Origin of the sequence: Corynebacterium minutissimum (assembly GCF_016889765.1) — a bacterium.
Lineage (GTDB): Bacteria > Actinomycetota > Actinomycetes > Mycobacteriales > Mycobacteriaceae > Corynebacterium > Corynebacterium minutissimum_B.
In genome coordinates, this window is sequence record NZ_CP069533.1 from 689,972 (window position 1) to 920,657 (window position 230,686).

The following is a 230,686-nucleotide window of genomic DNA, read 5'->3' on the forward strand; positions in this document are numbered from 1 at the left end:
AGTGGTCCCTTCCGTCACATCAGTGTCGATAAAAGGCTCAGTGTCGTTGCGTTGCAGACGCCACTCAACTTTATCTGGAACGAGGTGCGTCTCAAGCTCTGGTTTGCCTTCGCCCTGTGATTTCTTCAAATCAAGCTGACCAAATTTATCGCCTGTGATGGAGCAGTCTGCACCGACAGGAACATTAACAAACTCGGTATGACCTGGGCCTGTAATCTGCTTGGTCTCAACCGGTGGGAGCTCTCCGGACTCTGCGTCTGATCCTTCAGGATCTGTACAGACCATGGAGAAATTGTGCGTGTAATAGACGCTATCCCCAGTGACATCTGGCTGTGCCTTTTCGATGTCGATTGGAGTATTCGCAATCTTAGTGAGGTCTACCTTGGCCATCTGACGTTTGTAGGTATTAATCAGCTGCACCGGCGTGTCACCTTTGACAACAAATTCAAGGGATTTTTCACCACGTTGACCAGCAGCTTCTACCTCCTGTGTAAAGGTAATTCCCTCTGCGGCCGTGGTATCCCCCTCGGTCACATCACAGGTGGAGCCGTCCGGAATATCATCGAACACGAGCTGTTGGGTTTGCGGGCTATCCGATTGCGGAGAACTCACCTTTCCTGTGTGAGAAACCAGCACGCCCCCATCCGGCGGGGTGCAGACGACACTGACATCGAATTCACGTTGATACTTCACGTTCTTGCGCGCCTGAGAGATGTAATCACCAGTTTCCGAATCAAACGCAACGTTTTTGGTGATTTTCATTTTCTTCTCGGCGTAGTCATACGTGTGCGAAATATTGACCACGGTTTGTTCGCCCACCGTGAATACGCCAGAATCAACCCCTTCGCCAGTAACGAAGGACTTGTCCACCCCATCTGTTTTCAACGTGGAGTTTCGTGTGATTTCGAAGCCGTCTCCACGCTTACCGTCATCAACATCGACCTCCTTAATTCGGCACGTGCTGGACTCTGGAATAGAGGAGCTGGGCACTTGGAGGGAAGTTTCGCCGGGTTGCAGAGTAAAGCTCCCCTGCTCACCCAAATTTAGCTGGGTACCGTCAGAAGCTCGGCACTCTAAGGTGTACTCCACCGGCTGTGCAAAGTCTGCGACGCCTTCAGTCAGTTGCTTAATGGTTACGCCATCGCCGGCAGCCTTGAAGGTATTAATTATTTCTACTTTTTCTTCAGGCTGTCCAACCTCTAGCTTGAGAGAACCTACGTTGGATGACCAGTCAAGGCCGCCTACTGTGTCCGGAACCTTTTCAGAAAAGCGGCACGTGTTGCCATAGGGAACACGCATCGAGCCACCAGCACCATCGTTTACCAGTGATGCTAGCTTTTCATCAGCCACATCCGCGGTCAGGCGCTTGGATTCTGATCCGCCGAGGCGAAGGTCACCGCGAAGATCGACGTTGGCATACTGGCCCTCGGCTATCTCGACGTTACGGATACCACAGTCAAATGAAAGTTCGTAATCGGCTGGCAAAAGGTTGGAAATGCCGAGTTCAGACCTCACCAGCTTGCGGAGGTCAACGGTGGCTAGCCGGCTGACATAGTGATTGGATACGGTCGCAGCATTCTGGTGCGAATCAGTCGTATCTTCAACCTTGAGCACCGGCTTGGATTTAGCTTCCTCATTAGTCAAGGTAGTGACCTGGTCAGAGGTATCAGACGCCGTAACCTGAGTCCTATCTACAACCTGATTGGGAAATTCTGGTTGCTGTGACTCCCAAATTCGGCACTCTGACCCAACGCGCGCTCCCTTGATGTACTGGGCGTTTTCACTTCCGCTGGCGAGCTTCAGAGTGCCTTCTACCTTGCCGGCAGGATCGTTCGGAGTCTCACAAACGTAGGAGACATCATAGATTCCTTCCGAGGGAACCTTAGCGGCCGCGGGTCCAATGAGGTTCTTTTGAACCCTGACGTCACGTCGCTGGAAAGAATACTGGGCATCAATTGACACAGCGGCGCTGTTGTTATCTTGACCTGAGTCAGGAAACTTCAGGGGGTAGGCTTCGGTTTCATTTTTCTCAACCACGTCACCGTTAAGTTTTAGCTCACGGCCATCAAACACAATGGTCTCAGTTTCGGTTCCCGACAAGCCTGACAGCGGCTTGAGGAGACAATCACGGTCTAGGGGTACACCCGTAAACTGGGCAGTTCCATCGAGCTGGTTAGCACCAGTTGACGTAGTTTTCATAGTGACTATCTGGTCATAGTTCGCGCTGTCACAGGTAAGCTCAAAGCGGTAGTCACGTGGGCTTCCAAGTTGGTCAACCGCTTCACCATGAATGTGCTTGGACACGTTAACGGTGCCTGTACGCGCATCAAAAGCATTTCCGGCAACTGCGGTGCTCACGCCCATCGCGTTGTTGCCTCCCTCGGCCAGCTTGACCGTCGCAGTAGGAGTAGCTCCAGTCCCCGAAGTCACGTTGGTTCCTGTCCAAGTCAACTTCAACTGTGTGCCGGGGCTTGCCTGCGCATCGCTCTCAATCAAAGTGCACGTTGCGCCCGCAGGCAAACCAGTAACGGTATATCCAGCGCCGTCGGCAAGCTCGCGCGAATCCGTAAGTTTCACGTCTGGATAAGCCGCCTTAAACCCTTGAGGCTCAGCGCAGGAATAGCCGATGTCATACGTACGCAGCTGGATATCTTTGTAATTCTTCGCAGTGCCGCTTACCGACTTACGCAAGTCAAGCGATGAAGGTTGGAACTTAGGCGTCCACGTAACCTTGCAGTTCATGGGAACTGAGGTCTTGTTCTCCATCACGAGAGTGGAAGTGCCAGTAGCCGTATCCTTTTCCAAGGAGATACCCTTACCTGCGGGGACGCGACCTTCTTTCACCGTGATGTTCTTCGTTGCGTCCGTAGGGTCGGTACATTGCCATGATGGCTCATAGCGGTTAAAAGCAAGGTTTTTCTGCGCCCCTTGGGCCGCGGAGCGGAAGAGCATCACGTCCTTAGCATTAGTTCCGTTTGCATCATAGGGATCCATGTGGCGCAACGCTTGGGTATAGGTTCCTTCACCCTGCCATGGGACTGGTGTTTCGGTACCGTTTAGCCGGGTAGCCATGGAAAAGTCAAAGGTTGTTGCTTGGCCCGTTGCAGCCTTCTCCATCGCGGTATCGACAGGCGCAACGTTTCCGGTCATTCGGCCCATGTTCAGCGCGAGAGCAAAGGCCTGGGTTCCAGTACGCGTGAACAGACCTACGTCGAGAGACGTGACGCCGTCACCACCAAGAATGTAAGTACCTGCGGGGTACTGATAAGACGTATTCTCTTTACAATAGACATCCTTGAAGGTGTTATCGCCCTTGTTGTAATAGCTTTCTTCACCTGGCCCCAGAATACTTCGCGAGTCTCTAGCAGGATCACACGCTGGAAGATATCCAGGTGGTGTGATTCGGCGGTACAAGTTCATGTCTTGGTTCAATTCAGGCGCATCGAAAGACATGTTTTCGCCGAAGAGTCTAGACTCAGTTGCCTGCGCGTCGATCGCGGTCATGCGGTAACCAGTGATGTTCTTACCAGTAGCCTTGTCTTTAATTTTGATGTCACGGAACTGGACCTTAGCCATTTGGCCAGCATCAACAACACTGATCTCATTCCGGAAAGTTATGGCAGGGGTGCTGCTGTCACCGGTGAATTGTCCGAAGTACTGAACTCCGTTAATTTCGTTTCCAAACACGCGGTTGTTGATCGGACCAGCCGCCAGTCCAAAACGATCCATCTCCGTCGACCATCGAGTCGATCCACCCCCCACTCGTTCGGAGTACTCAAGGAGGTTGACCGTAAAACTCATCTCATAACGACCCATGTCCTTCGTTACGTGAGTAGGTGTCGGTGATAGCACCTGCATCAAACCTGCCATGTCAATCCAACACAGCTGTTGAGCGTACGGTGCCACATCACCGGTGCCCCTCCGGAAGGAACACTGGTTGAACATGTTCTCATTCGTGCCCCAGTTCCTCGAGGTTTGTGCTTGAGCCTCGGCGGTGGTGTGTTCTTCCCACGGGCTGTTGGGGATGGCAAGGCCCGCAACTACGATCACGGCCGCCACGATAACGGCGCCGAGGCGCTTTATCGCTGTGGTCAGTGTGGTCTTCTGCACGGAGGCTCCTAAAAATTGTGGGTGATTCGGTAAAGAGCGGGAAACTATCACGGCTGGCCACCTTGTTCTGGTGCTGGGCCTTCCTCTACTTCTTCATCCCTCTCACGACGCCGCGAAAGGAATACCGCAGACAACGCAATGAGGGCCAGACCAGCCAAAATGATTCCGATAACGCTGGCACCAGTGCTGGCTAGAGAGTCCAGCGCCCGACTCAGCGGCCCGGATTTCTGTGACGTGGGCGGCTGGGCTTCGTCCGGCGTGGAGATACGCGAACTTGGGGCGTCTGTGCTCTCTGCTTCTCCTCCGGGCTTTTCTGAGGAGCCCTTAGAGCTGCCCGCGCCACCGAGCCCTAGGGCGGCAATGAGGGCGGCAATGGGCCACCACAGGCGTGAATTGCTCGATCCACCTGGTTGCCCGCTGCTATCGAGTGCTACTTCAACCGTGTTCGATTTTTCCGGTGCAAGGCCAGTAGCGCAATCCAAAGCAACTAGCGCATCATTGAGCGGCTGTTCATCAGCGACACGACTATAGCGCGCATTCTCTGCTTGGATCACCCCTGTTTTCGGCACACAATAGCCATCCGGGGAGAACAGCACAGTGTTATGAATCGTCGAAGCGGAGTCCGCTTCTTCCTTGACGGAAGTCACAATATCGAAATGAACTTTGGTTTCCGGATTCCCGTCCCGTGCGCCTGCAAGCTTGGCCAAACCAGACTTCTTGAGGGAAAAGGTAACCCGGTTTCCTGATTCCTCCACCACATAGTCTTCGTTCTCAACGAGCCGCACGTCACCATCGACGTTACTCACGCGTACGTTTTTAATGCCTTTGAAACTGAGGAGAGAAGCCAATGTGTCCATCGCGACGTACTGGTGAAGCTCACCATTGGCGTCGCACGGTGGAACCGACGTAGTGATATGAAAAGTTAGCTCGTCGCCGGGCTTTACCTCGTCACTGCTTGCCTTCTTCTCAATAACCGTGGGCTGGTTCTTTGCCCGGACGAGGGAGGTTTTCTCCCCTATATAGACCAAGATCGGCGTAGCCACGTCGCGGTGCTCATTGCCGGTGCGGAGACTGACCTCTGAGACTTGGTAGACACCTGGCTGAAGATCATAGAAGCTGGCCTTGCCTTCTTCGTTAGTGTCAGCAAAGTGTGGCTGGCCGGTTCGGTATCCGGGGTCGTCACCAAGCAGGCGCGGATTTTCCTGCGCGAGCTTGCCTAAATCCGTGGCGGCATCGGCCTTCAGGTCCAGCAACTGGACTGCCTTAAAACGGGCCTGCGTATCCACCGGCTCCCCTGCCATACCTGCGCCTAGGGTTTTTGCAATGACCAAACTCGCTGCTTGCTGAGCGGGCGCAGGGACTGCGTTAAACAAGGTCACGCAGACAATCATGAAGACAGCAAGCACGGACGCGAGACGTCCATAGATATGAGCATGTGACTTCATGAGAATAAAACTTTCGCTAACTGTAAATCTGTTGGTCTTGGTGCTGCCGTTTACGGCGACGCAGCAGCAACCACAGCAAATAAACGATGATTAAAAGGACGATCGCAATGGCAATGGTCATCCATGACTGCCACGGCGGAGTGAAACCTTGGTCAAAGTCGGAAGGTACCTCCGTGCGCTCGCCATGGACGAGCAGGCGATGAGAGTTGATACCGTACGGAGTGCACGTCACCAAAGTAAGGAGGTCTTTTCCTTCTTCGACTCTCAGGTGCTCAATTTCTTCAGGAAGAACCGTTTCCACGGCGGTGACCTTGTACGCCAGTACCTCCCCCATGACTTCCACGGTGAAGACATCACCGGGAGACACATGGGTCAGGTTGTCGAACATGGTCAGTGTTGCAAGCCCTGTGTGCCCAGTGAGAACCGAGTGGGTCCCCGCACCGCCGACAGGAAGTGCAGTGCCATAAAGGTGCCCAACGCCATGGGCCAGCACGCTTGTCGACGTCCCATGGTAGACCGGCAAGTCAATGCCCACGCTAGGCACGCGCACACGCGCCATTGGCCCCATGGTTCCAAGAATGTCTAGATAGTTTCGGTAGTCCGTGGAATGCACATCGACACCGTTAACCCATGGATCGGGAGCACCGACTTCCGGCAGCTGCGCGTTGTACTCCGTGGCCCGGGCAAACTCTGCGGCACGTTCGTCCTCAGACAAGCGTGTGACTGAGTGCGAGTATTTCTCCGCAATCTGGTGTTGCTCGATGTTCTTGTAGTAGGTCAATACAACTGGGAACAAGAACACCAGTAGCGCCAGAATGAGGTAGATGATAGAGCGCGGGTTACGACGTCGCTTCCTGCGTTGGGTCATCAAATGCCGCCAATCCGGACCTCACTTAGGCAGTGCGGGAATCCTTGTAGGAGGTGTAGATACCGCGAGCAAGCAAGGCGAGGCCGACGAGGAAGACAAGGATGATTCCCCATGCACCCGTAGCCGGCAGCTGACCCAGCACGGAGTTACGCTGGTTATCCACTTCTACTGCCAGAGTCTTAGCATTGACGTCAACGGTAACGTGCTGCGGGACTTCATTGCGCACGAAGTTGTTCGGCGCCTTGGTCTCTAGAACGCAGTAGTCCTTGGAGTTCACGCCTGTTACTGCTGCGAAGGACTGGATCGGAATGGTGTAGCCCATCGCTTTAGCGCTGAGGTTCGGCACAGTACCTTCGGAACCGGCAGTCTTAATGGTGGTTGCCGGAGTGCCGTCAGCGGCGGTGGCCATATTCAGTGCAGAGCCGAGCAACTGCCACTTCCCGTTCTCCTGCTTGCACTGGTAGAGCTCAAACTCAGCGCCATCGAGGGAATCGCCCTCTTTGGCGTTGCTGGAAGTCTTGGTGATGGTCAGGGTGCCGAAGGTGGTTTTCGTCGGGTTGTCCTCAACGTCTGGGGTAGCCGGGTCATCACCATTGGTGTCCACTTCGGCGCCATTGGGCAGCAGGATCTTTGCGGTGTTAGTAATCTCGCCGCCTTCCGGCGCCTTGGTGATCGTGGCCGGGAACTCAACAAGGACCTTCAGACCAGGAGCAGCCTTACGTGCTTCCTGCAACTTGGCTAGGCCTTCCTTGGTGAATTCCACCTGAAGGGTATTAGTAGCGGAATCGAGGGTGATGTTGTAGTCACCAGCAGCGAGGGTTGCACCGTTAGTAGCACCTGCCAAGGACACCTTGACATCTACCGTGTTAACTGAGAGTGCGGCGTTGAGCGGATCCTGGATAATGAAGCGGCTCAGCTTATCAGCGGGGACTGGGGCATTGACGGTGTACGTCAACTGCTTACCAATCGTGGCATCAACGTCTTTCACCTGCTTCGAAGGAACCAAGTTCTGGTTCTTCGGCTGAACCTCCTGCTCGTAGCTCCATTTGCCGTCAACATCATGTGGCAGCGTGATGAGGAACGGCGGTGCGGTGGTATACCCGTTGCGGCTCACCTCAGTGACTTTGTACGCGCCGACCTTCAGGCCATCGGACGCCGTATCGAAAGTGACGATGCCGCTGGCGTCGGTCTTCTTTGTTAGCGCTGCAAAGCCACTATCGATAGGGGCGTCTTCTGCGGTGAAACCGGAAAGCTGCTTCCAGCCTTCCTGCGTAGTTAGATCAACGTCGACTCGCTCAACCTTAAATTCGGTATCAGGCAGAGGGGTAGACGTATCCCCCGGGTCACCCAGGAACTTGGTGATGGTGAGTTTGACCGGTTGGTTCGCGTCAATGAGAGAAGCATCCCGAATCTCCGCAGGTCCGGGAGGTGTTTCGATACCAGACTCAGCGGCAGCGCTTGCCGAAGTCGGGGCTTCAGTCTGCGCAAGGGCCGGGGCAGCAAAACCCGCACCGGCGATAGAAATGGTGCCGGCTGCAACGATTGCAGCAAGACGAGAAGAGACCTTATTCATAGTGGTTCCGTTCTCCCCGCTTCAGGGGAATAGGCAGGCGCCAGGGTAGCGCCCTGAGAGGGTAGTCCGTAAAAATGGTACTTGACATAAACTATTTAAGCAATCCCTGTGCTGGCCTGACGTCTCTCCCCTTGTCTTCTTGTTACACCGATAGAAATCAGCCCTGCGCTGTGCCGCTTAACCAAATATCGGCACCTTACTATATAGAAAGGCTCCCCCTCGTCAACGAGGGGGAGCCTTTGAAAAGGGTGAGACGGAAGTGCTTAGGCAGTAGCTTCTGCAGCGACCTCGTCGGCCGGCACGATGTTAACCATGCGGCGGCCGCGCTTAACGCCGAACTCAACAGAGCCGGCAGCAAGAGCGAACAGGGTATCGTCGCCGCCGCGACCAACGTTCTCACCTGGGTGGAACTTGGTGCCGCGCTGACGCACGATGATCTCGCCGGCCTTAACCTGCTGACCACCGAAGCGCTTGACGCCGAGGCGCTTGGACTCGGAATCGCGACCGTTGCTGGAGCTGGAAGCACCCTTCTTGTGTGCCATGTGGTTTTCCCTCCTTCAGGGATGAATTAGAGCCGGTTAAGGCTTACTTGATACCGGTAATCTTCAGCGTGGTCACCGGCTGACGGTGACCAAGGCGACGCTTGTAACCAGTCTTGTTCTTGTACTTGAGGATGTCGATCTTCGGGCCCTTGCCCTGCTCGACAATTTCAGCGGAGACAGAGACCTTCTCCAGGTCAGCTGCCTTCGACTTGACGGTTGCGCCATCGACGAGCAGAACCGGGGTGAGAGCAACGGAGGAACCCGGCTCACCCTCGATCTTCTCGACCTTGACGAGGTCACCTTCAGCAACCTTGTACTGCTTTCCGCCGGTCTTGACGATCGCGTACATAGAGGGCTACCCCTTATCTAAACTCGGCTCGCCAGCGGCTGGGTGATGCCCCTGGCGAATGGACATTGGACATTTGCGTTCAGACCAAAAGCCGCGAGAGACGCGCGACATCAGCGCGCGGCCCGTCCAGCGCATTCATGGTCTAAACAGCGACTGTCAAAGACTACCCCGTGAGGGGGCGAAAAGGCAAAACGCCTTTTCTAGCGCGAGCTGCGACGGGTTACGCGGCGCCTACCACGCGCGCCCCTGCGGCGTGCCGACGCCCCCTTGGACCCACCTTCCTTCTCCCGTGCGGGGGTCTCGTCGCGTTGCCGGGACTTCGATGCCTGTGACGCCTCCTCAATGACAACCGACTGCTGGGATTTCATCGAGCGGCGCACCGCACGGCGACGACCACGCCCGCGGGAGCTGCGCGCCGTTGTGACGTCGCCCTTTCCAGATTCTTGGGGCTTGGCAGATTCCTGGACTGCGGCGGTGCTGCTACCCTGCTCGTCTGCTGCCTTCGAGGCTTGCGGCTCGTGCTCGAAGTCCTCACGCTTCGGGCGGACGTCAGAACGCGAGTTGCCGCGCGTGCGGCGCTTGCGGCGCGGTGACTTCTCGAATTCCTCGACGGCCTCCTCGTAGGTCTGGCGCGAGCGTTGCTTCGGCTGCTCTTCGTGCGACGGACTCTGAACCTCGGCCTTCTTCTCGGAGGTGCGCGAGGTGCGTGTTGCCCGGCGCGGCTTGCGGGAGCGCTTCGACTTCTTCGGCTCCATGCTCTCCGCCACGGCGTAGCCGATGGACGCGCTGTCCGGTGTGCCGGCGTCGACCTCGTCATCGCCGTCGCGGCCGGAGGCGTCGTCGTCGGAGTCGACGACCACCACGTTGGCCACAAGATCCTCGAGCGCAGAATCCTTATTTTCTACTGCATCTGCATCATCTGCGTCGACACCAGAAGTATTTTCGTCGTCATCATCATGACGGTGCATACGCACGGCAGCCGGGTGCTGCTTCGGATCGCGGTGTGGCGCGCGGCGCTCCTTACGGCCTCGGCGCTGCGGCTTGGAGTTCTCCTCCTCCAGCTCCTCATCCACTGGGTACTCGTGGATGATAATGCCGCGGCCGTTGCAGGCTTCACACTCGGTCGAGAAGGTCTCAACTAGGCCGGTACCGACGCGCTTGCGGGTCATCTGCACTAAGCCCAGCGAGGTCACCTCGGAAACCTGGTGGCGAGTGCGGTCGCGCCCCAGTGCTTCCTTCAGTCGACGCAGGACGAGATCCTGGTTTTCCGGCAGAACCATGTCGATGAAGTCGACGACGATCATGCCGCCCATATCGCGCAGGCGCATCTGGCGCACGATCTCCTCGGCAGCCTCGAGGTTGTTGCGCGTGACGGTTTCCTCAAGGTTGCCACCGGAGCCCGTGAACTTACCGGTGTTGACGTCAATAACCGTCATGGCCTCGGTGCGCTCGATGATGAGGGTGCCGCCCGAGGGCAGCCAGACCTTGCGGCTAAGAGCCTTGTGCAGCTGCTCGTCAATACGGTAGGTGCTGAAGGCATCCTCGCCATCGTGCTCACGGGCGTCGTAGCGCACGACGCGATCCGCCAAGTCGTGCGCCATGGAATCCACGTAGGCGCTCACCGTGTTATAAGAACGTTTGCCGTCGACGACAAGGGTGCTGAAGTCCTCGTTAAACAGGTCACGCACAACCTTGATGAGCAGGTCCGGCTCCTCATACATCGTCACCGGCTTGGCGCCCTTGGTGGCTTTCTCATGTGCCGCGCGGGCGCTGATGTCCTCCCACAGGGAGTGCAGACGGTTGACGTCGGTAGCAATGTCTTCTTCCGGAACATTTTCCGCCGCGGTACGGATGATGGCGCCGCCATCGCCCGGAATGACGCGCTCCAGGATCCCCTTGAGGCGCTTGCGCTCTGGGGCCGGAAGCTTACGGGAAATACCTGCGCTGCGCCCGCCCGGAACATAGACCAGGAAACGACCAGCCAGGGAAATCTGGGTAGTCAGGCGTGCGCCCTTGTGGCCGATCGGGTCCTTGGCCACCTGGACCAGAATCTGATCACCGGACTTCAGGGCATTTTCAATCTTGCGGCCACGCCCCCCAATGCCGAGCGCGCGCCAATCGACGTCTCCCGCATACAGCACACCATTTCGCCCCTGCCCGATATCAACGAAGGCGGCCTCCATCGAGGGCAGGACGTTCTGTACGCGGCCGAGGTAGATGTTGCCAATCTGGGAGGGGTGAGATTCGGTCGTGACAAAGTGCTCGACAAGGAGGTCATCCTCCAAGACACCGACCTGGGTAATAATTCCGGCACCGTCGGTGCGCTGCTTGTCACGCACCACCATCGTGCGCTCCACCGATTCCCGGCGAGCTAGGAATTCGGCTTGGGAGACGATGTGCTGGCGCTCGCGACCCTTCTCACGCAGCTCAGCGCGGCGGCGGCGTTGGGCTTCGATGCGGGTCGAGCCCTTGATGGCCTTGGGTTCGTCGATAAGCTCAGCCCCACGGCTGTCACCACTGTGCCCCTCGGCACCGCGCCCACGCGAGGTACCGCGACTGCCGCGACGGCGACCACGCTGCCGCGTCGACGGTGCTGCGTCCTCATCAGAATCATCGGCGTCATCCAGGTCCTCAGGCTTCTGACGCTTCGGCTTCGGGGTCGCCTTCGGCGCCATGAACACTGGTGCGTACTCGTAGACCTCCGGTTCCTCCTCCGGCATCGGGGTAATCAGCGGGGTGAGGTCATCTTCATCGAAGTCATCACCGGATTCCGCGAGTGCCTCGTGCAACATCTCAGCGTCGACCTTGTCCACGATCTGCGAGATTTCGTTGTCAACGTTCTTGCGCACGCGCTCGCGCAGCTTCTCCTCGTCTTCGCTCAGCTGCTCAGACTGGACGGGCTGTTGTGGCTGTTCCGCAACGGTATCCGCGGAGTCCTCCGGCTGGCTGGACGAGTCTTCCTTCGCAGGCTTGTCCTTCTTCGGCTTATCCTTTTTCGGCTTTGCTGTCTTAGTTTCCTTAGCCGCCTTCTCCGTCTTGTCGGCCTTGGCAACGCGCTTCGCCGCGCGCTTAGCCCGCTTCTTCGGGGCAGTCTTAGTCGACTTTTCCTCAGCCGATGCCTCGGCTGAGGCCTCTGCGGCTGCGGTTTCTTCGTTGGCTTTATCCTCGATCTGCTCGTCGGCGGCGGCCTCAGCCTTGGTGTGGGTGGTGGGGGCGAGGGCGTCTATAAGTTGCCCAATCTCCTCTGGCGTTGCCGAGGACTGCGCCGACTTTTTCATACCCATATCCGCAAACTGCTTAACCAGGTCCTTGGAGGCCACGCCCAGTTGCTTAGCTAGGGCGTACAGGCGGGTTTTGGGCGCAAGTGCGTCACGGTCAATCCTCGCTACCGCCGCTGCCAGAGCCGATTGACTACGTACTTCTTCTTTTTTCTTGGATGCCATGGGCGGCTAATCTCCCGACGTCTGCTCACCCCGGGCGCAGGTTGCCGCCACACGGTGGTGAGACTTTAAAAACTCTCTGTTTCCGTATTCAGTTATATGAGTATCTGTGCCCTCCATTCTGGCACAGGTTTCAGTTTAAGCTACATGTTAGTATCGCCGCCATGTCCGGACTTGAAAGCGCTGACACACCGAACACCCCAGCGCGACGTGTATCTGCACCGCGCACAGTGGCTCAAGCACGCGCCCGCAACGAGATTGCACTGCGGGATATCATCACCGTTGCCGTACCGGCGGGCATCGCCTCCGGCCTTCGCGCTGTTGACCTTCCCGACCCCTACGCGGTCCCGGTCTATGCGGTGCTGTGGATCGCCATCATCTATGGCGCCTTTCGCATCATTCGCAGTGAGCCGAAGTTCGTCCAAGCTGCGCAAGAAGAGTACCGGGCGGGCGATTACCCCGTTCTCGCCTACTTTCTACCCGTCCTTGCTCTCTTGTCCCCTCTCATCGCTGAGGGAATTAGGTCCACCGGGATTGTCGGCGATATCTCGCTCAACCCCATCCTTATCGCCGCTGGGCTTACTGCCTTCTCCATCCCCGCGTTCATCATCGGCGGCCGCGCATTCGGCACGACCTCTTTTCGCGTTGGCAAGCGCCGCATCAAGGCCATCACCGAACAAGGAAGCCTCGAAGGCGTCACTGAGCAGAGCATAACCGCGGTGGAGAAACACCCGGAAGTCCTCAGCGGGCTGGTCGCCGCCGGTGCAGTCACTGGCAATACCACCTCCATCTCTGAGCTGGGACGGCTGATCGGCTACGAGGAGGGGCTCGAAGAAGAACTCCGTGAACTCGAAGCGGCCGGCGTGGTGAAGCTGCCTGGTCTAATCCAGTGGAGTGGTAAGCGGACCTTTAACATCACTCTGACCGAATCCGGCGTGCGCAGCATGGACGCCGCACGCACGCGCTAGCGCGGAAGAGTGTCATCTCCCGGGAAGAGTTTCGGACCAATCCACAGCATGAAATAGACCAGACCAACGAGGACTGGGATCTCAACAAGGGGACCAATCGTTCCTGCAAGGGCTTGAGCAGACGTCGCTCCGAAGGTGCCGATGGATACTGCAATAGCAAGCTCAAAGTTGTTTCCTGCTGCAGTGAACGCCACGCTGGCAGACTGCTCGTAGTTCATGCCAACGGCCTTTGCCACACCCAGCGACAGCACAAACATGCCCACAAAGTAGATAACCAGCGGCACGGCCACGCGCGCTACCGTTGCAGGCTGCTCCACAATGTGCTCGCCTTGCAGGGAAAAGAGCAGAACAATCGTGTACAGAAGACCAATCATGGCCAGCGGTGATACGGCTGGGAGAAAGCGGTTCTCAAACCATTCCCGCCCTTTTGCCTTTTCGCCCCAGAAGCGAGACAGCACACCCAACAGGAGCGGGATGCCCAAGAAGACGAGCACGGACTTGACAATGGCCCAGAAGGAAAAGTCAACACTTGTCACATCCAGTCCCAACCAGCCGGGGAGGATGCGAAGGTAGAACCAGCCCAGAACACCAAACATAGCGACCTGGAAGATGGAGTTCAGGGCGACAAGCACAGCCGTTGCTTCGCGGTCAGCGCACGAGAGGTCCGACCACACAAGCACCATGGCGATACAGCGGGCAAGGCCCACAATGATGAGACCGGTACGCAGCTCCGGCTGGTCTGCCAGGAAGAGCCACGCCAGGGTAAACATAAACGCCGGCCCCACCAGCCAGTTGAGGACGAGCGATACCGCCATGAGACGGCCATCCGTGGCAATTTCCTTGGTCTTCTCGTAGCGGACCTTGGCCAAGGGCGGATACATCATGACGAGGAGGCCAATGGCGATCGGGATGGAAATCCCGCCCACTTCAACGGCGCCCAAGGCTTGGCCAATCCCGGGAATGAAGTGGCCGATGAGCAGTCCGGCGGCCATCGCCAGAATAATCCACACGGGTAAAAATCGGTCAAGAAAAGACAACTTCGGGCGCTGAGACACGGCCATGCCTTCCCTCCTTCTAGCTTGAACAGAACGTGATACGAACATTCAATCTACAGTTCATATTGATAGGCGTCAATATAACGGCGGGAGTGTGGATAGCTCCTATACTGATCGCATGGCTTCCTCCCCCGCCCCCGACGCCCGCGCTCGTGATGCCGAGTGCTGTTCCTTAAGCATGGGCCCGCTCAGCGACGCCGAGGCGATGCATTTTTCGCAACAATTCAAAGTCCTCGCAGACCCAGCCCGCCTTCGTCTCCTGTCCATTCTGTGCGAGGAAGGCTGTGGGCCGATGAGCGTCACGGAGCTCACCGGGCTCACTGCGCTGAGCCAGCCCACGGTCTCCCACCACTTAGCGCGCCTGCGGGAGGCCGGCCTACTATCCAGGCAGCAATGCGGCCGCACCGTCACCCACCAGGTGAACAAAGACGCTTTTGCAGCCTTGCGCACGCTGCTGTCATTCGACTAACCAGCGCCCGATCTGATCTGCGCTCGAGCGCGCAGGACGGGTTCGAGCGCAGAAATGACAAAAGCCCGAGCAGTTCATTCATCATTGTGAACTGCTCGGGCTTCATTGCGCGCTAGGCGCGGTGAACTTCTTTAGAGGTTCGGGAACCAGATGGAGATCTCGCGCTCGGCGGACTCCGGGGAGTCGGAACCGTGGACGACGTTCTCGCCGACGGTCAGGGCGAAGTCACCGCGGATGGTGCCCGGGGTGGCCTTCTCTACCGGGTGGGTGCCACCGGCAAGCTGGCGCCATGCGGCGATAGCGGACTCGCCCTCGACGATGCCAGCAACCAGCGGTGCGGAGGTGATGAAGTCGACGAGCTCACCGAAGAACGGCTTGTCCTCGTGCTCGGCGTAGTGCTTCTTGGCGGTCTCCTCGTCGGCGACGCGCAGATCCATGGCGACGAGCTTCAGGCCCTTGCGCTCAATGCGGGAGATGATCTCGCCCACGTGGCCGTTCTTCACGCCGTCCGGCTTGATGAGAATGAGTGTACGTTCAGTCATACGGCACATAGTACAGGTAAGCCGTGCTCGCGTCCGCGCAGAGGGCTATTAAGTGAGACGTCGCACGATTTCTTCGGCACGCTCGTGGCTGGTGCCACGGAACCACATCTGAACCTGGCGCACGGCGGTGCCGAACTGGCCGTTGTCGAGCAAACCCTGAAGCTCCTCGCGGTGCCAGCCCTCAAGATCCTCAAACTGGACTGGGCGCTGCTCACTCCGGCTTTTTAGCATTCCCACGACAAGGAAAATGAAGGCGGGGACGAGCAGGGCGAGCGGGAGTGCATAGCCGCCATTGACAATCTTGGCCACCACAGCCGCGAGACAAAGAAGTGCGGAGAGACCGAAGAGAAAGTAGCGCATGCCCGCTAGTCTAGCGCGTTCAGTGTGGAGTCTAGCCACATACGCGAGCTCATAAGCAGGTGCTTTGCTGCGGCTGTATGCGGGGCCCAGAGTTCAAAAGCGTGAACGCCACCTTCGACGACCTCGCACTGCGTGGGTACGCCAGCTGCCTCAAGGCGCTCGGCATAATCCAGGATTTCGTTATAGAAGAGCTCGCTTTGCCCGGCATAGAGCCAGGCAGACGGCAATCCAGTGAGGTCCGCACGGCGGCCCGGCACAGCATAGGGCGCAGTCGGGTCATCCTGGACGTAGTAACGCCAGGCCTGCGCATTGGAATCTGCGTCCCAGATGACGTTGCGCTCATCGGACGCAGCGCGGTCATCGAGCATGGGACAAAACAGCCACTGCCCCACCGGCTGGGTTCCGCCCTCGTCATAAAGGCGCTGGCACAGAGCCGCAGTAAGCCCGCCGCCAGCGCTTTGGCCACCAATGACGATGCGGTCGGCGCGTACCCCAAGCTCATCGGCATGGTTAAGGAGCCAGTGGTGGGCCGAGTGTACGTCGTCAAGCGCTGCCGGGTACGGATGTTCCGGGGCGAAACGATAGTGCGGTGCCACCACCGTCACACCCAGCTGCGCGGCGGTGTCCTTGAGATGCTTAACGTCCTGGCGGGGATGCCCCATGAGCAGACCGCCGCCATGAATCCACAACACCACGGCGCGGGGATTATCCGGCTCATAAATGGTGGCACGGATGTCGCGGTTTTTCACGCGGCGGGTACGCACACCGTAAATGTACGGCGCGGGCCACAGCGCCGGAACGACGCGGCCAGCGCGGCGGATGAGCGGATTCGTCGGATCGAACAACGACATGACTGCCGCACCCGCGCGCAATTCCGGCCGAATATACACAGACTGCTCTCCCCCTCGCTCTACTTACTTCTCGTTGAGGTGCTGGGTGGTGAGGTAGCCGCGCTCCATACGAGCCACGATGACGGAGCGCATATACGCCGCCAGCGCCCAGAGCAGGGCAAAGATGATGAAGATGGTCGCTACTGACCAGTGGATCATAAAGCCCAGCACGATGCCGATGATGTGGAGGACAATCTGCGCGCCCACAATCCACGGCTTGTTCATGAAGGGGAAAGACGCCAGCAACAGCACCATGAAGCCGATGACCACGCCGTAGTTGAACGGGGTCCACAGGGTGCCATCGTAGAGCTTGTACAGCATGGGCAGAGCAAGAACCAGGGTGAGCAGCTCCAGCGTGAGGGAGCTGGCCACGACCATGCCGCCAAACTGCTTGAGCGGGTCCTTCACCGGGGCTTGGCCGAGGCCTAGCGGGCCAATCTCGTCTTCGGGGATGGGTTTGCGGGAACTCATGCGGGCTCCTTTCCAAAGAGTGCGCGGGCATCGCCGGCGGTGACCACAGAACCGGTGATGATGATGCCGGAACCGGACTGGACGTCAGCATCCTCTGCCAGCTCGACGGCCTGGGTATAGGCGCCGGGCAGGTCGGGTTCGACGAAGACGCGCTCCTCGCCGAAGATGTCGCGGGCTATTTCCGCCAACTCATAGGCATCGCGGGCGCGCGGCGAGGAGTTCTGGGTGATGATGACGTCCGTCAGCACGGACTCTAAGGCGGTGAGGATGCCGGTGGCGTCCTTGTCGGTGAAGATGGACACCACGCCAATGAGGCGGGCGAAGTCGAAGTCGCGGTCGAGTGCTGCGGCTAGGGCTTTCGCGCCATGCGGGTTGTGGCAGGCATCGAGGAAGGTTGTCGGGCTGGTGCGCACGCGCTCGAGGCGGCCGGGTGAGATCGCCTTAGCAAAACCGGTACGCACGGAGGTGATGTCGATGGGGTTGCCTGACGACGCCCCGAAGAAGGCCTCCACTGCCGCCAGCGCCACAGCCGCGTTCTTGGCTTGGTGCTCGCCGTGTAGGGACAAAAAGATGTCTTCGTAGAGACCGCCCAGGCCCTGAATGGTAAGCTGTTGGCCACCCACAGCAATGCGGGATTCCAGCGCGGCGAACTCCGAACCGGCGCGAGCCACGCCGGCGCCGACGTCTACCGTGCGCTGCAGGATAACCCGCATGGCTTCTGGGTCTTGTTCGGCGATGATGGCGATGTTTTCGCCCGGGGTGATGACATCGTCGGCGTCATGTTCGCGAGCCTTGATGATGCCGGCCTTCTCGCTGGCGATTTCCGTGATGGTGTCACCAAGGTAGTCGGTATGGTCCATGCCTACGGGCATGACCACGGCGACTTCGGCGTTGACCACGTTGGTGGCATCCCACGTGCCGCCGAGGCCGACCTCGACCACGGCGACGTCGATGGGGGCATCGGCGAACGCGGCGTAGGAAATACCGACGAGCACCTCAAAGGTGGACATGGGGATCTCCGAGCGGGAATCCACCATTTCTACGTAGGGCTTGATTTCACGCCAGATGCGCACGAAATCGCGCGGGTGGATGGGGTGGCCGTCGATGCCGATGCGCTCGGTGACCAGCTGCAGGTGCGGGCTGGTGACTAGGCCAACGCGGCGGTGGAAGGCCCGCAGCAGCGAATCGATCATGCGCGCGGTCGAGGACTTGCCGTTGGTGCCGGCAACCTGGATGACGTGGAAGGAGCGCTCCGGATTGCCGAGCAGATCCATGAGCATCTCGATGTGCTCGAGGCTCGGCTCAATAATGGTCTCCGGTGCACGTGCGTTGAGCTCCGCGGTGACCTGGGCCAGCTCGGCGAGTTCTTCCGGAGTAGCCTGCTCGGGCGCGGCCTCCTCGTAGTCCTCTTCTCCGCCAAGGTTGAGGGTCAGGCCGGAGTCGGTGATTTCGACGGGCCCGCCATCGGTGCCCTCCGCGAGGGCATCAACGATTTCATACTCCTCGCGGCCTTTCTCCTCCGCCACTACTTGAGCCCCTCCAGACGTGCGGTGATGCGCTCGACTTCCTCCTGGGCCACCTGCTGGCGGGTGCGGATCTTCTCCACCACGGCCTCCGGGGCCTTGGACAGGAAGGCCTCATTACCCAGCTTCTTGCCGGTCTGATCCAGCTCCTTCTGGGCCTTGGCCAAATCCTTCTCCAGGCGCTTGCGCTCGGCTTCCACGTCCACGGCACCGGACGTATCCAGGGTGACCTCCACGGTGGCCTGGGACAGGCGCACCTCGATGGAGGCAGAGGCGGTGAAGTCCTCGCCCGGCTCGGTGGTGTTGGCCAGGTTGCGGATGAGTTCCTCCTGGTTTTGCAGGTCAGCCGCTGCGAAGTCGAGGCGACCCGGAACCTTCTGGGAAGGCTTCACACCCTGGTCGGAGCGGAAGCGGCGCAGCTCGGTGATGAGCTTATCGGCATCCTCGATGCGGCGCGCGGCCACCTCGTCCTTCTCCGCGCCACCATTGGTGTGCTCCTGCGTCGGCCACTGGGCGGTGACGATGGTCTCCCCACCGGTCAGCGCCTTCCATAGGACCTCGGTGACAAACGGCATAGTCGGGTGCAGCAAGCGCAGCACTAGGTCGAGCACGCGGCCCAGGACAATCTGGGTGGTGCGTCCGGTGGCCTGCTCCTCGGCGGTGGCAGCGTCGAAGTCACGCGGAATCTGGGTCTTAGCAATCTCCAGGTACCAGTCACACAGCTCATCCCACACGTAGTGGTAGAGCAGCTCGTTGGCCTTGGCAAACTGGTAGTCATCCAGGTAGGCATCCACCTTGACGCGGACTTCTTCGGCGCGGTCGAGGATCCAGCGGTCGGCGTCGGAAAGCTCCTCGCGTACCGGAAGCTCTGCCACGCCCGCGCCGTTCATGAGCGCGAACTTGGTGGCGTTGAAGAGCTTGGTGGCAAAGTTGCGGCCGGCGGCAGCAGCATCCACGGCCAGCGGCAGGTCCACGCCCGGGTTAGCGCCGCGGGCCAGGGTAAAGCGCAGGGCGTCCGCACCATAATCGCGCACCCAATCCATCGGGTCAATGCCGTTGCCCAGGGACTTCGACATCTTGCGGCCCTGCTCATCGCGGACCAAGCCGTGGAGGTAGATATCCTTGAACGGCACCTGCGGGCGGCCGTCCTTGCCCTCACCGAGCAGCTCCGGGGTGTGCGCGCCGGCGAAAGTGCCGAACATCATCATGCGTGCCACCCAGAAGAAGAGGATGTCATAGGCGGTGACCAGCACGTTCGTGGGGAAGAACTTCTCCAGATCGGCGGTCTTTTCCGGCCATCCCATGGTGGAGAACGGCCACAGGGCCGAGGAGAACCACGTGTCGAGCACGTCCGGATCCTGAACGTAGCCCTCCGGGGCCTCTTCGTCGGGGCCGAGGCAGATGATGTCTCGTTCAATTTCGCCAGACGCATTTGTGCGCTCTGGCCCGTACCAAATAGGGATACGGTGGCCCCACCACAGCTGACGGGAGATGCACCAATCGTGCATGTCATCAACCCACTCGAAGTAGCGCGGCTCCAGCGCCTTCGGGTGGATGGTGGTATCACCTTCACGGACAGCGTCACCGGACATCTTCGCCATCTTTTCCACGGCCACAAACCACTGCAGGCTCAGGCGCGGCTCAATCGGCTCGCCGGAGCGCTCCGAGTGGCCCACGGAGTGGACGTAGGGGCGAATCTCCTTGACAATGCGGCCCTGCTCGCGCAGCGCCTCGCGGATCTCCACGCGGGCCTCCTCGCGGGTCAGGCCGTCGAACTGCGTGCCGGTGTTGGCGATGTGGCCGGTGGTGTCCATGATGGTGGGCATGTCCAGGTCATGGCGCAGGCCCATCGCGTAGTCATTCGGATCGTGCGCCGGGGTAATCTTCACCGCACCGGTGCCGAATTCCATGTCCACGTAATCATCGGCGATGATCTTCAGGCTCAAATCATCGCGGAAGGGGTGCGGCAGCTCCTGGCCCACCAGGTGGGCATAACGCTCATCGTCGGGGTGGACGGCAATGGCGACGTCACCCAACATCGTTTCTACACGGGTGGTGGCCACGATGAGGTGCGGTTCATCGTCGTTCAGCGAGCCATAGCGAATGGACACAAGCTCGCCCTCGACGTCCTTGTACACGACCTCAATATCGGACACGGCAGTCTCCAGCACCGGGGACCAGTTAACCAGGCGGTTGGCCTGATAAATCATGCCCTCGTCGTAGAGGGTCTTGAAGATGGTCTGGACGGCGCGGGAGAGACCATCATCCAACGTGAAGCGCTCGCGGGACCAGTCCACCGAGTCACCGATGGCACGCATCTGGTTCTGGATGGTGCCGCCGAACTCTTCCTTCCATTCCCAGACCTTATTGATGAATTCTTCGCGCTCATAGTCCCAGCGCTTCTTGCCTTCCTGCTCACGCAGGCGGGCCTCCACCTTGGTCTGGGTAGCGATACCGGCGTGGTCAGCACCCGGCAGCCACAGGGTGGCATAGCCCTGCATGCGCTTGCGGCGAATGATGGAGTCGATCAGAGTGTGGTCCAGCGCGTGGCCCATGTGCAGCTGGCCGGTGACGTTCGGCGGCGGCAGCACGATGGAATAGGGCTCGGCCTCCGAGGAGGCGTCCGGGGTGAAGTAACCAGCGTTCACCCAGCCTTCGTAGAGGTCTTTCTCTACTGCCTGCGGCTCCCAGGACTTGGGAAGCTGGTCCGCGCGGTTGGTGCCAACGAGTTGCTCTTTATTCTGATCAGTCACCTGGTCAACTCTACCCTGTGCGTCAACTGGCACCTGACCCCTGGCTAGAGTAAAGACATGTCGCACATTTCACGTCTTCGAACCCGTCATTTTGCCCGCGCTAAGCAGGATTCCCAAGCCTTTGCTTGCATGACTAGTTATGACTGCATGACCGCCGGGATTTTTGATGAAGCCGGCATAGATCTGCTGCTCGTGGGGGATTCCCTGGCCAACGTGGTCTTGGGCCGCGAGACCACGCTGTCACTCACACTCGATGAGATCATTCCGTTGGCCCGCGCGGTCGTCACAGCCACGTCCCGCACCTTTGTTGTGGTGGATCTTCCCTTCGGTTCCTATGAGGCAGGCCCTGCCCAAGCCTTGGAGTCCGCGGTGCGCGTCATGAAGGAGACCGGCGCGCAGGCCGTGAAGTTGGAGGGCGGCGCCGAGCGGGCCCCGATTGTTGCCGCGCTTGTCGACGCCGGAATTCCCGTCTGCGCCCACATCGGCTTCACGCCCCAGCAGGTCCATGCCTTGGGCGGTTTCGTGGTCCAGGGCCGCGGCGCTGCTGCGGAGAAGCTGCACGAGGACGCCCGCGCGCTTGCCGACGCCGGCGCCTTCGCCGTGGTCCTGGAGATGGTTCCCGCCGCTCTTGCCGAGCAGGTAACCGCGGAACTGCCCATCCCCACCATTGGTATTGGCGCCGGCGCGCAGACCGACGGACAGATACTGGTGTGGACCGATGCCTTTGGTTTAGGTGGGCCAAAGGCGCCGCGCTTTGTACGGCGCTATGCGGATCTGCGCGGCGCGCTGCTCAGCGGCGCGAAGGAGTACGTGGCCGATGTGAAAGAACGCTCCTTCCCCAACGCCGAGGAATCCTTCGAGGACTAGGGTTCGATCCATGAAGATTCTTCGTACCAAAGCTGAGCTGCGGGATTTCCGCGCATCTCTTACCGGATCTGTCGGTTTCGTGCCCACGATGGGCGCGCTTCACAAAGGCCACGGTTCCCTCGTGCGCCGCGCCCGCGAGGAGAACGACTACGTCATCTGTTCGGTTTTTGTAAACCCGTTACAGTTCACTGACCTAGGCGACTGCGAGGATTACCGCGCCTACCCGCGCGACCTTGACGCGGATGCCGCGATGCTGGATTCGCTCGGAGTCGATGCCGTCTACGCTCCCAGTGTGGAAGAGATGTACCCCGGCGGTACTCCCCGGGTGTGGGTTCGCACGGGCGAGATGGGCTCGGTCTTGGAAGGCGCTTCGCGCCCCGGCCACTTTGACGGCGTGGCCACGGTGGTCACCAAACTCTTCAACCTCGTGGGCCCCGACCGTGCTTATTTCGGTCAAAAGGATGCCCAGCAGGTGGCCATCCTGCGCCGTATGGTGAGTGACCTCGACCTGCCAGTGGACATCATCAGCGCGCCCATCGTCCGCGCAGCAGATGGTGTGGCCGAGTCCAGCCGCAATGCTCGCTTGAGCCCTGCCGAGCGCGAGCAGGCCGTGGCCCTATCCCGAGCACTCTTCGCACTAGACGCCGGCGCCTCGCTCGACGACGCCCAAGCTCAACTCGCCTCCTCCCCCGGCGTCACGGTGGATTACCTCACCGTGGTGGACCCCGCCACGCTCGAGCCCGTAGATGCACAACACCGGCCCGCCCTAGCGCTGGTGGCAGCGCAGGTGGGGCCGGTGCGGCTTATCGATAATCTCGTGCTTGAGGCCTAGTCCTTGAGCAGGTGGGCAACAGCCTCGCGCTCCTCACGCAGCTCCTGTACGGAAGCCTCGATGCGCTCCTTCTGGAAATCGTTGAGCTCGAGGCCCTGAACGATTTCCCACTTGCCATCGCGGGCCACGGTGGGGAATCCCGCCACGAGGCCTTCATCCACGCCGTAGGAGCCGTCCGAGACAACGGCCGCGGTGCGCCAATCCTCCGTGCCGTGGATCCAATCGTGCATGTGGTCCACCGCAGCAGACGCCGCCGAGGCTGCCGAGGACTTACCGCGCACAGCGATGATTTCAGCGCCGCGCTTGGCCACCTTCGGAATCATCTCCTCCTTGTACCAGTCCTCATCCACCTCAGCGTTGGAGAAGGTCAGGTCTGGGAACTGCGACGCGGAGTGGTTGCCCCACACGGCCACCTTGGTCAGCTCCGCGGTGGGCATGCCGGTCTTGAGCGACACCTGGCTCTGTGTGCGGTTGTGGTCCAGGCGCATAAGCGCGGTGAACTGGCTCGGGTCCAAATCCGGGGCGCTCTGGGAGGCAATGTAGGCGTTGGTGTTGGCCGGGTTGCCCACGACGAGAACACGGACGTCGCGCGCGGCGACGGCGTTAAGCGCCTTGCCCTGCTCGGTAAAGATGGCACCGTTGGCCTCGAGCAGATCGGCACGCTCCATGCCTTTCGTGCGCGGACGGGAACCCACAAGGAACGCTGCCTTGGTGTCTTTGAAGGCCACGTTCGGGTCATCGGTGACGGTGATGCCGCGCAGAAGCGGGAAGGCGGAGTCATTGAGCTCCATGGCCACGCCTTCAGCGGCGCCGACGGCCTGCGGGATCTCCAGCAGGGCCAGCTCCACTGGGGTGTCCTTGCCATAGACATCACCGGCAGCGATGCGCCACAGCAGCGAGTAGGCGATGTTGCCGGCAGCGCCGGTCACAGTGATTTTGACGGGTTGAGATGCGGTCATGTGTGACATCCTTTCGACTCGATACTCAATGTCCCAGCCTAGTCCCGTTTCTTTCCCCCATGGGGTGCAATTTCACCCCCGAAATACCCAAGATTGGTGTACTTGAACTCCGTCTATAAAGTTTTTCGGCATAGTAGTAGGAAGCGGGCATAACCAGCCACCATTTCAACGCGTACAAGGACGGAACATTCATGAACACTGAGGTCACATCGGTCAACTCCGGCTCTGTTGAGCACGTGATCGATGTTGCGATCGCGGAGTTCTCTGACCATGGCTATGCCGAGACCAAGCTCGACACTGTGTCGAAGCTTTCTGGCATGTCCAAGCGCATGATTCACTACCACTTCGGGGACAAGAAGGGGCTATACCAGCAGGCCCTAGCCACCGCCGCCAAACGCCTGAACCCACCGGAGGGCAGTCTGGCCGTTGACTCGGCCGTGCCTGTAGAAGGCGTGCGCACTCTCGTTGACTGGATGTTCCGCCAGCACGTGGAGCACCCGGAGGCCATCAAGATGATGACGATGGAATCCTCCCACAGTGTGCTGGAGTCCTCGCAGGCGATTATCGACGTCTCCCAGATCTCCCTCCACCTCGACAGACTCCTCATGCTGGGCCAAGATTCCGGTGCTTTCCGCCCGGGTATTTCCGCCAATGACATTTTCACGCTGATTTCGGCTCTGACGATGTACCGCGTGACGAATCACGCGATGATGAGCAATCTGCTCGACATCGACATGCATACCCACAACAACACGGAGGGTCTACACCGCATGGCCGTCGATGCCGTGCTGGCCTTCCTTACGGCGAATATCCCCGACATCGGTTTTGAGTCTTACCTCACCCAGAACGAGACCGAACTTGAGGCCGAGTCAGCGCCCTTGGATGTGTACTCCACTGAGGACGAGGGCGGCGCATCCACGAGCCTCTACGGGTAACCTGCCCTCCTTACGGCTCCATAGCCGCCCCTCGGTTCCCCGCTCTAACCGCACAGTATTCGCCCGGGTCTCTTTTCCGACTCCGCGCGAGCTCCCTTGCCCCCGGCACCGCACGAGCAAAGGAACCAAAGTACAGGAACCATCTGCGCGCCGAGCTCAACAAAAGCCCAGCTCACGATCACGCGCCACTGCCAAAAGGTCCCACTTATCTGGTTCCTTTGCCCCTTACACCAGCTTCACGCCCCATCACCACACGGTGGGCCTATATTGCTCTGCGTCCCAGGACACTCCTCGGTACAAAGCCAACGCATCGACACGAGTATGGCATCTGCTAGAAAGCGTTTTCACGAGTAAAAACGCCATATGAACAGCACAAAAGGCATCTTCAGGAGTGAAGATGCCTTTTGAATAATGCCACCTGATTTGGCAGGTAGTACGTGGCAAGTGTTGGTTACAGGCCCAACTCTTGCTTCAGTTCCGCAGCGATGCGGTCCAAGCGTTCTTCGGCGTCTGCCCAATCGACAACTCCTTCGCGCACCACCTCGAGGTAACACTTGAGTTTCGGCTCCGTACCCGAGGGGCGGATAATGACGCGGTCGTTAGCCTCGGTTTCCAGGACCAATCCGGGGGTCGGGTCCAGGCCTTGGTAGCCCTTCGACATATCGCTCGCACGCATCACGGGCGAACCGGCCAGCGATTCCGGCGGGGATTGCAGGATTTTCTCCAAGGTAGGAGCAATCTGCGTGATGTCGTCGAAGCGGAAGGTCAATGGCTTCGTCTTGTACGTGCCTAATTCAGCGGCGAGCTCATTGAGTCGATCTTGCAGGTCCTTGCCTGCAGACTTCAACTCGGCTGCCAAGCACGCGACGGTCACCGCGGCCGAAATACCGTCCTTGTCCGCAACGGCTTCGGGGTCGCAGCAGTACCCGATGGCTTCCTCGTAACCAAAGGTCAGGTTAGGTGTGCGCGCAATCCATTTAAACCCAGTGAGCGTCGTGCGCCACTGGGCGCCGCGTGCCTGTGCAATGCGCCCGAGGAAGCGGCTGGATACCACCGAGTTGGCCAACACACCGCCGTCGCGAGCCAAGTAGTCACCCAACAGAGCACCGGTTTCATCACCGGTGAGCTGACGCCACCCGCTGTCAGTAGGAATGGCGACAGCACAGCGATCTGCATCAGGGTCCAGAGCCAAGATGATGTCACTTCGTGTTTTCTGAGCTGCTGCAAAGGCACAGTCAAGCGCACCTGGCTCTTCGGGGTTGGGAAAAGTTACGGTGGGGAAATCGGGATCCGGCTGCGCTTGCTCCGCCACCAGTTCAACTTCAGTGAACCCGACTGCTTCCAAAGCGTTGAGTGCTAGGTCGCCTCCCACGCCGTGCATCGGGGTGAGAGTGATGCGAAGATCTCGCGGCCCTTCACCTGCTCGCTCTTGAATGCGCGATAAGTAACGCTCGCGGGTATCAACCTCTTCTACTTTCCCTGGGCCGTTGGCTGCATCACGGGGCACTTGGTCAGCCGGGGGAGCTGCAGCAATTGCGGCGGCGATCTCAGAATCGAACGGCGGCACGATTTGCACGCCTTGACCATCACCTTCAACTACCCGACCTCCCAAGTACACCTTGTAACCATTGTCCTGAGGCGGGTTGTGTGAGGCCGTGACCATAACCCCGGCATCAGCTCCTAGTTCCCGAACTGTGAATGCGGTGAGCGGAGTGGGATTCTGCGTAGGGAGAACCAATACATGTCCACCCGCAGCGGCAACCACATCAGCAACATCGCGATGGAAAGCAGCAGATCCATGACGAGCGTCGCAGCCGACCACAACTTTCGGCACGTCCACGTGCTTTTTCAGCACGTCCATCAACCCCGCTGTCGTCCGGATAACGACAGCGCGGTTCATCTGCGACTCACCCGGACCGATTGTGCCGCGCAGACCAGCAGTGCCGAAAGACAGCGGGCCTGCAAACAGAGTGCGGAGCGTTTCCTCATCCTGTGCCTCGATAAGGGACTCTACCTCTGCGCGCGTTGCCGGGTCTGGGTCGTGGTCGGCCCACTGCCGAGCGGTCTCCAGTATGGATGTCATTTTAAGCCTCGAATCCTTCGAGCACGGCTGCAGAGGAAGACAGACCCAAGCGCGTTGCGCCAGCATCAATCATGGCCTGGGCGGCCTCAGCATCACGGATTCCACCCGAGGCCTTTACACCGAGGCGGCCCTCGACGGTGTCTGCCATAAGCTTCACGGCATGGACCGAAGCACCACCAGCCGGGTGGAAGCCAGTCGAGGTTTTGACAAAATCGGCGCCTGCGCGCTCGGCGGCTTGGCACGTGGCGACGATTTCTTCATCGTCAAGCGCAGCAGATTCAATGATGACCTTCACGATGACTGGAGCCGGTGCAGCATCGCGCACGGCCTTGATGTCGGCCTCCACCGCGGCGTAGTCATGGGACTTGACCTGGGAAAGATTGACTACCATGTCAATCTCTTCGGCACCGTCTTTCACTGCACGTGCAGTCTCAGCTGCCTTAACCTCGGTCTTCACAGCACCGGAAGGAAAGCCAACGACGGTGGCTACGTGTACGCCCGCCGGCACCTCAACAGGCAGTTGGTTCGGCGATACGCAAATTGAATAGGTGCCCAGTTCTCCCGCTTCCTTGGCCAAAGCGGCCACCTGGTCCGGGGTCGCTTCCGGTTTAAGCAGGGTGTGATCAATCATCTGGGCAACGTCAGTGCGAGAAGTCATAATGTCTCCTAAATGTCGGTGAATGTGTGTTAGCTGATTCGGTCAAGAATGATCGTGCGCTCTTCAGACAGCGGTTCATTGGTGATCTGAAAACCGCTGTTGAGAACCTCCAAGGAGCGCTCGAAGCGATCTGGGGTTTCCGTGTGCAGAGTAAACAGCTTCTGCCCCTTGGTCACCTTCTCGCCCTTCGTGGCATGCAGTTCAATACCAGCGGTGGCCTGTACCGGATCTTCCTTTCGAGCACGACCGGCACCCAGGCGCCACGAGCTCACGCCGACGGCGAGAGCATCTAGTTCGGTCAGGTAGCCATCGGATTCTGCGATGACATCGTGGGTGTGGCTCGCCACCGGCAGAGCGGCATCTGGGTCGCCGCCCTGCGCCTTAATCATTTGCTTCCACTTGTCCATAGCACGGCCGTCCTTGAGGGCTGCCTCAACGTCGGCGTCGTGAACGCCGGCCGCCTCGAGCATCTCGCGAGCCAGAGCAACGGTGAGTTCGACGACGTCCGCCGGACCGCCACCGGCGAGCACCTCCACAGATTCCTCAACCTCAAGGGCATTGCCTACCTTGCGCCCCAGAGGGGTCGACATATCAGTCAGCAAAGCAGTCGTCTTCGTGCCAGCGTCCTTGCCCAAATCAACCATCGTTTGCGCCAACTCGCGAGCCTGTTCCTGGTTCTTCATGAATGCACCGGAACCGACCTTAACGTCGAGCACCAACGAAGACGTACCTTCCGCGATTTTCTTGGACATGATGGAGGAGGCAATCAGCGGGATAGCTTCCACCGTGGAGGTGATGTCACGCAATGCGTAAATCTTTTTATCTGCTGGAGCCAAGCCAGCACCGGCAGCACAGATGATGCAACCTGGATCCTCCAGGATTTCCATCATGCGCTCATTACTCACATCGGCTTGCCACCCTGGAATTGCTTCCAGCTTGTCCAGCGTTCCTCCCGTGTGTCCGAGGCCGCGTCCAGACAGCTGAGGTACGGCGACACCGAAAGCCGCAACGAGCGGTGCGAGCGGTAGGGTGATTTTGTCACCGACGCCTCCGGTGGAGTGCTTATCGGCGGTTTTCTTCGACAAAGAATCGAAGCTCATCGTTTCACCGGACGCGATCATGGCCTGGGTCCAGCGCGAAATCTCTTCACAGTTCATGCCATTGAGGAAAATGGCCATATTAAGTGCGGCCATCTGCTCATCGCCCACCACTCCACGCGTGTAGGCGTCAATAACCCAATCAATCTCGGCAGGGCTCAGCACCCCCTTGTCACGTTTGGTACGGATAACGTCGACTGCATCAAATTTCTCGGCCACGACAACTCCTTCACTCTTGGCCTACCTACTCCGGGATGCGGAATGCAGCCCGCTGTGCTTTACCTCACTTGAATTTCGGGCTTGTGCATCGCAACACAGCCCATTATTATCGCTAATAGAACAGATGTCAATGAGGAGTTTTATTTTTGTTCCTGAAGCGCTGGAACACGCCTCCTCCCGCACCGCAAGAAAGGACCCATCGCTATGGATGCGACAAAAACGCCAACAGACGTTGAGCTTTTGGAGACGGCGAGGGAAGCAGCACACCACGCATGGGCACCGTATTCCTCATTCCCGGTCGGTGCCGCCCTGCTTCTCGACGATGGCCGGGTCATCACCGGCTCCAACGTCGAAAATGCCTCCAGCCCCCTTGGTATCTGCGCTGAGCGCAACGCCGCCGCTCACATGATTACGTCAGGAGATGCCACCGCTGATGACGGCCACTTGCCCAATCTGCCCGTAATTCGCGCTGTTGCCATCGTTGGCCTCAAGGCTGAACCGTGCTATCCGTGTGGCGCCTGCCGCCAGGTGCTGCGCGAGTTCAATTGCGAACGAGTCATCGTTTCCGTCGATGGTGCACCCCGCAGCTTCGACTTCAGTGAAATCCTTCCCCACTCCTTTGGCCCCGAGGCCCTCTAAGAGAATGGTCTGATAAACATGGAACGCCTACAAGGTCTTTTAGGAATCCTCGCGATCCTTGCGGTCATTTACGTTCTTTCCAGTTCCCGCAAAAACATAAAGTGGCGCACGATCGGTGTGGGCCTCGCCCTACAGATTGTCTTCTGCTACCTAGTGCTGGCATGGGAGCCCGGGTTCAAAGCTCTCGAAGCGGTCTCCCACGGTCTCACCAAGCTCACTGATTTCACGAACGAAGGCACGTCCTTCGTATTCGGTGGATTACTCGGTGAAGACTTCATTTTCGCGCTCAATGTTCTTCCTGTAGTCATCTTTTTGGGCGCAATTATTGCTGCGCTCTACTATCTCCGGGTTATCCAGTACTTCGTCGAGTACGTCGGTTCGGGCATTAAATGGCTTATGGGCACATCCAAGGTGGAGTCTGTCTGGGCCACGACAGTTATTTTCCTCGGCCAGTCGGAGGCCCCTCTCGTCATCAAGCCGTACCTGCCCAAGCTCACTCGTTCGGAGCTCTACACCTGTATGGTCGGCGGCTTCGCCTCGGTCGCCGGCTCCACGCTCATTGGTTATTCCCTATTGGGCGCACCGTTGGAGTATCTTCTGGCCGCATCCTTGATGAACGCCCCCGGTTCCCTTCTTATCGCCAAGGGCCTCATGCCGGAGACCGAGGAATCTAATCTAGATGCCACGGTCAAGGACGTGCGCGATAACGATTCCAAGAACATCATCGATGCCATCAGTAGCGGTGCCATGGCCGGTGGCAAGATTGCCATTTCAGTGGCCTGCCTCCTCATTGCCTTTATCGCCATGATCGCTATGCTTTCCGCCATCCTCGGCGGCGTAGGTTCCATCTTCGGTCAAGACAATTGGTCTCTCGAAGGCCTCTTTGGTCTCCTCTTCGCGCCGGTGGCATGGCTTATCGGCGTCCCGTGGGACGACGTTATGCAGGTCGGCAACTTCATTGGCCAAAAGACAATCCTCAATGAGTTCGTTGGCTACACCGCGTTTGGTGAAAACATCGACCAGCTCAGCGACAAAGCCATCATGCTCTCTTCCTTCGCCCTGGCTGGCTTTGCCAACATCTCCTCCATCGGCATTCAGATTGGATCAATCGGCGGCCTTGTACCAGAGCGCCGCGGCGAGATTGCGAAACTCGGGCCTAAAGCCCTGTTCGGTGGTTTCTTAACCAATATGCTCAACGCCGCCATTGTGGGCGTCATCGTCGCCCCCATGGTTCTTTAACCCGCGCCAAGGAGAGCCTCTCAGCACGAGGGGCTCTTTTGTTTTGTTTTCTCCTAAAGCTGAAGCAATCGGTTCGCTGTTTCTTTGTCGATGACGACATGCGTCGCCAACTTCATACGCAGCGCGGTATCGATGGCTGCCATCTTTTGAAGCCCACCGGCTACCAAGAAGCGTTGCGGAATCGCCTTTAGTTCTGAGAGTGAAATGCCGATAGTGCGCGCATCTATAGCTGGCGAGGCCACCTCCCCATCGGCCGTGTAAAAACGCGAGCAGGCGTCACCAACGGCCTGGCGTTCAAGCACATGGATCTCCTCTTCACTGAGGTACCCAAGGTTCATCAACAGGCTATCGCGTGAGACAGCTCCCACAGTGAAAACAGCAAGATCAGCGTGGCGCCCTGCATTCAAAATGGAAGAAATGTGTCTATCTTTTTCGACGATTTCTTTTGCTTCCGCAGAGTCGAAAATAACCGGCAGAGGCAGACTTAGAGTCTCGGCTCCAAACGCCGCACTAATGCGCTTGAGCGTGTCCATGTCATTCGTCACGCGGATAGAGTGCGAATGTCCGCCTTTGAGCTGTACAATCTCGACTCCAGCCACGCTTTTTGGCTGCATATGCCGCGCCACTGAGTGCATGGTATTCCCCCAGGAAATTCCCACACTCATACCGTCATGGACAAGTTCATGGAGCATCTTGGCCCCGACGCGCCCCAAGCCCTCTGTAAGCGTGTCTTCATCACCACGAGGACTAAAGACGAGACGAACATCCTCAAGCCCATAACGCTCCATTAGACGTTGGCCAAGTTCATCGCCGTCCTCACGGGGATCATGGATTTCCACCGTGACGTATCCGCGGGTTTTGGCATGTTGCAAGAGCTTGGCAACGGTTGGCCGGGACAACCCCATCTCAGCAGCCACCTCGCTTTGGCTCAGTCCTCCGCGATAGTAAAGCTTGGCCACCTGCAGTGATTGTTCGTCACGTAGCTCCATGGTCGATTCCTCTCATCCACTCTGATTTGAGCCACAAAAATGGCCGAGCGACGCTTTCCAGCACCACCCAGCCATAAATCTACAGCCGGTTTAAGCGGATTCCTTCGCTTCGTCCGAGTAGACGAACTCCGGCTCGCCTTCGCCCTTCACGCAGGCTTCGGTGATATGGACGCTGGCAATATCCTCGCGGTCCGGCAGGTCATACATCACCGGAACAAGCAGCTCCTCCATGATGGCGCGCAGGCCACGCGCACCGGTCTTACGCTCCAGTGCCAACTCAGCGATGGCATCGAGCGCTTCATCCTCGAAGTGCAACTCCGCGCCGTCCATGCTGAACAGGCGCTGGTACTGCTTGACCAAGGAATTCTTCGGCTCGACGAGGACCTTGACTAGGGACTCACGGTCCAAGTTGTCTACCGTCGCCACAACCGGAAGACGGCCAATAAACTCCGGAATCAGGCCAAACTTCACCAAGTCCTCGGGGCGCACCTGGGAGAAGAAGTCCACGGACTCTTTTTCATCCTTGGTTTCCAGCTTGGCGCCGAAGCCCACGCCCTTCTTGCCCACACGCTCCGAAATCACCTTGTCCAAACCAGCAAAGGCGCCAGCAACAATGAACAGGATGTTAGAGGTATCCAGCTGGATGAACTCCTGGTTCGGGTGCTTGCGCCCGCCCTGCGGCGGGATGGCCGCCACGGTTCCCTCAAGAATCTTCAGCAACGCCTGCTGCACACCTTCACCGGAGACGTCACGAGTGATTGACGGGTTCTCCGACTTGCGGGAGATCTTGTCCACCTCATCCACGTAGATGATGCCGTGCTGTGCACGCTCAACATCAAAGTCGGCTGCCTGGAGTAGCTTGAGCAGGATATTCTCCACATCCTCGCCCACGTAGCCGGCCTCTGTCAGGCTGGTGGCATCGGCGATGGCGAAGGGGACGTCGAGAAGCCGGGCTAGGGTCTGCGCCAGGTAGGTCTTACCGGAGCCAGTGGGGCCCAGCATGAGGATGTTGGACTTGGCAATCTCCACGTCCTCTTCCTGTGCCTTCTTGCGGCGACTCTCCAAGCCCGCGGCTTCTTCTGCCTTGATGCGCTTGTAGTGGTTGTACACCGCCACCGACAGCACGCGCTTGGCCTGATCTTGACCGATGACGTACTTATCTAGGAAGGCCGAAATCTCCGAAGGACGCGGCAGGCGCATCTCCTTCTCTTCATCCGCCTCGGCCTGAGCTGCGCCGAGCTCCTCCTCAATAATCTCGTTGCAGAGCTCAATGCATTCGTCACAAATGTAGACGCCGCCGCCGGCGATAAGCTTCTTTACCTGCTTTTGACTCTTTCCGCAGAAGGAGCACTTGAGCAGGTCAGCACTTTCTTGCATACGTGCCATGAACGCCTTTCGACTCTTTTCTCTGAGGGTGTTAGTGGGGCGATTCTACCGCAGCCCCCGCGGTCTTCATTCCACTCTAGTAAACCACTCACCCATGAGCTTCATTCCCCACTGAGTGGCGCGCCATTGAATTTAAAACAGTCTTTAATCAACATAGACAGAGCTGCTTGCTCGTTTACTTCTGCTGTCCGCCCCTTCACCGACATCGGCGTCAGCAAGGCCCTCCACACCACCGGCGCTAGCCATACCACTGGCGCTAGCCTCCTAGGCTGAAGCTCGGACACATCCGCCCCAACCGTTCAGGAGCAACTCCAGGTTCGACCTTCAAGACCAGGCCGCGACCGATCTCGACGCAGACGCCCTGCTTGTCGACGTCACCTCGCGCGACTCCGTGCGAAACCTCTCCTGGGACGTCGACAAGCGCTATGGCCACATCGTCATCTTGCCAGTTTATGAGGGCTAAGCCGCTCTACGACGAAAGCAAGCCCCGCCCCGGAACAAATCCGGAGGCGGGGCATCGCGCCTACACGCAACTTACCTAGGCGTTGAGCTTGCGGTAATCAAAGACGGTATCGATGAGACCGTACTCCACTGCTTCCTGGGCGGTGAGAATCTTGTCACGGTCAGTATCGATGCGAATCTGCTCAGCGGTGCGGCCGGTGTGCTCGGCCAGGGTCTCCTCCATGAGGCGGCGCATACGCTCAATCTCGTTGGCCTCAATCTCAAGATCAGAGACTTGGCCCTGGGTGCCCTGCGTGCGCGGCTGGTGGATAAGCACGCGAGAGTTCGGAAGTGCTGCGCGCTTACCCGGGGCACCGGCAGCCAGCAGGACGGCTGCGGCGGAGGCGGCCTGGCCCAGGCACACGGTCTGCACGTCCGGGCGCACGTAGCGCATGGTGTCATAGATGGCCATCAGCGCGGTGAAGGATCCACCCGGGGAGTTGATGTACATCGTGATATCGCGGTCTGGGTCCTGAGACTCCAGCACCAGCAGCTGCGCCATGATGTCGTTAGCGGAGGTGTCATCGACCTGGGTGCCTAGGAAGATGATGCGCTCCTCAAACAGCTTGGAGTACGGGTTGGTGGTCTTGGATCCCTGCGCGTTCTGCTCAATAAACTCTGGCAGAACGTAGCGGGAAGAAGGCATCTGAAGGTTAGACATTGTAATAAGGCTCCTTGTTCCCTAGTTGCTGATAGGACCGTTGACGGACTCGATGACGTGGTCGACGATTCCGTACTCCTTGGCCTGCTGGGCGGTGAACCAGCGGTCACGGTCAGAGTCCTTGGTGATCTGCTCAAAGGTCTGGCCGGTGTGCTCAGCGATGAGCTCAGCCATCTCACGCTTGGTCTGCGCGAACTGCTCAGCCTGGATGGCGATGTCAGCTGCGGTACCACCGACACCAGCGGAAGGCTGGTGCATCATGATGCGCGCGTGCGGCAGAGCGTAGCGCTTGCCCTTGGTGCCGCCGGAGAGAAGGAACTGACCCATAGAGGCAGCCAGGCCCATGCCGTACGTGGCAATATCGCACGGCGAGTACTTCATCGTGTCGTAAATGGCCATGCCCGCAGTGACAGAGCCACCCGGAGAGTTGATGTAAAGCGAAATGTCGCGAGTGGGGTCCTCGGCAGACAGCAGGAGGATCTGGGCGCAAAGCTTGTTCGCAATCTCATCATCGACCTGGGTTCCCAGGAAGATAATGCGCTCGCGCAACAGGCGCTCGTACACGCTATCGCTCAGATTCATACCCGTAGACGACGAGTTCATTGAAATCTTCTCAGACATTAGTGGTTCTCCTTCAAGTGAAGAATGCTTTAACTGGCCCCACCTTACCGGCATTCCTCTCAAACTTGGCCTCTGTTCGCTATGAGCGTTGGGGCACAGCGCCAAAGGCGCACACGGAAGCTGGGTTAACATTTACTCATGTCTGTTTCCGAGCTGTCCACCAGTACCCAGAACTATTTGAAAGCTATCTGGGGGCTAAAGGAATGGTCGTCCGAGCCCGTTACCGCCACACTTATAGCGAAACAGCTGGGACTCAAGCTCTCCTCGGTCTCTGATGCAGTGCGCAAAATGGCGAAGCAAGGGCTCGTGTCACACACGCCCTATGGCTCTGTGGAGTTAACCGAACTTGGCAGGCAGTACGCATTGGTCATGGTGCGCCGTCACCGATTGCTTGAGTCTTTTTTGGTTCAAGCATTGGGCTACACGTGGGACGAAGTCCATAATGAAGCCGAAAATCTCGAACACGCGGTGTCTGACATGCTCATAGAACGTGTGGATAAGTTCCTTGATTACCCCACTAGGGATCCGCACGGCGATCCTATCCCTACGGTTGATGGACAGATCACAATCCCCAGTGCGCATCGCCTCACCGACAGCGGTGCACAATCGCAGGTGACCGTGGAACGCATTTCTGATTCCGACCCACAACTGCTGAAGTTCCTTGAGGAGCGCGGCATTGTCACTGGGGCTGTTCTTAGCACGCGCGAGGGAGCGCCCTTTTCAGATTCTCTCGAAATACAGGTGGCCGGCAGCACTCAGTGGGTAGTACTTGGACGCCCAGCTACCGACGCAGTGTTTGTAGCACACCACAACCTTTAGACCTTCCCCTTTGCATTAATCCTGCTCTCACCTGCCCTTTTCAAAACTACGTTAGACCGTAGTTGCAACTACGGCATTGCGTAGTTAGTCTTTTCGAATATCACCTAACCCACTTATGGCTAAGGCCAGGATGAGCAGGATTGCCATGTCAGACTCACCAGATTTGGTGTACTTTTCCAGCGTTTCAGAAAACACGAAAAGATTCGTCGAACGCTTAGATAGACCCGCGGTGCGCATTCCACTGCGCCCCAAGAAAACCGGGATGATCCAGGTTTCACACCCGTACGTACTCATCGTTCCCACCTACGGCGGCGGCTCGCTCAAACGCGCAGTCCCCAAACAGGTCATCGACTTCCTCAATGACCCAATCAACCGCTCCTTTATCCGGGGCGTTATTACCTCGGGGAATACCAACTTCGGAAGTGCTTACTGCGTCGCCGGACGCATCATTTCCGCCAAGTGCCACGTACCGGAGCTGTATCACTTCGAGCTTCTCGGCACCCAGAAGGACATCGCCGCCGTAAAGCAGGGCCTTCAGAAGTTTTGGGAGCAGCAAAAGCAACTAACGATGACACCCCATTAATCCCCCCACAAGATGAAGAACACATCCGCATCACACAGATTGGAAAACACAATGTGGCCTCTTGATGCCACCCCCACACAGACTATTGGCGCTACGCCCCGCACCGCTTCAGCAGACAATGCCGGCGGTGTCGGCAAGCGCAAGAGCTACCACGCACTCAACGCGCAGCTGAACTTGTTCGACGCTTCTGGAAAAATCCAGTTTGACAAGGACATTCAGGCAGCACAAGACTATGTCACGCACCATGTCGCTCCCCGCATGCATCAGTTCGATTCCACCAAGCAACGCTTGGAATGGTTGGTTGATAACGAGTACTACGAGCGGGATTTCCTTGAGCTTTATGATGACGCCTTTCTGTGCGCCATGTACGACAGAGCTCATCGAGCTAAGCACCAGTTCCGCACCTTCCTCGGCGCATTTAAGTTCTTCACTTCATATGCACTGAAAACCTTTGATGGCTCCCGATTCCTAGAAGGCTACGAAGAACGCGTCGCCACCACAGCTTTATACCTTGCACAGGGTGACGAAGAGCTCGCAGAAAAGCTGGTGGATGACATCATGACCGGACGCTTCCAGCCCGCCACCCCTACTTTTCTCAACGCAGGCAAAGCCCAGCGCGGCGAAATGGTCTCCTGCTTCCTCCTGCGAATCGAAGACAACTTGGAGAGCATTGGCCGCTGCGTGAACTCTGCACTGCAACTATCAAAGCGCGGTGGTGGAGTGGCCCTGTTGCTGAGCAATCTGCGCGAATCCGGAGCCCCGATCAAAAAGATTGAGAACCAGGCTTCCGGCGTAGTCCCAGTCATGAAGATTCTCGAAGATAGCTTCAGCTATGCCAACCAATTGGGTGCCCGGCAGGGCGCTGGAGCCGTCTACCTGCATGCGCACCATCCAGATATTCTTCGCTTCCTGGATACCAAGCGGGAAAATGCCGATGAGAAAGTCCGCATCAAGACTCTTTCGCTGGGGGTTGTTATTCCAGATATAACCTTCCGGCTGGCCAAAGAGAACAAGGATATGCATCTTTTTAGCCCGTATGACATCGCTCGCGAGTACGGCGTAGCCATGTCTGACATGTCCATCACCGAGTACTACGACGAGCTGGTTGCCAATCCGCGAATCTCTCACACGACCATTAAGGCCCGCGAGTTTTTCACCACGCTGGCTGAGCTTCAGTTTGAATCCGGATACCCCTACATCCTCTTTGAAGATACGGTCAACCGCGCTAATCCCCTCAAAGGACATATCAATATGTCCAACCTGTGTAGCGAAATCCTCCAGGTCAACACGCCATCGACCTACGGAGCTTCGGGTGACTACACCACCGTTGGCCAGGATATTTCCTGCAATCTAGGTTCGCTTAACATTGCGAAGGCTTTTGAATCGCCGGACTTCGGGGAGACCGTCGAAACCGCGGTGCGTGCCCTCACGAAGGTTTCAGACCTGACGAACATCGAAGCTGTTCCCTCCATCGCTCACGGAAATGCTTCCATGCATGCCATTGGTCTGGGCCAAATGAATCTCCACGGCTTTCTTGCTTCACAGCGTATTCCTTATGGCTGCGCCGAGGCACTGGACTTTACAAATATCTATTTCCTCACGGTGACCTACCATGCGCTCCGCGCATCCCATGCACTCGCGGTTGAAAAAGGTCAACGATTCACAGGCTTCGAAGAATCCACCTATGCCACTGGCGCCTACTTTGACAAATACATCGACCAAGACTGGGCGCCAGCCACTGAACACGTAAAACAGCTCTTCCATGAAGCAGGCGTGCAGATCCCTCAACGCGAGGATTGGCTACGGCTCAAGAATCAAGTGATGCGAGACGGCATCTACAACGCCTACTTGCAGGCAGTTCCACCCACTGGATCAATTTCCTACATCAATGACTCCACCGCGTCCATCCACCCAATTGCCTCCAAAATTGAAATACGCAAGGAAGGCCGCTTGGGGCGCGTGTACTACCCCGCACCGGAAATGACCAACGACAACCTGGAGTATTTCGATGACTCCTACGCCGTGGGATACGAAAAAATCATCGACACCTACGCCATGGCCACCCAACACGTGGACCAAGGGCTTTCCCTGACCTTGTTCTTTACCGCTGATACCACAACGCGGGACATCAACAAGGCACAAATCTATGCCTGGAAAGCCGGAATCAAGACCCTCTACTACATCCGTTTACGCCAATCCGCGCTCCAAGGAACCGAGGTCGAAGGCTGCGTCTCCTGTGCTTTGTAGGAGCACGGTCCTCCCCCCTTGTCCACAACCATTCACTCAGAAAGAAAGAAGCTATGTCTTCAACATCGAATAGTGCTGAACTAACCAGCATTTCAGTTACTCCGCCGAGCTACCGGCATGATCCTTCAGCCCGCATCCGCGCCATCAATTGGAACCGGGTGAGCGATGACAAGGATCTTGAAGTGTGGAACCGTCTCACCGCCAACTTTTGGTTGCCAGAGAAGGTCCCGCTTTCTAATGATCTCCCGGCGTGGCAGAAGATGACACCCGAGGAACGCAACCTCACCATGCGGGTGTTCACGGGACTCACCACCCTGGATACTGTCCAGGCCACCGTGGGTGAAATCTGTCAGATTCAAGATGCCCGCACCGAACACGAGGAGGCCGTGTATACCAACATCGCCTTCATGCAGTCAGTCCATGCCCGTTCATACTCTTCTGTGTTTTCGACCCTGAGCAGTACAAAGGAAATTGATGAAGCATACCGCTGGGCGGTGAATAACGACCTTCTCCAGGCACGCGCCAAGAAAGTTCTCGCGCACTATTTTGGGCCGGATCCACTCAAACGCAAGGTGTCATCGACGCTGCTTTCCTCGCTGCTTCTCTACGCGGGTTTCTATCTTCCCTTGCACTTTTCTGTCCACGCCACCCTGACAAATACGGCAGACATGATTCGCCTCATTCTGCGTGACAAGGCAGTGCACGGCTACTACTCGGGCTACAAGTATCAGCGCGGTCTGGAATCCACGACCCCGCTACGGCAGAAGGAGATGCATGATTTCACCATTTCTTTGCTCGAAGAGCTTTATGCACTAGAGCTGGACTATTCCGGCGAGCTATATGAGCCTTTGGGACTCATGGATGATGTAGCCGTGTTCGTTCGCTATAACGCCAATAAGGCACTCATGAATTTGGGCTACCCGGATTATTTCCCGCCCGAAGAAACGGAAGTGAACCCAGAAATCCTCGCGGCCCTAGCCCCCGGAGCAGATGAGAACCATGACTTCTTCTCCGGATCTGGTTCCTCCTATGTCATTGGTACTGCTGAAGAAACGAGTGATGATGACTGGGATTTCTAAACCTTTTCCGCGACCGGACCAAGGAAGCTGGCTTGAGACCATCGCGCTGTTTGAAGCCATCCGCGAAGGAAACCAACCCGCAGCCATGCGGCTGTTGAATACATCCGCCGCACGAGAAGCAGTCCTCGGGGGGCTTCTAGGACTCATCGAACTGTACTTCCGCCATGAAGAAGGAGACAAAGTAGATGGCTTCCTCACCGCCGCCCACGCTGCCGGCCCACCACCGGCCTTTGGCTGCAAGCCTTTTCTCCCTTGACCACGTCTCCCTACACCCAACTAAGAAAGAAGGTTTACCATGACCACCCCACGTATCAGCGTTATCGTCGGCAGCCTGCGCCGAGAGTCATTTGCACGCAAGATTGCACACGAGGTGCTCACGATGATCCCTGAAGACTACGAGGCAAACATCGTGGAAATCCGTGACTTGCCGCTCTATGACTTCGACTACGATGACCCCGCCGTCACGGACAAGCCCACTCCGGCTGAGTACACCACCTTTCGCGAGACCATCAAGAACTCGAGCGGGATCCTCTTCATTACGCCAGAGAACAACCGCACTATCCCCGCCTGCCTCAAAAACGCAGTGGACATCGGCTCTAAACCCAACTCAGATGTGGCGTGGAAGAACCTTCCCGCAGGTATCATTAGCCACTCTGTAGGCCGCATGGGCGGCTACAGTTCACAGAAGAACCTTCGCCTCGCTCTGTCCTACTTCGATACGCCGCTCCCTGGTCAGCCCGAAGTATTTCTGGGCCAATCCCCCACCCTTTTCGAAGAGTCCGGACATCTCAATCAACGTACCGCAGACTTTGTCAAGGATTACGTTATGCGCTTCCTGCAGCTAACCGACGAGGCCGTTAGAGCCAAGAACGGCTAGCGGTATCCCCCGCCAACACACATCACGCCCTCTACGAAGTACTCAAAGACTCCTAGAGGGCGTTCACAATGACACAAACCCCGGATTCAGGCTCATCCTTGAGTTACCTGAATCCGGGGTTTCATGCGCGCTCGCCACCACACATGTGGCAGCAGCGCGTTACAAGCGGGAGATTACTTCTCCTCGGAAGCTTCTGCAGCGTCCTCTTCTTCGATTTCACCGAAGTACTGGTCAACGTCAACCTTGTTGCCCTCTTCATCGGTGACCTCGGCACGGCAGATGGCCATTGCCAGGGCCTTGCCACGGCGAACGTCAGAGAACAGGTTGCCCAGCTGGTTGCTGGACTGCAGCTGCTGGATGAACTGGTTCGGGTCCATGCCGTAAGACTGCGCGGTGAACAGGATGTGGTCGGTCAGCTCCTGCTGGGATACCTCCGGCTCCTCAACCTCAGCCAGTGCGTCCAAGAAGAGCTGGGTGCGGACGGATTCCTCAGCGGACTTGCGAGCATCAGCATCGAACTCTTCGCGAGTGGTGCCCTGAGCCTCAAGCAACTGTGCCAGTGCCTTCTCGTCGTGAGCCATCTGGCCCATGACCTGGTGCAGCTGAGCGTGAACCTGCTCGTCAACGATGGACTTCGGCAGCTCGAAGGAAACCTCGTCGAGAGCGGCCTTGAGGACCTCATCGCGGATGTTGGCAGCCTGCTCGGACTTCTTGGTTTCCTCAACGCGGGTCTTGGTGTCTTCGCGCAGTTCGTCGATAGTGTCGAACTCGGAGGCCATCTGAGCGAACTCGTCGTCGAGCTCCGGAAGCTTGCGCTCCTTGGTCTGCTGGACGTGGACCTTCACGGTGGCCTCTTCGCCCTCGTGCTCACCGGACTGGATGGTGGTGGTGAACTCGTTGTCCTCATCGGTCTTCATGCCGCGCAGAGCGGTGTCGAGGCCCTTGATGAGGTTGTCATCACCGATGCGGTAGGTCATGCCCTCGTGGGATGCTTCCTCCAGCTTGGCGCCATCCACCTCAGTGGTGATGTCGATGACAGCGAAGTCACCGGTCTTCATCTTGCGCTTGGTGTCCTTGAGTTCACCGAAGCGGGAAGCCAGGTCCTCGAGTGCCTTGTCGACGTCCTCATCACCGATCTCGAGCGCCGGAACCTTGACGGAAATCTTGGAGAAGTCCGGAACCTCAAACTCCGGGCGCACGTCTACCTCAGCGGTGAACTCGACGAAGTCATTGTCCTCCAGCTTGGCAATGTCAACCTCCGGCTGGCCAATAACCTTGAGCTCGTTTTCTTCAACGGCCTGCTCGTAGCGAGACGGCAACATGTCATTAACGACCTGCTCGAGGATAGGGCCGCGGCCGAAGCGGGCGTCGATAAGCTGGCGCGGAGCCTTGCCCTTACGGAAGCCGGGGATGGAAACCTGCTGCGCGATCGCCGCGTAGGCCTGTGCGATTTCCTTGTCCAGCTCAGCGAACGGAACGTTGACGGTGAGCTTGACGCGCGTATCGCTCAGCTTGTCTACGGTGGTCTTCACGAGAAACTCTCCTGATTGTGATCGTCTAAAGATGAAATTTGGGGGCCTGGATGAGTGTCCAGGCCCCCATACGTCGGGGCGACAGGATTTGAACCTGCGACCCCCTGCTCCCAAAGCAGGTGCGCTACCAAGCTGCGCCACGCCCCGTATGGAAAGCCTCTGCGCCCGGAAGATCCGCGCGCAGCTGCGCTTCATACTGGGGCTAGTGTACCGATAGCCGCTTGACTATCCCAACACCGGCCCTACCTTAATCACGTTTATGCATGTCAGGGGATACTCCCCAGCTTAAAAGTCGAAGTCGAAATCAAACATTCCGCCATCGCCTCCGTCGCCGCCAAAGAGGCCATCGAAGAACCCTCCTTCATCGCCTCCCCCGACATCGCCGGCACCCATATCGCCGGCCTCGTCCATGCCAACGGGATCCATTTCACCAACGCTGTCCATGCCGCCACCCCAGTCGCCGCTTTCAGCCGCGGCTGCGGAGTAGCCGACGCCGGACATACCCGCGAACATCGCATTGAACATCATGGAGTAGCCCACCATCCACACGCCGGTGGATAACGCATCAGCCCACCACGGGCGCGAGTACCAGCCGGCTGGAACCGGACGTCCTGCTACGACACCACCCGGGTAGTAGTTCGGGGTTTGTGCCGATGCGCTTGGCGACGCCGTCAGCATCTCACCGTTCGCCTCCACCGTGCGGGTCTCCGTCACCTTGCCGGCTTGGCGCTGGCCCTCCAGCGGCGGCAACTCGGGACCCGGATCCATGCCCATAATCTCGCGCGCGGCTGCCACGTAGTACAGGCCTTCCAGCGCGGACTCACGCGCCAGGTGCGCCTGCTTGACCGTGGTGGCCCGGGAAATCGCGGAGTTTGCTGCGGTGAATCGCTCGGACGCATCCGCCATGGCTTGCTGAGAGGCAGTATCCGTGCCGCTGAGGTTCATCACCTGACCGCCAAGGCGCTCGGTCCAGCGGCGCGCATCCGCCATCGCGTCCTCAAAACGCTGGGATTCTCGCAGCTCCTGCTGCTTCTTTCCGTTACGGGAAGACAGGAACCACACGCCACCACCGGCGATGAGAACAAGGAGCAATAAGGAGCTCACGAAAGCACCACTTTCATCTATGAGTCGAACACTGTGTTGTTCAGATTGCGTACCTACTCAAACTAACGGCTTTTACCCTCATCTAGTTCCCGTTTTCACTTCAGAGCCATCGTGCGCTAAAGTAGTCCGCACGCCAACGCTCGGGCTTCTAGTTCCGAGGCTGATTGGTCGTGGGAATGTCGTATAGTGGCTAATACCTCAGCCTTCCAAGCTGAAGACGCGGGTTCGATTCCCGTCATTCCCTCCAAGTAAAGCAGCCTCACTACCTGCGAAAACAGGGAGTGTGGCTAACTTTGTACCGGCCTGTACTGAGGGGCATGGTAGCTGGAGTGGTAGCTAGCCGCTCACCTCAAAGTCAAAGTCTGCCATCGTGTACTCCATGCAGACTGAACTAGCCTGCCTACCGTGGCGCGGGCGTCCTTACTACGTTTCGGGCTGACCGACTTGCGGCTACTGGAGGCCTCGCGTATCTCCTACCCGGCCGGAGGTCGCCAGTAATCTGCCAGTCCTCGAGAACTTTCTTGGCGATTGCGTCCGCATCCTCCCTGACGACGGCGGACTCAAGTAGGTCAGTGCGCCCGAGCTCCATGAGGAGGCTAACGATTTCCTCCTGCTGCCGCAGATACTGTCCGTGAACTCTTTATGGATGCCGCTTAGTCGCCTTAGGACGACGGCCTGGAGTAGGACCTTTTTCGCAGGGGTCGCGCTCCGTGGTTTCGTGAGGCAACGCCGGAGTGATATCATGTCCCTGCATCGTGTTTAGATTCCTTTCTGCCGATGCGGCCCCTCACTTATGGAGTTGCAGCTCCGAGGGGTTTTTACGTTTTAGGCCTTGAGGGCCGAGGGGTTGGCTTTAGGGTCAAAAGGGTGCTTAAGGGACATTTTGTTGTGCGGTCCTCCCCTTGTATCTTTTCTGCAAGGATGGTCGCACTCTGCGTAGAGTGGGCCGCATGACAGTACCCAATATTGAACTCAACGACGGCAACGCTATCCCCCAGCTTGGCTACGGAGTCTTCAAGGTAGATCCCGACAAAACCGAAGAGCTGGTCCTCGAAGCCCTCAAGGTGGGCTACCGCCACATCGATACCGCCGCCATCTACGGCAACGAGGAAGGTGTGGGCCGCGCGATCGCCAAGTCCGGCATCCCGCGCGAAGAGCTATTCATCACCACGAAGCTGTGGAATGACCGCCAGACTGATGCCGCCGCTGCACTCGATGAATCCCTGGACAAGTTGGGACTAGACTATGTGGACCTCTACCTCATCCACTGGCCCTGCCCGGACAATGGCACCTACGTCGACGCGTGGAAGCAGCTTATCGAGCTGAAGAAGGCCGGCAAGGCCAAGTCCATAGGTGTCTCCAACTTCGAACTCGAGCACCTGGACCAGCTGGAAACTAAGACTGATGAGACCCCCGTGGTTAACCAGGTGGAGCTGCACCCCTACCTGCAGCGCTGGCGCGAGCTCGATGCCTTCCGCGCCCACAAGGTACAGATTGAGGCTTGGGGTCCACTAGGCCAGGGTAAGACGGACCTCTTCGAACAGCCGGAAATCACCGAGCCTGCCGAAAAATACGGCGTTTCCCCCGCTCAGGTGATTATCCGCTGGCATCTGCAAAATGGCGTCATCGTGTTCCCGAAGTCCGAGAATCCGGAGCGCATTGCGCAGAACTTCGATGTCTTCGGTTTCAAGCTGGATGAGTCCGAGATGGCTGCGATTACCGATCTCGACCTCGGGGAAGAGGGCCGCGGCGGCACTCACCCCAAGGAGATGAACTACTAAGCCTCCGGAAGCTCCGGCGGAATGTTGGTGCGCTCGTACTCGGCAAGAATGTCGATGCGGCGCTGGTGGCGCTCGGCACGGGACCATTCCTGATCCAGGAAGGCATCCACGATAGCCAGCGCCTCCTCCTCGGAGTGCATGCGACCACCGATGCCGATGAGCTGGGCATTATTGTGCTCGCGGGCTAGGCGGGCGGTTTCGGGGGACCAAGCCAGGGCGCAGCGCGCGCCCTTCACCTTGTTCGCGGCGATCTGTTCGCCGTTGCCGGAGCCGCCGAGCACGATGCCGAGCGAGCCCGGATCGTTGACGGTCCGCAGGGCGGCCTCGATGCAGAATGCCGGGTAGTCATCCTCGGCGTCGTACTCATGGGCACCGCAGTCAATGACGTCGTGGCCCTGCTTCTCCAGGTGTTCAGCGATGATGTTCTTCATCTCGAAACCTGCGTGGTCTGCTCCTAGATAAACGCGCATGCCCCACATCTTAGCGGGCAGGACGACTGTCCGCTGAGCCCTGCCATTAATTAATAACGTGCGTTTGATACGCTCGGGGCTACTCACGCACAAGAGGAGTTTTTCATGCCCATGACCAGACGCGTCGCCGCCCTATACCTCGTGGCTTTTCTCATCGGCGCCGGTTTGTTCGCCGCAGGTTTCTTCACGGAAAGCAGCTTCCTCCGGCCCCTGGTCATGGCGATCGTGATGACCGCGGCTCACCTCGGGGTGGGCGCGTGGTGGATAGCCCAGAAGCCACACCGTGCGGCTGGGATCACCGCTGGTGTGCTGGCACTCCTCGCAGGCGCTTCATGGGCCACGTGGGTAGTCGCCGAGTGGGAGGAGTTTCAAGCGCAGGCCTCCCTCCCAATCATCAACATTGCCGGACTGCCCGCTTTCGTACTCACCCCTATCGTCCTAGTCTGCGTCGTCGTAGCAGCGATGCAGAATCAAACTCGCTAGACCTGCGGGGCTTCCGTGCGGGAACGCTTGAGCTCGAAGAAGTAAGGGAACTGGGCGAGGCGCACGGAGGCGTCGAAAAGCTCGCCGGCTTCCTCACCGGTGGGAACGCGCGTGATGACTGGACCGAAGAAGGCGGTATCGCCGAACTTCACCACCGGGGTGCCCACCTCGTCGCCGACCTCGGAAATGCCGCGGTTGTGGAACTCGGTCAGCTTCTCATCCATCTCCTCGGTGTTGGCCACCGAGGCGAAGTCGGCGGGGAGGGAGGCGTCGTCAAGCGCCTGCGTGATGATGTCGTCATAAGCACCGTAACCCTGCTTGCCGCCCTGGCCCTCCGTGTGAATGCGGGTGCCCATCGCAGTGTAGAAGGCATCGACCTTGTCCGGGGCCTCCACGGCAATCTTGGCCGCTACGCGGGCAGGGCCCCAGTTGGCCTCCATCATCTTCATGTACTCCGGATCCAGGTCGCGGCCCTTGTTGAGCACGGACAGGGACATTGGTTCGAAGGTCACCTCGATATCGCGGACCTTCTCCACTTCCTTAATCCAGCGCGAGGTCAGCCACGCGAAGGGGCAGGAGCAGTCGAACCAGAACGTGACGGATTGAGCCACGGTAAATCTCCTTTGCTTGTGTAGTCTGTAGCACCCCACCCTAGGCGTGTGACTACGCTGGTGCAGAGACTTAAGGTACCGAGAAAGAGGAGTAACGTACATGACCTCGATTAACCTCACCCGCGAGGAAGCCCAGCAGCGTTCCGACATGCTGGAGGTAAGCCACTACGACGTCGCACTCGACCTCACCGGGGAGGAGTTTTTCACCTCCACGACCGTGGTCAAGTTCCGCGTGACGAAGGCCGGCTCGACCTTCATTGACCTGCGCGGCGACGAGCTTCTCGAGGTCCGCCTCAACGGCGCTCCCCTGCCCACCAGTGCTTATGACCCGACGTATGGCATCCCGCTCTCGGGGCTGCAGGTGGCGGAGTATGAGCTCAAGGTCGTGGCGAAGATCCGCTACTCCCGCACCGGTGAAGGCCTGCACCGCTTCGTCGACCCGGTCGATGGTGAGGCCTACCTCTACACCCAGTTCGAGACCGCCGACGCCAAACGCGTCTTCGCCTGCTTTGACCAGCCGGATTTGAAGGCTACGTACTCGCTGGCGTTCGAGGTCCCGGAGCACTGGACGGTGATTACGAACTCCCCCATCACGCGTTCAGGCAATACTGTGCGCGCTGCGGTGGACTACCCGCTGTCTACGTATCTGATTGCGCTGTGCGCGGGCCCGTACGTGGGCGTGACGGATACGTGGACCGGCACGTTGGCGGAGCATCCGGAGGGTTCGCCTGCTAAGTCCGTGGAGGTGCCGCTGGGGATTTACTGCCGCCCGTCGCTGTTGGAGTCGCTCGACGCCGAGCGCCTGTTCACGGAGACCAAGCAGGGCTTTGATTTCTACCACCGTAACTTCGGCTTTGCCTACCCCTTTGGCAAGTATGACCAGATTTTCGTACCGGAGTTCAACGCCGGTGCCATGGAGAACGCCGGCTGCGTGACAATTCGTGACGAGTACGTCTTTACGTCTCAGGCCTCGCACTATAAGTACGAGCGCCGTGCGGACACCATTCTCCACGAGCTGGCCCACATGTGGTTCGGCGATTTAGTGACCATGCAGTGGTGGGATGATTTGTGGCTCAACGAGTCTTTTGCTACCTGGTCAGCGGCGATTTCCCAGGCGGAGGAAACTCAGTACGACACCGCGTGGGTAACCTTCGCCAACGTAGAGAAGGCTTGGGCCTACCAGCAGGACCAGCTGCCCACCACGCACCCGATTTCCACGGATGCCTCCGATATTGAGACCGTGGAGCAGAACTTTGACGGTATTACCTACGCCAAGGGTGCATCGGTGCTCAAGCAGCTGCAGGCCTATGTGGGCCGCGAGAACTTCTTCGCCGGCGTGCGCCGCCACTTCCAGGAACACCAGTGGTCGAATGCCACGTTCGGGGATCTGTTGCGTCACTTGGAAGAAGCTTCAGGGCGTGACCTGTCCTTCTGGGCGCAGCAGTGGCTCAAGACCACGGGCGTGAACACGCTGGGCGTGGCGTTGGAGACAGACGACTCCGGCACCATCACCCAGGCCCACCTCACCCAGCGCGGTGAAACTCTGCGTACCCACCGCGTCGCTGTCGGCCTCTACGCCCTGCAGGGTGAGAAGGTGGTTCGCACTGAACGCATCGAGATGGACATCGACGGCGCCTCCACCGAGATTCCGGAGCTTGTGGGCCGCGCGCTTACCGACGTCCCCTTCGTCCTTCCCAACGACGATGACCTGACCTACTGCCTCATCGATCTGGATGCGGGTTCTTTGCAGTTCTTGTTGGAGAATATCGAGAAGTTCGAAGACCCCATGGCCCGCACTCTGTGCTGGTCCACCGCGTGGGAGATGTCCCGCGCGGGCTCGATGCGCGCCCGCGATTTCGTCGCACTCGTGGCCCGCGGTGCGGAGGCCGAGACCGAGCTCGCCGTGCTCGAGCGCATTCTTACCCAGGCGGCAACTGCCCAGTCCACCTATGCCGACCCAGAGTGGGCGAAGGAGGACACGCAGCTTGCCGACGCCCTCCTGGCAGGCGCCCGCTCCGACGACGCCGAGCGCGCAATCGTCTTCACTCAGGCGCTGGCCGGCATCAAGCTTCACGACGCCTCCCGCGCCTTCTTCCAAGACCTTCTTGAGAACTCCTCGGATGCGGGCTTGCGCTGGAAGGCCATCACCGCGCTCATTGCTGATGGCTCGCTTGCCGACGTCACCGGCCCCGAGCACGCCGGCGCCGCCATGACGGCTGTGGCTGAGGAACTCAAGCGCGATAACACCGCGACGGGCTACCAGGCCTCGCTTAAGGCGTTGGCTGCCGTAAACACCGAGGACAACAAGCGCGCAGTATGGGACGAGATCGTCGCTGGTGAGTTGGGTAACCGCGACTTGGAATCGAAACTAGCCGGCCTGACCTTTGTCGGCTCCGACGAGCTCCTGCCGAGCGCTGAGTTCTTCGACGTGGCGGAAAAGATCTGGTCCGCGCAGTCCAATGAGATTGCCCTGACCACGGTGACCGGGTTGTTCCCGCGCTGGGATGTCAGCCAGGAAAACCTCGCCCGCGCTGACGAGTTCCTCTCCCGCGACCTGGCCGGCGGCCTGCGCCGTACGGTCACCGAGCAGCGCGACCGCCTCGCCCGCGCCCTGCGCAACCGCGCCGTCGACCGCGGTTAATCGTTTTCTCCCCGCAACCAGTGTTTTTCTGCTCCGGTTGCGGGGTTGGTGGGCCTGCTTTAAGCTTCGTGGCCATGGGGGTACTAGAAACCTACTTCCACTACCGCAACTCGGGGATCGCGCTAGTGGAACAAGCAACCAGCTCACCCGATGAGCTTCGCACGCTCGGCGCCGACCCAGCCGACGCCACAGAACTCGCCCACCTTCACCGCACCTACTTCGGGCACACTCGCTTTACCGGCAAACAACGCAAAGCCCGTGCCGCCGCGATGGGACAACAACATAGCCTTAGCGTTCTCACCCTGATTGAGTCCTACACCGCCAAAGTCAGAAAAGACCTCGATGCCTGGAACCTACGCATCAAGCTTGCCAGCACCCCCGCCCACAAAATCCGCCAGGTTGCCACCAAGCGCTTAAAGGAGCTTCGTGCCAAACGTGTAGCTAAACCCGGAGTCCGCTTCACCTACCGCTCCAAGGGCCCGAACTCCATCACCATCACCGACGCCCCGACCGTCATCGCCGACATCCGCGGAACCCTAGAATCCGTTAATAAAACAAACCTGCTTGATGCTGCCCGCACCGTCATTGTCACCGGCGGTATTGGCACCAAACCCGCCGTACATGCCCAAGTCGTTGTCACCCTCAACGAACTCGACCAAATCATCAACGGTGATGGGGAGGAAATAGAACTTAACCTCACCAACGGCGCACGCATGACCGGCGCAGATTTCTTAGCCTACAAGTTTGCCGAGATCGGCTACGCCACCATCATCCACCCCCTTGAAGGCCCGGTTAACTCCTACCGGATTAAGCGGCATGCCAGCTGGAAACAACGCATCAGCCTGGCAGCTGAATTCCAAACCTGCTCTAGGCCCGGCTGCAACAAACCCGCTGATTACTGCGAAGTCCACCACCTCATCCCCTGGCAAGCAGGAGGTTTCACCAACCTCAAAAACCTCACCTTCCTCTGCGCCTACCACAACGGCATTAACGACGATGACCCTAAACGCCCCACAGGCAGGGGCTACATGTTCCGGTTGAACACCGGCATCACATACATCCCGCCCTGGGGTGTGCCAATTACCGCCATGCCCGAATACCAAGAAGCCACAACCAGACTCGCTTCTGAGAAAGCAACAGGACAAGCCACAGGGCAACCACCCGACCCACCGCCAGGATCAGGCTAAACGCCCGCGATTAGGCAACGCGAGCACCGGAACGCCAAACCACGCGCCCGCGCCGCAACGATGAAACCCGCCGACCACAGCACGGTCAGCGGGCACATCGGCGATCCCACTTGTAGCCCAAGCAGGTGCGTGCATTCTATAACCGCACGATTAGATTGGGCGCAGGGGTTAGTCGAGGGACGGTGAGGGATCCTCGCCAAGCTCAACTTCGACGGAGACGGCGTCGGGGCGCAGGGTTTCCTCCAGCTGAGCGACCACGGTGCCGTCCTCCATCTTGACGGTGCGAGTAATCCGCAAGACCGGTTGTGTACGGCCGACCCCAAGTATCTTTTGTTCCTCCGTGCGCGCGGTGGCCGCCATGAGGGAATCTCGCTTGAACACCGGTGGAAGCCCCAGCTCCGCCAATAGCGTAGACAGCGGCTTCTCCAAGTCCTGCTCCTTAAGCTCTGGTGCCAAGGAATGCGGGATGAGCAGGGTCGTGGCCATGATGGGCGAGCCTTCCGACACATGCACTGCGCGCGCCTCCCACACGGGGTCCTCATCCTCGATGCCGAGGGCGGAGGCGAGGTGGCCGGGGGCGTCGATAAGCACAAGTGAAAGCACCTGCACCGAAATATCGAGACCGTGTTCGCGCAGCTGCTGCAGAGCACTGCGCCCACTCGTCAGGCTCAGCGTCGGCGGGGTCGCACGCACGAAGGTGCCGCCAGTGCGGCCTCGTTTGCGGTCGATGAGTCCTTCAATCTGCACGATGTCGAGCGCGTGGCGCACCGTCATGCGCGCCACCTTGTATTCCTGGACCAGCTCCCGCTCCGTGGGGAAACGGTCGCCCGGCTGCAGCTCACCGGATTCAATCTTGCTCCGCAGCGAATCCGCGATCACCAAGTACGCAGGGCGGCGGCGTTGAGAGGTGGACACGTCTCACAACTGTACCGCGCCCCACGGTTTTTGCATCTCGAGCGACGGGTGCTTACTTCCGCTGGTTGAGCTCAATACGCGGGCGCACGCGAATCTCGGTCAGCTGCGTCGTCGGGCCAGCATCAACGGTGGCGCGGATGGCCTTCGCTACCTCGACCGGGGCGATAACGTGCTCCGGATTGTAGTCCTGCAAGCCCTGCAGCATCGGGGTATCCGTCGGGCCCGGCGCGACGGTGGACACGCGGATGCCGAGTTCGCCGAGGCGCAGGCCGTCCGCAAGCGCGTAAAGCGCATGTTTGGTGGCCGCGTAGATGACGTTGTCGCCATAAGAGTGGATACCAGCACCGGAGTTGATGAACACCGCAAGTCCCTCGGCCGCACGCAGCGCGGGCAGGAGCAGGCGGGTCAGCTCCGCCGGAACGTGTACGTTGAGGTCCATCTGTGCGCGCCAATCCTCAGGCCGAGCGCTCTCCACCGAGCGCTTGTCCGCCCGGGCTGCCGCATGCACGAGCACGTCCACGCGCTCGAGCGAAGCCAGCTCGTCAGGGAGCGCTGAGCCATCGAGAAGCGACAGCAAGTCGACGCTCACCGGCACGATGTTCTCCGCCTCCGGCAGCTCCCCGGCGCGCCGACCTAGTGCATACACGCGGTGGTCTCGCGCAAGGTCCTTGATGATCTCCACGCCCATCCCACCGGTTGCTCCGGTGACAACGGCAGTCTTCAGCATGTTTGTTCCTCCTTCGGTTAGCGGAAGCGCTTCGGCACGTCCGGCTCCCCCAGCGTCAGCATCAGGCGATTTGCCCAGTTGAAGAACGCGGAGGAGTTGATGACGTCGATGATGGATAGCGTATCGAAACCCGCCTCGCGGAGACCATCCACGTGGGAGGCGTCGAACGCGAAGGGCGACTCAGTCAGGGCGAGAGCGGCGTCACGGATGGCGGACCACTGTTCCGAGCCCAGGTCGGCGGAAACGCCCTCGTCGAGAAGCCGGTCAACCGCCGCAGCGTCACCGCCCTCCTCCTTGGCGCGCTGCTGGTGCACCGACGCGCAGTACTCACAGCCGTTGAGGCGCGAGACTACTGTGGCGGCCAGCTCACGCTCGGCGCGGCCCAAGCCACCATCGGTGTTGTAGAAAATATCCAGGTCCGTGAGCGTGCGCGCCTTGAGCGCTGCCGGGTCGCGGGCCAGCAGGCGGAAGTACTCCATGTCGATGCGCTCGGGTTTAATCAGAGCGTCGCGCTGCACGTCGGTGAACTCCTCCTTCGGCTGCGGTGGCACCCACGGCTTCCATCCCAGCGAGTGCGCCACAAAACCCTGCGGCTTAACGACGTCCGGCACCAACGTCCCCTCCCCCGGCACCCACTCCGGGGTTTGGGTTGGGCGCGGCGCCTCCATCACGGGTGCGGGCTGCGCGGAGCCAGCCAGAACGGACAAACCGTGCGCCACCCGCAGCTGGAAGGACAGGAAGCTCACGAGCTGTGCCAGCGTCACGATATCGTCGTTGGACCAGCCGGCCGCCTGGAGATGACCAATCGCGGCCGGGGAGGCGTCCTTGGGGTGGAAGGCCAGCAGGTGGGCGAAGTCAAGGGCGGCGGCGAGGCGCGGGGAGCCGTCGAAAAGCGCAAAGCCGCCATCAATGTAAGGGCCGGTGGTGATGCCGCGCTCCACCGCGCGGGCCACTTCTTCGGCGAGTTGCTCCGATTCCTCCGCCAACAGGTCGGAATAGAACTCCACCGCCTGCGGAGCCTGGTAAATGCCAGCAACAAACGTCGCGATGGCGTAGCGCTCCACATAGCTGAACGTGCCGGGCTCTTTAGGCTCGAGGAGCGCAGCGAAGGAGGCCTGTGCGTTGTCCTGTGCTTCGGGGCGGCGCTCGCGCAGCTTGGCGACGTCCCCCTCGACGCCCGCCAGTAGGTTAATGATGTCTGCCATGAACTAATCCTTTCTTGATTGGCCCCAGGCTACAGGCCGAGGTTGAGGTCGCCGGCGCGGTAGCGCGAGCCGGGAATGGCCTCGATAAGCTTCCTGGTAAACGGTGACTGTGGGTTGCTGAAGACCTCGGCTGTGGGCCCATATTCCACCTGTTGGCCCTTCGACAGCACGGACACGGTATCGGAGATTTGGTTGACTACCGCCAGGTCGTGCGAGATGAAGATGTAGGTCAGGCCAAGCTCCTCCTGCAGTCGGGCAAGCAGGCGCAGGATCTGCGCCTGTACGGTGACGTCGAGCGCGGAAACGGCCTCGTCAAGGATGACCAACTCCGGCTCCACAATCATGGCGCGGGCAATGGCCACGCGCTGGCGCTGGCCGCCGGAGAGCTCGCGTGGGCGGCGGTCATAGTAGTCCGGGTTGAGCGCCACCAAATCCAGGAACTCCTTGGCTTTGGCTTTCGCCGTGCTTGCACGCGCCCCCTTCAAGTTCCGCAGCGGCTCCGCCACCGTCTGGCCGATGGACTGCTTGGGGTCCAGGGAGCCGTAGGGATTCTGGTAGACCAGCTGGATATTGTTGCGCTCTTCGCGCAAGGCCTTACCGCGCAGGCCCACGATGTCGCGCCCACCCACGGTGATGCTGCCCGACGTCGGGGTGTTGAACATGGCGATGCTGCGCCCAGTCGTCGTCTTGCCGGAGCCGGACTCGCCCACTAGCGCGTGGGTGGAGCCCTTGGCCACGGTGAAGGAGATGTCATCGACGGCGGTGAAATCACCAAAGCGTTGGGTCAGGCCCTCCACCTTTACCAAAGGTTCGCCCGCGGTGCGTTCAGTAACCGGCGCGGCGCCGGCGTCGGCGACGGTGAGGGAGGGGGCGTCGGCAAGCAGGCGTTTGGTGTAGTCGTGCTGCGGGTTCGTCAGGACAGTGGCGGCTAGGCCCTCCTCGCGCAGCTGGCCGGACTCCATGACCACCACGCGGTCGGCGCGATCGCCCGCCACCGCCAAGTCGTGGGTGATAAAGAGGATGCCCATGCCGAGCTCCGCGCGCATGTCATCGAGGAGATCGAGGATAATCTTCTGCACCGTGACATCGAGGGCAGAAGTGGGCTCGTCGGCGATGATGAGGTCCGGCTCCAGCGCCACGGCCGCAGCGATGAGCACGCGCTGTTTCATACCGCCCGAGAGCTCGTGCGGGTACTGGTTATAGCGGCGCTCGGGGTCATCGATGCCAACGCGCTCCAGCAGCTCCAGCGCGCGGGCTTTGCGCTCGGCGACGCTGCCGATGTGGTGGATGGCTAGGCCCTCCTCCACCGAGGCGCCGATGGTCTTGAGAGGATTAAGCGAGTTGTTCGGGTCCTGCGGGATGAGCCCGATGCGGCGACCGCGCAGCTCGAGCCACTCGCGACGGCGCAACGAGGTGATATCGCGGCCATCGAAGGTGATGGTGCCGGCGTCAATCGTGGCGTTGGAGGGCAGCAGGCCAATGGCGGCCATAGCAGAGGTGGTCTTGCCGGAGCCGGACTCGCCCACGATGGCGGTCATTTGCCCCGGGTACACTGCGAGATTGACCCCTTGGACGGCGGGAACGTCACCGCGTTCTGTGGCATAGGAGACGTTGAGGTCTCGCACGGTGAGCAGGGGCTGCGTTGAGCGTGTTGCTTCAGACATTTTAGGCCTCCACGGGGAAGTTGCGGGACAGGCGGTTGGCGGACATCACCACGGCTGCCAGAGCGATGCCGGGCAGGATGATGAGCCACCAGGCGGTGGCCATGAAGTCGCGGCCCTCGGCAATAATGAGGCCCCACTCCGGGGTGGGCGGCGGGGCGCCGTAGCCCAGGAAGCCGAGAATCGACAGCTGCAGGATGGCAGTGCCGAACTGCAAGGTAGCCAGAGCGATAACCGGGGTCAGCGAGTTCGGCAGGATGTGGCGCAGCAGCACCGTGGTGCGGGTCGCGCCAGCACCGTAAGCCGCCTCGATGTACTCGGCATTGGCCACGGTGATGACCTGGGAGCGAGCCAGGCGCGCGAAGGTCGCCACCGAGGTCGCGCCGACGGCGACCGCCGCCTGGACCGAGCCGAAGCCCAGCACGATGATGATGGACAGCGACAGCAGGATGCCGGGGATGGACAGCAGCACGTCGACAACGCGCATGAGGATAGTGTCAACGATTCCCCGCAGAGAACCAGCCAGCAAACCAATGAGCGTGCCGACGACGAGCCCCACCGCCACGGCGATGAGCGCCCCAAGGAGGGACTGGCGCGCGCCGTAGACCACGCGGGCATAGAGGTCACGGCCCACCGCATCGGTGCCCATGAGGTGGCCATTCTCGCCCGGCGGGAGCAAGGCGACGTCGGTGCCGGCATACGGGTCGGCCGACGTAAACAGGCCCGGGAACAACGCAGCAAGGAAAGCCACGGCCAGAATAACGATGGCGATAAGAGAGCCCGGCTTAAGCCAAGGGTTACCCTGGCCAGCAGCGGCACGACGGTAGCCGCGGCGCGGCTTAGTGTGCATCATGCTCATGAGCGCACCGTCCTTTCTTCAGAGCCAACAGCCGGGGCTGCGGCGGGCGTCCGGGGAGCCTTGTGGTCGGAGGACTTCGCCCGCAGGCGCGGATCGAGCACTGGGTAGAGAAGGTCCACAACAAGGTTGATGATGATGTAGGAAGTAGCAGCGATAAGCACCACAGCCAGCAACACCGGGGTATCGCGGTTAGCCACGGCCTGGGCGGTCATGTAGCCCAAACCGGTGCGACCAAAGACGGTCTCCGTCACCACGGCACCACCCACCAGCTCGCCGAAAAGCAAGCCCGCCATGGTCAGAGTCGGCAGCAGCGAGTTGCGGAGGATGGTGCGCCAGAAAATCCAGGACTCCGAGGCACCACGCGAGCGCACCGCCTGCACGAAGGGACGCGATTGCGTCTCATCGATAGAGCGGATGAGCACCTGGATGAGCGGAGCAGTCATCGGAACCGCCAGCGTGAGCGTAGGCAAGATAAGCCCCTCCACGCTGCCGGGCTCAATGACGCGTACCCAGCCCAGCTGGAAGGAAAAGACCTGGATGAGCAGAATACCGATCCAGAATCCGGGCAGGGAGACCATGAGGGACGGCAGGCCACGGAAGAAGGTAGCGATACTACCCATCCCCGGCAACGTGGCCAAAAAGGCCACCAGCACGGCCACGATGATGGCCAAGCCAATGGCGCAAGCGGCGAGGATGAGGGTGCGGGGAAGGGCGTCGGCAAGCAGCGTGGCTACCGGCGCACCCGACTGCGTCGAGTTACCGAAATGGCCGGTCAGGAAACCACCCAACGCGGTGAAGTACTGAACCATGAGCGGCTTGTCGACGCCCATCTCCTCCCGGATAGCGTCAATCTCTGCTTGGGACAGGCCCAGGGCCGGGTCACCGAAGCGCGACTGCACCGCATCCGACGGCAGCGCCGAGAGGAGGAAGAAGGCCACGGTATAGGTAATAAGCAGCACGAGCACGGCTTGCCCGATGCGGCTAAGAATCTGGCGGGTTGTCATCTACTTGCCCTTCCTGTCGATGGTGACCTCGTAGAACCACGGACGCGCGACCGACTCGGGGCTAAAGCCGGATACCTCCGGACGCACGGCGTAAACCACGGGTTCCTCAAAGAGCGGCAGTGCATAGGCCTGCTCCGTGATGTAATCCTGGACGTCTTCAGTGGCCTTGATGCGGCCTTGCACGTCGGGGGTGCCGAGGACGACGTCGAGAAGCTCTTGCAGGTGCTTATCGACGGGCTCCCCTTCCCCATCCTGGTTAAGGAAAGCGTCGCGGTTGTTGATGCCGTAGAGCGAGGTGATGACGTCGTAATCGGCGCGGCCCACCATCGAGTGATAAATCTGCACCTTGTTGACGTCCTTGGCGTCGGCGTTCTGGGTGGCCTGGTCACCGGCGTTGACTTGGATTTCAATTCCGATTCCGCGCAGCTGATCCTGCACCATCGTCATGACCTCTTTGGAGCGCGGCTGCGGCAGCGCGGTGTTCGTGCGCAGGCTCAGGCGCTTTCCGTCCTTGACGCGGATGCCATCGGGGCCTGGCTTCCAGCCAGCCTCATCGAGGAGGCGCTTCGACTCCTCCGGGTCGAACGTATAGGCAGCGGATTGGTCCTTGTAGGCCAAGCCGGTCTTCGCCACGGTTGAGGTGGCCAGCGGGTAAGAATCGGAGAAGAGCACGCGGAGAATCTCCTCGCGGTCGACGCCGTGAATGATGGCCTCGCGCACACGTTTGTCCTGCAGCAGCGGGTGATCGAAACGGAAGGCGAACTGGTTATTCATCGAGTTGGTACCGCGCGAGACAATGCTGATGCCGCGGTCTTCCAACAAGGATTCCTGCGGGGCGGAAATCTGGCGGGCGATGTCCGCTTGTCCCGAGGTAATTGCGCCGGTGCGCACGGACTCCTCAGCGGCCAAGATGTAGTGAATGCCGTCGATCTGCGCGCGGCCTTGGTGCTTCACGGCGGGCGGGGCCCAGTCATAATCCTCGCGGGCCTCGAGCTTAAGATCGGTGCCGATTTCTTCCGACTCCACCACGAACGGCCCAGAACCAATGACGTTCACCGCGTTGCCGGGGCCGAAGCCCTCGTTGTCGAGCGCGAGGGTCGAATCAGATAGCAGGCCAGCGTTGTAGGCGGAGGTGGCTTGGAGGAAGCCTGGGGAGGGTTTGGTGAAGTAGAACTTCACGGTGTCCTCGTCAACGACCTCGCCGCGGTCATAATTCGCGATCTGCTCCGAGCTGGTCAGCGTGCGGGTTTTATCGCCGCGGCCAAACAGGTCAAAGTTAGCCACGACGTTCTCCGCGGTAAGCGGGGAGCCATCGGAGTACGTGACGTCCGTGCGGATATCGAAGGTGTACTCGGTGGCGTCCTCGTTGACTTCGGGCATCTGCGTGGCGATCCACGGCGAGAGATCCAAGGTCACTGGGTCTTGGTATAGGAGGCGGTCGGTGAGCTGGTTGACCACGCCGCCGTTGGGATAGAAACCCGCTGCGGGTGGGTACAGCGTGCGGAAAAATTGCGGCTCGAGATAGGTGAGGACGTTGTCCTCCCCGGCCGGCCGGTCTGCGGCCGAGCAGGCGCCAACGGAAGCGGCAAGAGCTGCGGCCAGGGTGGCGGCGAGTGCGCGTAGAGTTTTCACGGTAAGAGCTTTCACAAGGTAGTTCGTTGTCGTGCGTGTGGATTTAACACAACGCATACCGACCGGTATTATTCCACTAGACAGCATAGTCTAACAATTGAGGTTTGATTATTATGCCTTCCATCGCCCTCATTGGCGCCGGCCCACGTGGCATCTCGCTGGTTGAGCGCCTCGCCGCCCACCTGCGCGCCACCCCTCTTGCAGCACCCCTGACGCTGCACATCATCGACGACGCCCCACTGGGCGCCGGCCGCATTTGGGATACCGAGCAAACTCGCACGCTGTGCATGAACACGCTCGCTGGCGCGGTAACCCTCTTCACCGAGCCGGGTTCCACCACCACCGCCCCGGTACTGGAAGGCCCCATTCTCTACGAGTGGATCCAGCTGCTGCGCGGCGAGCGCCCAGACCTTTCCCCCGCCAAACTGGAGCTTTACGACGCCTTCCCACCCCACCGCGACCTCGCCAGCTCCTTCGCCGAAGAGCTTGAACAGACCCGTCCAGAGTCCAACCCTTCCCGCGCACTCTACGGCGCCTACCTGGAGTGGGTCTATGAGGTAGCACTGGCACAGCTGCCGGAGAACGTTAACGTGGTCGAGCACCGCGCCCGCGCGCTGTCCGTGGAGGACAGCGGTGAGCAGGATGTCATTACACTTTCCGATGACACCACCATCACCGCCGACGCCACCGCCCTGGCCTACGGCTGGCAGGTCCCCGCTCTGAACGAATCCGAGCGCGCCCTGGCGGGCGCTGCACAGTCGGGTCTGCACTGGGTACGCCCCGACAACCCCGTCGAGCAGCCAGTGAGCGACGTTCCTGCGGGCGAGAAGGTTCTGGTCCGCGGACTGGGAATGGGCTTCTTCGACGTCATGGCTCTGCTCACCATCGACCGCGGTGGTGAGTTTGTGGAGGATCCTTCGACGCGCTCCGGGCTGCGCTACGAGCCGAGCGGCGACGAGCCGCACTTCATCGTGAGTTCGGGCCGCGGATACCCGTATATTCCGAAGTCGGAGTACCACGCGTTGCCACCGAAGGCAGCGTTGACTCGCTTCCGCGCCGCGGTGGCCGCTCTCGATCCGAAGGCTGAGCTCGACTTCGGCACCCAGCTGCTGCCGCACATCCTGCGCGATGCCTACGCCGAGTACTACGAGAATCAGGCGCGCGTGGCCCCTGAGGCGCTTAAGCGCCCCCTCGAGGACATCCTGGCAACTATCGACGCCACCGCGGTTGATGCCGCGGACTTGCGCAGCATGACGGACCAGCTCACTGCTGCGCTCGAGGGTTTCTCGAGCCAGCCGCTAGACCTGGCACACTGGGCTCACCCGCTAGCCGATTTCGAAGGCGGTGACCTTACTGAATACATCGCCGAGGGCTTGGCCCGCGATATCCGCGAGGCAGTCGCTGCTGCCGATTCTCCGCTGAAGTCCGCGCTGTGGGCCATCTCCGCCGCGCGCAAGCCCGCCTCCATAGCTGGTTCCGAGGGTCGCATGACGTGGGAGTCCCGGACCAGTACCTACAAGGAATTCATGGCGTTCGGCCAGATGGTGGGCTCTGGCCCGCCGCTGTTCCGCACGCGCCAACTGCTCGCGCTTGTCGACGCCGGCCTCGCCACCTTCCTCGGCGAGCGGCCCCAGCTCGAGGTGGGCGAGAAGTTTACGCTGCGCACCGCGCATGGCGAAGCCTCCTCGGCCTGGCTTATCGACGCCTGGATGCACTCCCCCGACGTCCGCCGCGCCGCCGACCCTCTCGCGGTCTCGCTCAACGGCCGCGTGCGTGCCTTCGTTGACCACGGCCAGGCCACGGGTTCACCGGAAACAACCTGGAACCGTCGCGTCGTGAACCCCGGCGGTGGTGAGGACCCCCGCCTGCACATCGTCGGCATTCCCACCTACGCGCAGTGGCCGGATACCACCATCTCCCCCATGCCGGGCACAGACCCGCTCATGCTGCAGGAGACCGACCGCACTGCTGGTTCCCTCCTCAGCACCCTTTAGCTAACACGTGGCCCTGACTCCTCGGGGCCTCTTTCCCCCCACGGGTTTTAGTTCAGGGCGTCGAGGGCCTGCTCGAGGTCAGCCAGTAGGTCATCGATGGACTCAATGCCCACCGAGATGCGCACCAGATCCGCCGGCGGGACAAGCTCGGAGCCCTCAGCCGAGATGTGCGTCATGTTCTGCGGGTGCTCAATAAGGGACTCCACACCTCCGAGGGACTCGGCGAGTGAGATGAGTTTAGTGTTGAGACACACCTGGCGGGCATGTTCTTCGCTGTGGAAGCGCACTGACATCATGCCTCCGAAGCCGCGCATCTGCTTCTTCGCCAGCTCGTGGCCGGGGTGGGAAGGCAGGCCCGGGTAGAGAACCTGCTTGACCTCGGGGCGGGTCTCGAGGAATTCGGCCACGGCCTGCGCGTTGGCGCAATGGCGGTCCATGCGAACCTCGAGGGTCTTGATGCCGCGGGCGGTAAGGTAGGCGTCGAAAGGCGAGGACACCGCGCCGACGTTGCCTTGGAAATAGAGTAGGCGCTCATCCATCTCAGCCGAGTTGGTAACAACCGCACCGCCGAGCACATCGGAGTGGCCACCCAGGTACTTCGTGGTGGAATGCAGCACGTGGTCCGCGCCCAGCTCCAACGGGTTTTGCAGGTAGGGCGTGGCGAAGGTGTTGTCGACGACGATGTGGGCGTCGGAAAGCGCTTTGACCGCCTGAGCCACCTCGGCGATGTCCGTAACGGTGGTGGCCGGGTTGGTGGGAGTCTCGAGCCAAATGAGCTTCGTATTCTCCTGGATAGCCGCCTTAACCGCCGCAGTATCCGCGGTGTTGACGATGCTCAGCTCCACGCCCCACTCGCCGTAGTCGTGGTGGAGCAGGCGATACATGCCGCCATAGGCATCGTTACCCAAAATCACGTGGTCACCCGGGCGCACGATGATGCGGATGAGGGTATCGACCGCCGCCATGCCCGTGGCAAAGCAGCGCGCGTACGACGCGTTTTCAAGTGCCGCGAGGGTTTTCTCCAAGGAGTGGACCGTGGGGTTGGCCACGCGGCCATACTCGTAACCGCCGCGCAGCTGCGCGAGACCATCCTGTTGGAAGGTCGTGGAAGCATAAATCGGCACGTTGATGGATCCCATATACGGATCCGGCTGGTAACCGGCATGGATGGAACGCGAAGAAAAGCCAAGAGTGCGGTTGTCAGTCATGGCACATCAGTCTAGACCAAGCTGTTCAGTAGCGAGAGTGACAGCCTTTTAATATTCACTCATCGTGCCTACTATCGGTAGGCGTCCCTCACGAGCAAACGAAAGGCCCCCGTGATCACTTTTACTACCGCCGAAGACACCGCCGTCGATAGCGTCACCCAGTGGTGGCAGAGCGAGCACATGCGCTCGTGGCTCGTCGATAAGCCCATCGGCATCGGGCTCATCCTGATCGTCGCCATCGTGGGCAATTGGCTACTACGCCGCCTCATCACCAAGCTGGCTGATAACAGCATCAAAAAGGGCAAGCTGAGCTCGCCCCTCTCCCCGCGCAAGACTCACGTGGAAACCGACAAAGCCCTCGCCTCCACCAACGAAGCCCGCCGAGTGTCCCGAATCCAGACCCTGGCGGGCGTCGGACGTTCGGCGGTAACTATCTTCGTCTGGGTCTGGGCCGTGCTCGCCATCCTGGACAAACTTGGCGTCAACGTCGCCCCGCTCGTGGCTTCAGCAGGTGTTGTTGGTGTCGCCCTCGGTTTCGGCGCCCAAGCACTGGTCAAGGACTTCCTCTCCGGCATTTTCATGCTCATGGAGGACCAGTACGGCATCGGTGACACCATCGACTTGGGCAACGGCGTCTTCGGCGATGTGGAATCCATCTCCCTGCGTATCACCACCGTCCGCGATATCGACGGCGCCCTGTGGTACGTGCGCAACGGCGAGATTCTGCAAGTGGCCAACCACTCCGACCGCTACTCGGTGGCCCGCATCCAGGTGCCGGTGGCCCTGAGCAACGACCCAGACAAGGCCTTCTCCGTCATCAGCGCCGCGGCTGCCGACGCCTCCCACGACCCCACCATCCGTGACAACATCTTGGCCGAACCCACCGTCAACGGCATGTCTGGCCTTGAGGTAGACCACATGTCCTACCGCGTGTCCGTTAAAACCCTGCCCGGCAAACAGTGGGACGTCCAGCGCGCTCTCCAGTCCAAGATTCTCAGCGCTATGCATGCAGAAAGTATTTCCACCCCCTACCCGCGTGGGATGGCCATCTTCGACATGGAAGAATCAGGTCAAGGACAAGGCCTGACGCGAAAGGAAGACTAGGCATGCAACCGAACAGTGTGTACGAGGCCATCGGTGGGATGGAGACCTTTGAGAAGCTCGTTGGCGGCTTTTATGCCCGAGTGCGCACTGACGACGTCATTGGCCCCATGTATCCGGACCAGGATTGGGACGGCGCGGAACAGCGCCTTCTGTGGTTCCTCGTACAGTACTGGGGTGGCCCGCAGCTCTTCTCTGAGAACCGCGGGCACCCGCGCCTGCGCATGAGGCACGCCCCCTACCCCATCGACATGGCTGCCCATGATCGCTGGCTGGAGCTCATGGGAAACTCCCTCGCCAAGATTGATGAAGACACCATCCCGCCGGCCTACCGCACCATGATCTGGGATCACATGGAGCGGGTAGCAGCGATGCTCATCAATACAGCGCCTTAAAGGTTGAAGGCGTCCTTCACCGGCTGGGAAACCAGCTCGCCACCACGGGTCATCAGGCCACCAGCCAGGCCCGGGAAACGCTCGACTGCGGCATCATAGCCGCCCGCGGCAAGCGCACGCGTGTACGGCAAGGTGGCCGAACCCAGCGCGCGGGTAGAGGTGTTGGCCACGGCCCCCGGCATATTGGCCACGCAGTAGAAGAGGGTGTCGTGAACCTTGAAAGTCGGGTCGTCGTGCGAGGTCTTGTGGGAGTTCTCGAAGCAGCCGCCTTGGTCAATGGCGACGTCGACAAGCACGGCGCCTTCCTTCATGCGCTTGACCACATCTTCCTTCACCAGCTTCGGCGCTGCGGCACCCGGCACGAGAACCGCGCCGATGACGAGATCCGCGTGGAGGAGTTCTGCCTCCAGCGCCGCCGGGTCAGACACGATGGTGCGCACGCCGCCCTGGTACTGCTCGTCGAAGCGCTGCAGCACGTGCGGGTCGAGGTCCAGCACAGTAACCTCCGCACGCAGGCCGTGGGCCATGGCCACCGCCGATGCGCCAACCTGGCCACCGCCGATGACTACCACGCGCGCCGGCTGGGTACCCGGCACGCCGGAAGCCAACACACCGCGGCCGCCCTGCGTGGACAGCAGGTGGTGTACGCCTTCAATAACGGCAAGGCGGCCAGCGACCTGGGACATCGGCGTCAGCAGCGGTAGGGTGCCGCGGGCATCGGTGACGGTCTCATAAGCAACAGCGGTGGTGCCAGCCTTCATGAGGGCCTCCGTGAGCGGGCGGTCGGCTGCCAAGTGGAGGTAGGTGAAGAGCAAAAGGTCATCGCGCAGGAAGCCGTACTCTGACTCGAGCGGCTCCTTGACCTTGACCACCATGTCCGCGGCCCAGGCTTCCTCGGCGGTCGCAACGATGGTAGCGCCGGCCTCCGTGTAGAGCTCGTCCGGGAACGAGGCACCTGCGCCGGCATTGGTCTCAATGAGGACCTCATGGCCGTCCTGCACCAGCGTCTGCACGGCGCTGGGGGTAAGGCCTACTCGGTTCTCGTTGTTCATGATTTCTTTGGGGGCTGCAATGCGCATGGTGACAGGCTCCTTTGGGAACAGAAAATGTTTGTGCCTTGCCTAGCTTAGTCCACAACGCTGCAGCTTGGGGGCCGATTTGCGTTCTGAATCGCGCTCTTCCCCTTCAGGGGCTAGGATGCCGGAAATGAGCAATCTAACCGGTAGTGTGCGTGAGGTTCGCCGTTCGTTTCTCCCGTTGGGATGGACCGCTTTCGGGGGGCCTGCGGCCCATCTGGGTTATTTCCGGACCGAGTTTGTCCACCGACGGGGGTGGCTGGGGGATGCTAGCTATGCCGATTTGGTTGCCATGTCGCAATTTTTGCCGGGCCCGGCCAGCTCCAAGGTAGGCATGGCGCTGGGCTACGCACGCGCGGGGCATGCGGGTATGGCGTATTCGTGGTTCCTGTTTACGTTCCCGTCGGCGCTCATCCTCACCGTGTTTGGCCTGGCGGTTCCGGGCAGCGGGGTGAGCTGGCTCGACGGATTATTAGCCGGTCTTCTCGCTGCGGCGGCCGGCGTGGTGGTGCATGCCATTGTGGGCATGGCAAAAAAGCTCTTGACGACGCCCACCACCTGGGCTCTCGCCCTCATCAGTTCTGCCCTACTCCTGGTGGCCGGATCGGCATGGCAATTAGCCGTGCTCGCTGCGGCGGGTCTGCTGGGGGCAACGGTTCTGCGCCGATTCTTGCCGACGTCCGAGGCACCCGACACCGCTACCGGCCTCCGCCCGGTACCCGCCGGACTAGCCTGGGGCTGCCTTGGCGCGTTTTTCCTCCTGCTCGGTGGTTTGGCGGCTGCAGCACAGTTCACCGATTCCTACTTCATCACCCGCGCCAACGCCTTTTACCAGTCTGGCGCGCTGGTCTTTGGCGGCGGGCACGTGGTGCTGCCGCTCTTGGAGGACCAGTTCGTGGGGGCCGGCTGGCTGAGTCAGCAGGAATTTTTAGCCGGCTATTCGGTAGCGCAGGGAGTGCCAGGACCGCTGTTTACCTTTGCGTCGTATCTCGGTGCGGTTGATGGTGGCATCGCGGGCGCCGTCTTGGGCACGGTGCTGATCTTTCTGCCCGGTGCGTTTCTCACGCTATCGGCGTTGTATTTTTGGGCGCGCTGGAATCACCTGGCGTGGCTGCGCGGCGCGTTCTCCGCGATTAGTGCGGCCGTCATCGGCCTGCTCGTGGCGGCCCTGTGGGATCCCATCATTACCCACGGTGTCACCGGCTGGGCTTCTGGAATGATTGCGGTCGCTGCCGGTGCAGCTTTGTTCTTCAAGGCGCCGCCTTGGGCCGTCGCGGTGGGCGCGGCCCTGGCTGGCGCGGTACTGCTCTAGCGCATGGCAATAGAGCGCGCGGTGGCTTTGCCACCACGCTTAGAAGAGGGACAGGCGCGTCGAGTGATAGACGCTGCCAAAGGGGGCATCCACGCGCACCCAGCGGCCTTTTCCTGCCACTCGCAGGTGGCGAGGCACATTCATGGGGGCAGCAAACCCTGGGATGAGCCCCAAGTTGGTGCAGGCGAAAATCATCCGCATGGGGATTTCCACCTTGTCCTCCCCGTTTTCCACCGTGATGACGGTTTGATTAAGCAGGCTTGCCGGCGGGCCCATCGGACCAGAGAATTGGCGAGCTAGCTGCTGACCCTGGTCCGCGAGCTCTCGTACGACGGTCACGGGAAGCGAATCGATCTCCACAAAACCGTCCTGCGGCGGCAGCGCACCGGGCCACGAGGGGTCGCGGGCGGGGCCGAGTTGAAGCTCCACGGGCTCACCGAGGAGATCTGGGTCGGGGGAGGTCTCGAGGGCGTCGAGAAGCGACTGCGCCGAGACCACCGCGCCGTCGCGCCCCACCACGCCTTCGACGCGGCGGGAGGCCACGACCTCAAAAGGTGTGGTGACAAACACCTCGGCGGAGGCATCGTCGTGCTGGCGCAGGCGCACCGACGCCGAGGCGTCGAGGCCAATCGCGCGCGTAAGCAGGGCGCGAAGCCCTACCCCACCGCTACGTACTTCGAGCGTTTCACCGACCATGGACTAGGCGTTATCGTCCAGCTCAACCACAGCATGCTCGAGGATGATGTTGCGCTCCTCCTCGCTCACCTCGCGCGGCATCTGCGTCTCTGGGTCGATGGTGACCTGGACGCAGTCGATAACGCAGGCCACCTGCCCCTGGGAGTCCTTGATCTTCTGACGCGTGGTAAAGGACGTGCGGCCGAGGCGCACCACCGTGGTTTCCACCGTCACCGTGCCGTGGCGGCCGTCCCACTTTATGGGGCGCACGTAGTCGGCCTCAATGTGGCGGACAAAGGCCACCATGTTGACCCCGCGGGAATAGAAGTTGTGCATGGCAAACGCCAAGCGCGCTTCCTGTGCCAACTCGATAAAGTTGGCGTTCATCATGTGGCCATACATGTCGAAGTCCGACCACCGCACGCCAACGGTCAACTCGTGGACGTTATCTGTGGTGCCCTCCGACACGACATTCTGAGCGGACATTCCAGGTTCCTTCCTGAGGTTTAGGTAGGCGCTAGTCTGCGCCTACCGACTGGGCAAGGGGTTCAACCTAGCGGCTGAGTTTGCGGTGCGTCACGCGGGACGGGCGAGCTGCCTCTTCGCCGAGGCGCTCGACCTTGTTCTTCTCGTAGTCACCGAAGTTGCCCTCGAACCAGAACCACTGGCCTTCAGCAACGTTGCCCTCCCACGCCAGGATGTGGGTACAGGTGCGGTCGAGGAACCAGCGGTCGTGGGAAATGACCACCGCGCAGCCCGGGAACTTCTCCAGGGCGTTCTCAAGGGAGCCGAGGGTTTCGACGTCTAGGTCGTTGGTCGGCTCATCGAGGAGGATCAGGTTGCCGCCCTCCTTAAGCGTCAGCGCCAGGTTCAGGCGGTTGCGCTCACCACCAGAGAGAACCTTGGACGGCTTCTGCTGGTCTGGGCCCTTAAAGCCGAAGGCCGACAGGTATGCACGTGAAGGCATCTCGTTCTGGCCGACGTGGATATAGTCCAGTCCGCCGGAGACGACCTCCCACACGGTGGCCTCGGGGTCGATGTTCTCACGGCCCTGGTCCACGTAGGACAACTTGACGGTGTCACCGACGGTAACAGTTCCGGAATCCGGCTGCTCCAGGCCCACGATGGTCTTGAACAGGGTGGACTTACCCACACCGTTCGGGCCAATGACACCGACGATGCCGTTGCGCGGCAGGGTGAAGGACAGGTCCTTGATGAGGACACGGCCGTCGAAGCCCTTGGTCAGGTTCTCAACCTCCACGACCTTGTTACCCAGACGCGGTGGGGTCGGAATCTGAATCTCTTCAAAGTCGAGCTTCTTGTACTGCTCGGCCTCGGCCGCCATCTCCTCGTAGCGCTGGAGACGGGCCTTGTTCTTAGCCTGGCGAGCCTTGGCACCGGAGCGAACCCAAGCGAGCTCGTCCTTCAAGCGCTTCTGCAGCTTCTTGTCCTTGGCACCAGCCACCTCGAGGCGCTCGGCCTTCTTCTCCAGGTAGGTGGAGTAGTTGCCCTCGTAGGGGTAAAGCTTGCCGCGGTCAACCTCACAGATCCAGCCCGCGACGTGGTCGAGGAAGTAGCGGTCGTGTGTCACGGCCAGGACAGCGCCCGGGTAGGACTCGAGGTGCTTCTCCAGCCACTGGACGGACTCGGCGTCGAGGTGGTTCGTGGGCTCGTCGAGAAGCAGCAGGTCCGGCTCGCTCAGCAGCAGCTTGGCCAGGGCCACGCGGCGGCGCTCACCACCCGAAAGGTTGGTCACCGGGTCATCGGACGGCGGGCAGCGCAGGGCTTCCATGGCCTGCTCAATCTTGGAGTCAACCTCCCAGGCGTCGGCGTGGTCCAGCTCCTCCTGCAGCTTGCCCATTTCCTCCATGAGCTCGTCGGAGTAGTTGGTGGCCATTTCCTCGGCGATCTGCTCGAAGCGCTGTTTCTTTTCAAAAATCTCACCGAGGCCTTCCTCGACGTTCTCGCGAACCGTCTTCTCCTCATTGAGCGGCGGCTCCTGGAGGAGGATGCCCACGGTCTTACCCGGATCGATAAAGGCCTCACCATTGGAGGGCTGGTCAAGGCCGGCCATGATCTTCAGGATCGAGGACTTACCTGCACCGTTGGGGCCCACGACGCCAATCTTGGCGCCCGGGTAAAAGGCCATAGTGACATTGTCCAAAATGACTTTGTCACCGATGGCCTTGCGCACGTTTTTCATCGTGTAGATGAACTCGCCCATGTTTCACCCTTTGCTTCTGTCAGGAATGGTAAATAACAGTACAAAGACTACATCACATGGGCGCTGACGGTGCCCCGGCCTGGTTAGACCATGACCTCCTCCGGCTCTGAAATCTCTTCCGCGGAGCTCTGCGCCTGTTGGCGGTCAGCGGCCGTGTCCTGCGGGGTATCTTCGGTGGCCCGTAGCGCCTCAGGCATGGGGTCCGTCGGTTCCGACGACGATGCCGCGCTGTCCGACGCCGTATGGTCCACGTCCGGCACCGGCGGGTTCTCCCCCAACCACAACTGCTCCGCGCCGTCTTCTCCATAAGGGGTGCCGATCTTTACCGATGTAATAATGAAACGGTTAAGGTCTAAGCCCACATGGCCGGCCTTAATGTACGTCTTGGAACGATTGCCACCCTGCGGGTCCTTCCATTGGTCGGTGACGATAGAGCCCATGACAAAGATGGGCATACCTTTGCTCAGTGACTTCTTGACGTTGATGGCACACTGGCCCCAGACTTCGGCATCGATAAAGTTGAGGTCGAGCTCGCGCCAGATGGTCTTGCCCTCCTCGGTGGTCTCAGGAACGCTGCGGGAGGAGGCGATGCGGAAACGGGTTTTGTACATCGTCTCGCTGATTTTGGTCAGGTGTGGATCGCTTGTCAGGCGTCCGGTCAGTGAAATGGGATATTGCGACATTGCGGGATCCTTTACGTGGTTCGTGATGGTGTGTGTAAGGAGGCGTTAAAGGCCTCCCTTGATTCGCATCATTGCCACGTCCCACAGCGCCCGCAATACCCTCGCCGAAAACCTGTGGATAACTTGTTGTAAACGTCAACAAAGTAGGGGTTTTAGGCCCCAAAACTCACAGGCCGCTACACCATTAGTGCGGGCGGAAACCCGCGTCATCCCCTTCGCTCATCTGCTTGAGCATGGCATTGTAGCTCTCCAGGTCAGCATCGCCATCGACGTCGGCCTTCGCATCATATCGGCGGGCCTGGGCACGGTCCTCACGGAGCCAGTCGATAAACAGCTTGCCAAACACCACCACCAGCGGGAACTGGCCGAAGCCCCATGAAATACCGCCACCGGAGCGCTGATCCTTGACAAGGTCCGGGTTCCACGGCAGGTTCAACGACTCATAGAACTCCAAGCCCAGGATGGACTGCATCTGCATGAGGTAGACACCGGCAAAAAGGTGCAGCGGCATCGAGAAGAAAAGGATGGCCAGACGAATCCTCGTCGGCGCGCGCCACGGCAGTGGGTCGGGGCCGATAACCTCCCAGTAGTAGATGTAGCCGGAAATCAGAAAGACCCAGTTCATGATGACGTGCCCGGCATGTTCTGAGATGGCAACCTCATAGAAGCTCGGGAAAAGGTAGAGCACGTAGAGGAACGTCAGGAACTGCAGAACATTGACTGCTGGGTGCGTGAGAAAACGCAGGGTACGGGACTTGGTGAGGGCTACAGCGGCGTCGTGAAGCGTTGGCTTGCCAGGCGCCCCCGGCTCAAAAGCCTCCATCATGAGCGTCACCGGTGCGCCCAGGACTAGGCACAATGGGATGGCCATGGAAAGGATCATGTGCACGAGCATGTGCATGGAATACAGCGCAGGCATGTACAGGCCAATGCCGTTGCTCAGGATGAGCGTCATCCCCAGCGAACCCAACAGGAACCAGGCGGTCCGCTCGGCCGACCACGTGAGGCCGCGGCGTTTGAGACGCCACAGCGCATAAAGGTAAAAGCCCGCGAGGACGAGACCCAGTGAGCCAAACATGAGGTCAAAGCGGAACATGGTCCACACGTTGGAGAAAGTGGGGGCGTCGAAAAGCTCATAGCCCACCAGAATCTGCATGGCATTCAAATTCGGGTCACGTGGAGGCGGTGGCGGGGTGCGGCCCATGGAAATGGCCACGCCCACGGTGGCGGCCATGATGGCGACCTCCACGATGGACACCCGAATGAACAGGCGCGGGGAACTCTTAAGCTGCGGAATGGTGATGCTGCGATGCACGTAACCGACCGCCGCAAGCACCACGGTGAGCACAGCTTTGCTCAACACCAGCAGGCCGTAGCGCGTGGAGAAAAGATCGCTCAGCTCAACGCGAATGAAGGCATTGACCACTCCTGTCGCGGCAAGGGCCACGATGGAAAACAGCGCCACAGAGGAGTAGCGGCGCACTGCCACATCCATGTCGGGACCGAGGCGGCGGCCGTGGGCAATAAGTCCCATGAGCCCACCGACCCACAACATAATGAAGAAGAGGTGGAGAAGCAGTGAATTCGTGCCATAGTCGTGGTCACCGCCGGCCGCGGAGTGGCCTTCCAACCCGAGCGGAACAGTAAGGAGCAACGACAGGAAGAACACGCCTACCTGCCCCGCCCATGTGCGGGCAAGGAAGCCGACGAGGGACACAAGAGCGGCAATACCAGCGGTAAGCAGCCAGACTTGCGACGCCGCAATCTGCCCCACCGCCATGCCCATCAACTCCGGGTTGAGCACCTGGGCAATAGGCGTGCCTGTCAGGTCCGACATCACGAGGGGAACCTCAAGCAAAGACACCCCAGCGGTGCCGACGGCAGCCCAGGCGCCGGTGCGGGCGGCAATGTGGCCGTCAACGGTAAGGCCGGCCCGAATGAGCTGATCATTGTCCTTTCCCGGGACCGCCGGGTAGATGAAGAAAGCACTGGCCATGAACGAGCCAATAGAAAGCGCCATCAACATCCACGCGGCTGCACGGAAGAAGGGAAGGCCGAAGGTGGTGATGCGGCCTGGGTCAGGGATGCCCAACGCCGCGAGCGAGTCCGCGAGGAAAAATAGCGAAATAATTCCGCCGACAAGACCCGCAAAAACGACAAAAGAAAGATTGAGAAGGCGAGAAGATTGGGCCCGTGGACCTGATTGTGCGACCGCCGTCACAGGCGCGTGTTGGCCCTGTGAGCTGGCGTTATCTTTCTCTTCGTGCATAGTGGGCAGTGTACCGCCCGCTCTTCTCTCTTACCTAAAAGGCAGCAAAGTCTCAGCAATAGGGTAGTCTGCACTCATGGACTCTCGTCAGCTTCACCATTTTCGCACCATCGTGGACCATGGATCGTTCACGCAGGCTGCGGAGACGCTGCGGCTTACGCAGCCGTCCTTGAGTCTGACCGTTCGCAGGCTCGAGGAAGACCTTAATGTCAAATTACTTTCCCGTGGTCGCAGTGGTGTTAAGACTACGGAGGCTGGTGAGTTCCTCTATGGAGTCGCTACCTCGATCGACACGCTACTGACCACAGCCACCACGCGGCTAGCGGAAATTGCAGCGGGAAACGCAGGTTCAGTGACCTTGTGCTCAGCGCCCGAGTTTAACTGGTTGTTTATGCCCACGGTATTGCGGCGTATGCGCGAGCGCGCGCCGCAAGTCAACGTGTCCTTAAGTGACGTGGAGCCCACCGAGACACTCAAGCGCGTGCTGGAGGGTACCGCAGAGATTGGCATCATCCCCAGCACCAATCCACAACGCTTCCAGCACATTTACGGCGAGCAGCTGACGATTAACCGCGCGGCGGATATGGAATTCCTCGTAGCTCTCCCCCAGCGCTTGTCCCACCTGCCGGACCCGGTGCGCTTGTCTGCGCTAACGACAGAAACGTGGCTTCTGCCGCAGCGTTGGACGGAGCTGAGCGGGCTGCCGGAGCTGCTAGACCACCTGTGGTCCACTGCCCCTGAGTGCAAGCCTGCCACCGTGCAAGAGGTCTCGACTCTGCAGACGGGCCTGCCGCTCGTGGCGGGCGACTACGGCATCAGCCTCATGCCCCACACCGCCCAGGCTTTGGGCCAGCGGGGAGTGCACTTCCGGCGCATCGAGGAGCACCTGCCGTCGATGCAGGCCCTGCTCATCCACCGCGCAGACCGGGCGCTGACCCCGGCGGCGCAGACGCTTCTCGACGTCCTCCTGGACACCTCCTCCGAGCTTCCCCCAGCGAGCTAGGTTTCCGGCTCAGTGACGTGCTGCGTTATGATGTCTCGGTACGCCTCCATAGCTCAGCGGATTAGAGCAGTGGGTTTCTACCCCATGTGTCGCGGGTTCGAGTCCTGCTGGGGGCACGCAGGTCAGAGCCACTTTTTGCCGCTTTAATGGGCGGTTAGAAGTGGCTCTTTCTCGCTCTCACTTATGCTGAGAAGTATGGATATCACTCTCGCCACGTTTGACCATGCCCCTGACACTGCACTGAGGGGGAAGCGCTTTCGGAATGCATGGGCGCCGTCGGAAAGCTATGCCCAGTCGCGCCGAGGAGTACTCACCGGCCAATATCCGCAACGCGGCGCAACTACACGCATCACGGAGGTCTTCGAGGAAGCGGGCTATGAGATTCGGCAGGACACCGACGAGGTTTCTGCCGCGCAGAACGTGTTCCGGCTCCTCGAACAACCGGACCCCGCCGCGGTGGCATCACTCGACGGTGTCGTGGCAGTGTGTTCGCTGCAGACCAGCGAGGACGGCACGGCGCCGATGTCGCTGTTGTGGCCTGGTGTAGCGGAGGACGGCGAGAGCATCGAGCTAGTATCCCCGTTGGACCTTGCGCCGACGCTGGCGGCCATCGCTGGCCTTGACGTGCGTCCGAACGCCGCACTGTCCTTTGACGGAATCAACCTCGTGCCCTTGCTGCGCTACGGTGCGGCGGGGCATGCGGCGCTCTTCTTCGACAACGGCGTGCGCATGATGGACGCCACGCTTATCGACGGCACCTCTACCCCACCCTCCGCCCTCCCGCGATTGCAGGAGGAGTGGGGGCTGTGGAAGAGCTTTATGGACATGGGGCCGCTTCAGTAATTACTGGATGGGGATAACAATCCACAAAATGAGGTAGAGCACGACCCCGGAGAAGCCCAAGAGCGTGGCTACAACGAAGAGCACGCGCACCAGAGTCGGGTCAAGGTCGTAGGTTTCTGCGATGCCACCGCAGACACCTCCGATCATCGTGTCGGTAGTGGAACGAGTTAGACGCTTGTTATTCATGATGTCTCCTTTCAACTTCCATTATTCAGAACGAGTGCGGGAAAGGCATCGGGAAAAACCCTGATTTTCCTCTACTCTGGGTGGAAACCTTGACCCCAGAGAAAGGACGCCGTTTCACCATGGCTCATTCACCCGGACTGCCTGCCCCTACCCGCACGTCCTATGCCCTGCTTACTGGCGCTAGCCAAGGCATCGGTGCCGCAATGGCCAAGGATTTAGCGGCACGCGGCTACAACGTCATTCTTGTTGCCCGCCGCAAGGACGTCTTGGAGTCCATCGCTGCGGAGCTGCGTTCCCGCCACGAGGTCGACGCCATCGCGCTGGCCGCCGACCTCTCCGAGGCTGCCGACGTCTCCCGGGTCATCGACTTCATGTCCGGCAAGGAAATCTCCATCATCGTCAACTCGGCGGGCATCGCCAGCTTTGGCAAGTTCATGGACCAAGACTGGGACTACGAGACGCGCCAATTCGACCTCAATGCAAAAGCCGTGCACCGGTTGACCCGCGCAGCACTTGATCAGATGCTGCCACGACGAAACGGCGCTATCTGCAACGTTGGTTCGGCCGCAGGAAACGTCTCCATTCCCAATAACGCCACCTATGTGTTCACCAAAGCCGGCGTCAATGCTTTCACGGAGGCGCTGCACTACGAGCTGAAGGGCACGGGCGTTAGTTGCACGCTGCTCGCCCCTGGGCCGGTTCGCGACGCCGTCATTCCGGAGGAAGAGCAATCCATCGTGGACAAGGTGGTACCAGACTTCCTGTGGACCACCTACGAGTCCTGTTCGGAGGAGACTCTCGAGGCCATGGCTCGCAACCAGCGCCGAGTAGTTCCTGGACCGCTGTCGAAGGCCATGAATGCACTGGGCAAGATCGTCCCTACGCCGATTGCCGCACCGCTCATCGGCAGCTTCTATTCCAAGATGGCCTAAACGCACCACAGGCGCCCCTCTCAATTGCCGAGAGTGGGCGCCTTAATGGTTGAGTCTTACTTACCCTGCAACGGGGCGTCCTGTGCGATGGCCTTCTGCGCGGCCTCCTCGCGAGCGAGCTTGCGCTCTACCCAGAACTCGGCGTTCTTGATTCCGAGTGCTTCGGGGTCGAACTGCGGGTCCTTGCCGGCCTTCTTCTGCGCGCTGTAGTCCTTGAGGCACTTGAGTGCCGGGATTTGCAGGAAGAGAATCGCGATGATGTTAAGCCAAGCAGTTGCGCCCACACCGATGTCACCCAGAGCCCAGGCAGCACCCGGAGTAGAAGTAGCGCCGATAACCACGGAACCCACGAGCAGCACGCGCAGTACCCACACCAGAGTTCGACGGGCGACCTTGCTCTTGATCCAGCGGTTGAAGTAGGTCAGGTTAACTTCCGCCATGTAGTAGTAAGCCAGCACCGTGGTGAAGGCGAAGAACGCAATAGCAATGGCAATGAAGGTTGGACCGAAACCAGAGAGCAGAGTGTCGAGGCCGTGCTGAACATAGCCCGGGCCGACCGCAATATCGTCCGGAATCGCACCGGCGTAGCGCACCGGACCGTCCTCGGATTCGTTCTCAAAGACCTTGTACATGTCAGTGGAGATGATGATGAACGCGGTAGCGGAACACACGAAGAGGGTATCGATGTACACCGCGAAGGCCTGAACGAAGCCCTGCTTCGCCGGGTGGGACACTTCGGCAGCAGCTGCGGACTGCGGGCCCGTACCCTGGCCGGCCTCGTTGGAGTAAATACCGCGCTTCACACCCCACATGATGGCAGAGCCTAAAAGGCCGGAGAAAGCTTGCTCTGCACCGAAGGCGGACTTGAAGATCATGCCGAAGACCTCGGGGATCTGGCTGAAGTTCACAAAGAGAATGATGATGGCGAAGAGGATGTAGGCACCAGCCATGAACGGAACAACGAGGGAAGCGAAGTTGGCGATGCGCTTGACGCCACCCACGATGATGATGGCGAGCACGCCTGCGAGGACGACGGCGGACCAACCAACGCTAATACCCCATGCATTATCGACGGCCGCGGCTACACCGTTGGCCTGAATAGCCGGCAGGAAGTAGCTGGTGGCCAGAATCATGGCGACGGCGAACACGCAGCCGTAGACCAACATGAAAGGGCCTGCCTTGGTGTGCTTGTAGGCCTTCTCGATGTAGTAGGCTGGGCCGCCGCGGTACTCGCCGGTGTCCTGGTCCTTCTCCTTGTAGACCTGCGCCAACGTACATTCAACGAAGGACGTCGCAGAGCCCAGCAGCGCCACAGCCCACATCCAGAACACCGCGCCCGGGCCGCCGAAGGCGATAGCGGTGGCGACACCGGAGATGTTACCCACGCCGACTCGGCCGGCCAGGGAAATCATGAGGGATTGGAAGGAGGAAACTCCGGATTCAGAGCTTTCGCCGTCCTTGAGCTGCTTGATCATGTCGGGGATGCAGCGGATTTGGAGAAACTTGGTCACCACGGTGAAGTAGATGCCTGCGCCAAGGCACAGGAAAACCAACACGGGCGACCAAATTACTGTGTTGAGTGTGTCGATAAAGCCTGACATCGGAGGAAACCGTCCTTCGGGATTTGTGAGTGCCGTCACTTTTCGGGCTGGATTCATCATGGCCCATCACCTAAGGCCTTCGTGAGTAGAATCATGAAAAAGTTCGGACCCTCTGCTGCATCCACCCACCTCCACACAGCAAACCCCCAGCTCACATCGATTAAGGTGACCTACCCCACCGCCTTGAGAAAACCTAAACATGCGGCCACTAGTCACCCCCTTAGGCACCCCCGATAGCGCCCTGAGCCCTGCCAAGAAGGCCGCTACAAGGGAGGAAACTAAGGTGGGAGCCATGAGTGAAATCCCTACCAAGAATGACCGCCTTGTCTGGATTGACTTGGAGATGACCGGACTCGACCCCAAGCGCCACGTCATCGTGGAGGTCGCTGCCGTAGTTACCGACGCCGAGCTCACCATCCTGGACGAAGGCCTCGACCTCGTAGTCCACGCCACCGAGGACGAGTTGGACCAGATGGATAACTTCGTCGCCACGATGCACGCCAAGTCTGGGCTCGACAAGGAGATTCGCGAATCCACCGTGACGATTGAAGAGGCAGAGGAAGCGGTACTGAGGCTCGTCGAGAAGCACTGCGACCCCAACCACCCCGCTCCGCTCGCCGGAAATTCCATCGCCACCGACCGCATGTTCATCCGCACCTACATGCCGCGCTTGGATAAAGCCCTGCACTACCGCATGATTGACGTCTCGACGATTAAGGAGCTTGCGCGGCGCTGGCACCCGCGGGCCTATTTCAACCAGCCCGATAAGGGCATGGCGCATCGAGCCTTGCAGGACATCATCGAGTCCATCCGCGAGCTCGACTTTTACCGCCGTAGTGTCTTCCGCACCGATGAAGGCCCTACGAGCGAGGAAGCGGAGCAACTGAAGGCTGACACGACCACGGATTACCAGGCGTTTTTGTAAAATCCCCGGTGTGGGTTAACCTGTATCTCGTTGCTTTCAGGCAACGATGGTGGCTGTAGTTCAGCTGGTAGAGCACCAGGTTGTGATCCTGGGTGTCGCGGGTTCGAGCCCCGTCAGCCACCCCAAAGTCGCCCACACCGCACGATGAAACTCGTGCGGTGTTTGCGTTTTCCGGTTGCGGGGTTGGTGAACCTGTTTTAAGCTTCGTGGCCATGGGGGTATTAGAAACCTACTTCCACTACCGCAACTCGGGGATCGCGCTAGTGGAACAAGCATCCAGCTCACCCGACGAGCTTCGCGCGCTCGGCGCCGACCCAGCCGACGCCACAGAACTCGCCCACCTTCACCGCACCTACTTCGGGCAAACCCGCTTTAGCGGCAAACAACGCAAAGCACGCGCCGCCGCGATGGCACAACAACATAGTCTTAGCGTTCTCACCCTGATCGAGTCCTACACCGCCAAAGTCAACAAAGACCTCGATGCCTGGAACCTACGCATCAAGCTTGCCAGCACCCCCGCCCACCGTATCCGCCAGGTTGCCACCAAGCGCCTAAAAGAACTTCAGTCCAAGCGCCAAGCCAAACCTGGAGTCAGGTTCACCTACCGAGCCACAGGCCCCAACTCCATGACCATTACCGATGACGCACAAGTCATCGCCGATATCCGCGGCACCCTCGAATCCGTCAACAAACACAACCTCCTCGACGCCGCACGCACCGTCATTGTCACCGGTGGTATTGGCACTAAACCTGCCGTACATGCTCAAGTCGTTGTCACCCTCAACGAACTCGACCAAATCATCAACGGTGATGGGGAGGAAATAGAACTTAACCTCACCAACGGCGGGCGCATGAGCGGGGCAGACTTTTTGGCCTACAAGTTTGCTGAGATTGGCTACGCCACCATCATCCACCCCCTTGAAGGCCCGGTGAACTCCTACCGGATTAAGCGGCATGCCAGCTGGAAACAACGCATCAGCCTGGCAGCTGAATTCCAAACCTGCTCTAGGCCCGGCTGCAACAAACCAGCCGATTACTGCGAAGTCCACCACCTCATCCCCTGGCAAGCAGGAGGTTTTACCAACATTAAAAACCTCACCTTCCTATGCGCCTACCACAACGGCATTAACGACGATGACCCCAAACGCCCCACCGGCAGGGGCTACATGTTCCGGCTGAACACCGGGGTGAGCTACATCCCACCCTGGGGTACACCGATAACCGCCACACCCGAATACCAAGAAGCCACAACCAGACTCGCTTCTGAGAAAGCAACAGGACAAGCCACAGGCCAACCACCCGACCCACCGGGTGCAGGCTAAACGCCCGCGATTAGGCAACGCGAGCGCCGAGACGATGAAACCCGCCGACCACACCACGGCCAGCGGGCACCTTGGTGATCCCACACGTTAGACTGCAGCAATGATTGATTTCACCGCCTCCGCAGATGTTGTCGCGCCCCAACTGCTAGGTGCGGTGTTAACCCACAACGGGGTCTCCATACGCATCACTGAGGTCGAGGCCTACCTTGGTTCTTACGATGAGGCCTCCCATACTTTTAATGGCCGCACCCCACGCAACGCAGCGATGTTTGGCCCACCAGGCCGCCTCTACGTGTATATGTCCTACGGCATTCATCGCAACGGCAATATTGTCTGTGCACCGGAAGGCCGCGGCGAGGGCTGCCTGCTGCGCAGCGGGGAGGTCATTAAGGGGACAGACCTCGCTTACGAGCGACGCGGAAACACCGATTTTCACAATTTGGCCCGTGGTCCCGGAAACCTAGGGAAAGCCCTCGGTTTCACCCTCGACGACAACGGGACCATCATCAACTTGAACGAACGCACCGAGGAACCCGAGTGGGTATGTGGACCGCGCATCGGGATTTCCAAAAATACAGAGGCAGCCCTGCGCTTCTGGATCCCCTTCGACAAAACTGTATCCCGGCGTCGCGGCATGCCCGCGTAAGGTATCCAGACACCAGCGCTTGGCCGCTAGCTATCAGCCAACCCCGGCCCTACAGGAACTTGGTCAATAATCGCCGCCAACTCCGACGATGCCTGCTTCATGTCTTCAACGTCTTCTGCATCGCCTTTGGAGTGCCGGAACATATAATTCAGTACGCCCACGTTTCCCACGCTGGTAGCACAGAAGAATTGCCGAAGATCCGCCGCTGGGTTCTTCGCACAGGCAAAATAGCGGCCCCCAGCTTCAAAGTCTAGTTCCTCAAAGGGAAGTACTTCTTGGCCATGTTCTTCCTGCTGGCGCTGGTAATCTTTTGCAGCGAATGTACGCAGCTCTTGCGCTGCACGTTGAGGATTCTCAGGGCACACATCGTAGATGTCCCCTTCCTCGTAATAGAAGCTATCGACTGAGAACTGATAAAGATCGGCTTGATAAAAGCGGCTCCAACCGCGATCCGCAATGGCGTCGTACGCGGGGTCATGCTGAAGCCCGGCAAATTCCTCCGGCATCGCCTCCAGAAACGTTTGCAGGCTCACCTCAGTACTGCATGCTGCAGAATCACCCGTTTCGCCCGTTGGCGGCACTGTACTGTCGCGTTCCCCTTCAGCTTGCTGCGCATCCTCTGTCGTACACGCCGCAAACAAAAAAGACACCATCACCAAAGGAAGGACAACGAATTTCAGCCTAGACATGTGATCACCCATACGACGTCGAAAGGATTATGGTGCAACCCTAACCTTTGCATCGAGGTGAGCTATTGATTCGCGGTAGCGTTCCCCGCAGACCAGGTGGCCCAATCCATGTTCCAGTCCCCCAAACCATCAAGCGGGCTGAGCACCCCGCCGCCAGTGTTGGAGACCCTGACCACGTCACCGCGTTTGACGGTGTTCTGGAACCACTGGGCGTCCTCGGTCGTGACATTGATACAGCCATGAGACTGGTTGTAGCTACCCAACGCCCCCACCGCCCACGGAGCAGCATGAATGTAGATACCGGAGTAGGACATCTGCGTTGCCCATTTGACGTCGGTCTTGTATCCGCCGGCATCGAGTGCCAGTCCGAAGGTGGTGGAATCCATGGTCAGCTCCGGATACTGGTCACCGATGACATACACGCCGTTCGGGGTATCCCACTTTCCATCCGTGCCCATGGAAATCGGAATCCGGCGCAGAACCTCACCGTTTTTGAATACCGACATCATCTTGGAGTTGTTATCCACCAACGTGATGACGCGGTCACCGATGGTGAAGTTCGTTGAGGCATCCTCGCCGCCATAGACACCACCGCCGAGGTTGCGGCCGTAGAGGTCGACGTCGACAGTCACGCTCGTTCCTGGCTCCCAATACTTCGCCGGGCGCCAGCGTACTTCCTGGTTATTCACCCAGTAGAAAGCACCCTCCACCGCCGGTTCAGTCTTGACCGTGATGGCCTCTTCGGCGGCCTTGCGGTCGGTGACGTAATTGCCAAAGCGCACGCCAATAACCTGGCCCACGCCCACTTCAGACTCAGGAAGGGGGCTCAAGGCAACTTCAGAAACGGCCGCCGCCTGTGGCGTGGTGAAGGTAATGGCTTTATGGTTGCCGTCCTTGTCTTTCGCATCGATGGTGTAGGTGCGGTTATAACCCAGCACCTCGGTGTTCTTCCACGTTTTCGAATCCGAGGAAAGCTCATCTTCCACCACCTTGCCAGACTCGTTGGTCATGGTGACCTCTTTGAGCCCCGCAGTGGAGGTAACTTCAATCGGTTTAGAAGGGTCAACATCTTCTGCCCCATCCTTGAGCGAGAACTTGAGCTGCTTCGCCTTTGCGGCTGCCGACGCCGATGCTTCCGCCGCCGCGCTCTCCTGCGCCTCTTCGGCCGACATCTTCGCTGCTTCTTCCCCCGACTCTGGAGAACCAATAGTGCAGGCAGCCATCAGGGACGCGGCCGCCACGAGACCAGTGAGAAAACCTGTGGGACGTGCCTTAGGGAATAGAGAATGCACACAAACCCCTAGATAGATGAGACGCTGATAAAGACAATGCACCTAGCCTAGTCCGCACAACCGCCGTCAAACTAGATGACCCCGCCGCCTTTAACCGTTTCGTTATCGATCCGCGGATTATGGAAGGAAGCGCCGCCAGGTATGCGTTGAGTGATGGCGTTCTAACACACTCAAAACCGCTGACTACCTGGCGATTTTACCTTTTTCAAGCCAGGGTGTTAAAGTTACTTCTCGTTGCACGGCAGGCGCTGAGGAAATCAGGAGCCCGCTAAGACAACGAATGCGCCATTAGCTCAATTGGCAGAGCAACTGACTCTTAATCAGTGGGTTCGGGGTTCAAGTCCCTGATGGCGCACAGTGCATCCCCTTCATCAACTCAGTTGGTGGAGGGGATTTCGCATTCCCCGGTAGCAAAAGAGGGAGCTTGTGCTTGCCCTTAAAACACCTCGAGTTGCTCCAGCTTGGGCCGCCACCAGGCTGCGGTCGTGGCGAGGAATTTCTTGTGCTCCGTCCCAGATATCTCATTGAGGGCCCGCAGGTACTCGGGCACCATGGCGCGCGGCAGACGCAGCCCCATAGTCAGATGGGGTGTCCAGCGCGGACCGCGTCCATCCGGGTTTGCGGCACTCAATTGGCGCGCCGCGGTCTCCAATTCATCGGTGGTTTCCAACATCCATGCCACCGTCTGTTTGCTCTTGGTGCCGAAAACAACGGTCCCTACGCGGCGAAATACGGCAGGAATAAGCGGCGGCAACACGTCGCGGGCCAAATCCACCACAGTCTGGTCCATCGTTGGCGCAAAGGTCACCGTGATGTGCGGGCGCTGGCGCTGGAGGGGAAAGCCCCGCTCCGCTAGCGCAGAAAAGACCTCCCGCACAGACTCTTCGTCCTCCGGAGTGAGGTACAACAGGAGGTTCTCAGGCGAATTGCGGCTCACGCCGCCTAAGTCTAACTAACCGCCTGCAGCGCCACCACGGGATGTCCGCGGTGCTCGACGATATCTGCCTCCACGCGATACACCTCGCGCAGAAGCCCAGGACTCAACACGTCCGCCGGGGCACCGTGAGCATGGACCTGCCCGTCCTTCATCACAACGAGCTGGTCACACATCCGGGCTGCCAGATTGATGTCGTGAATCGCCACAAGCGCAAGACTGCCTTCCTCCTGGGTTTTCGCCCGCACGCGGCTCAAGACGAAGAGCTGGCGGTGGAGGTCGAGGGCGGAGGTGGGTTCGTCGAGAAGCATGAGGCCTGGGTGCCCCACGAGCATCTGCGCCACGGCGACGAGCTGGCGTTGACCGCCAGAAAGCTCGTTGAGGTAGCGTTGCGCAATCGCATCGAGCCCCAGGGAGTGCAGCACTTCGGCAGTGCGAGTGACGGGGTCCTCGTATAGTTCCCGGCGGGCCGCAATAAGAACGGCCTCAAAGGCCGACAACGCCGCGCTGTTCGGCAGGTCCTGCGGGACGTATCCGATGAGCTGGCGGCGCCGCTTCCCGCGCGGAGCCTCGCCATCAACACGGAAATCCACCGTGCCGCCGCGAGCGCGGTGAACGCCGGCCAGCGTCGTGATGGTCGTCGTCTTGCCGGACGCATTCGGCCCCAGTAACCCCACCACCTGCCCGCCGCGCAGCGTGGGAAGGCTTAATCCATCCACCACCATGTGTGAGCCGTACCCGGCTGACAGGTCAGAAACGGTGAGTTCTACGTCCACAGTGCCCTCCTCCGGGTCATGACGATGGCGATGAACAACGGCGCCCCCAAGAGCGAGGTGACGATGCCGATGGGGATGGCCACGCCGGGCTTGATGACGAGACTAAGCGCGTGGGCGGCGCACATGACCGCCGCGCCCGCGGCCATGGAGGCCGGCATGAAGTAACGCTGGTCCTCACCCACCAGCATGCGCGCGATGTGCGGGCCAACCAGGCCGATAAAGCCAATGATGCCGGCGAAGGCCACGGTGGTGGCCGCGACGAGCGAGACCACGATAAGCACGATGATGCGTAGGCGGGAGGTGTTGATGCCGAGGGCGGTGGCGCGGGCGTCGCCAAGCCGCAGCGCCGTAAGCCGCCACGAGAGTGCACCCAAGATGGGCAGAGCCACCGCCAGCACACCTGCCAGTACTGCGTTGGCCTGCCACGTGGCGCGGGTCAGCGAACCCATGGACCAGAAGACGATTTGCTGGAGGGCCTCGCTGGAGGAGCGGTACTGAATGAGCGCCAACATGGCTTGGAAGAAGAAGACGAGGCCGATGCCGAGCAGCACCATCGTCTCCGACTTCGCGCCGCGAAGAACGGCCGCCACAACGATGATCGCCGTGGCGATGGCCGCGGACAGCCACGCGATAAGCGCGAGGTTGAACTGCGGCTGGGCCAGCAGCTGCCAGCGCAGAACGATGGCACTGGCCCCGCCGAAGGCCGCGGCGGCGGAGATGCCGAGGGTAAAAGGCTCGGCTAGAGGGTTGTCCAGGATGGTCTGCATGTGCGCGCCGGCTACCGACAGGCTGGCTCCGATAAGCAGGGCCATGACCGCCATGGGCAGACGCAGGTGCCAGAGGACTGTACGCGTTTGCTTTTCGGTGCCTGCCGGGTCCACCAGACCCCGCAGCACCTCACCTGGAGTGAGGTCGATGGCGCCGACGATGACGCTAAGTAGGAAAGCAGCGAGGGCTACGGCGGCAAGAGCGAGGACGATGGCGATGCGGCGGCGTGTCACACGGGCGTGCTCCCGCGCGAGTGCCGCGGCGGCCGCCGCTGGGTTCGGCGCAAGGCTCGACGCAGCGTTCGGCGCTGGGTCTGACACTGGGTCTGGCACTGTGTTCGGCTCGGTGTCGGCGCTCGTGGTGCGCTGGGTGCTGCCCGAGCACGCAGTAGATGCGGTAATACTCATGATTAGTTGGTGCTGAAGAAGGTTCCGTCGCCAGAGACAGGCGAGTATTTCTCTTGGGCGTCGGCCCATTCCTGCTGCACGTCGATGTCGGCGTAGTCCTCTGGGTGGAGCCAGGCAGCGATCTGGAGAAGTGCCAGGTAGTTGAAAGGCGAATTGTAGAACTGGTGCCACAAGCCGTGGAGTTGGTGCTCCTTCACGGCGGTGAGATCAGGAAAGCCGGGTTGGACGTCGGCAAGCATGGCGGCGCTGTTGTGCGCGTCCTTCTCGCTGATGCCGTACCCTGCAGCCGCGAAGCCGGTGTGGCCCGTGGAGCTATCAACCTTGGCGGACCAGTCGCCGCCGGTGGCGATGATCATGTCAGGGTCAGCGTCGATGACCTTTTCGGGGGTAAGGGCGCCGGACTCGCCATCGATGAGGCCATCAGCCACGTTCTTACCGCCGGCAACGTTGACTAGCTGGGAGATGTTGGAGTCATTCCAGGAGCCACAGCAGTCCGACACACCTGCCGCGCGCCACACGAAGGTGGATGGTTTGTCTTTCACCTTCGCTGCGCGTTCTTTCACTAGGTCAACGTTCTTCTGCCAGTCCGCGATGAATTCCTCGGCGCGATCCTCGTGGCCAAAGATATCGGCGAAGATTTCCATGGTGGGGACGGTGTTCTCCAGCGGCTTGGCGCGGAAGTCGGTGACGGCGTAGGTGAGTCCAGCCTGGTCCAGTTTGTCGGTAAGTCCTGCGGTTTGGGAGGCCTCGTATTGGTCTTTGGAGAGAACAATAAGGTCTGGGTCGAGCTTGATGAGTTCCTCCACGGTGACATCACCCTTGGTAAAGCCTCCGATTTCGGGCAGCTCATTCACCTTGGGGACGGTCTTTTCCAACTCGCGATAGTAGTCGGGCACGTTCTGCTTGAGATCTGAACCGATGGCTACGACCTTGTCGAGGGGGTCGTCAGCATTAAGGACGCCGGTGGCGAATACTGCGCGCCCCTCGCCCAGGATGACGCGCTCTGGCTCCTGGTCCAGCTCCACGTGGCGGCCGGCTAGGTCCGTGAAACTCACGGCAGCGGTGCCGTCTGCAGATGCAGACTGCGTAGCGTTTTCAGCCGTTGTTCCGGCGGCACAGCCTGCCACGGTACTGGCAAATGCTGCCACAAGGGCGAAGGCGCCAACTCGTCGCCGTGCTGTCAGGTGCTGTGTGGGGCGTAGAACCACTGTGCTTCCTCGTTCTTTCATGTTCGCGTGCAGTATCGCACTCCAATAAGGACGAGTTCATAGTACACATTCAGCTTAGGCTACCCAAAGCTTAGATAGGGTAGCCTTTGCTTCTCTTGGAGAAGGCGGGGTAAAAAGAAACCCTGCCTTGGACATTTCCAAGACAGGGATCTCACGCGTGCGCCGTCGGCGCAGCGTCCGTAAAGGGGTGCTTAGCGGCGCTCAGCCAGCAGGCGCTGCAGCTCCTTGATGTCGGACTTGCGGCGCTTGGAGCGGAAGACGGAGAAAGCGATGAGGCCAACGACAGCAGCGCCGATGCCAGCGAGGGTCATCTGCACGTTGCGGTCCTGCAGCTTCTGGGTGGCAGCCCCCTTGGCGTCGTCCACGAAGTTCTGCGGCTTGCTGCGGTAAGCCAGCTCATCCAAGGTGCTAGCCAGCTGACGGCGGGTGCGCTCGATGTCGCGCTGGATATCATCAATGTTGCGTGCCACGGGAAATCTCCTGAGATTTTGACTGTGTTTTTGTTCTAACGTCGACATTCTACATTGACCCCAGCGTTGCCCGCATGTCTACTCGCGGGGTGGGTAGGACCGCGATCACGGTAGGGTGGGGACCATGACTGAAGCACAACGACTGTCCGTGGGAGACACAGCACCGGCTTTTTCCTTGAGCGACGATGCCGGCAACACCGTGAGCCTGAGCGACTTTGCCGGCCAGCGCGTCGTGGTCTACTTCTACCCGCGCGCTAACACCCCTGGCTGCACCAAGGAGGCCTGCGATTTCCGCGATAGCCTCGAGCAGCTCAACGGAATGAATATCGCCGTCGTGGGCATTTCGCCCGATAAGCCGGAGGCCTTAAAAAAGTTCCGTGAGGACCACGAACTGAACTTCCCCCTTCTGTCTGACCCCACCAAGGAAGTCATGACCGCTTATGGCGCTTTCGGGGAGAAGAAGAACTACGGCAAGGTCGTCCAAGGCGTTATCCGTTCTACCTTCCTCGTGGAGGAAGACGGCACCATTGGTCAGGCCATGTACAACGTCAAGGCCACTGGCCACGTTGCCCGCGTGCTTAAGGGGCTCAACTAGATCGTGGAATCCAGTTCAAAGTCACCGGAGATACTGGTCCCGAGGCGTCGGCCAGCGCAAGCGCGCAGCCGCGCCAAATATGACCGGATTTTGTCCTGCGCGCGTCAGACGCTCGTGGACCATGGCTTTGAGTCTTTCACCTTCGACGAGGTCTCGCGCCGCGCGGAGGTACCCATCGGCACGCTGTACCAATACTTTGCCAACAAGTATGTGCTGATGTGCGAGCTTGACCGCCAGGACACGGCGGAAATGTTGGCGGAAGTCGAGCGTTTCTCGCACCGCGTCCCGGCGCTTCAATGGCCGGACTTTCTTGAGGAATTCATCGACCGTATGGCGCGAGTGTGGCGCAATGACCCCTCGCGCCGCGCGGTGTGGCATGCCGTGCAATCGACGCCGGCGACCCGTGCCACGGCCGCGGACACGGAGTTGTCCCTGCTCAAGCCCATCGCGGAGATCCTCGAACCCCTAGCTCCCGGTATGGACGATGCCGCCCGGGTAGAAATAGCGGCCTTCCTCGTCCACACCGTTGTGTCCTTGCTCAACTACAGCATCATGCGCTCCGAGGACAGCGTCGATGGCGTGGTGGAAGAGATTAAGCGCATGCTCATTGCCTACCTCTTCGCTATTGCGACGGGCGGCTGAGAATCACCGTCGCGGTAGCGTAGTCGCCGTCGTGGCTGACGGAGAGCGCCGTGGTGTACGCCCCCAAGGATTCGTGGGCCTGGCGGGCCATCTCCCCGCGCAGCGCTAGGGCCACGCGGCCCCATGCGTCAGGGTGGACCTCAATCTCTGCCCAGTCCACGGCCTCCTCCGCCATCAGCGGTGCACCGCCGTAGCGCGCCTGGGACCATGCCTTGATGAAGGCTTCCTTGGCGGCCCAGCGCCCAGCGAGGTGTTGCGCGCGGGCAGCGCCCGTATACCCCCGGGCCTGGGCCACGCGCAGCTCGAAGGCGCTAAAGACCCGCTCAAAACTCGTTCCCGGGGTATCCAGCTGCTGAGCAAAGGAGGGAATGTGCACTAGGTCGGTGCCCACGCTCACGCCGCTTACTGTCATGCGGGCCAGCTTAGCGCGCCAGCTCCTGCTTGAGTTCCTCCAGCTCATCGCCGCCGGCCATCCACTGGGTCAACTCCGGCAAGGTGACCTCATCCTTGGAGGCATCCAAGGACATCTCTCCAACGGTCAAGACCACGAAGTGGTCCCCCACCAGATAGGCGTGCTGCGGGTTGTGGGTAATAAACACCACGCCCATGCCGCGCTCGCGGGCAGCGTTAATGAATCGCAGCACCATGCCGGACTGCTTTACGCCGAGTGCGGCGGTGGGCTCGTCCAGGATGATGTAGCGCGCGCCGAAGTAGATGGCACGCGCGATGGCGACCACCTGGCGCTGGCCGCCGGAGAGTGCGGAGAGTTCCACGGAGACGTCGCCAAGCACAATGCCCATCTCGGCCAGCTGGTCGTACGTAATGCGCTTCATCTCCGCCTCCCGCAGGCCCCCCAGTGCTCCGGTGAGTTCCTGGCCTAAGAAGAAGTTGCGCCACACCGACAGCGAGGGCACCAAGGCCAAATCCTGGTACACGGTGGCGATACCGGCATCGAGGGAATCGCGCGGGCTATCGAAACGAACCTCGTTTCCATCGACAGTGATAGTGCCACCGGTGGGCTGGTTGAGGCCCGCGAGAATCTTGATCAGCGTGGACTTACCCGCGCCGTTGTCTCCCAGAACGCAGGTCACCGCGCCTTTCTGCACGGTGAGGTTGATGCCGCGCAGGGCATGGAAGTTGCCGAAGGTCTGAGAAATATCGTGCAGCTCAATCATGGTTTATCGCCTCTTGGTGAAGTTAGCTACCGACGTATTTGTGAGCACAGCAAAAAGCAGCATCGCGCCGAGGAAGAACTTGAACCAGTCTGGGTTCCAGCCGGCATACACGATGCCCTGATTGGTCATGCCGAAGATGAGCGCGCCGATGGCCGTGCCCACCGCGGTACCGCGCCCGCCGGTCATGGAACAGCCACCAATAACGGCGGCGATGATGTAAAGGAACTCGTTACCAATGCCCTGACCTGCCTGGATGGAATCGAAAGCAAACAGCGTATGCATGCCCACAAACCACGCGGCAAAACCGACGAACATAAACAGCGCCACCTTGACGCGGCGCACGGGCACGCCGACGGCACGGGCGGCAGCATCGTCGCCACCGACGGCGAAAATCCAGTTTCCCCAGCGTGTTTTGTACAGCACCCACGAGGCAATCGCCACGAAGAGGATCCACCACAGGACCGTGGCACGGATACTCAACGAGCCCACGTGCAGGGTGCCAGCGAACACCACACGTGCGGAGGGAAAACCTTCCATATCCGCGATGGTGGGTGTGGCGACCTGGCCGGTGACCAGCTTGGTAATGGCCAGGTTGAGGCCCTGCAGCATGAGGAAGGCCGCCAAGGTAATGAGGAAGGAATCAATCTTGGTGCGCGTGACCAACAAGCCGTTGAGCGCACCGATGGCCAGCGCGGTGAGCAAGGACAACCCCACACCTACCCAGGAGTTGAGGTGGAAATTGTAATTGAGCATCGTGGCCACGAGTGCCGCCGAGGTCACGGCCACACCGGAAGACAGGTCGAACTCGTTGCCAATCATGAGCAGGCCCACCGCGAGGGCTACAATGCCCAGCGTAGAGCTGGCATACAGCACCGTGGAGAAAGCCTCCAGGGAACGGAAAGCGGGGGCGACAATCATGAACAGGGCAAAGATGACCACCGCGCCGAGCAGGCTAGCCAACTCGGGGCGGCGGATAAGACGGGAGAATCCGCTGCGACGGGCCAGGCGGGTATCGCCTGTGCTTGCCGACGTCTCCCCGTCCCCCCTCACCGGCACCGCCTCACTCATCGCAGGCCCTCCTTGGCAGACTCAGAGATTATGTCCACGTTGGTGGAATCCACGAAGGACGGACCGGTGTAGACCGGGCGACCGCCGCCCAGAGTGGAGCCGTTACGGTGCGCTAGCCACAGGGCGTCGACAGCGAGGTAGCCCTGCATGTAGGGCTGCTGGTCCACGGCCCATTGGACTGTGCCGTCCGCGATGGCGTCGACAAGCTCAGCGTTGGTATCGAAGGTGGCGACCTTCGCTTCCGAACCAGCATCCGCCACCGCGGCGGTCGAGCGCATGGCCACCGACGCCTGCAGGGCCATGACCCAGTCGATGGACTTATCCTGCGCCAGCTTGGCGTTGATGGTGGACTGCGCCGCAGTGAGGTCCTTGCCGTTGACGTAAAGGATCTCCACCTTTCCGCCAGCCATGCCCTCCTTGAGGCCGGCACAGCGCGCCTCCTGGGAGGAGTTGCCCTGCTCGTGGATGACGCACAGCGCGTGTTTGGCGCCATCGTCCTTGAGGCGCTCACCAGCCTTGGTGCCCGCGACCTTTTCCTCTTGGCCGAAGAAAGCACTCATGCCGTACTTTTGGTAGTCATCCATGCCGGCATTCAGCCCCACGGTGGGGATTCCAGCGTCAGCTGCCTTCTTAGCCACAGGGCCAATAGCGCCCGCATTCGGCATGGTCACGGCGATGCCGTCCACTCCCGAGTCAATGGCGGATTGCACCAGGTTGGCCTGGTTGGGAGCCTCCGGGTCTGAGGAATAGCGCAGCTCGATATTGTCCTTGCGCGCCGCATCCTCCGCGCCCTTGCGCACGAGGTCCCAGTACGTGTCACCGGGCGCGCCGTGGGAGACCATGGCGACAACGAGGCGTTCGGTATCAACGCCTCCGGCAAGATCACCGTCGGCGCTGGGCCGGGGTGCGCCACCTGTGGCGGAGCATCCCCCAATCGTGGCGGCGAGGACAACAGTAATTACACCAAGTAAAGGTTTTGTGCTGATTTTCACCCTTGCATGGTGCCCCAGCCCACACCTCGGGTTCAACCCGTCTGACCTGCTTCTTTATCGTTTCAGACGGTGCACGCTGGGGGTATCCGGCAGCTTTCTACCCCCGCTCGGCGTCGGGTTCGAGTACTCCGTTGCGCATTCGCGCGCCTTCACTGAGCAGCACGGCCGCCTCGCGTTCCTTGACCTCCGCGGCGGGTCCGCCGCCCAGGTTGCGATCCACCGGCCTCTGGTAGAGCGCCGAACCGCCTCGCATGGCGTCCTCGAGGCGGCGCAAGCCAGAGCGCTCTCTCGCCTCGGCTCTCTCGCGCCATGCCAGTGCAGTGTCGTCGCCGCATTCAGCCACGAGTGCTGACACGAAGGCCTCTGGGTGCACGACCGCAATGAGCGCGGAGACATGGCCGAAGCCCAAGGACGTCACCAGCCCCGCTTTGGGCGGGGTCCGGCGCAGGTCCAGCGGCTGGCGCAGCCACACCAGGTGTTCGTGCCGGCGCAGCTCAGGATCCACGCAGTCCAACGAGCGGTTCGGCGGGACGATACCTCCGCGCAGCACCTGGCACAGCCCGATGAGCTGAAAGGCGGCGGCTCCGCCTTTGGCGTGGCCGGTCAGGGTCTTTTGTGAAATAACGTAGAGCGGGTTCCCGTCGCTGCGCCCGAGGGCACGCGCGATGCGCTCATGTAGGTCGGACTCGTTGGGGTCATTGGCGCTCGTGGAGGTGTCGTGCTTGGACACTACCGCGATGTCGTCCGGCGAAACCCCGAGTTCTGTGAGGGAACGCGCCAGGCGAGAGTCGGCTCCCCCGCGCGCCGCAGACAGCGCGCCGAGGCCCGGCGCGGGGATGGAGGTGTGCGCGCCGTCAGCGAAGGACTCGGCAAAGCCCACCACGCCGAGGACCGGCAGGCCCAGCTCCGCGGCTAGACTTCCACGCGCAAGCAGCAGCGTGCCGCCACCTTCAGACTCGACAAAGCCGCCGCGGCGGCGGTCGTTGGCCCGGGAGAAGAAGCGGTGCTCGATGCCCTTGGCCTCCATTTCTGAGCTATCGGCAGTAGCCGCCATGTCGCCGAAGCCTGTAATCCCCTCGACGGAGAGTGCATCAATCCCGCCGGCGACAACGACATCTGCCTTGTGCAGGCGCAGCTTGTCCACGGCTTCCTCGACGGAGACCGCCGCCGTTGCGCATGCCGCTACTGGATGCACCATCTGGCCGTAGCCGCCGACGTAAGACTGCATCACGTGCGCGGCAATGACGTTGGGCAGGGCTTCCTGCAGGATGTCGTGCTGTCGGGGGTGGGCGAGGAGCTTGTCGACGTACAAGGAGCGCAACGCCTCCTGCCCCGCCATCCCGGTTCCCTGGGTGGAGCTCACCCGCGCCGGGTGGACGTGGGCAAGCAGCTCGGCCGGGCTAAAGCCGGCGGTGAGGAATGCCTCGACGGTGCACACAAGGTTCCATAGCGCCAGGCGGTCCACGCTATCCAGCATGTCCGCCGGGATGCCGTAGACCGCAGGATCGAAGCCTTCCGGAATCTGGCCGCCGACGAATCGTGTCATGGCTACGCGCCGCGGCACGCGTACAGCGGATCCGGCAGGGCGGGTCACCTGCCACTCGGCCTCACCGCCAGGGCTCGTGAGCACTCGCCGCATCGTGGCACCTTCGCAGCTATCCACGAAGGACCGTGCGGTGGCTTCATCTTCAACGGCGAAGGTAAGCGGTTTCTCCAGGTAAATGGTGGTGAGCTCAGGTGCGAGGTTATCCACCATGGGCAGGTGCGGGCCAAAGTCATCGTGGAAGCGGCGCACGCCGATTCCGGCGAGAACCTCATCGTGAAAGCGGTCGTAGATGTCCTCTTCTGCGATTGTTTCACCCTCCGGCGTGGTCCACGCTGCGGTGGCGTCATCCCACGCCACGAGGCCTCGACTCCACGCCAGTTCCAGCACGCCCGCGGCGGAGAGATCTCCGCCGACTTCCACCTCGAAGCGCGTGCGCGCCGTGCCCAGCGGGCCCAGCTCCCCTGCTCCGACGATGACGACCATGTCCTCCAGGGACTGGGTAACCCCATCGAAGCTGGGTGTTGTCCAGTCCAGCGGTGCGAGTACGTTCGGCAGAGCCTTGACGGTGCGCGGCGCTGGGCTGGGGGACTTGGTGGGGGTCGGGGGGACGTCGCCAAGCACGGCGTCGCGAGAGAGCTTAGCCAAGTCTAGGTCGGCCCCAGCCAAACCACCGGTGAAGTCCATGACCACCGGTCCTTCGGCAGCCTGGATGAGGATGTCCTCGTTCGCGGCGTTATCCACAAGGCACATCGCCATGTCCTTCGCCGAATACGTGCTCACGCCGCGGGCCTCAACCTGGTCGACGAGTGGATCGTTGGCCGCCATGAGCCCCGTGCCGCGCACCCAGCCAATGAGTGCGTGGACAAGCGAGGTCCGCGCGCCCCAGGTGTTCTGCTCGGAGTACCAGCGCTGCACCAGGGCGTCGAACGCCGCCTTGGCCTCGCCATAAGCGCCGTCGCCACCGAAGCGCCCGCGATTGGGCGAGCCTGGAAGCACCACGTGCAGGCGATGCCCCAGGTGGGTATCCGCGCCCAGCGCGGACAGGCCCGCGATGAGCTTTTCTACTGACCACAGCAGCAGGCGCATCTGGGCTTCTGATTCAGGACCAGCCTCCGCCACGGTGCCGCTCACGCGCGGGGCAGCAAAGGGGAAGAGCAGGTCGGGAACGAAAGCTGGCTTGCGCAGCGTGGTCTTTCCTCCCACGGTATCCGCCTGCTCTGAGCCGATCCACTCCACCAGCGCGTCGATGTCGGCGAAGGAGTTGAGGTTGGCCGGGACTACCCACAGCGCCGCGGTGCCGACGGCACGAGTGCGGTATAACTCCTTGAAAAACTCCAGCCGGTCCGGAGTAAGCTGCGAGGTCGTCGCGATAACCGTGGCGCCTTCGACGAGCAGCTCGGAGATGATTTCCGCGCCAATCGAACCCGGCGAGCTACCCGTCACCACGGCCACCTGCCCAGAGTGAAGAAGGAATTCACCGGGTACCTCAGCATCCACCGCTTGATGGTGATAGCCCAGGTACTCGGCCATACGCGCAACCTCTGCGCCAGCACCAAGGACATCAAGGGGCGGATCTTCTACGCCCGCCGCCGCAGCGCGGACAAGGCCCTCGCGGGCATAAGCCCAGCAATCATCAAACAGGACAGCCTTCTTCGCGTCGAAGGCCGGCGCTACGCGCTGCGCCCAGTCCGGGCCCACTTCCCTGGCCACGAGTTCAGCAAGGTGCTCGTCATGCCCCGCCGCCTCACCGCGCACCGCATCATCACCGTGCTCAGTGCCGTCACGGCCGAGGGCCTCGAGCAGCGAGCGTGCGGAATCCTCGAGTGCGGATTCGAGTCGTTCCGTGTACGCAGCCAGCGCCGCTGGATCCACAACGGTGTCAGCGCTGGCGTGCGGCACCCGGGCCACCGTGACGTCGGCGCGGGTCGCGGTGGCTACAAGGGAGGCGTCGATAAGCTCATCCAGCTCCTGTGCGGTGCTGGCAGCGCTGACGGGTAATGTGGCCAGCTCCCCGCCGCGCAGGGACGCGCCCTCCCGGCTGCCCAGCACAAGCTCCGCCAGGGTGCGGTCGACCCACCCCGGGCCCAGACCCCACTCATTGTTCACACGCTCGGCAATGTAACCCGGCTTCTTCCCCGCCGGTCCGGTCACACGACGCACAGCCTGCGCTACCTGCTCGGTAAGCACTGGGCCAAATGCGTGATAGCCCGGCGCGCGCTGCGCCACGGTCTGCGCCAGCTCGCTCACCGGCATATCCGCTGCACCATCGATGGCGGCGATGCCGAACTCTACGCCTAGGTCCAACAGCAGCTGGTTGCGGCGGGAGGATACGCCCTCCACCAAACCTTCAATCGTGTCGGTGGCCGCAATCTGATCAGGACGCACCTTCGTCCATAGCGCGATAAGCATCTCAACCGCCTGCTGTGAGCTCAGCGGCTGGTCAGTAACCTTTTCGGTCGCGGCAACGGGGGTGGCTGTGTGGGTAGCCGACAGCTCATCGGCCGCGAGCTGTGGTGTGGGCTGTGACGGCTGAGAGTGCTCATCCGTCGGCACGGTCTCACGCGCCGGTGCCGGCTCTGTGTCCTCGGCGAAGACCCGGGCATGGTCGCGCTCGGTGTTGAGGACCTCGACCTGAACGCCGTCGTACTCCGGCAAGCTAAGTGTCTGCCCCATCATGTTGGCCACGGTGGGGGCGTGCCCCACGCCGATCTCGACGAAGCGCTCTATTCCTAAGCCCGGAAGCCCGGCGGCAGTGTGCGCACCGCGCGGGGTCAGCAACAGGTCCTGCGTTTCGATCCACCGCACCGGGGAGGCAAACTGCCAGGCCAGCAGCTCCACTAGCAGTGTGCGGCCAAGCTTGTGCGGGTGCGCTGCGGCTGCTGCGAAGTCCTCCAGAATGGCCGCGATACGCGGCGAATCAACAACGTCTGCGATGGCCTCCACAAAGTCACGGTCCACGGCGAATGGCCGGGCAACGAGGTTGGGGACGTAGCGCCCCACCAGCACGTCGAGGTCGATATCCTGCGGGATGAGCTCATCTAAGTGCGCACGGAAATCATCTACCCCGTCCACTAAGCGTGAGGAGTGGAAGGGCACATCAATGCCGGGAATGGGGACAAAAGCGCGCTCGCCGGGCGCCCAGTGCTCGGCGTTTTCCTCGATGGCAATAAGGCCATCCACCGTGCCGGCAATGGCGTACTGGCGCCCGGCCACGTTGTAGTTGACCACCTCGAGGAACTCCCCGGTGACCTCAATGGTCTCGGCGATGTAGTCCGTGACCTCATCGGCGCGCATCCCCATCTTGTGGGGCCTTAGCGCGCCCAGTCCGTAGCGCGAATAGCCCTCGGCATCACGCTCCACGAGCCGGTCCATGGTGAGGCCACGCACATAGACGATCTCCAACACGGCCTCGAGCGAAAGCACCTCGGCGTAGGCAGCCAGCGCGTTGTACTCGCCTACGGAATGCCCGCCAAAGGCCGCAGTGCTATCCAGTACCCTGGCCTCCTTCAGCGCAGCAATCTGCGCGCAGCCCAGCGTAGCCATGGCTACCTGCGTGAACTGGGTAAGGTACAGGACACCATCGGGATGGGAATACGTCGTGCCGCGCACGACCACGATGTCCGGGTTATTCCGCACAATCTCCAGAATGGAAAAGCCCAGGTGTTGTCTCGTGTGGGCGTCGGCGCGTTCCCACACCGCGCGTGCCGCGGGCGAGGTCCCGTACTCCTGCATCCCCATCCCCGGGGCCTGAATGCCCTGGCCGGGAAAAGCATAGAAGGTGCGTGGTGCGCTCATCACAGCGCGCGCTTCCAACACCACCACGCCAGCACTCGTCGCGGTGACGGAGCGGACTTCGCCGTGGCCGCCGCGCTTGTCGACGCCCACCCGGTCCACCACCAGCTCCACCTCACTGCCCGGGCGTACCGGCGCGAGCATGGTCGCGGACCACTGCAGGACTCGGGCCCCGTCGAAGGCGGCAGCAGTCTGCGCCAGCACTGACGTCCACATGCCATGCACGATAGGGCCATCCTCGAGCCCCGCCAGTGCTGCGGCGTTCGCAGACACGTGTATGGGGTTATGGTCCCCCGTCACTACCGCGAAAGGACGCAGGGATTCCGGCGCCGTAACGGTGCGGCGGTGACGGAAAGACCGCGGGGTCTCTCGAATGAACTCCGAGGAGTCCTCAGCGGAATCATCCGTGGCCGGCGCAACGCGAGTGCCGACGCGGCCAGGGATGAGGAAACGTTCGCGCAGCCGGGCGAGGTTGCCGTCGTGATCGATGCGTACCGCAATCTCCACCACGCGGCCCGAGGCTGTATCCCACACGCCGCGCAGTCGGGCGGTGGCCTGCACCTGTAGGGGATCTGCGCCCGGCTCCGCCGCAGCAGCGAGAAGCCCTGCAGCCCCTTCGGTCAGTTCCACCGAGTGTGCAAGGTGCACAAGGTTGAGCAGGCCCTCAACCACGGGCTCCCCCACCACGACGTGCTCTCCGGCCGTGCGGGCCACTGAAATGACGGCAAAAATGGCCGGCCACGCGGTACCTACTAACACGTCGGGCACGACTGGGCCATCGGCGCTACCGGCACTGGTCACAGAAACATAGTTCGCCATGTCCGCCGCATCGAGGGTGGCCGTAACCGTGGCGCTACCGCCATCTACCTCCGGCAGTGTTCCCCCAGCAGCCACTCGGGCTAGCTCCCGCATGGCGGAAGCAGCATCCTCTGCGCTGACGACGGGCGAAGCACCCGGCACACGCGGTGCAGCGATGCGCACGCGCAGCGTGGAGTCAGCATTCGCAGCACTGCGGGCGCCGACACCAAGAGGAACGGTGAACCAGAAGTCCGCGGGGTCTGTGCTCACCGGTTCGAGGGTCGCGCCGGGCAGGTTGAGGCGTAGCGGGTTCGCCTGCTCGCGGCCAGCCCAGTTGAGGCACGGCGCCCGGCGAAGGAGTTCCTCAGCGGTGGGCGCGGGGGCATCCAGGTGTGGAGTGGGGGCTGCTGAAAGCAGGTCGATAGTGGCCTGCTCGAAGCGCTTCAGCAACTGCGCAACCGGTTCGTTGGCGTATTCAATGCCCTCGACGCCCGCTGTACCTGGGATGATGCAGACACTGTCGGCATCGAAGTGCTCGTCGTGGGCCTGCCACAAGGAATCCTGGCGGAAGCGGCGGCGCACGGCAGCATCGATAATCGGCACAAACCCCGGTGGCTTACCGGGGCCGTCAAGGAGGGACACGAACCACGCAGCATCCGTCGGGTGAAGGGCAGCGTCACCGTAAAGCTCAACAAGCTCATCAATTGCGGCCGCAGGGTCGGCGGCATCGACTGTGACCTGCAGGGCTATCTCACCGTGGTCAACGTCGTGCAGTCGGGCTTCGGCGCGCGCCACTATCTTCTCGAAGCGAGTACACCACGATTCATCTGTCCAGCCGTCGTGGAAGGATAACTCCACATAACGTCGCAGCCACTCGGCGTAGCTCATGGCGTCAAGGTCCCCAAAGTAGGGTTTGCACGTCTGCGCTAGGGCAGCAGCGATCTCCTCGCGGTGAGCGGACACCAGCTCCTCATCACCCGCAACCGCATCGAGCAGACGCCCGGCGTGGGCGAAGGAATTATCCAGCTCGTGGATGCTGGCGCCGAGGTCGGAACGGCCCGAAGTGACATCGTCTTCCGTGGCAGCAACGAGTGCCTGCTTCACCGACGCCGACGCCGTGGACTCGGCAGTGGCCATCGCGGCAGTGCCGATCATGATGGCGTCGACAGGTGCTGCGGGCAGGCCACGACGCCGCGACCACTCGCCGGTGAGGTACTCCGCGCCCTGAGTCGGGGTGGCGATGCCGCCGCCAACGGCAAGCAGAACGTTGGGGTGCCGACGGATATCGTCATAGGTGGCGGCAAGGAGCTCGTCGAGGTCCTCAGCGGAGTGGTGGCCGCCGGCTTTGCCACCTTCTACCTGCATTATGAGCGTGGTAGACACGGCACGGGCGATGGCCAGCACCTGCTTGATTTGTTCCACCGTGCCGGGTTTGAAAGCTACCCACGGGATGTTCTCTGCGTGGAGGCGCCGTACCAGGTCACATGCTTCCTCGTGCGGCGGGATTCCGGCGGAGATGACTACGCCGTTGAGCGGTGCCCCCGCTGCACGCGATCGTGGGATGGCACGCTGGCCTTCAATCTGGCGCCGCCACTGCGAAGCAGATAAGTACAGAGCATTGAACTGGGCATTAACCCCCGGCGCGAGGAGACGCGCGAGTCTCTCCAGGTTCTGGTCCAGAATGTCCTCGGTATGTTGGCCGCCGCCAGCGAGCTCCGCCCAGTGCCCAGCATTGGCAGCCGCGGCAACGATTTCCGGATCCACTGTGGTTGGTGTCATGCCAGGCAGCATGACCGGGGAATAGCCGGTCACTTCAGTAAAACGCGAAGAGAGGCGTCCGCCGACGAGGCGCGGCGCGAAATCAGACCAGGCTGCCGGCACGGCAGAGGCACGGCCGGGCGCGAAGAGCTGCGCTTGGCCCTCAGCAGTACCCACGGCTAGGGTTCCCACGCCACGTCCGGCCACCGCCTCTCGGGTTAGCGGCTCAACACCGCGGGAGGGGCCTATCTCCAGAATCCAGCGCGCGCCGGCGGCAACCGCCTCGTCAACGCGGGCAGGCCAGTCAACGGTATCTGTCAGCACTGCGCGGGCAAGCTCGCCGGCAAGGACTAAATCGAGTTCGAGGTCGGCGGCCCAGCGCTCCACCTGTTCCACAGCTGGAGCTAGGGCCGGATGGTGGAAGGCGGCATCAACATCAAGGTCCGTGAAGGTCACCTGTTCGCCTGCCATGGTGCGACGCACGCGGGCAAGCTCCTCCGGGGTGCCCACGATGACGCTGCGTTCGCGGCCATTGATGAGACCGATATGGGCACCTAACTCGTGGAGTTGTTCCTGCGTAGCTCCGTCAACCGCCACCATGGGCGCTCCCTGGGCGGTGCGCACAAACCCGTGGATGCGGGCAGTCGTCGTCAACGCAGCACCAATGAGCCGGGCTATGGCCAGGGCCTCGCCTGGGGTCGCGCGACCAGTCGTCACAGCGGCGGCAAGAACGCCTTGGGAATGACCAAGACTCAACACGGCATTAGATATATCTAGGCCCTGTGCCCGCACAGACTCCATGACCGCAAGCTGAGCGCACAAGATACCCGGAGTGGACACAGCAGGGGCGGATAGCGCGAACCCAGGCTCGGACTCCGCCCACGTTAGTGGTGCGAAGCCGTGCGGGGAGGCGGGAAGGAGGGCGTCGCTGAGCGGAGCGAGTATCTCTTCCGCGTCGGCGAGGTACGCGGCAATCTGCGGCCGCACCCCCGCAGCGAGTGCCTCCCGGAGGGTAGGCAACCAGGTATAACCTTGGCCGGAAAAGGACAGCGCATAAGGCGCCGCGCTTACTCCCGGCGCAGCAATGTTAGGGATATCCACGCGCGCTATTCCCCCAAGACACGCGCTACGCGTTGAACTGCTTCGTCGAGGGAGGGCTGCGTTTGGGGCTTGGGCAGGCCGCAAAAGACCTGGCAGGCGTGGTCCGGAACTACCTCGGCGGAGCGGGACAGGCCACGCTCGGCGAGGTACTCGTCAAAGAACATATCGATACTCATACCGACATCAGATTCTACCCACTAGGATCAATGCGTCATGGCCTCTCGCACCCCCTTCTTTCTCGCTGCTCAACTCAACGTCCTCGTTGCTGCATTGGTGGTGTGCGGCCTGCTACTTCCCTCCCCTGCCGAGCAACCAGACACTGCGCAGGGCAACGCGCCCTCATCTACGCGCGAGCACCCTACGCACGCCCCTTCCCCGGACAGCCCTGAGGTTGACACAGACAGTCCCGCGGCGGCCGACGCCCTGGCTGCGCTGGATTCCTTGGAAGTCAAAGGCCGCGCGCCGATGACGGGTTACGATCGCGCGCACTTTGGGCAGGCGTGGTCCGACGATGTCACCGTCGAGTTTGGCCATAACGGCTGCGATACTCGCAACGACATCCTCCGCCGTGACCTGGACAATCTTGTCATCAAAGAGGGCACCTTTGACTGTGTAGCGATGTCCGGCACGCTGCATGACCCGTACTCTGGGCAGGTCATCGACTTTCAGCGCGGGGCGGGGACATCCGAGGCTGTACAGATTGACCACGTTGTCGCGCTGGCCGACGCCTGGCAGAAAGGCGCCCAGCACTGGTCACCCGAGCAGCGCCGCAATTTTGCTAATGATCCACGCAACCTCCTCGCCGTCGACGGGCCACTCAACCAGCACAAAGGCGCCGGCGATGCCGCCACGTGGCTACCTCCCCATCGGGCCTTCCGCTGCGAGTACGCGCAGCGCATCGTCGACGTGAAGGCGGCGTATGGCGTGTGGGTAACCGAAGCAGAGAAAGAAGCGCTCAGCCGCCTGCTGCAGGAGTGCTAAAGACAGTAAAAGGGCCTTCCCGGTATATCGGGAAGGCCTTTCATCATTGCTACGAGCAGTGTTTAGTTGCCGTTGTTGTTCTGGTTGAGCTGGTTGCGCAACTGGTTGAAATAATCACGCGCGGACTGCGGCTGGGCGTTGCCCTGCGGAGGCGTGGGGAAGCCCGGCATGTTACCGAAGCCCTGCTGCTGTGCATTCTGGACATGTTCTTGGGCCTGCTGCTGAGCGCGCTTAGCTTGTTCCATGACTTCAGCGTCACGGCTGGCGCGCTCGTCTCGTTCACGCCGCTCCTTCTCCTCTCGCCGGCGGCGCGCTTCGGCGAAGTCCTCGCGGCTGCGCTTCGCCTCCCCGGCGGGCACGGACGGCTTCGGAGCGGAGTTGATGGCGTCGGTCGACAGGAGCGTGTCGCGCATGCCGCTGAAGAGGTCCTGCATGCCGCCCGGGTTAGACGGCATGTAGAGCACGTTGGTGTGCGCACGGTCCGCCACATCCACCATGGCGTCAAGGTACTGAGATACCAGCATGAGGGTCTCTGGGTTCTCCTCCACACCGGCGGCACGCAGCAGCTCGTACTGCTGAGCGATACCTTCGACAATTTCCTTACGCTGGTCAGCCACACCGCGACCCTGTAGCTTCTTGGCCTCGGCCGCACCTTCGGCTTCCTTGACCACGCGAATCTTCTCAGCCTCTGCCTGGGCTACGGCAGCCTCGCGTTCACGCTGTGCTGCGTTAATGGAGTTCATGGACTCACGCACACGGGCATCCGGGCGAATATCGGTGACAAGGGTGTTGACGAAGTTCCAGCCGTAGGCAGCCATGTTGTCGCGCAGGGACATAGCCACGTTGCGGGCAATGGTGTCCTTGGAAGAGAAGGAATCATCCAGGTTCATGTTCGCCACAGACGAGCGAACGTTGTCCTGCACATAAGCCACAATCTGCTGCTCATGGTTGGACAAGGTGTAGAAAGCCTGACGCTCGCTGCCTTGGACCACCTCATACTGCACGGCCACAGGAATCTGGACGAAGACGTTGTCCTTGGTCTTAGTCTCCACCATGACGTCAAGCTGGCGAATCTGCAGACTGATCTTGGCGCGGACGCGGTCGACCAACGGCACCTTGAGGTGCAAGCCCGCGTGGGCAACGTTGACGAACTTACCCATCCGCTCAATGATGGCAGCTTCCTTCGTACGGACGATGAAGAAGCCGTCGAAGGCGAGGGCGGCGAGAAGCAGGACTATCACGCCAAAGACAATGAGGGGACCCATGGATTAGCCTTTCTAGGATCAGTTCACTTTTCGCAACTATTTTGCCATAACGTGACACCCGCCACGAGGCGGTGCGGAGCACTCCCCAGCAATCGTTGCTAACTATTAATACTTAATACTGCTGTGCCCAGAGTGCCCTAGCCGTTCACCCTAGCGCTCGTCCTTAATGCTCGTCGGCCAACCGGAAGAGCTCGCCCAGAATCCCCGAACCGTCCTCAGCAATCCCATTGTGCTGGAAGCGATTCGTCACCATCGGGCGCAGGTCACGGTAGGTCTCCCCCGTAGCCATTGAATCCTCGAAGGGGACGAAGATGTCGTCCAGGTAGATGGCGGCAGCGGCTACCAGGGGGCCGTCGGCAAGCACTGCGTCATCGTACGGCGAGCTGGTCCACTCATGCGCAGCCAGCTCCTCCGCGCCTTCTTTGAAAGGGCGTAACGCCGGGTCCTCGTCGAATTGCCAGGGGAAGATGTGTTCGCCGGTAAGGTACGTGCCGTCCTCGGCAAACTCGGGAAACTCCTCGCGCATGCGGTGCGCCGCCCAGCCGGTGACGGCCTGGCCGCCGACGCCACCGTAGATGGATTCATGGATCGCCGCGTACAGCGGCCCGGCCTGGAAGCTCACGCGGCTGCCGACGTTGTTGAGGAAGTCTGAACGCAAGCGCTTCTCCCCGCCCACGGTGCGGAACGGTTCCTCCAGCAGGTAGGCCAGAGAATCGAAGCCAGTGCCGCGCCCCAATTCAATACCGATGGTGCGGAAGCGGCGCGCAGACAGGCGCTCACCCGTGGGCAGGAGTTCTTCCGAGTTGTCCAGGTGGTGGATAATCTCTTCGATGCGTTTTTGAGCCCACGGAAATTGGTTGTAAAAGCGCTCGTGACGGACCTTGAGCTTGGCAAAGGTCGTGCGGTAGAGATCGTCCGCGCCCTTGGTCAGGGTAGGAAGGCCACCAGTAAGGAAGGCCCGGCCGATAGACTCCGTGAACATCGAAGCATAGGCCGTAATGATGAAGCCGCCGAAGGACTGGCCGAAGAGATCCCAGGACTCCTCCCCCAGGTGCTCACGTAGGCGTTCGGCATCACGCACGATGTTGTCCTGGCGCAACTGCGCCAAGCGCTGCGCGGTGCGGTCCTCGGCAGGGCTCAGTTCATCAATGCGGTGGCTGCGCCCAGTGCCGCGCTGGTCCATGAGGATCCAACGGTAGCGCTCCAGGCCCTTCCCGATGAGCCCGGTGGCGCCAACCGGCCGCGGAGACGGGAAACCCGGCCCGCCCTGGTTATAGAGCAGTGCCGGGTAGTTCTCACCGCCCGGTGGGATGATCTCGCGCGCGTAGAGTTCGAAAGAACCGGCGGCGGGATTGTCATAATCCCAGGGGACGGTAAGGATGTGTTCCTTGATGGTGTGGCCGAAGCGTTTCATGCTTCTAGTAGACCACGAAACCCTCCTTACGGAACGCATCTCGGACAGATTCAACGTCTTCCGGTTTAGGCGGCTTGGTGTCCTCCAAAGTGTAGGGCATGTTGAGCTCACGCCACTTATCTGCGCCCATGTTGTGGAAAGGCAGCACCTCGACTCGCTCGACGTTGCTCTTCCAGCGGGAGGCAATCTTGACCACGTTGGCGACATTCTCCGGGGAATCCGTCAGGCCAGGGACGAGCACGAAACGAATCCACACCGGCTTGCCCATCTCATTGAGACGGTCACCGAAGTCGATGGTGGGTTGCAGCTCGCGGCGCGTGACTTCCTTGTAAGTCTCCTCGTCACCAGCCTTGACGTCCAAGAGAACGAGGTCAATGTTGTCCAAGTCCTCGTCGCGCAGGCGCGCGCCCAAGTATCCCGACGTGTCAATCGTCGTATGGATACCCGCGTCGTGGACCTCCTTGAGCAAGCGCCGGGCAAACGCAATCTGGAACAGCGCTTCGCCGCCAGACATAGTCAGACCACCTCCGGAGGAGTTGAAGACAGGCTTATAGCGCTTGATGCGCTTCACCACGTCTTCAATGCGCTCCAGAGTGCCGACCTTCATTTCCATCGTGTCAGGGTTGTGGCAGTACTGGCAGCGCAGCGGGCATCCCGACATGAACAAAGTCATGCGGGTTCCAGGGCCATCAACGGCGGTCACCAGCTCCCAAGAGTGAACGAGGGCAATGTCGCCAGAACGGCGTGCCTGCATCAACTCCGGGCGGCTGAACTCGTCGAGGTCATTATCTGTGCCCAAACCGGCGGCGGCGCCGCGCACCTTGTCACCCTCTTCAGGGGACAGGTGGACGACGCCGGTAATGCCATCTGCCATCTAGGAGCCCTGGTGGAAGGTACGGGAGATGACGTCGAGCTGCTGCTCGCGGGTCAGCTTGACGAAGTTCACTGCGTAGCCAGACACGCGGACAGTGAGGTTCGGGTACTTCTCCGGGTGCTCAACAGCGTCCTCCAGGGTGGACTTGTCCAGGACGTTGATGTTGGCGTGGTACAGGCCCGAGTCCATGTTGTTGGCGGTGCGGTTTGCCTTCATGGTTGCGAGACGCTCGTCGAAAGTTGGGGTAGCCATGATGTTTTCTCCTTTTCGGAAGTGGTGTGAAAGTGGTTTACTTGGAATCCATGATGAAGCCGGCGTCGAGGACACCCACCAGGTTGGTGATGCGTTCCTCAGGCGTGCGGCCCAAACCGGACGGGGTGATGGTGTTCGTCAGCGAGATGCCGTCGAGCGCATCCTTGTAGTCCAGCTTGCCCACCGACAGCATGGAAGCGACCATGCCGTGGTTGTCTGCGCCGTTCTCCGGGTTTGCGCCCGGGGCGAACGGAGTACCTGCCTCGTGGCCAGACGGGAAGGAACCAGTAGCCTTGCCGTAGACCACGTTGGAGGTAATGGTCAGCACAGACTGGGTCGGGATGGCGTTGCGGTACATCGGGATGGCCTTAATCTTCGCCATCACGGTGTGGACGATGGTGGCGGCGATGTCATCGGCGCGGTCATCATCGTTGCCATAGAACGGGAAGTCACCTTCCGTCTTGTAGTCCACGATGAGACCAGTCTCATCGCGCACCGGGTAGACCTTGGCGTACTTGATGGCGGAGAGGGAGTCAGCCACGATGGACAGACCCGCGATACCGCAGCCCATGGAGCGCACAATGTCGGAATCGTGCAGTGCCATCTCGATGGACTCGTAGGCGTACTTGTCGTGGCAGTAGTGGATGATGTTGAGGGCCTCAACGTAGGTGCCCACAACCCAGTCCAGCATCTCCTCGTACTTCTGCCAGACCTCGTCGAAGTCCAGCGGGCCATCGCCCTGGATAGCCTCGTAGCCGTCCACGACTTGCTTTCCGCTGACCTCGTCGCGGCCTCCGTTGATGGCGTAGAGCAGGGCCTTAGCGGCGTTCACGCGGGCGCCGAAGAACTGCATCTGCTTGCCGACGGCCATCGGGGACACGCAGCAGGCAATCGCGGCGTCATCGCCCCACTGTTCACGAATCTGCTTATCGGACTCGTACTGGATGGACGAGGTCTCAATCGAGATGTGGGCACAGAATTCCTTGTAGCCCTCCGGCAGCTGCGGATCCCAGAAAATGGTGATGTTCGGCTCCGGTGACGGGCCAAGGTTGACCAGGGTCTGCAGCAAACGGAAGGAGGTCTTGGTGACTAGGTGGCGGCCGTCAGAACCGAAACCAGCATCGGTCCAGGTTGCCCAGTAGGGGTCACCGGAGAAGATCTGGTCGTAATCCTCGGTACGCAGGAAGCGCACGATACGCAGCTTGAGGACCAGCTGGTCGATGATCTCCTGAGCGTCTTCCTCAGTGATGATGCCAGCGGCAAGGTCGCGCTCGAAGTAGCAATCGAAGAAGGCGGAGAGGCGGCCGATGGACATGGCGGCGCCGTCCTGGGACTTAATGGAAGCCAAGTAGCCAAAGTAGGTCCACTGAACAGCTTCGTGAGCGGTCTTAGCCGGCTTGGAGATGTCAAAGCCGTAGGACTCAGCCATGACCTTAAGCTTCTTCAGAGCCTTGATCTGCTCGGCGTGCTCCTCACGGTAGCGAGCCCAGTGCTCGGAGAATCCGACATCGCCCACTGCATGCTTGGACGCTTCCTTCTCAGCGATGAGGTAGTCCACACCGTAGAGAGCCACACGGCGGTAGTCGCCAATGATGCGGCCACGGCCATAAGCATCCGGCAGACCGGTAATGATGTGGGAAGAACGAGCAGCGCGGATGCGCGGGGTGTAGATATCGAAGACGGCATCATTGTGCGTCTTGCGGTAGCGGGTGAAGATCTTCTCCACCTCGGGGTCGGTTTCCTTACCGGCCTCCTTGATAGCCTGCTTGACCATGCGCCAGCCACCATTCGGCATCATGGCGCGCTTCAGCGGGGTATCCGTTTGCAGGCCAACAATGACGTCGTCCTCTTCGCAAATGTAGCCAGCCGGGAAAGCGTCAATATCAGTTGGGGTGTGGGTGTCGACATCGAAGATGCGCTTCTTGCGCTCGATGGACAGGTAGTTTTCTTCCAGGTGCTCCCAGACGCGCTTGGTCTTTTCGGTCGGGCCCTCCAAGAAGGAAGCATCTCCGTCATAGGGGGTGTAGTTGCGCTGGATGAAATCGCGGACGTCGATGTTCTCGGTCCACGGGCCTTCTTCAAAGCCCTTCCATCCCTCAAACTGGACGGATTGCTCAGTTGCGGTGGTCACTATAATGACTCCCTTCGTACTTCATACGACGTGTGGAAAATCTGCCACAGAAGGGTTTTGGTGACTCCAGTTCACGGGCAATTCGGTCATCACGGTTGTCACCGAACCCCTCTCTGCAGCCCATAGTAAGGGCAAAGCCGTTTTAACTCATATCGTGCGTTTTATGAGGTAAATCACTAAAAACACCGCACAGTGGCCACCCCGCAGGTCGCCGGATCCATAGGTAACGACCGTACTGTTGACTCGCGGGGGTGGACCACCCCCTAAAGTGGCATTCACCACAGTTTTTCGCGTTCATTGGGCGAGCTGAATCCGCTTCTTGGTGTGTATCCACACCGCGCTCTATTGTTATGCGCAGTATCCTCGTCTCGCCCTCAAGGAGCTCTTCGCGTGTCTGACACCGCCGCTACTGCTAGCCCCGCCACTGCCCCAACTCACCCCGTGGACGTTGTCCCGCCAGCGCCCAAGCTGGCGGCTCTCGGCCTCCAGCACGTTCTCGCGTTCTACGCCGGCGCAGTGATCGTTCCGCTACTCATCGCTGGTTCCCTGGGCCTCGATGAGGCCACCACAATCCACCTCATCAACGCCGACCTGTTGACCTGTGGTCTGGCAACGTTGATCCAAGCGGTGGGCGTCGGCAAGCACATTGGCGTCCGTCTCCCCATCATCCAGGGCGTGACCACCACAGCGGTGAGCCCCATCATTGCCATTGGTATGAGCGCAGGTGACCAGCCGCTACCCACAATCTATGGCGCGATTATTGCCGCCGGTATCTTTACGTTCTTCGCCGCGCCGGTTTTTGGACGCGTGCTCAAATACTTCCCACCCATCGTGACCGGCACCGTGCTTCTGGTCATGGGTACCTCACTGCTCGCGGTGTCCGCCAATGACTTCGTGAACTACGCCGACGCCGCCCCCGCCTCGCGCGACCTTCTCTATGGTTTCGGCACGCTCACCATCATTATCATCGTGCAGCGTTTCTTCCGCGGCTTCCTGGGCACACTCTCTGTACTCCTCGGCCTCGTCATCGGCACTGGCGTGGCCTTGGCACTAGGTGATACGTCCTTTGACGGCGTGCGCGAGGCCGACGCCATCGGTATAACCACGCCTTTCTACTTCGGTATGCCGAAGTTCGACATCATGGCGATTCTTTCCCTCATCATCGTCATGATCATCACCATGGTGGAAACTACCGGCGATGTCTTTGCTACCGGTGAGATTGTCAAGAAGCGCATCAAGCGCGATGACGTCGTGCGCGCCATTCGCGCCGATGGTCTCTCAACCACCCTTGGTGGCGTGATGAACTCCTTCCCCTACACCTGCTTCGCGCAGAATGTCGGTCTCGTACGTCTTACTGGTGTGAAGTCCCGCTGGGTAGCCGTGTCCGCCGCCGGCTTCATGATTATTCTGGGCCTGCTGCCCAAGGCTGCCGCCATCGTCGCCGCCATCCCCTCCCCGGTCCTCGGCGGCGCCTCCTTGGCGCTCTTTGCCAACGTCGCTTGGGCCGGCCTGCAGACCATTGCCAAGGAAGATATCACCGACGGCCGCAACGCCGCCATTGTCACCACCGCACTGGGACTGGCCATGCTCGTCACCTTCAAGCCGGACGTGGCAGCGGCCTTCCCAGAATGGGCACAGATCTTCGTCTCCTCCGGTATGTCCATCGGTGCGATTACCGCCATCCTGCTCAACCTGCTGTTCTTCCACGTCGGTACGCAATCCGGTGACGATATCAGCCGCATCGACGGCGAAGGGGTGTCTCTCACCGAGCTCAACGCCATGGAGCGCGAGGAATTTGTCAGCGCGCTGCGCCCGCTCTTCAACAACGAAACGTGGCCTCTGGAGGCAGCTTGGGAGTCCCGTCCCTTCGACGACGTCAGCCGCCTGCGTGAGGCCATCCAGGTCGCCGTGCTGACCGCCCCGCGTGAGCAGCGCCGTGCGCTCATCCACGATTACCCGGCCATGGATGAGCTGCTGCTTGCCGACGCTACCGAGGCCGCCACCATCTCCGCCGACCGCGGGTCGCTTGCCCTCGATGACTTGGATGATGTCCAAACACAGCAGCTTATCGACGTCTCCCGGGCCTACCGCGAGCGATTCGACATGCCCTTCGTGGCTTACCTAGACACCAACGATTCTGCCGACCGCGTCATCGACGGAGGCGTGCGCCGCCTCGCCAACTCCGACGAGCTGGAGCAGCGCGTCATCTTGAGCGAAATCATCGAGATTGCCAACGACCGCTTCGACATCCTGCTCGCCGATGCCAACCCGGTGCGCGCTTACTGGGACCGCAAGTTCACCGAGGTGGAGTGACCAGAGGTCACTCCACGTAGATTCGGGTCACTCCACGTTCGATCGGGTCACTCCACGTTCGATCGGGTCATTCCACGTTCGATCTGGTCATTCCACGTAGACTCGGGTCACTGGAATTCCATGGTGACCTGGGCCTGTGGGTCGACGCCGCGGATGATGCCCTCATAGAAACTGCGAGCTTGGTCCTGCAAGAGGTCGCGGTTATCGTTGATGTCCTTGCGCTTCTTATCAGCGCTGAGGACATCAGACACCGTGGAGGCAGCATCGAGTGGCTGCGTGGTCCAACTCAGCACGCCGTTGTCCTCCACCGCAGTCTTGAACTCCTCGTCGGTATGACCGATGAAGATAAATTCCGGGATGCTGACGGTATAGGCGTGCTCACCGGTCTCCGTGACGCGAACATCCTTGCCTTCAATTCCCAGCTTCGCCTTGTAGGAGTACTGCACGAACTGTGTGCGATCGGTCCACGGGACCCGCACGCCAAAGACTTCGCCCGCGGAGGACTTCTCTGCCAGTCCCTGGATTCCGAGACTGAGCAGCACCACCTGTTCTTGGCGCTCCACCGCAGTGACTATCTGCGAATTCGTGGACTCCACTGGTGCGCTATACACATCGCGCGGCTGACGCACGATATACATACCCAAACCGGCGCAGACGAGAGAAAGAAGCACTACGACGGCAATAAGCGTGGTGCTGAGCTTGCGGTTAGACATGAGCTTAAAGCTGGAACTGCTCGGTAACCTCAACGCGGCGCTTGTGCTCCATCCAGAAGGACAGGAACGGCACCACACCGGCCAAAGCAGTAGTGATGAGCTTGCCCACCGGCCACAGCGCACGCGGACCCAGAATCAGAATCGACACGAGGTACACCATGTAAGCCACACCATGCGCCTGGGCGATGAGCGTGGCCCAGGACGGCATTTCCATGCCCACGCCGTACTGCAGAATCATGCGCACGACCAGAATGAGCAAGAAGATACCCGTAACCGTGGCCGCAATGGAGAAGAACTTCAGCGGTCCGCGAATGCGCTCCTTGCGGTCTGGGTGCACGGCATTGTTCGCTGGGTTGGTCATGAGTTCTCCTCTTCGGTGCCGCGACGGCGGCGCTGCTTATTCATGGCATTAAAGGTCTCGACGTCCACCTGCGGGCGCGGCGGCAAAAAGTCTTCGTCGATTTTAGTCACCTGTTGTTCCTTGGCTACATCCTTGGACGTGGCTTCATACCGGGCCGGCTCCTGCCCCAACTCGAGGGCTTCATTCTCCGCATCAATGCGCTCGTTCTCATAGCGCAGTGCGGTGCGGTAAGCATAGACCACGAAGACAGCAAACAGCGGCCACTGGAAGGCATAGCCCAAGTTCTGGAAGGTTCCTGAACCGGACTTGAAGCGGGTCCACTGCCAATAGGCAAGGAACAAAAAGAGCACGACGAAAAACGCGATGAGGACGATGTGCCACCATCGAACCTTCATCTTCTTTCTCGGGGCTTGGTTGGTGCTCACGCGTATCAGCCTACCCACCATGGTTCGAAAAGTGGATTTCCATCGTAGGCCTGCCGCCCTGTAAGCTATTCAGCGTTGCTCCGAACACAGTATGTTTCGCGGCTACGTCTTTCAGCGCCCGTGGCGGAATTGGCAGACGCGCTAGATTTAGGTTCTAGTGTCTTATGACGTGTGAGTTCAAGTCTCACCGGGCGCACACCGTCAAGGTCTGCGTTGAAGCTTCTTACTTCAACGCAGGCCTTGTTTTTTCTTGAAGGCTATAGTGCCCGTGCCTGGTTCTAGTTTGGTCCCCCACCTCGCTAGCCCAGCTGGTGGATGCCGGGGCTAGCGGTAAAGGTGGGGCGGCTGCTTAGACCTGGCGGGCGAGGGCTGCTAGGGGCTCGCGCAGTTGGGCTAGGGCGCGGCCACGGTGTGAGACCGCGTTTTTCTCCTCAGGCGTCATCTCCGCAGCAGAGCGCTGCTCGCCCTCGGGCTGAAAGAGGGGGTCGTAACCAAAACCATTCTCGCCCTGCGGTGCTCCAAGCAGCGAACCGGGCCAGCGGCCCTCCACCACGTGTTCCTCGCCATCAGGAGTGACCAGTGCACAGACGGAGACGAAGGCCGCCGCGCGGCGCTCAGCAGGAACGTGCGCCATCTGCCCCAGCAAGAGGCGGTTATTCGCCTCATCATCGCCGTGACCACCGGACCAGCGGGCAGAAAGCACTCCCGGCATGCCGTTGAGTTCCTCGACGGCGAGGCCGGAGTCATCCGCAATCGTGGCAAGCCCAGTGTGCTGTACCCCGGCGCGGGCCTTGATCAGAGCGTTGTCAGCAAAGGTGCGGCCATCCTCGACGGGCTCCGGATAGGGCTCCACGGCCGACAATGGGAGAAGCTCGATACCTTCAATTCCGGCATCGGCCAGGATCTTCTCCAACTCTTTTAGCTTCTTCGCGTTATTGGAAGCAACGAGAAGCTTTACCATCCCAGTGCCGCCTTCTGTGCCTCAATGAGCTGAGCACAACCAGCCTGGGCCACATCGAGCATGTCGTTAAGCTCCTGACGGCCGAACAGTCCGTGCTCGCCGGTGCCCTGAATCTCGACGAAGTCGCCGCCCTCCTGCATCACGACGTTGAGATCGACCTCTGCGCGAGAATCCTCCTCATAAGGCAGGTCCAAGCACACGTGGCCGTCGATGATGCCGACGGAGACCGCCGCGATGGGGTCGAGCAGTGGCTCGCCCGGCACAACGCCTTCCTCCTTGAGGTAGGCAATCGCATCAGCCAAAGCCACATACGCACCGGTAATGGACGCGGTACGAGTACCGCCGTCTGCCTGCAGCACATCGCAGTCCAACTGGATGGTGTTCTCCCCCAGCTCAGACAGGTCCACCGCCGCACGCAAAGAGCGGCCCACAAGGCGAGAGATCTCGTGGGTGCGACCCTTGACCTTGCCCTTCATGGACTCACGCGGCATGCGCTCATGCGTCGCAGACGGAAGCATGGAGTACTCAGCAGTGAGCCAGCCTTCGCCGGAATCCTTCTTAAAGCGCGGGACACCAAACTCCACGGAGGCGGTGCACATGACGCGGGTATTGCCGAACTCCACGAGCACCGATCCAGCCGGGTTGGTGGTGAAGTTGCGGGTAATGCGGACGCTACGGAGCTGGTCGAGCGCGCGACCATCAGCACGAGTGAAATCAGTCATGCCCCCTACCCTACCGCGCGGGTTTAGAGCTCGAATTCCATCCCCGAGGCGCCCAGAACGATCTCGCCATCAAACTCGCGCGTGGCAGCTGCATACGTCGCTGCGGCGTCACCCCACGGCTGCAGGTGAATGAGCACGAGCTTCTTCACCCCAGCTTCGCGGGCCAAGCGGCCGGCTTCGGCACCGGACATGTGCATGTTAGGAGCTTTACCCTCCGAGGTTTCGCCCCAAGCGGCCTCGCACAAGAAGATATCGGCGCCTGATGCAGCCTCGATAAGCGCCGGCGTGTACGCCGAGTCCGCGGAGTAGCACAGCGTGGCACCGCTCTTAGCGTGTTCCATGCGTAGCGCATAGGTTTCTACTGGATGCACGGTGCGGAAAGGAGTGATGTAGACATCGTCGACCAACTGGCGTTCGCGGTCGACCCACGGGCTAAACGCGAATGTATCACTCATATCATCCACGCCGTTGGGCTCATCCGAGGACAAACGGCCCAAATGGGACTCAGTGGATGACGGCCCAAGGCAGAAGTTGCGGGAGGCAGCCGGCGCAGTGGGGTGGAAACGGCGCCACACCATCAGTGACGGGAAGTCCAAGCAGTGGTCCGCATGCAGGTGGGTCAACGCCACGTGGGCATCGCACGGATCTTGGTGTTCTTGCAAGCGGGCGAGGGTCCCGGGGCCCAGGTCCATAACAATGGACGGGGCAGAGTCGAAAGACACGAGGTAGCCAGAGGCCGGGTTACCAATAGTGGGCACCGAGCCTGAACAGCCGAGGATGGTCAACTTCATGCGTTCAATAGTTCCACGAAACAATGAGGATTGCTGGATTTGAATCGATTGTACCTGTTCATCCGCCATTAAATCTGGGGCCCGAGAAAGCGGGCCGCCAGTCGTGAGAAGGACTCATGGTCACCAGTGCACTCAAAACTGCGAGTGGGGGTATGCCCTTCCGGCGCGAGCATGTCGGTGGTGGTGAGGATGCGCATGACATCCTTCGCGGTCTCTTCAGCCGAGGACACCAGTGCGACATTGTCACCAATAGCAAGCTGAATGACACCGGTGAGCAGCGGGTAGTGCGTGCAGCCCAGCACGAGGGTATCCACGCCCGCCGACTGCAACGGAGCGAGGTATCCTTCCGCCACACCGAGGATCTGGCGGCCGGCGGTAATACCGCGCTCCACAAAGCTCACGAAATCCGGGCAGGCCACAGCGAAGGATTCGACGTTCGGGTTCACCGCGAAAAGATCCTGGTAAGCACCAGAGGTGATGGTACCTTCGGTGCCGATAACGCCAATCTTGCCGTTGCGCGTCGTGGCGATAGCGCGGCGCACTGCCGGACGGATAACTTCGACGACGGGGATGCTGTAGCGCTCACGGGCGTCGTGAAGAAAGGCCGCCGTAGCGGTATTGCAGGCGATGACAAGCATCTTGCAGCCGCGCTCCACCAGCTCGTCTGCAATCGCCGTGGACAACTCACGTACTTGGGCGATTGAGCGTGGGCCATACGGCGCGTGGGCGGTATCGCCGATATAGATGATGGACTCATCCGGCAGCTGCTCCATGATGGTGCGCGCAACGGTCAACCCGCCCACACCGGAATCAAAAATGCCGATGGGAGAAGAGGCGTCAGGCATCAGCGCATCCCTGCCTGCGGTTGCGGTTTTACCTTCTTAATCGGGTCATCGGAGGTAATCACCATGCCCGCCACAATGCCGCCAATAGCGCCAAAGAGATGACCCTGCCAGCTCACGCCTTCATAGATCGGCAGCACGCCCCAGATGAGACCGGAGTAGGCAAAGCCCAAGCCAACGCCCACAAGGAACTGACTAAGCGAGCGGTTAAAAATGCCGCGCACGATGAGGTAGGCCAACCAGCCGTAGACCATGCCCGAGGCACCAATGTGGGAGGTACCCGGCCCGCCGAGGAGCCATGTGCCCACGCCGGCGATGAGCACGACGATAATGGTGACTTCCCACCACGCCTTGCGGCCAGACAGTCCAATGAGGAAGCAGAAAATAGCTCCTGGCAGGGAGTTTCCGATGAGGTGCTCAAAGTTGGCGTGCAGCAGCGGCGCAGTGAAAATTCCCCAAATGCCGTTGAAGTCCAGCGGGTGAATGCCATACTGCCCCAGGTCATTGCCAAAGAAGAGGAAGTTAATGATGTGGATAATCCACTCGATGGCCAAGAAGCCTACGGTGAGCTTCAAGGCCGTTGTGAGGCGCCCCTTACGCGTGTAGTTCTTCGAATCGCCCGCATTAACGGTGCGCTTCTGACCTACCCCGGCACTATCCGGAGCGGGCTGGAAGGGGTTAGGCTGATAGGAATTCTGCTGGCCAAACGGTCCACTGCTCGTCATAATGCCCCAACTTTAGCAAGAGAGCAACGAGGAGTACGCCTCCAAGCCCAAGCCTGGGGCGGCATTGACCACGGCATCTACGATGGCAGCCTCCACGGCATCGGCCGCCGCGGCACTGAGGGAGGCGAGAACCTCAGCATCGACTCCGGGCGCGGTTCCCGCCGTGCTTGCCGACGTCTCCCCCACCTTGCCCGTCGCCGCGGCAAAGAGCGTGTCGCCGTCCAGCGGCGAGTGGGCCGGGCGCACCGCACGGGCAATGCCATCATGTCCAGCCAAGGCGAGGCGCTTGGCCTGCGCCTTGGTGAGAGGAGCATCCGTGAGTACAGCACCAATGGTGGTGTTGAGGTGCGCCTCCGCGAGGCTCTTCGCGGCGGCGAAGCGACCCACGTCGACGGCTGGTTTGTCAGGTGCGCCAAAGAGACGGCCGGTCTCTCCATCGATCACTTGGCCCACGGGGTTGGCAACGACGACGGCGGCGAGGGTGTAGAGGGAGGCGTCGACAAGCGCACTGCCCTCCCCTCCCCGAATCTTTCCTGCACAGGCGCCCACGCCGGCGCCGACGCTACCGGTGGTGTCATCGTGTCCCGCCAATGCGGAACGCAGTGCCTGCGCGCCATCCTCTGCGGAGGGACGCTGGGGACCGGCAAGCAGGTCAAAGATGACGGCTCCGGGCACGATGGGAACGCGCGGGCCCGGTTTATCTTCGCCGAAGACCGGAAACCCGATGCCGGCTTCCTCAAGTCCTCGCATAACGCCATCGGCCGCGGCCAAACCAAAAGCCGAGCCGCCCGCGAGGACAATCGCGTGGACGCGCTCGACGGTGTTGTGTGGCTCTAGCAGATCAGTTTCGCGCGTACCGGGACCGCCGCCGCGTACATCAACGCTGGCGACGGCTCCGCGCTCACCGCAATAGATAACGGTGACACCAGTATCCTCACGCGTGGCGTGACCGACGGAAAAGCCAAGCTCAGGAACAGTTCGCATGGTCTTAGTCCATGATGACGTTGAGCAGGGAGTCCTGACAGAAGGCTAACCACTCCACGAGGGTGTCGCGGTCCGCTCCCTGGGAGCTGTGCTCGACATCGCCTGCTGCCACGAACAAACGCAGATCATTGAGCCCCGCGAGGAAGGCATGGGCTTCCTCCTCGCTGATGGTGACCTCAACCCCGCCGGTTGGGCCAAGCGCGGTGTTGATGACTTGGAGATTCTCCAGCTTGGCGCGGGCAATATCGTTTTCGTGCAAGGAGCGCAGCAGTGCATTATCGCCATCGAACTCTTCATCGCCGGGCTTCTGAAAATCCGGGAAGAGGCGGGCAAGCGATGGGTCCTCCGGCGCCTCCGTGTGACCGGTAGGAATATCCACCATGTCCGCCAATTCATCCTTCGGTGCCGATTGGGCGCGGGCAATGATGGCTTCCGAGACCGTCGCGGTGAGGTCCCCGATCACCTCGCGCTCCATGGGCTCAAAAACAGCGGTGTACTTAGCACCGCGCATGAAGGACTTTTTCTTCTTCCAGGCCTGCATACTGTCCTCTCCTTAGCCTGCCTGCTGCATCGTGGCCCACAGACCCGCAACCTGCAGCTTCTTCACATCGGCCTCGACCTTGTCACGCTCACCGCTGGAGACGGCGGCCTTACCTTCGGTGTGAACCTGCATCATGAGCTCGTTGGCTCGCTTCTTGTCATAGCCTAGGACCGTCTGGAAGACATAGGAGACGTAGCTCATGAGGTTGACGGGGTCATCCCAAACGATGCACATCCACGGCAGGTTTTCGCTCGTGGCGACGTCGACCTCAATGGCCTCATCCAATTCCGGGGTGGCCATGGGCGAACTCATCACCACGCCCGCGGACGTTTCTCGGTGCGCATTCATGCCCTCTACACTAGCCAAAACTGTGGCGCTGTGAGCGGCTATACTGACGGGGACTCAATGTGTGATTATCGTTTCCAGGTGGCTGCCGTCGATGAATTCCTTTACTCTCCCCACCGCCCTGGCGGACATTCTTGCTGGCCGTGCTCCATCCCGCGAGGATCTTGCTCGCCTTCTCCAAGGCATCCTCACTACCCTCGTGCTGGGAGGCACACTCGTAGCCGCCGTGATCAGCCTGACGTCACCTTCACGGGGCGGAAGCTCGGATGACAGGCCAGCCCCCGAACCCGCGCCGGCCTCCTGCGACTATGAGCTGCCCGCACCCCACATCCAGCGCACATTGGAGACTATCCAAAACGAACTTATCGAGGCCCTCAATACCTGGCGCGCGGAAGACAACCAAGGCCCACTCGTGCCGTTGATTGACCGCCAGACCGCGGCCCGCGAAAAGGCCGAGTGCAACGCGGTGACGAAGACCGAAAAGCCAGCGGACGAGAATATTCAGATGGTGCAGCATCACCTGCCTCTGGACCAGGCCAGCGCCTATGAATTCGTGGAGGCCTTCCGCCAGTCGCCATCTCACGTCGCAGCTCTCCGGGACCGCCGCATGTCCACCGCCGCCGTCGGCGCGGCCTATAACGATGGTCAGGTTTACGTAGTCATCCAGCTGGAAGAATAGATTGGCTGAATTTTTGCTGCATGCTGAGTAGCATCTTCGATGTGACTAATACCTCAGACAACGTCGTGAACGCCGGAAATGTCCCTTCCGACCGATCCACGGCCCTGCTCACCGATAAATACGAGCTCACCATGCTGCAGGCAGCCCTGCGCGATGGTTCAGCTCACCGCCAGGTAACCTGCGAGGTTTTCGCCCGTCGCCTGCCCAACGAGCGCCGCTATGGTGTCGTCGCCGGCACCGAACGCGTGCTGCGAGCCGTTCGGGATTTCCGCTTTACCGCGCGCCAGCTGGCGGAGATGGACTTCCTCGATGAGGAGACTAAGAATTTCCTCGCTCACTACCGGTTCTCTGGCCAGATTGATGGCTACCGCGAAGGTGAGATTTACTTCCCATATTCTCCGCTGTTGACCGTGCGCGGTACCTTCGGCGAGTGCCTCATCTTGGAGACGGTCATTCTCTCCATCATGAATTCCGACTCTGCGGTGGCCTCGGCCGCCTCACGTATGGTCGTGGCTGCTGATGGCCGCCCGATTATTGAGATGGGCTCACGCCGAGCGCACGAATACGCCGCGGTAACGTCTGCGCGCGCCGCCTACTTGGCAGGCTTTGAGGCCACCTCCAACCTCGAGGCAGGCTACCGCTACGACATTCCGGTCTCTGGCACGGCGGCGCACTCCTGGACTCTGGCGCACGTCAACGAGGACGGCACCCCGAACGAGGAAGCTGCATTCCGCGGCCAGATCGAAACCCTCGGCGTAGGCACCACGCTGCTGGTCGATACCTATGACATCACCAAGGGTGTGGAGACCGCCGTGAAGGTTGCTGGCCCGGAACTCGGCGGCGTGCGCATCGACTCAGGCGATTTGGCTGCGGTAACGCGCCGCGTGCGTAAGCAGCTCGATGACCTGGGTAACCACAACACCAAGATCGTGGTTTCCTCCGACCTCGACGAGTTTGCCATCGCCGGCCTGCGCGGAGACCCCGTCGATGTCTATGGCGTGGGCACCTCGGTGGTGACTGGTTCGGGCGCGCCGACTGCCGGCATGGTGTACAAGGTCGTGGAAGTCGATGGTCATCCGGTGGCCAAACGCTCCTCCTCCAAGAAATCCCACGGAGGAGCCAAACGTGCGCTGCGCACATACCGCTCTTCCGGGGTGGCCGTCGAGGAGCTCGTGCTGCCTTTCGACGCCGAGGATCCAGACACCGGCACCCTCACTGCCCGCGCCATGACCGTGCCGCTCATGCGCGATGGGGAAATTGTTGACGGACTGCCCTCCCTCTACGAGTCCCGTGACTACCTCGCCACCGCCATCACGACTCTGCCGTGGGAAGGCCTGGCGCTCACTCGCGATGAACCGGCGGTGCCGACGCGTTTCATCGGCTTCACCTCCTAAAGACACACCGGCTCCGCCCGGCGTTAGCCGGGCACTACACTGGGGCAAATGGACGAGCACTCAGCAACGGTTGATCTTCTCGACGCCGCCGTCGCCGCCCTCGGCGGTGCCCGGCGCGATGGCCAAGTGCGCATGGCCGAAGCGGTCACTTCCGCCCTAGAGAAGGAGCGCCACCTCGCGGTACAGGCAGGCACCGGTACCGGTAAATCGTTGGCTTACCTCGTGCCGGCGTTCCAGCATGCCCAGGAAACCGGCAGCACCGTTATCGTGTCGACCGCTACCTTGGCCTTGCAGCGTCAGCTGGTGGAACGCGATCTTCCACGCTTGGCCGAGGCCCTCGAGCCCCACCTGGAGAAGAAGCCGACCTTCGCCATCATGAAGGGCCGTTCCAATTATGTCTGCCTCAATAAGGTTGCCCGCGCCTCCGAACTGGAAGATGAAGAGGCCCTGCTCGATGCCGCCGATTCGCCCTCCCACCTGGGCCGCCACGTCCAGCGCGTCTACGAGTGGGCTGAGGATACGGATACTGGTGACCGCGAGGACCTCGAGCCGGGCGTGCCGGATCTAGCCTGGCGGCAAGTCTCAGTAACCTCTGCTGAGTGTGTTGGGGCAACACGCTGTCCGCACGGTGAGGACTGCTTCGCGGAGCTGGCGCGGCGCCGCGCTGCTGACGTCGACGTGGTAGTCACCAACCATGCGCTGCTGGCTATCGACGCCGTTGCAGACGTGAATATCCTGCCGGATCACGACGTTGTCATCATCGATGAGGCCCACGAGCTTGACGGCCGCATCACCTCAGTGTCAACCTCAGAAATTACCGGCCGTGCCCTCAAGATGGCTGCAACCCGCGCCAAGGCCCTGGGTGCCAATGGCAAAGACCAGCGCTTGAGCGAACAAGCAGCCGAGCTTACCCAGCTCCTAGGGGAATTCCTGCCCGGCCGCTGGACCGACCTTCCAGATGAAGCCAAAAACCAGCTCATGGCGCTGGCAGATACACTTTCCTCCTGCCGGGAGACCATCGCCCGCACCCCAGAGGGAGAGCAGGCCAACGACCCTGAGAAATTTGCCGAGCGCCAAAACCTGGCCAACCACCTCAATACTCTCGTTGAAGCTATCGCCCGCATTCTCGATGTCTTCGCCACCGGGGATCCGGCCGCGCACGCGGATGTGGTGTGGCTGGAGCGCGACGAACGCACGCTTACCGATACCCTCGCCGTCGCACCGCTATCCATCGCTGGCATGTTGCACGAGAAACTCTTCGGCGAGCAGACCGTGGTTCTCACCTCCGCGACCCTCGCCCTAGGGGGTCGCTTCGATGCCATGGCTGCGCAGTGGGGCCTGCCAAAAGGAACGTGGGATTCCCTCGACGTGGGCTATCCTTTCAACCCCGCGCGCAGCGGCATCCTGTACACCGCGAGCCACTTGCCGCAGCCGGGCCGCGACGGGCTAAGTCCGGACACCATCGAGGAAATACGCGAGCTCATCATGGCCGCGGGCGGGCGCACCCTGGGGTTATTCTCTTCGCGCCGCGCTGCCCAGCAGGCCGCTGAGGAGCTCAAGCCACAGATTCCCTTCGATATTTTCCTCCAAGGTGAGGACTCTATCGGTGCGCTGGTGGAAAAATTCACCAAGAACGAGAATTCCTGCCTCTTTGGCACGTTGAGCTTGTGGCAGGGAGTCGACGTGCCCGGCCCTTCCTGCTCGCTTGTGCTCATTGATCGCATCCCCTTCCCCCGCCCGGATAACCCCCTCATGCAAGCCCGCACCGAGGCCGCGAAGGCAGCGGGCCGGAACGGTTTCATGGAGGTCTCCGCCACGCATGCAGCGCTGCTCATGGCGCAGGGTGCGGGCAGGCTTCTGCGCTCTGTCGATGACCGCGGTGTTGTCGCTGTGCTTGATAACCGCCTCGTGACCAAGCGCTATGGCTCATACCTGTGTGATTCCATGCCGCAGATGTGGCACACCACCGACCCGGAAGTCGTCCGCGGCGCGCTCAAGCGACTCATCGAAGCACGTTAAGGACGGCGCAACGCGCACACCGTGGCGGAGTCCGGTGCCACTTCGGTAAAACCCGCGTCTCGGACCACCACGGCGTTTTGCCGGCCGCAGGCCTCAACGAAGTCCTCGGGATCTACCTCTCGCACGCACAGCGCAAAGTCCTGTGCTGCCCACTTTTCCACCTCGTCAAAGCTCATCGCCGCGGCCAACAGCATGGAGCCATGCCCCACCTGGGCTGCGGCCTTGCCTGCGCTCATCTCGAGGGAGGCATCGATGAGGATGAGGGGGACGTCGCAAAGCGCCGGCTGCGGTGCATCCTTCGGCAGATCTGTGTGACCGATCTGCAGCTTGGCCACGAGCGGATCCACCTCGGAGACCGCAGAAGGCACGAAGGCTCGGGCGCGATCTGCCACCGTCACGCCGGGCAAGCCCTGCACGTCGCGCCATGCCTTGTTGCGAGCGCGTCGCGCGACCTTGCGGATGCGATGCCCGTACCACTGTCCCAGTGCTTCAGCGAAGGCGCCCTCTTGGCCGGCGCGTTCATCCAAGCAGAGCTTGACGACGGCCCTCGCCGCCGCCTCCAGCACCTCCGTGCGGCTCGGCGGATCCTGCTTGGGCAGGTTCAGCGCAATCTGCATGGCCTGGACGGTCTCTGGCTTGTCAGGGTCCTCAGGATCATCGCGCCAGCTGCGCTCACTGCAGGCTTCGACGAGCCGGCGGTGAGCCTCGCGAAGACTAGTCAACGACGACCTCTTCCATGGGAATGCCCAGAATTTGCAGGATTTCATCCATATACGGATGGTTAACGGAGGTGTCCGCAACCTCACGCAGCGCAGGTTTGGCGTTAAAGGCAATGCCAAGGCCCGCGGCAGAAATCATGTCAATGTCATTGGCACCATCGCCTACTGCAACCGTTTGTCGCATGCTCAAACCAGAATCGGCGGCGAACTCACGAAGGAAGTTTTCCTTAGCCTTGCGGTCGACAACGTCCCCGATGACCCGGCCAGTAAGCTTGCCATCTTCAATTTCCAAGGTATTGGCGCGAACGTAGTCAAGGTCGAGCTCCGCTGCTAGACCCTCAAGGACTTGGATAAAGCCGCCGGATACGACCGCCACGCGGTAGCCCATGCGCTTCAGCGTACGGATGGTGGTGCGCACACCCGGAGTGAGCTCAATATCGGCGGCGGTCTGCGCGATTACGGATTCCGGAAGACCAGCCAAGGCGGCTACGCGCTCACGGAGGGATTCTTCGAAATCCAACTCTCCGCGCATAGCGCGCTCGGTCACCGCAGCCACCTCTGCCTCTTTACCGGCATGGGAGGCGAGCATTTCGATGACCTCGCCCTGAATAAGCGTGGAATCGCAATCGAAGCAGATCAGGCGCTTGGAGCGGCGCTGAAGGCCGGAGCGCTCAATGGCAATGTCGACGCCCTGCGCGGTGGCGAGACGGGCTAACGCGGCGCGCACGGGGTCGGCAGAACCATCAACGGTGATGTAAAGCTCGAGGCCGTTAAGCGGGGATGTCGAGAGCCCGCGAATGCGGTCAATGTTGGCGTTAAAGTTGGCCAGCTCCTGCGCAATCGCAGAGACGTGGCTGGCATTGAGTTGGCGGCCGAGCACCACGACCACGTGCGTGGACCGCGGGCGAGAAGTGGCTTCATCCGCGCGTAGCTCCACGGTGAGCGACTGAGCATAGATGCTGAGGGTATTGCGTAGTCCCTTCTCCATCGCCTCCACGCGCGACCTATCAACGCGCACGTAGGCCGACAAGGAGATGCGCCCGGAGAAGATGGCCTGCTCGACGTCGACAAGCTCAACGTTATAGGAACCAAGGACGCGGAAGAAGGCCGCAGAGACACCTGGCTTGTCCGGACCGGACGTTGTCACAACGGCGAAGGCAGTCTGGTTAGGGTGATCGTTCTGGTTATCCACGCTGTCATTATCGCATGTCCCTTTCGTCCGCAGACGACCCCCTAATCATTACAGACGGCACACACGACAAACGCCGCCTCCCCATCGCGGTGATGGGGAGGCGGCGTTTTCAGGAGTTCGCGTATTTCTTCGCACCTGTCCGGGCTAGCGAGTGGCTAGCTGGACTGAAGCGCGGGGCCCGCAGGATTAGTGGCCGTAGTGTGCTTCCTCACGGATGCGCTTAACCATGTGCGGGTAGTGCAGCTCGAAGGCCGGACGCTCAGAGCGGATACGCGGCAGGGAGACGAAGTTGTGGCGCGGCGGCGGGCAGGAGGTAGCCCACTCCAGGGAGTTGCCGTAGCCCCACGGGTCGTCCACGGTAACAATTTCACCGTAGCGCCAGGACTTGAAGACGTTCCAGATGAGCGGGATAACCGAAGCACCCAGGACGAAGGAGAAGATGGTGGAAATCTGGTTGAAGACCGTGAAGCCGTCCGACTCCAGGTAGTCGGCGTAACGACGCGGCATACCCATGTTGCCGACCCAGTGCTGAATCAGGAAGGTGCCGTGGAAGCCGATGAAGGTCAGCCAGAAGTGAATCTTGCCCAGACGCTCATCCAGCATGCGGCCGGTCATCTTCGGGAACCAGAAGTAGAGGCCAGCGAAGGCGGAGAACACCACGGTACCGAACAGGGTGTAGTGGAAGTGAGCGATAAGGAAGTAGGACTCAGCCAGGTGGAAGTCCAGAGCCGGGGAAGCCAGCATAATACCGGTCATACCGCCGAAGAGGAAGGTAGACAGGAAGCCCATGGCGAAGATCATCGGGGTATCCCAGGTGATGTGTCCCTTCCACATGGTGCCGACCCAGTTGAAGAACTTCACACCGGTCGGAACCGCAATCAGGAAGGTCATGAAGGAGAAGAACGGCAGCAGAATGGCGCCGGTCACGAACATGTGGTGAGCCCACACAGCCATGGAGAGTGCACCGATGGCAAGAACGGCGAAGACTAGGCCGATGTAGCCGAAGACCGGCTTACGGGAGAAGACCGGGACGACCTCAGAAATAACACCGAAGAACGGGATAGCGAGGACGTAGACCTCTGGGTGGCCGAAGAACCAGAACAGGTGCTGCCACAGGATGGCACCGCCGTTAGCGGAGTCGTAGATGTGGCCGCCCAGCTTGCGGTCATACAGAACACCGAGGGCAGCGGCGGTCAGCAGCGGGAAGATCATCAGAACGATGACGGACGCGGTGAATACACACCAGCTGAAGACCGGCAGGCGGAACATAGTCATGCCCGGCGCACGCAGAGTCAGGATGGTGGTGATCATGTTGACCGCGGAGGCAATGGTGCCGACACCGGTAGCGCCAACGCCAACAATCCACATGTCAGCGCCGATGCCCGGGGTGTGCACGGAGTCAGCCAGCGGCATGTACATGGTCCAGCCGAAGTCAGCCGCACCGCCCGGGGTAACGAAGCCGAGCAGCATGACAACACCACCGGTCAGGGTGATCCAGAAACCGAAAGCGTTCAGACGTGGGAAGGCCACATCCGGCGCACCAATCTGCAGGGGCAGAACGTAGTTGGAAAAGCCCCACACAACCGGCGTTGCAAACAGCAGCAGCATCACGGTGCCGTGCATGGTGAACAGCTGGTTGAACTGCTCGTTGGACAGGAACTGCAGACCCGGGGTGAACAACTCAGCACGGAGCAGCAGGGCCATGAAGCCACCGAGGAAGAAAAAGCTGAAGGACATGATCAAGTACATGATGCCCAGCTGCTTGTGGTCAGTGGTGGTCAGTAGCGTCCAAGCCTTGGAACCAGTCTTAGCGTTACCAGTCGGCTCTGGACGTGTGGGCGCGACGTAATCGTCGAGCCGTGGCGCCACAGCGGTCATAAAATCCTCCTGAAGAACAAGTGCCTCACCACGTGATGCGCAGCGCAAGATCTCGCGCAACGATCCACATGATCAAACACCTAGGTTTACCTGCCTTATATTAGGGCACCGCGCAGGCAAATTTCCAGCGCTCCCTAAACTTCTACCAACGTTGCTAGCCCCGTTTGGAGCAGGAGATGTCCACGAACTGCCTGCACGATGGCAGCCGCTGCGACGACGCCCACTCCAGAACGCACATGCCCGGTGATCCAGAACACAGCAGAGGGGGTGCAGTCGGCTAAAAACGCGGAAAACGCACCCCCTGAAAGAATCAACCTTTCGATTGATCCTTCCGGTAGGTGCGTGTCATGCCCGCAGCCGGGATGCGCGCTGTTGCGGAAGTGACTAGCGTCCTATCGCGGCGGACATTGTCGTATCAGACTGTAGGTTTTCTTTAGAAATCCCAGTCGTCATCGGTCGTCTCCTCCGCCTTACCAATGACATAGGAGGAACCTGAGCCAGAGAAGAAGTCGTGGTTCTCATCCGCGTTCGGCGACAGCGAAGAGAGGATGGCCGGGGAGACACGGGTTTCGTCTGCTGGGAAAAGGCCCTCGAAACCAAGGTTGTTGAGGGCCTTGTTGGCGTTGTAGCGCAGGAAGCGCTTAACGTCCTCAGTCCACCCCAGCTCGTCGTAGAGATCCTCGGTGTAGTCAATCTCATTCTCGTAGAGGTCATAGAGAAGATCGAAGGCGTAGCCCTTCATCTCTTCCTGACGCTCCGGGGAGAGCTGCTTGTAGCCCTGTTGGAATTTGTAGCCGATGTAGTAGCCATGCACGGCCTCATCGCGAATGATGAGGCGAATGATATCGGCCGTGTTCGTCAACTTGGCGCGCGACGAGAAGTGCATCGGCAGGAAGAAGCCGGAGTAGAAGAGGAAGGACTCCAACAGCGTGGAAGCGACCTTCTTCTTCAACGGGTCATCGCCCTGGTAGTAGGACATGACGATTTTCGCTTTGCGCTGAAGGTTCTCGTTTTCCTCAGACCAGCGGAACGCATCGTTGATCATCGGAGTCGACGCCAAGGTCATGAAGATGTTGGAGTAGGACTTCGCGTGCACCGACTCCATAAAAGCGATGTTGGTGAGGACGGCCTCTTCGTGCGGCGTGACGGCGTCGGGAAGCAGCGATACCGCACCCACGGTGCCCTGGATGGTATCCAAGAGCGTCAGACCGGTGAAGACACGCATGGTGGTCTCCTGTTCCTTCTCCGTCAGCGTCTTCCAGCTGGGGATGTCATTAGACACCGGAACCTTTTCCGGGAGCCAGAAGTTACCCGTGAGACGGTCCCACACCTCGGAATCTTTCTCATCCGGGACGGTATTCCAGTTGACCGCCTTCACCGGAGCCTCGTGGCTGGCGATGTAGTCGTCATACTCGTGAGACACGCGCGTTACCTCGTCTTTCTAGTCTGAGTGTTCCTGTGACCATCGTACCCACTTGGCCTGCATTCCGGTAAGTGTCGCTACTCCCCATGCATCCAGTAGCGACAACGGGCTAATTTATACTGGCGTTTTATGTGTTCCGAGTTCGCGTTACCCACGCAGGGGGAGGTATTGGCATCGTGGCGACTACGCAAGAGCCCCACACTCCGCTGCTAAGCACCGTGCTGGACACCATGGGATCAGACATCGTCAGCGGCACCCTCCCCGCTGGTGAACGTTTTACCCTGAACGATATTTGTCAGCGCTTTGATATCTCACGCACGGTTGCCCGCGAAGCGATGCGCGCTCTTGAGCAACTGGGCATGGTGGCGTCCTCGCGGCGCGTCGGCATTACGGTGCTGCCGATTAGCGAGTGGGCCGTCTACGATTCCTCCATCATCACGTGGCGCCTGAACTCGGAGAAGTCGCGGGACGGGCAGCGCAGTTCCCTCAATGAGCTGCGCCTGGCCATCGAACCTACTGCAGCGTCCCTTGCAGCTCAGCATGGTTCACAGGCAGACAAGGAGGAGATCCTCGAGCTGGCACAGCGCTTGCATGCTTTTGAGGACACGCCCGCGCGGCGAGTCGGCGAGCAACTCGCAACCGACCTGCGCTTCCACACCATGGTGCTGCATGCATCGGGCAATGAGATGTTTGCGGCATTAAGCCCGTTCCTTTTATCCATGGTGCGCGGACGCTCGGTGTTTGGCTCGCGCAAGCGCAACCCCACTGCGGGAACGGCCCGCCTCCACCTGGATTTAGCGCACGCAATCCATAGTGGTGACGCGAACGAGGCAGAAAAAATCGCACGCGCCATCCTCACGGAGGCACGTGCGAAAGAGACCTAACTCAAAGGTCTACAGCATGCAGGATACGCAGCCCTCAACCTCAGTTCCCTCCAACGCCATCTGGCGCAGGCGGATGTAGTAGAGGGTCTTAATGCCCTTACGCCAGGCATAAATCTGGGCGCGGTTGATGTCACGGGTGGTGGCGGTGTCCTTGAAGAACAAGGTCAGCGACAAACCCTGGTCCACGTACTTGGTGGCAACGGCGTAGGTGTCGATGATCTTCTCGTAACCGATCTCGTAGGAATCCTTGAAGTACTCAAGGTTGTCGTTATCCATGTGCGGCGCCGGGTAGTAGACGCGGCCAATCTTGCCTTCCTTACGGATTTCGATCTTGGAGGCAATCGGGTGGATAGACGAGGTCGAGTTGTTGATGTAGGAAATCGAACCAGTCGGCGGCACCGCCTGCAGGTTACGGTTGTAGATGCCGTGCTTGGCGACGTCCTCCTTCAACTGCGCCCACTCCTCCGCCGTCGGCGTGTGAATGGAGGAAGCCGCGAACAGCTCCTTGACGCGCTCGGTGCGGGGCACGAAATCAGCCGGGTCATAGCGGTCGAAGAATTCACCACTTGCATACTCGGACTGGGGGAACTCCGTGAAGTACTCGCCGCGCTCACGAGCCAGTTTGTTGGATGCTCGCAGTGCGGCGTACATGATGGCCGCGAAGTAAGCGTTGGTGAAGTCCAAGCCTTCCTCGGAGCCATACTCGATGTGCTCGCGACCGAGGTAGCCGTGCAGGTTCATCTGGCCCAAGCCGATGGCATGGGAATCATCGTTGCCCTTGCGCACCGACGGCACGGAGTTAATGGACGTCTTATCCGCCACTGCAGTCAGGCCACGGATGGCGGTTTCCACAGTCAGCGCGAAGTCAGGGGAATCCATGGTGGCCGCAATGTTGAGCGATCCCAGGTTGCAGGAGATGTCACTGCCCAAGGTCTTGTAGGTCAGGTCTTCATTGAGCTCGGAAGGAGCATTCACCTGCAGAATCTCAGAGCACAGGTTCGACATGTTGATACGGCCGGTCTTGACCGGGTTCGCGCGGTTTACGGTGTCCTCAAACATGATGTACGGGTAGCCGGACTCGAACTGCAGCTCTGCGATGGTCTGGAAGAAGTGACGGGCGTTGATCTTCTTCTTGCGGATCCGCGGATCCTCCACCATCTCTTCGTAGTGCTCAGTGACAGAGATATCTGCGAAAGGCTTGCCGTAGACGCGCTCGACGTCATACGGGCTAAATAGGTACATGTCATCGTTCTTGCGGGCCAGCTCGAAGGTGATGTCCGGAACGACGATTCCCAGCGACAAGGTCTTGATACGGATCTTTTCATCCGCGTTTTCACGCTTGGTATCAAGGAAGTTCATGATGTCTGGGTGGTGTGCGTTGAGGTACACCGCACCAGCGCCCTGGCGTGCGCCCAGCTGGTTGGCATAGGAGAAGGAATCCTCCAGAAGCTTCATCACCGGAATGACGCCGGACGACTGGTTTTCGATGTGCTTGATCGGTGCGCCCGATTCGCGGATGTTGGTCAGCAGCAGTGCTACGCCACCACCGCGCTTGGACAGCTGCAGTGCGGAGTTGATGGAGCGACCGATGGACTCCATGTTGTCTTCGATGCGCAGCAGGAAGCAGGATACGAGCTCGCCACGCTGGGCCTTGCCAGCATTGAGGAAGGTCGGGGTCGCCGGCTGGAAACGGCCGGTCATGATTTCATCCACGAGGTGCTCAGCCACCTCGGTATCGCCGTCTGCAAGGAAAAGTGCCGTCATGGACACGCGATCTTCGAAGCGCTCGAGGTAGCGGCGGCCGTCAAAGGTCTTCAGCGTGTAAGAGGTGTAGTACTTGTAGGCACCCAGGAAGGACTTGAAGCGGAACTTGTAGGAGTATGCACGCTTGAAGAGGGACTTAATGAAGTCGAAATCGTACTGCTCGAGCAGCTCCGGCTCGTAGTACTTGTTTTCCACCAGGTAGTGCATCTTTTCTTCCAGGTCATGGAAGTAGACGGTGTTCTGGTTGACGTGCTGGAGGAAGAATTGGTTCGCGGCCTCACGGTCCTTGTCGAACTGAATCTTGCCGTTCTCGTCATACAGATTGAGCAGTGCGTTCAGCGCGTGATAGTCCAGCTGCTCTTCAGGCTTCACAGGTTCGGCGACGGTCTTACCCAGTTGCGTGGTCACGACGTTCACGGGCCTTTCTTTGTTATGGCGAAATTGGAGAGACGAAAATCTACAGGGAATACATAGGAGAAGCCCTAGGCTGCAAGGCCTAAGGCTGCGGCGTTGGCCAGCAGGCCTTCGCGGCAAATTGTGACATCTTCCTCGGTACCAAGAAGTTCGAAACGGTACACATAAGGCACCTTACACTTGGCGGCGATGACATCGCCGGCCTTGCCAAAGTCGGTACCGAAATTGCTGTTTCCTCCGGCCACGACCGCACGGATAAAGCTGCGGTTGTGCTCGTTATTAAGGAAACGTATGACCTGCTTGGGTACAGGCCTCGTGTTCTGCTTGCTTATCGACGCCCCTCCCCCATACGTCGGACACACCAAGACGTAGGGTTCGTTGACGATAAGCGGCTCATCAGTCAGGCGCAGCGGGATGCGGACGCTAGGAAGGCCGAGCTTCTCAACGAAGCGGTGGGTATTTTCCGTGGCGGAAGAGAAATACACGACCAACATAACGAAATTTTATGCAGTTGCCGCCAAGGAGCTCAGGCTCTTGATGCGGTCAGGACGGAAGCCAGACCAGTGCTCGCCGTTGGCCTCGACGACCGGTGCCTGGACGTAGCCCAGAGCCATGACGTAGTCGCGAGCCTCGTCGTCCATGGAGATGTCCACCATGTCGTACTCAAGACCGGCGCGGTCGAGAGCCTTCTTGGTGGCGTTGCACTGAACGCAGGCGGGCTTGGTGTAGAGAGTGATGCTCATGTGACGGTTTCCTTTGACGCTGCACACGTAGTGACTAATGAATTCTGCTGAGTGACTTTTAGCTCTGGCTACGCGGTGTAGGGCCGCCGCCTGAGCAACATCAACGACACTATACTTTGTGCCGAAACCCCGCAACTGACACTACATGTAGTAGTTACAACGATGATATTCCCAGGACGTAAGCCCCCCAGCCCCCACATGTTGACCTTGCACACCCCACTTCATCACCAACGCCGTAACTACACGGGTGGTATTTCCCGCAAGTTAACCAAACGTTCACCAGTTTTGTGGCAAACACCACAAACGGGCGCGGCCCGCGCCGCGCCCGGTAAGTCTGATTCACGAAGCAGTCAGGAGACCTCAGCCCCTCGTACACGTTGACGGGTCCGGCCCCTGCCCCTCTTCGCGGGTCAAACCGAAAAGCACTTGGCTCATCACCGTGGTGTCTCGAGGCAAATCTGGATGTAGCGGCTCTGCCCCACACAGCTCACCGAGGTCGATATTAACCACGTCAGCGCCGCCCACAGCTTCCAGCACAGAGGTCGAGTTGGGCGTCACGGTGACATCAGCAGGCGAGTAAATCGAGGTATACAACGGGCCCGGCGCTGTATCCGGCAAGGCATTGAGATTCTCCATAAACTCAGACCCCACCACCTGCTGAATACCAGCGCTGCTTGCAAAGAAGCGCGCCAAGTTCGGCATGGCCGCAATCATCTTCGCCAACACCGTCCCCATACCGTCGAGCGTGGTGCCGTGGAAATTGCCGCCTAGTGCCACCGCATGGGAAACATGTTCCGGCGAGCCATACATCTGGGTGTAGGTCTTAATGTGCAACCCGCCCTGCGAGTGCCCCACGAGGTTCACCTTCTCGCTTCCGGTTACTTCCCGTACATAGTCAATCTGTTCTGCGACCTCACGCGCCGACTCGTCGAGGTCGGCGATCCCCTTCGTGCGTGCACTTGCGTTCTGCAGCGTCACATCATAAGCCCCGTAGTCAAACGCCCACACGCACATCCCTCGGTCTTGCAGAACTGGGATGAGTTCGTCCCACGTAGAAGCATTGTCAGATGTTCCATGTATGAGCACAACCGGCTCACGTACCTCACCGCTCGCTACGCAAGAGGGATCATTGATGCCCAGTGACGGGTCAGCCGTACTGACCAAATCAATGTCTACAGCGTGGGCCACCGGTGCCGAGAACCCAACGACGGCAGCACACATCGCCGCCGCGATACGCCTTTTCATACGCTATTTCTTCTTTCTATTGTCCGCTGGGGAATGTTCTAACCCCACCCGATAATTATATTCATCGGAGCTAATTTGGCGAGGCAGACGGGCATAAAAAAATTCCGCCTCCCCCAAATTAAGTGGAGGAGGCGGAATGAGAATCCCTCGATTCTTAGCCCTGGCGAGCCTTGAAGCGCGGATCCTTCTTGTTGATCACGAAGACCTTACCGTGGCGGCGAATAACCTGGGCGCCCGGCTTCTTCTTCAGCGACCGAAGCGACTTGCGAACCTTCATCGGGCGCTCCTTTCGTTATGCGCAAACTTCATGCGAGTGGTTAGTTCAAAGCATAGCCGGGCGAAGGGCCCAGCAATGACACGAGGAAAAATGTTACCGCACAAGCGCGTCATTACCAAAACACTCACGCTTGAGAGTATTTCGACCGCAATTCCTCGGAGACCTCACCCAGCGTCTTGCCCATCGTTTCCGGTACGAGCGCGCGCGTATAGCCCAGCGCTACCACGCCCAACACCGCAAAGACGCCAAACGCTAGTGAACCGCCAAGCCACTCCACCACCGGCAGGAAGAACTGCGCTACCACCCAGTTGCTCACCCACAGGGCCAAGCCCGCAATGCCCATTCCCAAACCGCGTACCTGCGCCGGCACGATCTCAGAAATAAGGAGCCACGTTGCCGGTGACACCGCCGCTTGTTGGCACGCGATGAACGCCGCCATGCAGGCCAACGACACCATAGCCAGCGGTGTCGAATCCTGCGCGAAGTGGTACACCACTGCAAGCACCACGAGCGATACTACGTTGCCACCCAGCCCAACCATGAGCAGGCGACGCCGCCCCACGCGGTCTACAACGCGCATACCGACCACGCAGGCAATAACCGACACCACGCCGATCACCATGGACGTGTACACCGAGCTTGTCGTCGACAAGCCCACCTGATTCATCATGGTCGGCGCGAAGTACACAATCGCATTAACGCCCGTAATCTGCTGCGTCAGCCCCATGAGCATGGCCAGCCCGACCGCCCAGCGCATCCACCTGTGCGCGGACAGTGCGGCCCATTCGCCTGTGCTTGGCGACGCCCCCTTCTCCTCCCCCGCCCCTACCCGTGCGCGCACAGCGGCCGCGTCATCATGACGGCCCTGCGAGGCCAGCCATACCGGCGTATCAGGCAAGAAGAACATTCCAATGGCCAGCGCGGCACCCGGCACCGCCGCGAGTCCCAGCATCCACTGCCAGCTGCCCGTTGAGGCAAGCGCGGAGTTCACCCCATAAGCCACTAGCTGACCTACCACAATCATGAGCGTGTTCAGTGACACCATCCGCCCACGCACCGCGGCCGGAGTGATTTCTGAGATGTACATCGGCGACACTATGGACACTGCGCCTACTGCTAGCCCCAAGACTGCGCGGGCCGTGGCAAGTTCCGTCGTCGAACCCGCCAATGCGCACCACACCGATCCCGCAAGGAAGATAAGGCCGCCGAGGATAAGCGCGCGACGTCGGCCCATCCTATCCGCAACACGCCCCGCAGCCAGCGCACCCACGGCAGCCCCGACGAGCAGCATTGAGGTCACCAACCCCTCCTGGTGTGCTGACATATCGAACTCTGAGCCCACAAAGAGCAGTGCGCCAGACATGACGCCGGTGTCATAGCCAAAGAGGAGACCCCCCAGCGCTGCCACGCCAGCGATGACCAACACGTAAGAATCTTTGTTCACGAGTGCATATTGTCGCAGGCGGCTACCATGGTCGTCATGTCACACGAATCCACAAACCTCCAGCAGGACATCATAAAAGCCCTGGGTACCAAGCCCTTGATCGATCCAGCGGAGGAGGTTGAGCGCCGCGTCACATTCCTCGCCGACTACCTTCGTACCACCGGCGCGAAAGGCTACGTCCTCGGCATTTCCGGCGGCCAGGATTCCACGCTAGCTGGCCGCTTGGCGCAGCTGGCCGTCGAACGCGTCGAGGGCGCGCATTTCTGGGCGCTTCGCCTCCCCCACGGCGTGCAGGCAGATGAGGAGGATGCCCAGGTAGCGCTCGACTTCATCCAGCCCGATTACCGCCTGACCATCAATATCGCTGAAGCCACAGCTGCCCTCAATAGCGCGGTTGCTACTGCTCTCGAGGCTTCCACACTCGGCGATTTCAACCGCGGCAACCTCAAGGCCCGCCTCCGCATGGCTGCCCAGTACGCGGTGGCCGGGGAGGTCGGCGCCCTGGTAATTGGTAGTGACCATGCCGCCGAAAACGTCACTGCATTCTTCACCAAGTGGGGAGACGGCGCCGCCGATCTCATCCCGTTAGCCGGCCTCAACAAGCGCCAGGGCGCCCAGCTTCTTGAGCACCTCGGTGCACCTGAATCCACGTGGACAAAGATCCCTACTGCGGACCTTGAGGATGATCGCCCGCTGCTTTCGGACGAAGAAGCCCTCGGCGTCACCTATACCCACATTGATGATTACCTCGAAGGCAAGGCCGTGCCTGCCGACGCCCAGGAACGCATCGAAACCCTCTGGCGCCAAGGCGCCCACAAGCGTGTCATGCCTCCCGGCCCTCAATAGCCGCCTTGCGGTTGCGGGGTTGGTGGGCCTGTTTTAGTCTCTGTGGTCATGGGGGTATTAGAAACCTACTTCCACTACCGCAACTCGGGGATCGCGCTAGTGGAACAAGCATCCAGCTCACCCGACGAGCTTCGCGCGCTCGGCGCCGACCCAGCCGATGCCACAGAACTCGCCCACCTTCACCGCACCTACTTCGGGCACACTCGCTTCACCGGCAAACAACGCAAAGCACGCGCCGCCGCGGTCGCACAACAACATAGCCTTAGCATTCTCACCCTGATCGAGTCCTACACCGCACGCGTGAAAAAAGACCTCGATGCCTGGAACCTCCGCATCAAGCTTGCCGGCACCCCCGCCCACAAAATCCGCCAGGTTGCCACCAAGCGCTTAAAGGAGCTTCGTGCCAAACGTGTAGCTAAACCCGGAGTCCGCTTCACCTACCGCTCCAAGGGACCTAACTCCATCACCATCACCGACGCCCCGACCGTCATCGCCGATATCCGCGGAACCCTAGAATCCGTTAATAAAACAAACCTGCTTGATGCCGCCCGCACCGTCATTGTCACCGGCGGTATTGGCACCAAACCCGCCGTACATGCCCAAGTCGTTGTCACCCTCAACGAACTCGACCAAATCATCAACGGGGATGGGGAGGAAATCGAACTTAACCTCACCAACGGCGCACGCATGACCGGCGCAGACTTTTTGGCCTACAAGTTTGCCGAGATTGGCTACGCCACCATCATCCACCCCCTTGAAGGCCCGGTGAACTCCTACCGGATTAAGCGGCATGCCAGCTGGAAACAACGCATCAGCCTGGCAGCTGAATTCCAAACCTGCTCTAGGCCCGGCTGCAACAAACCCGCTGATTACTGCGAAGTCCACCACCTCATCCCCTGGCAAGCAGGAGGTTTCACCAACCTCAAAAACCTCACCTTCCTATGCGCCTACCACAACAGCATTAACGACGATGACCCCAAACGCCCCACCGGCAGGGGCTACATGTTCCGGCTGAACACCGGGGTGAGCTACATCCCGCCCTGGGGTGTGCCAATTACCGCCATGCCCGAATACCAAGAAGCCACAACCAGACTCGCTTCTGAGAAAGCAGCACGACAAACAACAGGCCAACCACCCGACCCACCGGGTGCGAGCTGAAGCTTCGCACCCACGCCGAGACGCCGAAACCCGCCAACCACACCACGGTCAGCGGGCACATCGGCGATCCCACACCTAGCTGAGGAGCTCAATCGTGGCTTGTGCCGCCCTGCCTAAAGGTCCGTAATAGGCAGGCCCATGCGTCGTAGCGTGAACCGCCAAGGGGTGCAGCTGGTGCATCGGCACCCACTTTTCGTATTCTGCCGGCACCCCATAACCGCGCAGAATCTCCTCATAATACGGCGTGCCAAAAAGCTCCAGCATGGCTAGGTCTGTCCACGGGTGCCCGCCATGCGCAGCTGGGTCAATCATGACTGCCGAGTCCGCAGTAAAGAGCACGTTGCCCGCCCACAAATCACCATGGATCCGCGCAGGCGCCACATCCCAGGACGCTGATTGAAAGGCATCGGTGGCGCGCTGGGTGACGTCGCGAAGCTCCTGCGGCAGCGTCACCACAAAGGGAAGTACGCGCTGCTGCGCGTAAAACTCTCCCCAACTCGAGCATGGTTCACAGGGCTGCTCCACGCGCCCAATGAAGTTCGCACCTTCCCATCCCTCGGGCGGAGCACCGAAGGCCGAAGCACCTGACTCATGTACCTCGCGAAGCGCCGCACCGAAGGTACGCGCTGCCTGTGCGCTCGGACGCGCCTGCGCTACGCGACGCGTACTAATCGTCGAATCCGTCAGCCCCGCGACCTCAACCACGACGTCCTTACGTGCGGCTGCTAACCAGCGCAGGCCCGCGGCCTCCGCGCCGGCTTGGTCAGGTCGCGCTACTGACTTGGTATAAACATCCATGCACCCCAGCATAGGAAAAGGCCGCCTCCCTTCACGGAGACGGCCAGCGGTGGAGCTAACGGGATTCGAACCCGTGACCCCCACACTGCCAGTGTGGTGCGCTACCAACTGCGCCATAGCCCCAAGGCGGTATTGAATTTTAAAGTGGAGCTAACGGGATTCGAACCCGTGACCCCCACACTGCCAGTGTGGTGCGCTACCAACTGCGCCATAGCCCCTCATACGAGGTACAACCTTCACGGTTGCAACTCGTAACAATATATCGCGCCCCAATTCGCGAACCAAATCGCGAGATGGGGCGCGTTATTTACTCAATCGCTACTTATCCAGGACGAGGTCAACCCATTCCATGATGGACGTGTTCTCATCCTCCGGGATGTCCTTGCCATCCTTGATGATGCGCGGCGAGGACACGCTGCCAGTTTCGGACTCCAGCTTCTCGTAGTTGGCGGCAACGAGCTCGTTGCCTTCGCCCACCTTGGCTTCCTTGATGGCCATGACGGTGTCCTTGTCAGCGCCCAAGGACTTCGCGGCGTCAGCGAAATCAGCCAAATCCCACTTGTTGTAGACCTTGGACTGGTTCTCCATCAGGTACTTACGCAAGTTCCAGTACAGCTTGGCATCACCAGACTTGGCCACCTGTTCCATTGCAGCAGCAGCCTTGGAGGAGTGACCCTTGTTGGTCTTGATGCTCTCAAGGCCGTTCTGGCTTCCGTCCAAGAAGTTCAGGGAGCGAACGTGGACGATGAGCTTGCCCTCGTCGATGGCGTCCTTCATCTGCCCGTCAGTTTCCTTGGCCAAGTCACCACAGTGGGGGCAAGAGTAGTCTTCGTAGAGCTCAACCTCGACAGCGTCCTTCCCAGCCTCAGCGGACTTGAGGGTCACTGCGTTGTCTGCCAGAGACATTTCCATGGTGACGTCTTCTGCAGCGTAGTCCCCCAACGCATCGGTTTGGGCGCTGCGACCTTGGTAGACGATGTAGCCGATAACCACGGCCACGATGACCAGAAGAACAGCGAGGCCCCAGAGGAATCCACTATTACCCTTGGAGTTGGGGTCTTTAACTGTGCTCATTGAACAACCTTGCCTTCATGACATTTCTTCGAACAGATGGAAGCCTACACACCGTAGTTAAGGGTGCAGTGCAAACTTGGTAAACGGACGCTTGATCGTCCACACCATTAAGACAGAATAGAAGACATCACGCAGTAGTGTCATCATGTAGTTCATCACTTGGGCATCCTTGTCCGGGTTGGCCTCGAAGCAACCACAATCAATTCCGAGTCCACGCAGCCATGCTTGCGCAATGCCGATCATGAACAGAATCAGCACTACCTGCCCTACCCACGCCGATTGACGCAAGAAAAGCCCCAGGAGCAGCAGCAATCCGCCGCACACCTCCAATGGACCGATGAGGTAGGACAAGTAGTGCGACCACTCGGGCGTGAAAATCTCATAAGCTTTAATACTCTGCGATACCGCGAGCTGGTCAGAGAACTTCGACAGCCCAGCCTTGATCCAGATGTAGGCCATGTAGAACCGCGCGAATGCACTGATGATGTCGAGCACCAAGGCGGTGCTCACCTTCTTTTTTGCCACGCATCAACCTTAGCAAACCCACTACCAGTATCTTTAATACCTTTAGAGGAAAAGACGGGGTGCAGCCGCAGAGAACCCGAAGGTGGCGATCCGGAGCTTACTTCACGTCCGCACCGGGGGTACCACGCATCAGCAGCGCGGGAGCGCGACTAGGAACCGAGAACCTCAGCGACCAGCGCTTGAGCTTCCGACTGCACCTGCTTGAGGTGCTCCTCACCACGGAAGCTCTCAGCGTAAATCTTGTACTTGTCCTCGGTGCCGGACGGACGCGCGGCAAACCAGGCGTTCTCCGTGGTGACCTTGAGGCCGCCAATGGCGGCACCGTTGCCAGGGGCTTCGGTGACCTTGGACACGATGGCTTCACCCGCCAGCTCCGTTGCGGTGACCTGCTCCGGAGAGAGCTTCTTCAAAATCGCCTTCTGCTCACGGTTGGCCGGGGCATCGGTACGCGCATAAGCCGGCGCACCGTATTCCTCCGCCAGCTCCGCATAGCGCTGGGACGGGGTCTTGCCGGTCACTGCCAGGATCTCCGCCGCCAGCAGATCCAGGATGATGCCGTCCTTGTCCGTCGACCACACCGTTCCGTCGAAGCGCAAGAAGGAGGCACCGGCGGATTCCTCGCCACCGAAGCCCAGTGAGCCGTCGACAAGCCCCGGCACAAACCACTTGAAGCCCACCGGGACCTCCACGAGTTCACGGTTCAGGCTGGCTACCACGCGGTCGATCATGGAGGAGGACACCAAGGTCTTGCCCACCCCGGCGTTACCCCACTCCGGGCGGTGGCTAAACAGGTACTCGATAGCCACGGCCAAGTAGTGGTTCGGGTTCATCAAGCCCGCATCCGGGGTAACAATGCCGTGGCGGTCAGCGTCGGCATCATTACCGGTAGCCAGGTCATACTTCGCGCGGTTCTCAACCAACGAAGCCATAGCGTCCGGCGAGGAGCAGTCCATGCGGATCTTGCCATCAGTATCCAGCGTCATGAAACGGAAGGTGCCATCCACCTCCGGGTTCACCACGGTCATGTTGAGCCCGTAGTGCTCAGCGATGGCCTCCCAGTAGTCCACCGAGGCACCACCCATGGGGTCCGCACCGATGCGTACGCCGGCATCCTTAATCGCCTGCATATCCACCACGTTGGCCAGGTCCGCGACATAGGTGTCCACATAATTGTGTTTCACACAGCGCTCATCGAGAACACCGTCGACCGGCACGCGCTTCACGCCCTCAAGCCCGGCGCGCAGGTAGTCATTAGCCTTCGCCGCAATCCAATCGGTGGCCTCCGTATCCGCTGGGCCGCCGGTGGGCGGGTTGTACTTGAAACCACCATCGCGCGGCGGGTTGTGAGACGGGGTAATAACAATGCCATCGGTGCCTGGGTTGGTCAGGATGGCGTGGGAGACAGCTGGCGTTGGGGTGTAGCGACCCCGATCATCCACGCGAACCTCCAGCTCATTCGCAAGGAGGACCTCGAGGGCAGAGACCATGGCGGGCTCGGACAAAGCGTGAGTATCGCGGCCGATAAAGATGGCACCGCTCGTGCCCTGCGTGGCGCGGTAGTCCACGATGGCCTGGGTGATAGCCAGGATGTGGGCCTCGTTAAACGCGGTATCCAAAGCGGAACCGCGGTGACCGGACGTGCCAAAGGCAACCTGCTGGTCAGGATTGTCAGCATCGGGGGTTCGGGTGTAGTAGGCGGTGACCAGTTCCGCGATGTCGATGAGATCGGAAGGCTGGGCTGGGTGGCCAGCGCGCTCGTGTGCCATGAGGTCCTCCTTGAGACGTGGATGTACCTTTAGCTTGCCTGCTTCGCGGAGGTTTCGCATCCCAATTAGGATGGTCGCCATGCCACAGACCATTCTTGTGGGCTGCGGGGCGGCGCTCGGGGCGCTGACTCGTTTCGTCCTCTCCACTCTCCTCGGCGGCAGCGCGCTGCCGCTGCTCCTCATCAACATCGTGGGCAGCGCTGTCATGGGGTATGCCAAGCCACCGGCCTTCTGGGGTACGGGCTTTCTCGGCGGCTTCACCAGTTTCGCCACGTTTGCTTATTTCACCTCTGGCTTCGGCCCAGCACAGGCAGGCGCCTACGTCCTGGCCACCGTGGTGGGGTGTACAGGGGCGTACCTGCTTGGCGACGTCTCCCGGAGGCCCGCATGATCATCATCTCCGCCCTCGCCGTGCTTGTTGGCGGGTTTGTGGGAGGCTGCGCACGTTTCACATTTACCCGCATTTTGCCTTCCCCCACCTGCACATTCGCGGCAAATATCACCGGCGCGGCGCTCGCCGGCGTGGCCTATGGTTACGCCACACATACACAAGCCCCTGAGTATTTCCTCCCGCTCCTGGCCGCAGGATTAGCGGGCGGCTTATCAACCTGGTCCACGATGGCCAAAGAACTCGGAGAAATGTTAAAGGCCAAGCGCTGGTGGCGCTTGGCGCGTTATCTCTTCTGGACTATAGGCATCGGCATCGTGGTGGCCTGGCGCGGAGCCTGGGTCGGCTCCCTGCTTGCCTGAGTTTTCCTAGGCCAGCAGGCTAGTCGGCGATGGCGTCGAGCGGCGGAGTCTTCGCCGCGCGCTGTGCCGGCCAGATGGCGGCAAATACACCCACAATGCCGGAGCCAACCAGCATGATGATGAGCATTAGCCAGGGCACGGTAAGGGAATCGAGGCCGTCATCAGCAAGCACGGAGATGAATGCCCAGCCCAATCCGAGGCCGAGGATCATGCCCATGATGGCGCCGAACAAGGCAATCTGGACCGACTCCACCGTGATCATCGTGCGGATCTGGCGGCGCTGAGTACCCACGGCGCGCAGCATGCCGATCTCCTGGCGGCGCTCAATGACGCCCAACGTCAATGTGTTCACGATACCCAGGATGGCGATAATGACCGCCAGCGCCAACAGCGCATAAAGGATGGTGAGCATCTGGTCAATCATGCCGGCTGCCTCGCCAGCGTATTCGGCACCGGTGCGCACCTGCACCACAACGAGATCCTTGACGGATTCCTCCAGGTTGGCTCGCAGCTCCTCCGTGTCGACGCCCTCTGCCGCGTTGACGGCGACCATCATGATGTCAAGGCTTGACGGATCGACAACTTCGGTTGCCGCGGACTCGGACAGCGCCAGACGCGGCAGCATCTGGAAAGGCTCATAGGTACCAATGAGGGTGACCTCGGAGGTATGGGTTGGATCTGGGCCGGCGAGCTCGTAGGTCTGGCCGACCTGCCAGCCCTGTTCCTCCGCCAACGACGTATCCGCGATGAAGCCCTTCTCATCGCCCAGCTTGAGGGAACCTTCCGCGACGGTGAGGTTGAGGATGTCGTCAGCGTTGCCGCCAATTACCTGGCTAATAGCCACCTGCGGGCCATAGTTCATCGAGGCCTGGCCATCCACCATGATAGGTGCGGAACTCAATGCCACGACCTGGCCCGCGCCTTCAGCATTCCGGGCGAGATCAGCGGTCTCATTCGGCGTGGGGAAATTGCCTGTCGTTGGCCCGGCAAGCAAGAAGTCAGCGCGAACATCCTCGTCGATGGCATCAGATACCGAAGCCTTCATCGTCGCGCCCAGCATGCCGATGGCGGTCACCAAAGCAACGCCGAGCATCAAGGCAAAGGCAGTGGCGGCGGTGCGACGCGGGTTGCGCGCGGAGTTCGTGGCGGCCAGCTTGCCCACCGCGCCGAAGGGCGCGCCCACAACGCGACCAATCGAGGGCACGATCGGCAGCGAGATCGCAGGTCCAGCGAGGAAGAAACCAACGATGAGGTTCAGAGCACCGAGGCCGACGAGGGAGGCGCGGATGCCTGTGGAGACGTCGAGAAGCACGCCCAACACCGCAAAGATAATGCCGGCAATGAGCAGCAGCGCGCCCAGAACCGTACGCACGAGCAAGGAGGAACCCGCAGCGGACTCGGTCGTGCGCATAGCTTCAACGGGTTTAACGGCACCCGCGCGACGCGCCGGCGCCCATGCCGAAAATACGGTGACGACCGTTCCCAGGATGATCGGCACGACAACGGCGCTTACGCTCAGGCCCACACCGCCGCCCATCGGCATGTCCTGCGCGGAGAAGACCGCCTTGATGGCCGCGACGAGGCCCACGCCGGCCACCACGCCCACTGCGGAGCCCACGAGGCCCACGATGATGGCTTCGGTGACGACAGAACGCGTGATCTGGCCGCGGGAAGCACCGAGAGCGCGAAGCAACGCGAACTCCTTGGTGCGCTGGGCGACGATCATGGAAAACGTATTCGCGATGATGAACGTACCCACGAGCAGCGCAATGAGGCCGAAGGCGATGAGGAAGTAATTGACAAACTTCAACGCGGAGGAAATCTGGTCGGAGATTTCCTGGGCCAGTTCTTCGCCGGCCTCGGCGTCGACGTCGAAGGTCTCATTGAGGTGATCCACGAGCTCTTCCGCGCTGACCCCGTCAGCTGCGGCGACCTTGAGCTGGGATGAGTCGCCGTAGCGTTCGGTGAATCCCGCGTGGTCCATCAGCAGGGTCAGGCTCGCGCCTTGGTCCACGGCAGGCTTGACGACGCCCACCACTTTCACCTCATCGCGCTGGTCCGGGTGGACCACGACGAGAGTATCGCCCACGTGGATGCCGAACTTCTCGGCGGCGGAGTCATTGATGAGAACTTCAGTGGTGCCGTGGGGATCGGAGCCGTCGATAAGCTCAGCGGGTTCGCCGACCGACTGATCAGCCGGATAGTAGGGCTCAACGCTGGCGGTGCCGCCGCCGGTCTGGAAGGCCTCGGCCTTGTCGTTAGCCGCTACGACGGTCTGGCTGCTTTGAATGTTGACCGCACGCACGTCGGGATCGTTGGCGATGTCGTCCCGCATCTTCTGATCAAGTGCGGGGCCGTCTTCCTTCTGGCTTACCGCTGCGTCCACGCCAGTGAAGGCAGTGTCAACGGCCGAGTCAAAAGTATTCGACAGCGCGTTGGTGAACATGAAGGAACCGGAAATGAACGCGGTACCCAGCACCACGGCTAGGAGCGTGAGGGCAAGGCGCAGTTTGTGCGCGAGAATATTGCGCACGGATACCCTGCGCATGGTGTTCTTCGTGGCCATGCTTTAGCCCTCGATTTCTGCCATCACAGCGTGGATGGACTCCATGGTTGGGTTGTGCAGCTCGTTGACGAGGCGACCATCGGCAAGGAAGACCACGCGGTCAGCGTAGGACGCTGCTTTAGCGTCGTGGGTCACGATGACGACGGTCTGCTCATCCTGGTCCACAGCGGTGCGCAAAATATCGAGCACCTCGGCGGAGGAGTTGGAATCCAGGTTGCCCGTCGGCTCATCACCGAAAATGATCTCGGGGCGCGAGACCAGCGCGCGGGCACAGGCCACACGCTGCTGCTGACCACCAGAGAGCTCTGCTGGGCGGTGGCTCAAACGCTGGGCCAGGCCCAGGCGCGTGGTGATTTCATCGAACCATGCCTGATCCACCTTCTTGCCCGCGATATCAGTGGGCAGGGTGATGTTCTCCGCCGCGGTGAGCGTCGGCACGAGGTTGAAGGACTGGAAGATGAAACCCAGACGGTCACGGCGCAAGGCGGTGACGTCCTTATCGCTGAGTTGGGACATGTCAGTATCACCGATAAAGGCAGAGCCGGAAGTAGCGGAGTCTAGGCCCGCCATGGTGTGCATGAGCGTGGACTTGCCAGAACCAGAAGGGCCCATGATGGCAGTGAAGGCGTTGCGCGCAAACTCAACGTTGACGTGGTCCAACGCGGTGACTGCGGTATCTCCCTGGCCGTATTGCTTGAACAGGTCGACGGCGCGGGCCGCAGCAGTCATCGTTGGGGTGGTCATGGACGTGTTCTCCTTATAGATGGGGAAAGTAACGTCACTACCCTATCTTGCCGTGGGTTAAATGTGTGACGCGTGTGGTCTAAAATATGGGATATGTGCGGATCTCTTTTGGCTTTGGAACGCTATGACCGCAGCGCCGAAGCTGCCGCGGCGCAGGTGATGAGGCACTATTCCACCAGCTTCTCCCTCGCTACTAGGTTGCTTAATCCGCAGGTGAGAGTAGACATCCGCAATCTTTATGCCATGGTGCGCACTGCAGATGAAATCGTCGATGCGGGGCTCGACCCCCAGGTTGCCGCCCCGCTTCTCGACGCCTACGAGGCCACCGTCCGCGCCGCACCTTCCCAGCGTTTTCACACCGACCCGGTAGTACACGCTTATGCGCTCTCGGCACGCCGCTGCGGCTTTAGGGATGAACACGTGGCACAGTTCTTTTCCTCGATGCGCTCCGACCTGACACGCACTGTCCACACCGCAGAGTCTTTTAAGACTTACGTTCGAGGCTCTGCCGAAGTCATTGGGCTGCTGTGTCTGGATGCTTTTTATGCCGGTGCGCCTCGGCCCGACGGCGTCGAGGAAGGCGCTGTGCGCCTGGGTGCGGCATTTCAGAAGATTAATTTTTTGCGGGATTTGCACGAGGATTCCAGCGAGCTGGGCCGTGCTTACTTTCCCACGCTGCGGGAACCGGACAAGCTCGATGAGGAGACGAAGGCCGCAATCGTTGCGGACATCCGCGAGGACCTAGCTCATGCGCGCACCGCCACGGGACTGCTTCCCCTGAGCTCGCGAGTAGGGGTAGCCGCAGCGACGGCCCTTTTTACGGAGCTCACGGATCTCCTCGAGTCCACTCCTGCGCACGACATCATGTCTACGCGCGTCAGCGTTCCAGCAGCGCGGAAAGCTGTCCTTGTTAGCCGCGCCGCAGCACTCGCGGTAAGGAATAAAGGTTAAAACATGACCAAACATGTCGTTGTCATCGGCGCTGGTATTGCAGGTCTAGCCACCGCGGCCTTGCTGTTGAAGGAAGGTATGCGTGTCACGGTCGTCGACAAGCAGCGCGGCGTCGGTGGACGTGCGGGAAGCCTGAACGTGGATGGCTTCCGCTTCGATACCGGCCCTTCGTGGTACCTCATGCCGGAGGCCTTCGATGAGTTTTTCCGCGCCTGCGGCACCAGTACGGAGCGCGAACTGGACCTGGTTGACCTCTCCCCGGCGTACCGCGTCTACAACGAGGACGGCGAGTTTCTTGACGTGGAAACAGGCGTAGACGAGGTAGCCCGTCTCTTTGACTCCCTTGAGCCGGGCGCTGGCGCCAAGGTGCGCGCTTATCTCGCGCGAGCTTCCGAAGTGTATGCCGTTGCCTTGCGCAACTTTCTCTACACCACGTTCTCCCGCCCCACGCAGCTTCTCAGCAAAGATGTGCTCACGCGCCTGGGCACGCTCGCGATGCTGTTGACGCGCTCGCTCGATGGTCTGGTGGCAGCGAGATTTCAGGATTACCGGCTGCGACAGATTCTGACCTACCCGGCGGTGTTCCTTTCCACGGAGCCGAAGGCGGCACCAGCGCTGTATTCCTTAATGAGCCATACCGACTTGGTGGAGGGCGTGCGCTATCCGCAGGGTGGGTTCGCTGCCGTTGTCGACGCCATCGCGCGGCAGGCAGCCGACGCCACCTTCGAGCTAGGCACAGCGGTGGTAGCGATCAACCATGCGCACGGGCGCGCGACAGGCGTCACGCTGGACGACGGCCGCACAATCCCCGCCGACGCCGTTGTCTCCGCCGCGGACCTACGCCACACGGAAACTGCTCTGCTTCCAATTGCCGCGCGGACCTACCCCGAGCGCTACTTCACGCGCCGAGATCCTGGGTTGGGCACGGTGCTAGTTTTCCTCGGTGTGCGGGGAGCTTTGCCAGAGCTTGCACACCACACACTGCTGTTCAGCAAGGACTGGACGCCGGATTTTCGGGCGGTCTATCACGGTCCGGAGGCCTCTCGGCCGCTGGGCGCTTCCGAGTCGATCTACGTGTCGAAGACATCTGCCACCGACCCCACCGTCGCGCCGGAGGGCTACGAGAACCTGTTCATGCTCATCCCAGTGCCAGCTGAGGAATCCTTTGGCCGCGGCGATGCCTACGGCGCCCCGGAATCTCCCCGGGTAGGCGCCATTGCCCGCGCGGCTGTGGCGCAGCTCGGGGCTTGGACGGGGGTTGAGGATATCGAGGAGAGGGTCGTCGTCAAGCGCTCGCTCGGCCCCTCTGACTTTGCCGAACAGTACAATTCTTGGTCCGGCGGCGCCGTGGGTCCTGCGCACACGCTGAGGCAGTCAGCATTTTTCCGGGGGCGCAACGTCTCGCGCAAGCTCTCTAACCTTTATTACGCCGGCGGCACGACCGTGCCTGGGGTAGGTGTTCCCATGTGCCTCATTTCCGCGCAGAACGTGCTGACACGAATGCGCGAGCAGCGCTAGGCGTCCAGCTCGCATCCTGCGGGCGTTCCATTTCGCTTGGTCGTCACCGTAACGGGGTGCCCGCCGAAGAGGTAGCCATCATCGAACTCAACAATGATGTGCCCACGTTGTGGAACGACGACTGCAACCGGTGTCAATGCAGCGTAGATGTCCTCAACGCTCAACTCCGACACGGGGGTGTCTGCGTCCTCTGCCTGCGCGACTTCGGTGCGCCAACTGTTTGCTGCGGGAAGGGCTTTCTTCGCGGCGAAGCAACGCGCCGTGTCGAGGAAATCGGCACTGACGACCTTATTAATGACTTTCAACTGGGATCTGAACTTCTTCTTTGACTCTGCAAAGAGGAGCTCCTCCTCTTCGTACACGATGCTGATATCCACTCCGAGGTCCTCGGCCCGCCCGTCGAACATGCCCATCGCACGGTCGAGCACCAACGGCCCATGGTCGGAGTTCAGGACGACCGGAGCCGCGAGCTTGGCCACCAAGGCGTCCATAGCGGGATCGTCGATAGCGGGAAGAATCTCCCAAATGTCGACATAATGCTGCTGGCTTCTCTCATGGAAATGGCGTGCTCCCCGCGCTCGGTACACGGTGAAGGGCTCAAGGGCGGCGAGCTCTCGCGGATCCCAGATGGTTTTTCCTCCGGAGGTCTGGAATAGCTGCGGGTAGCGCACGTCGATATCGCCAGTAATCAGTTCTCCGTCAGGCAAGAAGCGGAGGGCGAGACCCCTCATGCTCATCAGCTGAATATGCGTCCTATCTTCAGAGTAGGGCGACTCACTTTCTGACCTCTGCGGCACCGTGGAGGCGATGAATAAGAACTCCGTCGCCTCATTGTTTAGGGTTGTCTGAAGAATCTCGTCCTCGGGGAAATCACGGTAGAGCGACAACATGGGACCAACGTTACCGCAGGCCGACTCGCACGGTGCGTATGGCGTAATCTGAGGGGGTTGGACGTCGAGAAGAAGGGCGCTGGACCATGGCAGATACAACCGAGAAAGCCAGTGATGTCGTTGAGGCGTGGCTGAAGCAGGAAGACGCTATCGACCCTAAGAAAGCGCCAAAGTTGCAGAAGCTTCTCGACGAAGTACCTCGCCAGGAACTTATTGCCATCGTAGAGCGCCAGAATGCGCTGCGCGCGGCACTGGCCCTGCGCTTACTCCCGCGTGAGAAGTCCATCGCTGTCTTCGATGCACTGGATGCCAAACACCAGGCGGACATCATTGATGAGCTGGGCAACGCCGATGTCTACGAGTTCTTCGATAAACTTGAACCGGAAGACCGCGTGGCACTCTTGGATGAGCTCCCGGCAGAGATTGCCGACCGTCTCCTGCGTTCGCTGACCCAAACCCAACGCGATGTCACTGGGGTGATTCTGGGTTATCCCAAGCGGTCAGTAGGCCGACGCATGTCCCCTGAGGTTCCCGATATTCACCCCGATATGAGCGTCGACGAGGCATTGGACACGCTACGAGCGCAATCGGATGAACTAGAGACCATTTACACGGTGCCGGTAACACGCCCCGACCGCCGGTTGGTGGGAGTAGTGAGCCTGCGGGAAATTTTCACGGCGGAATCCGGGGTGCAGATCGCTTCCATCATGCAGGAACCTCTCTTTGCTTATGCCAGCGCCGATGCTGAGGAAACCGTCCGATGGTTCCTACCGTTGGATATGCTGGCGCTTCCCATTGTGGATGATTCGCACCGTCTGGTGGGTCTGCTGACCTTCGATGACGCCACTGACATCGTCGAGGAAGCCGACAGCGAGGACTCAGCACGTGCTGGTGGTACGGAAGCGCTGCAGCAGCCCTACTTGTCCACTCCCCTTCTCAAGCTCGTGCGTTCCCGCATTGTCTGGCTGCTTGTTTTGGCAGTGTCCGCACTGCTCACGGTCCAAGTACTCGATTCCTTTGAGGACACGCTCTCTAAGGCAGTTGTCCTGTCCTTGTTTATCCCGCTGCTGACCGGAACCGGTGGAAACACTGGCAATCAAGCAGCGACCACGGTCACCCGTGCCTTAGCCCTCGGTGATGTTCGCACGCGGGACATTCTTTCTGTGCTGTGGAGTGAGCTACGCGTCGGAATGCTTTTGGGTGCGGTGCTTGGGCTGGCGGGGCTCGGTCTTGCCACGGTGGTGTACGGCGCTGATATCGGCATTGTTATCGGATCAACGCTGTTTTTAATTTGCTCCATCTCTGCGACTGTTAGTGGGCTCATGCCCATCGTGGCCAAGACTATTGGGGCCGATCCGGCGGTATTTTCCAATCCGTTTATTTCGACCTTCTGCGACGCCACGGGCCTGATTATCTATTTCCTCATCGCTAAGACCGTATTGGGAATCTAAGCCTGCCTTATGCTTGGTCGTGATGTCTACTGCGCCATGACGACTTAGCCGAATGTCGCCCTGCTAATAGCACCATCAAAGTAGACGAGATCCTGCTCAGGGTAGTTCCACACTGCTTGGAACGTGCGCGGCAAACGAATGCCGTGGGCATCGGGTAGGTAGTCGGCACACCTCGCTGTCCAATCCACTTGGGTCATCGTGCCGTCTTCACCAGCGACTGCCCTATCGTGCGTCCTAAACTCCACCATTTCATAGGCTTCGTTGAAGGTGAACACGCCACTTACCGTGATGCCCTCGTAAGTAAAGGTCGCTTCGACTTCGCGTTCAGAAAGCTCGGTGAACTCGATGTCGTTTCGCAACAGGCTCTGTGGAATAAACAGCGACTCCGCGAGATACGTCACGAGTGCTGCTTTATCCATCTCAGGACCGCGTTCATCAAACAGCGTAACTGCCTTGCCGATGACGCCTTTCATCCCGCCCTTACCGTCAGCGAAATAGTCATATCCCTGAAAAGGTACCCCCGCCACTGCACTTTCTACCAAGGCCAGCCTGCGCGGCTCGGCAGCGAAGTTGTACTGATCGTAATCGATTTTCAGCTTTCGCCCATCCTTGCCTTGGCGGAAGTCAACGTCCTCAAACTCTAGATGGACCCACGAATACTTTGGCGTACCGATATAACCATTGCGCTGAATGTTGTTTTGGATCGCGGCTGGGAACGCGGCGAAATCTTCCTCAACAAACACATCAGCAGAATCTGTATAAGCTGCTGCTTGGGCCCATTCCACGTCCCGCGAAAACTCAGACCTCAGCGGTGAATACGGGACAGCGAACCACACTGCTACTGCCCCGACAAATGCGGCGATTATAACCACTACAGTCAAGGCAACAGTTTGAGAACGACGTATCCGCATCGCACGCTCCTGGTTAGACGAAAGGGCCTTCCATAACTAAGACTAAAGCGGCGGGAAAGGAAACAACGTGGGATCGACGAAAGTGAGATGGGCATAACCTGATTCCTGCCTCATGGGGGTGGCATTCTTTCTATGTGTCCAGATGTGGAAGTCCAGACCTGCTGGTGGTGGTGTGCCGGGGCTGTTGGGTGTGGTTGTGGGTGTGGGGTGGAAAACTGTGAAGAGACCCTTTGAAAGCGGTGGTGCTTTCAAAGGGTCTCTTCTGTGTTTATTGAGTTGTTTGTTGTTGTTTGGTGTCGGCGGTTTCTTACTCTCCCACAACCTCCCGGTTGCAGTACCATCAGCGTTAGCAGGCTTAGCTTCCGGGTTCGGAATGGGTCCGGGCGTTTCCCTGCTGCTATAGGCCACCGACAAACACTCGAGGCATTGTTTGTGCCTGGTTGCTGGTGTTGTGTCAGATACTGTGTAGTGGACGCGAGCAACAGTGACGTGATTTTTTGTCTTGGTGTTTGTTTGTTCTCCAATACCCTGGTTGGGTTTGGTGTGTTTGTTTTGGTCTATTAGTACCAGTAGCCTTCACACCTTGCGGTGCTTCCAGGTCTGGCCTATCAACCCCATCGTCTGTAGGGGACCTCAAATGAAACCTCATCTTAAAACAGGCTTCCCGCTTAGATGCTTTCAGCGGTTATCCCTTCCGTACGTAGCCAACCAGCGATGCTCCTGGCGGAACAACTGGCACACTAGAGGTACGTCCGTCCCGGTCCTCTCGTACTAGGGACAGCCTTCTTCAAGTTTCAACGCGCGCGGCGGATAGAGACCGAACTGTCTCACGACGTTCTGAACCCAGCTCGCGTGCCGCTTTAATGGGCGAACAGCCCAACCCTTGGGACCTACTCCAGCCCCAGGATGCGACGAGCCGACATCGAGGTGCCAAACCATCCCGTCGATATGGACTCTTGGGGAAGATCAGCCTGTTATCCCCGGGGTACCTTTTATCCGTTGAGCGACACCACATCCACAAGTAGGTGCCGGATCACTAGTCCCGACTTTCGTCCCTGTTCGACATGTCTGTCTCACAGTCAAGCTCCCTTGTGCACTTACACTCGATACCTGATTGCCAACCAGGCTGAGGGAACCTTTGGGCGCCTCCGTTACATTTTGGGAGGCAACCGCCCCAGTTAAACTACCCACCAGGCACTGTCCCCAACCCAGATCATGGGCCAAGGTTAGATATCCAATCCGATCAGAGTGGTATTTCAACAACGACTCCACACACACTGGCGTGCACGCTTCAAAGTCTCCCACCTATCCTACACAAACCGAACCGAACACCAATACCAAGCTATAGTGAAGGTCCCGGGGTCTTTTCGTCCTGCCGCGCGTAACGAGCATCTTTACTCGTAGTGCAATTTCACCGGGCCTGTGGTTGAGACAGCAGAGAAGTCGTTACGCCATTCGTGCAGGTCGGAACTTACCCGACAAGGAATTTCGCTACCTTAGGATGGTTATAGTTACCACCGCCGTTTACTGGGGCTTAAATTCTCAGCTTCGCAGCCAAAAGACTACTAACCGGTCCTCTTAACCTTCCAGCACCGGGCAGGCGTCAGTCCATATACATCAACTTCACGTCTTCGCATGGACCTGTGTTTTTGATAAACAGTCGCTTCCCTCTATTCTCTGCGACCCCACAACCCACCACCAACGCAAAGGTTGGTTTAAGTCGTGTGGTCCCCCTTCTTCCGAAGTTACGGGGGCATTTTGCCGAGTTCCTTAACCACAGTTCACCCGAACGCCTTAGTATTTTCAACCTGACCACCTGTGTCGGTTTAGGGTACGGGCCATACATCCACATCGCTAGAGGCTTTTCTCGACAGTACTAGATCACCAACTTCACCCAATCGGGCTACGCATCACGCCTCAGGTTAACGGTATGCGGATTTGCCTACACACCACCTCACACGCTTACACCAACAATCCACTAAGCGGCATGGCTACTACACTGTGTCACCCCATTGCTTGAACCACACTTCAGGCCCCACGACATCAACAACCAACGTGTTCAAAGAACACGCCAATTATCTCCGCGGTGGTTAGTATCAGTGCTTTATCATGGGCGCGGACATACGGGTACCAGAATATCAACTGGTTGTCCATCGACTACGCCTGTCGGCCTCGCCTTAGGTCCCGACTCACCCTGGGAAGACGAACTTGACCCAGGAACCCTTAGTCATCCGGCGGGAAGGATTCTCACCTTCCAATTCGTTACTCATGCCTGCATTCTCACTCGCACACACTCCACGCCTCCTTACGGTAACGCTTCCACACATGCACGACGCTCCCCTACCCAATACAAAAGTATTGCCGCGGCTTCGGCGGTGTGCTTGAGCCCCACTACATTGTCGGCGCAGGACCACTCGACCAGTGAGCTATTACGCACTCTTTCAAGGATGGCTGCTTCTAAGCCAACCTCCTGGCTGTCTTCGCGATCCCACATCCTTTTCCACTTAGCACACCCTTAGGGGCCTTAACCGGCGATCTGGGCTGTTTCCCTCTCGACTATGAAGCTTATCCCCCACAGTCTCACTGCCGCACAACACAATTGATGGCATTCGGAGTTTGGCTGACATTGCTAAGATTGTAGTCCCGCTCAACCAACCAGTAGCTCTACCTCCACCAAGCTAATGCGACGCTGCACCTAAATGCATTTCGGGGAGAACCAGCTATCACGGAGTTTGATTGGCCTTTCACCCCTACCCACAGCTCATCCCCGCAGTTTTCAACCTACGTGGGTTCGCGCCTCCACAACCTCTTACAATTGCTTCACACTGGCCATGGGTAGATCACCCCGCTTCGGGTCCAGGACATGCCACTGACAACACCCCATTAGGATTCGGTTTCCCTACGGCTACCCCACACGGGTTAACCTCGCGACATGCCGCTGACTCGCAGGCTCATTCTTCAAAAGGCACGCCATCACACACAAACGGTGCTCTGACGGATTGTAAGCACATGGTTTCAGGAACTATTTCACTCCCCTCCCGGGGTACTTTTCACCATTCCCTCACGGTACTAAATACACTATCGGTCACACTAAGTATTTAGGCTTACCGGGTGGTCCCGGCAGATTCACAGCAGATTCCACGAGCCCGCTGCTACTCGGGCAACCCAACAACCTATGCATTGAAGCCTTCAACTACGGGACTATCACCCTCTTTGGCGGGCGTTTCCACACCACTTCACCTAACAACAACACACAAGCAAACCAGTGGTAGCTGGTCAACATCAGGGCCCACAACACCGCACACACAACCCCTACCAAGTATCACATGCACACGGTTTAGCCTCATCCACGTTCGTTCGCCACTACTAGCAGAATCATTATTATTTTCTCCTCCTACGGGTACTGAGATGTTTCACTTCCCCGCGTAAACCCCCACAACAGCTATGAATTCACTGAAGGGTAACACCCCATAACAGGTGCCAGGTTTCCCCATTCGGACATCCTCGGATCAACGCTTTATTGACAACTCCCCGAGGCTTAACGCAGCCTTACACGTCCTTCATCGGCTCAGCATGCCAAGGCATCCACCATGCGCCCTCAATAACGAACACACAACCAACACACAAAAGCCACCACAAAAGCAGCAACCAAAGCATGCCGGCGTGAACTACACAAAACACAAAAGAACAGAAATCACACAAACCACACACCCACCACCAACAACCAACCAAAAGGCCAGTCGACAAGATGGTGATCACAGCATGCGGTTTAATGCTCGCGTCCACTATACAGTTCTCACACAACACCCCACACCAACAACACAACCACCAAGCAAAAGCCATCGACAGTGTGCTACCAGCATGGGTTGACATCCAGGGGATAATGCCCCAGACACCCAACAATGCACCAACGTACCTTAAAAAATTTCCGTGTTAGTCAATCAACCATCTGGTCAACAATCATTCTGGTTAAGGTGTATCTCCACCCGATTCAAAAAAGGTGGCAGCAAAACAATCGTCTACTCAACCACCACACACACAACAAACAGTGTGCAAACACCAACTGGTGTCTCATTAATGCTCCTTAGAAAGGAGGTGATCCACCCGCACCTTCCGGTACGGGTACCTTGTTACGACTTCGTCCCAATCGCCGATCCCACCTTAGACAGCTCCCTAACAAGTTTGAGCCACTGGCTTCGGGTGTTACCAACTTTCATGACGTGACGGGCGGTGTGTACAAGGCCCGGGAACGTATTCACCGCAGCATTGCTGATCTACGATTACTAGCGACTCCGACTTCATGGGGTCGAGTTGCAGACCCCAATCCGAACTAAGACCGGCTTTCAGCGATTCGCTCCACCTCACAGTGTCGCTGCGCGTTGTACCGACCATTGTAGCATGTGTGAAGCCCTGGACATAAGGGGCATGATGATTTGACGTCATCCCCACCTTCCTCCGAGTTAACCCCGGCAGTCTCTCATGAGTCCCCAACCAAATGCTGGCAACATAAGACAAGGGTTGCGCTCGTTGCGGGACTTAACCCAACATCTCACGACACGAGCTGACGACAACCATGCACCACCTGTACACCAACCACAAGGGAAACTACATCTCTGCAGCGATCTGGTGTATGTCAAGCCCAGGTAAGGTTCTTCGCGTTGCATCGAATTAATCCACATGCTCCGCCGCTTGTGCGGGCCCCCGTCAATTCCTTTGAGTTTTAGCCTTGCGGCCGTACTCCCCAGGCGGGGCGCTTAATGCGTTAGCTACGGCACAGAAGACGTGGAAGCCCCCTACACCTAGCGCCCACCGTTTACGGCATGGACTACCAGGGTATCTAATCCTGTTCGCTACCCATGCTTTCGCTCCTCAGCGTCAGTAACTGCCCAGAGACCTGCCTTCGCCATCGGTGTTCCTCCTGATATCTGCGCATTTCACCGCTACACCAGGAATTCCAGTCTCCCCTACAGCACTCAAGTTATGCCCGTATCGCCTGCACGCCCGGAGTTAAGCCCCGGAATTTCACAGACGACGCGACAAACCACCTACGAGCTCTTTACGCCCAGTAATTCCGGACAACGCTCGCACCCTACGTATTACCGCGGCTGCTGGCACGTAGTTAGCCGGTGCTTCTTATACAGGTACCGTCACAAAAAGCTTCGTCCCTGTCGAAAGGAGTTTACAACCCGAAGGCCGTCATCCCCCACGCGGCGTCGCTGCATCAGGCTTCCGCCCATTGTGCAATATTCCCCACTGCTGCCTCCCGTAGGAGTCTGGGCCGTATCTCAGTCCCAATGTGGCCGTACACCCTCTCAGGCCGGCTACCCGTCGACGCCTTGGTAGGCCATTACCCCACCAACAAGCTGATAGGCCGCGAGCTCATCTTGCACCGAAAAAACTTTCCAACCACCACACTAAAGACGGTTCCTATCCGGTATTAGACCCAGTTTCCCAAGCTTATCCCAGAGTGCAAGGCAGATCACCCACGTGTTACTCACCCGTTCGCCACTCGAGTACCAGTGCAAGCACTGGCCTTTCCGTTCGACTTGCATGTGTTAAGCACGCCGCCAGCGTTCGTCCTGAGCCAGGATCAAACTCTCCACAAAAAAAGGCCGTGAAAAGCCCAAACCTAGACAAAAAGACAAACCAACACAAACAACACCACAACGATGCTGCCTGAACTGGCAAATCCAAAAATTACATAAAGAAAAAACTTCAACCAACCCCCAACCCGACGGGGCACAAAAAGAGGATTGGCCTAGTCAGAAGATTCCATCAATACGCCCAAACAACTTACTGTTATTTACAATGACGCCGCTTGAAAAAGCGCCATCCGGCATACACCAACCACGATACACATACGGCGTACCGCAGCCAAAATGAATAAAATCAACCAACACAAAAAAGTACATTGGCACACTATTGAGTTCTCACACATCATCCGCACACCACAAGAAAATTAACCAAACGTTAACCTCTCGCAAGCGGCTCGAACAACATTACCCAACAAGCCCAACCAAAGTCAAACCCGCCGAACAAACATTGCCCCAACATCTACCACCAGTTAACCAAACGGCTACCTCGCGGCGACTCGAATTAATATACGCACACCACCAACAAACAACAAATCCCCAGGACAACCGTGAGGTTGAACCGGGGAAACGTCGCCAAGCACTGCTCCTTAGTAGAGCTCTTCCTCTTGCGTGCGCTCGATGGTGGCCCCTAGGGCCTGAAGGTTCTCCACGAAGTTCGGGTAGCCGCGATCAATGTGGAAGACGTCGTGGACCGTCGTTGTCTCATCCGCGCATAGTGCAGAAAGGACCAAACCGGCACCGGCTCGAATGTCGGAACTCCAGACATGAGTGGAGGACAATTGTTCCTGACCACGAATGACAACGTGGTGACCGTCCACCTGCGCGTCGGCACCGAGGCGCAGCATCTCATCAACAAAGCGGAAGCGAGACTCGAAGACATTCTCCGTGATGATGGAGGTTCCCTGCGCTACAGAAGAAAGGCCAATGGCGATCGGCTGCAGATCCGTGGGAAAGCCGGGATACGGCAAGGTCTGGTAGTCCACAGCAGTGGGGCGGCGATCCATGCGTACCCGGAATCCGTTGACATAAGCCTCAATCTCCGCGCCGGCGGACTTGAGCTTTTCCAGCGGAAGGTGCAGATGCTTGGGCGCAATACCGCCAACAGTGATGTCACCTCTCGTCATCACCGCTGCATAAGCCCAGGTGCCGGCAACGATGCGATCACCAATGACCTCGTGCTCGGTCGGGTGCAGTTTGTCCACTCCCTTGATGGTGATGGTGGAGGTTCCTTCACCCTCGATGTTGGCGCCCATCTCCTTGAGCATGAGGCACAAGTCGACGATCTCCGGCTCGCGCGCAGCATTGTGGAGCTGCGTTTCGCCCTCCGCAAGGACGGCGGCAGTCAGGATGTTTTCGGTCGCGCCCACAGAGGGAAAGTCAAGCTTGATGCTGGCGCCGCGCAAGTGTTCCGCTTCGGCTACGACCGCGCCGTGTTCAATACGGGTACTCGCACCAAGTTTTTCCAAACCGGATTGGTGCATATCGAGCGGGCGGGAGCCGATGGCATCTCCGCCGGGGAGCGCCACCTTGGCATGCCCACACCGCGAGGTCAATGGGCCAAGCACGCACACCGAAGCGCGGAACTGACGCACCGCGTCGAAGTCAGCGTTGGAGTGGAGCTCGGCGGGCGTCGTAATGCGCACCGTGTGCCCCTCAATCTCCACGGAGCAGCCCAGGCCCTCGAGGACCTTGCGCATCAGGGGGACATCGAGAATCTCAGGACAATTGGTCAGCGTGGTGGTGCCCTCCGCCAACAAGGCCGCAGCCATCAGCTTCAGCACACTATTTTTGGCACCGTCCACCTTGACGGTGCCCTGTAGGCGCGCCCCACCGGAGACAATAAACTGGTCTTTCACGCCCACCCAACTTACCTACAATCAGGGCAACGCGCCGATGCGACGTGCTGCATTCACCGCTTCATAACGGGTATGAGCACCGAGTTTGCGCATCACAGAGCGCAAATAAGACTTCACAGTCTCGGCGCCGATCCCCATTTCCTCGGCCGCTTCCACGTTGGTATGGCCGAGTGCCACACACGACAGAACATCGAGCTCGCGGGCAGATAGCTTGGTGGACTGCTTGACGCGTACTGGGGACACCATCTGATCACAGAGAGCCTCGAGCTCCTTGCGCAGGCCCTCATCCGAGACGCGGTTTGCCAGCATACGCAGCTTGGAGTGAGTAGAACGTACCTGCTCCCACTCCGCGCCATTCATTACGTGGCCACGCGCGGCTCCACCCTTTCCACTGTCAGCACGGCGGAGGGCTGAATTCACCGCAAGGTCCTGCTCCAGGCAACGAGCGGTCATGGTGACTTCTTCAATAACCTTGTCACCCAAACGCACCGGCGAGTGGACACCGACATAGAGGACACCGCGAATCTCTCGCTGGACAGTGACCGGCACCGCAACGATGGAGTGAAGACCTTCATCCTGGATATAACGGTCATTCTCATGACTAATCGTCGTGGCGCGGGTGTAGTCAGAAACACCGACGGCACGACGCGTGCTCACCACGCGTCCACCGACACCCACGTTGGCGTCAATCACGAGGTTCTGTAGCGCCGGCGTGCGCAAACCTACCCACTGGGTAATCTGCAAACGATTATCCGGCAATAGGGTTCCGTACATAGTGACGGGAATACCCGTAGCAGTCTTCAACGACGACAGTGCTGCGCGTACGGCCTCGTCGTCATCCTTGAGTCGATGCGGCTCCATGAGACTCTCTCTTACTCGGGGGTAACCAGCAGGTGCACCCATATTCCCCGCTGAGAACGGGGGTAGGTGAACACTGTTTGTGAAGTATAACCGGCCGACGGGGGTAATTCTAAATCGCGCCACACAGCTCACAGTCAGGGAATCCCACATTTCATGCCCGAATGATCTGTTCAGACTTTATATACCACTTTGTCTACTAGCGGAGTGTAAGGTGTCTGCTGTACGTCAGAACTTATTTCCAAAGGAGTCCACATCGTGGCTGTCTACAACAACATTCTGGAAACCATCGGCGGCACCCCGCTCGTCCGCCTCAACCGTCTTACCGAGGGCCTCGGCGCCGAGGTGCTGGTGAAGGTCGAGTCCTTTAACCCGGCAAACTCCGTGAAGGACCGCATCGCCAAGGCGATTGTCGACGCCGCCGTAGAATCCGGCCAGCTCAAGCCTGGCGGCACCATCGTTGAGGCCACCTCCGGCAACACCGGTATTGGCTTGGCACTCGTCGGTGCTGCACAGGGCTACAAGGTCATCCTGACCATGCCGGAAACCATGTCCAACGAACGTAAGGTTCTGCTCCGCGCTTACGGTGCTGAGATCGTTCTTACCCCGGGCGCTGCCGGCATGAAGGGTGCCGTCGAGAAGGCGAACGAGATTATCGCCGAGACCCCGAACGCTATCCTGGCTTCCCAGTTCGCAAACGAGGCCAACCCGAAGATCCACGAGCAGACCACTGGCCCGGAAATCTGGAAGGACGCCGAGGGCAAGGTCGACGCTTTCGTTGCCGGCGTGGGCACCGGCGGCACCGTAACCGGCGTTGGCCGTTACCTGCGCTCCCAGAACGCCGACACCTATCTCGTTGCCGTCGAGCCGTCCGACTCCCCTGTTCTCTCCGAAGGCAAGGCTGGCCCGCACAAGATTCAGGGCATTGGCGCCAACTTCGTGCCGGAGGTTCTAGACCGCGAAATCCTTAACGAGGTTCTTACCGCTACCACCGAGGAGTCAGTGTCTACTGCACGCAAGCTCGCTACCGAGGAAGGCCTGCTGGTCGGTATCTCCTCCGGTGCCAACGTCTCCGCTGCTCTGAAGCTGGCTGCTCGTGAGGAATTCAAGGGCAAGACCATCGTGGTAGTTGCTCCGGACTTCGGCGAACGTTACGTCTCCACCATCCTCTTCGAGGACATCCGCGAGGCCTAAAGCAGCCCCTCTTCCCCACTGCGCCCATACGCACAGCGAGGAAACCACCACCCAGCGAATAAAAGCGCCCTATTTCCCCAGGGCGCTTTTCCTTTATAGATAGGATGGTTCGCATGCACATCTTAAAGATGATCCGCGAGGACCTCGCCAATGCCCGCGAGCACGACCCAGCCGCCCGCGGTGACGTGGAGAATGCCGTGGTCTACTCCGGTCTCCACGCTATTTGGTCACACCGCCTTTCCCACCGTATGTGGAAGCGCGGCTGGCGCAGCCCCGCCCGTATCTTGGCGCAGCTGAATCGCTTCTTTACAGGCGTGGAAATCCACCCCGGGGCCACCATTGGACGCCGCTTCTTCATCGACCACGGCATGGGAATCGTCATCGGTGAGACAGCAGAAATCGGCGATGGCGTCATGCTTTATCACGGAGTCACACTCGGCGGCCAGGTGCTCACACAAACCAAGCGCCACCCCACTATTGAAGACAACGTGACCATTGGCGCCGGCGCCAAGGTCCTGGGCCCTATCACCATCGGCGAAGGCTCCGCAGTGGGTGCTAACGCCGTGGTAACTAAAGATGTGCCTCCGAACCACATCGCTACCGGTATCCCAGCTAAAAACCGTCCCCGCAAGAAGGACGAGCGCATCAAGCTGGTGGACCCGGATTACTACATCTAGAGGTTGCCCTCACGCGTGGTGAGTGGCTGGTAGTCAGGGTTCTTCTCAATGAACCCTGCCACTGCACTGCATGTAGGGATGACTTGACGGGCTGCCGTCGATTCATCATCTAATGCTGCCTGGATGAGAGTCTTTGACAGGCCCTGCCCCTGGTAGGCATCGTGGATGACGGTGTGGTTGAACTCGCGCGTTGTTGCGGTATCGGCGTACTCGGCGAAGCCTGCTTCTTCCCCATCAACGGTGATAACAAAACGGGATTGATCGGTTTGGTGCGCAGTTGAAGTAGTCATAGTGCCCATTAAACCAAAAGCCGCCTGGGACGAACAGAGACAAAAGAACCCCCTCCATGTTTGGAGGAGGCGTGCTCTTGTGGCCAGAGCCAGGATCGAACTGGCGACCCCACACTTTTCAGGCGTGTGCTCTACCGACTGAGCTATCTGGCCAGAAGCCACAAGTGACTTCGGCGACCCTGACGGGACTTGAACCCGCGACCTCCGCCGTGACAGGGCGGCGCGCTAACCAACTGCGCCACAGGGCCATTTTTAATTATCTCTTGTGCGCTGGGCACGAATAAGTACTCTACACAACGCTTCAGAAAGTCGCCAAATCCCCACGTCAATGTAAGTTTTCAGCCAGCTTTAAACAACGTCATTTCAACCTTGTGATTCGCACTAGACCTATCACTCCTAGCCCTCAAGAACCCCTTCATCTGAAGAACCCGGAGCGGAGACGATGGCGCGACAACAAGAAACGCCCCGAAGCATGTTTTCCAACGATACTTCGGGGCGTGACGGTGTCTTTCACGACACATGGCGACCCTGACGGGACTTGAACCCGCGACCTCCGCCGTGACAGGGCGGCGCGCTAACCAACTGCGCCACAGGGCCTTACGTATTCTCTTATGCACCAACACGAAGGTGTTGGTACCCCCAACGGGATTCGAACCCGTGCCGCCGCCGTGAAAGGGCGGTGTCCTAGGCCGCTAGACGATGGGGGCCCGTTGCCGTTCAGGCAACTTCGTAAAAATATACTGGAGACATCCACTCTTAACCAAATCGCTTTGGCAGAAAGACATAAAACCATGGCTAACCAGCACGATACCTGCTCCTGTCACGAGCCTGGAGTGCACGGCTATAACTCCGATAGCGAACAGAAAGCGAAGTATCTGGCTCGCCTCAAGCGCATTGAAGGGCAGACCCGCGGCATTCACCGCATGATCGATGAGGACCAGTACTGCATTGACATCATTACGCAGATATCGGCAGTGACTTCAGCGCTGGAAAACGTCTCTCTCGCACTCCTTGAGGACCACATTGAGCACTGCGTGGCCGGCGCTGCCACCAAAGACGAGCAAGAGGCCACAGAGAAGCTGGAGGAGGCCATGAGGGCCATTAGGAAACTCGTCAAAAGCTAGCAGAGCTAACGCTCAGCACTGGGGAGCAGCAGAGCAAGATAAACAAGCAAGAAAAGAAAAGAAAAAAGAGCCGCCCAAAGGCGGCTCTTTTTGTGGGCCCTGCGGGGATCGAACCCGCGACCTGCGGATTAAAAGTCCGTAGCTCTACCAGCTGAGCTAAAGGCCCAACGCTCCTACATTGTAGTAGGTGGCCTTCTAGAAAAGAAAATAGCCCTCACCTAGAAGTGAATGAAGCGGTGAGGGCCACTATTCGGCAAGGACTGCCGTGGGGACGAGCGAACTAGCCGCGCATGTCACCCTTCTCCATGAAGTTCACCTGGAACTCGAAGGCGGTCTTCAGATCGTGCGGGGTGTGCTGGAACTTGTTGGCCTTGGCACGCTCGAAGTACTCCTCCAGCAACGGACGGTAGTCCGGGTGAGCCACTGCGATGACCTTCTCAACGCGCTCCTTCGGAGCCAAGCCACGAAGGTCAGCAACGCCATACTCGGTGATGATCACCATGGTGTCGTGCTCAGTGTGGTCGGTGTGGGACACGAACGGCACAACGGCGGAGATGGCGCCGTCCTTGGCCACCGACGGGGACACGAAGGTGGAGATGTAAGCGTTACGGGTGAAGTCACCAGAGCCACCGGTACCGTTCATGATGCGGGAGCCGGAAACGTTGGTGGAGTTAATGTTGCCGTAGATATCGCCCTCAATCATGCCGTTGGAGGAAATCAGGCCGACGCGGCGGATAACCTCCGGGTGGTTGGATACCTGCTGCGGGCGCAGGATGATGTGCTTGGCGTAGCGCTCTGCCTCAGCGTTCATCTTGTCCGCGTACTCCGGGGACAGCGCGAAGGAGGTCGCGGAGGCGACGGTCATCTTGCCGGCATCAATCAGGTCGAGCATGCCGTCCTGAATAACCTCGGTATAAGCCTGGATGTTCTCAAACTTGGAATCCAGCAGGCCAGCCATCACGGCATTCGGGACGTTGCCCACGCCAGACTGCATGATGAACTTGTCATACTCGAGGCGGCCAGCAGCGACCTCACCTTCAAGAAACTCGATGAAGTTCGCAGCAATCTTCTCAGAGACCTCATCCGGAGCCTTAAACGGAGCGTTGCGGTCCGGAGCGTTGGTCTTGACCACAGCCACGACCTTCTCTTCCGGAATCTCAATGTAGGTGGTACCAACGCGGTCAGCCGGCTTAGTGATCGGAATCGGCTGACGGTTCGGCAGCTTCTCAATCTTGTAGATATCGTGCATGCCCTCGAGGTTCTCGGACTGCCACTCGTTGATCTCAATAATGATCTTGTCAGCGGCCTCGATGTACTCGAGGTTGTTGCCCACCGCAGAAGACGGGACGATGTTGCCGTTCTCATCAATACGGACGGCCTCAATAATGGCTACCTGGAAGTCACCATAGAAGCCTTCTTCAACCTGCTGGCCAGAGTGGGAAAGGTGGATGTCTTGATAGAGGGCGGAGCCGTCGTTAAAACGGTTACGCAGAGCCGGGTCCGAGTTGTACGGGGAGCGGAAGCGGATGGCGTTAGCCTCTGCCAGCACACCGTCACAGTCCGGAGCGGTGGAGGCACCGGAGAATACGTCGATCTTAAACTCCTCGCCTGCCTCGTGAGCGGTCTTGGCCTTCTCAGCGATGGCAGTAGGCAGGGCCTTCGGGTAGCCAGCGCCGGTAAAGCCGGAGATACCAACGCGGTCACCATGGTTGACAAACTTTGCAGCCTCGTCGGCGCTCATAACAAGCTTCTCAAACGGTGCGTACGCAATTCTCTCAGACATTAAATCCTCCTATATGTACGAAAAAGGGCCTAGGTTACGGCCCCTTTCACTTAGTTACATACACCACATTAGCGAATGCGTGAAGAGTTTACCGCACTCTTTACAAAACTGTGCACCCCCTCTCTATCCCCGATCCCCACATACGGTCCGCGCTACCTGTGGCAGCGTACGCTCAATTTGCCACCCCACCCTCTCACCGCGCACAATGAGCGACGTGACTCTTGCAATCGGAAATATTCAGCTCAATTCCCCCGTTGTTCTCGCCCCCATGGCCGGCGTGACCAACGTGGCTTTTCGTGTGCTGTGCCGCGAGCAAGAAATCGAAAAGACCGGAACGGTCTCCGGTCTCTACGTCTGTGAAATGGTGACGGCGCGGGCCCTTGTGGAGCGCAACCCGAAGACCATCCACATGACCACCTTCGATCCGCAGGAAAACCCACGCTCCCTGCAGCTGTACACGGTAGATCCGGAGTACACGTATAAGGCAGCGAAAATGATCGTGGATGAGAACCTGGCAGATCACATCGATATGAACTTTGGATGCCCAGTCCCCAAGGTCACGCGTCGCGGTGGTGGTTCTGCCCTGCCGTATAAGCGCCGCCTCTTTGGCAATATCGTGGCGGCGGCAGTCAAAGCCACCGAAGGAACCGATATTCCAGTCACCGTCAAGATGCGCGTAGGCATCGATGACGAGCACCACACGCACCTCGATGCTGGGCGCATTGCGGTGGAGGAAGGGGCGTCGGCAGTCGCACTTCACGGCCGCACCGCTGCGCAACGGTATTCCGGCCATGCGGATTGGAATGAGATTGCACGCCTTAAGGAACATCTTGCTGACACCGGTATCCCGGTGCTGGGCAACGGAGATATCTTCAAGGCCACCGATGCCCACGACATGATGGAGCAGACCGGCTGCGACGGCGTCGTCGTCGGGCGCGGCTGTTTGGGTCGCCCGTGGCTCTTCGCTGAGCTGTCCGCGCACCTGCGCGGCGAAGCAGTTCCTTCTGAGCCCACCCTCGGTGAGGTCACACGCATCATGACGCGCCATGCGGAGCTCTTGGCTCAGCATGAAGGTGAACGCCAGGCCAGCCGCGATATCCGCAAGCACATTGGGTGGTACCTGCGTGGCTTTCCTGTTGGCGGTGAGGTCCGGGCGGGTCTTTCCCGCGTCAATTCCCTTGAGGATCTGCGCGAACTCCTCGCGCCGTGGGCTGACTCACCTGCGCTTGCCGACGACGCCGATGGCGCCCGTGGCCGCCAAGGTTCTCCCGCCAAGGTAGTCCTCCCCGACGGTTGGTTGGATGATCCTGAAGATGACACGGTGCCTGAGGGCGCGGAGCTGATGCATTCCGGCGGATAAGGGCTGCTGGAGTATCACTCCGTGAGATATTTATCGCCCGACTGATTCCTAACGCGCGCTAGACCAAAAGATGAAGTAGTCTAGCAGACATGCGCGCAGCCTATCGTGAACAGCTGGATAATTTTGCCCATGATCTCATCATCATGAGCGATACTGTCCATAATCTTATGACCCTCGCCTCCAAGGCGTTGCTGGAGGGTGCCCTCCAACCGGCCGAGGAGGCCGTCTCGCTGCGCGAAGAACTCGATGAGGTCCGTGCGCGCTGCGAAGACCGCGCTGTGTCCCTACTGGCACTTGAGAACCCCATGGCGAAAGATCTCCGTCAAGTGATTTCTTCCATCTACATCGTGGAGGACTACTACCGCATGGGCCGCTTAGCCCAGCACATTGCCACGAGTGCACGCCGCCGACACCCCGAAATTGTCGTTCCGGCGGACATCCTCGGCTTCTTTGAAGAGTACGCGCGCCTCGTTCTCGATATGTCCCTGGGATTGAAGGATCTCCTCATTACGCGTGACCCAGATCTGGCCCTGCGTCTCACGGATGATGATGATGCGGTCGATGACATCAACCAGCATCTGCTGCGAATCCTTACCCAGCGCGAGTGGAAGGGCACTGTACGCGAGGCGGTGGAAACCTCCCAGCTGTCCCGCTACTACGAGCGCTTCGCCGATCATTGTGCTTCCGCCGCTGGCCGCATCATTTACCTTGCCACCGGCTTGGATCCGGAACGCTATATGCATAAGCGCGACCAGGAACAGCGCGAGGCCGAGCTGGAAGCCCGCATGGCTGAGCTCGAGCGCCAGTTCCACCGTTAATCCCCCGCCGGCTTTCCTGGCAGGCTGAACGCCAGCTTGCTCGAATAAAAAATAACACTGCCCCCTCCTAGACCTTTCAGTCCGGGAAGGGGCAGTCTGCGTGAAGCGAGTCTCTACGGTTTAACCGAAGCGGCCGGAAATGTAGTCCTCAGTCTCCTTCTTGGAAGGATTCTCGAAGATCTTGGTGGTCTCGTCGAACTCCACGAGGTGACCCGGCTTACCGGTGGCCTCGAGGGAGAAGAAGCCCGTCTTATCGGACACACGAGCTGCCTGCTGCATGTTGTGGGTCACGATAACGATGGTGAAGTTCTCCTTCAGCTCGTGGATGAGGTCCTCCACAGCCAGGGTGGAAATCGGGTCGAGAGCGGAGCACGGCTCGTCCATGAGGAGAACCTCCGGCTCCACGGCAATCGCGCGAGCGATGCACAGACGCTGCTGCTGACCACCGGAGAGACCGCCGCCCGGCTTGTCCAGGCGGTCCTTCACCTCGTCCCACAGGTTTGCGCCGCGCAGGGACTTCTCTGCAACTTCCTTGAGCTTCTTCTTGTTTTTTTCGCCAGACAGCTTCAGGCCGGCAACCACATTGTCCTCGATGGACATGGTCGGGAACGGGTTTGCCTTCTGGAAGACCATGCCGATGGTGTTACGCACGGATACCGGGTCAACCTTGGAGTCATAGATGTTCTGACCGTCCAGGAGGATTTCACCCTTGACGTAGGCACCGGGAATAACCTCGTGCATACGGTTCAGGGTGCGCAGAACGGTGGACTTACCGCAGCCGGACGGGCCAATGAACGCGGTGACGGCCTTGGCAGGGATCTGCATGTTGACGTTCTGCACGGCGTGGAAGTCGCCGTAGTAGATGTTCACGTCATTGAGCGCGAGCTTAGACATTAGGGAGTTTCTCCTCTTAAGAATGTATGGCGGAATCGAGTGTTACGGCGATCTATTTCTTGACCGAGAACTTCGCGGAGATGATACGGGCCGCGATGTTGAGGATGGCGATGAGGATAACCAGCGTCAGCGCTGCACCCCAGAGCTTATCCAGGACAGCCGGTTGTGCGCCGGCCTTGTACATATCCAGCATCATCAGCGGCAGCGAAGACTGCGAGCCCTTGAACGCGTCCCAGTTGATGATGGAGGAGGAACCAACAAGGACCAGCACCGGAGAAGACTCACCCATCACACGCGCAATTGCGAGCATGATACCGGTAACGATGCCGGACAGTGCGGTCGGCAGGACAATTCTAGCGATGGTCTTCCACTTCGGAACACCCAGCGCATAGGAGGCCTCACGCAGGTCCATGGGAACCACGCGGAGCATCTCCTCAGTGTTTCGCACGACGATAGGAATCATCAGCAGCACCAAGGAAAGCGCCACGGCGAAACCAGAGCGGCCAAAGCCGAAGAGCGTAATCCACATAGCGAAGATAAACAGCGCGGCAACGATGGACGGCACACCGGACAGGATGTCCACCATGAAGGTGGTGATACGGCCGAGCCAGCCGCCCTTGGAGTACTCCACCAAGTAGATAGCGGTAAAGATACCGATCGGGATGGAGATGATGGAGGCCAAGATGGTCTGGATGAAGGTACCAATGATGGCGTGAGCAGCACCGCCGCCCTCAGCACTGTTCATGATGCCGCGCTGGGACGCGGTCCACCAATCGGCGCTGAAGATGATGCCGCTGCCGCGGGCAAAGAGTTCCCACAGAACCCATACCAGAGGGACCATGGCGAGAATCATGGCTGCCCACACCACGACGGTGGCAATGGTGTTGGTGGCCTTTCGGGAAGCCGAAATATCAAGGAAGGTAGCGCCTGCGGAGGCAGGCTTGGCGTTTGCAGTAGTAGTCATTGTGTCCTCCTCCCTACTTCTTCTTCACAATGGCGCGGGCAATGGCGTTGACCACGAAGGTCAGCAAGAACAGCATGAGGCCGGCGGCGATGTAGGCACCAGCGCGCATCTCATTACCGAACTCTGCGGATGCCAGGGCGATGGCCATGGCGAAGGTCGTACCGCCGTCGAAGAGCGAGAAGCGGAAGTCCACGAGCGGGGAGACAACCATGTACAGAGCCATGGTCTCACCCAGCGCACGACCGAGACCGAGCATGGAACCGGCGATGTAGCCGGACATACCGAAGGGCAGCACCGTCATGCGGATAACCTCCCAGCGGGTTGCGCCCAGCGCCAAGGCAGACTCAATCTGACCAGGAGGAGTTTGGACGAAGACCTCACGTGCCGTAGCGGCGATAATCGGAAGAATCATCACGGCCAGCACGATGCCACCGGTGAAGAGGTTACGGCCGGTAGCAAACGACGGCGAGTTGTCGAAGACGGTGAAAAGGAAGAACCCGCCAGCCCAAGACTCCAGCCACGAGTAGAAACCGGAGAGAGCTGGGCCAAGGACCTGCCAGCCCCACAGACCATAAACAATGGACGGGACCGCAGCGAGCATGTCCACGAGGAAGCCTAGCGGCTTGACCATACGTGCGGGTGCGTAGTTAGACAGGAAGATGGCAATCGCCAGTGCAACCGGCATAGCCAGCAGCAGGGCGAAGACGGAGATAAGAACCGTGGTGCCGAACATGGTTGGGATACCGAACTTCATCGCGGAAGTATCGCCGGTCTCCCAACGGCCACCATAGGTGAAGAACCCCATGATGCCACCGTCGTTGACGCCCAGGGCAGGCACGGCACGCCACAGCAAGAAGCCCGCAATGGCAGCAATCATGACGGTGATCAAAGTGGCCGAAGCAGAAGAAAGGAATTCGAAGACTCGGTCGCCTGGGCGCTTAACTCCGCTACCAGAGTTAGCCATGGTAAGTTCTTCGGTTCCGCCGGTAGAAGGCCGCTCAGCAGCGGAGACGGAAAGTTCCGTCTGCTCTGGCGCCGTGGTGAGATTATTGTCTGCCATGAGACGTTCTAATCCTTTTCAGCGTTAAGAATGGAATTTGTCGTTACATACCTGCGCCCCCAAAGCGCGAATCGAGTGCGGCAGTGGGGGCGGAGAGATATTTAGCTTTGTGAAGCTCTAGCGCTTACTGCAGAGCGTCAACAGCAGCCTTCAGCTTGTCCAGGTGTGCACCCTCAACCGGGATGAAGCCCTGGGAAGCGAGCTGGTCATCCTGGTGATCCAGGACGGTGGTGAAGAAGGCCTTGACCAGAGCGGAGGTCTCCTCATCGTAACCAGCGGAGCAAACGATGTTGTAGGTGGTCAGGATGAGCGGGTATGCACCCTCGTCGTCAGACGCGAACAGAGCGTCGGAGTCAACAACCATGTTGTGCTCGGACTCGGTCTCCTTGAACTCCAGGTTCTCCAGAGCAACGTTGACGGACTCGGTGTTCAGCTCAACCGGACCGTGGCCGAAGTCGATCTTGGCCTTCTGAACGCCGTCTGCTTCCTTCTGGTCGGCAAAGCCAGCCTCAACGTAGGTGATAGCACCCTTGATGTTGGCAACCTGGTCAGCAACACCAGCGGAGCCGTTGGCACCCTCACCAACTGCATCCGGGAACTGCTTGCCCTCGCTGTCCCAGTCGCCGGTAGCGGCCTTCAGGAACTTCTGGAAGTTAGCGGAGGTACCGGACTCATCAGAGCGGAAGATGACGGTGATGTCCTCGTCCGGCAGGTCGGTGCCTTCGTTGTCAGCAGCGATTGCCTCATCGTTCCACTTGGTGATGTCACCCTTGAAGATCTTGGCCAGGGTCTTGGTGGAGAGGTTGATCTCGGTGCCCTCGAGGTTGTAAGCGATAGCTACCGGACCGATGGTGGTCGGCAGGTGCCATGCCTCGTTGCCACCACAGCGCTCAGCAGCAGCCTCAACCTCGCCCTCATCTTCCTTCAGAGCGGAGTCGGAACCAGCGAAGTCAGCCTGGCCGTTGGTGAAGGCCTCAACGCCGGCGCCGGAGCCGGAAGCGTTGTAGGACAAGGAAGCGTTCGGGTGATCCTCAGAGAATGCAGTCTGGAAGTAAGACATTGCATTCTGCTGGGAGGAAGCGCCGTCACCAACGAGCTCGCCAGAAACTTCCGAGCTCTCGGAGCCGCCGTCAGCGGAGTCGGAACCAGAGTCGTTGGATTCAGAGCAGGCGACGAGAGCGGTGGAGGTAGCGGCAACGATGCCGAAGATTGCAGCGGTGCGCTTGAAGTTGCGAATCACGGGAAACCTTTCCGGTGTGGATACAAGAGAATGATTGTCCGAGGAAACCGTTCACTGCCCTGTTGAGGCGAGCACGATTAACTCACGAAACGTAAAGTTATCTCGAGTGGGTTAACCACACAAGGATCTGGAGGTAAACAATCGGTTAACTTGTACCAAAAACCCGTGAGACTAGTCACTTTCAGCCCAGACGCAGTGCTCCTCCGCAATAGAAAAGCCTAGCCGTTCGTAGGCCTTAACCGCTGGCTCATTGTCTGCCTCGACATAAAGGATCACCTTCTCGGCGCCTTTATCCACCATACGCTGCAGGCCAGCGCTCAGAAGTGGGCCACCCAATCGGCGTCCACGGAAAGCTTCTGACAATCCCACCACGTAGACCTCACCGAAAGCAGGATCTTCTTCGGTATGCCATTTAAGCCAGTGGAATCCCGCCATTGTGGGGGCAGCGCCATCAACGGAACCGCCTATTTCCTCCCACAGGAAAAGTACATCAGCCGGATCAAACCACTCAGCTTCCATACCGCGCTGTAGGCGCTCGATGTCCCAGCCACCTTGCTCCGGGTGCCAGGAAAAAGCCTCATTGTTTGTGCGTACCCACTCGTTTTCCACATGCGCACGGTCATAACGCTCGACTGATTCCGTGTAGGACAAAATGTCCAACCCTTCGTCGAGCGAAGGCTGCCCGGCAGCGTCGCGCAATTTTTCATCTTTAATGGCCATGACCAGCAGGCGCCTGACGACGTCCATTCCATTCTTCTTCGCCAGTGCTTGTGCGGCGGGGAGATTGCCATGGGCCCACAGGTATGGGTGGGCCGGGAGGGCGTCGTAAAGCGCTTGCCCTACGCCCGCGCGCCGGTGATCGGGAGAAACAACAAGCTCCACCTGGTCGCCATCCCGTGCGGCCACCCCCACAATGCGTTCTCCGTCCACAGCCAGCAGGTGCTCGTGGCCCAGGCGGGCATCGCGCAGCCCAAGGAGGAACTGCTCAGAAAGCGGATCGATACCATCGTGAGCAGCGGCGTTCTGGGCAAGCTGCGCCACCTGTTCCGCGAGGTCTAGATGCTGCGGCAAGGTACGGGTTTCAATATGCATGGTTCCCAGCCTACGTACGGTAGTAATAGAGGGGTGACCGTCATCCATCTCAGCCGTACCGTCGTGCGCCTCGCCGCCGTGACAGGCGTCGTGTTGGCTATGTGGCTGGCGGATTCTGCAGTGGCCATGCATGCAGAACACACCGTGGCCCAGAAGGCGAAGGCCAGCTCGCAGCTGGACAATACCCCGGACGTCTTCATCGGTGGTGTGCCTTTTACTGCTGCGGCACTCACCACAGAGATCCCCTACATCGAGGTCAACTCCTCCGACGTCGAGGTGCCCAAGCTTGGCATGGTGAATGCCTCGACCACCCTGCGTGATATCACCATTCGTCCCGAGCAGCTCTTCAACGGTGAATTTGAGGGCTCCCCTGTCTCGACGTACACACGAAGCATTAGCCTCGATGGCGTCGCGCTGGGCCGCTTGCTGGGAATTACGGACTTGTCCATTGCCAACCCAGATGACATGTCCCCTGCTGGCGGTTCGTCCGCCGAAGCAGAGCTGACCGGCACGCTCCCCGGAGATACCACCAAATCCACCGCCACCGTCACCCTGCGGCTCGTGGGCCCAGAATTCCGCATGAGCGTCTATGGTACGGACGATGAACGTCTCCAGAAGGCCTTTAGCTTGGTACTGGACACACGCGAACTGCCGCTGCCTTCGCAAGCCACCTCGGTGAAATTACATGGCGGTTCCATTTCCTTCGAGGTACAGCGCCGCAACATCACGCTCAAGACCACGCAGCTTTCGCCGCTCGAAATCGACGGTTCGGAGGAGAAGGCTGTAGAAGACGCCGCACAGAAGGCCCAGGACACCGCCAACGAGGTGGGCAGTGCGCCGACGACACCTCCCAGCTGGCGCCGGAACTAGCGGAACTAGCGTGTGGACGCTCTACTCACCGCGGGCGTCACCAGCCGCTTACTTAATGCGGATAAAGTCTCGCAGCACTTCCCGGATTGTGCGCTGGGACGCCGGGCGCGGATCAATCGGTGCGAAAACCTCGAGTGCATTCGGCACTGACTCGATGTGGATTGTCGTGAAGGTACCTTCCGATTCGCCATCGGCCTGGAAGCGGTGCGGCTCAGGACATTCCAAGTCCACTTCAGCGGCATCTTCAAAGTGCAAGGTACGAGCATCCGTTATCTTGTTGAGCCAATGACGGCGATCCACACCAAAGAGGTGGAGGACGCCCACCAATCCATCAAAGCCGTGTAGGTCAGAGACACCGAATAACCCGAGGCCCTGGTCGAAAGAGTTACGCGGATTCGTCACCACCGGAAGCGGGCCCAGGAAGGTCCACGGGTTGGTGTTGGAGGTGAACATGAGCGGCACGTTATCCGCCTTGAACGTGTTTCCAGAGCGCGACACCGCACGCACATTGATGCGCGGCGGGCGGATACGGGCGCGCTGGTAGGCCTGAAACGACACTGCCAGATAGCGCAGCGGGGTGGCAGAAAAGCCCTTCTCACGAGCACGATCCACACGTGCCAGCACGTCCGCATCCAAGCCGAAGCCAGCGTTGACCGCAAACCAGCGATCATTCCATGTGCCGAGGAAGACTTCACGGCGAATATCACGATCCAGCATGCGCGCCAGCACGTGTGCGGCTTCAACGGGGGTGTTGGGGAAACCGAGAGCGCGGACGAATACGTTAGCGGAACCAGTCGGGATGACTGCTAAGGCTGGAATGTCCTGTGGGGACGGCCGCGACTGTGCATCTACAGGTCCGAGCAGACCATTGACAATCTCATTGACTGTTCCGTCGCCTCCGAAGGCCAAGATAACGTCATAGTCCTCCCTGGTCATACCACGAACCATTTCCTCAGCATGGCCTGGGTAGTGAGTAAATTGCGTCAGCAGACGCAGTCCCTCCACGCCACGGATGATGGGCAGCACCTCTCGGAAGAGAGCCGCATTCTGGCTGGTGGAATTCGGATTAGAAATGAGCAACACGCGCATGCCACACCAGGGTACTGGAGCCTAGTGGTTGCCGTACCCCCGGCACGACTACGCTGGGGCAGCATGAGCGAACAGAACAATGAACACAACGAGTCCCAGGACCGCCGGGACGCGCACCCGGAAAACACCAAGATTGATGGCAACGACGCTGTCAACCAGGCCGCCGAAGCCTGGAAAGATGCTGCCTCCCGCAACATCCCTACCGTGGACGTGGCTGAGAACCCGCTTCCGGATGAAACCGCTAACCTTCGCCAAGGCCCGTCGCTGCACGATGGCCTGCTGGGCCTGCTCCCCCTCGTCGGCGTATGGCAGGGCGAGGGCCAGGCCCACAGCACTGATGGCGAGCAGTACGCTTTTGGCCAGCAGCTCATTATTGCGCACGATGGTGAGAACTACCTGACGTACACCTCCCGAACCTGGAAGATCGACACCGAGGGCAACCCGACTGGCCCCGACGTCCGCGAGTCCGGTTTCTGGCGCATTTCCCTCAAGGATGAAATCGAGATGACCTATACCTCTTCTAATGGCGTCAACGAGATCTTCTATGGGTCGCTGTTCAACGAGCGCGCCTGGCAGCTCGAATCGGCCTCGACCATGGTGACTGAAACTGGACCGACCAACCTGGGCCCCGGCAAGCGCATGTACGGCCTCATGCCGAATAACAACCTGGGTTGGGTAGATGAGCGCCTCGTCGATGGTGAGATGCGCCCCTTCATGTCCGCCGAGCTCACCCGCGTCGCGGGCTAATAACCCAACTACACGTCAAGGAACTCTGAGGGGGAAGTGATTAGCGGGCCAGTGAGGCGTCGATAAGCCCGCGGATCTCCTCCGCATTCCCCGGCGCCTTGAGTTTCACATCATCGAGGCGGGTCACACGCACCGCCGTGCGCACAGAGGAGACCAACCACACCGAATCCGCACCCTGCAGATCCTCTACGGTGAGTGCCTTAGCCTTGCACCGAAAACCCTGTTCGGTGGCGTGCTCAAACAGTGCTGCCTGCGTTGTGCCGGGCAGGATCCCCTTGCCCGCCGGTGTGCGCATTTTCGAGCCCTTGACGGCCACGACTGTCGACGTCGCCCCTTCCAACACCAGTCCCGTCTCCGGGTCCGTAAAAATGACGTCATCGAAGCCGCGCTCGCGCGCGAGCCGCAGCGTGGCCATGGTCGCTGCATAGTTCAGCGTTTTTGCCGGCAGCTCCTCCGCCACGTGCCACAGGCGCGGCGTGCTCATCACCTTCACACCCGTCTCGCGTTGCTTGCGCACATCCTCCGGAATGGACTGAACGACGACCCATGCTGAGGGCACGCCCGTCGACGCCCTGCCGCGTGTATAAGTCCACGTGCACTTGGCTTCCGGCAGAACATGATCACTAGCTACGGTCCCGCAGAAATCCGCAATAGCCATCTGCGTTGCCTCTTCCCACTTGTGCATCGGCGGTTCTGGTAGGTCAAGCGCGCGGGCAGACTGGGCAAAACGTTCAGCGTGGCGCTGGAAATTCGCTGCCTTCCCATCGCGCACGAGGAGGGATTCAAAGATGCCATCGCCGCGGGTGACCACAGCATCATCCCAGTGCACCAGGGGCAGGCTCGGCATGTGCCGTCTTACCGACCCTCCAAAAGGTTCAACAACATAGATGACCGGCTCTTTCCTGGGCTGAAGGCTCATAGGTTCGATTATGCCCTACTATCGGGAGACGTGAGTTACTCTTCGCCGCTTCTTTCCCGGCCCGGAGCCGCTGAGCTTCAGGGCGCCACGCTTGTCGACGTCTCCGGGGTCCCCTGGCACTACGAAAACCCCCTGGTAGAGCAGCGCGTCGTGGAGACCGGCTCCGCAATTATTGACCGCTCGCACCGCCGCGTCATCGCCGTCTCAGGTCCGGATGCCAAGGCTTTTCTCCACAATTTGCTGAGCCAGAAGCTCGATGACGTTCAGGCAGGCTTTGCCGCCGGCGCCGCGGACCTCGATATACAAGGCCACGTGCTGCACCACATGGATCTGGTTTTCACGGGCGAGACCTTCTTCCTCGACGTCCCTGCAGCGCAATTCGACTTTCTCAAGGATTTCCTCACGAAGATGATCTTTTGGTCCAAGGTCACCGTGGACGAGGCTGACCTCGCCGTCATCTCCGTGCTGGGCATTCCCCTCCCGGCACCAGCTGCCACCGTGGCTGAACGCGCCGTTTTCTGGCCCGGCTGCCCGCGCCAGGATATCCTCGTCCCGCGCGCCGAGCTCTCCGCCGCTGTGACCGAGCTAGAGTCCCACGGCGGCAGCGTGGCAGGTCTGATGACCTTTACCGCTGAACGAGTCAAAGCCCGCGAACCCGAACTCGCTGCTGACCTCGACGGCAAAACCATCCCCCACGAGGTTCCGCACTGGATCCGCCGCAGCGATGACCGCCCCGCCTTCGTCCACTTGGAGAAGGGCTGCTACCGCGGCCAAGAGACGGTGGCCCGCGTGGAGAACCTCGGCCGTTCGCCGCGCCTGCTCGTCTTGCTCTACCTCGACGGCTCCGCCCCTGAAGCCCCCGAACCGGGCGCCGACATCACGCTCGGTGGGCGCCGAGTAGGGCGCCTGGGCACCGTAGTGGACGATTGCGACCTTGGCCCTATCGGGCTGGGCTTGGTCAAGCGCAGTGCTCTAAACCAGGGTGATTTTTCTATTGGTCCAGTTGCCGCGTCCGTCGAGCCAGATTCCATCCCCCAGGATGAAGGACCTAAGGCAGGACGCGCTGCCGTGAACCGCTTACGCGGCCGGTAGTGGTATATCGCACACGACCCCATCGCCACGGCGTATAGCACTTTTTTAGCCCGCCGCTGGGGGTAGTTCGGAATTTTTTCGTCACACACGCTATGGTGTCTTACAGGAACATACACATATCTGACTAAGACGATGGGGCGGCCAAGAATCCCTGGCCCGCCCTACACACCTCAAGGGGGTCATGCACATGGGACGCGGACGCGCAAAGGCAAAGCAGACCAAAGTTGCACGCCAGCTGAAGTACAATTCGCCCGAAATGGATCTGGACTCTCTCCAGCGCGAGCTCGCTTCGCAGCATTCCCGCAACAACGAGGATGACCAGTACTCGGAGTACGCCGATTATGGCGAGGATGACTGGGACTCGGACGAGTGGGATGAGGACGATTCCGACGAGCGCTAAGCTCAACTCTCAGCACGTACGCGAAAGGCCGGCGGCCCCCATTCCCTCTCAGGGATGAGGCCACCGGCCTTTCCGTTCCTGTACTCCACCGAGGTGTAGGTTTTTAGAAACCTGGGTGCTCGCCCGTCATCACCACGCGCGGCTCACCCTCCTGTGCGGCGCGTACGGTGCCCAATTCCCAGGCCTCGACGTGGCGGGCGGCCATCATAGCCAGAGCGCGCTCGCGATCTTCTGGGGCGACGACGGCAATCATGCCCACGCCCATGTTGAAGGTCTTCTCCATTTCCTCGAGGGCAACCTTGCCCACGGAGGAAATGGTCTTAAAGATCTGACCCGGAGTCCACGTCGAGCGGCTAACCTCAGCGGTCAGGCCTTCCGGGATAACGCGCTCCAGGTTTCCGGCAAGTCCGCCTCCGGTGACGTGGCAGAAAGTAGACACTGCGCACTCGGAGGTCAGCGCCAGGCAATCCTTGGCATAAATGCGGGTCGGCTCCAGCAGCTCCTCACCAAGGGTTCGGCCGAGGTCCTCCATGTAGCCGTCGAGCGGCAGACCAGCCTGTTCCAGCAGGACGTAGCGAGCCAGCGAGTAGCCGTTGGAGTGCAGGCCGGAGGATTTCATGGCAATGAGCACGTCGCCATCACTGACCTTGTCCGGGCCCAGCAGCTCATCGGCTTCCACGACGCCCACGGCGGTGGCGGACACGTCGTACTCCTCCTTGCCCATAACACCTGGGTGCTCAGCGGTCTCGCCGCCGAGGAGTGCCGCGCCTGCCTGGACGCAGCCTTCAGCAATACCTTTGACGATGTCCGCAATCTTTTCCGGAACCACCTCACCAACGGCAATGTAGTCCTGCAGGAAAAGCGGCTCCGCGCCGCACACCACAAGGTCGTCAACGCACATGGCAACCAAGTCGATGCCAATGGTGTCGTGCTTGTCCATCGCCTGGGCCACGGCAAGCTTGGTGCCCACGCCATCAGAGCCGGCAGCGAGGATCGGCTCTTTGTACTCTCCCAGCTTGAACAGCCCGGCAAAGCCCCCGAGCCCACCCATGACTTCCGGGCGGGTGGCGCGCTGAGCGTGCGGGGTAATCAGCTTTACCGCGCGGTCGCCTTCCTCGATGTTGACGCCGGCGGCTGCATACGTGTTGTCGCTCATGAGTGAACTAGTCCTTACTCGTTAGTCGTGGTCGAGCCCTGCAAGGTGCGCACGGCCTCAGCGTTGGGGTTACCGGCGGGAAGGCCGAGCGGGTAGTTGCCATCGAAGCAGGCACAGCACAGTTCATTGCGCGGCTGCTCAGTAGCGGCCACCATCTCATCGATGGAGACAAAGCCCAGGGAGTCTGCACCAATGGCGGTGCAAATGGTCTGGGCAACTTCCTCTGGGTCATCGGAAGGGTTGGCGTTGGCGATGAGCTCGCCTGGGGAGGCGAAGTCGATGCCGTAGAAACACGGCCATTTCACTGGCGGCGAGGCAATACGAACGTGCACCTCGGCCGCGCCGGCCTCACGCAGCATGCGGATAAGCGCGCGCTGAGTGTTGCCACGCACGATGGAATCATCCACCACCACGATGGATTTTCCGTCGATCACTTCACGCAGCGGGTTGAGTTTGAGACGAATACCCATCTGGCGCTGGGACTGCGTGGGCTGAATAAAGGTGCGGCCTACGTAAGAGTTCTTCACTAGGCCATGCGCGAAGGTCAGACCGGATTCGCGGGCATATCCCACGGCTGCGGGGTTTCCGGATTCAGGCACGGGGATAACCATGTCCGCATCAGGCGCGGGGTACTGCCGCGCTAGACGACGTCCAATCTCCACCCGCGTCGCATTGACCGAACGGCCCTTGATGTTCGTGTCTGGGCGCGCCAAGTACACGTACTCGAAGACGCAGCCATGACGCTTAGGTTCTGCGAAGCGCTCAGAGCGGATACCAGTCTCATCGATGGCGATGAGCTCACCGGGTTCAATCTCACGAATGAACTGCGCGCCCACAATGTCAAGAGCACAGGTCTCACTGGCCACGACCCAGCCCGTGTTCAGTCGGCCCAGGGCGAGCGGGCGCACTCCATGCGGGTCACGCGCAGCGTAGAGCGTGTGGCCATCAGTGAAGGTGAGGCAGAAGGCGCCTTTGACCTCAGGAAGCAGCTGCAGGGCCGAGTCAAAGACGGAGGTGTCATCCGAGACACCGTCGGCAAGCAGCAGAGACAAGCACATAGAGTCCGAGACGGACTCTTCCTGCGGTTTGGCAAGCCCACGCTCCACGGCTTCCGCACGCAACTCCAGATAGTTCACCAGGTTGCCGTTGTGACCCAACGCGATGTCGACGCCACTGGGCGAGGTCCCGAACATCGGCTGCACATTGGACCATTCCTTGCCGCCGGCCGTGGAGTAGCGCGTGTGGCCCACCGCCACGTTGCCGTGCAGAGACGTCAAAATGGACTCATCGAAAACGTTGGACACGAGGCCCATGTCTTTGAAAACCACGATGCGGTCATCATCGCCCACCGCAATGCCCGCAGCTTCCTGGCCACGATGTTGGAGAGCAAAGAGACCGAAGTAGGTCAGCTTGGACACCTCTTCCCCCGGTGCCCAGACGCCGAAAACGCCGCATTCTTCACGGGGCTCTGGATCGTGGAGAGGATCCTCCGATAACGGCTTAGTCTTGCTCTGGACGTGTTCAGCTACCACGGCGCCAATCCTAGTCGTTTCGGTCTGTGAAAACTAACGGAATGATGGGCAGCCACTCCGCGATCTCGTGCGCGCGGGATCCAGAGGCCTCCAGACGCGAGCTGGCTAGCGCCTGTTCCCAGGACAACAGGCCGGTGGCCAGCTGCAACCAGGTGAGCGGATCCGTCTCCACCACATTTGGAGGGGTACCACGGGTATGGCGCGGTCCCTCGATGCACTGAACTGCCACGAATGGGGGGACTCGCAGCTCGACCGAATGGCCCGGCGCGTCCGCCTCGAGCGTGCGCGCGGTGGTGCGCGTGGCCTGCGCGAGTGCGGTGCGACCTGGTTTTTCTACCTCTCCAGGGTTTCGAATCCAGTCCGCGACGGCCTCCACGGCGGCGCGGGTGGTGGCGGCATCAACGGCCTTCTTCATCGGTGAAGCACTCTCCCTGCTACTTTCTTATCCATGTCACCAACTCTGTCGGAAGAAAAGAACCCGGTACAAACCGGGAAGTCCCCTGCCATCACGCTGCGTTTTATGGCTGCGCCCACCGATCTCACGATTGCTGGCGCCCAGGGCATCGGCGGCGGCCGTGTCTTGGAGTGGATCGATAAGGCGGCCTACGCCTGCGCAGTGCAGTGGTCGGGAACCTACTGTGTGACAGCCTACGTGGGTCACATCCATTTCACACGCCCCATCCCCTCCGGCCACCTCGTGGAGGTTCGCTCCCGCATCGCCATGACTGGTCGCTCCTCCATGCACATCGTCAACGAAGTGCTCTCTGCTGACCCACGCGATGGCATCTTTACCCGCGCGTGTGACTGCCTCGTCATTTTCGTGGCCAAGGACACCGAGACAGGAAAATCCGTTCCGGTACCGCCGCTGCAGCCGGAATCCACGGAACATCAGCGTGTGTGGGAAGCCGCTGAGTCACGTATTGAGCTGCGTCAGGCCATCGAGGAAGAGATGGAGAAGCAGACGTATGACGGTCCTTCAGACGCACCACGCATGATCAACCGATTTTTGGCCAAGCCTACCGACGTCAACTGGGGAGGAAACGTCCACGGCGGCACCGCGATGGAGTGGATCGATGAAGCGGGTTCTGCGTGCACGATGGAATGGTCAGGCGAGCACACCGTGGCGGTCTATGCCGGCGGTATTCGCTTCTATCGCCCGATTCACATTGGTGACCTTATTGAAGTCGATGCCCGCATGATGCGTACCGACGCCCGCTCCATGCAGATGTCGGTACACGTGCGCTCCGGCAACCCCCGCGGCGGCCGCGAGCAGCTACAGACCGCTATCCACGCGACGGTGTCCTACATGGCTATGGATGCCGACTGGCAGCCGCTGGCGGCCCGCCAGTTCACTCCTCGCACCGAAGAGGATAAGCGCCTCTGGGAGCACGCCGGCATCCTGCGCGGGCTGCGCGGCAAATACTCCCCGAAACCCTTGGTGGTGGCGCCGAAGCACCAGCACGTGGATTAAGAAAGGGGCTCCACGCGGGCTGCGACATGCAGCTTGCTGGGGTCCTTGGCCTTGCGCAGCGTGAGGTCGCGCGCGCCAGCTCCGCTTGCATTGTCCGCGCCAGCAGCCGCGACGTATACTCCGGTCGTCGCTGGGAGGATAACCGGCTTGTAGAAGTCGGCAGTGATGCGGGTACTGCCAGTTAGCACGCCTTCCAACACGGACAGCATCCGCGCGTGGGTATACATGCCGTGCGCAATCGTGGCGGGGAAACCAAAAAGCTTCGCGCCCACTTTGGAGACGTGAATGGGGTTCTTGTCACCAGATGCTTCAGCGTAGACGCGGGTGCTCTCGGGGGTAAAGCGCAGCGTCGCTGTGGAGGTGCCCACCTCATCACCGGGGAAATCAAGGAAGCGCTCCGCCTCGGGGCGGGTAGCGACCTCCTGCGGGGTGTCCTTGGTGAACTTCGCGCCTTGGCCCAGGAAGGCGGAGGTCTGGCGCCAGATTTCTTCGCCGGCCACGCTGTAGGTGGTCACCATATCGATTACGAGGCCCTTGCGATGCGGGCGAAGGTTCTCCGCATGGACTGTGATATCGAAAGCCTCATCCACGCGCAGCGGGCTCGTCTGCTCAATGCGGTTGGACAGGTGAACCACGCCCAGCGCTGGGAAGGGGAAGTCCTTGGCGGCCATGACCTTGATGGCCAGCGGGAAAGCCAGCGCGTATGGGTAGGTAGCGGGTGCTTCGTTGCCCAAGCGCAGATCGGTGGCCTGGCAGTAGTGGGCCAAGTGTTCCGTGTCCACGCGAACGTTGTCGACTTGGAAGGCCGTGCGGGGATCAGCGACCGTGCGCTTGCCTGCACCGATACCGGGTACCGGCATTGCGCCGACCATGAGTGTGCGGTAGAGGGCGGACAGGTCAGGAATCTCAGTCAGGGTGGTGTAGTTCATTTAGGCTCCCATGAGGTTTTGGCCGCAGACACGGACGGTATTGCCGGTCACTGCCGCAGACGCAGGGGCAGCGAAGAAGGCCACGGTTTCAGCGACGTCAATGGGCTGACCGCCCTGCTGCAAGGAATTGAGGCGGCGGCCAATCTCGCGCGGAGCGGTCGGCATCGCTGCGGTCATGGCGGTTTCAATGAAGCCGGGCGCCACAGCGTTGATGGTGGAGCCGTTCTCCGCGAGGACGGGACGCAGGGCGTCGACCAGCCCGATGATTCCGGCCTTGGTGGTGGCGTAGTTCGTCTGGCCGCGGTTACCGGAAATACCGGCCATGGAGGACACGCCAACCACAGCCGCGCCCGGCGCGAGGGAACCGGACTCAAGGAGATTTTCGGTGATACGCACTGGGGCGAGGAGGTTCACAGCGAGGACAGCATCCCACTGGCCCTCGTTCATGTTGGCCATGAGCTTGTCGCGGGTAATACCAGCGTTGTGCACGATGACGTCGATGGCGCGTCCGTGGCGCTCCTGTGCGTGCTGCGTAATCTTGTCGGCGGCCTGCGGGTCGGTAACGTCGAGCGGCAGTGCGGTGCCCTTGACCTGATTGGCGGTTTTGGCCAGGTGCTCGCTTGCCTGTGGGACGTCGATGCAGATGACATCAGCGCCATCGCGGGCCAGTACCTCAGCAATGGTGGCTCCAATGCCGCGGGCGGCGCCGGTGACAACGGCGAGACGGCCATCGAGCGGCTTCTCCCAGTTCTGTTCGCCTTGCAGCGTGGCGCCCTGCGCGCTCACGCGGACGACCTGACCGTCAACGAATGCTGACTTGCCCGACAGGAAGAAGCGGAGGGTGGATTCCACCTCTGCGGTAGCGGCTGGGTCAGCCCACACCAGGTTCACGGTGCCGCCTTTGCGCATTTCCTTCGCAAGGGAGCGCGTAAAGCCTTCGAGGGCGCGGGCGGCAATGCGGGCGTCGATAGTATCGGCAGCCTCGGGGGTGGTGCCGACCACGACGATGCGCGCGCACGGCAGGAGGTTGCGCATCTGCGGGTTGAAAAAGTCATAGAGCTCACGGAGCTGCTCTGGGGTCTCAATACCCGTGGCATCGAAGACCAATGCAGCGCGCTTGGCTTCCGCAGTTGAGTCGATGACCTGGTAGTCCACGGCTAGCTGGGTACGAAGAAACTCGACAATACGGCCTTGCCCGCCCAAGACGATCGGACCTTCGAGGGCAGGTTCACCGACCTGGTGGCGGCGGAGGGGGTAGCCCTGCGGCACACCCGCTTTGGCGGCCAAGGGGGAGTTGATGAGCTTCTCAGCAATAGTGACGTGCGACATGTGGTGGCGCGATCCTTTCTTAAATCTTCACAACCTTGCGAGCTTTGTTGACTTGGTTGCAAGGTTAGTTAATTGAGTGATAGAACTAACACTATCACTTAAGTTGTGATGCGCACTTCCTTGAGGGGTCTCCACCCCTCTCACCGCGATGACTCGCACAAACCACCCCGCGAAGGAGCATTAGATGACCACCCCTCAGCACCGCGTCGCCATCCTGGGCGGCAACCGCATCCCGTTTGCCCGCTCAAATAAGCAGTACGCCCACGCGTCCAACCAGGACATGCTCACCAGCGCCCTCGACGGCCTGGTGGCACGCTACGGGCTTCACGACGAACGCCTAGGCCTCGTCGCTGCCGGCGCCGTGCTCAAGCACTCCCGTGATTTCAACCTCACCCGCGAGGTTGTCCTCGGTTCCGCGCTGGATTCCACCACCCCGGCTATCGACGTCCAGCAGGCCTGCTGCACCTCCCTCGCCGCCGCCATTCACGTCGGTGATGCCATTGCCCAGGGTCGCATTTCTGCTGGTATCGCCGGCGGTACGGATACCACGTCGGATGCCCCGCTGGCAGTTAACGACAACCTACGCCGCACATTGCTCAACCTCACCCGCGCTAAGTCCGCCGCACAGCGCGCCCAGCTCATCGGCTCCATCCGCCCCTCCCAACTCGCCCCGGAGCAGCCGCAGAACGGCGAACCACGAACCGGGCTGTCCATGGGTGACCACGCCGCTATTACCGCCCGTGAAATGCACGTGACCCGCGAGGCTCAAGACGAGCTCGCACTGGCCTCTCACCAGAACCTCCACAAGGCCTGGGAAGAAGGTTTCTTTACTGACTTGACCACCGGATTCCTCGGCGTCAACCGCGATACCAACCTGCGCCCGGATTCTTCGCTGGAATCGCTGGCCAAGCTGAAGCCGGTCTTCGGCAAGCGCGACGCTGAGCAGCACGGCGCCCAGGCCACCATGACGGCTGGTAACTCCACGCCGCTGACCGACGGTGCCTCGGTCGCCCTCCTGGGCTCCGAAGAGTGGGCATCCGCGCACAACATTGAACCGCGTGCCTTCCTCGTGGATTCCGAAACCGCTGCCGTCGACTTCGTCCACGGTCCCGATGGCCTGCTCATGGCACCTACTTATGCGGTCCCGCGCCTGCTGGAGCGCAATAACCTCTCCCTGCAGGATTTCGACTTCTACGAAATCCACGAAGCCTTTGCCTCCCAGGTCCTGGCCACCCTGTCTGCATGGGAAGACGAGACCTACTGCCGCGAGCGCCTCAGCCTGCAGTCCGCGTTGGGCCCCATCGACCGCGCCAAGCTCAACGTCAAGGGCTCCTCACTCGCCGCCGGCCACCCGTTCGCCGCGACCGGAACCCGCATTCTTGCAACGACTGCAAAGATTCTCGAAGAGAACGGCGGCGGCCGCGCCCTCATCTCCATTTGCGCCGCCGGCGGCCAAGGCGTCGCAGCCATCGTCGAGCGCTAAAGAATTTATTCAGAAAGGAAATCCCATCATGCCTTTGACCAAGTCCTCCGATAAGAAGTCCACCGTCGACCTCAACAAGAACGCCTCGAACGACGCCCCCAAGGCCGAGGCCCGCAGCCCCCGCCGCCTGCCCTCCACACCAAAACCATCCGTAGCCACGGAGCTGGGCGCGCTTCTCGACGGCCCCCACGCCGCCTTCCGTGACGAGTTGCGCACCTTCCTCAATGACCCGGAACTCTTCCCGAAGTCCCACCTGCCCATGGCCGAGCAGCGCGAGCACACCTTTAACAACCTGGCCAAGGTGCGTGATTTCGGCGGCTTCACTCATGGCTTGCGCCGCGCCAACGGTGGTGCTGGCAAGCCGAACCTTTCGACCTTTACTCTCGAGGGCCTGGCCTGGGTCGATGGCTCCTTGGCTATTAAGTCCGGAGTGCAGTGGGGTCTGTGGGGCGGCGCCCTCGACCAGCTGGGCACCGAGCGTCACATCGAGTGGGTCAAGAAGGCGGCCAATCTGGAACTGCCCGGCTGCTTCGCCATGACTGAGCGTGGTCACGGCTCCGACGTCCAGTCTTTGGAGACCACCGCCACCTACGATCCGGAGACCCAAGAGTTCGTGGTGAACACCCCGTCTGATACCGCGGTGAAGAACTACATCGGTAATGCCGCCAAGGATGGCCGCGCCGCCGTCGTCTTCACTCAGCTCATTACGCCAGACAGCGATGGTCGATCCCACGGCGTTCACGCCATCATCGTCCCCATCCGCGACGAAGAGGGCAATGAGCTGCCGGGCGTGACCTTGGGCGATCATGGCCACAAGGGTGGTTTGGTGGGCGTCGATAATGGCACCCTGCGCTTCGACAACGTTCGCGTGCCGCGCGAGAACCTGCTCAACCGCTTCGCTGACGTCGATGAGAACGGCAAGTACTCCTCCCCCATCGAGTCGAAGAACTCCCGCTTCTTCACCATGTTGGGCACCCTCATCCGTGGCCGCATTGGCGTCTCCGGCGCTGCAGGTTCCGCTACTGAGGCCTCACTCGACATCGCGATTCGCTACGCTAACCGCCGCCGTCAGTTCGAGGGCGCAACCGGCGCCGAGAAGCGCCTTATCGAGCACCGCCAGCACCGTCGCCGCCTGCTCATCCCGCTGGCACGCACCTACGCGCTGCACCTGCTCTATAACCAGATTCTGGAGCGCTACCAGGAGCAGAACGACCAGCACGAGGCCGGCACGTGGTCCGTCACGGAGCCGACCGAAGAGCAGAAGTTTGCCTCCCGTGAAATGGAGTCCCTAGCTGCAGCTATTAAGGCTGCTCAAACCCAGCACGCTACCCGCACCATTCAAGAGTGCCGTGAAGCCTGCGGTGGTGCCGGCTACATGTCGGAGAACCGCCTGACCACGTACCGTGCTGATTCGGATGTCTTCTCCACCTTTGAGGGTGACAACACCGTTCTCATCCAGATGGTGGGCAAGAACCTGCTGACCGCCTACGGTCGTGAAATGAATGACATGAGCCCGTGGGACACCGTGAAGTACGCCGCTACCACCGCTACTGACGTGGTCAAGCGCCGTTACGGTTTCACTACCCGCCTGCAGGGCCTAGTGGACCGCGTGAACCCGTCTGAAGCGTCGCTGTTCGATGCCACTTACCAGGCCAAGCTTATCGACGACCGCGCCCAGTCCATCCTTTTCTCCCTCGTGCGCCGCATTCAGCCGGCACGGAAGGCAGACAAGGTTCAGGCTGCAGCCATCGTGGACCAGTGCCAGGACCACCTCATCGCCGCCGGTTGGGCTCGCGTGGACACCTTGCTCGTGCAGGCCATGGTTGAGGCAGAAGAGCGCCTTGAGGAAGGCTCGCTGGCACGTCAGGTCTTCGAGCAGCTGCGCCACCTCTTCGTCTTCGACACTCTCGTGCAGCACGCCGGCTGGTACCAGGAGCATAACCTTATCCCGGCTGGCCGCATCAAGGCTGCCCGCGCGGCCATCAACGACCTCGTTGATTCGCTTGCTCCGTGGTCCGTCGTGCTCGTGGATGCCTTCGGCGTTCCGGCCGAGGCTCACAACATCCCGATGCTTAACGAGGCCGGTGTGGATCCGCTCCACAAGTAAGCCACTACCGTATTTCTCGGAAGACACCTCGCGAGCGGGGTGTCTTCCCTGTTTTCGGGCAGTGTCCAGTAGAACTGTTTACTCTCTGAGCTATGACCACACAGCATCCAATGTTCTCCAGTTCCTTCCCGCCCTCCGATGATCTCCTTGAGCCAAGCCCGCTTCGCAATGACATCGCTCTGAGGCTCTGCCACGGCGAATCCCGCCAAGACATCCACAATGACTACATTGAAGTCCTCGATGACCCCACCGAATGGGAGGCTAGCCATGAGGAACCTTATCCAGAGGATTTCGACGCCATCATTGACGAAGTCGCCGCAGAATACGGCCGGCTGGTCACGGAGAAGTCGGAGGACGTTAAGCGCCTCGATGCCCTCCGCGAGGAGCTAGCTCAACGAGATATCTCCTTCACATTCAACGAGGCCTGGGATCTATCAGACGGCGTCTGGGTAGGCTCCGAACTCGCTGAGGAGGAAGGCCGCAGCGGTTATGTCTATTGCCACCGCCAAGACATCAGCCGGGTTATCTACAACGGCGAACTGTACTTTGGGTTCTCCGCCATGGAGAAAAGCGAGGAGGCAACCATCAAGGTCGGCGAACAGCTCGTCGAAGCCCTGCGCGCCGTGGGCTTTGCCCCCGAGTGGAACGGCTCAACGAATGCGCGCGTTCAATGCCACGACGTCGCCCTCGAGTACCCCCTCGCCGACGACCTCACCGACTAGGCGCCGCCGTATGCCTAGCCCCTTAAGCGGCTAGCCCGCCACGACCATCCAGACGGCCACCATGTGCACCACCGCCGCGGCAATCGTCGCGGTGTGGAAGTGCTCGTGGTAGCCATACCACCGCGCATTGCGCCCCGGCCACTTAAAGCCATATATCAATGCGCCCAGCGAATAGACCACTCCACCTGCAAACAGCAGCCACACCACGGCCGGCCCCGCTGACTGCCACAGGTTCGGCAGCAGCGGCAAAATAAGCCAGCCCAGGACGAGATAAACCACCACATCAAGCCAACGCGGGTGGTTAATCCACACCAGATTCAGGACGACGCCCATGATGGCGCCTACCCACGCCGCACTAAGCATCCATAGCGCTTGCGTGGGGTCCAGAACAATGGCACACAAAGGCGTGTAAGTCGCCGCGATGAACACCGAAATCGTCGCGTGATCTGCCCGCCGCCACCATTGCACCGCGCGCATGGATACCCACGGCCAGCGGTGATACAGCGCCGAAACGGTAAAGAGACCAACCACGCCCACGCCGTACACCGTTACCGCGAGCCCCTGCCACCACGGCAGCGTCATCCACGCAAACGTGATGAGAACTGTGGAGGCGATGACCGATAGAATCGCCGCACAGAAATGCCCCCAGCCACGCGTGAGTGGCCGCGGCCCACGGTCTGCCATCCAGTAGGTGCGTTGGATGCGGGCCTCTTGGTCATTCGGAACTGTGGTTGGTGGAGTCATGGCTACGTTCCCCTCAGGTGTCCTAACCTACGTGACCGTAAATATACACATTGTGACACCTCTGCACACTGCTTCTGCTCAACCGACGCTTCCCCTCAACTCTCTTAAGATGTTCGTCGACCTTCTCTGAGCTTGCCAAACGTTCAAGATGAAGAAGGATAAAAAGCCGGGCAGGGCCTCTCCGTAGCGAGAACCCTGCCCGGTCGCATTGCGGTGCGTGTGCTTTACTCCACGACGGAGTTGGCACCCACCGCATGGCCGAAGAGGTCCGGCAGCGTCGCTGCCCAGGCCTCACGCAGCTCAGAGACAGCGATGGACTCGCCGCCGAGCTCCAGCTCACCGTTGTCGGTGGTCTGGCCCACGACGACGGCCGGCACACCGCACTCCTCCGCGCGGTGCAGCAGGGTGTCGACTCGGTCAGCGGTCGTTGCTACGAGCACGCGGGACGCGGACTCGGAGAAGGCCGCCACAAAAGCGTCCTCGTGAACCTTGGATAGATCCAGGCTCAGGCCCACACCACTACGCTTGGCCATCTCGAATGCGGTAACGGCAAGGCCGCCCTCGGAGACATCGTGAGCAGCAGTAACGCCTTCATTACCCACGAAGAAGTCCGCGAGGCGCTTCTCGTTGGCTAGGTCCACCTGCGGCGGCAGGCCGTTGAGTCCGTCCTTCGACTGGTGGCCTTGCTCGTGCGCGTTCACCTGCTGCCAGATGGAGCCACCGAACTCATCCTTGGTCTCACCCAGCAGCACGAGAACTTCCGGCTCGTCCACGCGACCGAGCTCGTTGCCGATGGACTTATGGACGTCATCGATGACGCCGAGGACGCCCACGACGGGCGTCGGCAAGATCGGCTCCTCGCCAGTCTGGTTGTAGAAGGAGACGTTGCCGCCGGAGACGGGGATGCCGAGCTCGACGGCGCCGTCGGCAAGCCCATGCACGGACTCGCGGAACTGCCACATGACGTCCGGGTTCTCCGGCGAGCCGTAGTTGAGGCAGTTGGTGATGGCGACGGGACGGGCACCGGTGACGGCAACGTTGCGGTAGGCCTCTGCCAGCGCCAAACGGGCGCCCATGTTCGGGTCCAACTTGGTGTAGCGACCAGAAGCGTCAGCAGAAACGGCCACGCCACGGCCGGTCTCCTCGTCAATGCGCAGCACACCAGCATTGGCGTGGTGAGACTGCACGGTGTTGCCGCGCACGTAGCGGTCATACTGTTCAGTGATGAAGTCACGCGAGCACAGCGCCGGAGAGGCCACGAGCTTCTTCAGGGCCACGGTGAGATCCTGCTTCTCGACGCCCTGGAACTCCTGCAGCGCATCCTGCCACTCCGGGCGAGCATACGGGCGGTCATAGACTGGGCCCTCATTAGCGATGGTGTGGGCAGGGGCATCCACCACTACCTCGCCCTGGTGGCGAATGATGAGGTGGTCGCCGGTGGTGACCTCACCGATTTCTGCGCACGTGACATCCCAGTGCGCACAGATCTCCTTGAACTTCTCCACGTTCTCCGGGGTCACCACGGCGCACATGCGCTCCTGGGACTCAGAAGCCAGGATTTCTGCAGCGGACATGTTCTCCGCACGCAGCGGAACGTTGTCCAGGTTGATCTCCATGCCGCCGTCACCGGAGGCAGCCAGCTCGGAGGTCGCGCAGGCCAGGCCCGCACCGCCCAAATCCTGGATACCGACAACGATGCCGGACTTGTACAGGTCCAGGCAGCATTCGATGAGGACCTTCTCTGCAAACGGGTCGCCCACCTGCACCGCCGGCAACTTGCGCTCCGCGCCGTCCTCGAAGGTGTCAGAAGCCAACACGGACACGCCACCGATGCCATCGAGGCCGGTGCGCGAGCCAAAGAGCATGACCTTGTTGCCGGTACCGGAGGCAAAAGCGAGCTTGAGGTCTTCGACCTTCAGCGTGCCCACGCACAGCGCGTTGACCAGCGGGTTGCCCGCATAGGACTCATCAAAAACAGTTTCGCCGCCAATGTTGGGCAGGCCCAAGCAGTTACCGTAGTGCGAAATACCATCGACTACACCCGGCAGGACGCGCTTGGTATCCGCGGCATCAGCGGGACCAAAACGCAGCTGATCCATAACGGCAATCGGGCGCGCGCCCATCGCCATGATGTCGCGGACGATACCACCCACGCCGGTGGCCGCTCCCTGGTGCGGCTCCACATAAGACGGATGGTTGTGGCTTTCCACGCGGAAGGTCACCGCGTTGCCGTCCCCGATGTCCACCACGCCGGCGTTCTCACCAATACCAGCGAGAATCTTCGAGCCCATCTCCTCGGTCATGGTCTCGCCGAAGTAGCGCAGGTGCACCTTGGAAGATTTGTAGGAGCAGTGCTCCGACCACATCACGGAATACATGGTCAACTCGGCGTCAGTAGGGCGACGGCCCAGGATCTCGCGAATACGGGCGTACTCATCATCCTTAAGACCAAGTTCGCGGTAAGGCTGCTCCAGGTCCGACTGCTGCGTGGCCTGCTCGACGGTGTCGTTGTGTACGGTCATTGTTTCTCCTTATAACCGTCGGCGCTTGCTAAGCGACGACCTTGAGGGCGGACACAAACAAACCCAGACCGTCGGTGGACGGGCCGGTGAGTAGATCGATGGCATGCTCCGGGTGCGGCATGAGGCCCACCACGTTGCCGGCCTCATTGGTGATACCTGCGATGTCATTAATCGAACCGTTGAAGTTATCGGTATAGCGGAAAACCACGCGGCCCTCGCCCTCCAAGCGCTCCACGGTTTCTGCATCCGCCTGGAAGCGGCCTTCACCGTGTTTGGCGGGAATGAGGATCCGCTGGCCCTGCTCGAACTCGCGAGTCCACGCCGTCTCAGCGTTGGCAACCTCAAGGTAGGTATCCACACAGTGGAAGTGCAAGCCCTGGTTGCGGGTCAAAGCGCCGGGCAATAGGCCCGCTTCAGTCAAGATCTGAAAGCCGTTGCAAATGCCCAGCACCGGCATGCCCTTATTCGCAGCCTCGACGACCGCGCGCATCACCGGAGCCAGCGCCGAAATTGCCCCGGAGCGCAGATAGTCACCATAGGAAAAGCCGCCGGGAACCACGACAGCATCAACGCCGCGCAGATCTTCGTCCGCATGCCACAGGGACACGACTTCGGCGCCGGCGGTGCGGGCGGCGCGGGCCGCGTCGACGTCGTCAAGCGTGCCCGGGAAGGTAATAACGCCGATCTTCATTACTGAATGACCTCGTAGTCCTCGATGACGGTGTTCGCCAGCAGCGTGGAGGCAACCTTCTCCAGTTCCTCGGCGCTCACAGAATCATCGACCTCGATTTCGAAACGCTTGCCCTGGCGCACGTCGCTGACACCAGCAACCCCCAGGCGCCCCAGCGCGCGAACGACGGCCTGACCCTGTGGGTCCAAAATCTCGGCCTTGGGCATGACATTGACAACTACACGAGCCATGAAAATTTTGCCTTACTGTGCGTGAGTATGAGTGCCCCGTCAGTCTATCGCGCAACCGGGGAGGTTTGGCGAATCCTCAGGGGATGAACAACCCCTAAACGAGTGAAGAATTCTTGGACAATCTCTCTTTAACCCCCAGCCCGCTCTCGGCTCTCCGGTATCGCACTACGCAACTAGCGAGTAGAACAAGATTCACTGTCACTCATCTCCCCGATTCAAGGACTCTTCTCATGCATCTCAAGCGAATTGGCTCGCTCGCCATCGCCGCGCTGGTTTCCACCTGCGTGGTAGTCCCTCAGGCCACTGCTGCGGTGGACGGTTCCACCGCCGTGATTTCTGAGGTGTATGGCGGCGGCGGTAACAAGAACGCCCCGTTTACCCACGACTTCATTGAGCTCTACAACCCGACGGATACCGCCACTGATGTCTCCGGCTGGTCCGTGGAGTACTTCTCTTCCAAGGGCAACTCCGGCGGAAAGACCACGCTTAACGGTTCCATCCCGGCTGGCGGCTACTACCTCATCCAGGAAGGTGGCGGCGGCGCTGGTGAGCCGCTGCCCACTCCGGATGCTGAGGGCGGTCTCAGCATGTCCGGTTCCAAGGGCTCGGTGAAGCTTTACGACGCCTCCGGGGCCGAGGTTGACGTGGTGGGGTACGGGGAGGCGTCGATAAGCGAAGGCTCCCCCACACCTGCCTTGAGCAACACCACCTCCGCGCAACGCAACGAGGCCGGCACCGACACCGACGACAACGCTGCCGACTTCAGCACCGCCGCCCCAACACCGAAATCCGGCGGCGGCGCAACCGCGCCAGAGGACCCGCAACCGGAGAACCCAACACCGGCCGAGCCGGGTTCCACCGTCACCATCCCGGACATCCAGGGCACCGGCGCAGAGTCCCCGCTCAAGGGCCAGACCGTCACCACCCAGGGCGTTGTCACCGCCGTGTGGAAGGGCGAGAAATCCCTCAACGGTTTCACCATCCAGACCCCGGGCACGGGTGCCACCGCACCGACCGAGGCCTCTGAGGCTGTCTTCGTCTACTCCGGTGGCACTGGCTTCTACCCAAAGATTGGGGAATCCGTCGAGGTCACCGGTTCCGTCGACGAGTACTACGGCCAGACCCAAATCGCCCTGGCCCAAGGCTCCGTCCTCGACACCGCACTCGATCCCGTCAAGCCGCTTGCCATCGATGCCCTACCCGAGGGCGATGAGGACCATGAGAAGCTCGAATCCATGCTGCTCAAGCCGGGCGTGCACACGGTGACTGATAACTACGGCCTCAACCGTTACGGCGAGCTGGGCCTGGCTCCGGGTACGGAGGCGCTGCGCCAACCTACCGATATCGTCTCCCCGGGTACTCAGGAACAAAAGGACATGGAAGCCTCTAACGCGGCGAAGTACGTCATCCTCGACGACGGCTCTACCCGTGACTTCACCCGCGATGGTGCGTCGACGAAGCTGCCGTACATCATGCAGAACGGCTCGGATGTGAAGACCATCCGCACCACCAACCAGGTGGAGTTTGCGGAATCCGGCGTCATCTTGGGCTACGGCCACAACCAGTGGCGCTTCCAGCCCACCACGAAGATTACCGGTGACTCTGCCACCGCAGACCTACCGATTACGTGGGACCCGGCCCGTCCGGAGGCCCCGCAGGTGGAAGGCGACTACACCGTGGCGGCGTTTAACGTGCTGAACTTCTTCATCAACTTGGGTGAGGACAACGGCGCGAAGGCGTACAAGGACCGTTTCGGTAACGGTGTGGGTTCTGATAGCGGCACCTTCCGCGGCGCGTGGTCGGAGTCTGCGTTCAACGACCAGAAGGGCAAGATCCTCACCGCGCTGGAGGGCCTCGATGCCGACGTCATTGGCTTGTCTGAGATTGAGAACGCCGCGAATACCGTGGGTGGCTCCTACGACGATGCCGTGAAGTACCTCGTGGGTGAGCTCAATACCCGCGCGGGTTCTGAGAAGTGGGATTACGTTAAGGCCCCGGCGAACGCATCAGCCGATACGGACGTCATCCGCACTGCGATCATCTACAAGAAGGACCGCGTCCAGCCAGTAGGTGAGGCCACCTTGCTGGAGGACGAGCGTTTCAAGGGCACCGCCCGCACCCCACTCGCTGCCGAGTTCGTGCCGGCGCCGGACAAGTGCGCTGCTAAGGGCCCGGATTCCTTCGTGGTGGTCACCAACCATTTCAAGTCCAAGGGCTCCGTGGCAAACGGTGACAAGGACACCGGCGACGGCCAGGGCAACAACCCGAACGTGCGCAATGCCCACGCCCAGGCTGTCCTCGATGGTTTGTCCAAGCAGCCGCAGTGGCAGGAGAAGGCCACCTTCGTCATGGGTGACTTGAACTCTTACTCCAAGGAAGACGCCATCTCCATCTTCCGCAACGCTGGCTACACCATCCCGGTAGAGGAGCTCAACGCAGAAGAGGACTGGCAGGACGTGGCCTCCTACCAGTTCTCCGGACGCCTCGGCTCCCTCGACCACATTCTGGCCAACGAGCACGTCGATGCCCAGGCTGCACAGACCTGGAACATCAACTCCGATGAGCCGATTGCCATGGAGTACTCTCGCCGCAACTACACCGGCGGCGACGTCTTTGAGGCTGACAACCCGTACCGTTCTTCCGACCACGACCCGGTCAAGGTAGGTTTCAACCTCGGCACCGTCGAGCGCTCCGCTGACGATCTTAAGGACTGCGACCCGTCCGAGGATCCAGCGCCGACTGACGACGCCCGCGGCATCAAGTCCGTCACCATTGACGACAATGGACATCTCATCATCACCTACACCGACGGCACCACCGAGGATGCTGGCAAGGTCGTCGGCTCCGATGGCAAGGATGGCCAAGACGGCGCCGACGGTAAGGACGGCGACAAGGGCGACAAGGGCGAACCCGGCCAGGACGGTAAGGACGGTACCGATGGCAAGGATGGCCGCGGAATTAAGTCTGTAGCCACCAACGACAAGGCCGAGCTCATCATCACCTACACCGACGGCACCTCTGAAATCCTCGGCACCCTCGCTGGCTCGAAGGGCGACCAGGGCACTCCGGGCCGCGATGGCTTCGATGGCGCACCAGGCCGCGACGGCACCGATGGCGCAAACGGTAAAGACGGCAAGGACGGCAAAGACGGACGCGGAATTAAGTCCGTGACCACGGATGCCGACGGTAACCTCGTTATCACCTACACCGACGGCACCTCAGAAACCGTCAAGTCCGGCGACAAGCCAGCCGCCCCAGCAGGTGGTTCCTCTGTGAGCGAGCGCTGCTTGCCGACGGTCCTCGGCCTCACCATCCCAGCAGCACTCGCCATTCCGCTGGCCTTCCTCGGCAGCTTCGGCGCAAAGCTCAACATCCCGGGCCTTGAGCCAGTGAAGAAGCAGATTGAGTCGATTACTCGCAATTTCCCGCGTGAGGCTCAGTACGCCGCTGGTGGCATTGGTCTGCTGGCTGCACTTGGTATCATCGCCGCAGCCTGCGCACCAACCGAGTCTGAATAAAGCTCACTACTGAGCGTCTCAGTTCAGCCTGGTTAAGCCCCTCGTCAGAGGGGCTTTTCTCGTTCCGGTTGCGGGGTTGGTGGCCCTGCTTTAAGCTTCGTGGCCATGGGGGTACTAGAAACCTACTTCCACTACCGCAACTCGGGGATCGCGCTAGTGGAACAAGCAACCAGCTCACCCGACGAGCTACGCGCACTCGGCGCCGACACCAGTGATGCTACTGAGCTTTCCCACCTTCACCGCACCTACTTCGGGCACACTCGCTTTACCGGCAAACAACGCAAAGCACGTGCTGCCGCGGTGGCACAACAACATAGCCTTAGCGTTCTCACCCTGATTGAGTCCTACACCGCCAAAGTCAAAAAAGACCTCGATGCCTGGAACCTACGCATCAAGCTTGCCGGCACCCCCGCCCACAAAATCCGCCAGGTTGCCACCACACGCCTAAAAGAACTTCAGTCCAAGCGCACCGCTAAACCCGGAGTACGCTTCACCTACCGCTCTAAGGGACCTAACTCCATCACCATCACCGACACCCCCACCGTCATCGCTGATATCAGAGGCACGTTAGAATCCGTCAACAAAACAAACCTGCTTGATGCTGCCCGCACCGTCATTGTCACCGGCGGTATTGGCACCAAACCCGCCGTACATGCCCAAGTCGTTGTCACCCTCAACGAACTCGACCAAATCATCAACGGGGATGGGGAGGAAATCGAACTTAACCTCACCAACGGCGCACGCATGACCGGCGCAGACTTTTTGGCCTACAAGTTTGCCGAGATTGGCTACGCCACCATCATCCACCCTTTGGAAGGCCCGGTGAACTCTTATAGGATTCAGCGGCATGCCAGCTGGAAACAACGCATCAGCCTGGCAGCTGAATTCCAAACCTGCTCTAGGCCCGGCTGCAACAAACCAGCCGATTACTGCGAAGTCCACCACCTCATCCCCTGGCAGGCCGGAGGTTTTACCAACATTAAAAACCTCACCTTCCTATGCGCCTACCACAACGGCATTAACGACGATGACCCCAAACGCCCCACTGGGCGTGGTTACATGTTCCGGTTGAATACCGGGGTGAGCTACATCCCGCCCTGGGGTACACCGATAACCGCCATGCCCGAATACCAAGAAGCCACAGCAAGACTCGCCGCCGAACAAACCCCAGGACAACCACCCGACTCGCCGCCAAGTACAAGCCGACCACCCGACCCGCCGCCAGGAACAGGCCAGCCGGCCGACCCGCCGCCAGGAACAGGCCAGCCGGCCGACCCGTCACGTGCAGGCTAATCGCCTGCACGCACGCGCCCGCGCCGCAACGATGAAACCCGCCAACAAGAAGAAGGTTGGTGGGCTATTCGGCGTGCATAAAAACGGAATAGTCGGCGGGGCGGGCACCCGCAGCGACGGCGCGCTCGGCGGCCTTGAGGAAATCAGAGACGACCTTACGGTCATCAAGGTTGCGCCCAGAAATGGACAAGCGCACGGTATTACCGCGCTCAGCGGAGCGCTCTGCAGCGCGAATGATGTTGCGGCGCCACCACTTGGCCGAGCCAAAGCCCTCACCAAAAGACAGGTTGCGGGCTTGGTGGAGCTCGCCGGAGCGAAGGTCATGGATACCGCGGGTGGAGGCGGCGAAGTCGAAGTCAAACTCGGGAAGGACGGTGAGCGTGCCTTCCGACATGCGCCAGCGCGGCGGCGCAAAGATAGTGGGCTCGAAGCCGATCTTTGCCATCTGCCGGGTCGCCCCCTTCAGGCGCAGGCGTGCCTCGTGCGCATCCAGGTTGGCAAACTCAGCGCGGCGGCCCTGAACTGCTTGGTCGAAGCCGTTGAGAATGAGCACTCGGCCCGATTCAGCTTGCTCCCGCAACCACGACTGTGTCGCCGAATCCTTAGCCAGGTGCCAGTTGCCATCAATGTGCGGCGCCACAAGCAACGAAACAGGAATTGTGGCTTTATCAAGCTGCTTGAGCAGACTGGAGGCCTGGCTTCGGGTGTCATCAAAAATACTGGAAATCGAAACCAAAAGGTGGCCATGCATAAGAAAAATTATCGCACAGCCACCGCGCCGCCGCGCGCCGAGCGGGGGTGATGCTTAAGCCTCCGCCCCCGTAGCTTGGTTAATCAGCCACGCATACTCAAACGCGCTCTGCTTCCACTTGGCATAACGGCCCGATACACCGCCATGGCCGGCGGCCATCTCAGTCTTGAGGAGGAACTCGCCGCCGGTGGCGACGTCACGAAGCTTGGCTACCCACTTCGCTGGCTCTACGTACAGCACGCGGGTGTCATTGAGCGAGGTCAGCGCCAGAATATTGGGATACTTCTGCGGCACAATATTCTCATACGGCGAGTAGGAGGCCATGTAGTCGTAGACCTCCGGGTCGTGGTACGGGTCGCCCCATTCTTCCCACTCCACCACCGTGAGCGGCAGCTCCGGCATGAGAATCGAGGTCAGCGGGTCCACAAAAGGCACGTTGGCCTCGATGGCCTTGAACCTATCCGGCGCCATGTTCGCCACCGCGCCCATGAGCAGGCCACCGGCGGAACCGCCCTCCGCTACCAAGGTGTCCGGCGTGGTCCCCCGGCGCGCGATGAGGTCATCGGCCACTGCGATGAAGTCAGTAAACGTGTTCTTCTTCGCTAGCATTTTGCCATCGTCATACCAGTTGCGGCCCATCTCCCCACCACCGCGCACGTGCGCCATGGCAAAAATCATGCCGCGATCCATGAGGGACAAACGGAAGACCGAGAAATACGGGTCCATGTTCGCTTCATAGGAGCCGTAGCCGAAGAGCAGCGTCGGGTTCGGCTGCGTGCGGTCTAGGTCCGCGCGGTGCACGATGGACACCGGAACCTTCGTCCCGTCAGGCGCTTCAGACCAGACGCGATAGGCCACGTACTCATCCTTGTCATAGCCGCCAGGGACTTCCTGTTCCTTGAGCAGCGTGTACTCCCCGGTGGCCACGCGGTAATCAAAGAGCTGGGCTGGCTGGATGAAGGAGGTGTAGCTCACGCGCAACACCGGCGCATCCCATTCAGGGTTACCGGCCACGCCAACGGTGTAGAGCTCCTCGTTGAAGTGAAGCTCGTCGAAGCGCGCCCAACCTTGGCGCACATCCATCACCGCCGCACGGCCGATACCGCCACGGCGATAGCCCACGACAATCTGGTCGCGGTAGCAATCCACGCCCTCAATGCGCACGGTGTCATCATGCGGTATGAGGACGGTGAGTTCGCGCAGCGCCGGCAGCTCTGCAGAAACCGGACAGTAGCCGAGCTCAAAGTTGGGGCCGGTGGCATTGTGCGTGACAACCCAGTAGTCAGTGCCGTCCACAATCGCGTGGTCAACGTCGTAGTCCACGCTGGTCTCGCGCTCCCACAGACAACGGAAATCACCCTCTGGGGTAGATTGCTCAAGTACCCATGCCTCGTTCGTCGTCTTTGAGCCGGAGACAATCATGATGTACTTCTCGCTACGGGTCGTGCCCACGCCGATGCCGAAACGCGAATCCTCCTCGCGCATGACCACGACGTCCTCCGACTGCGGGGTGCCGACGCGGTGGCGCCACACGGTGTCCGGGCGCCAGGCGTCATCGACGGTGGTGTAGAAGATGAACTCCTCCCCTACCCACGTCGCACCGTAGAAGATTCCCTCAAGGCGGTCCTCCAACAGCTCACCGGTACGCAGGTCCTTGATGAAGAGCTCAAAGCGCTCATCACCGGCCACGTCGACGGAATAGGCCAGCAAGTCCCCGGAATCGCTCACCGTGGAGGCACCTAGGGCGAAGAAGTCATGGCCTTCGGCGAGCGCGTTGACGTCGAGAAGCACCTGCTCCCCTTCTGGCGCACCCTCCTCCGGGATGGTCGGCGGAGTCCACGGATCGGAGCCTTCCGCTACCGGGATGCGGCAGCTGTAGCCATACTCCTGACCCTCCTCGGTGCGGCCGTAGTACCAGTACTTACCGCGGCGCTGGGGCACGGACATGTCCGTCTGCTTGATGCGGGACTTGACCTCAGTAAAGATGTTCTCCGTCAAGGTCTCCAGATGTGCGGTGCGCTCTTGGGTATAAGCGTTTTCCGACTTAAGGTACTCGCGAGTCTCCGGGGAGTCTTTCTCGCGCAGCCACTCGTAGTCATCGACGAAGCTGCGGCCGTGGAACTCACGGGTGACCGGGCGCTTAGCAGCAATCGGTGCGTTCATTCAGCCTCCTTAAAAGTGGTTCCGGACAGGCGCTCAAAAGCCTCAACGTAGCGCGCACGGGTGGCCTGGACAACGTCCTCGGGCAGGCGCGGCGGCGTGGACTCCTTGTCCCAGCCGGAGTTGGTGAGCCAATCGCGCACGTACTGCTTGTCAAAGGAGGGCTGGACCTTGCCTTCCTCATAGGTATCGGCCGGCCAGTAGCGCGAGGAGTCCGGGGTGAGGACCTCATCAGCCAGCACCAGGGTGCCGTGCTTATCGACGCCAAACTCGAACTTCGTATCCGCCAAAATAATGCCTTTCTCCTCCGCCAACGCGGCTGCTATGGCATAGATGCGCAGGGTCGCCTCGCGCAGTTCTTCGGCGCGTTCGCGGCCGAGCTTGTCCACGACTACGTCAAAGGACACGTTCTCATCGTGGTCGCCCTGCTCCGCCTTGGTGGCCGGGGTGAAGATGGGCTCGGGCAGGCGGGAAGCCTCGGTGAGCCCCTCGGGCAGCTCGACGCCGCACACGCTGCCGGATTCCTTGTATTCTTTCAACCCTGACCCGGTGAGGTAGCCGCGGGCGACGCACTCGAAGGGCAACATGTCGAGTTTCTGCACCACCATGGCGCGGCCGAGGACCTCCTCGGGGATGCGCTCATCATCGAGCGGGCCGGCGAGGTGGTTGGGGAAATCGATGGCGTCGAAGAAAAACATCGAGGTCGCCGTGAGCACGCGCCCCTTGTCCGGAATGGCCGGTTCCAGCGCATGGTCATAGGCGGAGATGCGGTCGGAGGCCACCATGAGCAGGGTGTTGTCGTCGATATCGTAAATATCGCGCACCTTGCCGGAGGCGATGTGGGTGTAGGAAGAAAGTTCAGGACGCATGACAACCATCCTAGCCCCGTCTACACTGCATCAAGATACGTCCCTATTCCGAGGAGTTAGACCATCATGCGCACTCGCGTGACCTCTCTTGTGACCTCCGCTGCGCTGGTGTGCGGCGCCTTGTCTGCGCCCGCTGCGCACGCAGCCGACGTCTCCGTGCGCGAGTCCGCCCACGGCCAGTGGCTGTGCTCAATGTCGGCGTCGGCGTCGGATCGCGAGCTGGCTCGCGACGTCCGCGAAGGCTACATCAACACCATCCGCGAAACCTCGGAGCAAATTCAGGCACAGTTTCCTAAGCTTGATTTTTCCGCGTACACCTCACGGGACGTGAGCAAGGCGCCGGGTTATACAGCGACGGTGGCGGCGCTGGGCAAGGCCGGCTACACCGGCGCAGACATGCTCATCATCTTGGTTGGCACTTCTGCCCCAGAGGCGCTAGTGGCAGACGAGTCGGTGTTGCTGCCTGAGGACGCCGAGTATTCCATCAATGCGGCAGCCGGCCGCGCTGAGAAGGGCCCGGCGCCTTTGCTGTCGACCGGTAGCGATTTCAGCCCTAAGCTTCGCACCGCCCTGGCGGAAAACCAGGCACAGGAGAAAAAAGCCGTCGACGCCTTCAACGCGGCCCAGTCGCAGGCCTTCGAAGAGTGCGTCGCTGAGCTGCGCGAACGCGGCGCGGAAGAGGGTATTCAAGAGGTTCCGGAGCTGACTATTCCGGGCGAGACCACGCAGGAGAAGAGCTCGTCTACGGGCGCTGCGGTCATCGGCGTGATGGTGGCGCTCACCGCGATTATGGTTGGCGGCTACCTCGCCTCCAACGGTAAGTCGATCGGTGCCTTCGGCGGCTTTGAGCTGCCGGTTCTGCGCGTACCGGGGCTTGGCTAATGGCAGAGGACCCTCGTTCTGACGAGCTGGCAGTCGTCCTAAGCGACGACGGTGCCCTCGTCCTCGGCCCCGAAGCTGAACTCGAGCGTGTTTCTGGCAATACTGATTCCTCCCCTATTACTCCCCACCTCCTCCAGCGCGCGGGCCAGGTGCTCACTGGTATCGAGGACTATCAGAAAGAGTCGGGACGGTGGCTCAAGCTTGACGCCGAATCGGCTGCGTATCTCAAGCGCTTGGGACTTAAGCCGGGCGATATCCGGGCTGGTGTCATCCGTGTGAAAGACACCCCGCGCGGGGCGAAAGCCGCCAACGGTGGCGCGCTTCTCAAGCACGTGAAGTTTGACAAAGCTGGATTGCTCACGCCCGCGGCGCCGATGGTGCTGGCGTCGATGATGCAGCAGGTGGCCGTCGAGAAGCAGATGGCGCAGATGCAAACCTACCTGGAGCGCATTGATGCGAAGGTCGATACCGTGCTGCGCTTCCAGCAGGACACGCTGGCGGGCGAGCTCGACGGCGTGGCAGAGACGCTGGCCGAAGCCGCTCTCGTGCTCGAGGGCACTGAAAAGGTTACCGATACGCAGTGGGCCACCGTGCAGCATCTCAACGCCGACCTGGCCAAGCTGCAAGGCCGGGTGTTGCGGCACCTCACGGCGGTGGCCGAGCGGATGGCGCAGTCCAAAACATCGCCCGGCAGGGTCAAGGAGACATTCCAGAAGACCAACGACGACGCGCGCTTCTGGCTCTACGAGCTCGCCCGCACCGTGCAGCTGCAGAACCAGATGTACATACTGCAGCTCAACCGTGTCGAGTCCGTGGAGGGCGACGTGTCTGAGGACTACGTCGCTGCTGTTGCCAGGGCACGCGAAAAGCGCGCGGCGCGGTTGTTGGAGAACCTGTCGGGGATTGCCCGCATGGCGCATGAGCTGGGCAGCTTCTCGACGTTCCGCAAGGCCATCGACTGGAATTCTCCCCGCGCCGTCCAGGAGGTCAACCGCTTCTTTGCCCAGCTTCGTGATTTCTCCGAGGCTGCCAACCTAGTCGTCGAAGGCACGGAGGACTTAGAGCCCGTCCGCCACCTCGACGCTGCCCGCGAACTCACCGCGTCGGGCACAGCCCGCGCCCGCGAGGCCGCTGGTGTTGCGCAGCAGCGCACCTTAGAAGCCCGCGAAACCGTAGCCAACCGCGCCCGGCAAGCCTGGGGCACAACCCGCAGCGCCCTCGAGGCCGCGACGAAGGGCGCAGACAACGCGCCGGATAAAGCTGAAAGTGACTAGATGGTCGTTTCGATCAAGTAAGGGCCAGAAAATTCGATCTGGGGAACCTTATTTGATCGAAACGTACATGGACCGGGCCAGCGCGGTACGTTTTCGTAAATAGCGCCCGCCCCACGTTTGAGAGGGCTTGTCTGCGAAAACGTACCGCCAAGGGTGGGGAGCTAGAGAATGTCGCCCGGAGTGTAGGAGGCGGCGTGCGGGTGCTGGTCCGTTAAGGCCTTGATACGGCCGAGCACCTGGGCCACTTGGGACTCGGCGGCGCCGATGAAGGCGTGCTTGTCGGAGAGGGCGTCGGCAAGCGCGGCGGCATCGAGCGGGAGGCGCTCATCCGCAGCGAGGCGCTCCACTAGGTCCTGCTCCCCGCCGTTCTCGCGCATGTTAAGCGCGACAGCGACGGCGTTTTCCTTGATGACCTCGTGCGCGGTTTCGCGGCCCACGCCCGCGCGCACGGCCGCCATAAGGATGCGGGTCGTGGCGAGGAAGGGCAGGTAGCGCTCCAGCTCGCGGTCAATCATGGCCGGGAAGGCCCCAAACTCAGCCAACACAGTGAGGAAGGTTTCAAACATGCCGTCGAGGGCGAAGAAGGCATCGGGAAGCGCCACGCGGCGAACCACCGAGCAGAAGACGTCACCTTCGTTCCACTGCTGGCCGGACAAATCCGCCACCATGGTGAGGTAGCCGCGCAGAATGACCTGGAAGCCGCCGACGCGCTCGCAGGAACGAGCATTCATCTTGTGCGGCATGGCGGAGGAGCCCACCTGCCCTTCCTTGAAGCCTTCGGTCACGGTCTCGTTGCCGGCCATAAGGCGAATCGTCGTGGCCAGCGAGGATGGCGCGGCGCCGAGCTCCACCAGCACGGAGACGGCGTCAAAGTCGAGGGAACGCGGGTACACCTGACCCACCGAGTTAAAGACGCGGGAGAAACCAAGGTAGTCCGCAATACGCGTCTCCAGTGCGGCGAGCTTATCCTCGGAGCCCCCCATGAGATCGAGCATGTCCTGGGAGGTACCCATCGGGCCCTTGATGCCGCGCAGCGGGTAGCGGCTCAGCAACGACTCCACACGCTCGATACCGAGCAGCATCTCATCGGCGGCAGAAGCGAAGCGCTTGCCCAAGGTCGTGGCCTGCGCTGCCACGTTGTGCGAGCGGCCAGCCATCACCAGCGTCTGGTATTGCGCGGCACGCTCGCCGATGCGCGAGACCACCGCAATGGCCTTATCACGCACTAGCTCCAGGGAGCGCAGAATCTGCAGCTGCTCGACGTTCTCTGTGAGGTCACGCGAGGTCATTCCCTTGTGGATGTGCTCAAAGCCGGCCAGGGCGTTGAACTCCTCGATGCGCGCCTTGACGTCGTGGCGCGTGATGCGCTCTCGCTCCGCGATGGACGCAAGGTTGACGTTGTCGACCTGAGACTCATAGGCGGCGATGGCCTCGGCGGGCACGTCGACGCCGAGGTCCTTCTGCGCCGTCATCACCGCAATCCAGAGCTGACGCTCCAGGATGATTTTGTTCTCCGGAGACCAGAGTTCAGCCATCTCGGGGGAGGCGTATCGAGCGGACAGGACGTTGGAAATGTTCTTCTTTTCAGCCACGTCGCTCATTATTCCACGCCGCTGGGCACTAGATACTAATTTCGCCCTTTGCCGCGCGGGCACCGATGTCGGTGCGGAAGAAGCTACCGTCCAGCTCGATGCGGCGGATGACGTCATAAGCGTGCGTGCGAGCCTCCTCGAGCGTGGTGCCCTTGCCCAAGACGTCGAGCACGCGTCCGCCATTGGAGACCACGCCGCTTTCCGACGTCCCAGTACCCGCGTGCAGGATCATCGCGGGGTCCTCGAGATCTGGGGAGGTAATGACATCGCCCTTGCGCGGGGACGCCGGGTATCCTTCCGCGGCGAGTACGACGGTGACGGCGTAGCCGTCCTCCCACTCCAGCGGCTCCAGCTCCGCGAGGCGGCCTGTTGCGGTGGCGTTCAAGACCTCTCCGAGCGGGGACTTCAGCAGGGACAGGACCGCCTGGGTTTCCGGGTCACCGAAACGAGCGTTGAACTCGACAACGGCCGGGCCTTCCTTGCCCCACGCCAAGCCGGCGTAAAGCAAACCCGAATATGGGGTGCCGCGGCGAACGAGCTCGCGGGCGACGGGGACACAAATCTCGTCGACGATGCGCTGCACACCATCCTCCGGCAGCCACGGCAGCGGGGTGTAGGCGCCCATGCCGCCGGTATTGGGACCCTCATCGTTGTCGTAGGCGCGCTTGTGGTCCTGGGCCGGCAAAAGCGGGACGACGGTCTCGCCGTCGACGAGGCAGAAGAGGGAGACCTCCGGGCCATCCAGGAAGGACTCCAGCAGCACCGGGTTGCCGGCGGCATGGACTGCGTCGACGTGTGCGCGGGCCTCCGCACGGGATTCGGTCACCACCACTCCCTTGCCGCCGGCGAGGCCGTCATCCTTGACCACAAAGTGCGGGCCAAAGCGGTCGAGGGCCGCTTCAATGTCGGCCTCCGCGACGCCCGGCGCGAGCTGTTCCGCACGAGCAGTGCGTACACCGGCGACCGCCATGACGTCCTTGGCGAAGGCCTTGGACCCCTCAATCTGAGCCGCGCTTGCCGACGGCCCAAACACCGCCACCCCACGTTCCCGCAAGGCATCAGCCACACCGTTGACCAGCGGGACCTCCGGTCCAATGACGACGAGGTCCGCAGCGATGTCAAGGGCGAGCTCCACCATGCGAGCAGGGTCATCCACCTGGGAGTACTCCGGGTGGACCGTGGCCTGCTGCGCGTGCGCCGGGGAGCCCGGAGCGATGTGGAGATCGGTCACGAAAGGATCAGCTTTGAGGCCGGTGAGCAGGGCGTGTTCGCGGCCGCCCGAGCCAATTACGAGTATGCGCATGCCGTCCATCTTAACTGGCGGTAGCCTAGGGGCCATGTCTTCTGTATTTACTAAGATCATCAACGGTGAGCTGCCCGCTCGCTTTGTGTACCGCGACGAGAAGTGCGTCGCCTTTTTGTCCATCGAACCGCTGCGCTACGGCCACACCCTTGTCGTTCCGGTGCAGGAGGTTGATAAGTGGACTGATCTGGATCCTGAGACCTGGGCACACCTCAACGCCATCGCACAAGAAATCGGCGGCGCTATCAGCACCGCCTTCGATACCCCACGCGCCGGTTACATCATTGCTGGCTTCGATGTTCCGCATACCCACATCCACCTCTTCCCTGCGGAGAAGATGGAGGACTACGACTTCACCAAGGCCTTCGCCGCTGACGCCACCGACCCTGCCGCTATGGACGAGGCCGCCGCGCGCATCCGCCAGCACCTCGGCACCGACGAGGAAGGCTACCGCAGCTAGTCGGCCTGCTCGGCCTTCGGCAGGCACACCGTAAAGACGGAGCCGCGGCCCAGCTCAGATTCCACAGAGATCGAGCCGCCGTGCTGCTCCACCAATGACTTCACGATCGCCAGGCCCAAGCCCGAGCCACCGGTGTCTCGGGTACGCGAGGTATCCGCCCGGTAGAAGCGCTCAAAAATGTGGGAGGCATCCTCGGGAGAGATGCCTTTGCCGTCATCGGAGACGTCGATAAGCACGTGCTCCTCATCGTCCCGTAGCGTGAGCGTGACGGACGCATCCTCCCCGCCGTGGCGAATACCGTTGGACACAAGGTTGAGCAGCACCTGGTGGAGGCGGTCCGGATCGCCGTCCACAATGGGGATATCTGTGGCCTCGTTGTTGACGTTGATGGTGCGGCCGGCAAATGCCGCGCGCGCCGAGGAGCCCACCGAAAGCACCAGCTCCAGCATGTCCACCTGGCGCATATCTAGGCGGTTGCCCTCCGCACGGGTCAGGGACAACAGGTCTTCCACCAGCAAAGACATGCGCTTTGACTCAGCGTCAATCTTGCTGAACACAAACTCCGCATCCTGCGTCGCGCCCGAGCGGTACAGCTCAGTATAACCGCGCAGACTCGTCAGCGGGGTGCGCAGCTCGTGGGACGCATCGCCAACGAAGCGGCGCATCTGCTGCTCCTTCTCCTGCGCGTCGACCACGGAGTTCTGCAGCTGGCCCAGCATGACGTTGAGCGCCGCGGCGAGCTGCCCCACCTCGGTATGCAGCGGCCATTCCGGAACGCGCTTATCGAGGTTTCCGGCCGCGATTTGTGACGCCGTCTTCTCCACGACCCGCAGCGGCCGCAAGGCCCTATGGATGAACCACATGCCCACGATGGCGATGATGAGCATGACCACCGCGGCGATAATGACTTGCACGATGGCTAGGCCTTTAAGGATCGAGTTCTCTGTGGTCATGTCCTTGGCCACAACCACCACGGAACCATCGGGTTTTACTGCGGCCACCGCGCGCCACTCGGTGTCGCCCTCCGTCGAGGCAACGCTCATGGGTTCGCCGCCGACGTAGACATCCCGGACATCGGGGATGGCGGCCATAGGGCCTGTGGAAACCACGGATCCATTGGGGTAATAGGCAATCGCCACGTAATCCGTCGGTGGACGGCGGCTGCGGTCCTGGGTGTAGAAGGTTTCGTCGAGGTTGCTGGCCCAGGAATGGAGGGCGTCGTTCAGCTCTGTGTCCACGCGGGTATAGAGCACGTTGCGCATAATCGACGAGACCGCCAGCGAGGACATCGCCAAACCGATGCCCGAGACAAGCACCATGAGCACGAGCAGCCACGTGCGCAGCGGCAGGGCCTTGGGGCGCTGGATGCGACGGTGCTGGGTCTTCTCGCGCACGGGAGTGCCCCCGGAAACCGAAGCCTGCGTGTTCGTGTTGTTCGTGGTGGTATCGCTCATGCTCTCTTCAGCCTACGAGCGGGGCATGCGCAGAACGTAACCCACGCCGCGCACGGTGTGGATCAGCGGGGTATCACCGGTGTCGATCTTGCGCCGCAGGTAGGAGATGTAGGACTCCACCACGTTACCGTCGCCGCCGAAGTCGTAGTGCCACACGTTGTCGAGAATCTTCGCCTTGGACAGCACCACCTCACGGTTCTGCATGAGGTAGCGCAGGAGGTTGAATTCGGTGGGCGAAAGCTCGACGATTTCGCCGCCCTTGGTGACCTCGTGAGTGTCATCGTTGAGCGTGAGGTCAGCATAGGACATGGTGGCGCTGCCATCCTGGTCTTCCGTAGCACTGCCACGGCGCAGGATGACGCGCAGACGGGTAATCACCTCTTCCAAGCTGAAGGGCTTAGTCACGTAGTCATCGGCGCCAATGGTAAGGCCGTGGATGCGCTGGTCGACGGAGTCCTTGGCAGTCAGGTACAGCACGGGGCCGTCGAGGCCTTCGCTGCGCAGCTTGCCCAGCAGTTCGAAGCCGTCCATGCCGGGCATCATGACGTCCATAATGTAGGCATCCGGGTTAATCTCGCGAGCGATGCGCAAGGCCTCATTGCCGGAGTTGGCACTGTGAACGTCGAAACCCTGGAATTTCAGGGAAACGGTGAGCAGCTCAACGATATTCGGCTCGTCATCGACGACGAGTACCTTGATGTCCTTGGAATCATCCATGGTCCCGCTTAAATCCTTTCTCCGCTGAGCTCGATGCCACGACGGGGCACCTGGGGCGCAGCCTCTGTTCAAGTATCTCATTCAAAGAAATGAGTATGGCATTGCGCCTTCCCAAGGTACTGAGCGTAGTCTGTACGTGCGCTGTGAACCGAGAGGCGCTGGATGTTTGCCTAAGATAACGAAGCATGACGCACGTTTCCCAACGCACCGACCGCCTCACCGTGGCTGCCTGGGCCCTGTGGGATTGGGGTTCCGCCGCCTTCAACGCGGTGCTGGTGACGTTCATTTTCTCGGTCTACCTCACCGATTCGGTGGGCCAGCAGATCGAGTCCCAGTTCACCCCGGCGCAGTGGTTGTCGTGGTCCATGGCGGTCGCGGGCCTTGTCATCTTCGCGGTCACCCCGATTATGGGCCAGCGCTCGGACCGGTTAGGCACGCGGCGGCGGGCCTTGGGTTTCTGGTCACTGCTGACGTTTCTCGTCATGGCCAGCTTATTCTTCATCCGCAACGATGCGCCGCTGTACTTCTGGCTCGGCCTTCTCGGCTTGGCGGTCGGCAGCGTGACCATCCAGTTCGCGGAAGTCAACTACTTTGCCCAACTCAACCAGGTGGCCACAGAGGACAACGTGGGGCGCGTGTCCGGCTTAGGTTGGTCCGCGGGTTATTTCGGTGGCATTGTGCTGCTGCTCATCTGTTACTTCGGGTTTGTAGCGGGCGAGGGCGGCGCACTGGGGCTGAGTACTGAGGGCGGCTGGAATATCCGGCTCGTAGCGCTGCTGGCAGCGCTGTGGTTTGGCGTGAGCTCCATCCCGGTGATGCTGCGCGTGCCTGAGATTGCCCCGTCGGGTAACACGACCGGTGGCGTGGCAGCGTCCTACCGCGAACTCTGGCGAACGTTGCGCTCGCTGTGGTCGGAGGATCGCAACGCCTTTGCCTTCCTTTTTGCCTCCGCCATCTTCCGCGATGGCCTGTCGGCGGTGTTTAGTTTCGGTGCGGTGCTGGGAGTCTCGGTCTATGGGCTTTCGCCTGGCGATGTCCTCATGTTCGGCGTCGCCGCCAACGTTGCGGCCGCACTTGGCGCGGTGGTGGGCGGGCTTATCGACGACCACGTCGGCCCCAAAGCCATTATCCTCACCTGCCTGGCGATTCTTACCACCATGGCCGGGGTGATGTACGTCGCGCAGGGAGCGACGGCGTTCTGGATCTGCGGGCTTATCCTCTGTCTCTGCGTTGGCCCAGCGCAGGCCTCCGCGCGCGGCTTCTTGGCGCGCGTTGCCCCGCCGGGCCGCGAGGGTGAAATGTTCGGGCTTTACGCCACGACGGGACGTGCGGTGTCGTGGCTAACGCCTTTCCTGTTCGGAGTTTTCGTCTCCGTGATAGGTCAAGGCGACCGCGGCGGCGTGCTCGCCATCGGCCTAGTCCTGCTCTTGGGAGCTCTTGTCCTTATCCCAGTCAAGGACCCCGCCAAGGCATAACGCTCTCACACGCTAGAAGTCCTGCGGACGCGGGATGTTGCGCAGGTTGGACTTCGCCATGCTGAGCATCTGGCCCACGCCGCCGTCAAACACGGTGCGGGTAGCTGCCTTGGAGAAGCCCATGAGCTGCTCGAAGGTGAGCGTCGGCGGGAGGGAGAGGGCGTTGGGGTCGGTGACGACGTCGATAAGCGCAGGCCCCTCATAAGCCAAGGCCTCCTTAATAAGGCGCGGCGCGTCCTTCGGATCCTCAATGCGGAAATGCTTGATACCTGCCGCTTCGGCGATCTGGGCGAAGTTGACGTGCTCGTGGTCGGTCTCGTGTTCTGGGAGGCCCTGGACCAGCATTTCCAGCTTGACCATGCCGAGGGAAGAGTTGTTGAAGACGACGGTCTTCAGCGGCAGGTTATGCAGCTTCACGGTGAGCAGCTCACCCATGAGCATGGAGAGACCACCGTCGCCGGAGAAGCTGATGACCTGGCGGCCCGGGTTCGCGGCTTGAGCACCAATGGCCATGGGCAGGGCGTTAGCCATGGTGCCGTGGCGGAAAGAGCCAATCTGCTCACGCTGACCATTGGGGGTGATGTAGCGCGCGCCCCACACGTTGCACATGCCGGTATCGACGGTGAAGATGGCGTCCTCATCAGCCTCCTTGTCGATGAGGTCCGCGATGTACTCCGGGTGAATCGGGGTGTGCTTCTCCACACCGGAGGTGTAGGCCTCCACGACGTGCTCAAGCTTGTCGTAGTGCTTCTTGAGCATCGTGTCGAGGAAGGAGCGGTCCTTCTTCTCGTCGACGTGCGGCAGAATGTTCTCGATGGTAGCCGCCACGTCACCGGTCACCGGGTACTTGATGCGGGTGCGGCGGCCGATGTGGGAACCATCGATGTCGACCTGCGCCACGTTGGCATCGGGCAGGAAATCGTTGTACGGGAAGTCCGTGCCCAGGAGGATGAGAAGGTCGGCCTCGTGGGTAGCCTCGTGGGCCGCACCGTAGCCAAGGAGGCCGGACATGCCGACGTCGAAGGGGTTGTCGTACTGGATGTACATCTTGCCGCCCAGGGCGTGGCCGATGGGCGCCTTAATCTTTTCCGCGAGGGCCAGGACCTGCTCGCGCGCGTTCTTGACACCGGCGCCGACGAAGAGGGCGACGGTTTTGGCCTCATTAATGGCCTGGGTCAGCGCAGCGGCCTCGGCTGGGTCCGGGTAGACAATGGGACGTCCTGCGGAGATAGCCGAGGAAGTAAAGGTGTCATCCTCTGCCTCTTGCATGGAGACGTCACCGGGGATAACGAGGACGGAGACGCCGTTGCCCGCCATGGTGGACTGGATGGCGTGGTGCAAGACAACGCCTCCCTGCTCAGCAGAGTTCACCATTTCGCAGTAGCCGGAGCACTCCTGGAAGATGGCCTCCGGGTGGGTTTCCTGGAAGAACTTCGAGCCGATCTGGCGCGATGGGATGTGGCTAGCAATGGCGAGGACCTTGGCGCCGTTGCGGTGGGCGTCGTAAAGCCCCTGGATAAGGTGCGTATTACCCGGGCCGCAGGAGGCAGCACACACGGCCAGCTTGCCGGTGGTGAGAGAATCCGCCTCCGCGGCGAAGGCGGCGGCCTCCTCATTGCGGACGTGGACCCACTCAATAGAGGAGCGGCGCACCGCATCCACGATGGGGTTAAGGGAGTCACCCACAAGGCCGTAAATGCGCTCGACGCCTTGGGCCTCGAGCATCTCGACGAGTTGTGCAGCATATGTGCGTGCCATGAAGTCTTCCTCTCTAACGTTTGTTGTGAACAGAACCCCAGTGTTGCTCTAACAGAGCCGGTTTCGCCACATTAAAGCTAGATTCTCACGTAAAAATTCCTTTGTGACCTCAACAACAAAACCCTTTGCGTAGAATTGAAACTGTAACGGCCGTTCGGTAGAGTTTCGCAGCATGACTGACACTCAGAACACAGCGTCTGCCGACGCCCTCCGTGCCTCCGCGACGCGCCGCTGGAGCTTCTTTGGAGTCGTGTCCTTAGGTCTGCTCATGATCGGTCTGGACAACTCGATTCTCTACACCGCACTACCGGAGCTTTCCGAACAACTCCACGCCACCTCCCTGCAGCAGCTGTGGATCATCAACGCCTATGCCCTGATGCTCGCCGGCCTCCTTTTGGGCACCGGCACGTTGGGCGACAAAATTGGGCATCGCCGAATGTTTGTCATTGGTCTATGGATTTTCGGTGCGGCGTCGTTGACAGCAGCACTCGCGCCCGGCGCGTGGGAGTTGGTCGCCGCCCGCGCCTTTCTGGGGCTTGGTGCCTCCATCATGATGCCCGCCACGTTGGCTCTTATCCGCCTGACCTTCGAGGATGAGATCGAACGCAACACCGCGATTGGCATTTGGGGCTCCATTGCCGTCGTCGGTGCCGCAGCTGGCCCGACCGTGGGCGGCTTCTTGCTGGAGCACTTCTGGTGGGGGTCGGTCTTTTTAGTCAACGTGCCCATCGTCATCATCGCGCTTGTACTCACCGCGTTTCTCGCGCCGCCGAACGTGGCGAATCCCGCCAAGCACTGGGACGCTTTGTCCTCGTTGTATGCGCTGATGACGTTGGCATCCCTCGTTCTCGTCATCAAGTCTGTAGCCAGCTCCCACCTCAACGCCATGCTCATCGGCGGCGCGCTCGCTATCTGCCTCGTGGGCGCCGTTCTGTTTACGCGCCGCCAAGACAGGCTGGAGGATCCCCTCCTCACCTTCGATATCTTCCGCTCCCCTATCTTCACGGGAGGTGTACTTGCCGCAGCGGGCGCCATGTTTGGCATGGCGGGCCTGGAGATGACCACAACACAAAAGCTTCAGCTCGTCGACCTGTACTCACCTTTGCATGCCGGCCTCATCATCTCCATCATCGCGCTGGCAGCACTGCCCATGTCTGCCCTGGGTGGTGCAAACCTGCACCGTTGGGGTTTCCTGCCGATTATTGCCGGCGGCTTCCTCTTCATGGCGGGAGGCATCGGCTGCACCGTGTGGGGCGGGCACCGCGAACTCTTCCCTGCCTACTTGGCGGGGCTCTTCCTCACCGGTGTGGGCGCGGGCCTTGTCATGTCAGTATCCTCCACCGCCATCATCGGTGCGGCCCCGGCGTCGCACTCCGGTATGGCCGCGGGCGTGGAGGAGGTCTCCTATGAATTCGGTACGCTGCTGTCCATCGCGGTGACGGGCTCGCTCGTACCATTGCTGTTCACGCGCGGCCTCCCTGAAGACATCCAGGAGCTAGGTATGGAGGCGCTGTACACACCGGAGCTTGCCGGAGTATCCTCCAGCGCCTATACCCACGCCTACCTCAGCACCGCCGCCGGGCTCGCCGTGGTGATGCTCATCTTCGCCGCAGTAACCGGATGGTGTTTCCGCACTAACCCGACATCTGGAGGTGCCGATGCCCCGCATCAGTAAAAAGATCGAAACGCTCGACATGGCGCTCGCGATCATCGAGAAGGAGGGCGTACATGCGCTGACCTACGATTCCCTCGCCACGGCGACCGGCATGAGCAAGTCCGGACTCATCTACCACTTCCCTACCCGGCACCAGCTGCTCATTGATTGTCATACGCTCTGCGCGGAGCGCTGGGAAGAGGAACTCATCCGCCTCTCCGGCGGCAAGACCGCAGATCAACTCACCGAACGTCAGCGCTACCGCGCGGCCATCGAATCGATGGGCAAGAATGACCCGCTCATTGAACTCCTCATGTCCATCCACGCGCAGTCGCATCCGGACTTTCAGGGGGTATGGAGGGACGTCGATAAGCGCTGGCTCCCTGACCCCGCCACGGCGGACGAGTCCGTCCTGTTAGCGTCGGTCATTGCGAACGGGCTGTGGGTACATGATCACCTCACCGAACGCCCCCTGCCGCCACGCCGGCGCCGTGCGCTTATCGACGTCGCCCTCAACCACCTCGCCGAATAGCGTGCGGCCGAACAAAATGAGCTGGAGACGAGACTTGAACTCGCAACCTACGCATTACAAGTGCGTTGCGCTACCAATTGCGCCACTCCAGCACCGCGGATGATCCGCTAGGGGAATCGTACCCGAGTCCACCCCGAAGACGGAAAGCCGGGGTCTCTATGCTGCACAGGAGCGTGCGCCGCGCCACACTAAAAGCACTGGCAGGTGCATAATTCGGCGGCAGTTACTAAAGTGCTGATTTACCGAACCCAGAAATGTTGTTGAGGTCTGACTTTTCCGTGTCTGTTCTTTCTTCGCTTCGCCAGCGCTTGCGCGATGGCTCGGCGCACGTCGCCACCATCGACGCCGCCAAAGCTGCCCCGCCGCCCTCCCCGCTTGCCCCGGTTGATCTCACCGACCCAGCCCAGGTCACGGGTGTTATGGAGATTGCCGCGCGCGTCGGTGAGATTCTCATCGCAGCCGGCACGGCGAATACGGATGCCCAGGCGCAGATCCACCTTGTGGCCTCCTCCTATGGTCTGCACTACTGCCACGTGTCGATTCTGCTTAACACCATCACGATTCACACCGCGATTGGCACCGGAACAAACCGTCGTAACCTGCACGTATTCCGCGTCGCGCCGAGTATTGCGGTGGACTTCACCAAGTTGTCCGCGGTAGACCGCCTCATTCGCTCTATCCATTCGGGTGCCACTCCGCCGTCGATGGCGGAAAAGATTCTCGATGATATCGATGCGATGAAGAACCCGTACTCGAAGAAAACCATCGTGAGCGCCTGGGGCGCTATGGGTGGTTTCATTGCCGTGATGCTGGGCGGTGACCTGCTCGTCGGCGTGGTCACGTTCCTCATCTCGGCGCTCATTATGGGCACGAACATGTTCTTGGCCCAGTACCGCCTACCGCCCTTCTATCAGAACCTCGTGGGCGGCCTCTTGGCGGTTGTTCCGGCGGCGATCTTGTACAACGTGTTTGCGCAGTTCGGCATCCAGATGCTGCCCTCACAGATCATTGGTTCGGGCATTATCGTCCTCGTGGCTGGCCTGACGCTGGTGCAGTGTTTGGTGGATGGCATCACGCGCGCGCCGGTGACGTCCTCCGCGAAGTTCTTTGAGGCCCTCATGTCCACCGGCGCCATTATCGCCGGTGTGGGCCTGGGTATCCAGATAGCCGGCTGGCTGGGCTTTAGCCTACCGCCCTTGGCCACGTTGGCGCCGCCCGTCTACCACCAGATTCCGCTGCTCGTGGTGTGCGGTGGAATCGGCTCGGCGGGTTTTGCGCTGGCGCTGGGTGCGTCGTGGACAGAGGTCGCCATCTCCGGATTGACGGCCGCGGCAGGTTTGGTCTTTTACTATTCCGTCGTCGTGCCTTTTGGTGTAGGCACGGTGGTGGCCTCGGGTATTTCGGCAGTGGCCGTGGGCCTGGCCGGTGGTTTGCTCTCCCGCCGCTACATGATGCCGCCGCTTATCACGATGATTGTGGGCTACACGCCCATGCTTCCGGGTCTCACGTTGTACCGCGGCATGTATGCCACGCTCAACGAGCAAATCATCACCGGCGTAACCAACCTGGCCAGCGCTATGGCCATCGCCGGCGCGCTAGCAGCTGGCGTGGTCTTTGGTGAACGCGTGGCTCGTCGCCTGCGCCGCCCGAAGTACTTCCGCCCCTACACCGCCTTCAAGCGCCTGGGCACCTTCTCCTTCGCCCGTGCCACGCGCCTGGCACAGCGCGCCCGCATCCCGCGCGTGCCTATGTCACCCTTCGCCCCTCGTCACAACCTGCCGGCTCCGCCACCGCAGTATGGTCCGAAGCCACCGACCCCGGCGCAGCAGGCTCGCTTCCAGCAGGGCGATGCGGTCACCGATATGTGGCCTGCCACCACCCAATTTCCTGCGCAGCGCCCCACCTACACGGTGCCAGGCAAAGACGCCCCCACCACCCCGCCGGCCGAGCAATAGCGTAGAATAGCCGGTCTGAAAGCTTTCACACTTCATTCCAGGAGGACTCCGTGCCACCCAAGGTCACAGACACTCAGCCTGCCGCTGATCAGACTCATGCCGTCGAGGAAGAGACCGCCCGCGCCGCGCGCCGCGTCGTTGCTACCTACGCCGAGGATTTCCTGGACGGCGTGACGCTCATGTCGATGTTGGGCGTCGAACCAGAGGGCCTGGTTCACAGCAAGGTACTGGCAGAGCACGAAGACGCCGCGCCGAAGAAATCCACGAAGAAGGCGACCAAGAAGGCCTCGAAGAAGTCCACAAAGAAGGCCACCAAGAAGTCGACGAAGAAGGCGACTAAGAAGTCCACGAAGAAGGCAACGAAAAAGGCCACCAAGAAGACCACTAAGAAGGCCTAAGTATGCCCGGGCGCTCCACTAGCTTCGTCGTCGTGGCCAACCGCCTGCCGGTGGACCTCGAGACCAGCCCAGACGGCACCCGCACGTGGAAGGCCTCTCCGGGCGGGCTCGTCACCGCGCTCTCCCCGGTCTTGGAGAAACACCAAGGCTGCTGGGTGGGCTGGCCGGGCGTGGCCGATGAAGCCCCAGAACCCTTCACCACGGACAAAGGGGTCTTGCTCCACCCGGTGCGCCTAACCCAGGATGATTACGAAGCCTTCTACGAGGGCTTTTCCAATGCCACGCTGTGGCCTCTGTACCACGATCTCATCGTCACACCCATCTATAACCGCGACTGGTGGGACGCGTATCGCGATGTCAATTTGCGGTTTGCCCACGAAGTCGCTGCCGTTGCCGCAGAGAACGCCACGGTGTGGGTACAGGACTATCAGCTGCAGCTGGTGCCGGGGATTGTGCGTCAGCTGCGCCCAGACCTCACCGTTGGTTTCTTCCTGCACATTCCTTTCCCCTCCCCTGATCTCTTCCGTCAGTTGCCATGGCGTGAAGAATTAGTGCGCGGGCTTCTCGACGCCTCCCTGATCGGCTTCCACCTCGAATCCAACGCCCGCAACTTCCTCGAACTCGCCCGCACCCAGGGCCTTGAAGTCGAAGGCGAGGTAAGCACTCGCGACGTCACCGCCCACATCACCACAAACAGTGGGCATTCCGTGGGCGTGGCTGCCTTCCCGATTTCCATTGCGGCGGGTGAGTTCGGACGTGAGGATGATGAGGGGGACGTCGCTCAGCTCCGCGCCGAATTGGGCAATCCGAAGCGCGTCATTTTGGGCGTGGACCGCCTGGATTATACGAAGGGTATTTTGCAGCGTCTCACCGCGTTTGAGGAGCTGCTCGAAACAGGCGCGCTGGACCCAGCAGAGGTAACGCTGGTGCAGCTGGCCACACCCTCGCGGGAGCGCATTGACCACTACCGCGCCACACGCTCCAAGGTGGAGGAAGCCGTCGGCCGCATTAACGGGCGTTTTAGCCAGCTCGGCCGGCCGGTGGTGCACTATCAACACCGCTCCGTACCCAAAGACGTGCTGCGCGGCTACTACCGCTTGGCGGATATCATGCTGGTCACGCCGTTCAAGGACGGTATGAACCTCGTGGCCAAGGAGTACGTGGCCTCTCATAGCGATGGTTCGGGCGCACTCGTGCTTTCTGAGTTTGCTGGTGCCGCGGTGGAGTTGACGCAGGCGAACCTGTGTAACCCCTTCGATATTGAGTCCATCAAACGTGCGCTGCTTTCGGCGGTCAGGGCCCTTGATGAGTCCCCAGAACTCATGCGCGAGAACATGCTGGCAATGAACCGCCAGGTTCGTGAACATGACATCGCGTTGTGGTCGGATTCCTTCCTCGGCGCACTGAAGGAGGCGTGATGCGCAGATTATCTATGGCGCTCGTGGCGCTGTGCTTGGCCGCGCTTCCTGCCTGCGGGTCCGCTGAGGAGGAACCTACTCCGCGGGGTGATGAGAGGGTCATCGGCAAGCAGTGGCAAGTTACGAACCTGTACACCACTCCGGAAGCACCATCGGCCATCGCGCCGGATACGGCGCAGGTTCCGCACATGAGCTTCGGTGAGCATACCGTGGTGGGCTCGACGGGATGCGTGCCGTTTACCGCTGAGGTGTCTTTTACCGAGGGAGGCAAGGACTCCACGATTTGGGAGGCCGACGGCATGCACGTGGATAAGGTCGACTACGAATCGGTGCCGTCGGACGAGGACTGTACGGGGTCGGTACTGTGGGCGGACAAGCTGCTGCGCACCCTCATCGCGCAGGGTCATGACTTTGATTTTGCGCTGAACCACAACAACCAACTGGTGTTGACGCTGCGCACAGACAAGGTGGATTCCCCCATTATTCGGATGGCCTCGCTCTAGGACTAGGGCTTTAGGGCTAGGGTGGGCTCCATGATGGATGCTCTTGCCTCAACCGCGCACCTCGCGGTGGTGTCCGATTTTGACGGCACGCTCGCCGGTTTCGCCACGCGCCCAGACGCCGTCCAGCCGGAGAAGCGCTCTCTCGACGCCCTTGCGTCGCTTGCGCAGCTGCCCGACACCACAGTGGCGGTGCTCTCGGGCCGCCACCTCGATGGGCTCAAGCACGTGTGTCCGCTGCGTGAGCCGGTCCTCATGGGTGGCTCACATGGTGCGGAATCCTCGTGGGAGGAATCCCCGCTGACCCCGGAGATGAAAGCGCACCTAGCAAAGAAAGAGGCGGAGATTGAGGAGATCATCGCCCGCCATCCCGGCGCGGAGCTGGAGGTCAAACCTTTCCAGCGTGTGCTGCACTTGCGCGCTCTAGAGTTGCAGAACCCCGCTGCTGCCGCCGCGGCGTATGAGGAGGGATTGGCCTTAAGCGCGGATGGATTCCCCAAGACTGCCGGCAAGTGCGTTGTGGAGTTTTCCGCCACGCAGGCAACAAAAGGCACGTGGATTAAGACCTTGCGCGAGCGCGTCGGCGCTACGGCCATGGTCTTTCTAGGTGATGACACGACCGACGAGGACGGTTTCGCAGTGCTCAACCAGCCGCCAGACCTCGGCGTGAAGGTGGGCGAGGGAGATACCTTGGCCACGCATCGAGTCGCGGATGTGGTTGCGGTGTCGGAGTTTCTGGAAGAGCTCGCGGCCGCCCGCGCGGCACACGTTCCACGTTAATGGCCCGCGCCGTGCCCCTTACCTGTGTCTCGGCTTCTTAGGCCGGGGGCCCGACGGTACGGCCGGCGTGGAACGTTGTGTTCAGCACCTTGCGGGGCGGCTCCTGCGGCGGGGTACTTGGGCGACTGATGAGGTCGGCGAGCATATTTCCCGCGGCCGCGCCTTTCGCTTTGTTGGGCTGCACGACGGTGCTCAAACCCACGGCTAAGGCTGGGGCGATGCCATCGAAGCCGGTAACAGACAACTGCGAAGGCACGGCGATGCCGTGGTCGCGCGCATAAGCCAGCACACCCAGCGCCATTGAGTCCGTCGTGCACAGCACTGCAGTAAGCTCCGGATGCTCGGTGAGCAATTCCTCCGCGGCAGCGTAGGCCGTGCGGGAATCATTAATGTGCCGGGTAACCACGGGAATCGACTCCGGAGAAAGACCAGCTTCCTGAAAGACGTCCAAGGCTCCCAGAACGCGTGAGCGCTGCACGTGCATATCGGCGGCCGCCAGCTGCTCGGGAGATACGAAACCGTCGAGACGCTCGCGGTGCAGGCGGATGGTGAGGATGCCGATGTGGGTATGGGAGGCGTCGATAAGCGCGCGCGCTGCTGGAGCAATGGCAGCCCTGTCATCGATACCCACGAAGGGCAAGCCAGAATCCGTGGGCTGGTCACAGACCACGACCGGCAGCCCGCGCCGTCGCACGGCCTCAAGATAAGCATCACCCGCAGCCACGGAATACACCACGAACCCGTCCACAGCAGCGGAGCCGACGAGTTGGCCTGCGCGAGCGTCATCGGACGCGCCCACCGTATCGGGACCAGCCGGAATGAGGGTCAGCGTCGTGCTCGCGCCCGCGGAGGCCTCCGCCATGCCGGCAAGGAAGTCAACGGATGCCATGTCCTCGAAGGCATAGGACAGGTGCTCAGTGAGCAGCACCCCCACCGAGCCTTGGCGGCGCGTGCGCAGGCTGCGCGCGGTGGGGTCTGGGCCGACGTAACCGCGGGCGGCGGCTGCGGCCAGGATGCGCTCACGGGTGGCAGGTGCCAGCTGGTCAGGGCGGTTATACGCGTTGGACACCGTGGTGCGGGAAACCCCGAGTTCGGCGGCGAGCGAGGCCAGCGTGGTGCTGCGAATGGACATGCCGGTAACCTTACCCGTTTTCAACCCATTATCATTTGACAACAATTTTCACTAGACCGTTAGAATGAAGACCATGACTACATCGCTCTCACGCCATGCTTGGCACCGACCCACCGCTCTCCTTTTCACCGCCGTCCTCGGCGCTGCATCGCTGACCGCCTGCTCCTCTGGTGGCGACAACGCCGACGGTGGCGCGGGGGCCGGAAGCGATAAGGAGACCATCCACGTCGTCGCCTCGACGTCGATCTGGGCTGATGTGGCGCAAGCAGTGGTCGATACCGCGAAGACCGACGTCAACATCGATGTCAAGGCTATCGTCACCGGCAATGACGTGGACCCGCACCACTTCGAGCCGACCGCAGCCGACATCGCCCGTGCTAACGAAGCCGATGTCATCATTGCCGGCGGCGGTGGCTATGATGCCTGGCTCTACCAGGCCGTGAAGAACCAGGACGATATCATCCACGCCCTGCCCCTCACTGAACATTCGCACGACCATGACGACCATGACCACGGGCATGAGCATGAGCACGGCGACCATGACCACGGACATGAGCATGACCACGCTCATGACGAGCACGCACACGAAGAGGGCCTCGACCACGCTCATGACGAGCATGCCCACGAGCACGGCCATGACCATGACGCCGAGACCGTAAGCATGGACGAGGCCAAGAAGATTGCCGCCGAGCACCCGGAGAAAATAACCAATATCGAGGGCAATGAGCACGTCTGGTACGACGCCGCCGCCATCGAGAAAGTCGCCACCGAGGTCGCGGCCATGGTCAACAAGACCAACCCGGATGCCAAGGCAACCGCGAACCCGCTGCTGAAGAGGGTGGAGAAGATTAAGGCGCGCGTCGAGAAGCTGCCCACGAAGAACTACGCGCAGACCGAGCCGATTGCGGACTACATCATGAAGTACACCGACAGCACCGACGTCACCCCGGAGGGCTACCGCAAGGCCACCGTTGCCGAGGGCGAGCCGAGTGCCGCTGACCTAGCGAGCTTCCTCGAGGCCATCACCAACGGCGAGGTGGACCTGCTCATCTTCAACCCGCAAACCGAAACCGACATGACCCAGCGCATCCGACAGGCCGCCGAGGACAAGGACATCCCGGTCGTCGAGATTGGAGAGACCCCGCCGGAGAACACCAACTTCCTTGACTACTACGAGGAAGCCGTCAGCGCTCTCGAGGCCGCTTAAGTGCTTGTCTCCTTTCACAATGCCGCAGTGGAACCACTGTGGTCGGAGCTGAATCTCGCCGTGGACCGCGGCGAGTTCATCGCCGTTTTGGGGCCCAACGGTGTGGGGAAATCGACGCTACTCGGAACCATCCTGGGAACGCGGAAGCTCACGACGGGCACGGTGGACGTCGATTGTCGCGTGGGTTTCATCCCCCAACAGCGCATGTTCCCCGCTGACCTCCCGCTGCGCGCCCGCGACCTCGTGTCCCTCTCCTTGGCACACGGCGCTTTCCGACGCCGCCGCCCACCCCACCACCGCGTCGACGCACTGCTGGAGGAAGTCGGCGCAACGGGCATAGCGGATCGGCGCGTGGGCCAGCTCTCCGGCGGCCAGCAACAGCTCGTCCGCCAGGCGCAAGCCCTCGCCAACGACCCAGAGCTCATCCTCGCCGACGAACCACTCTTGTCGCTGGATCCGGGGCGGCAGCAGGCGACCGTCGAGAAGCTCAATGCGTGGCGTCACGAGCGCGGCACCTCCATCCTCTTCGTCACCCACGGCATCAATCCCGTGCTGGGTGTGGTGGACAAGGTGCTCTACCTCGCGCCCAACGGGCACATGTTCGGCACGGTGGATGAGGTCATGCGCTCGGAGGTGCTCTCGGAGCTGTACGGCTCGTCCGTGAAGGTCCTCAACGTCGATGGGAGGCTCATCGTTGTCTAAGTTCCTCGAGGATACTCAGTATTTGCTGGGCGTCGATTTCGTACAGGATGCACTCATCGCCTGCGCACTCCTGGGCATCCTGTCAGGCGTAATGACCTCGCTCATCGTGCTGCGCCAGATGTCTTTTTCCGTGCATGCCACCTCGGAGCTCGCGCTCATGGGTGCCGCCGCAGCGCTGTTGTTCGGCCTCAACATCGGTTTCGGCGCCATTGCCGGTGCCATCGTCGCCGCCATCATCCTGGCTGTGCTGGGACTCAAAGGCCAGCAAGACAGCGCCATCGGTGTGGTCATGAGCTTTGGGCTGGGCCTCTCAGTGTTGTTCCTGCATCTCTACCCTGGCAATGCCAACACGGCGATGACGCTGCTGACCGGCCAAATCGTCGGCGTGTCCTCGGCGTCGGTGTGGCTGCTCGCGGCCACGACCGCCATCATTGTCGCGGCGGTCACCATCCTGTGGCGCCCCCTACTCTTTGCTTCCGCGGACCCCGTCATGGCGCAGGCAGCGGGCGTGCCGGTGAAAGCCCTCTCCGTGGTCTTCGCAGTTCTCGTCGGTTTGACCGCCGCGCAGTCGGTGCAGATCGTCGGCTCGCTGCTCGTCATGGCTTTGCTCATCACGCCGGGCGCGGCGGCAGTGCAGATTACCTCCTCCCCGCTGCGCGCGGTGGTGTGGGCAACCATCTTCGCGGAGGTCTCCGCCGTGGGAGGGTTTATTCTGTCGCTAGCGCCGGGCCTGCCGGTGTCGGTCTTCGTGACCACTATTTCTTTTGTCATTTACCTGGTTTGCCGTCTAATCGGCTGGCTACGCAACCGCCGCGCGGTTCGCGACGACATCGCCGCCGCCCGCGTCACCAAAGCTCACTTCGAGGGCCGCAGCGATTCGGAAAAGCACCACACCAGCACCCACGACGAGCACTGCGCCCACCCCGACTAAACTTTTGTTCCATGACCATCGTGGAATTTCAGGGATTCAAGCGTAAATACACCGTCGTCGCGCCGGAAGATCCCGGCCCGAACCAGCTGCTTTTCCTCCACGGTTCGCTGCAAAATGGCAGCGTGATGCGGCGCTTTACAAACGGCACTTTTGATGAGCTCGCCGCCCGCACGGGCACGGTGGTTGTCTACCCCGACGGTGTGGATAGGCACTTCAACGACGCCCGCGGGGTACTGCCGGTCAAGGCCCGTGAGCTTGGCATTGACGACGTCGCCTTTCTCCAGCACGTCGCCGCCACCGTGCAGGAGGAATACGGCACGCAGCGCACCTACGCCTGCGGTTATTCCAACGGTGGGCAGATGGTAATACGCCTGCTTTTCGACGCCCCCGGCTTCCTCGACGGCGCCTGCATCTTCGCCTCGACGATGGGCAGCGGCGCTAACCATGCGCCGTCTAATCCCGAGGGCTATAAGCCCACCCCAATTCTCATGATGCACGGCACTGCGGACCCGCTAGCGCCTTATGAAGGCGGCCAAGCTGGCCTCGCGAATAGCTCCCGCGGCGAGGTTACTTCCGCGTTGTGGACTGCGCAGCGCTTCGCCACGATGAACGGTTGCTCTAAGGCCAAGGTAACCCGCCCGTTTTCTGATGTGTCTTTGCACTCCTGGGAAGGTGACAACCCCGTCGAACTGTGGACCATGGAAGGCGTGGGCCACGTCATCCCCTCGGGCAACGGGCTCGACGCGCGCTTGGGCCCGAATACCGATAGCTTCATCGCAGCCCAGGTGGTGGAGGACTTCTTCGGCTTTTAGCCCCGCGGCTCGCCTCCCCCACCACCTACCCAGCCCTGGAAATGCAGCTCTCTGGTGGATTGCAGGGCGTCGGCAAGCGCGTGAAAATGCGAACAGGAGGTCTGGTTTTCCTGCCCTGGGAATTTGCAACAGGATTGGCAGCTCAACCCATAGCGGGTAAGGTTTTGATGGCTAACTGGACTCTGTTCTCTGCAGCAAAGATGTCAAGCAGCTGGGAAACTATTTTCTTGATCATCGGCACAGAAAGATGTGTTTCTTCCGCGATGCCATTATTTGAGTGCCCACATACAATTCCGTTTAGAATTCGAAGCTGAATTGCGGATAGTCGCTCGAGGTTTCGCTGCATATCTGGTTCAGACATTGTCCCAACAACTACGCCGTTTATATCGAAGCAACAACTTAATTTAAGGCCCCCATGGCCGGAGCGAGCTTCCCGGGTAACCACACAATATGCAGACGCGCCCAAATTGATTGCCTTTTGAAGCTTCTCACGCGAATGCTGTGAATAATCCACCAAGTAAATGAAATCGCTGCTCTTTAACTCTTGTATATCCCATACCCAGGTCGCCGAGTCTTTGCGCTCGCACAACACCAGCAATTGCTCCTGTGAGCGAGACAATGCATTCAGCAGCTCCCTTTGAGTGGACGCACATTCAACCTGGGGCCAGAGGAAGTAGCGTCTTAGCTCATCGAGTATCGGTTGCTCATCGTCTCGGATGCCAGCGAGCAGACACGGCATATCCGAGTATTTCAATCGCCACACTAAAGCGTTACCTCGCAGTCTGCTTGGTCGGCTACATGCTTGGAATGCGTCGCGACGACGACAACGGCGCCTTGGTCAGCGAAAGCACGAAGGTGTTCAACAACCAGCTGAGCATTGTCCTCGTCAAGCGCACCGGTTGGCTCGTCCGCCAATACGATTTTGGGCTTGGAAACGAGGATCCTCGCCAAGGCTACTCGTTGTTGTTCGCCGCCCGACAAGCCGCTGACCACACGCTTTTCATAGCCGCGTAAACCAACCTGCGCCAAAGCGCTGTCTAGCGCCTCGTCGAAAGCACGGCGCGAAACGTTACTGGCTGCGAGCTTCACGTTGTCGACAACGGTGAGGTCAGGAACCAAGCCGTAATCTTGAAAAAGATACCCAACGCATTCGCGTCGATACTTGCGCAGTCGACCTGCCGATAGCGATGCAATGTTGTTTCCATCCCACATGATTGAGCCTTTGTCCGGCGAGATCAGACCGCCCAAGAGGTTCAACAGGGTGGTTTTCCCACTTCCGGAGACACCGGTTAATGCAGTCACCCGGCCAGCCGCAAAAGACCGCGTAAGGCCGGAAAGAATCATTTTTCCCTTCACACTGTAGTGAAGGTCTTCAACCTGAATTTCCATATCCTAATTTCCCTCGCTGTCTGTCCAGCGCATTTGATTTCGCGCACTAATCCACAAGGTCAAACCGATTGAAATACACATCCACACGATCGAAAATGCGACGACAGCAAGAACGGTTGCCGTGGACCACCTGTTTTCAAACCCCATCGACCACGTTGATGGATAGTGCGATTCCAGTTGTTCCTTATGCTCGCGCAAACGATACAAAACCCAGCCGATGGTGGTAACGAAAAAGAATAGCTCGGCCAGCAGAATCTTCCTGCACATCTTCCACGGGCTGCGCCCACAAATGAAGGAAACATAGAGCTCTCGCCGGAACGCCACCTGGAAACTGAAAAGCCCCGCGACGATTAACAAGGAAACCAGTAATATCGCTACGACCGTATTTAACGACCAAAGGCTGAATTGATCTTTGGCTTCCTCAAGGGACGATCGCCAGGAATCAGCATGCGGTTGTGCCGTGGCAAGCACCTTGCCCACCGTCCCATCTTTCAGCTCACCAACGACAGTTGGCTCGATGGCAAGGAGGACTTTCTGCGAGGCTTTCGCGAGTAAATTCCGGTCACCGATAGCTTCAAGCCCCACTGGTAACGAGACCACAATGGGGTCATTAATTACTGGCCGCAGCTCAACGTCATAGGAAAAGACTTGCCCAAGCGAACAATCCTCTTTCCAGTTAAAATCTGGAACTTTCTTCTTCGCGAGTTCGGCTTCAAATGCAACGGAGTCAATAATCGTCTGTTTGGATTCTTCACTGAGGGCAACGGGAGCACAAACGGTTACGTCTTCTTCAGAAGGGGAAACACCAGCTTGAACGGCGAACCGATGGTTGCTGAGAATAACCGGGGCTTCCAGTTGAGTCGGCCAGGTAAGCCAAAAAGGATCCGCTAAGAGTAGCTTTCCTTCGCGGTCCGCCTGACGCAAGGGCGCTGCAGCTGCAGCCTGTTCTTTTTCATCCGGAGTGATATTCGAGCTCAGGGCAAACTCTTGCTCATTGGCATGTCCGCTCCAATACGGTTGCAATTCCTCTCGCGCGGACACCTCAGCACCGGTATCAACCACCTGCGAAAGTGCCGTCAGGCTCGTCAAGAGTGCCAATAGCCGGACAGCATACAGTGCGTAGGTAATTGGACGCGCCCGAACCTTGCCTTTGATGGCCTGCGGGATCGAAATATTTCGAACCAATAACTGCCCGAGCACATAGCCCAGCGCCAAACCGACCCATTGGAGCAACACAGAAACGCCGAAAAAGGCCCAAAACAACGTCGCTTCTGCCCAGTCGTTGTAAAGATACAATGCCGCCGCAATAAAAATGATCGCAAGAAAAAATGGTAGCCATGTTTGCTTGGCAAGCCGCGTTACATCAAGCCTTAGCGTCTGCGATAGCTTTAGCCCCAAAAGTCTGTGAATGCCGATTTCGCGAGCCCGCACTAGGCAGTGCCCGCCACCCAACACGAGCGCGAGTAGAAAAGCAGCCGCGACCAACAAAGGCAGCGACGAAGTCATGACGAAACTCCAAGTCAAGTTCTGGAGCCCTATCACGGAATACCCGCGCTCCTCCAACCATGTCGTTAGGTCTCGAGCGTCGTTTTCCGATCCTTTAATGTTAAAAACTTGGCGCGGTTCCTTAGTCGGAATTTCCGACAATGGATACCAAACAAGCTTTTCGCCTCTCTGAAACTTTTGAGACTCAAAGTTAGCTACACCTGAAGGCAGAGCCGAGGAGTAGATTCGCAGCTCACCATCCGAATCAGCTAGCGAGGAGTAATAAATCGATACGTCAAATCCTGAGTCCCCTGCAAATTCAGAAAGCTCAGGAAACAGTGTTTCTGTGTGACTGTCAGGTTTGAAGTCTTCGATCTGGACAAACTCGTTGCCAAGCCGATAATCCAGAGTCGATAAGAGGCTGGCTCCGACAAAGGCAATGAATGCGCTAATAACCGTAGAGAGCAAAATCCCTACGGTTAGTAGTCTGACTGAAGTTTTCATCGAGCCTTAGCAGTGTCGGTAATAGGACTTATTTCCAGAGGGCTTCTTGGGAGCTGTTGCTCGTGACCAAGTGTTTTTGTTGACGCAACCGCTATCCGACTTGAAGGTACCAACAGCAGTTGAACCGTGCCGCACCCCATTGTGAAAGTAGTGCGACCAAACTTGGCCACTACCCGTACCGTAGTCCCACGTGCCGCCATCGATATTTACAATCGTGGCCCCAGCAACACCTGTACCACCCAACGCCAACAAACCTGCGAGAGTTACTGAAACTGCTCGCTTAGACATGCTCACTTTCATAAGCATTCCTTTCTTGAGAAGGATCCGAACTTATAGCGCGCGATACTGAAAGATATACGCTGCCCCTAAACCGCATTCAAGTGTCAAAAGTTACCTTTCGCAGATTCATCAACTCCGCGCAAATATCCAGGCCTCAATCCGCAGCTCTCTGGTGGATTGCAGGGCGTCGGCAAGCGCGTGAAAATGCGAACAGGTGGTCTGGGTTTCCAGCCCTGGACATTTGCGACCAGGACGGCGGGAGCTGCCCAGCAGACACATTGGAGGCAAACAAAAAGGCGCCACACAACGCGACGCCTTCCAAATTACTTGTTACTTCGCAGCGCGACGCTGCCGAGCAAACTCCGAAAGCACTGCACCCGCAGCAACGGATGCGTTTAAGGATTCGACCCACGCGGTCATCGGGATGGACATGATGACGTCACAGTTCTCGCGGACCAAGCGGGAGATGCCCTTTCCCTCAGAGCCGATGACGATGACCACGGGATCCTTGCCACCCGTGTAGGTGTCGAGCGTGTGCTCGCCGCCGGCGTCCAGGCCAACGACCTGGTAGCCGGCTTTCTGGAATTCCTGCACGGTGCGGGTCACGTTGGTCACGCGCGCGACAGGCAGGCGTGCTGCGGTACCGGCCGAGGTGCGCCAAGCCACCGCGGTAACGGAGGCCGAACGGCGCTCCGGGATGATGACGCCGTGGCCGCCGAAAGCAGCGACGGAGCGGATAACCGCGCCGAGGTTACGGGGATCCGTAATGTTGTCGAGGATGACGAACATGCCCGGTTCCTGAGCGTCGCGCGCGCGATCCATGAGGTCATGCACCTCGGCGTACTTGTAGGGCGGAATCTGCAGGCCGATACCCTGGTGCAGACCGTTGCCAGTCATGCGGTCCATCTCGTGGCGCTGCACCTCAAGAATGGGGATGTTGCGGGTATTGCACATGGCCACGGCCTCCGACAGGCGGGCATCGTTGCGCGTGCCCTGCACAATGTAGAGCGAGGTGGCCGGCACCTTGGCGTGGAGGCACTCGATGACCGGGTTGCGGCCCACGACCATCTCTGCGGTTTCCTTCTGGTGGCGGCCCGAGTTACGGCGCTCGCGCTCCAGTTTTGCCTTGTGCTTGGCGTGGTAAATACGGTCCTCCGCCTTGGGCGTGGGGCCCTTTCCAGCCAGGCCCTTGCGGCGCTGACCGCCCGAGCCCTTCGTAGCGCCCTTCTTGTTGGACTTGCGGGCGCCCGCGCCGCCGCGGCCGTGGGTGCGTGCCATGGTTCTTCTCCTTTGTTGTCCTTGGCCTAGCCCAAGGACGGTTAGTCCGCCAGGGACCAGGTGGGACCGTCGGCGGTGTCAGTGATAGTAATACCCGCGGCGGTCAGGCGGTCGCGCACAGCGTCCGCAGTAGCCCAGTCCTTCTCTGCGCGGGCGGTCGTACGGCGCTCAAGCTCAGCCTGGACAAGAACGTCCAGTGCCGCGACAGCGCCGCTTGTTTCGCCACCATCTTTCCACTGTTCATCGCACGGATCAAAGCCAAGAACCGCAGCCATGGCGCGCACTGCTCCGGCGAGGCGCTCGGCCTCTTCCCGGCGGCCTTCAGCAAGGGCCTTATTTCCTGCACGCACCGTGGTGTGGACTTCCGCCAACGCCTTCGGCACGGCGATGTCATCATTCATGGCCTCTGCGAAGGCTGGGGTCCACTCGCCCTTCTCGACGCCCTCGAACTTGCCCACGAAGTCCTCGATGCGGCGGTAGCCCGCAGCAGCCTCCGTAAGCGCGGCCTCGGAGTACTCGAGCACGGAACGGTAGTGCGCGGAGCCCAAGTAGTAGCGCAGCTCCACCGGGCGGACAATCTCCAGCATGTTGGCGATGGAGAGCACGTTGCCCAGGGACTTGGACATCTTCTCACCAGACATGGTCACCCAGTGATTGTGCATCCAGTAGTTGGCGAACTTATCGCCCGCCGCATGGGACTGCGCAATCTCGTTCTCGTGGTGCGGGAACTGCAGGTCCAGACCACCACAGTGAATGTCGAACTCGCTGCCCAGATAGTAGGTGGACATAGCGGAGCACTCCAGGTGCCAGCCGGGGCGGCCCCTACCCCATGGCGTCGGCCAAGCCGGCTCACCCGGCTTGGCAGCCTTCCACAGCGCGAAATCCTGCGGGCTGCGCTTACCTTCGGTTTCCGACTCGCCCTGCTCCATATCCTCGACGCGATTACCGGACAGCGCACCGTAATCAGAACCTTCGGCGACATTCCATGCGGCGACGTCGAAATAAACCGAGCCGGAGGCGTCTTCTCCTGCGGTGCCACCAGGCACGGCATACGCATAGCCGGCGTCGATAAGCCTCTGCATGTACTCCACCATCTGCGTGACAAAGCCCGTCGCGCGCGGCTCCACCGAGGGTGGGAGCACACCGAGGGTGTTGTAGGCCTTGGTGAACTCGCGCTCATAGGTGGATACCCACTCCCACCACGGGCGGTTGTTTTCTGCGGCCTTGGTCAGAATCTTGTCATCAATGTCCGTCACATTGCGCACGAGTGCCACGTCATAGCCCTGGGCCAGAAGCCAACGGCGCAGAATGTCGAAGGCCACGCCGGAGCGCAGGTGGCCGATATGCGGCTGAGATTGCGGAGTGGCGCCACAGAGATAAATCGAGGCATGGCCGGGGCGAACCGGCTCAAAGTCACGTTGGGTGCGGGTGGCGGTATCAAAAATGCGCAAAGTACTCACGCCGACTAGTCTAATTGACCCTCCGGTGGGAATTCACCATGGCCGATGCCCCCGCGCCTCAGCACTAGGTGCCGTGCCTTTCTTTTCGACGGTGTAGCCTATTTCTCGTAGTACTTGCGCAGCAACCTCTTGATTATCGGCTACCGCTCCGCGCAACTGATCATCGAGCCACTTTTCTCGGCTCTGCGCAAGAAAGCTTTTCCAACCGGGACGTGAACGAAAGCCACACTCCATAAAAAGAAAGAAAAAATAATCCTCCAGGGATACCCGGAACCGACGGCCGCCAATAGGAAAATGTATATCCTCAATTCGGCCCTTCTTTCGAGGGTTCTTCACCCCAGAAAAGTTCTTCATTAGTGCGGGACTCAACAGTCCGGCCACCCCTGAGTGGTGAATGTGGGCCGTCGGAGCAGTACGATTCTCTCGCTCATATTCGAAACGAACGCCTGGGGCTGTTCCTACACGCAGCTCGAATTTGCTCGACTTCACGCTGAGAGATGATTCATCGGGCGACAGGGACGTGTGAAAGCGAACAACGGATTCGAAAAGGTCGCTGTAGGAAAACCGATCGCCTCCCTGACTTCCTACCCCGTAGACCAACGGTGCGTGAAGTTCTAACAATCCAGTGCCATCGTCTGGATTGAGATCTGTCCACACGCGGATATCGGAATCTTCATTGAGGGGCAAAACCTTCACATGCACGGCATGCACCCAGTTAAAAAATTCTGCTGTCAGATGTTGCCCTAGTCCCCCCATGCGCACCGTCATTTAGCGTTCAAGCATCAGCTCTACGCGACGGAGTTCGTCATAAAGGTCGCGCTCTTCCGTGGAAAAACGGCCGGATTCTGCGAGCATGCGCAGATCTTCAGAACTAAGGTTCGCCCCAATGGCTACTTCTAAGGCATGCAGGAGTTCCCCATACCGAGCCCGCAGGGCCTCGGTATTTATAATTCGCATTGTCAATGCCACGGCAGCCTCCTCTCCCTCGACTTTACGTTAGGAATTGGGGGCGCGCCAGACCACGGCGGTGGCCACGGCGGCGCGGCCCTCCTCGCGCCCGGTGAAGCCGAGACGGTCAGTCGTGGTCGCAGAAATGGAGACCGGCGCACCAAGAATCTCACTCAACACAGACTCAGCCTCCTCGCGGCGCGGCCCCATCTTAGGGGTTTGGCCGATGAGCTGGGCGGAGGCGTTGCCGATGGTGAAACCTTCCTTCTCCAGCAGCTCTCGGCACTCGCGCAGCAGCTGCGCACCGGATACGCCATCATATTCCGGGCGGCCCACGCCCACGAAGGATCCGAGGTCACCGAGGTGGGAGGCGGACAGCAAGGCGTCGACAAGCGCATGCGCCACCACGTCTCCATCGGAGTGGCCCTCGCAGCCATCTGCGCCCTCGAAGAGGAGGCCGGCAATCCAGCACTCTTTGCCGGGTTCGATCTGGTGGGCGTCTGTGGCAATACCAACGCGCGGGATGATGGGGTTAGTCACTGGGCACCTCAAAAATGGTCGGTTCGGCCTCATCTGTCACAGCCCTGGCGAGGACGAGGTCAATGGGAGTGGTGATTTTAAAAGCGAAGGTATCACCCTGCACGGTCTCCACGCGCGCGCCGTGCCATTCCATCAGGCTGGCATCATCCGTGGCGGTGAAATCCGGGTCCTGCTCCCAATAATCCATATTGGCCTGACGCAACGCGGCCAAGTTGAAGCCCTGCGGCGTCTGCACTGCGCGCAGACGGGAGCGGTCCGGGGTGGACAGGACAGTCTCCCCCTCGACTTCTTTAATGGTGTCTGCCACGGGCACAACTGGGATAACGGCGACGGCCCCATCGAGCACGCGCTTGGCGACGCGCGCGATCATCCCCGGAGGCGTCAAAGCCCGGGCCGCATCGTGGATGAGCACCACGGCGTCCTCTTCTGGGATGGCCTGCAAGCCTGCCCACACGGAATCGGCGCGCTCGCCGCCGCCGTGGACAAGACGGAGAGGAATGTCAGCCTCGACGCGAGCTAGGATGCGCTCCGCGTAGCTTTCCATGGTGGGGCTGACGAGCACGATGACCTCATCGACGATGCCGGAGGTAACCATCGCTTGGACGGAGCGCTCCAGAAGAGTGCGCCCGCGCAGCTCGACATAAGCTTTAGGCACCGCGGCGCCGAGGCGCGTGCCCTTACCCGCAGCCGCAACGAGCGCGATGACGCGAGGTTTAGTCTTCGTCATCGAAGGAGAGATCATCAAGATCGATGTCGCTATCAACGTCGGTAGTGATGGACTTATCGTCCACCAAACCTGCGGCACGATGGCGCTCGATGGTGGCGTCGATTTCCTCCATCATGGTGTCGGCCTTCTTTTCATCGACCGGCTTAGCCAGGGAGAGCTCACCAACGAGAATCTGGCGCGCCTTGGCCAGCATGCGCTTCTCACCAGCAGACAGGCCACGGTCCTGGTCGCGGCGCCACAGGTCACGAACGACTTCAGCAACCTTGTTGATGTCGCCGGAGGCGAGGCGCTCCTGGTTGGCCTTGTAACGGCGGGACCAGTTGCCGGCTTCTTCGACGTCTACCTCACGCAGAACCGAGAAGACCTTTTCCAGACCTTCCTTGCCCACGACGTCACGGACGCCAACCATTTCGACGTTCTTGGAGGGCACACGGACAACCAGGTCGGACTGGTTGATGTGGAGGACGAGGTACTCGAGGGTCTCGCCACCCATCTCGCGCGTTTCAATCGCCGTGATTTTGGCGGCGCCGTGGTGCGGGTAGACGACGACCTCTCCGACCTTAAATTCCATTGCCACTCCTTGTGAAGCCTTTGAAGACGATGCTCATCGAGGACGCTCGCTTAGCTCTCGATGGGCCGCATATACAGGGAATCGATTCTAGCACGCAGGATTTCACCCCCGCCCGCTGAGGCATCGCGGGGAGGCTATACACCACGACGCGTACGCGGTGAAGCACGGCTACCCCCGGTTTACCCAAGGGGTTTGCGGAAACTGTGTGCTTTTCGTGGAGAGGGACTAGGCTAAAGCGTTGATAAGCTTTGTGATCGCAATTCAATGGAGGACACTCACAGTGCAGTCCCTGAAGTCCGCCGCTCGCTGCGGTGCCATCATGTCAGTTACCGCCCTTTCCGCGCTGGCGCTGGCGTCCTGCTCGGCTGGTCATGTTGCGCAGACCGCAGAGAAGGTTGCAGCTGTCGATGGCGCAACCGCCAGCACCGAAGATGGCAAGGTGGCCGTACGTGACGTCACCATTCAGGTTGAGCCGGACTCCGGTGAAACCTCTCTGAAGTTCATCGCCGTGAACCAGGGCTACAAGGTCGATGAGGTCACCTTGGAATCCGTCAGCGTTGACGGCCAGGATGTCGTCATCGAGGGCGCTACCCCGATTGCCCGCGATCAGGCACTGTACGGCGATTCCGCAACCAACCTGGAGAACCTTCCGAAGGATGAGAAGGACAACAACGTCACCTACGTGACCACTTCCCTGGAGAACGATGGCTTCGCCTTTGGCGGCTCCCGCCCGGTGACCTTCACCTTCAACACCGGCACCATTGAGGTCGACGCCACCGTGTCCGCCTCCCCGCTGGAGGCCGGTAAGTTTGACCGCGACCCGGAGTCCGAAGAGGGCTACACCGAGGCTAAGTAAAGCTTCCCCCACGAGGCTTCACGCCGCCCTAGCTGCACACTTCACACCGCCCTGGTTGGCACAGCGTGCAGCTAGGGCGGTTTCGCATTGCTGGACCTTCTCCCTCCTAAAACGCACTAACGCCGCCGCACACAGAAAGTGCACGGCGGCGACAGAGTGGTGAGTTCTACAGGCTCTTAGCGCACAGAGGAGCTAGCGAGGATTGCCTGGGCCCAGCCAAGGGTGGACAGGGTGGCCGGAACCAGCAGGAGGTTCGGCGCCTGCGGGCCACCGTACCGAATCATGGTGTCCATGACCTGGTTCAGCGGCTCCGGGTAGGAAGCAGCGGAAGCGGCCGGGGTGCCAGCCACAGCGACGGCGGATGCAGCAGCGATTGCAACGAGGGAACGACGGATCTTCTTCATTGTGTCTCCTTGAATGATTCTTTGAGGGGGATAGTTACGGGGTTATTACAGAACGTTCAAAATGAAGCCCAAGGAGGACAGGGCTGCCGGTACGAGGATGACGTTCTGAGCATCATAGCCAGCAACGTTGGTAATCTGCGTCAGGACATCTGCGAGCGGCTGCGGTGCCTGAGCGGCGGAGGCAGCAGGGGTACCAGCCAGGGCGATAGCAACAGCAGCACCGGCGGCGACGAGGGTACGACGGATCTTCATAAAATCACCTTTGGGGTTGTGAGAGTTGTGCATGGGGGGACGGTTTCACGCATCACTTATTAAAGTTTTGCCCGTAAC

At 60.3% G+C, this 230,686-nt stretch carries 204 protein-coding genes, 14 tRNA genes and 3 rRNA genes (1 of these 221 only partly in view); 78 read left to right on the forward strand and 143 right to left on the reverse strand.

Annotated elements, in window-relative coordinates; translation table 11 throughout:
• From I6J26_RS03200 to I6J26_RS03230, 7 genes are all read right to left on the reverse strand, one after another.
• Positions 1-4,110, reverse strand: the 5' portion of a protein-coding gene (locus I6J26_RS03200) for a DUF5979 domain-containing protein (RefSeq protein WP_115023205.1). Its footprint begins 1,908 nt before the window's first position; only the first 4,110 of its 6,018 coding nucleotides appear in the window; the start codon lies at positions 4,108-4,110; the stop codon falls past the left edge of the window.
• Between the two features lie 47 nt (positions 4,111-4,157).
• Positions 4,158-5,555: an isopeptide-forming domain-containing fimbrial protein gene (locus I6J26_RS03205; protein ID WP_115023207.1), complete on the reverse strand. Its 1,398-nt coding sequence runs from the start codon at positions 5,553-5,555 to the stop codon at positions 4,158-4,160.
• A 16-nt stretch (positions 5,556-5,571) separates the two neighbouring features.
• Positions 5,572-6,423, reverse strand: a complete 852-nt coding sequence (locus I6J26_RS03210) for a class C sortase (RefSeq protein WP_115023209.1) — start codon at positions 6,421-6,423, stop codon at positions 5,572-5,574.
• Between the two features lie 25 nt (positions 6,424-6,448).
• Entirely contained in the window at positions 6,449-7,996 is a 1,548-nt protein-coding gene (locus I6J26_RS03215; protein WP_115023211.1) for a SpaH/EbpB family LPXTG-anchored major pilin, read from the reverse strand.
• Positions 7,997-8,259: 263 nt separating this feature from the next.
• Positions 8,260-8,538, reverse strand: coding sequence for a 50S ribosomal protein L27 (gene rpmA / locus I6J26_RS03220; RefSeq protein WP_039676398.1), 279 nt, complete (start codon positions 8,536-8,538; stop codon positions 8,260-8,262).
• A gap of 43 nt (positions 8,539-8,581) precedes the next feature.
• Complete coding sequence (rplU, locus tag I6J26_RS03225) at positions 8,582-8,887, reverse strand: 50S ribosomal protein L21 (protein ID WP_010190885.1); 306 nt, start codon at positions 8,885-8,887, stop codon at positions 8,582-8,584.
• A gap of 200 nt (positions 8,888-9,087) precedes the next feature.
• Positions 9,088-12,330 carry a translation initiation factor IF-2 N-terminal domain-containing protein gene (locus I6J26_RS03230; RefSeq protein ID WP_115023213.1) on the reverse strand — a complete coding sequence of 1,081 codons (3,243 nt, stop codon included), beginning with the start codon at positions 12,328-12,330 and terminating at the stop codon, positions 9,088-9,090.
• Positions 12,331-12,491: 161 nt separating this feature from the next.
• Here I6J26_RS03230 and I6J26_RS03235 point away from each other — a divergent pair, with 161 nt between their 5' ends.
• Positions 12,492-13,295 (forward strand): hypothetical protein, encoded by an 804-nt coding sequence (locus tag I6J26_RS03235; RefSeq protein ID WP_239121823.1) that lies wholly within the window; start codon positions 12,492-12,494, stop codon positions 13,293-13,295.
• On the opposite strand, the gene arsB is transcribed toward I6J26_RS03235, so the two are convergent.
• Positions 13,292-14,356 (reverse strand): ACR3 family arsenite efflux transporter, encoded by a 1,065-nt coding sequence (gene arsB / locus I6J26_RS03240; RefSeq protein ID WP_115023215.1) that lies wholly within the window; start codon positions 14,354-14,356, stop codon positions 13,292-13,294. The two genes, I6J26_RS03235 and arsB, sit on opposite strands and share 4 nt — an antisense overlap.
• A gap of 112 nt (positions 14,357-14,468) precedes the next feature.
• Between arsB and I6J26_RS03245 the strand changes: the two genes are divergently transcribed.
• Positions 14,469-14,819 carry an ArsR/SmtB family transcription factor gene (locus tag I6J26_RS03245; RefSeq protein WP_115023218.1) on the forward strand — a complete coding sequence of 117 codons (351 nt, stop codon included), beginning with the start codon at positions 14,469-14,471 and terminating at the stop codon, positions 14,817-14,819.
• 131 nt (positions 14,820-14,950) lie between these two features.
• On the opposite strand, the gene ndk is transcribed toward I6J26_RS03245, so the two are convergent.
• The 6 genes from ndk to I6J26_RS03275 form a co-directional block, all read right to left on the reverse strand.
• Entirely contained in the window at positions 14,951-15,361 is a 411-nt protein-coding gene (ndk, locus tag I6J26_RS03250; protein WP_039676402.1) for a nucleoside-diphosphate kinase, read from the reverse strand.
• 48 nt (positions 15,362-15,409) lie between these two features.
• Positions 15,410-15,721 (reverse strand): hypothetical protein, encoded by a 312-nt coding sequence (locus tag I6J26_RS03255; protein WP_115023220.1) that lies wholly within the window; start codon positions 15,719-15,721, stop codon positions 15,410-15,412.
• A 5-nt stretch (positions 15,722-15,726) separates the two neighbouring features.
• On the reverse strand, positions 15,727-16,572 hold the full coding sequence (locus I6J26_RS03260; protein ID WP_115024440.1) for an alpha/beta hydrolase: 846 nt from the start codon (positions 16,570-16,572) through the stop codon (positions 15,727-15,729).
• Positions 16,573-16,635: 63 nt separating this feature from the next.
• Positions 16,636-17,082 carry a DUF4233 domain-containing protein gene (locus tag I6J26_RS03265; protein ID WP_115023223.1) on the reverse strand — a complete coding sequence of 149 codons (447 nt, stop codon included), beginning with the start codon at positions 17,080-17,082 and terminating at the stop codon, positions 16,636-16,638.
• Complete coding sequence (gene folC, locus I6J26_RS03270) at positions 17,079-18,608, reverse strand: bifunctional tetrahydrofolate synthase/dihydrofolate synthase (protein ID WP_115023225.1); 1,530 nt, start codon at positions 18,606-18,608, stop codon at positions 17,079-17,081. Before folC ends, I6J26_RS03265 begins: the two co-directional genes overlap by 4 nt.
• Positions 18,608-21,358 (reverse strand): valine--tRNA ligase, encoded by a 2,751-nt coding sequence (locus I6J26_RS03275; RefSeq protein ID WP_115023228.1) that lies wholly within the window; start codon positions 21,356-21,358, stop codon positions 18,608-18,610. The genes folC and I6J26_RS03275 overlap by 1 nt, the downstream gene beginning before the upstream one ends.
• A gap of 57 nt (positions 21,359-21,415) precedes the next feature.
• Here I6J26_RS03275 and panB point away from each other — a divergent pair, with 57 nt between their 5' ends.
• Together panB and panC are read left to right on the forward strand one after the other, a co-directional pair.
• A complete protein-coding gene (panB, locus tag I6J26_RS03280) occupies positions 21,416-22,225 on the forward strand; it encodes a 3-methyl-2-oxobutanoate hydroxymethyltransferase (RefSeq protein WP_115023231.1) in 810 nt (269 codons plus the stop codon).
• A 10-nt stretch (positions 22,226-22,235) separates the two neighbouring features.
• Positions 22,236-23,057, forward strand: a complete 822-nt coding sequence (gene panC, locus I6J26_RS03285; RefSeq protein ID WP_115023233.1) for a pantoate--beta-alanine ligase — start codon at positions 22,236-22,238, stop codon at positions 23,055-23,057.
• Here panC and I6J26_RS03290 read toward each other — a convergent pair.
• Positions 23,054-24,016 carry a malate dehydrogenase gene (locus I6J26_RS03290; RefSeq protein ID WP_115023234.1) on the reverse strand — a complete coding sequence of 321 codons (963 nt, stop codon included), beginning with the start codon at positions 24,014-24,016 and terminating at the stop codon, positions 23,054-23,056. The two genes, panC and I6J26_RS03290, sit on opposite strands and share 4 nt — an antisense overlap.
• 191 nt (positions 24,017-24,207) lie before the next feature.
• Between I6J26_RS03290 and I6J26_RS03295 the strand changes: the two genes are divergently transcribed.
• The gene (locus I6J26_RS03295; RefSeq protein WP_115023236.1) at positions 24,208-24,951 is read left to right on the forward strand and encodes a TetR/AcrR family transcriptional regulator; all 744 of its coding nucleotides are present in this window, start codon (positions 24,208-24,210) and stop codon (positions 24,949-24,951) included.
• 451 nt (positions 24,952-25,402) lie between these two features.
• Here the strand turns inward: I6J26_RS03295 and I6J26_RS03300 are convergent, their stop codons facing one another.
• The 3 genes from I6J26_RS03300 to I6J26_RS03310 are packed head-to-tail and all read right to left on the reverse strand — an operon-like array spanning position 25,403 to position 29,008.
• Positions 25,403-27,034, reverse strand: coding sequence for a phospho-sugar mutase (locus I6J26_RS03300; protein ID WP_115023239.1), 1,632 nt, complete (start codon positions 27,032-27,034; stop codon positions 25,403-25,405).
• Between the two features lies 1 nt (position 27,035).
• The gene (deoC, locus tag I6J26_RS03305) at positions 27,036-27,692 is read right to left on the reverse strand and encodes a deoxyribose-phosphate aldolase (RefSeq protein ID WP_115023242.1); all 657 of its coding nucleotides are present in this window, start codon (positions 27,690-27,692) and stop codon (positions 27,036-27,038) included.
• 29 nt (positions 27,693-27,721) lie between these two features.
• Entirely contained in the window at positions 27,722-29,008 is a 1,287-nt protein-coding gene (locus I6J26_RS03310) for a thymidine phosphorylase (RefSeq protein WP_115023244.1), read from the reverse strand.
• 204 nt (positions 29,009-29,212) lie between these two features.
• On the opposite strand from I6J26_RS03310, the gene I6J26_RS03315 reads away from it, so the two are divergent.
• Both I6J26_RS03315 and I6J26_RS03320 read left to right on the forward strand, forming a co-directional pair.
• On the forward strand, positions 29,213-29,647 hold the full coding sequence (locus tag I6J26_RS03315) for a cytidine deaminase (RefSeq protein ID WP_115023246.1): 435 nt from the start codon (positions 29,213-29,215) through the stop codon (positions 29,645-29,647).
• Between the two features lie 18 nt (positions 29,648-29,665).
• A complete protein-coding gene (locus tag I6J26_RS03320) occupies positions 29,666-30,886 on the forward strand; it encodes a NupC/NupG family nucleoside CNT transporter (protein ID WP_115023248.1) in 1,221 nt (406 codons plus the stop codon).
• 53 nt (positions 30,887-30,939) lie between these two features.
• Here the strand turns inward: I6J26_RS03320 and I6J26_RS03325 are convergent, their stop codons facing one another.
• The 4 genes from I6J26_RS03325 to I6J26_RS03340 all read right to left on the reverse strand — a co-directional run bounded on the left by I6J26_RS03325 (position 30,940) and on the right by I6J26_RS03340 (position 35,044).
• A complete protein-coding gene (locus I6J26_RS03325) occupies positions 30,940-31,875 on the reverse strand; it encodes a sugar-binding transcriptional regulator (RefSeq protein ID WP_070669500.1) in 936 nt (311 codons plus the stop codon).
• 90 nt (positions 31,876-31,965) lie between these two features.
• The gene (gene clpX, locus I6J26_RS03330; RefSeq protein ID WP_115023250.1) at positions 31,966-33,261 is read right to left on the reverse strand and encodes an ATP-dependent Clp protease ATP-binding subunit ClpX; all 1,296 of its coding nucleotides are present in this window, start codon (positions 33,259-33,261) and stop codon (positions 31,966-31,968) included.
• 538 nt (positions 33,262-33,799) lie between these two features.
• Positions 33,800-34,423 (reverse strand): ATP-dependent Clp protease proteolytic subunit, encoded by a 624-nt coding sequence (locus I6J26_RS03335; RefSeq protein WP_039676418.1) that lies wholly within the window; start codon positions 34,421-34,423, stop codon positions 33,800-33,802.
• 21 nt (positions 34,424-34,444) lie between these two features.
• A complete protein-coding gene (locus tag I6J26_RS03340) occupies positions 34,445-35,044 on the reverse strand; it encodes an ATP-dependent Clp protease proteolytic subunit (protein WP_039676419.1) in 600 nt (199 codons plus the stop codon).
• A 138-nt stretch (positions 35,045-35,182) separates the two neighbouring features.
• Here I6J26_RS03340 and I6J26_RS03345 point away from each other — a divergent pair, with 138 nt between their 5' ends.
• The 6 genes from I6J26_RS03345 (at position 35,183) to I6J26_RS03370 (ending at position 40,649) form a co-directional block, all read left to right on the forward strand.
• Positions 35,183-35,863, forward strand: coding sequence for a metal-dependent transcriptional regulator (locus I6J26_RS03345; RefSeq protein WP_115023252.1), 681 nt, complete (start codon positions 35,183-35,185; stop codon positions 35,861-35,863).
• A gap of 115 nt (positions 35,864-35,978) precedes the next feature.
• A complete protein-coding gene (gene nrdI, locus I6J26_RS03350) occupies positions 35,979-36,446 on the forward strand; it encodes a class Ib ribonucleoside-diphosphate reductase assembly flavoprotein NrdI (RefSeq protein WP_005324049.1) in 468 nt (155 codons plus the stop codon).
• A 51-nt stretch (positions 36,447-36,497) separates the two neighbouring features.
• Positions 36,498-38,693 carry a class 1b ribonucleoside-diphosphate reductase subunit alpha gene (gene nrdE, locus I6J26_RS03355; protein ID WP_115023254.1) on the forward strand — a complete coding sequence of 732 codons (2,196 nt, stop codon included), beginning with the start codon at positions 36,498-36,500 and terminating at the stop codon, positions 38,691-38,693.
• 53 nt (positions 38,694-38,746) lie between these two features.
• Positions 38,747-39,772 (forward strand): class 1b ribonucleoside-diphosphate reductase subunit beta, encoded by a 1,026-nt coding sequence (gene nrdF / locus I6J26_RS03360; protein ID WP_023020918.1) that lies wholly within the window; start codon positions 38,747-38,749, stop codon positions 39,770-39,772.
• Positions 39,756-40,028 carry a hypothetical protein gene (locus tag I6J26_RS03365; RefSeq protein WP_034655492.1) on the forward strand — a complete coding sequence of 91 codons (273 nt, stop codon included), beginning with the start codon at positions 39,756-39,758 and terminating at the stop codon, positions 40,026-40,028. Before nrdF (I6J26_RS03360) ends, I6J26_RS03365 begins: the two co-directional genes overlap by 17 nt.
• 39 nt (positions 40,029-40,067) lie before the next feature.
• Complete coding sequence (locus I6J26_RS03370; RefSeq protein ID WP_115023256.1) at positions 40,068-40,649, forward strand: NADPH-dependent FMN reductase; 582 nt, start codon at positions 40,068-40,070, stop codon at positions 40,647-40,649.
• A gap of 173 nt (positions 40,650-40,822) precedes the next feature.
• On the opposite strand, the gene tig is transcribed toward I6J26_RS03370, so the two are convergent.
• The 3 genes from tig to I6J26_RS03385 form a co-directional block, all read right to left on the reverse strand.
• A complete protein-coding gene (tig, locus tag I6J26_RS03375; protein ID WP_181815392.1) occupies positions 40,823-42,181 on the reverse strand; it encodes a trigger factor in 1,359 nt (452 codons plus the stop codon).
• A gap of 73 nt (positions 42,182-42,254) precedes the next feature.
• A tRNA-Pro gene (locus I6J26_RS03380) sits at positions 42,255-42,328 on the reverse strand.
• Between the two features lie 138 nt (positions 42,329-42,466).
• Positions 42,467-43,285, reverse strand: coding sequence for a DUF1542 domain-containing protein (locus I6J26_RS03385; protein ID WP_115023261.1), 819 nt, complete (start codon positions 43,283-43,285; stop codon positions 42,467-42,469).
• A 172-nt stretch (positions 43,286-43,457) separates the two neighbouring features.
• Here I6J26_RS03385 and I6J26_RS03390 point away from each other — a divergent pair.
• Positions 43,458-43,532, forward strand: a tRNA-Gly gene (locus I6J26_RS03390).
• 703 nt (positions 43,533-44,235) lie between these two features.
• Positions 44,236-45,066: an aldo/keto reductase gene (locus I6J26_RS03395; RefSeq protein ID WP_115023264.1), complete on the forward strand. Its 831-nt coding sequence runs from the start codon at positions 44,236-44,238 to the stop codon at positions 45,064-45,066.
• Here I6J26_RS03395 and I6J26_RS03400 read toward each other — a convergent pair.
• Entirely contained in the window at positions 45,063-45,536 is a 474-nt protein-coding gene (locus I6J26_RS03400) for a ribose-5-phosphate isomerase (protein WP_115023267.1), read from the reverse strand. The genes I6J26_RS03395 and I6J26_RS03400 overlap by 4 nt on opposite strands.
• Before the next feature lie 105 nt (positions 45,537-45,641).
• Here I6J26_RS03400 and I6J26_RS03405 point away from each other — a divergent pair, with 105 nt between their 5' ends.
• Positions 45,642-46,019 (forward strand): MFS transporter, encoded by a 378-nt coding sequence (locus I6J26_RS03405; protein WP_181815393.1) that lies wholly within the window; start codon positions 45,642-45,644, stop codon positions 46,017-46,019.
• Here I6J26_RS03405 and I6J26_RS03410 read toward each other — a convergent pair.
• Positions 46,016-46,630 (reverse strand): disulfide bond formation protein DsbA, encoded by a 615-nt coding sequence (locus I6J26_RS03410; RefSeq protein WP_115023269.1) that lies wholly within the window; start codon positions 46,628-46,630, stop codon positions 46,016-46,018. The genes I6J26_RS03405 and I6J26_RS03410 overlap by 4 nt on opposite strands.
• A gap of 100 nt (positions 46,631-46,730) precedes the next feature.
• On the opposite strand from I6J26_RS03410, the gene pepN reads away from it, so the two are divergent.
• Both pepN and I6J26_RS03420 read left to right on the forward strand, forming a co-directional pair.
• The gene (gene pepN / locus I6J26_RS03415) at positions 46,731-49,271 is read left to right on the forward strand and encodes an aminopeptidase N (protein ID WP_115023271.1); all 2,541 of its coding nucleotides are present in this window, start codon (positions 46,731-46,733) and stop codon (positions 49,269-49,271) included.
• A gap of 74 nt (positions 49,272-49,345) precedes the next feature.
• Positions 49,346-50,458, forward strand: a complete 1,113-nt coding sequence (locus I6J26_RS03420; RefSeq protein WP_115023273.1) for an HNH endonuclease signature motif containing protein — start codon at positions 49,346-49,348, stop codon at positions 50,456-50,458.
• Positions 50,459-50,626: 168 nt separating this feature from the next.
• Here I6J26_RS03420 and I6J26_RS03425 read toward each other — a convergent pair whose 3' ends face one another.
• Genes I6J26_RS03425 through I6J26_RS03455 form a run of 7 tightly spaced genes read right to left on the reverse strand, consistent with a single transcriptional unit; the run spans position 50,627 to position 58,518 of the window.
• Positions 50,627-51,373 (reverse strand): GntR family transcriptional regulator, encoded by a 747-nt coding sequence (locus tag I6J26_RS03425; RefSeq protein ID WP_070673140.1) that lies wholly within the window; start codon positions 51,371-51,373, stop codon positions 50,627-50,629.
• A 52-nt stretch (positions 51,374-51,425) separates the two neighbouring features.
• On the reverse strand, positions 51,426-52,100 hold the full coding sequence (locus tag I6J26_RS03430; protein WP_115023275.1) for an SDR family oxidoreductase: 675 nt from the start codon (positions 52,098-52,100) through the stop codon (positions 51,426-51,428).
• A gap of 17 nt (positions 52,101-52,117) precedes the next feature.
• A complete protein-coding gene (locus tag I6J26_RS03435; RefSeq protein ID WP_115023278.1) occupies positions 52,118-53,305 on the reverse strand; it encodes an alkylhydroperoxidase domain protein in 1,188 nt (395 codons plus the stop codon).
• A gap of 29 nt (positions 53,306-53,334) precedes the next feature.
• Complete coding sequence (locus I6J26_RS03440; protein ID WP_115023280.1) at positions 53,335-54,969, reverse strand: dipeptide ABC transporter ATP-binding protein; 1,635 nt, start codon at positions 54,967-54,969, stop codon at positions 53,335-53,337.
• 1 nt (position 54,970) lies between these two features.
• Positions 54,971-55,825: an ABC transporter permease gene (locus tag I6J26_RS03445; protein WP_115023283.1), complete on the reverse strand. Its 855-nt coding sequence runs from the start codon at positions 55,823-55,825 to the stop codon at positions 54,971-54,973.
• Entirely contained in the window at positions 55,822-56,829 is a 1,008-nt protein-coding gene (locus I6J26_RS03450) for an ABC transporter permease (RefSeq protein ID WP_115023285.1), read from the reverse strand. Before I6J26_RS03450 ends, I6J26_RS03445 begins: the two co-directional genes overlap by 4 nt.
• Positions 56,830-58,518, reverse strand: coding sequence for a TIGR04028 family ABC transporter substrate-binding protein (locus I6J26_RS03455; RefSeq protein ID WP_115023286.1), 1,689 nt, complete (start codon positions 58,516-58,518; stop codon positions 56,830-56,832).
• Between the two features lie 56 nt (positions 58,519-58,574).
• Here I6J26_RS03455 and I6J26_RS03460 point away from each other — a divergent pair, with 56 nt between their 5' ends.
• The gene (locus I6J26_RS03460; RefSeq protein WP_115023289.1) at positions 58,575-60,455 is read left to right on the forward strand and encodes an FAD/NAD(P)-binding protein; all 1,881 of its coding nucleotides are present in this window, start codon (positions 58,575-58,577) and stop codon (positions 60,453-60,455) included.
• A 47-nt stretch (positions 60,456-60,502) separates the two neighbouring features.
• Here the strand turns inward: I6J26_RS03460 and I6J26_RS03465 are convergent, their stop codons facing one another.
• Complete coding sequence (locus tag I6J26_RS03465; RefSeq protein ID WP_115023291.1) at positions 60,503-61,663, reverse strand: cystathionine gamma-synthase; 1,161 nt, start codon at positions 61,661-61,663, stop codon at positions 60,503-60,505.
• Positions 61,664-61,843: 180 nt separating this feature from the next.
• Here I6J26_RS03465 and I6J26_RS03470 point away from each other — a divergent pair, with 180 nt between their 5' ends.
• Together I6J26_RS03470 and I6J26_RS03475 are read left to right on the forward strand one after the other, a co-directional pair.
• Positions 61,844-62,767, forward strand: a complete 924-nt coding sequence (locus I6J26_RS03470) for a mechanosensitive ion channel family protein (protein WP_115024445.1) — start codon at positions 61,844-61,846, stop codon at positions 62,765-62,767.
• A gap of 2 nt (positions 62,768-62,769) precedes the next feature.
• On the forward strand, positions 62,770-63,159 hold the full coding sequence (locus I6J26_RS03475) for a globin (RefSeq protein ID WP_115023293.1): 390 nt from the start codon (positions 62,770-62,772) through the stop codon (positions 63,157-63,159).
• Here I6J26_RS03475 and ald read toward each other — a convergent pair.
• Positions 63,156-64,238: an alanine dehydrogenase gene (ald, locus tag I6J26_RS03480; RefSeq protein WP_115023296.1), complete on the reverse strand. Its 1,083-nt coding sequence runs from the start codon at positions 64,236-64,238 to the stop codon at positions 63,156-63,158. The two genes, I6J26_RS03475 and ald, sit on opposite strands and share 4 nt — an antisense overlap.
• Positions 64,239-64,365: 127 nt before the next feature.
• Between ald and chrA the strand changes: the two genes are divergently transcribed.
• A complete protein-coding gene (gene chrA, locus I6J26_RS03485) occupies positions 64,366-65,547 on the forward strand; it encodes a chromate efflux transporter (protein ID WP_395858307.1) in 1,182 nt (393 codons plus the stop codon).
• Between the two features lie 39 nt (positions 65,548-65,586).
• On the opposite strand, the gene I6J26_RS03490 is transcribed toward chrA, so the two are convergent.
• From I6J26_RS03490 to I6J26_RS03510, 5 genes are all read right to left on the reverse strand, one after another.
• Entirely contained in the window at positions 65,587-66,243 is a 657-nt protein-coding gene (locus I6J26_RS03490; RefSeq protein WP_115023301.1) for a hypothetical protein, read from the reverse strand.
• A 3-nt stretch (positions 66,244-66,246) separates the two neighbouring features.
• Positions 66,247-66,708: an acyl-CoA thioesterase gene (locus I6J26_RS03495; RefSeq protein ID WP_115023304.1), complete on the reverse strand. Its 462-nt coding sequence runs from the start codon at positions 66,706-66,708 to the stop codon at positions 66,247-66,249.
• Between the two features lie 67 nt (positions 66,709-66,775).
• Positions 66,776-68,446 (reverse strand): energy-dependent translational throttle protein EttA, encoded by a 1,671-nt coding sequence (gene ettA, locus I6J26_RS03500; protein ID WP_115023306.1) that lies wholly within the window; start codon positions 68,444-68,446, stop codon positions 66,776-66,778.
• Positions 68,447-68,529: 83 nt separating this feature from the next.
• The gene (locus tag I6J26_RS03505) at positions 68,530-69,129 is read right to left on the reverse strand and encodes a single-stranded DNA-binding protein (protein ID WP_115023309.1); all 600 of its coding nucleotides are present in this window, start codon (positions 69,127-69,129) and stop codon (positions 68,530-68,532) included.
• A gap of 184 nt (positions 69,130-69,313) precedes the next feature.
• Positions 69,314-71,398, reverse strand: a complete 2,085-nt coding sequence (locus tag I6J26_RS03510) for a cytochrome c oxidase assembly protein (RefSeq protein ID WP_115023311.1) — start codon at positions 71,396-71,398, stop codon at positions 69,314-69,316.
• A gap of 76 nt (positions 71,399-71,474) precedes the next feature.
• Between I6J26_RS03510 and I6J26_RS03515 the strand changes: the two genes are divergently transcribed.
• The 3 genes from I6J26_RS03515 to I6J26_RS03525 all read left to right on the forward strand — a co-directional run bounded on the left by I6J26_RS03515 (position 71,475) and on the right by I6J26_RS03525 (position 73,244).
• The gene (locus I6J26_RS03515) at positions 71,475-72,401 is read left to right on the forward strand and encodes a LysR family transcriptional regulator (protein WP_115023314.1); all 927 of its coding nucleotides are present in this window, start codon (positions 71,475-71,477) and stop codon (positions 72,399-72,401) included.
• A gap of 42 nt (positions 72,402-72,443) precedes the next feature.
• Positions 72,444-72,517 (forward strand) — tRNA-Arg (locus I6J26_RS03520).
• 79 nt (positions 72,518-72,596) lie between these two features.
• Complete coding sequence (locus I6J26_RS03525) at positions 72,597-73,244, forward strand: hypothetical protein (protein ID WP_115023316.1); 648 nt, start codon at positions 72,597-72,599, stop codon at positions 73,242-73,244.
• On the opposite strand, the gene I6J26_RS03530 is transcribed toward I6J26_RS03525, so the two are convergent.
• Positions 73,245-73,430 (reverse strand): PspC domain-containing protein, encoded by a 186-nt coding sequence (locus tag I6J26_RS03530; protein WP_115023318.1) that lies wholly within the window; start codon positions 73,428-73,430, stop codon positions 73,245-73,247. It abuts the gene before it with no gap.
• 119 nt (positions 73,431-73,549) lie between these two features.
• Here I6J26_RS03530 and cmrA point away from each other — a divergent pair, with 119 nt between their 5' ends.
• Positions 73,550-74,362, forward strand: a complete 813-nt coding sequence (gene cmrA / locus I6J26_RS03535; protein WP_115023321.1) for a mycolate reductase — start codon at positions 73,550-73,552, stop codon at positions 74,360-74,362.
• Between the two features lie 56 nt (positions 74,363-74,418).
• Here cmrA and I6J26_RS03540 read toward each other — a convergent pair whose 3' ends face one another.
• Positions 74,419-75,963 carry an alanine/glycine:cation symporter family protein gene (locus I6J26_RS03540; RefSeq protein ID WP_115023324.1) on the reverse strand — a complete coding sequence of 515 codons (1,545 nt, stop codon included), beginning with the start codon at positions 75,961-75,963 and terminating at the stop codon, positions 74,419-74,421.
• Positions 75,964-76,255: 292 nt separating this feature from the next.
• On the opposite strand from I6J26_RS03540, the gene orn reads away from it, so the two are divergent.
• From orn to I6J26_RS03560, 4 genes are all read left to right on the forward strand, one after another.
• Entirely contained in the window at positions 76,256-76,888 is a 633-nt protein-coding gene (gene orn / locus I6J26_RS03545; protein WP_070673096.1) for an oligoribonuclease, read from the forward strand.
• A gap of 49 nt (positions 76,889-76,937) precedes the next feature.
• Positions 76,938-77,013: transfer RNA gene (locus I6J26_RS03550), tRNA-His, on the forward strand.
• 87 nt (positions 77,014-77,100) lie between these two features.
• Entirely contained in the window at positions 77,101-78,210 is a 1,110-nt protein-coding gene (locus tag I6J26_RS03555; protein WP_115023328.1) for an HNH endonuclease signature motif containing protein, read from the forward strand.
• A gap of 100 nt (positions 78,211-78,310) precedes the next feature.
• Positions 78,311-78,856, forward strand: a complete 546-nt coding sequence (locus tag I6J26_RS03560; RefSeq protein WP_115023331.1) for a DNA-3-methyladenine glycosylase — start codon at positions 78,311-78,313, stop codon at positions 78,854-78,856.
• 26 nt (positions 78,857-78,882) lie between these two features.
• On the opposite strand, the gene I6J26_RS03565 is transcribed toward I6J26_RS03560, so the two are convergent.
• Both I6J26_RS03565 and I6J26_RS03570 read right to left on the reverse strand, forming a co-directional pair.
• Complete coding sequence (locus I6J26_RS03565; RefSeq protein WP_126297617.1) at positions 78,883-79,545, reverse strand: hypothetical protein; 663 nt, start codon at positions 79,543-79,545, stop codon at positions 78,883-78,885.
• A 62-nt stretch (positions 79,546-79,607) separates the two neighbouring features.
• Positions 79,608-80,837 carry a L,D-transpeptidase gene (locus I6J26_RS03570; protein ID WP_115023333.1) on the reverse strand — a complete coding sequence of 410 codons (1,230 nt, stop codon included), beginning with the start codon at positions 80,835-80,837 and terminating at the stop codon, positions 79,608-79,610.
• A 282-nt stretch (positions 80,838-81,119) separates the two neighbouring features.
• Here I6J26_RS03570 and I6J26_RS03575 point away from each other — a divergent pair.
• Positions 81,120-81,192 (forward strand) — tRNA-Lys (locus I6J26_RS03575).
• Between the two features lie 81 nt (positions 81,193-81,273).
• Here I6J26_RS03575 and I6J26_RS03580 read toward each other — a convergent pair.
• From I6J26_RS03580 to I6J26_RS03600, 5 genes are all read right to left on the reverse strand, one after another.
• Positions 81,274-81,774, reverse strand: a complete 501-nt coding sequence (locus tag I6J26_RS03580; protein WP_115023335.1) for a 2'-5' RNA ligase — start codon at positions 81,772-81,774, stop codon at positions 81,274-81,276.
• A gap of 11 nt (positions 81,775-81,785) precedes the next feature.
• A complete protein-coding gene (locus tag I6J26_RS03585; protein WP_115023337.1) occupies positions 81,786-82,547 on the reverse strand; it encodes an ABC transporter ATP-binding protein in 762 nt (253 codons plus the stop codon).
• Positions 82,538-83,722 (reverse strand): FecCD family ABC transporter permease, encoded by a 1,185-nt coding sequence (locus I6J26_RS03590; RefSeq protein ID WP_239121824.1) that lies wholly within the window; start codon positions 83,720-83,722, stop codon positions 82,538-82,540. The genes I6J26_RS03585 and I6J26_RS03590 overlap by 10 nt, the downstream gene beginning before the upstream one ends.
• 2 nt (positions 83,723-83,724) lie before the next feature.
• A complete protein-coding gene (locus I6J26_RS03595) occupies positions 83,725-84,951 on the reverse strand; it encodes an ABC transporter substrate-binding protein (protein WP_115023339.1) in 1,227 nt (408 codons plus the stop codon).
• Between the two features lie 191 nt (positions 84,952-85,142).
• Positions 85,143-85,421, reverse strand: a complete 279-nt coding sequence (locus I6J26_RS03600; protein ID WP_115023342.1) for a DUF3618 domain-containing protein — start codon at positions 85,419-85,421, stop codon at positions 85,143-85,145.
• A 124-nt stretch (positions 85,422-85,545) separates the two neighbouring features.
• Here I6J26_RS03600 and bcp point away from each other — a divergent pair, with 124 nt between their 5' ends.
• Positions 85,546-86,016, forward strand: coding sequence for a thioredoxin-dependent thiol peroxidase (gene bcp, locus I6J26_RS03605; RefSeq protein ID WP_115023344.1), 471 nt, complete (start codon positions 85,546-85,548; stop codon positions 86,014-86,016).
• Between the two features lie 3 nt (positions 86,017-86,019).
• A complete protein-coding gene (locus tag I6J26_RS03610; RefSeq protein ID WP_115023346.1) occupies positions 86,020-86,658 on the forward strand; it encodes a TetR family transcriptional regulator in 639 nt (212 codons plus the stop codon).
• Here the strand turns inward: I6J26_RS03610 and acpS are convergent.
• From acpS to I6J26_RS03640, 6 genes are all read right to left on the reverse strand, one after another.
• A complete protein-coding gene (acpS, locus tag I6J26_RS03615) occupies positions 86,639-87,070 on the reverse strand; it encodes a holo-ACP synthase AcpS (protein ID WP_115023349.1) in 432 nt (143 codons plus the stop codon). The genes I6J26_RS03610 and acpS overlap by 20 nt on opposite strands.
• A gap of 10 nt (positions 87,071-87,080) precedes the next feature.
• Entirely contained in the window at positions 87,081-87,833 is a 753-nt protein-coding gene (locus tag I6J26_RS03620) for an ATP-binding cassette domain-containing protein (RefSeq protein ID WP_115023351.1), read from the reverse strand.
• Positions 87,834-87,836: 3 nt separating this feature from the next.
• On the reverse strand, positions 87,837-88,901 hold the full coding sequence (locus I6J26_RS03625; protein WP_115023354.1) for an ABC transporter permease: 1,065 nt from the start codon (positions 88,899-88,901) through the stop codon (positions 87,837-87,839).
• Positions 88,898-89,887 carry a substrate-binding domain-containing protein gene (locus I6J26_RS03630; protein ID WP_395858316.1) on the reverse strand — a complete coding sequence of 330 codons (990 nt, stop codon included), beginning with the start codon at positions 89,885-89,887 and terminating at the stop codon, positions 88,898-88,900. The genes I6J26_RS03625 and I6J26_RS03630 overlap by 4 nt, the downstream gene beginning before the upstream one ends.
• Positions 89,888-89,990: 103 nt before the next feature.
• A complete protein-coding gene (locus I6J26_RS03635; RefSeq protein ID WP_239121826.1) occupies positions 89,991-98,888 on the reverse strand; it encodes a type I polyketide synthase in 8,898 nt (2,965 codons plus the stop codon).
• A 5-nt stretch (positions 98,889-98,893) separates the two neighbouring features.
• A complete protein-coding gene (locus I6J26_RS03640) occupies positions 98,894-99,064 on the reverse strand; it encodes a hypothetical protein (RefSeq protein ID WP_181815394.1) in 171 nt (56 codons plus the stop codon).
• 37 nt (positions 99,065-99,101) lie between these two features.
• Between I6J26_RS03640 and I6J26_RS03645 the strand changes: the two genes are divergently transcribed.
• On the forward strand, positions 99,102-99,869 hold the full coding sequence (locus I6J26_RS03645; RefSeq protein WP_115023359.1) for an HNH endonuclease family protein: 768 nt from the start codon (positions 99,102-99,104) through the stop codon (positions 99,867-99,869).
• Between the two features lie 62 nt (positions 99,870-99,931).
• On the opposite strand, the gene I6J26_RS03650 is transcribed toward I6J26_RS03645, so the two are convergent.
• The 5 genes from I6J26_RS03650 to I6J26_RS03670 form a co-directional block, all read right to left on the reverse strand.
• Positions 99,932-101,134, reverse strand: a complete 1,203-nt coding sequence (locus I6J26_RS03650; RefSeq protein WP_115023361.1) for an SPFH domain-containing protein — start codon at positions 101,132-101,134, stop codon at positions 99,932-99,934.
• 163 nt (positions 101,135-101,297) lie between these two features.
• A complete protein-coding gene (locus I6J26_RS03655; RefSeq protein WP_115023363.1) occupies positions 101,298-102,548 on the reverse strand; it encodes an alpha/beta fold hydrolase in 1,251 nt (416 codons plus the stop codon).
• Positions 102,549-102,552: 4 nt separating this feature from the next.
• Entirely contained in the window at positions 102,553-103,422 is an 870-nt protein-coding gene (gene pflA, locus I6J26_RS03660; RefSeq protein WP_115023365.1) for a pyruvate formate-lyase-activating protein, read from the reverse strand.
• Positions 103,423-103,674 (reverse strand): autonomous glycyl radical cofactor GrcA2, encoded by a 252-nt coding sequence (grcA2, locus tag I6J26_RS03665; RefSeq protein ID WP_039676708.1) that lies wholly within the window; start codon positions 103,672-103,674, stop codon positions 103,423-103,425.
• Positions 103,675-103,711: 37 nt separating this feature from the next.
• On the reverse strand, positions 103,712-105,805 hold the full coding sequence (locus tag I6J26_RS03670) for a pyruvate formate lyase family protein (RefSeq protein ID WP_115023368.1): 2,094 nt from the start codon (positions 105,803-105,805) through the stop codon (positions 103,712-103,714).
• Between the two features lie 390 nt (positions 105,806-106,195).
• On the opposite strand from I6J26_RS03670, the gene I6J26_RS03675 reads away from it, so the two are divergent.
• A complete protein-coding gene (locus tag I6J26_RS03675) occupies positions 106,196-108,118 on the forward strand; it encodes a solute carrier family 23 protein (protein ID WP_115023371.1) in 1,923 nt (640 codons plus the stop codon).
• A 107-nt stretch (positions 108,119-108,225) separates the two neighbouring features.
• Here the strand turns inward: I6J26_RS03675 and I6J26_RS03680 are convergent, their stop codons facing one another.
• From I6J26_RS03680 to I6J26_RS03690, 3 genes are read right to left on the reverse strand one after another with little or no spacing between them, the layout of a single operon-like run.
• A complete protein-coding gene (locus I6J26_RS03680; RefSeq protein ID WP_115023374.1) occupies positions 108,226-108,831 on the reverse strand; it encodes a hypothetical protein in 606 nt (201 codons plus the stop codon).
• Positions 108,832-108,835: 4 nt separating this feature from the next.
• On the reverse strand, positions 108,836-109,192 hold the full coding sequence (locus tag I6J26_RS03685) for a DUF3817 domain-containing protein (RefSeq protein ID WP_039676715.1): 357 nt from the start codon (positions 109,190-109,192) through the stop codon (positions 108,836-108,838).
• Positions 109,189-109,587 (reverse strand): hypothetical protein, encoded by a 399-nt coding sequence (locus I6J26_RS03690; protein ID WP_115023377.1) that lies wholly within the window; start codon positions 109,585-109,587, stop codon positions 109,189-109,191. Before I6J26_RS03690 ends, I6J26_RS03685 begins: the two co-directional genes overlap by 4 nt.
• Positions 109,588-109,731: 144 nt before the next feature.
• Between I6J26_RS03690 and I6J26_RS03695 the strand changes: the two genes are divergently transcribed.
• Positions 109,732-109,813, forward strand: a tRNA-Leu gene (locus I6J26_RS03695).
• Between the two features lie 153 nt (positions 109,814-109,966).
• On the opposite strand, the gene rdgB is transcribed toward I6J26_RS03695, so the two are convergent.
• The 8 genes from rdgB to clpS form a co-directional block, all read right to left on the reverse strand.
• The gene (gene rdgB / locus I6J26_RS03700; RefSeq protein ID WP_115023380.1) at positions 109,967-110,578 is read right to left on the reverse strand and encodes an RdgB/HAM1 family non-canonical purine NTP pyrophosphatase; all 612 of its coding nucleotides are present in this window, start codon (positions 110,576-110,578) and stop codon (positions 109,967-109,969) included.
• On the reverse strand, positions 110,572-111,300 hold the full coding sequence (gene rph, locus I6J26_RS03705; protein ID WP_039676720.1) for a ribonuclease PH: 729 nt from the start codon (positions 111,298-111,300) through the stop codon (positions 110,572-110,574). Before rph ends, rdgB begins: the two co-directional genes overlap by 7 nt.
• Positions 111,301-111,323: 23 nt before the next feature.
• Positions 111,324-112,091, reverse strand: coding sequence for an MBL fold metallo-hydrolase (locus I6J26_RS03710; protein ID WP_115024451.1), 768 nt, complete (start codon positions 112,089-112,091; stop codon positions 111,324-111,326).
• Between the two features lie 68 nt (positions 112,092-112,159).
• The gene (gene murI, locus I6J26_RS03715) at positions 112,160-112,936 is read right to left on the reverse strand and encodes a glutamate racemase (protein WP_115023383.1); all 777 of its coding nucleotides are present in this window, start codon (positions 112,934-112,936) and stop codon (positions 112,160-112,162) included.
• Complete coding sequence (locus I6J26_RS03720; protein WP_115023384.1) at positions 112,936-113,658, reverse strand: rhomboid family intramembrane serine protease; 723 nt, start codon at positions 113,656-113,658, stop codon at positions 112,936-112,938. Before I6J26_RS03720 ends, murI begins: the two co-directional genes overlap by 1 nt.
• A gap of 12 nt (positions 113,659-113,670) precedes the next feature.
• Positions 113,671-114,642, reverse strand: coding sequence for a P1 family peptidase (locus tag I6J26_RS03725; RefSeq protein ID WP_115023386.1), 972 nt, complete (start codon positions 114,640-114,642; stop codon positions 113,671-113,673).
• A gap of 4 nt (positions 114,643-114,646) precedes the next feature.
• Positions 114,647-115,183 (reverse strand): DUF2017 domain-containing protein, encoded by a 537-nt coding sequence (locus I6J26_RS03730; RefSeq protein WP_115023388.1) that lies wholly within the window; start codon positions 115,181-115,183, stop codon positions 114,647-114,649.
• A gap of 12 nt (positions 115,184-115,195) precedes the next feature.
• Positions 115,196-115,531 (reverse strand): ATP-dependent Clp protease adapter ClpS, encoded by a 336-nt coding sequence (clpS, locus tag I6J26_RS03735; protein WP_239107410.1) that lies wholly within the window; start codon positions 115,529-115,531, stop codon positions 115,196-115,198.
• 61 nt (positions 115,532-115,592) lie between these two features.
• On the opposite strand from clpS, the gene I6J26_RS03740 reads away from it, so the two are divergent.
• From I6J26_RS03740 to I6J26_RS03750, 3 genes are read left to right on the forward strand one after another with little or no spacing between them, the layout of a single operon-like run.
• The gene (locus tag I6J26_RS03740; protein ID WP_239121827.1) at positions 115,593-116,207 is read left to right on the forward strand and encodes a hypothetical protein; all 615 of its coding nucleotides are present in this window, start codon (positions 115,593-115,595) and stop codon (positions 116,205-116,207) included.
• A gap of 41 nt (positions 116,208-116,248) precedes the next feature.
• On the forward strand, positions 116,249-117,601 hold the full coding sequence (locus tag I6J26_RS03745) for a nicotinate phosphoribosyltransferase (protein ID WP_258553385.1): 1,353 nt from the start codon (positions 116,249-116,251) through the stop codon (positions 117,599-117,601).
• 48 nt (positions 117,602-117,649) lie between these two features.
• Positions 117,650-119,620, forward strand: a complete 1,971-nt coding sequence (locus I6J26_RS03750) for an ATP-dependent DNA helicase (protein WP_115023393.1) — start codon at positions 117,650-117,652, stop codon at positions 119,618-119,620.
• On the opposite strand, the gene I6J26_RS03755 is transcribed toward I6J26_RS03750, so the two are convergent.
• The 4 genes from I6J26_RS03755 to nrdF (I6J26_RS03770) form a co-directional block, all read right to left on the reverse strand.
• On the reverse strand, positions 119,617-120,342 hold the full coding sequence (locus I6J26_RS03755; protein ID WP_115023395.1) for a peptidyl-tRNA hydrolase: 726 nt from the start codon (positions 120,340-120,342) through the stop codon (positions 119,617-119,619). The genes I6J26_RS03750 and I6J26_RS03755 overlap by 4 nt on opposite strands.
• Positions 120,335-121,531, reverse strand: coding sequence for a phosphoserine phosphatase SerB (serB, locus tag I6J26_RS03760; protein ID WP_115023398.1), 1,197 nt, complete (start codon positions 121,529-121,531; stop codon positions 120,335-120,337). The genes I6J26_RS03755 and serB overlap by 8 nt, the downstream gene beginning before the upstream one ends.
• Before the next feature lie 186 nt (positions 121,532-121,717).
• On the reverse strand, positions 121,718-123,409 hold the full coding sequence (ctaD, locus tag I6J26_RS03765) for an aa3-type cytochrome oxidase subunit I (RefSeq protein WP_115023400.1): 1,692 nt from the start codon (positions 123,407-123,409) through the stop codon (positions 121,718-121,720).
• A gap of 433 nt (positions 123,410-123,842) precedes the next feature.
• A complete protein-coding gene (gene nrdF, locus I6J26_RS03770) occupies positions 123,843-124,832 on the reverse strand; it encodes a class 1b ribonucleoside-diphosphate reductase subunit beta (RefSeq protein WP_070673013.1) in 990 nt (329 codons plus the stop codon).
• 230 nt (positions 124,833-125,062) lie between these two features.
• Between nrdF (I6J26_RS03770) and I6J26_RS03775 the strand changes: the two genes are divergently transcribed.
• Positions 125,063-125,716, forward strand: a complete 654-nt coding sequence (locus tag I6J26_RS03775; protein WP_115024455.1) for a FadR/GntR family transcriptional regulator — start codon at positions 125,063-125,065, stop codon at positions 125,714-125,716.
• A 9-nt stretch (positions 125,717-125,725) separates the two neighbouring features.
• Here I6J26_RS03775 and nrdE (I6J26_RS03780) read toward each other — a convergent pair whose 3' ends face one another.
• The 6 genes from nrdE (I6J26_RS03780) to I6J26_RS03805 form a co-directional block, all read right to left on the reverse strand.
• A complete protein-coding gene (gene nrdE, locus I6J26_RS03780; protein ID WP_115024457.1) occupies positions 125,726-127,888 on the reverse strand; it encodes a class 1b ribonucleoside-diphosphate reductase subunit alpha in 2,163 nt (720 codons plus the stop codon).
• Positions 127,889-127,962: 74 nt separating this feature from the next.
• A complete protein-coding gene (gene nrdI, locus I6J26_RS03785; RefSeq protein ID WP_042532134.1) occupies positions 127,963-128,388 on the reverse strand; it encodes a class Ib ribonucleoside-diphosphate reductase assembly flavoprotein NrdI in 426 nt (141 codons plus the stop codon).
• Positions 128,389-128,397: 9 nt separating this feature from the next.
• Positions 128,398-128,637, reverse strand: coding sequence for a glutaredoxin-like protein NrdH (gene nrdH, locus I6J26_RS03790; RefSeq protein WP_039676743.1), 240 nt, complete (start codon positions 128,635-128,637; stop codon positions 128,398-128,400).
• 360 nt (positions 128,638-128,997) lie between these two features.
• Entirely contained in the window at positions 128,998-129,882 is an 885-nt protein-coding gene (locus tag I6J26_RS03795) for an esterase/lipase family protein (protein ID WP_070673011.1), read from the reverse strand.
• 154 nt (positions 129,883-130,036) lie between these two features.
• Entirely contained in the window at positions 130,037-130,159 is a 123-nt protein-coding gene (gene ykgO, locus I6J26_RS03800; RefSeq protein ID WP_003847162.1) for a type B 50S ribosomal protein L36, read from the reverse strand.
• Between the two features lie 124 nt (positions 130,160-130,283).
• Positions 130,284-131,603, reverse strand: a complete 1,320-nt coding sequence (locus I6J26_RS03805; RefSeq protein WP_115023403.1) for a sugar porter family MFS transporter — start codon at positions 131,601-131,603, stop codon at positions 130,284-130,286.
• Positions 131,604-131,630: 27 nt separating this feature from the next.
• Between I6J26_RS03805 and nadE the strand changes: the two genes are divergently transcribed.
• Both nadE and I6J26_RS03815 read left to right on the forward strand, forming a co-directional pair.
• Positions 131,631-132,449 (forward strand): ammonia-dependent NAD(+) synthetase, encoded by an 819-nt coding sequence (nadE, locus tag I6J26_RS03810; RefSeq protein WP_115023406.1) that lies wholly within the window; start codon positions 131,631-131,633, stop codon positions 132,447-132,449.
• Positions 132,450-132,497: 48 nt separating this feature from the next.
• Positions 132,498-133,607, forward strand: coding sequence for an HNH endonuclease signature motif containing protein (locus I6J26_RS03815; protein WP_115023409.1), 1,110 nt, complete (start codon positions 132,498-132,500; stop codon positions 133,605-133,607).
• Between the two features lie 75 nt (positions 133,608-133,682).
• Here I6J26_RS03815 and I6J26_RS03820 read toward each other — a convergent pair whose 3' ends face one another.
• From I6J26_RS03820 to pgm, 6 genes are all read right to left on the reverse strand, one after another.
• Complete coding sequence (locus I6J26_RS03820) at positions 133,683-134,405, reverse strand: fructosamine kinase family protein (RefSeq protein WP_181815396.1); 723 nt, start codon at positions 134,403-134,405, stop codon at positions 133,683-133,685.
• 50 nt (positions 134,406-134,455) lie between these two features.
• Positions 134,456-134,528, reverse strand: a tRNA-Ala gene (locus tag I6J26_RS03825).
• Positions 134,529-134,550: 22 nt separating this feature from the next.
• Positions 134,551-134,623 (reverse strand) — tRNA-Ala (locus I6J26_RS03830).
• Positions 134,624-134,723: 100 nt separating this feature from the next.
• Positions 134,724-135,479 carry a DsbA family protein gene (locus I6J26_RS03835; protein ID WP_070672991.1) on the reverse strand — a complete coding sequence of 252 codons (756 nt, stop codon included), beginning with the start codon at positions 135,477-135,479 and terminating at the stop codon, positions 134,724-134,726.
• A 57-nt stretch (positions 135,480-135,536) separates the two neighbouring features.
• Positions 135,537-136,004, reverse strand: a complete 468-nt coding sequence (locus tag I6J26_RS03840; protein ID WP_070672989.1) for a MauE/DoxX family redox-associated membrane protein — start codon at positions 136,002-136,004, stop codon at positions 135,537-135,539.
• Between the two features lie 149 nt (positions 136,005-136,153).
• Positions 136,154-137,770, reverse strand: a complete 1,617-nt coding sequence (pgm, locus tag I6J26_RS03845) for a phosphoglucomutase (alpha-D-glucose-1,6-bisphosphate-dependent) (protein WP_115024459.1) — start codon at positions 137,768-137,770, stop codon at positions 136,154-136,156.
• A gap of 79 nt (positions 137,771-137,849) precedes the next feature.
• Here pgm and I6J26_RS03850 point away from each other — a divergent pair, with 79 nt between their 5' ends.
• Positions 137,850-138,161 (forward strand): fluoride efflux transporter family protein, encoded by a 312-nt coding sequence (locus I6J26_RS03850; RefSeq protein WP_115023414.1) that lies wholly within the window; start codon positions 137,850-137,852, stop codon positions 138,159-138,161.
• Positions 138,158-138,520 (forward strand): FluC/FEX family fluoride channel, encoded by a 363-nt coding sequence (locus I6J26_RS03855; RefSeq protein ID WP_181815397.1) that lies wholly within the window; start codon positions 138,158-138,160, stop codon positions 138,518-138,520. Before I6J26_RS03850 ends, I6J26_RS03855 begins: the two co-directional genes overlap by 4 nt.
• Before the next feature lie 19 nt (positions 138,521-138,539).
• Here the strand turns inward: I6J26_RS03855 and I6J26_RS03860 are convergent, their stop codons facing one another.
• A complete protein-coding gene (locus I6J26_RS03860; protein WP_115023416.1) occupies positions 138,540-141,086 on the reverse strand; it encodes an ABC transporter permease in 2,547 nt (848 codons plus the stop codon).
• Positions 141,087-141,089: 3 nt separating this feature from the next.
• Positions 141,090-141,830 carry an ABC transporter ATP-binding protein gene (locus I6J26_RS03865; protein WP_115023419.1) on the reverse strand — a complete coding sequence of 247 codons (741 nt, stop codon included), beginning with the start codon at positions 141,828-141,830 and terminating at the stop codon, positions 141,090-141,092.
• A gap of 93 nt (positions 141,831-141,923) precedes the next feature.
• Here I6J26_RS03865 and I6J26_RS03870 point away from each other — a divergent pair, with 93 nt between their 5' ends.
• Entirely contained in the window at positions 141,924-142,781 is an 858-nt protein-coding gene (locus tag I6J26_RS03870; RefSeq protein WP_115023422.1) for a phytoene/squalene synthase family protein, read from the forward strand.
• A gap of 3 nt (positions 142,782-142,784) precedes the next feature.
• Positions 142,785-144,299, forward strand: coding sequence for a phytoene desaturase family protein (gene crtI / locus I6J26_RS03875; protein ID WP_115023425.1), 1,515 nt, complete (start codon positions 142,785-142,787; stop codon positions 144,297-144,299).
• Here crtI and I6J26_RS03880 read toward each other — a convergent pair.
• Positions 144,296-145,030, reverse strand: coding sequence for a DUF2262 domain-containing protein (locus I6J26_RS03880; RefSeq protein ID WP_239121828.1), 735 nt, complete (start codon positions 145,028-145,030; stop codon positions 144,296-144,298). The genes crtI and I6J26_RS03880 overlap by 4 nt on opposite strands.
• Positions 145,031-145,275: 245 nt before the next feature.
• On the opposite strand from I6J26_RS03880, the gene mgtE reads away from it, so the two are divergent.
• On the forward strand, positions 145,276-146,640 hold the full coding sequence (gene mgtE, locus I6J26_RS03885; protein ID WP_115023430.1) for a magnesium transporter: 1,365 nt from the start codon (positions 145,276-145,278) through the stop codon (positions 146,638-146,640).
• A 44-nt stretch (positions 146,641-146,684) separates the two neighbouring features.
• Here the strand turns inward: mgtE and I6J26_RS03890 are convergent, their stop codons facing one another.
• The 6 genes from I6J26_RS03890 to ramA form a co-directional block, all read right to left on the reverse strand.
• Positions 146,685-147,512, reverse strand: coding sequence for a DUF6544 family protein (locus I6J26_RS03890; protein WP_309473140.1), 828 nt, complete (start codon positions 147,510-147,512; stop codon positions 146,685-146,687).
• 333 nt (positions 147,513-147,845) lie between these two features.
• Positions 147,846-147,963 (reverse strand): 5S ribosomal RNA (gene rrf, locus I6J26_RS03895).
• Positions 147,964-148,092: 129 nt separating this feature from the next.
• Positions 148,093-151,163, reverse strand: a 23S ribosomal RNA gene (locus I6J26_RS03900).
• A 476-nt stretch (positions 151,164-151,639) separates the two neighbouring features.
• A 16S ribosomal RNA gene (locus I6J26_RS03905) occupies positions 151,640-153,157 on the reverse strand.
• Together the 16S, 23S and 5S rRNA genes form the textbook arrangement of a ribosomal RNA operon.
• A gap of 575 nt (positions 153,158-153,732) precedes the next feature.
• Positions 153,733-155,001 carry a UDP-N-acetylglucosamine 1-carboxyvinyltransferase gene (gene murA, locus I6J26_RS03910; RefSeq protein WP_115024463.1) on the reverse strand — a complete coding sequence of 423 codons (1,269 nt, stop codon included), beginning with the start codon at positions 154,999-155,001 and terminating at the stop codon, positions 153,733-153,735.
• Between the two features lie 21 nt (positions 155,002-155,022).
• Positions 155,023-155,862, reverse strand: coding sequence for an acetate metabolism transcriptional regulator RamA (gene ramA / locus I6J26_RS03915; RefSeq protein ID WP_115023434.1), 840 nt, complete (start codon positions 155,860-155,862; stop codon positions 155,023-155,025).
• Positions 155,863-156,114: 252 nt separating this feature from the next.
• Between ramA and cysK the strand changes: the two genes are divergently transcribed.
• Positions 156,115-157,053 carry a cysteine synthase A gene (cysK, locus tag I6J26_RS03920; protein ID WP_181815468.1) on the forward strand — a complete coding sequence of 313 codons (939 nt, stop codon included), beginning with the start codon at positions 156,115-156,117 and terminating at the stop codon, positions 157,051-157,053.
• 113 nt (positions 157,054-157,166) lie between these two features.
• Positions 157,167-157,730 (forward strand): serine O-acetyltransferase EpsC, encoded by a 564-nt coding sequence (gene epsC / locus I6J26_RS03925; protein WP_115023439.1) that lies wholly within the window; start codon positions 157,167-157,169, stop codon positions 157,728-157,730.
• On the opposite strand, the gene I6J26_RS03930 is transcribed toward epsC, so the two are convergent.
• The 5 genes from I6J26_RS03930 to I6J26_RS03950 form a co-directional block, all read right to left on the reverse strand.
• Entirely contained in the window at positions 157,727-158,029 is a 303-nt protein-coding gene (locus I6J26_RS03930; protein ID WP_115023441.1) for a GNAT family N-acetyltransferase, read from the reverse strand. The genes epsC and I6J26_RS03930 overlap by 4 nt on opposite strands.
• A 71-nt stretch (positions 158,030-158,100) precedes the next feature.
• Positions 158,101-158,173: transfer RNA gene (locus I6J26_RS03935), tRNA-Phe, on the reverse strand.
• Between the two features lie 21 nt (positions 158,174-158,194).
• Positions 158,195-158,268 (reverse strand) — tRNA-Asp (locus tag I6J26_RS03940).
• A gap of 272 nt (positions 158,269-158,540) precedes the next feature.
• Positions 158,541-158,617 (reverse strand) — tRNA-Asp (locus I6J26_RS03945).
• 34 nt (positions 158,618-158,651) lie between these two features.
• Positions 158,652-158,727: transfer RNA gene (locus I6J26_RS03950), tRNA-Glu, on the reverse strand.
• A gap of 84 nt (positions 158,728-158,811) precedes the next feature.
• Between I6J26_RS03950 and I6J26_RS03955 the strand changes: the two genes are divergently transcribed.
• Complete coding sequence (locus tag I6J26_RS03955) at positions 158,812-159,144, forward strand: metal-sensitive transcriptional regulator (RefSeq protein WP_115023443.1); 333 nt, start codon at positions 158,812-158,814, stop codon at positions 159,142-159,144.
• Positions 159,145-159,237: 93 nt separating this feature from the next.
• Here I6J26_RS03955 and I6J26_RS03960 read toward each other — a convergent pair.
• A tRNA-Lys gene (locus tag I6J26_RS03960) sits at positions 159,238-159,310 on the reverse strand.
• Between the two features lie 114 nt (positions 159,311-159,424).
• The gene (locus tag I6J26_RS03965; RefSeq protein ID WP_115023446.1) at positions 159,425-160,927 is read right to left on the reverse strand and encodes an acetyl-CoA hydrolase/transferase family protein; all 1,503 of its coding nucleotides are present in this window, start codon (positions 160,925-160,927) and stop codon (positions 159,425-159,427) included.
• Positions 160,928-161,141: 214 nt separating this feature from the next.
• Here I6J26_RS03965 and dusB point away from each other — a divergent pair, with 214 nt between their 5' ends.
• Entirely contained in the window at positions 161,142-162,287 is a 1,146-nt protein-coding gene (dusB, locus tag I6J26_RS03970) for a tRNA dihydrouridine synthase DusB (RefSeq protein WP_115023447.1), read from the forward strand.
• An 89-nt stretch (positions 162,288-162,376) separates the two neighbouring features.
• On the forward strand, positions 162,377-163,105 hold the full coding sequence (phoU, locus tag I6J26_RS03975) for a phosphate signaling complex protein PhoU (protein ID WP_115023450.1): 729 nt from the start codon (positions 162,377-162,379) through the stop codon (positions 163,103-163,105).
• A 120-nt stretch (positions 163,106-163,225) separates the two neighbouring features.
• Here phoU and pstB read toward each other — a convergent pair whose 3' ends face one another.
• The 5 genes from pstB to mshD form a co-directional block, all read right to left on the reverse strand.
• Positions 163,226-163,999, reverse strand: coding sequence for a phosphate ABC transporter ATP-binding protein PstB (pstB, locus tag I6J26_RS03980; RefSeq protein ID WP_039676499.1), 774 nt, complete (start codon positions 163,997-163,999; stop codon positions 163,226-163,228).
• Between the two features lie 52 nt (positions 164,000-164,051).
• Positions 164,052-164,963, reverse strand: coding sequence for a phosphate ABC transporter permease PstA (gene pstA / locus I6J26_RS03985; RefSeq protein WP_115023452.1), 912 nt, complete (start codon positions 164,961-164,963; stop codon positions 164,052-164,054).
• 13 nt (positions 164,964-164,976) lie between these two features.
• Positions 164,977-166,023 (reverse strand): phosphate ABC transporter permease subunit PstC, encoded by a 1,047-nt coding sequence (gene pstC, locus I6J26_RS03990; RefSeq protein ID WP_115023454.1) that lies wholly within the window; start codon positions 166,021-166,023, stop codon positions 164,977-164,979.
• A 124-nt stretch (positions 166,024-166,147) separates the two neighbouring features.
• On the reverse strand, positions 166,148-167,263 hold the full coding sequence (gene pstS, locus I6J26_RS03995; protein WP_115023456.1) for a phosphate ABC transporter substrate-binding protein PstS: 1,116 nt from the start codon (positions 167,261-167,263) through the stop codon (positions 166,148-166,150).
• A 171-nt stretch (positions 167,264-167,434) separates the two neighbouring features.
• On the reverse strand, positions 167,435-168,355 hold the full coding sequence (gene mshD / locus I6J26_RS04000) for a mycothiol synthase (protein ID WP_115023458.1): 921 nt from the start codon (positions 168,353-168,355) through the stop codon (positions 167,435-167,437).
• A gap of 33 nt (positions 168,356-168,388) precedes the next feature.
• On the opposite strand from mshD, the gene I6J26_RS04005 reads away from it, so the two are divergent.
• A complete protein-coding gene (locus I6J26_RS04005; RefSeq protein ID WP_115023460.1) occupies positions 168,389-169,225 on the forward strand; it encodes an LmeA family phospholipid-binding protein in 837 nt (278 codons plus the stop codon).
• 48 nt (positions 169,226-169,273) lie between these two features.
• On the opposite strand, the gene I6J26_RS04010 is transcribed toward I6J26_RS04005, so the two are convergent.
• Positions 169,274-170,314, reverse strand: a complete 1,041-nt coding sequence (locus tag I6J26_RS04010; protein WP_115023462.1) for a diacylglycerol/lipid kinase family protein — start codon at positions 170,312-170,314, stop codon at positions 169,274-169,276.
• Between the two features lie 63 nt (positions 170,315-170,377).
• Here I6J26_RS04010 and I6J26_RS04015 point away from each other — a divergent pair, with 63 nt between their 5' ends.
• Complete coding sequence (locus I6J26_RS04015) at positions 170,378-171,061, forward strand: FABP family protein (RefSeq protein WP_115023464.1); 684 nt, start codon at positions 170,378-170,380, stop codon at positions 171,059-171,061.
• 40 nt (positions 171,062-171,101) lie between these two features.
• On the opposite strand, the gene I6J26_RS04020 is transcribed toward I6J26_RS04015, so the two are convergent.
• Positions 171,102-171,980: an aminodeoxychorismate lyase gene (locus I6J26_RS04020; RefSeq protein ID WP_115023465.1), complete on the reverse strand. Its 879-nt coding sequence runs from the start codon at positions 171,978-171,980 to the stop codon at positions 171,102-171,104.
• Positions 171,981-172,010: 30 nt separating this feature from the next.
• On the opposite strand from I6J26_RS04020, the gene I6J26_RS04025 reads away from it, so the two are divergent.
• The gene (locus I6J26_RS04025) at positions 172,011-173,072 is read left to right on the forward strand and encodes a YgfZ/GcvT domain-containing protein (protein ID WP_115023467.1); all 1,062 of its coding nucleotides are present in this window, start codon (positions 172,011-172,013) and stop codon (positions 173,070-173,072) included.
• A gap of 187 nt (positions 173,073-173,259) precedes the next feature.
• Positions 173,260-173,472: a DUF3073 domain-containing protein gene (locus tag I6J26_RS04030; protein ID WP_115024466.1), complete on the forward strand. Its 213-nt coding sequence runs from the start codon at positions 173,260-173,262 to the stop codon at positions 173,470-173,472.
• A 103-nt stretch (positions 173,473-173,575) separates the two neighbouring features.
• Here the strand turns inward: I6J26_RS04030 and purM are convergent, their stop codons facing one another.
• From purM to I6J26_RS04045, 3 genes are read right to left on the reverse strand one after another with little or no spacing between them, the layout of a single operon-like run.
• Complete coding sequence (gene purM / locus I6J26_RS04035) at positions 173,576-174,628, reverse strand: phosphoribosylformylglycinamidine cyclo-ligase (protein ID WP_115023469.1); 1,053 nt, start codon at positions 174,626-174,628, stop codon at positions 173,576-173,578.
• Between the two features lie 14 nt (positions 174,629-174,642).
• The gene (purF, locus tag I6J26_RS04040) at positions 174,643-176,160 is read right to left on the reverse strand and encodes an amidophosphoribosyltransferase (RefSeq protein WP_115023471.1); all 1,518 of its coding nucleotides are present in this window, start codon (positions 176,158-176,160) and stop codon (positions 174,643-174,645) included.
• 10 nt (positions 176,161-176,170) lie between these two features.
• The gene (locus I6J26_RS04045; RefSeq protein ID WP_115023473.1) at positions 176,171-176,575 is read right to left on the reverse strand and encodes a sterol carrier family protein; all 405 of its coding nucleotides are present in this window, start codon (positions 176,573-176,575) and stop codon (positions 176,171-176,173) included.
• Positions 176,576-176,608: 33 nt separating this feature from the next.
• Here I6J26_RS04045 and I6J26_RS04050 point away from each other — a divergent pair, with 33 nt between their 5' ends.
• Positions 176,609-177,631 (forward strand): acyl-CoA thioesterase, encoded by a 1,023-nt coding sequence (locus I6J26_RS04050; protein WP_039676516.1) that lies wholly within the window; start codon positions 176,609-176,611, stop codon positions 177,629-177,631.
• On the opposite strand, the gene I6J26_RS04055 is transcribed toward I6J26_RS04050, so the two are convergent.
• A complete protein-coding gene (locus I6J26_RS04055) occupies positions 177,628-178,560 on the reverse strand; it encodes a MaoC/PaaZ C-terminal domain-containing protein (RefSeq protein WP_115023475.1) in 933 nt (310 codons plus the stop codon). The two genes, I6J26_RS04050 and I6J26_RS04055, sit on opposite strands and share 4 nt — an antisense overlap.
• A complete protein-coding gene (locus I6J26_RS04060) occupies positions 178,561-179,889 on the reverse strand; it encodes a 3-oxoacyl-ACP reductase (protein WP_115023477.1) in 1,329 nt (442 codons plus the stop codon).
• Positions 179,890-180,073: 184 nt separating this feature from the next.
• On the opposite strand from I6J26_RS04060, the gene I6J26_RS04065 reads away from it, so the two are divergent.
• The 3 genes from I6J26_RS04065 (at position 180,074) to I6J26_RS04075 (ending at position 184,201) form a co-directional block, all read left to right on the forward strand.
• Positions 180,074-181,372 (forward strand): acetyl-CoA C-acetyltransferase, encoded by a 1,299-nt coding sequence (locus I6J26_RS04065; protein ID WP_115023479.1) that lies wholly within the window; start codon positions 180,074-180,076, stop codon positions 181,370-181,372.
• A gap of 28 nt (positions 181,373-181,400) precedes the next feature.
• Positions 181,401-183,479 carry an acyl-CoA dehydrogenase family protein gene (locus I6J26_RS04070; RefSeq protein ID WP_115023481.1) on the forward strand — a complete coding sequence of 693 codons (2,079 nt, stop codon included), beginning with the start codon at positions 181,401-181,403 and terminating at the stop codon, positions 183,477-183,479.
• A 92-nt stretch (positions 183,480-183,571) separates the two neighbouring features.
• A complete protein-coding gene (locus tag I6J26_RS04075) occupies positions 183,572-184,201 on the forward strand; it encodes a DUF6891 domain-containing protein (protein ID WP_115023483.1) in 630 nt (209 codons plus the stop codon).
• A gap of 30 nt (positions 184,202-184,231) precedes the next feature.
• Here the strand turns inward: I6J26_RS04075 and trhA are convergent, their stop codons facing one another.
• The 4 genes from trhA to purS form a co-directional block, all read right to left on the reverse strand.
• The gene (gene trhA, locus I6J26_RS04080) at positions 184,232-184,945 is read right to left on the reverse strand and encodes a PAQR family membrane homeostasis protein TrhA (protein ID WP_115023485.1); all 714 of its coding nucleotides are present in this window, start codon (positions 184,943-184,945) and stop codon (positions 184,232-184,234) included.
• A gap of 224 nt (positions 184,946-185,169) precedes the next feature.
• Positions 185,170-187,467: a phosphoribosylformylglycinamidine synthase subunit PurL gene (gene purL / locus I6J26_RS04085; protein ID WP_115023529.1), complete on the reverse strand. Its 2,298-nt coding sequence runs from the start codon at positions 187,465-187,467 to the stop codon at positions 185,170-185,172.
• Positions 187,468-187,495: 28 nt separating this feature from the next.
• Positions 187,496-188,158: a phosphoribosylformylglycinamidine synthase subunit PurQ gene (purQ, locus tag I6J26_RS04090; RefSeq protein WP_115023531.1), complete on the reverse strand. Its 663-nt coding sequence runs from the start codon at positions 188,156-188,158 to the stop codon at positions 187,496-187,498.
• On the reverse strand, positions 188,158-188,388 hold the full coding sequence (gene purS / locus I6J26_RS04095) for a phosphoribosylformylglycinamidine synthase subunit PurS (protein ID WP_039676532.1): 231 nt from the start codon (positions 188,386-188,388) through the stop codon (positions 188,158-188,160). Before purS ends, purQ begins: the two co-directional genes overlap by 1 nt.
• A gap of 230 nt (positions 188,389-188,618) precedes the next feature.
• Between purS and I6J26_RS04100 the strand changes: the two genes are divergently transcribed.
• Entirely contained in the window at positions 188,619-191,906 is a 3,288-nt protein-coding gene (locus tag I6J26_RS04100; protein ID WP_239121829.1) for an ExeM/NucH family extracellular endonuclease, read from the forward strand.
• 105 nt (positions 191,907-192,011) lie between these two features.
• The gene (locus tag I6J26_RS04110) at positions 192,012-193,199 is read left to right on the forward strand and encodes an HNH endonuclease signature motif containing protein (protein WP_115023533.1); all 1,188 of its coding nucleotides are present in this window, start codon (positions 192,012-192,014) and stop codon (positions 193,197-193,199) included.
• Positions 193,200-193,263: 64 nt separating this feature from the next.
• Here the strand turns inward: I6J26_RS04110 and I6J26_RS04115 are convergent, their stop codons facing one another.
• From I6J26_RS04115 to I6J26_RS04125, 3 genes are read right to left on the reverse strand one after another with little or no spacing between them, the layout of a single operon-like run.
• Complete coding sequence (locus I6J26_RS04115) at positions 193,264-193,950, reverse strand: DUF2334 domain-containing protein (RefSeq protein ID WP_115023535.1); 687 nt, start codon at positions 193,948-193,950, stop codon at positions 193,264-193,266.
• 54 nt (positions 193,951-194,004) lie between these two features.
• Positions 194,005-196,113, reverse strand: coding sequence for a S9 family peptidase (locus I6J26_RS04120; protein WP_115023537.1), 2,109 nt, complete (start codon positions 196,111-196,113; stop codon positions 194,005-194,007).
• The gene (locus I6J26_RS04125; protein WP_181815398.1) at positions 196,110-196,979 is read right to left on the reverse strand and encodes a phosphoribosylaminoimidazolesuccinocarboxamide synthase; all 870 of its coding nucleotides are present in this window, start codon (positions 196,977-196,979) and stop codon (positions 196,110-196,112) included. Before I6J26_RS04125 ends, I6J26_RS04120 begins: the two co-directional genes overlap by 4 nt.
• 66 nt (positions 196,980-197,045) lie before the next feature.
• Here I6J26_RS04125 and I6J26_RS04130 point away from each other — a divergent pair, with 66 nt between their 5' ends.
• Together I6J26_RS04130 and I6J26_RS04135 are read left to right on the forward strand one after the other, a co-directional pair.
• Positions 197,046-197,861, forward strand: a complete 816-nt coding sequence (locus tag I6J26_RS04130) for a serine/threonine protein kinase (protein ID WP_115023541.1) — start codon at positions 197,046-197,048, stop codon at positions 197,859-197,861.
• On the forward strand, positions 197,861-199,135 hold the full coding sequence (locus I6J26_RS04135) for a hypothetical protein (RefSeq protein ID WP_115023544.1): 1,275 nt from the start codon (positions 197,861-197,863) through the stop codon (positions 199,133-199,135). Before I6J26_RS04130 ends, I6J26_RS04135 begins: the two co-directional genes overlap by 1 nt.
• Positions 199,136-199,296: 161 nt before the next feature.
• Here I6J26_RS04135 and purB read toward each other — a convergent pair whose 3' ends face one another.
• Both purB and purD read right to left on the reverse strand, forming a co-directional pair.
• Positions 199,297-200,736 (reverse strand): adenylosuccinate lyase, encoded by a 1,440-nt coding sequence (gene purB / locus I6J26_RS04140; protein WP_115023546.1) that lies wholly within the window; start codon positions 200,734-200,736, stop codon positions 199,297-199,299.
• Between the two features lie 19 nt (positions 200,737-200,755).
• On the reverse strand, positions 200,756-202,030 hold the full coding sequence (purD, locus tag I6J26_RS04145; RefSeq protein ID WP_115024468.1) for a phosphoribosylamine--glycine ligase: 1,275 nt from the start codon (positions 202,028-202,030) through the stop codon (positions 200,756-200,758).
• 34 nt (positions 202,031-202,064) lie between these two features.
• Between purD and I6J26_RS04150 the strand changes: the two genes are divergently transcribed.
• Entirely contained in the window at positions 202,065-202,490 is a 426-nt protein-coding gene (locus I6J26_RS04150; RefSeq protein ID WP_115023548.1) for an HIT family protein, read from the forward strand.
• Here I6J26_RS04150 and I6J26_RS04155 read toward each other — a convergent pair.
• Entirely contained in the window at positions 202,487-203,944 is a 1,458-nt protein-coding gene (locus tag I6J26_RS04155) for a sensor histidine kinase (protein ID WP_115023550.1), read from the reverse strand. The two genes, I6J26_RS04150 and I6J26_RS04155, sit on opposite strands and share 4 nt — an antisense overlap.
• Positions 203,945-203,956: 12 nt before the next feature.
• The gene (locus I6J26_RS04160; RefSeq protein ID WP_115023552.1) at positions 203,957-204,661 is read right to left on the reverse strand and encodes a response regulator transcription factor; all 705 of its coding nucleotides are present in this window, start codon (positions 204,659-204,661) and stop codon (positions 203,957-203,959) included.
• Positions 204,662-204,846: 185 nt separating this feature from the next.
• On the opposite strand from I6J26_RS04160, the gene I6J26_RS04165 reads away from it, so the two are divergent.
• A complete protein-coding gene (locus tag I6J26_RS04165; RefSeq protein WP_115023554.1) occupies positions 204,847-206,136 on the forward strand; it encodes an MFS transporter in 1,290 nt (429 codons plus the stop codon).
• 12 nt (positions 206,137-206,148) lie between these two features.
• Here I6J26_RS04165 and I6J26_RS04170 read toward each other — a convergent pair whose 3' ends face one another.
• Entirely contained in the window at positions 206,149-207,894 is a 1,746-nt protein-coding gene (locus I6J26_RS04170) for a pyruvate dehydrogenase (RefSeq protein ID WP_115023556.1), read from the reverse strand.
• 172 nt (positions 207,895-208,066) lie between these two features.
• On the opposite strand from I6J26_RS04170, the gene I6J26_RS04175 reads away from it, so the two are divergent.
• Positions 208,067-209,569 (forward strand): MFS transporter, encoded by a 1,503-nt coding sequence (locus tag I6J26_RS04175; RefSeq protein WP_115023558.1) that lies wholly within the window; start codon positions 208,067-208,069, stop codon positions 209,567-209,569.
• Positions 209,553-210,080: a TetR/AcrR family transcriptional regulator gene (locus tag I6J26_RS04180; RefSeq protein WP_115023560.1), complete on the forward strand. Its 528-nt coding sequence runs from the start codon at positions 209,553-209,555 to the stop codon at positions 210,078-210,080. The genes I6J26_RS04175 and I6J26_RS04180 overlap by 17 nt, the downstream gene beginning before the upstream one ends.
• A gap of 19 nt (positions 210,081-210,099) precedes the next feature.
• On the opposite strand, the gene I6J26_RS04185 is transcribed toward I6J26_RS04180, so the two are convergent.
• Positions 210,100-210,172: transfer RNA gene (locus I6J26_RS04185), tRNA-Thr, on the reverse strand.
• A gap of 186 nt (positions 210,173-210,358) precedes the next feature.
• Here I6J26_RS04185 and thrE point away from each other — a divergent pair.
• Genes thrE through otsB form a run of 5 tightly spaced genes read left to right on the forward strand, consistent with a single transcriptional unit; the run spans position 210,359 to position 215,131 of the window.
• On the forward strand, positions 210,359-212,035 hold the full coding sequence (gene thrE / locus I6J26_RS04190; protein ID WP_115023562.1) for a threonine/serine exporter ThrE: 1,677 nt from the start codon (positions 210,359-210,361) through the stop codon (positions 212,033-212,035).
• A 50-nt stretch (positions 212,036-212,085) separates the two neighbouring features.
• On the forward strand, positions 212,086-212,433 hold the full coding sequence (locus tag I6J26_RS04195; RefSeq protein WP_115023564.1) for a hypothetical protein: 348 nt from the start codon (positions 212,086-212,088) through the stop codon (positions 212,431-212,433).
• Positions 212,434-212,435: 2 nt separating this feature from the next.
• Positions 212,436-213,851, forward strand: coding sequence for an alpha,alpha-trehalose-phosphate synthase (UDP-forming) (locus tag I6J26_RS04200; protein WP_115023566.1), 1,416 nt, complete (start codon positions 212,436-212,438; stop codon positions 213,849-213,851).
• Positions 213,851-214,354: a hypothetical protein gene (locus I6J26_RS04205; RefSeq protein WP_115023568.1), complete on the forward strand. Its 504-nt coding sequence runs from the start codon at positions 213,851-213,853 to the stop codon at positions 214,352-214,354. Before I6J26_RS04200 ends, I6J26_RS04205 begins: the two co-directional genes overlap by 1 nt.
• Before the next feature lie 30 nt (positions 214,355-214,384).
• On the forward strand, positions 214,385-215,131 hold the full coding sequence (gene otsB, locus I6J26_RS04210; protein WP_115023570.1) for a trehalose-phosphatase: 747 nt from the start codon (positions 214,385-214,387) through the stop codon (positions 215,129-215,131).
• Between the two features lie 37 nt (positions 215,132-215,168).
• On the opposite strand, the gene I6J26_RS04215 is transcribed toward otsB, so the two are convergent.
• Positions 215,169-216,263, reverse strand: coding sequence for a LacI family DNA-binding transcriptional regulator (locus I6J26_RS04215; protein ID WP_115023572.1), 1,095 nt, complete (start codon positions 216,261-216,263; stop codon positions 215,169-215,171).
• A 73-nt stretch (positions 216,264-216,336) separates the two neighbouring features.
• Between I6J26_RS04215 and I6J26_RS04220 the strand changes: the two genes are divergently transcribed.
• From I6J26_RS04220 to I6J26_RS04235, 4 genes are read left to right on the forward strand one after another with little or no spacing between them, the layout of a single operon-like run.
• Positions 216,337-217,470, forward strand: coding sequence for a metal ABC transporter solute-binding protein, Zn/Mn family (locus I6J26_RS04220; protein ID WP_115023574.1), 1,134 nt, complete (start codon positions 216,337-216,339; stop codon positions 217,468-217,470).
• Positions 217,471-218,172, forward strand: coding sequence for a metal ABC transporter ATP-binding protein (locus I6J26_RS04225; protein ID WP_115023576.1), 702 nt, complete (start codon positions 217,471-217,473; stop codon positions 218,170-218,172).
• Positions 218,150-219,103, forward strand: coding sequence for a metal ABC transporter permease (locus I6J26_RS04230; RefSeq protein WP_181815400.1), 954 nt, complete (start codon positions 218,150-218,152; stop codon positions 219,101-219,103). The genes I6J26_RS04225 and I6J26_RS04230 overlap by 23 nt, the downstream gene beginning before the upstream one ends.
• Positions 219,104-219,114: 11 nt before the next feature.
• A complete protein-coding gene (locus I6J26_RS04235) occupies positions 219,115-219,915 on the forward strand; it encodes an alpha/beta hydrolase family esterase (protein ID WP_042532290.1) in 801 nt (266 codons plus the stop codon).
• Positions 219,916-220,057: 142 nt separating this feature from the next.
• Here I6J26_RS04235 and I6J26_RS04240 read toward each other — a convergent pair whose 3' ends face one another.
• From I6J26_RS04240 to I6J26_RS04290, 11 genes are all read right to left on the reverse strand, one after another.
• A complete protein-coding gene (locus tag I6J26_RS04240; RefSeq protein ID WP_147279346.1) occupies positions 220,058-220,534 on the reverse strand; it encodes a response regulator transcription factor in 477 nt (158 codons plus the stop codon).
• A 143-nt stretch (positions 220,535-220,677) separates the two neighbouring features.
• The gene (ccmA, locus tag I6J26_RS04245; protein WP_042532294.1) at positions 220,678-221,304 is read right to left on the reverse strand and encodes a heme ABC exporter ATP-binding protein CcmA; all 627 of its coding nucleotides are present in this window, start codon (positions 221,302-221,304) and stop codon (positions 220,678-220,680) included.
• 3 nt (positions 221,305-221,307) lie between these two features.
• A complete protein-coding gene (locus I6J26_RS04250) occupies positions 221,308-223,293 on the reverse strand; it encodes a hypothetical protein (RefSeq protein WP_115023580.1) in 1,986 nt (661 codons plus the stop codon).
• 6 nt (positions 223,294-223,299) lie between these two features.
• On the reverse strand, positions 223,300-223,599 hold the full coding sequence (locus I6J26_RS04255; RefSeq protein WP_309473134.1) for a lactococcin 972 family bacteriocin: 300 nt from the start codon (positions 223,597-223,599) through the stop codon (positions 223,300-223,302).
• A gap of 303 nt (positions 223,600-223,902) precedes the next feature.
• Positions 223,903-224,850, reverse strand: coding sequence for a 23S rRNA (guanosine(2251)-2'-O)-methyltransferase RlmB (gene rlmB, locus I6J26_RS04260; protein WP_115023583.1), 948 nt, complete (start codon positions 224,848-224,850; stop codon positions 223,903-223,905).
• A 41-nt stretch (positions 224,851-224,891) separates the two neighbouring features.
• Positions 224,892-226,310 carry a cysteine--tRNA ligase gene (gene cysS, locus I6J26_RS04265; RefSeq protein ID WP_115023585.1) on the reverse strand — a complete coding sequence of 473 codons (1,419 nt, stop codon included), beginning with the start codon at positions 226,308-226,310 and terminating at the stop codon, positions 224,892-224,894.
• Between the two features lie 33 nt (positions 226,311-226,343).
• Entirely contained in the window at positions 226,344-227,078 is a 735-nt protein-coding gene (locus tag I6J26_RS04270; RefSeq protein ID WP_115023587.1) for a hypothetical protein, read from the reverse strand.
• On the reverse strand, positions 227,079-227,279 hold the full coding sequence (locus tag I6J26_RS04275) for a hypothetical protein (protein ID WP_042532302.1): 201 nt from the start codon (positions 227,277-227,279) through the stop codon (positions 227,079-227,081). It abuts the gene before it with no gap.
• Between the two features lie 27 nt (positions 227,280-227,306).
• Positions 227,307-227,798: a 2-C-methyl-D-erythritol 2,4-cyclodiphosphate synthase gene (gene ispF / locus I6J26_RS04280; RefSeq protein ID WP_115023589.1), complete on the reverse strand. Its 492-nt coding sequence runs from the start codon at positions 227,796-227,798 to the stop codon at positions 227,307-227,309.
• On the reverse strand, positions 227,791-228,540 hold the full coding sequence (gene ispD, locus I6J26_RS04285) for a 2-C-methyl-D-erythritol 4-phosphate cytidylyltransferase (protein WP_115023591.1): 750 nt from the start codon (positions 228,538-228,540) through the stop codon (positions 227,791-227,793). The genes ispF and ispD overlap by 8 nt, the downstream gene beginning before the upstream one ends.
• Complete coding sequence (locus tag I6J26_RS04290; protein WP_115023593.1) at positions 228,512-229,096, reverse strand: CarD family transcriptional regulator; 585 nt, start codon at positions 229,094-229,096, stop codon at positions 228,512-228,514. The genes ispD and I6J26_RS04290 overlap by 29 nt, the downstream gene beginning before the upstream one ends.
• Positions 229,097-229,376: 280 nt before the next feature.
• Here I6J26_RS04290 and I6J26_RS04295 point away from each other — a divergent pair, with 280 nt between their 5' ends.
• Positions 229,377-229,952, forward strand: a complete 576-nt coding sequence (locus tag I6J26_RS04295; RefSeq protein ID WP_115023595.1) for a hypothetical protein — start codon at positions 229,377-229,379, stop codon at positions 229,950-229,952.
• A 176-nt stretch (positions 229,953-230,128) separates the two neighbouring features.
• On the opposite strand, the gene I6J26_RS04300 is transcribed toward I6J26_RS04295, so the two are convergent.
• Together I6J26_RS04300 and I6J26_RS04305 are read right to left on the reverse strand one after the other, a co-directional pair.
• Positions 230,129-230,356, reverse strand: a complete 228-nt coding sequence (locus I6J26_RS04300; protein WP_115023597.1) for a hypothetical protein — start codon at positions 230,354-230,356, stop codon at positions 230,129-230,131.
• A gap of 45 nt (positions 230,357-230,401) precedes the next feature.
• On the reverse strand, positions 230,402-230,608 hold the full coding sequence (locus I6J26_RS04305; RefSeq protein ID WP_070670593.1) for a hypothetical protein: 207 nt from the start codon (positions 230,606-230,608) through the stop codon (positions 230,402-230,404).
• Positions 230,609-230,686: the final 78 nt, after the last annotated feature.

Coding starts and splice junctions, on each gene's coding strand:
- I6J26_RS03205 (WP_115023207.1), bottom strand. CDS start 5,555: ATGAAGTCACATGCTCATATCTATGGACGTCTCGCGTCCGTGCTTGCT.
- I6J26_RS03210 (WP_115023209.1), bottom strand. CDS start 6,423: ATGACCCAACGCAGGAAGCGACGTCGTAACCCGCGCTCTATCATCTAC.
- I6J26_RS03215 (WP_115023211.1), bottom strand. CDS start 7,996: ATGAATAAGGTCTCTTCTCGTCTTGCTGCAATCGTTGCAGCCGGCACC.
- rpmA (WP_039676398.1), bottom strand. CDS start 8,538: ATGGCACACAAGAAGGGTGCTTCCAGCTCCAGCAACGGTCGCGATTCC.
- rplU (WP_010190885.1), bottom strand. CDS start 8,887: ATGTACGCGATCGTCAAGACCGGCGGAAAGCAGTACAAGGTTGCTGAA.
- I6J26_RS03230 (WP_115023213.1), bottom strand. CDS start 12,330: ATGGCATCCAAGAAAAAAGAAGAAGTACGTAGTCAATCGGCTCTGGCA.
- I6J26_RS03235 (WP_239121823.1), top strand. CDS start 12,492: ATGTCCGGACTTGAAAGCGCTGACACACCGAACACCCCAGCGCGACGT.
- arsB (WP_115023215.1), bottom strand. CDS start 14,356: ATGGCCGTGTCTCAGCGCCCGAAGTTGTCTTTTCTTGACCGATTTTTA.
- I6J26_RS03245 (WP_115023218.1), top strand. CDS start 14,469: ATGGCTTCCTCCCCCGCCCCCGACGCCCGCGCTCGTGATGCCGAGTGC.
- ndk (WP_039676402.1), bottom strand. CDS start 15,361: ATGACTGAACGTACACTCATTCTCATCAAGCCGGACGGCGTGAAGAAC.
- I6J26_RS03255 (WP_115023220.1), bottom strand. CDS start 15,721: ATGCGCTACTTTCTCTTCGGTCTCTCCGCACTTCTTTGTCTCGCGGCT.
- I6J26_RS03260 (WP_115024440.1), bottom strand. CDS start 16,572: ATGTCGTTGTTCGATCCGACGAATCCGCTCATCCGCCGCGCTGGCCGC.
- I6J26_RS03265 (WP_115023223.1), bottom strand. CDS start 17,082: ATGAGTTCCCGCAAACCCATCCCCGAAGACGAGATTGGCCCGCTAGGC.
- panB (WP_115023231.1), top strand. CDS start 21,416: ATGTCGCACATTTCACGTCTTCGAACCCGTCATTTTGCCCGCGCTAAG.
- panC (WP_115023233.1), top strand. CDS start 22,236: ATGAAGATTCTTCGTACCAAAGCTGAGCTGCGGGATTTCCGCGCATCT.
- I6J26_RS03290 (WP_115023234.1), bottom strand. CDS start 24,016: ATGACCGCATCTCAACCCGTCAAAATCACTGTGACCGGCGCTGCCGGC.
- I6J26_RS03295 (WP_115023236.1), top strand. CDS start 24,208: ATGAACACTGAGGTCACATCGGTCAACTCCGGCTCTGTTGAGCACGTG.
- I6J26_RS03300 (WP_115023239.1), bottom strand. CDS start 27,034: ATGACATCCATACTGGAGACCGCTCGGCAGTGGGCCGACCACGACCCA.
- deoC (WP_115023242.1), bottom strand. CDS start 27,692: ATGACTTCTCGCACTGACGTTGCCCAGATGATTGATCACACCCTGCTT.
- I6J26_RS03315 (WP_115023246.1), top strand. CDS start 29,213: ATGGATGCGACAAAAACGCCAACAGACGTTGAGCTTTTGGAGACGGCG.
- I6J26_RS03320 (WP_115023248.1), top strand. CDS start 29,666: ATGGAACGCCTACAAGGTCTTTTAGGAATCCTCGCGATCCTTGCGGTC.
- I6J26_RS03325 (WP_070669500.1), bottom strand. CDS start 31,875: ATGGAGCTACGTGACGAACAATCACTGCAGGTGGCCAAGCTTTACTAT.
- clpX (WP_115023250.1), bottom strand. CDS start 33,261: ATGGCACGTATGCAAGAAAGTGCTGACCTGCTCAAGTGCTCCTTCTGC.
- I6J26_RS03335 (WP_039676418.1), bottom strand. CDS start 34,423: ATGTCTAACCTTCAGATGCCTTCTTCCCGCTACGTTCTGCCAGAGTTT.
- I6J26_RS03340 (WP_039676419.1), bottom strand. CDS start 35,044: ATGTCTGAGAAGATTTCAATGAACTCGTCGTCTACGGGTATGAATCTG.
- I6J26_RS03345 (WP_115023252.1), top strand. CDS start 35,183: ATGTCTGTTTCCGAGCTGTCCACCAGTACCCAGAACTATTTGAAAGCT.
- nrdI (WP_005324049.1), top strand. CDS start 35,979: ATGGCTAAGGCCAGGATGAGCAGGATTGCCATGTCAGACTCACCAGAT.
- nrdE (WP_115023254.1), top strand. CDS start 36,498: ATGTGGCCTCTTGATGCCACCCCCACACAGACTATTGGCGCTACGCCC.
- nrdF (WP_023020918.1), top strand. CDS start 38,747: ATGTCTTCAACATCGAATAGTGCTGAACTAACCAGCATTTCAGTTACT.
- I6J26_RS03365 (WP_034655492.1), top strand. CDS start 39,756: ATGACTGGGATTTCTAAACCTTTTCCGCGACCGGACCAAGGAAGCTGG.
- I6J26_RS03370 (WP_115023256.1), top strand. CDS start 40,068: ATGACCACCCCACGTATCAGCGTTATCGTCGGCAGCCTGCGCCGAGAG.
- I6J26_RS03395 (WP_115023264.1), top strand. CDS start 44,236: ATGACAGTACCCAATATTGAACTCAACGACGGCAACGCTATCCCCCAG.
- I6J26_RS03400 (WP_115023267.1), bottom strand. CDS start 45,536: ATGCGCGTTTATCTAGGAGCAGACCACGCAGGTTTCGAGATGAAGAAC.
- I6J26_RS03405 (WP_181815393.1), top strand. CDS start 45,642: ATGCCCATGACCAGACGCGTCGCCGCCCTATACCTCGTGGCTTTTCTC.
- pepN (WP_115023271.1), top strand. CDS start 46,731: ATGACCTCGATTAACCTCACCCGCGAGGAAGCCCAGCAGCGTTCCGAC.
- I6J26_RS03420 (WP_115023273.1), top strand. CDS start 49,346: ATGGGGGTACTAGAAACCTACTTCCACTACCGCAACTCGGGGATCGCG.
- I6J26_RS03430 (WP_115023275.1), bottom strand. CDS start 52,100: ATGCTGAAGACTGCCGTTGTCACCGGAGCAACCGGTGGGATGGGCGTG.
- I6J26_RS03435 (WP_115023278.1), bottom strand. CDS start 53,305: ATGGCAGACATCATTAACCTACTGGCGGGCGTCGAGGGGGACGTCGCC.
- I6J26_RS03440 (WP_115023280.1), bottom strand. CDS start 54,969: ATGTCTGAAGCAACACGCTCAACGCAGCCCCTGCTCACCGTGCGAGAC.
- I6J26_RS03445 (WP_115023283.1), bottom strand. CDS start 55,825: ATGAGCATGATGCACACTAAGCCGCGCCGCGGCTACCGTCGTGCCGCT.
- I6J26_RS03450 (WP_115023285.1), bottom strand. CDS start 56,829: ATGACAACCCGCCAGATTCTTAGCCGCATCGGGCAAGCCGTGCTCGTG.
- I6J26_RS03455 (WP_115023286.1), bottom strand. CDS start 58,518: ATGCGTTGTGTTAAATCCACACGCACGACAACGAACTACCTTGTGAAA.
- I6J26_RS03460 (WP_115023289.1), top strand. CDS start 58,575: ATGCCTTCCATCGCCCTCATTGGCGCCGGCCCACGTGGCATCTCGCTG.
- I6J26_RS03465 (WP_115023291.1), bottom strand. CDS start 61,663: ATGACTGACAACCGCACTCTTGGCTTTTCTTCGCGTTCCATCCATGCC.
- I6J26_RS03470 (WP_115024445.1), top strand. CDS start 61,844: ATGCGCTCGTGGCTCGTCGATAAGCCCATCGGCATCGGGCTCATCCTG.
- I6J26_RS03475 (WP_115023293.1), top strand. CDS start 62,770: ATGCAACCGAACAGTGTGTACGAGGCCATCGGTGGGATGGAGACCTTT.
- ald (WP_115023296.1), bottom strand. CDS start 64,238: ATGCGCATTGCAGCCCCCAAAGAAATCATGAACAACGAGAACCGAGTA.
- chrA (WP_395858307.1), top strand. CDS start 64,366: ATGAGCAATCTAACCGGTAGTGTGCGTGAGGTTCGCCGTTCGTTTCTC.
- I6J26_RS03490 (WP_115023301.1), bottom strand. CDS start 66,243: ATGGTCGGTGAAACGCTCGAAGTACGTAGCGGTGGGGTAGGGCTTCGC.
- I6J26_RS03495 (WP_115023304.1), bottom strand. CDS start 66,708: ATGTCCGCTCAGAATGTCGTGTCGGAGGGCACCACAGATAACGTCCAC.
- ettA (WP_115023306.1), bottom strand. CDS start 68,446: ATGGGCGAGTTCATCTACACGATGAAAAACGTGCGCAAGGCCATCGGT.
- I6J26_RS03505 (WP_115023309.1), bottom strand. CDS start 69,129: ATGTCGCAATATCCCATTTCACTGACCGGACGCCTGACAAGCGATCCA.
- I6J26_RS03510 (WP_115023311.1), bottom strand. CDS start 71,398: ATGCACGAAGAGAAAGATAACGCCAGCTCACAGGGCCAACACGCGCCT.
- I6J26_RS03515 (WP_115023314.1), top strand. CDS start 71,475: ATGGACTCTCGTCAGCTTCACCATTTTCGCACCATCGTGGACCATGGA.
- I6J26_RS03525 (WP_115023316.1), top strand. CDS start 72,597: ATGGATATCACTCTCGCCACGTTTGACCATGCCCCTGACACTGCACTG.
- I6J26_RS03530 (WP_115023318.1), bottom strand. CDS start 73,430: ATGAATAACAAGCGTCTAACTCGTTCCACTACCGACACGATGATCGGA.
- cmrA (WP_115023321.1), top strand. CDS start 73,550: ATGGCTCATTCACCCGGACTGCCTGCCCCTACCCGCACGTCCTATGCC.
- I6J26_RS03540 (WP_115023324.1), bottom strand. CDS start 75,963: ATGTCAGGCTTTATCGACACACTCAACACAGTAATTTGGTCGCCCGTG.
- orn (WP_070673096.1), top strand. CDS start 76,256: ATGAGTGAAATCCCTACCAAGAATGACCGCCTTGTCTGGATTGACTTG.
- I6J26_RS03555 (WP_115023328.1), top strand. CDS start 77,101: ATGGGGGTATTAGAAACCTACTTCCACTACCGCAACTCGGGGATCGCG.
- I6J26_RS03560 (WP_115023331.1), top strand. CDS start 78,311: ATGATTGATTTCACCGCCTCCGCAGATGTTGTCGCGCCCCAACTGCTA.
- I6J26_RS03565 (WP_126297617.1), bottom strand. CDS start 79,545: ATGTCTAGGCTGAAATTCGTTGTCCTTCCTTTGGTGATGGTGTCTTTT.
- I6J26_RS03590 (WP_239121824.1), bottom strand. CDS start 83,722: ATGAGTATTACCGCATCTACTGCGTGCTCGGGCAGCACCCAGCGCACC.
- I6J26_RS03595 (WP_115023339.1), bottom strand. CDS start 84,951: ATGAAAGAACGAGGAAGCACAGTGGTTCTACGCCCCACACAGCACCTG.
- bcp (WP_115023344.1), top strand. CDS start 85,546: ATGACTGAAGCACAACGACTGTCCGTGGGAGACACAGCACCGGCTTTT.
- acpS (WP_115023349.1), bottom strand. CDS start 87,070: ATGACAGTAAGCGGCGTGAGCGTGGGCACCGACCTAGTGCACATTCCC.
- I6J26_RS03620 (WP_115023351.1), bottom strand. CDS start 87,833: ATGATTGAGCTGCACGATATTTCTCAGACCTTCGGCAACTTCCATGCC.
- I6J26_RS03625 (WP_115023354.1), bottom strand. CDS start 88,901: ATGAGTGAGGCGGTGCCGGTGAGGGGGGACGGGGAGACGTCGGCAAGC.
- I6J26_RS03640 (WP_181815394.1), bottom strand. CDS start 99,064: ATGAGTATCGATATGTTCTTTGACGAGTACCTCGCCGAGCGTGGCCTG.
- I6J26_RS03645 (WP_115023359.1), top strand. CDS start 99,102: ATGGCCTCTCGCACCCCCTTCTTTCTCGCTGCTCAACTCAACGTCCTC.
- I6J26_RS03650 (WP_115023361.1), bottom strand. CDS start 101,134: ATGGGTCCCCTCATTGTCTTTGGCGTGATAGTCCTGCTTCTCGCCGCC.
- I6J26_RS03655 (WP_115023363.1), bottom strand. CDS start 102,548: ATGAAACGCTTCGGCCACACCATCAAGGAACACATCCTTACCGTCCCC.
- pflA (WP_115023365.1), bottom strand. CDS start 103,422: ATGGCAGATGGCATTACCGGCGTCGTCCACCTGTCCCCTGAAGAGGGT.
- grcA2 (WP_039676708.1), bottom strand. CDS start 103,674: ATGGCTACCCCAACTTTCGACGAGCGTCTCGCAACCATGAAGGCAAAC.
- I6J26_RS03680 (WP_115023374.1), bottom strand. CDS start 108,831: ATGTCTAACCGCAAGCTCAGCACCACGCTTATTGCCGTCGTAGTGCTT.
- I6J26_RS03685 (WP_039676715.1), bottom strand. CDS start 109,192: ATGACCAACCCAGCGAACAATGCCGTGCACCCAGACCGCAAGGAGCGC.
- I6J26_RS03690 (WP_115023377.1), bottom strand. CDS start 109,587: ATGAAGGTTCGATGGTGGCACATCGTCCTCATCGCGTTTTTCGTCGTG.
- rdgB (WP_115023380.1), bottom strand. CDS start 110,578: ATGGTAAAGCTTCTCGTTGCTTCCAATAACGCGAAGAAGCTAAAAGAG.
- rph (WP_039676720.1), bottom strand. CDS start 111,300: ATGACTGATTTCACTCGTGCTGATGGTCGCGCGCTCGACCAGCTCCGT.
- I6J26_RS03710 (WP_115024451.1), bottom strand. CDS start 112,091: ATGAAGTTGACCATCCTCGGCTGTTCAGGCTCGGTGCCCACTATTGGT.
- murI (WP_115023383.1), bottom strand. CDS start 112,936: ATGCCTGACGCCTCTTCTCCCATCGGCATTTTTGATTCCGGTGTGGGC.
- I6J26_RS03720 (WP_115023384.1), bottom strand. CDS start 113,658: ATGACGAGCAGTGGACCGTTTGGCCAGCAGAATTCCTATCAGCCTAAC.
- I6J26_RS03725 (WP_115023386.1), bottom strand. CDS start 114,642: ATGCGAACTGTTCCTGAGCTTGGCTTTTCCGTCGGTCACGCCACGCGT.
- I6J26_RS03730 (WP_115023388.1), bottom strand. CDS start 115,183: ATGCAGGCCTGGAAGAAGAAAAAGTCCTTCATGCGCGGTGCTAAGTAC.
- clpS (WP_239107410.1), bottom strand. CDS start 115,531: ATGAATGCGCACCGAGAAACGTCCGCGGGCGTGGTGATGAGTTCGCCC.
- I6J26_RS03750 (WP_115023393.1), top strand. CDS start 117,650: ATGGACGAGCACTCAGCAACGGTTGATCTTCTCGACGCCGCCGTCGCC.
- ctaD (WP_115023400.1), bottom strand. CDS start 123,409: ATGACCGCTGTGGCGCCACGGCTCGACGATTACGTCGCGCCCACACGT.
- I6J26_RS03775 (WP_115024455.1), top strand. CDS start 125,063: ATGGGATCAGACATCGTCAGCGGCACCCTCCCCGCTGGTGAACGTTTT.
- nrdI (WP_042532134.1), bottom strand. CDS start 128,388: ATGTTGGTCGTGTATTTCTCTTCCGCCACGGAAAATACCCACCGCTTC.
- nrdH (WP_039676743.1), bottom strand. CDS start 128,637: ATGAGCATCACTCTCTACACCAAGCCCGCCTGCGTTCAGTGCAACGCC.
- I6J26_RS03795 (WP_070673011.1), bottom strand. CDS start 129,882: ATGAAAAGGCGTATCGCGGCGGCGATGTGTGCTGCCGTCGTTGGGTTC.
- ykgO (WP_003847162.1), bottom strand. CDS start 130,159: ATGAAGGTTCGCAAGTCGCTTCGGTCGCTGAAGAAGAAGCCGGGCGCC.
- nadE (WP_115023406.1), top strand. CDS start 131,631: ATGGTCGTCATGTCACACGAATCCACAAACCTCCAGCAGGACATCATA.
- I6J26_RS03815 (WP_115023409.1), top strand. CDS start 132,498: ATGGGGGTATTAGAAACCTACTTCCACTACCGCAACTCGGGGATCGCG.
- I6J26_RS03820 (WP_181815396.1), bottom strand. CDS start 134,405: ATGGATGTTTATACCAAGTCAGTAGCGCGACCTGACCAAGCCGGCGCG.
- I6J26_RS03835 (WP_070672991.1), bottom strand. CDS start 135,479: ATGAGCACAGTTAAAGACCCCAACTCCAAGGGTAATAGTGGATTCCTC.
- pgm (WP_115024459.1), bottom strand. CDS start 137,770: ATGGCACACGAGCGCGCTGGCCACCCAGCCCAGCCTTCCGATCTCATC.
- I6J26_RS03850 (WP_115023414.1), top strand. CDS start 137,850: ATGCCACAGACCATTCTTGTGGGCTGCGGGGCGGCGCTCGGGGCGCTG.
- I6J26_RS03855 (WP_181815397.1), top strand. CDS start 138,158: ATGATCATCATCTCCGCCCTCGCCGTGCTTGTTGGCGGGTTTGTGGGA.
- I6J26_RS03860 (WP_115023416.1), bottom strand. CDS start 141,086: ATGGCCACGAAGAACACCATGCGCAGGGTATCCGTGCGCAATATTCTC.
- I6J26_RS03865 (WP_115023419.1), bottom strand. CDS start 141,830: ATGACCACCCCAACGATGACTGCTGCGGCCCGCGCCGTCGACCTGTTC.
- I6J26_RS03870 (WP_115023422.1), top strand. CDS start 141,924: ATGTGCGGATCTCTTTTGGCTTTGGAACGCTATGACCGCAGCGCCGAA.
- crtI (WP_115023425.1), top strand. CDS start 142,785: ATGACCAAACATGTCGTTGTCATCGGCGCTGGTATTGCAGGTCTAGCC.
- I6J26_RS03880 (WP_239121828.1), bottom strand. CDS start 145,030: ATGAGGGGTCTCGCCCTCCGCTTCTTGCCTGACGGAGAACTGATTACT.
- mgtE (WP_115023430.1), top strand. CDS start 145,276: ATGGCAGATACAACCGAGAAAGCCAGTGATGTCGTTGAGGCGTGGCTG.
- ramA (WP_115023434.1), bottom strand. CDS start 155,862: ATGGAGCCGCATCGACTCAAGGATGACGACGAGGCCGTACGCGCAGCA.
- epsC (WP_115023439.1), top strand. CDS start 157,167: ATGCACATCTTAAAGATGATCCGCGAGGACCTCGCCAATGCCCGCGAG.
- I6J26_RS03930 (WP_115023441.1), bottom strand. CDS start 158,029: ATGGGCACTATGACTACTTCAACTGCGCACCAAACCGATCAATCCCGT.
- I6J26_RS03955 (WP_115023443.1), top strand. CDS start 158,812: ATGGCTAACCAGCACGATACCTGCTCCTGTCACGAGCCTGGAGTGCAC.
- I6J26_RS03965 (WP_115023446.1), bottom strand. CDS start 160,927: ATGTCTGAGAGAATTGCGTACGCACCGTTTGAGAAGCTTGTTATGAGC.
- phoU (WP_115023450.1), top strand. CDS start 162,377: ATGCGCGCAGCCTATCGTGAACAGCTGGATAATTTTGCCCATGATCTC.
- pstB (WP_039676499.1), bottom strand. CDS start 163,999: ATGTCTAAGCTCGCGCTCAATGACGTGAACATCTACTACGGCGACTTC.
- pstA (WP_115023452.1), bottom strand. CDS start 164,963: ATGACTACTACTGCAAACGCCAAGCCTGCCTCCGCAGGCGCTACCTTC.
- pstC (WP_115023454.1), bottom strand. CDS start 166,023: ATGGCAGACAATAATCTCACCACGGCGCCAGAGCAGACGGAACTTTCC.
- mshD (WP_115023458.1), bottom strand. CDS start 168,355: ATGCATATTGAAACCCGTACCTTGCCGCAGCATCTAGACCTCGCGGAA.
- I6J26_RS04010 (WP_115023462.1), bottom strand. CDS start 170,314: ATGCGCGTGTTGCTCATTTCTAATCCGAATTCCACCAGCCAGAATGCG.
- I6J26_RS04015 (WP_115023464.1), top strand. CDS start 170,378: ATGAGCGAACAGAACAATGAACACAACGAGTCCCAGGACCGCCGGGAC.
- I6J26_RS04020 (WP_115023465.1), bottom strand. CDS start 171,980: ATGAGCCTTCAGCCCAGGAAAGAGCCGGTCATCTATGTTGTTGAACCT.
- I6J26_RS04030 (WP_115024466.1), top strand. CDS start 173,260: ATGGGACGCGGACGCGCAAAGGCAAAGCAGACCAAAGTTGCACGCCAG.
- purM (WP_115023469.1), bottom strand. CDS start 174,628: ATGAGCGACAACACGTATGCAGCCGCCGGCGTCAACATCGAGGAAGGC.
- I6J26_RS04045 (WP_115023473.1), bottom strand. CDS start 176,575: ATGAAGAAGGCCGTTGATGCCGCCACCACCCGCGCCGCCGTGGAGGCC.
- I6J26_RS04050 (WP_039676516.1), top strand. CDS start 176,609: ATGTCACCAACTCTGTCGGAAGAAAAGAACCCGGTACAAACCGGGAAG.
- I6J26_RS04055 (WP_115023475.1), bottom strand. CDS start 178,560: ATGAACTACACCACCCTGACTGAGATTCCTGACCTGTCCGCCCTCTAC.
- I6J26_RS04060 (WP_115023477.1), bottom strand. CDS start 179,889: ATGTCGCACGTCACTATTGCTGAGAAGCTCATCAACTCCCCCTTGGCC.
- I6J26_RS04065 (WP_115023479.1), top strand. CDS start 180,074: ATGACCACCCCTCAGCACCGCGTCGCCATCCTGGGCGGCAACCGCATC.
- I6J26_RS04070 (WP_115023481.1), top strand. CDS start 181,401: ATGCCTTTGACCAAGTCCTCCGATAAGAAGTCCACCGTCGACCTCAAC.
- I6J26_RS04075 (WP_115023483.1), top strand. CDS start 183,572: ATGACCACACAGCATCCAATGTTCTCCAGTTCCTTCCCGCCCTCCGAT.
- trhA (WP_115023485.1), bottom strand. CDS start 184,945: ATGACTCCACCAACCACAGTTCCGAATGACCAAGAGGCCCGCATCCAA.
- purL (WP_115023529.1), bottom strand. CDS start 187,467: ATGACCGTACACAACGACACCGTCGAGCAGGCCACGCAGCAGTCGGAC.
- purQ (WP_115023531.1), bottom strand. CDS start 188,158: ATGAAGATCGGCGTTATTACCTTCCCGGGCACGCTTGACGACGTCGAC.
- purS (WP_039676532.1), bottom strand. CDS start 188,388: ATGGCTCGTGTAGTTGTCAATGTCATGCCCAAGGCCGAGATTTTGGAC.
- I6J26_RS04100 (WP_239121829.1), top strand. CDS start 188,619: ATGCATCTCAAGCGAATTGGCTCGCTCGCCATCGCCGCGCTGGTTTCC.
- I6J26_RS04110 (WP_115023533.1), top strand. CDS start 192,012: ATGGGGGTACTAGAAACCTACTTCCACTACCGCAACTCGGGGATCGCG.
- I6J26_RS04115 (WP_115023535.1), bottom strand. CDS start 193,950: ATGCATGGCCACCTTTTGGTTTCGATTTCCAGTATTTTTGATGACACC.
- I6J26_RS04120 (WP_115023537.1), bottom strand. CDS start 196,113: ATGAACGCACCGATTGCTGCTAAGCGCCCGGTCACCCGTGAGTTCCAC.
- I6J26_RS04125 (WP_181815398.1), bottom strand. CDS start 196,979: ATGCGTCCTGAACTTTCTTCCTACACCCACATCGCCTCCGGCAAGGTG.
- I6J26_RS04130 (WP_115023541.1), top strand. CDS start 197,046: ATGCGCACTCGCGTGACCTCTCTTGTGACCTCCGCTGCGCTGGTGTGC.
- I6J26_RS04135 (WP_115023544.1), top strand. CDS start 197,861: ATGGCAGAGGACCCTCGTTCTGACGAGCTGGCAGTCGTCCTAAGCGAC.
- purB (WP_115023546.1), bottom strand. CDS start 200,736: ATGAGCGACGTGGCTGAAAAGAAGAACATTTCCAACGTCCTGTCCGCT.
- purD (WP_115024468.1), bottom strand. CDS start 202,030: ATGCGCATACTCGTAATTGGCTCGGGCGGCCGCGAACACGCCCTGCTC.
- I6J26_RS04150 (WP_115023548.1), top strand. CDS start 202,065: ATGTCTTCTGTATTTACTAAGATCATCAACGGTGAGCTGCCCGCTCGC.
- I6J26_RS04155 (WP_115023550.1), bottom strand. CDS start 203,944: ATGAGCGATACCACCACGAACAACACGAACACGCAGGCTTCGGTTTCC.
- I6J26_RS04160 (WP_115023552.1), bottom strand. CDS start 204,661: ATGGATGATTCCAAGGACATCAAGGTACTCGTCGTCGATGACGAGCCG.
- I6J26_RS04165 (WP_115023554.1), top strand. CDS start 204,847: ATGACGCACGTTTCCCAACGCACCGACCGCCTCACCGTGGCTGCCTGG.
- I6J26_RS04170 (WP_115023556.1), bottom strand. CDS start 207,894: ATGGCACGCACATATGCTGCACAACTCGTCGAGATGCTCGAGGCCCAA.
- I6J26_RS04175 (WP_115023558.1), top strand. CDS start 208,067: ATGACTGACACTCAGAACACAGCGTCTGCCGACGCCCTCCGTGCCTCC.
- I6J26_RS04180 (WP_115023560.1), top strand. CDS start 209,553: ATGCCCCGCATCAGTAAAAAGATCGAAACGCTCGACATGGCGCTCGCG.
- I6J26_RS04200 (WP_115023566.1), top strand. CDS start 212,436: ATGCCCGGGCGCTCCACTAGCTTCGTCGTCGTGGCCAACCGCCTGCCG.
- I6J26_RS04205 (WP_115023568.1), top strand. CDS start 213,851: ATGCGCAGATTATCTATGGCGCTCGTGGCGCTGTGCTTGGCCGCGCTT.
- otsB (WP_115023570.1), top strand. CDS start 214,385: ATGATGGATGCTCTTGCCTCAACCGCGCACCTCGCGGTGGTGTCCGAT.
- I6J26_RS04215 (WP_115023572.1), bottom strand. CDS start 216,263: ATGTCCATTCGCAGCACCACGCTGGCCTCGCTCGCCGCCGAACTCGGG.
- I6J26_RS04220 (WP_115023574.1), top strand. CDS start 216,337: ATGACTACATCGCTCTCACGCCATGCTTGGCACCGACCCACCGCTCTC.
- I6J26_RS04230 (WP_181815400.1), top strand. CDS start 218,150: ATGGGAGGCTCATCGTTGTCTAAGTTCCTCGAGGATACTCAGTATTTG.
- I6J26_RS04235 (WP_042532290.1), top strand. CDS start 219,115: ATGACCATCGTGGAATTTCAGGGATTCAAGCGTAAATACACCGTCGTC.
- ccmA (WP_042532294.1), bottom strand. CDS start 221,304: ATGGAAATTCAGGTTGAAGACCTTCACTACAGTGTGAAGGGAAAAATG.
- I6J26_RS04250 (WP_115023580.1), bottom strand. CDS start 223,293: ATGAAAACTTCAGTCAGACTACTAACCGTAGGGATTTTGCTCTCTACG.
- I6J26_RS04255 (WP_309473134.1), bottom strand. CDS start 223,599: ATGCTTATGAAAGTGAGCATGTCTAAGCGAGCAGTTTCAGTAACTCTC.
- rlmB (WP_115023583.1), bottom strand. CDS start 224,850: ATGGCACGCACCCACGGCCGCGGCGGCGCGGGCGCCCGCAAGTCCAAC.
- I6J26_RS04270 (WP_115023587.1), bottom strand. CDS start 227,078: ATGACGGTGCGCATGGGGGGACTAGGGCAACATCTGACAGCAGAATTT.
- ispD (WP_115023591.1), bottom strand. CDS start 228,540: ATGATCTCTCCTTCGATGACGAAGACTAAACCTCGCGTCATCGCGCTC.
- I6J26_RS04290 (WP_115023593.1), bottom strand. CDS start 229,096: ATGGAATTTAAGGTCGGAGAGGTCGTCGTCTACCCGCACCACGGCGCC.
- I6J26_RS04300 (WP_115023597.1), bottom strand. CDS start 230,356: ATGAAGAAGATCCGTCGTTCCCTCGTTGCAATCGCTGCTGCATCCGCC.
- I6J26_RS04305 (WP_070670593.1), bottom strand. CDS start 230,608: ATGAAGATCCGTCGTACCCTCGTCGCCGCCGGTGCTGCTGTTGCTATC.